Origin of the sequence: Chryseobacterium soldanellicola, from assembly GCF_900100115.1 — a bacterium.
GTDB lineage: Bacteria > Bacteroidota > Bacteroidia > Flavobacteriales > Weeksellaceae > Chryseobacterium > Chryseobacterium soldanellicola.
Genome location: NZ_FNKL01000001.1, coordinates 576,714 through 807,399 on the forward strand (window position 1 = coordinate 576,714; position 230,686 = coordinate 807,399).

Annotated in this window: 204 protein-coding genes, 9 tRNA genes and 1 pseudogene (1 of these 214 running past the window's edge); 106 read left to right on the forward strand and 108 right to left on the reverse strand. The window is 35.8% G+C overall.

Annotated features, from left to right (window positions below; genetic code table 11):
• Nucleotides 1–995: the 5' portion of an MFS transporter gene (locus BLT04_RS02435; protein WP_170828414.1), read on the reverse strand. It extends 205 nt beyond the left edge of the window; the window shows 995 of its 1,200 coding nt (coding positions 1–995); it begins with the start codon at nucleotides 993–995; the stop codon falls past the left edge of the window.
• A 164-nt stretch (nucleotides 996–1,159) separates the two neighbouring features.
• On the opposite strand from BLT04_RS02435, the gene BLT04_RS02440 reads away from it, so the two are divergent.
• Nucleotides 1,160–2,014: an AraC family transcriptional regulator gene (locus tag BLT04_RS02440; protein WP_089753334.1), complete on the forward strand. Its 855-nt coding sequence runs from the start codon at nucleotides 1,160–1,162 to the stop codon at nucleotides 2,012–2,014.
• Nucleotides 2,015–2,251: 237 nt separating this feature from the next.
• On the opposite strand, the gene lipA is transcribed toward BLT04_RS02440, so the two are convergent.
• Nucleotides 2,252–3,118: a lipoyl synthase gene (gene lipA, locus BLT04_RS02445; protein ID WP_089753336.1), complete on the reverse strand. Its 867-nt coding sequence runs from the start codon at nucleotides 3,116–3,118 to the stop codon at nucleotides 2,252–2,254.
• 108 nt (nucleotides 3,119–3,226) lie between these two features.
• On the opposite strand from lipA, the gene BLT04_RS02450 reads away from it, so the two are divergent.
• Nucleotides 3,227–3,859, forward strand: a complete 633-nt coding sequence (locus tag BLT04_RS02450) for a hypothetical protein (protein WP_089753338.1) — start codon at nucleotides 3,227–3,229, stop codon at nucleotides 3,857–3,859.
• A gap of 2 nt (nucleotides 3,860–3,861) precedes the next feature.
• Here BLT04_RS02450 and BLT04_RS02455 read toward each other — a convergent pair whose 3' ends face one another.
• Entirely contained in the window at nucleotides 3,862–4,422 is a 561-nt protein-coding gene (locus tag BLT04_RS02455; RefSeq protein WP_089753340.1) for an RNA polymerase sigma factor, read from the reverse strand.
• A gap of 465 nt (nucleotides 4,423–4,887) precedes the next feature.
• On the opposite strand from BLT04_RS02455, the gene tyrS reads away from it, so the two are divergent.
• On the forward strand, nucleotides 4,888–6,183 hold the full coding sequence (gene tyrS, locus BLT04_RS02460) for a tyrosine--tRNA ligase (RefSeq protein ID WP_089753342.1): 1,296 nt from the start codon (nucleotides 4,888–4,890) through the stop codon (nucleotides 6,181–6,183).
• Nucleotides 6,184–6,277: 94 nt separating this feature from the next.
• Here tyrS and BLT04_RS02465 read toward each other — a convergent pair whose 3' ends face one another.
• Together BLT04_RS02465 and BLT04_RS02470 are read right to left on the reverse strand one after the other, a co-directional pair.
• Nucleotides 6,278–7,606 carry a hypothetical protein gene (locus tag BLT04_RS02465; RefSeq protein WP_139166202.1) on the reverse strand — a complete coding sequence of 443 codons (1,329 nt, stop codon included), beginning with the start codon at nucleotides 7,604–7,606 and terminating at the stop codon, nucleotides 6,278–6,280.
• Nucleotides 7,607–8,271: 665 nt separating this feature from the next.
• Nucleotides 8,272–8,721: a hypothetical protein gene (locus BLT04_RS02470; RefSeq protein WP_089753346.1), complete on the reverse strand. Its 450-nt coding sequence runs from the start codon at nucleotides 8,719–8,721 to the stop codon at nucleotides 8,272–8,274.
• A 265-nt stretch (nucleotides 8,722–8,986) separates the two neighbouring features.
• Between BLT04_RS02470 and BLT04_RS02475 the strand changes: the two genes are divergently transcribed.
• The 3 genes from BLT04_RS02475 (at nucleotide 8,987) to BLT04_RS02485 (ending at nucleotide 11,595) form a co-directional block, all read left to right on the forward strand.
• The gene (locus BLT04_RS02475; RefSeq protein ID WP_089753348.1) at nucleotides 8,987–9,625 is read left to right on the forward strand and encodes an alpha/beta hydrolase; all 639 of its coding nucleotides are present in this window, start codon (nucleotides 8,987–8,989) and stop codon (nucleotides 9,623–9,625) included.
• Nucleotides 9,626–9,735: 110 nt separating this feature from the next.
• Nucleotides 9,736–11,061 (forward strand): PDZ domain-containing protein, encoded by a 1,326-nt coding sequence (locus BLT04_RS02480; protein ID WP_089753351.1) that lies wholly within the window; start codon nucleotides 9,736–9,738, stop codon nucleotides 11,059–11,061.
• Between the two features lie 6 nt (nucleotides 11,062–11,067).
• On the forward strand, nucleotides 11,068–11,595 hold the full coding sequence (locus BLT04_RS02485; protein ID WP_089753353.1) for a hypothetical protein: 528 nt from the start codon (nucleotides 11,068–11,070) through the stop codon (nucleotides 11,593–11,595).
• Here the strand turns inward: BLT04_RS02485 and BLT04_RS02490 are convergent.
• From BLT04_RS02490 to BLT04_RS02590, 21 genes are all read right to left on the reverse strand, one after another.
• A complete protein-coding gene (locus BLT04_RS02490) occupies nucleotides 11,592–12,608 on the reverse strand; it encodes a L,D-transpeptidase (RefSeq protein WP_228421891.1) in 1,017 nt (338 codons plus the stop codon). The two genes, BLT04_RS02485 and BLT04_RS02490, sit on opposite strands and share 4 nt — an antisense overlap.
• A 243-nt stretch (nucleotides 12,609–12,851) precedes the next feature.
• A tRNA-Asp gene (locus BLT04_RS02495) sits at nucleotides 12,852–12,925 on the reverse strand.
• Between the two features lie 33 nt (nucleotides 12,926–12,958).
• Nucleotides 12,959–13,032, reverse strand: a tRNA-Asp gene (locus tag BLT04_RS02500).
• 33 nt (nucleotides 13,033–13,065) lie between these two features.
• A tRNA-Asp gene (locus BLT04_RS02505) sits at nucleotides 13,066–13,139 on the reverse strand.
• A 136-nt stretch (nucleotides 13,140–13,275) separates the two neighbouring features.
• On the reverse strand, nucleotides 13,276–13,593 hold the full coding sequence (trxA, locus tag BLT04_RS02510) for a thioredoxin (RefSeq protein WP_089754202.1): 318 nt from the start codon (nucleotides 13,591–13,593) through the stop codon (nucleotides 13,276–13,278).
• Between the two features lie 84 nt (nucleotides 13,594–13,677).
• Nucleotides 13,678–14,853 (reverse strand): cysteine desulfurase family protein, encoded by a 1,176-nt coding sequence (locus BLT04_RS02515; protein ID WP_089753357.1) that lies wholly within the window; start codon nucleotides 14,851–14,853, stop codon nucleotides 13,678–13,680.
• Between the two features lie 2 nt (nucleotides 14,854–14,855).
• Nucleotides 14,856–15,335: a hypothetical protein gene (locus tag BLT04_RS02520; protein WP_089753359.1), complete on the reverse strand. Its 480-nt coding sequence runs from the start codon at nucleotides 15,333–15,335 to the stop codon at nucleotides 14,856–14,858.
• A gap of 22 nt (nucleotides 15,336–15,357) precedes the next feature.
• Nucleotides 15,358–15,945: an HAD family hydrolase gene (locus tag BLT04_RS02525; RefSeq protein WP_089753361.1), complete on the reverse strand. Its 588-nt coding sequence runs from the start codon at nucleotides 15,943–15,945 to the stop codon at nucleotides 15,358–15,360.
• A gap of 5 nt (nucleotides 15,946–15,950) precedes the next feature.
• Complete coding sequence (locus BLT04_RS02530) at nucleotides 15,951–16,676, reverse strand: SDR family NAD(P)-dependent oxidoreductase (protein ID WP_089753363.1); 726 nt, start codon at nucleotides 16,674–16,676, stop codon at nucleotides 15,951–15,953.
• 5 nt (nucleotides 16,677–16,681) lie between these two features.
• Nucleotides 16,682–17,998, reverse strand: a complete 1,317-nt coding sequence (locus BLT04_RS02535) for an FAD-binding oxidoreductase (RefSeq protein ID WP_089753365.1) — start codon at nucleotides 17,996–17,998, stop codon at nucleotides 16,682–16,684.
• A complete protein-coding gene (locus BLT04_RS02540; RefSeq protein WP_089753367.1) occupies nucleotides 17,995–18,882 on the reverse strand; it encodes a decaprenyl-phosphate phosphoribosyltransferase in 888 nt (295 codons plus the stop codon). The genes BLT04_RS02535 and BLT04_RS02540 overlap by 4 nt, the downstream gene beginning before the upstream one ends.
• 113 nt (nucleotides 18,883–18,995) lie before the next feature.
• Entirely contained in the window at nucleotides 18,996–19,685 is a 690-nt protein-coding gene (locus tag BLT04_RS02545; RefSeq protein ID WP_089753369.1) for a YiaD family glycine zipper/OmpA-like lipoprotein, read from the reverse strand.
• Between the two features lie 20 nt (nucleotides 19,686–19,705).
• Nucleotides 19,706–20,200, reverse strand: coding sequence for a lipocalin family protein (locus BLT04_RS02550; RefSeq protein WP_089753371.1), 495 nt, complete (start codon nucleotides 20,198–20,200; stop codon nucleotides 19,706–19,708).
• Nucleotides 20,201–20,325: 125 nt separating this feature from the next.
• Nucleotides 20,326–22,008: a S8 family serine peptidase gene (locus BLT04_RS02555; RefSeq protein ID WP_089753373.1), complete on the reverse strand. Its 1,683-nt coding sequence runs from the start codon at nucleotides 22,006–22,008 to the stop codon at nucleotides 20,326–20,328.
• Between the two features lie 78 nt (nucleotides 22,009–22,086).
• Complete coding sequence (locus BLT04_RS02560) at nucleotides 22,087–22,704, reverse strand: WbqC family protein (RefSeq protein WP_089753375.1); 618 nt, start codon at nucleotides 22,702–22,704, stop codon at nucleotides 22,087–22,089.
• Between the two features lie 63 nt (nucleotides 22,705–22,767).
• Nucleotides 22,768–24,441, reverse strand: a complete 1,674-nt coding sequence (gene lepB, locus BLT04_RS02565) for a signal peptidase I (protein WP_089753377.1) — start codon at nucleotides 24,439–24,441, stop codon at nucleotides 22,768–22,770.
• 133 nt (nucleotides 24,442–24,574) lie between these two features.
• The gene (gene dapB / locus BLT04_RS02570) at nucleotides 24,575–25,276 is read right to left on the reverse strand and encodes a 4-hydroxy-tetrahydrodipicolinate reductase (RefSeq protein WP_089753379.1); all 702 of its coding nucleotides are present in this window, start codon (nucleotides 25,274–25,276) and stop codon (nucleotides 24,575–24,577) included.
• A gap of 156 nt (nucleotides 25,277–25,432) precedes the next feature.
• The gene (locus BLT04_RS02575; RefSeq protein WP_089753380.1) at nucleotides 25,433–26,071 is read right to left on the reverse strand and encodes a DUF5683 domain-containing protein; all 639 of its coding nucleotides are present in this window, start codon (nucleotides 26,069–26,071) and stop codon (nucleotides 25,433–25,435) included.
• Nucleotides 26,072–26,962, reverse strand: coding sequence for a ParB/RepB/Spo0J family partition protein (locus BLT04_RS02580; protein WP_089753382.1), 891 nt, complete (start codon nucleotides 26,960–26,962; stop codon nucleotides 26,072–26,074).
• Nucleotides 26,963–27,052: 90 nt separating this feature from the next.
• On the reverse strand, nucleotides 27,053–27,826 hold the full coding sequence (locus tag BLT04_RS02585; protein ID WP_089753384.1) for a ParA family protein: 774 nt from the start codon (nucleotides 27,824–27,826) through the stop codon (nucleotides 27,053–27,055).
• Nucleotides 27,827–27,986: 160 nt separating this feature from the next.
• On the reverse strand, nucleotides 27,987–28,829 hold the full coding sequence (locus tag BLT04_RS02590; RefSeq protein WP_089753386.1) for an energy transducer TonB: 843 nt from the start codon (nucleotides 28,827–28,829) through the stop codon (nucleotides 27,987–27,989).
• A gap of 386 nt (nucleotides 28,830–29,215) precedes the next feature.
• On the opposite strand from BLT04_RS02590, the gene BLT04_RS02595 reads away from it, so the two are divergent.
• The 3 genes from BLT04_RS02595 (at nucleotide 29,216) to BLT04_RS02605 (ending at nucleotide 34,011) form a co-directional block, all read left to right on the forward strand.
• Complete coding sequence (locus BLT04_RS02595) at nucleotides 29,216–30,817, forward strand: hypothetical protein (protein ID WP_089753388.1); 1,602 nt, start codon at nucleotides 29,216–29,218, stop codon at nucleotides 30,815–30,817.
• Nucleotides 30,818–31,076: 259 nt separating this feature from the next.
• Nucleotides 31,077–32,927: a hypothetical protein gene (locus BLT04_RS02600; RefSeq protein WP_139166203.1), complete on the forward strand. Its 1,851-nt coding sequence runs from the start codon at nucleotides 31,077–31,079 to the stop codon at nucleotides 32,925–32,927.
• Nucleotides 32,928–33,174: 247 nt separating this feature from the next.
• The gene (locus tag BLT04_RS02605) at nucleotides 33,175–34,011 is read left to right on the forward strand and encodes an N-acetylmuramidase domain-containing protein (RefSeq protein WP_089753392.1); all 837 of its coding nucleotides are present in this window, start codon (nucleotides 33,175–33,177) and stop codon (nucleotides 34,009–34,011) included.
• Nucleotides 34,012–34,560: 549 nt separating this feature from the next.
• On the opposite strand, the gene BLT04_RS02610 is transcribed toward BLT04_RS02605, so the two are convergent.
• Nucleotides 34,561–35,847: an adenylosuccinate synthase gene (locus BLT04_RS02610; RefSeq protein WP_089753394.1), complete on the reverse strand. Its 1,287-nt coding sequence runs from the start codon at nucleotides 35,845–35,847 to the stop codon at nucleotides 34,561–34,563.
• 167 nt (nucleotides 35,848–36,014) lie between these two features.
• Here BLT04_RS02610 and BLT04_RS02615 point away from each other — a divergent pair, with 167 nt between their 5' ends.
• The 3 genes from BLT04_RS02615 to BLT04_RS02625 all read left to right on the forward strand — a co-directional run bounded on the left by BLT04_RS02615 (nucleotide 36,015) and on the right by BLT04_RS02625 (nucleotide 37,273).
• Nucleotides 36,015–36,266, forward strand: a complete 252-nt coding sequence (locus tag BLT04_RS02615; RefSeq protein ID WP_089753396.1) for a type II toxin-antitoxin system ParD family antitoxin — start codon at nucleotides 36,015–36,017, stop codon at nucleotides 36,264–36,266.
• Nucleotides 36,263–36,562 (forward strand): type II toxin-antitoxin system RelE/ParE family toxin, encoded by a 300-nt coding sequence (locus tag BLT04_RS02620; RefSeq protein ID WP_089753397.1) that lies wholly within the window; start codon nucleotides 36,263–36,265, stop codon nucleotides 36,560–36,562. Before BLT04_RS02615 ends, BLT04_RS02620 begins: the two co-directional genes overlap by 4 nt.
• 120 nt (nucleotides 36,563–36,682) lie before the next feature.
• Nucleotides 36,683–37,273: a hypothetical protein gene (locus BLT04_RS02625; RefSeq protein WP_089753399.1), complete on the forward strand. Its 591-nt coding sequence runs from the start codon at nucleotides 36,683–36,685 to the stop codon at nucleotides 37,271–37,273.
• 93 nt (nucleotides 37,274–37,366) lie between these two features.
• On the opposite strand, the gene BLT04_RS02630 is transcribed toward BLT04_RS02625, so the two are convergent.
• A complete protein-coding gene (locus BLT04_RS02630; RefSeq protein WP_089754205.1) occupies nucleotides 37,367–38,956 on the reverse strand; it encodes an ABC-F family ATP-binding cassette domain-containing protein in 1,590 nt (529 codons plus the stop codon).
• 328 nt (nucleotides 38,957–39,284) lie between these two features.
• Here BLT04_RS02630 and hpt point away from each other — a divergent pair, with 328 nt between their 5' ends.
• From hpt to obgE, 3 genes are all read left to right on the forward strand, one after another.
• Nucleotides 39,285–39,839 (forward strand): hypoxanthine phosphoribosyltransferase, encoded by a 555-nt coding sequence (hpt, locus tag BLT04_RS02635; RefSeq protein WP_089753400.1) that lies wholly within the window; start codon nucleotides 39,285–39,287, stop codon nucleotides 39,837–39,839.
• Nucleotides 39,840–39,965: 126 nt separating this feature from the next.
• Nucleotides 39,966–40,544 carry an adenylate kinase gene (locus BLT04_RS02640; RefSeq protein WP_089753402.1) on the forward strand — a complete coding sequence of 193 codons (579 nt, stop codon included), beginning with the start codon at nucleotides 39,966–39,968 and terminating at the stop codon, nucleotides 40,542–40,544.
• Between the two features lie 81 nt (nucleotides 40,545–40,625).
• Entirely contained in the window at nucleotides 40,626–41,609 is a 984-nt protein-coding gene (obgE, locus tag BLT04_RS02645; RefSeq protein ID WP_089753404.1) for a GTPase ObgE, read from the forward strand.
• Nucleotides 41,610–41,684: 75 nt separating this feature from the next.
• On the opposite strand, the gene BLT04_RS02650 is transcribed toward obgE, so the two are convergent.
• The 4 genes from BLT04_RS02650 to BLT04_RS02665 all read right to left on the reverse strand — a co-directional run bounded on the left by BLT04_RS02650 (nucleotide 41,685) and on the right by BLT04_RS02665 (nucleotide 47,294).
• On the reverse strand, nucleotides 41,685–43,307 hold the full coding sequence (locus BLT04_RS02650; RefSeq protein WP_089753407.1) for a T9SS type A sorting domain-containing protein: 1,623 nt from the start codon (nucleotides 43,305–43,307) through the stop codon (nucleotides 41,685–41,687).
• A gap of 22 nt (nucleotides 43,308–43,329) precedes the next feature.
• Entirely contained in the window at nucleotides 43,330–44,475 is a 1,146-nt protein-coding gene (locus BLT04_RS02655; protein WP_089753409.1) for an autotransporter outer membrane beta-barrel domain-containing protein, read from the reverse strand.
• 193 nt (nucleotides 44,476–44,668) lie between these two features.
• Nucleotides 44,669–46,456: a 3-coathanger stack domain-containing protein gene (locus BLT04_RS02660; RefSeq protein ID WP_089753411.1), complete on the reverse strand. Its 1,788-nt coding sequence runs from the start codon at nucleotides 46,454–46,456 to the stop codon at nucleotides 44,669–44,671.
• 7 nt (nucleotides 46,457–46,463) lie between these two features.
• Nucleotides 46,464–47,294, reverse strand: coding sequence for an AAA family ATPase (locus tag BLT04_RS02665; RefSeq protein ID WP_089753413.1), 831 nt, complete (start codon nucleotides 47,292–47,294; stop codon nucleotides 46,464–46,466).
• A 193-nt stretch (nucleotides 47,295–47,487) separates the two neighbouring features.
• Between BLT04_RS02665 and BLT04_RS02670 the strand changes: the two genes are divergently transcribed.
• Nucleotides 47,488–47,976 (forward strand): DUF6438 domain-containing protein, encoded by a 489-nt coding sequence (locus BLT04_RS02670; protein WP_089753415.1) that lies wholly within the window; start codon nucleotides 47,488–47,490, stop codon nucleotides 47,974–47,976.
• A gap of 85 nt (nucleotides 47,977–48,061) precedes the next feature.
• A complete protein-coding gene (locus tag BLT04_RS02675) occupies nucleotides 48,062–49,327 on the forward strand; it encodes a DEAD/DEAH box helicase (RefSeq protein WP_089753417.1) in 1,266 nt (421 codons plus the stop codon).
• Nucleotides 49,328–49,424: 97 nt separating this feature from the next.
• Here BLT04_RS02675 and BLT04_RS02680 read toward each other — a convergent pair whose 3' ends face one another.
• From BLT04_RS02680 to BLT04_RS02715, 8 genes are all read right to left on the reverse strand, one after another.
• Entirely contained in the window at nucleotides 49,425–50,189 is a 765-nt protein-coding gene (locus BLT04_RS02680) for a TatD family hydrolase (protein WP_089753418.1), read from the reverse strand.
• A 67-nt stretch (nucleotides 50,190–50,256) separates the two neighbouring features.
• A complete protein-coding gene (locus BLT04_RS02685; RefSeq protein ID WP_089753420.1) occupies nucleotides 50,257–51,222 on the reverse strand; it encodes a GSCFA domain-containing protein in 966 nt (321 codons plus the stop codon).
• Nucleotides 51,223–51,318: 96 nt separating this feature from the next.
• Entirely contained in the window at nucleotides 51,319–52,290 is a 972-nt protein-coding gene (locus BLT04_RS02690; protein ID WP_089753422.1) for a polyprenyl synthetase family protein, read from the reverse strand.
• A gap of 167 nt (nucleotides 52,291–52,457) precedes the next feature.
• The gene (locus BLT04_RS02695; RefSeq protein ID WP_089753424.1) at nucleotides 52,458–52,754 is read right to left on the reverse strand and encodes a type II toxin-antitoxin system RelE/ParE family toxin; all 297 of its coding nucleotides are present in this window, start codon (nucleotides 52,752–52,754) and stop codon (nucleotides 52,458–52,460) included.
• Nucleotides 52,739–52,972: a hypothetical protein gene (locus BLT04_RS02700; RefSeq protein WP_089753427.1), complete on the reverse strand. Its 234-nt coding sequence runs from the start codon at nucleotides 52,970–52,972 to the stop codon at nucleotides 52,739–52,741. The genes BLT04_RS02695 and BLT04_RS02700 overlap by 16 nt, the downstream gene beginning before the upstream one ends.
• 107 nt (nucleotides 52,973–53,079) lie before the next feature.
• Nucleotides 53,080–54,222 carry an inorganic phosphate transporter gene (locus BLT04_RS02705; RefSeq protein WP_089753429.1) on the reverse strand — a complete coding sequence of 381 codons (1,143 nt, stop codon included), beginning with the start codon at nucleotides 54,220–54,222 and terminating at the stop codon, nucleotides 53,080–53,082.
• A 20-nt stretch (nucleotides 54,223–54,242) separates the two neighbouring features.
• Nucleotides 54,243–54,881: a DUF47 domain-containing protein gene (locus BLT04_RS02710; protein WP_089753431.1), complete on the reverse strand. Its 639-nt coding sequence runs from the start codon at nucleotides 54,879–54,881 to the stop codon at nucleotides 54,243–54,245.
• Nucleotides 54,882–55,032: 151 nt separating this feature from the next.
• On the reverse strand, nucleotides 55,033–56,748 hold the full coding sequence (locus BLT04_RS02715) for a DEAD/DEAH box helicase (protein ID WP_089753433.1): 1,716 nt from the start codon (nucleotides 56,746–56,748) through the stop codon (nucleotides 55,033–55,035).
• A 273-nt stretch (nucleotides 56,749–57,021) separates the two neighbouring features.
• Here BLT04_RS02715 and BLT04_RS02720 point away from each other — a divergent pair, with 273 nt between their 5' ends.
• The 3 genes from BLT04_RS02720 to BLT04_RS02730 all read left to right on the forward strand — a co-directional run bounded on the left by BLT04_RS02720 (nucleotide 57,022) and on the right by BLT04_RS02730 (nucleotide 60,205).
• Entirely contained in the window at nucleotides 57,022–57,687 is a 666-nt protein-coding gene (locus BLT04_RS02720) for a DUF2461 domain-containing protein (RefSeq protein ID WP_089754207.1), read from the forward strand.
• Between the two features lie 235 nt (nucleotides 57,688–57,922).
• Nucleotides 57,923–58,717 (forward strand): FkbM family methyltransferase, encoded by a 795-nt coding sequence (locus tag BLT04_RS02725; RefSeq protein WP_089753435.1) that lies wholly within the window; start codon nucleotides 57,923–57,925, stop codon nucleotides 58,715–58,717.
• A gap of 9 nt (nucleotides 58,718–58,726) precedes the next feature.
• On the forward strand, nucleotides 58,727–60,205 hold the full coding sequence (locus BLT04_RS02730) for a lipopolysaccharide biosynthesis protein (protein ID WP_089753437.1): 1,479 nt from the start codon (nucleotides 58,727–58,729) through the stop codon (nucleotides 60,203–60,205).
• Here BLT04_RS02730 and BLT04_RS02735 read toward each other — a convergent pair.
• From BLT04_RS02735 to BLT04_RS02755, 5 genes are all read right to left on the reverse strand, one after another.
• Nucleotides 60,198–61,244, reverse strand: coding sequence for a hypothetical protein (locus BLT04_RS02735; protein WP_089753439.1), 1,047 nt, complete (start codon nucleotides 61,242–61,244; stop codon nucleotides 60,198–60,200). The genes BLT04_RS02730 and BLT04_RS02735 overlap by 8 nt on opposite strands.
• Before the next feature lie 37 nt (nucleotides 61,245–61,281).
• Nucleotides 61,282–62,136: a glycosyltransferase family 2 protein gene (locus BLT04_RS02740; protein ID WP_089753441.1), complete on the reverse strand. Its 855-nt coding sequence runs from the start codon at nucleotides 62,134–62,136 to the stop codon at nucleotides 61,282–61,284.
• Between the two features lies 1 nt (nucleotide 62,137).
• Nucleotides 62,138–62,932 carry a class I SAM-dependent methyltransferase gene (locus BLT04_RS02745; protein ID WP_170828415.1) on the reverse strand — a complete coding sequence of 265 codons (795 nt, stop codon included), beginning with the start codon at nucleotides 62,930–62,932 and terminating at the stop codon, nucleotides 62,138–62,140.
• 5 nt (nucleotides 62,933–62,937) lie between these two features.
• Entirely contained in the window at nucleotides 62,938–64,338 is a 1,401-nt protein-coding gene (gene aspA, locus BLT04_RS02750) for an aspartate ammonia-lyase (protein ID WP_089754209.1), read from the reverse strand.
• Nucleotides 64,339–64,414: 76 nt separating this feature from the next.
• Complete coding sequence (locus BLT04_RS02755; RefSeq protein WP_089753445.1) at nucleotides 64,415–65,443, reverse strand: N-acetylmuramoyl-L-alanine amidase; 1,029 nt, start codon at nucleotides 65,441–65,443, stop codon at nucleotides 64,415–64,417.
• A 136-nt stretch (nucleotides 65,444–65,579) separates the two neighbouring features.
• On the opposite strand from BLT04_RS02755, the gene BLT04_RS02760 reads away from it, so the two are divergent.
• The 10 genes from BLT04_RS02760 to BLT04_RS02805 all read left to right on the forward strand — a co-directional run bounded on the left by BLT04_RS02760 (nucleotide 65,580) and on the right by BLT04_RS02805 (nucleotide 71,729).
• Nucleotides 65,580–65,664, forward strand: a tRNA-Ser gene (locus BLT04_RS02760).
• A 24-nt stretch (nucleotides 65,665–65,688) separates the two neighbouring features.
• Nucleotides 65,689–65,763 (forward strand) — tRNA-Pro (locus BLT04_RS02765).
• Between the two features lie 41 nt (nucleotides 65,764–65,804).
• A tRNA-Arg gene (locus BLT04_RS02770) sits at nucleotides 65,805–65,878 on the forward strand.
• 998 nt (nucleotides 65,879–66,876) lie between these two features.
• A complete protein-coding gene (locus BLT04_RS02775; protein WP_089753448.1) occupies nucleotides 66,877–67,659 on the forward strand; it encodes a hypothetical protein in 783 nt (260 codons plus the stop codon).
• Nucleotides 67,660–67,692: 33 nt separating this feature from the next.
• Entirely contained in the window at nucleotides 67,693–68,481 is a 789-nt protein-coding gene (locus BLT04_RS02780) for a hypothetical protein (protein ID WP_089753450.1), read from the forward strand.
• Between the two features lie 20 nt (nucleotides 68,482–68,501).
• The gene (locus tag BLT04_RS02785; RefSeq protein ID WP_089753452.1) at nucleotides 68,502–69,272 is read left to right on the forward strand and encodes a hypothetical protein; all 771 of its coding nucleotides are present in this window, start codon (nucleotides 68,502–68,504) and stop codon (nucleotides 69,270–69,272) included.
• A gap of 462 nt (nucleotides 69,273–69,734) precedes the next feature.
• Nucleotides 69,735–70,346 (forward strand): TetR/AcrR family transcriptional regulator, encoded by a 612-nt coding sequence (locus tag BLT04_RS02790; RefSeq protein WP_089753453.1) that lies wholly within the window; start codon nucleotides 69,735–69,737, stop codon nucleotides 70,344–70,346.
• A 26-nt stretch (nucleotides 70,347–70,372) separates the two neighbouring features.
• Complete coding sequence (locus tag BLT04_RS02795) at nucleotides 70,373–71,227, forward strand: sialate O-acetylesterase (RefSeq protein WP_089753455.1); 855 nt, start codon at nucleotides 70,373–70,375, stop codon at nucleotides 71,225–71,227.
• Nucleotides 71,228–71,566: 339 nt separating this feature from the next.
• Nucleotides 71,567–71,644 (forward strand) — tRNA-Pro (locus BLT04_RS02800).
• Between the two features lie 11 nt (nucleotides 71,645–71,655).
• Nucleotides 71,656–71,729: transfer RNA gene (locus BLT04_RS02805), tRNA-Arg, on the forward strand.
• 168 nt (nucleotides 71,730–71,897) lie between these two features.
• Here BLT04_RS02805 and BLT04_RS02810 read toward each other — a convergent pair.
• The 8 genes from BLT04_RS02810 to BLT04_RS02845 all read right to left on the reverse strand — a co-directional run bounded on the left by BLT04_RS02810 (nucleotide 71,898) and on the right by BLT04_RS02845 (nucleotide 85,707).
• Nucleotides 71,898–72,734: an SH3 domain-containing protein gene (locus BLT04_RS02810; RefSeq protein ID WP_089753457.1), complete on the reverse strand. Its 837-nt coding sequence runs from the start codon at nucleotides 72,732–72,734 to the stop codon at nucleotides 71,898–71,900.
• Nucleotides 72,735–72,751: 17 nt separating this feature from the next.
• Complete coding sequence (gene prmA / locus BLT04_RS02815) at nucleotides 72,752–73,579, reverse strand: 50S ribosomal protein L11 methyltransferase (RefSeq protein WP_089753459.1); 828 nt, start codon at nucleotides 73,577–73,579, stop codon at nucleotides 72,752–72,754.
• 421 nt (nucleotides 73,580–74,000) lie between these two features.
• On the reverse strand, nucleotides 74,001–74,714 hold the full coding sequence (locus BLT04_RS02820; protein WP_089753461.1) for a 3-ketoacyl-ACP reductase: 714 nt from the start codon (nucleotides 74,712–74,714) through the stop codon (nucleotides 74,001–74,003).
• Nucleotides 74,715–74,970: 256 nt separating this feature from the next.
• The gene (locus BLT04_RS02825; RefSeq protein WP_089753463.1) at nucleotides 74,971–76,548 is read right to left on the reverse strand and encodes a calcineurin-like phosphoesterase C-terminal domain-containing protein; all 1,578 of its coding nucleotides are present in this window, start codon (nucleotides 76,546–76,548) and stop codon (nucleotides 74,971–74,973) included.
• A gap of 117 nt (nucleotides 76,549–76,665) precedes the next feature.
• Nucleotides 76,666–78,117, reverse strand: a complete 1,452-nt coding sequence (locus BLT04_RS02830) for a SusD/RagB family nutrient-binding outer membrane lipoprotein (protein WP_089753464.1) — start codon at nucleotides 78,115–78,117, stop codon at nucleotides 76,666–76,668.
• A gap of 11 nt (nucleotides 78,118–78,128) precedes the next feature.
• Nucleotides 78,129–81,101 (reverse strand): SusC/RagA family TonB-linked outer membrane protein, encoded by a 2,973-nt coding sequence (locus tag BLT04_RS02835; RefSeq protein WP_089753465.1) that lies wholly within the window; start codon nucleotides 81,099–81,101, stop codon nucleotides 78,129–78,131.
• A gap of 359 nt (nucleotides 81,102–81,460) precedes the next feature.
• Nucleotides 81,461–82,201: a glycerophosphodiester phosphodiesterase family protein gene (locus tag BLT04_RS02840; protein WP_089753467.1), complete on the reverse strand. Its 741-nt coding sequence runs from the start codon at nucleotides 82,199–82,201 to the stop codon at nucleotides 81,461–81,463.
• Between the two features lie 401 nt (nucleotides 82,202–82,602).
• The gene (locus tag BLT04_RS02845; protein ID WP_089753469.1) at nucleotides 82,603–85,707 is read right to left on the reverse strand and encodes a TonB-dependent receptor; all 3,105 of its coding nucleotides are present in this window, start codon (nucleotides 85,705–85,707) and stop codon (nucleotides 82,603–82,605) included.
• 241 nt (nucleotides 85,708–85,948) lie between these two features.
• On the opposite strand from BLT04_RS02845, the gene ligA reads away from it, so the two are divergent.
• The 6 genes from ligA (at nucleotide 85,949) to BLT04_RS02875 (ending at nucleotide 95,555) form a co-directional block, all read left to right on the forward strand.
• A complete protein-coding gene (gene ligA, locus BLT04_RS02850) occupies nucleotides 85,949–87,955 on the forward strand; it encodes an NAD-dependent DNA ligase LigA (protein WP_089753472.1) in 2,007 nt (668 codons plus the stop codon).
• Between the two features lie 112 nt (nucleotides 87,956–88,067).
• A complete protein-coding gene (locus BLT04_RS02855) occupies nucleotides 88,068–90,353 on the forward strand; it encodes a DUF7619 domain-containing protein (protein WP_089753475.1) in 2,286 nt (761 codons plus the stop codon).
• Nucleotides 90,354–90,465: 112 nt separating this feature from the next.
• A complete protein-coding gene (locus BLT04_RS02860) occupies nucleotides 90,466–91,110 on the forward strand; it encodes an MgtC/SapB family protein (RefSeq protein ID WP_089753477.1) in 645 nt (214 codons plus the stop codon).
• A gap of 154 nt (nucleotides 91,111–91,264) precedes the next feature.
• Entirely contained in the window at nucleotides 91,265–93,403 is a 2,139-nt protein-coding gene (locus BLT04_RS02865; RefSeq protein ID WP_089753479.1) for a S46 family peptidase, read from the forward strand.
• An 86-nt stretch (nucleotides 93,404–93,489) separates the two neighbouring features.
• Complete coding sequence (locus tag BLT04_RS02870; protein ID WP_228421892.1) at nucleotides 93,490–94,479, forward strand: polysaccharide deacetylase family protein; 990 nt, start codon at nucleotides 93,490–93,492, stop codon at nucleotides 94,477–94,479.
• The gene (locus BLT04_RS02875) at nucleotides 94,476–95,555 is read left to right on the forward strand and encodes a GNAT family N-acetyltransferase (protein ID WP_089753482.1); all 1,080 of its coding nucleotides are present in this window, start codon (nucleotides 94,476–94,478) and stop codon (nucleotides 95,553–95,555) included. Before BLT04_RS02870 ends, BLT04_RS02875 begins: the two co-directional genes overlap by 4 nt.
• Before the next feature lie 87 nt (nucleotides 95,556–95,642).
• Here BLT04_RS02875 and BLT04_RS02880 read toward each other — a convergent pair whose 3' ends face one another.
• Nucleotides 95,643–98,522, reverse strand: a complete 2,880-nt coding sequence (locus tag BLT04_RS02880) for a M16 family metallopeptidase (RefSeq protein WP_394331104.1) — start codon at nucleotides 98,520–98,522, stop codon at nucleotides 95,643–95,645.
• 749 nt (nucleotides 98,523–99,271) lie between these two features.
• On the opposite strand from BLT04_RS02880, the gene BLT04_RS02885 reads away from it, so the two are divergent.
• The 13 genes and pseudogenes from BLT04_RS02885 (at nucleotide 99,272) to BLT04_RS02950 (ending at nucleotide 115,283) form a co-directional block, all read left to right on the forward strand.
• Nucleotides 99,272–100,597: a sigma-54-dependent transcriptional regulator gene (locus BLT04_RS02885; RefSeq protein WP_089753484.1), complete on the forward strand. Its 1,326-nt coding sequence runs from the start codon at nucleotides 99,272–99,274 to the stop codon at nucleotides 100,595–100,597.
• A gap of 522 nt (nucleotides 100,598–101,119) precedes the next feature.
• Nucleotides 101,120–102,814 carry a potassium-transporting ATPase subunit KdpA gene (gene kdpA / locus BLT04_RS02890; protein WP_089753486.1) on the forward strand — a complete coding sequence of 565 codons (1,695 nt, stop codon included), beginning with the start codon at nucleotides 101,120–101,122 and terminating at the stop codon, nucleotides 102,812–102,814.
• 132 nt (nucleotides 102,815–102,946) lie between these two features.
• Nucleotides 102,947–104,985, forward strand: a pseudogene (kdpB, locus tag BLT04_RS02895) (potassium-transporting ATPase subunit KdpB).
• Nucleotides 104,986–104,997: 12 nt separating this feature from the next.
• Entirely contained in the window at nucleotides 104,998–105,546 is a 549-nt protein-coding gene (kdpC, locus tag BLT04_RS02900; RefSeq protein ID WP_089753487.1) for a K(+)-transporting ATPase subunit C, read from the forward strand.
• A 27-nt stretch (nucleotides 105,547–105,573) separates the two neighbouring features.
• Nucleotides 105,574–106,941: an outer membrane beta-barrel protein gene (locus BLT04_RS02905; protein ID WP_089753489.1), complete on the forward strand. Its 1,368-nt coding sequence runs from the start codon at nucleotides 105,574–105,576 to the stop codon at nucleotides 106,939–106,941.
• Between the two features lie 105 nt (nucleotides 106,942–107,046).
• Nucleotides 107,047–108,135: a porin gene (locus BLT04_RS02910; RefSeq protein ID WP_089753490.1), complete on the forward strand. Its 1,089-nt coding sequence runs from the start codon at nucleotides 107,047–107,049 to the stop codon at nucleotides 108,133–108,135.
• Between the two features lie 122 nt (nucleotides 108,136–108,257).
• The gene (locus BLT04_RS02915; protein WP_089754216.1) at nucleotides 108,258–109,370 is read left to right on the forward strand and encodes a histidine kinase; all 1,113 of its coding nucleotides are present in this window, start codon (nucleotides 108,258–108,260) and stop codon (nucleotides 109,368–109,370) included.
• A 4-nt stretch (nucleotides 109,371–109,374) separates the two neighbouring features.
• Complete coding sequence (locus BLT04_RS02920; protein WP_089753492.1) at nucleotides 109,375–111,090, forward strand: HAMP domain-containing sensor histidine kinase; 1,716 nt, start codon at nucleotides 109,375–109,377, stop codon at nucleotides 111,088–111,090.
• A 35-nt stretch (nucleotides 111,091–111,125) separates the two neighbouring features.
• A complete protein-coding gene (locus tag BLT04_RS02925; RefSeq protein ID WP_089753494.1) occupies nucleotides 111,126–111,638 on the forward strand; it encodes a hypothetical protein in 513 nt (170 codons plus the stop codon).
• 515 nt (nucleotides 111,639–112,153) lie between these two features.
• The gene (locus BLT04_RS02935) at nucleotides 112,154–112,897 is read left to right on the forward strand and encodes a helix-turn-helix domain-containing protein (RefSeq protein WP_228421893.1); all 744 of its coding nucleotides are present in this window, start codon (nucleotides 112,154–112,156) and stop codon (nucleotides 112,895–112,897) included.
• Nucleotides 112,898–112,920: 23 nt separating this feature from the next.
• Entirely contained in the window at nucleotides 112,921–114,075 is a 1,155-nt protein-coding gene (locus BLT04_RS02940; protein WP_089753499.1) for an FAD-dependent oxidoreductase, read from the forward strand.
• Between the two features lie 226 nt (nucleotides 114,076–114,301).
• Complete coding sequence (locus BLT04_RS02945; protein WP_089753501.1) at nucleotides 114,302–114,619, forward strand: potassium transporter KefB; 318 nt, start codon at nucleotides 114,302–114,304, stop codon at nucleotides 114,617–114,619.
• 106 nt (nucleotides 114,620–114,725) lie between these two features.
• Nucleotides 114,726–115,283: a YdeI/OmpD-associated family protein gene (locus BLT04_RS02950; protein WP_089753503.1), complete on the forward strand. Its 558-nt coding sequence runs from the start codon at nucleotides 114,726–114,728 to the stop codon at nucleotides 115,281–115,283.
• Between the two features lie 163 nt (nucleotides 115,284–115,446).
• Here the strand turns inward: BLT04_RS02950 and BLT04_RS02955 are convergent, their stop codons facing one another.
• From BLT04_RS02955 to tssO (BLT04_RS03060), 22 genes are all read right to left on the reverse strand, one after another.
• Nucleotides 115,447–115,896 (reverse strand): DUF4822 domain-containing protein, encoded by a 450-nt coding sequence (locus BLT04_RS02955; protein ID WP_089753506.1) that lies wholly within the window; start codon nucleotides 115,894–115,896, stop codon nucleotides 115,447–115,449.
• Between the two features lie 329 nt (nucleotides 115,897–116,225).
• Complete coding sequence (gene polA, locus BLT04_RS02960; RefSeq protein WP_089754218.1) at nucleotides 116,226–119,063, reverse strand: DNA polymerase I; 2,838 nt, start codon at nucleotides 119,061–119,063, stop codon at nucleotides 116,226–116,228.
• Between the two features lie 167 nt (nucleotides 119,064–119,230).
• A complete protein-coding gene (locus BLT04_RS02965) occupies nucleotides 119,231–120,061 on the reverse strand; it encodes a hypothetical protein (protein WP_089753508.1) in 831 nt (276 codons plus the stop codon).
• 37 nt (nucleotides 120,062–120,098) lie between these two features.
• Entirely contained in the window at nucleotides 120,099–121,571 is a 1,473-nt protein-coding gene (locus tag BLT04_RS02970) for a hypothetical protein (RefSeq protein WP_139166204.1), read from the reverse strand.
• Nucleotides 121,564–122,388, reverse strand: coding sequence for a hypothetical protein (locus tag BLT04_RS02975; RefSeq protein WP_089753511.1), 825 nt, complete (start codon nucleotides 122,386–122,388; stop codon nucleotides 121,564–121,566). The genes BLT04_RS02970 and BLT04_RS02975 overlap by 8 nt, the downstream gene beginning before the upstream one ends.
• A 30-nt stretch (nucleotides 122,389–122,418) precedes the next feature.
• Complete coding sequence (locus tag BLT04_RS02980) at nucleotides 122,419–124,518, reverse strand: type VI secretion system Vgr family protein (protein ID WP_089753513.1); 2,100 nt, start codon at nucleotides 124,516–124,518, stop codon at nucleotides 122,419–122,421.
• 236 nt (nucleotides 124,519–124,754) lie between these two features.
• The gene (gene tssD, locus BLT04_RS02985; protein WP_170828416.1) at nucleotides 124,755–125,159 is read right to left on the reverse strand and encodes a type VI secretion system tube protein TssD; all 405 of its coding nucleotides are present in this window, start codon (nucleotides 125,157–125,159) and stop codon (nucleotides 124,755–124,757) included.
• Between the two features lie 523 nt (nucleotides 125,160–125,682).
• Nucleotides 125,683–126,252, reverse strand: coding sequence for a hypothetical protein (locus BLT04_RS02990; protein ID WP_089753517.1), 570 nt, complete (start codon nucleotides 126,250–126,252; stop codon nucleotides 125,683–125,685).
• Between the two features lie 16 nt (nucleotides 126,253–126,268).
• Entirely contained in the window at nucleotides 126,269–126,616 is a 348-nt protein-coding gene (locus tag BLT04_RS02995; protein WP_089753519.1) for a hypothetical protein, read from the reverse strand.
• Nucleotide 126,617: 1 nt separating this feature from the next.
• On the reverse strand, nucleotides 126,618–128,285 hold the full coding sequence (locus BLT04_RS03000; protein WP_089753521.1) for a hypothetical protein: 1,668 nt from the start codon (nucleotides 128,283–128,285) through the stop codon (nucleotides 126,618–126,620).
• 6 nt (nucleotides 128,286–128,291) lie between these two features.
• Complete coding sequence (locus BLT04_RS03005) at nucleotides 128,292–130,229, reverse strand: type VI secretion system Vgr family protein (protein WP_089753523.1); 1,938 nt, start codon at nucleotides 130,227–130,229, stop codon at nucleotides 128,292–128,294.
• Between the two features lie 67 nt (nucleotides 130,230–130,296).
• Nucleotides 130,297–131,151, reverse strand: coding sequence for a lytic transglycosylase domain-containing protein (locus BLT04_RS03010; protein ID WP_089753526.1), 855 nt, complete (start codon nucleotides 131,149–131,151; stop codon nucleotides 130,297–130,299).
• Nucleotides 131,152–131,282: 131 nt separating this feature from the next.
• On the reverse strand, nucleotides 131,283–133,778 hold the full coding sequence (locus BLT04_RS03015; RefSeq protein ID WP_089753528.1) for an ATP-dependent Clp protease ATP-binding subunit: 2,496 nt from the start codon (nucleotides 133,776–133,778) through the stop codon (nucleotides 131,283–131,285).
• Between the two features lie 274 nt (nucleotides 133,779–134,052).
• The gene (gene tssD, locus BLT04_RS03020) at nucleotides 134,053–134,457 is read right to left on the reverse strand and encodes a type VI secretion system tube protein TssD (RefSeq protein ID WP_170828417.1); all 405 of its coding nucleotides are present in this window, start codon (nucleotides 134,455–134,457) and stop codon (nucleotides 134,053–134,055) included.
• Nucleotides 134,458–134,646: 189 nt separating this feature from the next.
• Complete coding sequence (locus BLT04_RS03025; protein ID WP_089753532.1) at nucleotides 134,647–135,606, reverse strand: hypothetical protein; 960 nt, start codon at nucleotides 135,604–135,606, stop codon at nucleotides 134,647–134,649.
• Nucleotides 135,607–135,883: 277 nt separating this feature from the next.
• Entirely contained in the window at nucleotides 135,884–136,690 is an 807-nt protein-coding gene (locus BLT04_RS03030) for a hypothetical protein (RefSeq protein ID WP_139166205.1), read from the reverse strand.
• A 32-nt stretch (nucleotides 136,691–136,722) separates the two neighbouring features.
• A complete protein-coding gene (locus BLT04_RS03035; RefSeq protein WP_089753536.1) occupies nucleotides 136,723–139,683 on the reverse strand; it encodes a M23 family metallopeptidase in 2,961 nt (986 codons plus the stop codon).
• Nucleotides 139,684–139,699: 16 nt separating this feature from the next.
• The gene (locus BLT04_RS03040; protein ID WP_089753538.1) at nucleotides 139,700–140,203 is read right to left on the reverse strand and encodes a DUF4280 domain-containing protein; all 504 of its coding nucleotides are present in this window, start codon (nucleotides 140,201–140,203) and stop codon (nucleotides 139,700–139,702) included.
• A 93-nt stretch (nucleotides 140,204–140,296) separates the two neighbouring features.
• Entirely contained in the window at nucleotides 140,297–142,696 is a 2,400-nt protein-coding gene (gene tssR / locus BLT04_RS03045) for a type VI secretion system protein TssR domain-containing protein (protein ID WP_089753541.1), read from the reverse strand.
• Nucleotides 142,697–142,746: 50 nt separating this feature from the next.
• A complete protein-coding gene (locus tag BLT04_RS03050; protein ID WP_089753543.1) occupies nucleotides 142,747–143,655 on the reverse strand; it encodes a PKD domain-containing protein in 909 nt (302 codons plus the stop codon).
• Between the two features lie 48 nt (nucleotides 143,656–143,703).
• Nucleotides 143,704–144,231, reverse strand: a complete 528-nt coding sequence (gene tssO, locus BLT04_RS03055) for a type VI secretion system TssO (RefSeq protein ID WP_089753545.1) — start codon at nucleotides 144,229–144,231, stop codon at nucleotides 143,704–143,706.
• A 10-nt stretch (nucleotides 144,232–144,241) separates the two neighbouring features.
• A complete protein-coding gene (tssO, locus tag BLT04_RS03060) occupies nucleotides 144,242–144,778 on the reverse strand; it encodes a type VI secretion system TssO (protein WP_089753547.1) in 537 nt (178 codons plus the stop codon).
• 178 nt (nucleotides 144,779–144,956) lie between these two features.
• Between tssO (BLT04_RS03060) and BLT04_RS03065 the strand changes: the two genes are divergently transcribed.
• The 4 genes from BLT04_RS03065 to BLT04_RS03080 all read left to right on the forward strand — a co-directional run bounded on the left by BLT04_RS03065 (nucleotide 144,957) and on the right by BLT04_RS03080 (nucleotide 149,022).
• Nucleotides 144,957–145,628: a response regulator transcription factor gene (locus tag BLT04_RS03065; RefSeq protein ID WP_089753549.1), complete on the forward strand. Its 672-nt coding sequence runs from the start codon at nucleotides 144,957–144,959 to the stop codon at nucleotides 145,626–145,628.
• A 138-nt stretch (nucleotides 145,629–145,766) separates the two neighbouring features.
• On the forward strand, nucleotides 145,767–146,057 hold the full coding sequence (locus tag BLT04_RS03070) for an HU family DNA-binding protein (RefSeq protein WP_027388329.1): 291 nt from the start codon (nucleotides 145,767–145,769) through the stop codon (nucleotides 146,055–146,057).
• A gap of 362 nt (nucleotides 146,058–146,419) precedes the next feature.
• Nucleotides 146,420–147,979: an Rne/Rng family ribonuclease gene (locus BLT04_RS03075; RefSeq protein ID WP_089753552.1), complete on the forward strand. Its 1,560-nt coding sequence runs from the start codon at nucleotides 146,420–146,422 to the stop codon at nucleotides 147,977–147,979.
• A gap of 392 nt (nucleotides 147,980–148,371) precedes the next feature.
• Entirely contained in the window at nucleotides 148,372–149,022 is a 651-nt protein-coding gene (locus tag BLT04_RS03080; protein WP_228421894.1) for a response regulator transcription factor, read from the forward strand.
• 183 nt (nucleotides 149,023–149,205) lie between these two features.
• Here BLT04_RS03080 and BLT04_RS03085 read toward each other — a convergent pair whose 3' ends face one another.
• The 7 genes from BLT04_RS03085 to BLT04_RS03115 form a co-directional block, all read right to left on the reverse strand.
• The gene (locus BLT04_RS03085) at nucleotides 149,206–150,717 is read right to left on the reverse strand and encodes a carboxypeptidase-like regulatory domain-containing protein (protein WP_089753554.1); all 1,512 of its coding nucleotides are present in this window, start codon (nucleotides 150,715–150,717) and stop codon (nucleotides 149,206–149,208) included.
• Nucleotides 150,718–150,728: 11 nt separating this feature from the next.
• Nucleotides 150,729–152,093 (reverse strand): CsgG/HfaB family protein, encoded by a 1,365-nt coding sequence (locus tag BLT04_RS03090; protein ID WP_089753557.1) that lies wholly within the window; start codon nucleotides 152,091–152,093, stop codon nucleotides 150,729–150,731.
• A gap of 28 nt (nucleotides 152,094–152,121) precedes the next feature.
• A complete protein-coding gene (locus BLT04_RS03095; RefSeq protein ID WP_089753559.1) occupies nucleotides 152,122–152,532 on the reverse strand; it encodes a curli production assembly/transport component CsgF in 411 nt (136 codons plus the stop codon).
• Nucleotides 152,533–152,543: 11 nt separating this feature from the next.
• Nucleotides 152,544–153,275, reverse strand: coding sequence for a CsgE family curli-type amyloid fiber assembly protein (locus BLT04_RS03100; RefSeq protein WP_089754222.1), 732 nt, complete (start codon nucleotides 153,273–153,275; stop codon nucleotides 152,544–152,546).
• 10 nt (nucleotides 153,276–153,285) lie between these two features.
• Entirely contained in the window at nucleotides 153,286–153,687 is a 402-nt protein-coding gene (locus tag BLT04_RS03105; RefSeq protein ID WP_089753561.1) for a hypothetical protein, read from the reverse strand.
• Between the two features lie 162 nt (nucleotides 153,688–153,849).
• On the reverse strand, nucleotides 153,850–154,668 hold the full coding sequence (locus BLT04_RS03110) for a hypothetical protein (protein WP_089753563.1): 819 nt from the start codon (nucleotides 154,666–154,668) through the stop codon (nucleotides 153,850–153,852).
• Nucleotides 154,669–154,912: 244 nt separating this feature from the next.
• Entirely contained in the window at nucleotides 154,913–155,272 is a 360-nt protein-coding gene (locus BLT04_RS03115) for a hypothetical protein (protein ID WP_089753565.1), read from the reverse strand.
• A 68-nt stretch (nucleotides 155,273–155,340) separates the two neighbouring features.
• Between BLT04_RS03115 and BLT04_RS03120 the strand changes: the two genes are divergently transcribed.
• Genes BLT04_RS03120 through BLT04_RS03135 form a run of 4 tightly spaced genes read left to right on the forward strand, consistent with a single transcriptional unit; the run spans nucleotide 155,341 to nucleotide 158,594 of the window.
• Nucleotides 155,341–155,967, forward strand: a complete 627-nt coding sequence (locus tag BLT04_RS03120) for an NUDIX hydrolase (RefSeq protein ID WP_089753566.1) — start codon at nucleotides 155,341–155,343, stop codon at nucleotides 155,965–155,967.
• 27 nt (nucleotides 155,968–155,994) lie between these two features.
• Complete coding sequence (locus BLT04_RS03125) at nucleotides 155,995–156,801, forward strand: lysophospholipid acyltransferase family protein (RefSeq protein ID WP_089753568.1); 807 nt, start codon at nucleotides 155,995–155,997, stop codon at nucleotides 156,799–156,801.
• A gap of 15 nt (nucleotides 156,802–156,816) precedes the next feature.
• On the forward strand, nucleotides 156,817–157,254 hold the full coding sequence (locus BLT04_RS03130; protein WP_089753570.1) for a hypothetical protein: 438 nt from the start codon (nucleotides 156,817–156,819) through the stop codon (nucleotides 157,252–157,254).
• A gap of 2 nt (nucleotides 157,255–157,256) precedes the next feature.
• Nucleotides 157,257–158,594, forward strand: coding sequence for a UDP-N-acetylmuramate--L-alanine ligase (locus BLT04_RS03135; RefSeq protein ID WP_089753572.1), 1,338 nt, complete (start codon nucleotides 157,257–157,259; stop codon nucleotides 158,592–158,594).
• A 46-nt stretch (nucleotides 158,595–158,640) separates the two neighbouring features.
• Here the strand turns inward: BLT04_RS03135 and BLT04_RS03140 are convergent, their stop codons facing one another.
• The 3 genes from BLT04_RS03140 to BLT04_RS03150 all read right to left on the reverse strand — a co-directional run bounded on the left by BLT04_RS03140 (nucleotide 158,641) and on the right by BLT04_RS03150 (nucleotide 161,025).
• On the reverse strand, nucleotides 158,641–158,997 hold the full coding sequence (locus BLT04_RS03140) for a RebB family R body protein (protein ID WP_228421895.1): 357 nt from the start codon (nucleotides 158,995–158,997) through the stop codon (nucleotides 158,641–158,643).
• Nucleotides 158,998–159,103: 106 nt separating this feature from the next.
• A complete protein-coding gene (locus BLT04_RS03145) occupies nucleotides 159,104–159,979 on the reverse strand; it encodes an aldo/keto reductase (protein ID WP_089753574.1) in 876 nt (291 codons plus the stop codon).
• Nucleotides 159,980–160,095: 116 nt separating this feature from the next.
• Complete coding sequence (locus BLT04_RS03150; RefSeq protein WP_089753577.1) at nucleotides 160,096–161,025, reverse strand: LysR family transcriptional regulator; 930 nt, start codon at nucleotides 161,023–161,025, stop codon at nucleotides 160,096–160,098.
• 241 nt (nucleotides 161,026–161,266) lie between these two features.
• On the opposite strand from BLT04_RS03150, the gene BLT04_RS03155 reads away from it, so the two are divergent.
• The 4 genes from BLT04_RS03155 (at nucleotide 161,267) to BLT04_RS03170 (ending at nucleotide 163,494) form a co-directional block, all read left to right on the forward strand.
• A complete protein-coding gene (locus tag BLT04_RS03155) occupies nucleotides 161,267–161,881 on the forward strand; it encodes an NAD(P)H-dependent oxidoreductase (protein ID WP_089753579.1) in 615 nt (204 codons plus the stop codon).
• Complete coding sequence (locus BLT04_RS03160) at nucleotides 161,881–162,168, forward strand: putative quinol monooxygenase (RefSeq protein ID WP_089753581.1); 288 nt, start codon at nucleotides 161,881–161,883, stop codon at nucleotides 162,166–162,168. Before BLT04_RS03155 ends, BLT04_RS03160 begins: the two co-directional genes overlap by 1 nt.
• A 2-nt stretch (nucleotides 162,169–162,170) precedes the next feature.
• Nucleotides 162,171–162,923: a type 1 glutamine amidotransferase domain-containing protein gene (locus tag BLT04_RS03165; RefSeq protein WP_089753583.1), complete on the forward strand. Its 753-nt coding sequence runs from the start codon at nucleotides 162,171–162,173 to the stop codon at nucleotides 162,921–162,923.
• Nucleotides 162,924–163,029: 106 nt separating this feature from the next.
• The gene (locus BLT04_RS03170; RefSeq protein WP_228421896.1) at nucleotides 163,030–163,494 is read left to right on the forward strand and encodes a PPC domain-containing DNA-binding protein; all 465 of its coding nucleotides are present in this window, start codon (nucleotides 163,030–163,032) and stop codon (nucleotides 163,492–163,494) included.
• A gap of 108 nt (nucleotides 163,495–163,602) precedes the next feature.
• On the opposite strand, the gene BLT04_RS03175 is transcribed toward BLT04_RS03170, so the two are convergent.
• The 3 genes from BLT04_RS03175 to BLT04_RS03185 all read right to left on the reverse strand — a co-directional run bounded on the left by BLT04_RS03175 (nucleotide 163,603) and on the right by BLT04_RS03185 (nucleotide 165,120).
• Nucleotides 163,603–164,046, reverse strand: coding sequence for a carboxymuconolactone decarboxylase family protein (locus BLT04_RS03175; protein WP_089753587.1), 444 nt, complete (start codon nucleotides 164,044–164,046; stop codon nucleotides 163,603–163,605).
• Nucleotides 164,047–164,052: 6 nt separating this feature from the next.
• Nucleotides 164,053–164,484: a DoxX family protein gene (locus BLT04_RS03180; protein WP_089753589.1), complete on the reverse strand. Its 432-nt coding sequence runs from the start codon at nucleotides 164,482–164,484 to the stop codon at nucleotides 164,053–164,055.
• Nucleotides 164,485–164,547: 63 nt separating this feature from the next.
• Nucleotides 164,548–165,120, reverse strand: a complete 573-nt coding sequence (locus tag BLT04_RS03185; RefSeq protein WP_089753591.1) for a Crp/Fnr family transcriptional regulator — start codon at nucleotides 165,118–165,120, stop codon at nucleotides 164,548–164,550.
• Between the two features lie 65 nt (nucleotides 165,121–165,185).
• Here BLT04_RS03185 and BLT04_RS03190 point away from each other — a divergent pair, with 65 nt between their 5' ends.
• Nucleotides 165,186–165,551 (forward strand): DUF1304 domain-containing protein, encoded by a 366-nt coding sequence (locus BLT04_RS03190; RefSeq protein WP_089753593.1) that lies wholly within the window; start codon nucleotides 165,186–165,188, stop codon nucleotides 165,549–165,551.
• Nucleotides 165,552–165,570: 19 nt separating this feature from the next.
• Here the strand turns inward: BLT04_RS03190 and BLT04_RS03195 are convergent, their stop codons facing one another.
• Together BLT04_RS03195 and BLT04_RS03200 are read right to left on the reverse strand one after the other, a co-directional pair.
• Entirely contained in the window at nucleotides 165,571–166,038 is a 468-nt protein-coding gene (locus BLT04_RS03195) for a thioredoxin family protein (protein WP_089753594.1), read from the reverse strand.
• Complete coding sequence (locus tag BLT04_RS03200; RefSeq protein ID WP_089754226.1) at nucleotides 166,035–168,107, reverse strand: TonB-dependent receptor plug domain-containing protein; 2,073 nt, start codon at nucleotides 168,105–168,107, stop codon at nucleotides 166,035–166,037. The genes BLT04_RS03195 and BLT04_RS03200 overlap by 4 nt, the downstream gene beginning before the upstream one ends.
• 121 nt (nucleotides 168,108–168,228) lie before the next feature.
• Here BLT04_RS03200 and BLT04_RS03205 point away from each other — a divergent pair, with 121 nt between their 5' ends.
• The 7 genes from BLT04_RS03205 to BLT04_RS03235 all read left to right on the forward strand — a co-directional run bounded on the left by BLT04_RS03205 (nucleotide 168,229) and on the right by BLT04_RS03235 (nucleotide 176,127).
• On the forward strand, nucleotides 168,229–169,416 hold the full coding sequence (locus BLT04_RS03205; RefSeq protein ID WP_089753596.1) for a homogentisate 1,2-dioxygenase: 1,188 nt from the start codon (nucleotides 168,229–168,231) through the stop codon (nucleotides 169,414–169,416).
• Nucleotides 169,417–169,578: 162 nt separating this feature from the next.
• The gene (locus BLT04_RS03210; protein WP_089753598.1) at nucleotides 169,579–170,853 is read left to right on the forward strand and encodes an acetyl-CoA hydrolase/transferase family protein; all 1,275 of its coding nucleotides are present in this window, start codon (nucleotides 169,579–169,581) and stop codon (nucleotides 170,851–170,853) included.
• Between the two features lie 125 nt (nucleotides 170,854–170,978).
• Entirely contained in the window at nucleotides 170,979–171,761 is a 783-nt protein-coding gene (locus BLT04_RS03215) for a hypothetical protein (RefSeq protein WP_089753600.1), read from the forward strand.
• 244 nt (nucleotides 171,762–172,005) lie between these two features.
• Nucleotides 172,006–173,136, forward strand: a complete 1,131-nt coding sequence (hppD, locus tag BLT04_RS03220; RefSeq protein WP_089753602.1) for a 4-hydroxyphenylpyruvate dioxygenase — start codon at nucleotides 172,006–172,008, stop codon at nucleotides 173,134–173,136.
• A gap of 68 nt (nucleotides 173,137–173,204) precedes the next feature.
• Nucleotides 173,205–173,669, forward strand: a complete 465-nt coding sequence (locus BLT04_RS03225; protein ID WP_089753604.1) for a hypothetical protein — start codon at nucleotides 173,205–173,207, stop codon at nucleotides 173,667–173,669.
• A 208-nt stretch (nucleotides 173,670–173,877) separates the two neighbouring features.
• Nucleotides 173,878–175,125, forward strand: a complete 1,248-nt coding sequence (fahA, locus tag BLT04_RS03230; RefSeq protein ID WP_089753606.1) for a fumarylacetoacetase — start codon at nucleotides 173,878–173,880, stop codon at nucleotides 175,123–175,125.
• A 180-nt stretch (nucleotides 175,126–175,305) separates the two neighbouring features.
• The gene (locus BLT04_RS03235) at nucleotides 175,306–176,127 is read left to right on the forward strand and encodes a flavin reductase family protein (RefSeq protein ID WP_089753607.1); all 822 of its coding nucleotides are present in this window, start codon (nucleotides 175,306–175,308) and stop codon (nucleotides 176,125–176,127) included.
• A gap of 59 nt (nucleotides 176,128–176,186) precedes the next feature.
• On the opposite strand, the gene BLT04_RS03240 is transcribed toward BLT04_RS03235, so the two are convergent.
• Both BLT04_RS03240 and BLT04_RS03245 read right to left on the reverse strand, forming a co-directional pair.
• A complete protein-coding gene (locus BLT04_RS03240; RefSeq protein ID WP_089753608.1) occupies nucleotides 176,187–176,399 on the reverse strand; it encodes a hypothetical protein in 213 nt (70 codons plus the stop codon).
• Between the two features lie 101 nt (nucleotides 176,400–176,500).
• The gene (locus BLT04_RS03245; protein WP_089753611.1) at nucleotides 176,501–177,340 is read right to left on the reverse strand and encodes an alpha/beta hydrolase family protein; all 840 of its coding nucleotides are present in this window, start codon (nucleotides 177,338–177,340) and stop codon (nucleotides 176,501–176,503) included.
• Between the two features lie 198 nt (nucleotides 177,341–177,538).
• Here BLT04_RS03245 and BLT04_RS03250 point away from each other — a divergent pair, with 198 nt between their 5' ends.
• The 4 genes from BLT04_RS03250 to BLT04_RS03265 all read left to right on the forward strand — a co-directional run bounded on the left by BLT04_RS03250 (nucleotide 177,539) and on the right by BLT04_RS03265 (nucleotide 180,938).
• Nucleotides 177,539–178,312: a HipA family kinase gene (locus BLT04_RS03250; RefSeq protein WP_089753613.1), complete on the forward strand. Its 774-nt coding sequence runs from the start codon at nucleotides 177,539–177,541 to the stop codon at nucleotides 178,310–178,312.
• Nucleotides 178,299–178,682, forward strand: coding sequence for a DUF3037 domain-containing protein (locus tag BLT04_RS03255; protein WP_089753615.1), 384 nt, complete (start codon nucleotides 178,299–178,301; stop codon nucleotides 178,680–178,682). Before BLT04_RS03250 ends, BLT04_RS03255 begins: the two co-directional genes overlap by 14 nt.
• A gap of 22 nt (nucleotides 178,683–178,704) precedes the next feature.
• On the forward strand, nucleotides 178,705–179,727 hold the full coding sequence (locus tag BLT04_RS03260; RefSeq protein WP_089753618.1) for an alpha/beta hydrolase: 1,023 nt from the start codon (nucleotides 178,705–178,707) through the stop codon (nucleotides 179,725–179,727).
• A 122-nt stretch (nucleotides 179,728–179,849) separates the two neighbouring features.
• Entirely contained in the window at nucleotides 179,850–180,938 is a 1,089-nt protein-coding gene (locus BLT04_RS03265) for a serine hydrolase domain-containing protein (protein WP_394331105.1), read from the forward strand.
• A 103-nt stretch (nucleotides 180,939–181,041) separates the two neighbouring features.
• Here the strand turns inward: BLT04_RS03265 and BLT04_RS03270 are convergent, their stop codons facing one another.
• From BLT04_RS03270 to BLT04_RS03290, 4 genes are all read right to left on the reverse strand, one after another.
• On the reverse strand, nucleotides 181,042–181,812 hold the full coding sequence (locus tag BLT04_RS03270) for a phospholipase D-like domain-containing protein (protein WP_170828418.1): 771 nt from the start codon (nucleotides 181,810–181,812) through the stop codon (nucleotides 181,042–181,044).
• Nucleotides 181,813–181,928: 116 nt separating this feature from the next.
• Nucleotides 181,929–182,756: an alpha/beta hydrolase gene (locus BLT04_RS03275; RefSeq protein WP_089753623.1), complete on the reverse strand. Its 828-nt coding sequence runs from the start codon at nucleotides 182,754–182,756 to the stop codon at nucleotides 181,929–181,931.
• Between the two features lie 171 nt (nucleotides 182,757–182,927).
• A complete protein-coding gene (locus BLT04_RS03280; RefSeq protein ID WP_089753625.1) occupies nucleotides 182,928–185,261 on the reverse strand; it encodes an ATP-dependent helicase in 2,334 nt (777 codons plus the stop codon).
• A 320-nt stretch (nucleotides 185,262–185,581) separates the two neighbouring features.
• Nucleotides 185,582–186,193, reverse strand: coding sequence for a short chain dehydrogenase (locus tag BLT04_RS03290; RefSeq protein ID WP_089753629.1), 612 nt, complete (start codon nucleotides 186,191–186,193; stop codon nucleotides 185,582–185,584).
• Between the two features lie 212 nt (nucleotides 186,194–186,405).
• Between BLT04_RS03290 and BLT04_RS03295 the strand changes: the two genes are divergently transcribed.
• The 3 genes from BLT04_RS03295 to secG all read left to right on the forward strand — a co-directional run bounded on the left by BLT04_RS03295 (nucleotide 186,406) and on the right by secG (nucleotide 190,283).
• Entirely contained in the window at nucleotides 186,406–187,719 is a 1,314-nt protein-coding gene (locus BLT04_RS03295) for a M16 family metallopeptidase (protein ID WP_089753631.1), read from the forward strand.
• A gap of 52 nt (nucleotides 187,720–187,771) precedes the next feature.
• Complete coding sequence (locus BLT04_RS03300; RefSeq protein ID WP_089753633.1) at nucleotides 187,772–189,805, forward strand: M16 family metallopeptidase; 2,034 nt, start codon at nucleotides 187,772–187,774, stop codon at nucleotides 189,803–189,805.
• A gap of 133 nt (nucleotides 189,806–189,938) precedes the next feature.
• Nucleotides 189,939–190,283 (forward strand): preprotein translocase subunit SecG, encoded by a 345-nt coding sequence (secG, locus tag BLT04_RS03305; protein ID WP_089754228.1) that lies wholly within the window; start codon nucleotides 189,939–189,941, stop codon nucleotides 190,281–190,283.
• 53 nt (nucleotides 190,284–190,336) lie between these two features.
• Here secG and BLT04_RS03310 read toward each other — a convergent pair whose 3' ends face one another.
• Together BLT04_RS03310 and recR are read right to left on the reverse strand one after the other, a co-directional pair.
• A complete protein-coding gene (locus BLT04_RS03310; protein WP_089753634.1) occupies nucleotides 190,337–191,170 on the reverse strand; it encodes a glycosyltransferase family 2 protein in 834 nt (277 codons plus the stop codon).
• Between the two features lie 2 nt (nucleotides 191,171–191,172).
• A complete protein-coding gene (gene recR / locus BLT04_RS03315; RefSeq protein ID WP_089753636.1) occupies nucleotides 191,173–191,784 on the reverse strand; it encodes a recombination mediator RecR in 612 nt (203 codons plus the stop codon).
• A gap of 123 nt (nucleotides 191,785–191,907) precedes the next feature.
• Here recR and BLT04_RS03320 point away from each other — a divergent pair, with 123 nt between their 5' ends.
• The 5 genes from BLT04_RS03320 (at nucleotide 191,908) to BLT04_RS03340 (ending at nucleotide 195,848) form a co-directional block, all read left to right on the forward strand.
• Nucleotides 191,908–192,513: an LURP-one-related/scramblase family protein gene (locus tag BLT04_RS03320; RefSeq protein ID WP_089753638.1), complete on the forward strand. Its 606-nt coding sequence runs from the start codon at nucleotides 191,908–191,910 to the stop codon at nucleotides 192,511–192,513.
• Nucleotides 192,514–192,532: 19 nt separating this feature from the next.
• Nucleotides 192,533–193,024 (forward strand): putative periplasmic lipoprotein, encoded by a 492-nt coding sequence (locus BLT04_RS03325; protein ID WP_089753640.1) that lies wholly within the window; start codon nucleotides 192,533–192,535, stop codon nucleotides 193,022–193,024.
• 83 nt (nucleotides 193,025–193,107) lie between these two features.
• Nucleotides 193,108–194,553 carry an aminoacyl-histidine dipeptidase gene (locus tag BLT04_RS03330; protein WP_089754230.1) on the forward strand — a complete coding sequence of 482 codons (1,446 nt, stop codon included), beginning with the start codon at nucleotides 193,108–193,110 and terminating at the stop codon, nucleotides 194,551–194,553.
• A 153-nt stretch (nucleotides 194,554–194,706) separates the two neighbouring features.
• Nucleotides 194,707–195,288 carry an LOG family protein gene (locus BLT04_RS03335; RefSeq protein ID WP_089753643.1) on the forward strand — a complete coding sequence of 194 codons (582 nt, stop codon included), beginning with the start codon at nucleotides 194,707–194,709 and terminating at the stop codon, nucleotides 195,286–195,288.
• Nucleotides 195,289–195,305: 17 nt separating this feature from the next.
• Complete coding sequence (locus BLT04_RS03340) at nucleotides 195,306–195,848, forward strand: hypothetical protein (protein WP_089753645.1); 543 nt, start codon at nucleotides 195,306–195,308, stop codon at nucleotides 195,846–195,848.
• 79 nt (nucleotides 195,849–195,927) lie between these two features.
• On the opposite strand, the gene BLT04_RS03345 is transcribed toward BLT04_RS03340, so the two are convergent.
• On the reverse strand, nucleotides 195,928–196,257 hold the full coding sequence (locus BLT04_RS03345; RefSeq protein ID WP_089753647.1) for a 2Fe-2S iron-sulfur cluster-binding family protein: 330 nt from the start codon (nucleotides 196,255–196,257) through the stop codon (nucleotides 195,928–195,930).
• Between the two features lie 12 nt (nucleotides 196,258–196,269).
• Complete coding sequence (locus tag BLT04_RS03350) at nucleotides 196,270–197,325, reverse strand: NAD(P)/FAD-dependent oxidoreductase (RefSeq protein ID WP_089753649.1); 1,056 nt, start codon at nucleotides 197,323–197,325, stop codon at nucleotides 196,270–196,272.
• A gap of 156 nt (nucleotides 197,326–197,481) precedes the next feature.
• Between BLT04_RS03350 and BLT04_RS03355 the strand changes: the two genes are divergently transcribed.
• Nucleotides 197,482–198,252, forward strand: coding sequence for a DUF3108 domain-containing protein (locus tag BLT04_RS03355; protein WP_089753651.1), 771 nt, complete (start codon nucleotides 197,482–197,484; stop codon nucleotides 198,250–198,252).
• Nucleotides 198,253–198,454: 202 nt separating this feature from the next.
• On the opposite strand, the gene pheS is transcribed toward BLT04_RS03355, so the two are convergent.
• Together pheS and BLT04_RS03365 are read right to left on the reverse strand one after the other, a co-directional pair.
• On the reverse strand, nucleotides 198,455–199,465 hold the full coding sequence (gene pheS, locus BLT04_RS03360) for a phenylalanine--tRNA ligase subunit alpha (protein WP_089753653.1): 1,011 nt from the start codon (nucleotides 199,463–199,465) through the stop codon (nucleotides 198,455–198,457).
• Between the two features lie 127 nt (nucleotides 199,466–199,592).
• On the reverse strand, nucleotides 199,593–200,252 hold the full coding sequence (locus tag BLT04_RS03365; protein ID WP_089753655.1) for a YceI family protein: 660 nt from the start codon (nucleotides 200,250–200,252) through the stop codon (nucleotides 199,593–199,595).
• 84 nt (nucleotides 200,253–200,336) lie between these two features.
• On the opposite strand from BLT04_RS03365, the gene BLT04_RS03370 reads away from it, so the two are divergent.
• A complete protein-coding gene (locus BLT04_RS03370) occupies nucleotides 200,337–201,272 on the forward strand; it encodes a sulfate/molybdate ABC transporter ATP-binding protein (RefSeq protein ID WP_089753657.1) in 936 nt (311 codons plus the stop codon).
• A gap of 259 nt (nucleotides 201,273–201,531) precedes the next feature.
• On the opposite strand, the gene BLT04_RS03375 is transcribed toward BLT04_RS03370, so the two are convergent.
• A complete protein-coding gene (locus BLT04_RS03375) occupies nucleotides 201,532–201,876 on the reverse strand; it encodes a zinc ribbon domain-containing protein YjdM (protein ID WP_089753658.1) in 345 nt (114 codons plus the stop codon).
• A gap of 162 nt (nucleotides 201,877–202,038) precedes the next feature.
• On the opposite strand from BLT04_RS03375, the gene BLT04_RS03380 reads away from it, so the two are divergent.
• The 18 genes from BLT04_RS03380 (at nucleotide 202,039) to BLT04_RS03470 (ending at nucleotide 220,494) form a co-directional block, all read left to right on the forward strand.
• Nucleotides 202,039–203,244 carry an RsmB/NOP family class I SAM-dependent RNA methyltransferase gene (locus tag BLT04_RS03380; RefSeq protein WP_089753660.1) on the forward strand — a complete coding sequence of 402 codons (1,206 nt, stop codon included), beginning with the start codon at nucleotides 202,039–202,041 and terminating at the stop codon, nucleotides 203,242–203,244.
• A 237-nt stretch (nucleotides 203,245–203,481) separates the two neighbouring features.
• Nucleotides 203,482–205,146 (forward strand): GLPGLI family protein, encoded by a 1,665-nt coding sequence (locus BLT04_RS03385; protein ID WP_089753662.1) that lies wholly within the window; start codon nucleotides 203,482–203,484, stop codon nucleotides 205,144–205,146.
• Nucleotides 205,147–205,467: 321 nt separating this feature from the next.
• The gene (asnB, locus tag BLT04_RS03390) at nucleotides 205,468–207,138 is read left to right on the forward strand and encodes an asparagine synthase B (RefSeq protein ID WP_089753663.1); all 1,671 of its coding nucleotides are present in this window, start codon (nucleotides 205,468–205,470) and stop codon (nucleotides 207,136–207,138) included.
• Nucleotides 207,139–207,340: 202 nt separating this feature from the next.
• A complete protein-coding gene (locus BLT04_RS03395; protein WP_228421897.1) occupies nucleotides 207,341–208,183 on the forward strand; it encodes a hypothetical protein in 843 nt (280 codons plus the stop codon).
• Nucleotides 208,184–208,352: 169 nt separating this feature from the next.
• Nucleotides 208,353–209,756: an MFS transporter gene (locus BLT04_RS03400; protein WP_089753665.1), complete on the forward strand. Its 1,404-nt coding sequence runs from the start codon at nucleotides 208,353–208,355 to the stop codon at nucleotides 209,754–209,756.
• Between the two features lie 450 nt (nucleotides 209,757–210,206).
• Nucleotides 210,207–211,076 (forward strand): pirin family protein, encoded by an 870-nt coding sequence (locus tag BLT04_RS03405; protein ID WP_089753667.1) that lies wholly within the window; start codon nucleotides 210,207–210,209, stop codon nucleotides 211,074–211,076.
• Nucleotides 211,077–211,278: 202 nt separating this feature from the next.
• Entirely contained in the window at nucleotides 211,279–211,590 is a 312-nt protein-coding gene (locus tag BLT04_RS03410; RefSeq protein ID WP_089753669.1) for a GNAT family N-acetyltransferase, read from the forward strand.
• Nucleotides 211,591–211,669: 79 nt separating this feature from the next.
• Nucleotides 211,670–212,569 carry a pirin family protein gene (locus BLT04_RS03415; RefSeq protein ID WP_089753670.1) on the forward strand — a complete coding sequence of 300 codons (900 nt, stop codon included), beginning with the start codon at nucleotides 211,670–211,672 and terminating at the stop codon, nucleotides 212,567–212,569.
• Nucleotides 212,570–212,610: 41 nt separating this feature from the next.
• Nucleotides 212,611–213,483 carry a subclass B3 metallo-beta-lactamase gene (gene bla / locus BLT04_RS03420; RefSeq protein WP_089753672.1) on the forward strand — a complete coding sequence of 291 codons (873 nt, stop codon included), beginning with the start codon at nucleotides 212,611–212,613 and terminating at the stop codon, nucleotides 213,481–213,483.
• Nucleotides 213,484–213,503: 20 nt separating this feature from the next.
• The gene (locus BLT04_RS03425) at nucleotides 213,504–214,037 is read left to right on the forward strand and encodes an NADPH-dependent FMN reductase (protein WP_089753674.1); all 534 of its coding nucleotides are present in this window, start codon (nucleotides 213,504–213,506) and stop codon (nucleotides 214,035–214,037) included.
• A complete protein-coding gene (locus BLT04_RS03430) occupies nucleotides 214,037–214,615 on the forward strand; it encodes a TMEM175 family protein (protein WP_089753676.1) in 579 nt (192 codons plus the stop codon). The genes BLT04_RS03425 and BLT04_RS03430 overlap by 1 nt, the downstream gene beginning before the upstream one ends.
• A 1-nt stretch (nucleotide 214,616) precedes the next feature.
• A complete protein-coding gene (locus tag BLT04_RS03435; RefSeq protein WP_089753678.1) occupies nucleotides 214,617–214,835 on the forward strand; it encodes a (4Fe-4S)-binding protein in 219 nt (72 codons plus the stop codon).
• Nucleotides 214,835–215,233, forward strand: a complete 399-nt coding sequence (locus BLT04_RS03440) for an OsmC family protein (protein WP_089753680.1) — start codon at nucleotides 214,835–214,837, stop codon at nucleotides 215,231–215,233. The genes BLT04_RS03435 and BLT04_RS03440 overlap by 1 nt, the downstream gene beginning before the upstream one ends.
• A gap of 1 nt (nucleotide 215,234) precedes the next feature.
• Nucleotides 215,235–215,534, forward strand: coding sequence for a GNAT family N-acetyltransferase (locus tag BLT04_RS03445; RefSeq protein ID WP_089753683.1), 300 nt, complete (start codon nucleotides 215,235–215,237; stop codon nucleotides 215,532–215,534).
• A gap of 267 nt (nucleotides 215,535–215,801) precedes the next feature.
• Nucleotides 215,802–217,298, forward strand: a complete 1,497-nt coding sequence (locus BLT04_RS03450) for a sodium:solute symporter (protein WP_089753685.1) — start codon at nucleotides 215,802–215,804, stop codon at nucleotides 217,296–217,298.
• Between the two features lie 316 nt (nucleotides 217,299–217,614).
• Nucleotides 217,615–218,466, forward strand: a complete 852-nt coding sequence (locus BLT04_RS03455; RefSeq protein ID WP_089753687.1) for a transketolase — start codon at nucleotides 217,615–217,617, stop codon at nucleotides 218,464–218,466.
• Nucleotides 218,467–218,555: 89 nt separating this feature from the next.
• Nucleotides 218,556–219,503, forward strand: a complete 948-nt coding sequence (locus tag BLT04_RS03460) for a transketolase family protein (protein WP_089753689.1) — start codon at nucleotides 218,556–218,558, stop codon at nucleotides 219,501–219,503.
• Nucleotides 219,504–219,906: 403 nt separating this feature from the next.
• Nucleotides 219,907–220,494 (forward strand): GNAT family N-acetyltransferase, encoded by a 588-nt coding sequence (locus BLT04_RS03470; RefSeq protein ID WP_089753693.1) that lies wholly within the window; start codon nucleotides 219,907–219,909, stop codon nucleotides 220,492–220,494.
• A gap of 14 nt (nucleotides 220,495–220,508) precedes the next feature.
• Here BLT04_RS03470 and BLT04_RS03475 read toward each other — a convergent pair whose 3' ends face one another.
• The 3 genes from BLT04_RS03475 to BLT04_RS03485 all read right to left on the reverse strand — a co-directional run bounded on the left by BLT04_RS03475 (nucleotide 220,509) and on the right by BLT04_RS03485 (nucleotide 226,354).
• Nucleotides 220,509–220,886 (reverse strand): hypothetical protein, encoded by a 378-nt coding sequence (locus BLT04_RS03475; protein ID WP_089753695.1) that lies wholly within the window; start codon nucleotides 220,884–220,886, stop codon nucleotides 220,509–220,511.
• 69 nt (nucleotides 220,887–220,955) lie between these two features.
• Nucleotides 220,956–221,426 carry an Lrp/AsnC family transcriptional regulator gene (locus BLT04_RS03480; RefSeq protein WP_066751538.1) on the reverse strand — a complete coding sequence of 157 codons (471 nt, stop codon included), beginning with the start codon at nucleotides 221,424–221,426 and terminating at the stop codon, nucleotides 220,956–220,958.
• 134 nt (nucleotides 221,427–221,560) lie between these two features.
• Nucleotides 221,561–226,354, reverse strand: coding sequence for a translocation/assembly module TamB domain-containing protein (locus tag BLT04_RS03485; RefSeq protein ID WP_089753698.1), 4,794 nt, complete (start codon nucleotides 226,352–226,354; stop codon nucleotides 221,561–221,563).
• A gap of 4 nt (nucleotides 226,355–226,358) precedes the next feature.
• On the opposite strand from BLT04_RS03485, the gene tsaD reads away from it, so the two are divergent.
• From tsaD to BLT04_RS03500, 3 genes are read left to right on the forward strand one after another with little or no spacing between them, the layout of a single operon-like run.
• Complete coding sequence (tsaD, locus tag BLT04_RS03490; RefSeq protein ID WP_089753700.1) at nucleotides 226,359–227,375, forward strand: tRNA (adenosine(37)-N6)-threonylcarbamoyltransferase complex transferase subunit TsaD; 1,017 nt, start codon at nucleotides 226,359–226,361, stop codon at nucleotides 227,373–227,375.
• Nucleotides 227,372–227,782 (forward strand): hypothetical protein, encoded by a 411-nt coding sequence (locus tag BLT04_RS03495; protein ID WP_089753703.1) that lies wholly within the window; start codon nucleotides 227,372–227,374, stop codon nucleotides 227,780–227,782. The genes tsaD and BLT04_RS03495 overlap by 4 nt, the downstream gene beginning before the upstream one ends.
• A 44-nt stretch (nucleotides 227,783–227,826) precedes the next feature.
• Complete coding sequence (locus tag BLT04_RS03500; RefSeq protein WP_089753705.1) at nucleotides 227,827–228,522, forward strand: RsmE family RNA methyltransferase; 696 nt, start codon at nucleotides 227,827–227,829, stop codon at nucleotides 228,520–228,522.
• Between the two features lie 72 nt (nucleotides 228,523–228,594).
• Here the strand turns inward: BLT04_RS03500 and BLT04_RS03505 are convergent, their stop codons facing one another.
• Nucleotides 228,595–229,266, reverse strand: coding sequence for a TrmH family RNA methyltransferase (locus BLT04_RS03505; RefSeq protein ID WP_089753707.1), 672 nt, complete (start codon nucleotides 229,264–229,266; stop codon nucleotides 228,595–228,597).
• Between the two features lie 79 nt (nucleotides 229,267–229,345).
• Between BLT04_RS03505 and BLT04_RS03510 the strand changes: the two genes are divergently transcribed.
• A complete protein-coding gene (locus BLT04_RS03510; RefSeq protein WP_089753709.1) occupies nucleotides 229,346–230,362 on the forward strand; it encodes an asparaginase in 1,017 nt (338 codons plus the stop codon).
• 55 nt (nucleotides 230,363–230,417) lie between these two features.
• A tRNA-Ser gene (locus BLT04_RS03515) sits at nucleotides 230,418–230,504 on the forward strand.
• The last annotated feature ends 182 nt before the right edge of the window (nucleotides 230,505–230,686 follow it).

Genomic DNA, 230,686 nt, shown 5'->3' on the forward strand with positions numbered 1-230,686 from the left:
TGCATAAACGCTGCCGCCATCATTTCACTTTTCGGAGCTGCTTTCATCATCATAATATTGATCGGTGCAGAAACAGACATTGACAATGCCCCACAGACAAAAGTTAATATTAAAGCGATATTTTGATATTCTGAAAGGAAAAACACGCCTCCCAACGCGCACATCATTAAAAATATTAATAACGAACAGGTTTTTTCCGGGCTTAATCTATCTGATAAATATCCGCCAACCAAATTCCCAACCACCATGCCCGCTCCGGCAAGAACCATAACGTAAGCCATCTGATTTTCTTTAATTCCAGCAACAATCGTCATTAAAGGGGTAATATAGCTGAACCAGGTAAATAATCCGCCAAATCCGATCGCAGTGATGATTAAAACCAGCCACGATTGTTTTTTCTTTAAAAATTTTAATTCTTCAAGGAAATGCGTATCCTGATTTGCTTCCATGGCCGGAAGCCATAATTTTAAGAATAACAAAGCCAATAAACCGATTACCGCAACAATCGCAAAGTACCAGCGCCAATGAAAAGTATGCCCGATGTAAGTTACCAGCGGAACCATCGCAAGATTAGCCACGGTAAGCCCCGTAAACATTAATGATATATAAAATGCTTCCTTCCCTTTTCCGGCCATTCTGGCTGCAACAACAGTTCCGACTCCGAAAAATGCACCGTGCGGCAACCCTGATAAAAACCTGATAATCAGCATCATATTATAATCCGGAGCAATTGCCGACAATCCGTTAAACAACGTAAAAATAATCATCAGGACAAATAAAACTTTCTTCGGCGGAAACTTCACTGAATATCCGATCAGAATCGGTGCACCAATTACCACTCCCAACGCATAAGCAGAAATCAAATGTCCCGCTTGCGGAATTGTTATCTGTAAAGATTTTGCAATATCAGGCAGCAACCCCATCACCGTAAATTCAGTCGTCCCGATTCCCAAACCGCCAATAGCAAGTGGAATAATCCTTTTATCAATCTTCATTTTTAAGCTTTTAATTATTTGAATACAGAATTATTAATTCCTTATTTTGAAATGCAAAATTCGATAGAAAAAACCATTTATACTTTAACTGAAATGATCTATATTTGCTCTATATTAACCTTTTTATGTAATTTTAAAATCATATTCAATCAAAAGAGAACATAATGAAGATCCAGAAAGAAATTATAGAATTTGAAGAAGGAAAGTCTTTTAAGCTATTTTCACCCTCTCTGAAAGATTGTTTTTTCTGGCATTATCATCCTGAAATAGAGCTTGTTTATGTAGAAGCCTCCAACGGAATCCGGCATGTCGGGAAAAATATTTCTGATTTCACAGAAAGTGATCTTTTATTGATCGGTTCCAACGTTCCCCATCTTAATTTTGATTATAAAATTCAGACAGAATGTAAGCAATTGGTTTTACAAATGCGGGAAAATTTTCTGCAGGACCTGATTTTTCCTATTCCCGAATTTGAAAATATTAAGCAGCTTTTGGATCGCTCTTATCTCGGGCTATCGTTTTCAGGGAAAACAAAGAAAATTGTTATTGAAAAGCTTCATCATATTAAAAACGAAAATTCATTCAATTCTTTTATGGGTTTGATTGAAATTTTACAGATTCTTGCCCATTCAGATGAAGTTAAAGAGCTTAATAATGAAGACACCAGAATAAAATGGTTTCTGAATGATAAAATCAGAATGGGAACGATTTACGATTACATTCATGAAAATTATGATCGGAAAACCAACGTCAGCGAAATTGCTGAAATGGTAAGTTTAAGCACACCCGCTTTTTGCAGGTATTTCAAAAAGCAGACGAATATGACGTTCACTGATTTCGTGAATAATTACAGAATTAATCAGGCGAAATTATTGCTCCTGCAAAATTCCTGCATCACAGAAATCTGTTTTCAGGTAGGTTTTGAAAGTCTTTCTTATTTTAATAAATTATTTAAAAAATATATCGGCGAAACGCCTTCTGCCTTTAAGAAAAAGCATTTGAGTAAGGTGGAAGGGTGATTTTTGCCTAAGAATTTATTTTAATTAATTTTCCGTAGAATTTTTCATTCCGCAGGAATCTATACTTATTTTGTAGGGATAAAATTTAAAAACTTCGCTTAGACTCCTACGGAATGACAAACTTGTTTTTAAATATTTTAAAGAGATTGCTTCGTCGCTTCTGAACTGCTTTCGCAGACCTTCAGTCTGTTCGCAATGACAAAAAATCGCTCCAAGAAATTGAAGCGATTTATATTTTTAATGAATATGTTTTTCAGCGTGATAAGAACTTCTCACCAAAGGCGAGCTTTCAACGTGTCTGAAGCCTAAACTTCTTGCGAAATCCCCGAATTCATCGAATTCTTCCGGTGTGATGAATTTTTTTACAGGCAAATGTTTTTTAGTCGGCTGTAAATATTGTCCCAATGTAATTACATCCACATTTGCATTTCTGATGTCTTCAATGGTTTGAAAAACTTCGTCTTTTGTTTCACCCAAACCAAGCATTACTCCGGTTTTTGTTCTTCTTTGTCCGGCTTCTTTTAGATATCTTAGCACTTCAAGGCTTCTTTCATATTTCGCCTGAATTCTCACTTCTCTTGTCAGACGTTTTACCGTTTCCATATTGTGGGAAATCACTTCCGGAGCCACTTCCACCATTCTGTCAAGGTGTTTTGTGAGCCCTTGAAAATCAGGAATTAAGGTTTCCATTGTAGTTCCCGGAGAAATTCTTCTTACCGCATTTACAGTTTCACCCCAAAGAATTGAGCCCATGTCTTTTAAATCATCACGGTCAACCGACGTTAAAACGGCATGCTTAATTTTCATTAATTTGATAGAGCGGGCTACTTTTTCAGGCTCATCCCAGTTGACATCAAGCGGTTTCCCGGTTTTTACCCCACAGAATCCACAGCTTCTGGTACAGATATTTCCTAAAATCATAAAAGTTGCTGTACCTTCTCCCCAACATTCGCCCATATTCGGACAGCTTCCGCTTTGGCAAATTGTATTTAATTTATATTTATCAACCAAAGTTCGTAATTCTCTGTAATTCTTTCCGGTAGGAAGCTTTACGCGAATCCATTTTGGCTTTTGAACGGTAGTATCTTGAACTAAATTTTCCATTTATTTCTCAAATTGAGGTTCAAAGTTAGTGATTTTTTTATCGAAACAATCAAAGACAGACATTGATGAAACATATAATTTCGTAATTTTAAACCTCAATATTTTCTTATGAAGACAACATTTTGCTTTCTGTCCATCATTTTCAGCATATTTTGCTTTGCTCAAAAAGAATTTCAGCCTGCAGGTTCAGAAATGATCGAATCTGTTGACGGCGATCTGGATGGAGATCAGATCCCTGAAAAAGTTATTATTTACAATACCAAAGATACGACCGATCTCGGAAATGTGCGTGAAATTCAGATTCTGAAAAAAATAAATGGAAAATGGACCATTTTAGAAAAATCAACAAAAGCAATTCTGGAGAGCAATGGCGGCGGAATGATGGGTGATCCTTACCAGAGCATGCAAATAAAAAAAGGAATCCTGGAAATCACACAAGCCGGCGGAAGCAGCTGGAAATGGGGTTATACGGATAAATACAGGTTTCAGAACGGGCATTTTGAGCTGATCGGTTATTCTTCAAGCTATGGAAAACCTGAAGAATACTGGACAGATGTTGATTTCAATCTTTCTACAGGCCAGCTTACCTTCGAAAAGGAGGTTGAAAATACTTCGGAATACGGAAAATCTAAAAATGAAACGTTGGTAAAAAAAGGACTGAAAATCAATCTGCAAAATAGAAACCTAAAAGAACAAAGAAAAATTACGCTTCCAAAAACGAAGGAAGATGTTTATTTGTAAAATTAATTATCTTCAAATTCATTGTTTTTCAGTAATTCTGCCAGGACTTTTTTGGCTCGCATCACACGGACTTTCGTGTTGGCAACAGAAATTCCGAGTTCTTCGGCAATTTCCTTAATGCTTTTTTCTTCAAAAAATCTTAATTTGATAATATCCTGATAGTTAGCATCTAAAGATTCGATGGTTTTAATAATTTTCTTTTGCTCTTCATCAGAAATCATGAGCTCTTCGGGAGATTTTGCGTATTGATTTTTTACTTCATCTAAATTTTCGGTCGGATCCTGATTTTCACGGCTTTTTCTTCTCCAAAAATCGATAATTGTATTTTGAGCAATCGTTAAAACCCATGTTTTAAACTGAAAATGAGGATCATACATATCGAGTTTCGACAATACTTTTGAAAAAACATTGACGGTAATTTCGTCTGCATCATTTTCATCATGAACTTTTTTCATCACAAAGGAAAAAACATCAACCCAAAAAATATTAATGAGCTTGGTCTGGGCTTTCTGATCTTTTTCTTTCGCCTTCTGAATGAGGGAAAATAACTGTTCGTCGTTCATCTATAACAAATATAATTGATTTTAGGTTAAATCGCAATATGTGTAAAGTTTCTTTTACATAATCAAACCTTCAAGGTTTTAAAAACCTTGAAGGTTCAGTTTAAAATACATCTTATCAGTCGCAAGTTCCTAGCCTCGATCGAAGCATTTGTCTGAGCTCATTTTCAGGTATTTGTTTCGGCGGCTTCGCCGCCGAAACAAATACCTGAAAATAGCGAGTGCGGAGAGCGGGAAAAAGCTTCAAATAAAAAGTAAAACAGCTTTTCGATGTAATCAAATTGCTCCTTAAAATAAATAAAAATAACAATTCGACGACGTCAAAAAGCTTCAAATAAAAAATGAAAGCTTATTATTCCACGAAATAAAAAAGTTCCAAAAATATTAACCTACGTGCCCTTTCTGTTTTCCACTCTTTATAACCCTGAATTTATTATCTTTGCACATTAAATTTTAAAGCAGAAAATAATGAACTCTTTTATTGAAGAACTGAAATGGCGCGGGCTTTTTGCCGACATGATGCCCGGAACGGATGCACAACTTGATAAGGAAATGACGACTGCCTATATCGGTTTTGACCCTACCGCAGATTCTTTACATATCGGAAGTCTTATTCAGATAAAAATCCTGGCACATTTTCAACAGCATGGCCATAAGCCGATTGCGTTGGTGGGCGGGGCCACGGGAATGATTGGCGACCCTTCCGGAAAGTCTTCCGAAAGAAATCTTCTGGACGAAGAAACTCTTTTACATTATGTCGACTGCCTGAAAAACCAGCTTTCAAGATTTTTAAATTTTGAAGGTAATGAGACCAATAAAGCGGAATTGGTGAACAATTACGACTGGATGAAAAATATTTCTTTCCTTGATTTTGCTAAAAATGTAGGGAAAAATATTACGGTAAATTATATGATGGCGAAAGATTCCGTGAAAAAGAGATTTTCAGGAGAATCCGGGGCAGACGGAATGAGCTTTACGGAATTTACGTACCAGCTGATTCAAGGTTACGATTTTTTACATTTATACCAAAATAATAATGTGAAGCTTCAAATGGGAGGTTCTGACCAATGGGGAAATATCACGACGGGAACAGAATTGATCCGCAGAAAAGCCCAGGGCGAAGCATTTGCATTAACAGTGCCTTTGATTACAAAAGCTGACGGCTCGAAATTCGGGAAGTCTGAAAGCGGAGAAAATTACTGGCTTGATAAAAAGAAAACTTCACCTTACAGATTCTACCAGTTCTGGTTTAATGCAACAGATGCGGATGCTGAAAGATTTATTAAATTTTACACCTTTTTAAGCAAAGAAGAAATTGAAGCTTTAATTGAAGAGCATAAAACCGCCGAACACGAAAGAAAACTTCAGAAAAAACTGGCTGAAGAAGTTACGGTTTGGGTTCACGGAAGAGAAGAATACGAAAAGGCGTTAAAAGCGTCGCAGATTCTTTTTGGAAAATCAACTGCGGAGGATTTGGTTAATTTAGACGAACAGACTTTTATGGATGTTTTTGACGGTGTATTGCAAAAGGAAGTCGCGAAAGCTGATGTTTTAGGCGTAAATATCGTCGATCTTCTTACTGAAAAAACAGGTTTTTTAAAATCTAAAAGTGAGGCCCAGAGAGAGCTGAAAGGAAATGCAATCTCTGTAAACAAAGAAAAAGTAAATGACGTCTATACTGCCAACGAAAGCGATCTTATTGACGGTAAATTTTTATTGCTGCAAAAAGGAAAGAAAACTTATTTTATTGTAAAAACAGTTTAAAATTTATTCTTATATAAAATAAAAAAGAGGAAGCCTAACAGTAGGCTTCCTCTTTTGAGATTGTATAACACTTGTTAATATTGATTGTTTTAATTTAATAAGATCCTATTCTTTCTAGTTTTACAGAATACGCCATATTTGTATCGCCTTGATTAGTAATTTGAATCTGGAAAGTAGAACCTGCAGGAACGATACCCACTTTAAAATTAAGGTGAGTAGGCCCCCCTCCGGAAGCACATGTAGATACGCCTGACCATACTACAGCACTTGTTGTTTGTGTTTCCGTAAAGGTAGGTGGAGAAATTCCGTTTTGAGATGCAAATCCATCTTTTCCCTGTAAGGCTGTTCCTCCTACTGAATTTCCAATTGCCCAGAAATCCGCAACTGCTGTAATAGTACATCCATCAGAAGCTACAACGGTAAGCTCATGTATTGTCCCATCTGGTACGTTATTGATCACCGCTTGGGTTCCTCCCGGCGCTATAGCCGAAGAAATTCCTGACATAATATTCCCATTACCTGGAGGCGCATTTTTTACAACATTTCCCAGATTATCCTCATATAATGGTATAGCAATACTACCACCATTAGCCGCTGCTAATATTGGAGTATTACGAACACGTGCTGTTCCATTTACATCCAGATTAGCTGTAGGCGACGCATTGTTGTTAATCCCTATATTTCCTGTAGGGCCGTCAATAGTTATTCTTGATGCACCGGCTGTTGCGTCGAACACCTGATAATCACCAGTCCCATCCAGAACTGTGCGATAAAACTTTAGCGTGTTTCTCAAATCTAGACTTGCTTGTCCTGCAGTTGTATTCTGTACCGTAGCCTCAATTTGGGTCGTATTCCCTGAAACATGAAGCTCAGTTATAGGAGCTGCAGTTCCAATCCCAACATTGCCACCTGCCTGCACACGCATTTTTTCAGTATTGTTGGTTCTGATCACCATATCCTGGTTATCAGAAGTTCCTAAAAAGTTGTTGGCCGGTAAGGTTCCTGTATTTCCCAATACACTCCAGTCTGTTCCTGCGACAGCAGCTCCGCCATTGGTGGCTCTCCATCCGCCGTTACTGTAGGCAAATTCCATAGCCTGTCCGTTTGCAATGGTAAAACCATTTAAACTGGCTCCGAAGCCGCCCGTCGTATTGTTATAAATAATAAGCCGTTGTCCTGCATTAGGAGCCGCAGGAGCTGTAATCACAACATTCGCGGTAGCTGCGCCCGTAAGTCTTACCTGGCTTACATTGGCCGGTACCGTACCAGCATTACTTGCAACTGCCACTGCTGTTTCACGATTGGTAATCGCTCCGTTTACATCCAATGTCGTTCCAGGTGTGGTAGTATTGATACCTACTTGCCCATACATCACTACACTAGTGACTGTGAATACAAGTACTAAAAAAGAATTTTTTTGCATAACTAAGTTTTTTTTGTATTAATAAATAATGAACTACTAAACATTTGTGTGTTAAAAAAAAAAAAGAATGAGGGAGTTTGATAATAAAAAAACATCATCTGCTTATTTCATTCTATTAAGTGGAATTGAATGAGGGAAAGGTTTTGCGTTTATATAACTACAACTTATTGACTAATAGTATAATTAATAAAAATTGTAGTAGCTTGAAGCAGGCCAGCTGCATAATTAAAAGAGAGAGTAATTTTTATTCCATATTTAACTTCGTTTCTTATTAGTACTAAATTACTCCTACTTTTTATAAATTCCTACCTAAACATAAAATATTTGCATTTTTATTATCAATTGTAGTAAATTATCTATTTTATCGGTAAAAAAAACTATAAAATATTAATTATGACGTAAAATATTAATGTAAAGTTTAAGATATTTTCAATAAATCAAGTAAAATAATCAGAATTTTTCACCTTATTTGTATGAATAATGCTTTATTTTTTAAGAAATCATTATGAATGTCAAATTTTAAATCTGATATGATTTGTTACTTTTTGTATGGCTGTATTATTATATAATTGAATTCATTGATTTATCTGCACATACAAAGAAAAACCCCATCCTTAAAAGAATGGGGCTATGTATTAATTTAAAATTATTTCAATAAATAAATTTTATAATTCAAGGAAGCTATGCGCTACAGCAGCACTTTTAACACCTGATCCGGTTACGGTATCCGTTTTTGCAACTTCGCCATCAATATAAATGCTTACAATTAATTCAGAATCAGCATTTGGAAGATTTGCATTTGCAGCAAGGTTTAATTGTGACTGGCTTGAGTTCACGAAAAACTCCCCGCTTGTCCAAATAAGGCCCGGTGAATCAAAAACCGTATTCTGGCTGGTTCCTACCTGGGTTACAACCGTTTTAAACAGCTTAATAGGTGCAGGCGGCGGCGTTGTGCCACCAGGAATTATTTTAGATTCAAACTGCACTATGTGATCTGTAAATTCCTCATCGTCCTTATCATCTTTACAAGAATTAACTACAGAAATTACTGAGAATAATACGATGAATAAAAAAGAAAGTCTAAATAAACTTTTTGATTTGTAAAATTGCTTCATTTCTCCAAATAGATTTTTAATGTTTCAAATATAGGTTTTTTATCAATATAAAAATAACTTTTATGAAAATTTTCCAACAAAGATTTCTAAATAATATCAAATTAACAAAAAGATTCGCTACTCTAATTTTTATTTCAGCAGGGAGTCTAAAAGCTTATTAACCCTATAATTTATAAATAATTAACGGCATTATAATCAAATTTATTTTATTAAAAAATCAAAATCCACACTTTTTCAGATATGATTTATTAATTATCTTTGCCCCATGAATTTAGATTATCTGGTAAGAGAACCCGAAAATATTACTCCAAATACGCCTATCCTTTTCATGCTTCACGGCTATGGAAGCAATGAGCAGGACCTTTTCAGCTTCCGGGAAACGCTTCCCGCAGATTGGATCCTGGTAAGCTTCAGAGCCCCGAAAGAGACTCAGTTTGAGGGATATTCCTGGTATGATATCGACTTTAACAATGCTGAAAATTTCATCAATATAGATCAGGCAAACGAATCTCTGAACTCCGTTCTTGAAAATATTTTAAAAATTGTCAATCATTACGGCCTTACAGACAGCAAAACTCATCTTTGCGGTTTCAGCCAGGGTGGAATTTTATGCTATTCTTTAGCTTTAAAATATCCTGAAATTTTCAATTTTGTAGCGTGTCTGAGCAGCTATCCCGAAGAAAAGCTCTTAACCGATATTGTTAAAGATAAAAAAAAGCTGGAAAGGCTGCGTTTTTTTGTTTCCCACGGAACTGATGATGCCATTATTCCTCTGGAATGGGGCAGAAAAGCGGCTGATCTCCTGTATGATCTTGGCTGTTATTTTACATTCAGAGAATATATGAGCGGCCACGGGGTCAATCAAAAAAATTATATGGACCTGATGGAATTTTTCTCAAAATAAATTTACAGGAAACAAACCATTTCTTTAAATTTATTGTGCATTATACAAACATTCTCAACTTTGGGAATGTTTTTTCTTTGCCGTAAGGATAAATTTGCTAAATTCAGTAAATGAAACTTAAGTTTTTTTTAGTGTTTTTACTCATAAGCGTTTTCGGAAATGCTCAAAATTCTTTTATTATAAAAGATGCTAAAAAAACGGTTATTCCCTTTAAATTAATTAATAATTTAATTTTTATTCCGATCAATGTGAATGGCGTTGATCTTACTTTTCTTTTGGATACCGGGGTTGCAGAAACGCTGCTTTTCAGTCTTGATAATCAGGAATTAAAGCTTTCCAATGTTGAAAAAATAAAATTTTCCGGTTTAGGTGGTGATTTAAGTATCGACGGCTTTAAATCTGATAAAAATATAGGAAAAATCGGCAATTATTTAATTAATGATTCCCTTACAATTTTCCTGATTCTCAATCAGGAATTTAATATTTCTTCTCACGTCGGAATCCCCGTAAATGGCGTGATCGGTTATCATTTTTTTAAAAATCATCCTATTATAATAGATTATTTATCGAAAAAAATTACGGTATATAGCGATGAAAATTTATTTAAGAAAAAAGTAAGAAAATTTGAAGAATTTCCCATAAGCATTGAAAAAAGTAAGCCTTATCTTACAACAGATGTAGAAATGACCCATGAAAAGAAAAGCTCGAAACTATTGATAGATCTTGGAAACAGCGATCCTATCTGGCTTTTTCCGACTTTAATTAAAGATTTTGTATATAACCGGCCGAATATTGAGGATTTTTTAGGAAGAGGATTTAACGGTGATATTTATGGCAAAAGAAGCAGAATTCATAATTTTTATATTGGTGATTTTAAGTTTGAAAAGCCTCTCACGGCAATGCCAGACGAGTTTTCTATACAGCATGTGCATTTGGTGGAGGATAGAAAAGGCTCTGTAGGGGGTGAAATTATGCGCCGATTTACGGTAGCTTTCAGTTACCCCGATAAAAAAATATATTTAAGGAAAAATAAAGATTTTGATGATCCTTTTCACTTTAATATGAGCGGCCTGGATTTCAGACAGGATGGTTTGCAATGGCAGGAAGATCTTGTAAAAATTGAAACGGTAAAAGCCAATACAACAAGCAGCCAGTTTACGGCCCAGAATGATAAATTCCAGTATAAATTTATCCTAAAGCCTATATTTTCAATTTCAGGAGTCAGAAAAGATTCGCCGGCCGATATTGCAGGGGTAAAAAAAGATGACAAGATTATTTTGATTAACGGCAATAAAACTGCTGATATGACGCTTCAGGAAATTATGGAATTAATGAAAAGCCAGGAGGGAAAAAATATTAAAATGCTTATTCAAAGAAAAACACAGCAATTAACTGTAAGTTTTACCCTGGAAGATCCGATACCTTATCAAGATTAAAATAATATGCAAACCGAAGAAACCACTTTAGACAAAATAAGAACACGCCCAAGATTCAAGATGTTCACCAATATTACCAAAGAAGAATATGCTGAAAATCTGAAAAAATACCTCGCGGAGCATAAAGGCGAATTCTCCGGAAATATCAATAAAGAAGTAGCAACAATCTGTGTAGAAACGAAATACGATAATTACTGGAAACCAAGATTATCATTAAGAATTGAAATTGAAGATGACAAGACCACTATTCGCGGTGTTTTCGGGCCGAGCTCTGCAGTCTGGACATTTTTTATGTTCCTTTATTTTTTGTTTTCCATTTTATGGATGACTTTTTTTACCATGTATTATGTTGAAAAACAAATAAAAAGCTTTGAATTCCCGTGGGCTTTAAACGCTTCTTTTGTCATGCTGATTTGCATTGCATTAACTTACGTTGCGGCAAGATTCGGACAGCATAAAGGCAAAGCAGAGATGCTACAACTTAGAAAATTCGCAGAAGAATCAACATTAAAATTTGAAAAATTAGATGATTAAGGCGCTACCGTTTTCGGAGATTCAGGCATTTGCTCCAACACTGCTCTTGCAGCTTTGATGGAATCTACTACTTTTTCCCGATTGTCCTGTTCTTTTACTATTTTTTCAATATTCGGTTCGATCATTTTTGTCATTTCCTCCACAGAAACACTGTTTGCATTAGGATCGTTCAAGAGTTTTCTCCAGGGTTTTCTTTTACCCCAACCATAATCACCATAAACCAAAACAGCCGTGCCTTTCGCTTTTGTAGTTGCTCCTCCCGGATTCAAAACCCAGGTATCCGCATAACTGTACAACCATTTTGCATCTTTCAATAACAATCTTAAACAAGAGTGTGATGCGGGGTATCCGGGAAGATCATACTGATGCCACCCGATACCATCAAGATTAAAAATATTGAAATTATAGGGTAATTTCCATTCGCTGCTTACTGTAGAAATAGCTAATTGCTTTTTCCAGTTGGCAAATGTTAATCCGGTTTTTGTTTTTGCCGTCTTTTTACCCATACTTGTTGGTCCCCATTTTACCAAAGTTCCGTTTGAGTAGACACCGTAAGCCTGAATGGGATATGAGAATACCACAAATTTCTTCACAGGGCTTAGCACATCCAACTGCATCGGAAATGGCGAATAAGCCATCAAAGTTGTATCGATTTTCGCAGGAACCACCAATGTATCGGAGTTCCATTTATTTTTAGAATCTAATCTGTTTAAGGCTAAAATAGCATATCGCTCTTTTTCAGAATATTTTTTACTGAATTCCGCATATACAGAATCTCTCAGCTTTTTATCTTTCGGAAGTACAAAAGCATTATAGAAACCTGTTTCCTGCATTGCGGGAGGAATAGACTCTTTCATAACCACAGAATCTTTTTTAACAGAATCTTTCTCTGCAGTCGGATTTTCTGTTGTAGAAGTTGTGTCTTTTAAGGTGTCATTTATTTTCTCGATTTCTTTCTTACATGAAACTAAGAATAATGCGATAAAGAGTGCGTATAGAAATGATTTTTTCACAATTATGTTATTCATAAATATAGTAGGCCAGCTAGTTTTTCTACTCAGTACAAATATCAGACCTAAAATTGAATAATAAAAATTATTCATAAAAATACCGTAAAAATACGGGAACCGGAATTTGGAATATAGTACTGTAAAATTTTTTTTAAAATAAATAATACATGTAAATCTTTTGGAATATCATAAAACAAAAAAGCAGTAAAATATTATTTACTGCTTTTAAGCGTTTGAATCGCTGTGCGATCCGGACGGGACTCGAACCCGCGACCTCCGCCGTGACAGGGCGGCATTCTAACCAGCTGAACTACCGGATCAATTTTTTTTGAAGTAAATTGATAAAACTTATGCGATCCGGACGGGACTCGAACCCGCGACCTCCGCCGTGACAGGGCGGCATTCTAACCAGCTGAACTACCGGATCAATTTTTTTAAAGTAAATTGATAAAACTTTTTGCGATCCGGACGGGACTCGAACCCGCGACCTCCGCCGTGACAGGGCGGCATTCTAACCAGCTGAACTACCGGATCAAATTTTAATGTACTTTTAAAGAACAATGTTTCTTTTTTGTGATTGCAAAACTACAACTTTTTTCCTTACCTGCAAACTATTTTGCAAAAAAAAGCCTTCCAAAAGCGGAAGGCATTCATTATCAAACTTATTTTTTTATAAGTGTGCGCTTAATTTCTCTGCGATTACTTCTTTTGGAGCTACACCAACGATTTTATCAACAACCTCACCATTCTTAAAAATAAGAACGGTAGGAATATTTCTGATACCATATTGCATTGAAATCTCCTGATTATTGTCTACATCTACTTTTCCAACTACTGCTCTCCCTTCAAAATCTGTTGCCACATCTTCGATGATTGGCCCCAATGTTCTACAAGGTCCGCACCATACTGCCCAAAAGTCTACCAATACAGGTTTATCTGATTTTAAAACCGTTTCCTGAAATGAGCTATCTGTAATTTCTAAAGCCATTTTGTTTCTTTTATTTAAATTAATATTATATTCTTGTTTTATCACTAATTAGATACCCAAAATTACGCCATTTTAGTAATATTGTTATCTATGCTCAACATTTGTATTTTCTATAACAAAATCACTGGAAATTTCTTTTAGTGCAGTCACCAAAGCATCAATATCTTCCTTAGTTGTCATATGGCTGAATGAAATACGAAGCGGCGTGCAATGATCCATTTCATCTTCCGATAAAACCATCATCATCACCATTGACGGTTTTGAAGCCCCTGAAGAACAAGCACTTCCCTGAGAGATCGCAATTCCTTTCATATCTAACTGAAGCCCGATCAATGGATTTTTATATGGTAATAAGGCACTTAAAACCGTGTAAAGACTGTTTTCTTTCTCTGCGCTTCTTCCATTAAATTTAATTCCTGAAATCTCTGCTGAAAGCCTTTCAATAGCATAGCTTTTAATTTCCTGCATATGATTGGTGTAAGCTTCCATATTTTTTAAAGAAATTTCTAAAGCTTTCCCCAAACCTACAATTCCTGCTACATTTTCTGTGCCTGCTCTTAAACTTCTTTCCTGTGGTCCTCCGGTAATAATTCCTTTTAAACCGCTTGATTTTCTGATAAAAGCAAAGCCAACACCTTTCGGACCATGGAATTTGTGAGCGCTGCAAGATGCAAAATCAACCTGAATATCAGAGAAGTCCAGATTCATGTGAGCCATTGTCTGTACCGTATCAGAATGGAAAAGCGCATTATTGGCTTTGCACAATTCTGCGATTTTTTTAATATCATAAATATTTCCGATCTCGTTATTGACGTGCATTAAGCTTACCAACGTTTTTTTGTCGGAAGATTTTAATAATTCTTCTAATTTATTAAGGTCAATATCTCCTTTCTCGTTTGGACGAATGTAATTTACCTCTACTCCTTTTCTGTTTTTCATGTCTAAAATACTCTCAGAAACACACTTGTGCTCCAAAGGAGTGCTGATGATTCTTTCTACTCCAAGGTGGTCAACGCTGGATTTAATGATCATATTATTTGACTCTGTTCCGCAAGATGTGAAGATAATTTCTGCCGGAGTCACGTGAAGATAATCAGCAATCTGCCTTCTCACATTTTCGATAAGAATTTTTGCTTCCTGTCCGAAACTGTGTGTTGAAGAAGGATTTCCGAAATTCATTTTCATGGTATCTACCATTGCATCGATAACTTCTTCTGAAAGTGGCGTAGTTGCGGCGTTATCTAAATATATTTTATTCATTTTTATTTTGAAGATTTTAATTCTACAGAAGTGAAATTATAATGGGAAGGAACGGTAAAAATCACATACGGATTAGAAATCACCTGTATTTCCATTCCGCCGTGTTGTACAAAAGGAACTTCAACATACAAAACGTTATCTTTTACAGAAACGCTTTTAATCTCTGAAATTCTGTGATCTCCCGATCTGAACGTTCCTAAATTATATAAAACTACCTTTTTATCGGTTGGGAATTTGTGGGATCCAGCTTTTGGCGCATTTCCAGGCTCGACAACAACCATAGAATTTCCATTGATTGCCTTCTGAAATTCCTGATCGTTCTTGAGAATAGAAAAACCAGCCTGTTCCGCGCCACCTTGTGATTCGGAAACAATAATTTCTGTCTTTGTTTGCATGTCTGTTGACTTTTGTGACGACTTTTGAGACGTTGCGCTTGTACAACTCATGACGGTTGCCAGACACAAAATAAGAAATCCTTTCATTTTATATTTTTATCACCCAAAATTAGTGAAAAAATTGGTAATGACCTTCATTTGCCCATTTCAGCATCGGCTTATCTCCGGAAGTATCTCCGAAAGCAATTATTTTATCGTATTTATTATCGCTGATTTCTGTTTTTATTCTTATTAATTTTTCCTTTCCGTTGCAGTTTTTTCCGATGAAATTTCCTGTGAAAACACCGTTTTTAAACTCTGCTTTGGTAGAAACAAGCTGCATTTGGAATGCTTCAGCGAAAGGTTTAGCCCAAATATCAAGAGAAGCCGTTACCAATAGACTTTGTGTATTATTCCTATCCATATTTTGAATAAAGTCTAATGCATTTTCTCTTACAATTTTAGGATAATGCTGCTCAAAAAACTGTTGCGATTTTTTTTCGATTTTCTCCTGAGTTTGTCCTTTAAGAATAGATCCGATGAAGCTTTTCTTTACTTTTTCGGTCTCGGCAAGCTTTAACTTTAATAAAATGAAAAGCGGAACGTGCTTCAAAAATTGTAAACGGAATTTTGCAGGATCGTAAAATTTAAGATACATAAACATGGTATCCTTGTAAGTTATCGTTCCGTCAAAATCAAAACAATACAATTTTTTCATTTTAATTAAAGCTTTAATTTTTTAAATATAAATTCAGGTATATTCCTGATAATCATCATAATAATAACCCAAACAGGTAAAACATACACTACATTTTTCTGCTTTTTAAAAGCTTTGTAAATGCAATCAGCAGCCTGTTTCGGAGTTGCCGTTAATTTTGGATTTAATGGTAAGCCTTCTGTCATTTTGGTGGCCATAAATCCCGGTTTTACGGTCATTACATGAACTTTCTTTTCAAAAAGATAGTTTCTCAGCCCACTCAAATAAGCTGTAAAAGCCGCTTTTGCGCTCCCATAAATAAAATTACTCTGTCTTCCCCGATCTCCTGCTACAGATGATAAACCGATGATGGTTCCTGATCTTCTGTTTTCAAATTTCTGAGCAAAATAATTCATTACCGGTACTAATTTCGAGTAATTAATATCAATAATTTTCTCTGTATTTTTATTATCATACAATCCTTCTTCTGTGCCTTCGCCTAAATATCCTGTTGCACAAAACAAGAGATTTGAATTGATATTTTCAAAATTGCTGTAATCAATTTCTTTCATTAAATCAAGCTCGATAACCTCGGCCTGCTGAAGAAATTTTACATCAATATGCCTTGCAAATCTTTCCGTAGTTTCTTTACTGGAGGTAAAAAGATAGATTTTTTCAAATTTTTCTCCTTCCTGCAATGCTTTTTCTACAAAAGCCTGTGCTACTTCGGATGTACTTCCTAAAACGATCATTTGTGTTAATTATTATTTATGATTCTTTTGTGCTGTAAAGACACAAATTTCGAACTCTGCGTATTTTTAAGATAATTGGTCAGTGAAGATCTGCTCATGCTGTCTTTCGTAAGGTAAATCCTGCCCCCGAACTCCTGCACGATCTGGTCCAACTGATCTACCAGTTTCTTTAATTTTGAATTGACCTTAAAATCTAAAGCAAGCGTGTAGCCTTCAACCGGGAAAGAATTGTAGGCTTCGGGATTGTGTTTTCCGAACAGTTTTAAAACTGCCAGGAAAGAACCGTTTCCGCTGTTTGCGATCGTTTCAAGGATTTTTTTCATTCCTTCTTTTCCTGCTTCTTTCGGGATTACCATCTGATATTGAATGAATCCTGATTTTCCGTAGATCCTGTTCCAATCATGAACAGCATCCAAAGGATAGAAAAATGTTTCGTAATCGATGAAAGTTTTAACTTCTTTTTTAGTCTGCTTGTTAAAATACAGTAGGTTAAAAATTTTCACCGTTAAAGCATTCAAAACAAATCCCGGAAAGTAAAACGGAACCGTCGGCTCAAATTTTTTCTTTAAGCGTAAAGATTTATCTTTTAAATTCTGTGGCAATTCATGTTGAAAAGCATGCTCACCTCTCATCAAAATACTTCTTCCGATATTTTTTCCTTTTTGAAGGCAGTCGATCCAGGCAACAGTATAGGTCCAGCTTTCACTTTCTTCAAATAACCTGAAAATTTCATCAAGATTTTCTGCTTTGATACTTTCCTGACGAATGTATGCAGATTCTATATTTTTAAGCTTGAATTTTGCGGTAAGAATAATTCCCGTTAATCCCATTCCACCGATGGTAGCCCAGAATTTTTCGATATTTTCATCTCTTGAGCACGTGATAATTTCACCGTTCTCGATCATTAATTTAAATTCAATCACATATTCTGAAAAACAGCCTTCTGCGTGGTGATTTTTTCCGTGAACATCAGAAGCAATCGCACCTCCGACGGAAACAAATTTCGTTCCCGGAGTTACATACAGAAAATATCCCTGCGGAACAGAAATTTCCAGAACTTCTGAAAGTAAAACTCCTGATTCGCATTCAATAATTCCGTTTAAACGGTCAAAACTGATGAATTTATTTAATTTTTTTGTTGAAAATATATGTTCGCCCAAAGAAGCGTCGCCGTAGCATCTTCCGTTTCCTCTTGCGATAACTTCATTATGATCAAGTACAAATTCTTTTATTTTTTTGAAGCTGTCATCAGACTTCATTTCCTTTTCCACTATGGGAAAATTACCCCAGTTGGTAACTTTTTGTATAAAATTCGGCTTCATTTTTTAAAGTAAATTTGAATTAAAAATGTAGCAACCCACAATATTAATGTGATTTGGATGTATCGGTCTCTGTAAACGATTTTCGTAGGAGATTCTGTCCTGTTGTACACCAGCGTTTGCTGTAAATATCTTAAAAACGCGAATACAACAAAGATTACCGTATAAAAAACACGCTCATGAAATTTTGCCTGTACTTCCGGTGACAATGTAAACATTAAGTAACATACGATCGCCAATGTTACGGAAATCGAAAGTGCGATGTCTGCAAACTGTACGTTGTATCCGTCCAAGGCTTTTCTTGTTTTTCCGGAAACCTGAGCATTGATGAGCTCTCCCCTCCTTTTTCCGATTGCTAAAACCAGAGCCAGAACAAATGTCAGCAAGATCGCCCACTGGGAAATGCTAATTCCTGTAATGTACCCTCCTGACAGCACCCGGAAAACAAAACCAAGCGCAATAATGGAGATATCGATAATGGGAACGTGCTTTAATTTGAATGTATAAGCAAGATTCATGACAAAATAAAATCCTACGACCGTTGCAAACTTCCAAAGATTTTCATGAAAATAAGCCTGCGCCACAAAAACGAGCGCAATATCGAGGATCATGATTCCTATTAAAATCCCGATCGCCGTTGGTTTTGAAATTGCTCCGCTTGCCAGGGGACGTCTTCTTTTTTCGGGATGCTTCCGGTCTGCTTCAATATCGTTATAGTCATTTAAGATGTATACAACGCTGGCAGTGAGCGAGAAAATAATGAAAGCACAGATACTTTTCGAAAGTAGATCTACATTTTTAATATTACCTGAAAAAAACAGGGGGACAAAAACAAATAGGTTTTTCACCCATTGCTCTACTCGGAGTAGTTTTAAATATTTCTTCATCTATGTTAAATCAATTGCAAAAATAGTGAATTTCAAATAAAAAATTACCTCATAAAAATACAAAAAAAAACCGCCGAAGCGGTCTTTATGAAAATATTTATATATTAAATTAATTACTGCCCTTGTTTGGCTTCGTTAATCATTTTTTCATTTGCAGTAATGGCAAATTCCACTCTTCTGTTTTTAGCTCTGCCTTCATCCGTCTCATTTGATGCAACAGGCATGCTTTCTCCTTCACCTAAAGCGAATAATCTGCTGGAAGCTATACCTTTACTTGCTAAGTAAGCTTTTACAGAATTTGCTCTGTTTTCAGAAAGTTTCTGATTGTAAGCATCTGTACCTTTGTCGTCAGTATGGCCATAAATATTGATATTTGTATCAGGATTGTTGATCAGAACCTGTGCCAATTTATCAAGATTTGTTTTTGCCGTGCTGGAAAGCGCTGTTGAATTAAAATCAAAGTTTACAATACTTTCATTTAAAGTAATTTTGATACCGTCACCTACTCTTTCCACTTGAGCTCCCGGTAAAGTTTCTTTAATTTCTTTTGCCTGCTTATCCATCTTATTACCGATCACGTTACCTGCAACACCACCGATAATACCTCCTAAAACAGCTCCTAAAGCCGAGTTTTTACCACTTCCTACATTATTTCCCAAGATACCGCCGATTACAGCTCCTGATGCCGCACCTACAGCTGTACCTCTTTGTTGGTGATTTGAATTCTGAACGGCCTCACAACTTGTCAACAACAGTGCTGATGATAAGAAAAGGGCTCCGATATATGTTTTACTAAATTTCATCTTTTTTATTTTTTTAATTATTATTTCATTCCAGTTCTCTCGAAGTTGTAAACAACTCTTACATTTTCTCCGTCAAACGGAACATTTTGCTCAAGCGAAAATTGGTCTGTAGTCTGATTGGTAAGGGTTAAAGTATATCCTGCGATATTTTGTTTTGCTTTTGTACCGTCAGCAATTTTTTTGAAATTAAATGTATTTCCGCTTACGACATCCACTTTAATCGGCTGTGTAAATCCTGCTCCGCAATTTCCTCCTCCATTCAACGTATAAGCTCCTGTGTAGTTATTAGGAATTAATCTCCAGTGACTTCCTACAAAACATTGTGCGTCCACACCATCATCGAAAGGCTTGATTTTAAATTTTTTATCATAATCTACACTCACGATCTGCCAGTCTCCTTTCATCTTAAGGAATTCTGATCTTTGATTTTGGGCTGTTTTAGCGTTATTAACGGCGGAACAAGACACTGCAAATAGTGATGTCCCCAACATCCCTGCAATAAGTAACTTTTTCATTTTGTTGTTTATTATTTTGTTATATTAAAGTTACAAAAAACCGTGCCAAAATTGAAAAATTTAAATAAAAAAAGTCCGAAAATTTCGGACCTTGTATGTTTTATTCTTAAATTCAGAAAGATATACTATTTTTTAACACCCTTTTTTACGGATTTCGCAGGCTTTTTTACATTGGAAGATTTACCATTATAAAAATTAGTATATGCGTATTCTGCGGCCTTCTTCAGATCAATTACCCCTCCCGCCTGTGAGAAGTTACTGAATTGATTCTCAGTACTTGGGTTACTTGATTTTACTAAAGCTTCAATAACCTGATCCGGCTTTAAGTTTGGCATATACGCCAGTAAAACCGCAGCAGCACCAGCTACAACTGGAGAAGCCATGGAAGTTCCCTGTAAATATTTATACTCATTGTGAGGAACTGTAGAATAAATTTCTTCACCCGGAGCAAAAACATTGACCATATTTTTGTTAAAATTAGAAAAGCCTGCTCTCAGCTCATTATTTCTGTTGGTACTCGCTCCGACTACCAATACATTATTTACAAATGGTTTTTCATCTGTATTACTTTTAAAGTTGGTAGGGTAAGCAACATGTTCGGCAACGTCTTCATTTTCATTTCCGGCAGCTTTTACCAAAAGAACTCCTTTATCCTGAGCATATTTGAAGGCATCCCAAACTACATTTTTTCCGGGAGAAACAGGTTTCCCGAAACTCATGTTTAAAACTTTCGCACCGTTATCAACTGCATATCTGATGGCATTTGCAACGTCTTTATCTCTTTCATCACCATTTGGCACTGTTCTTACCGACATGATTTTAGCAACTCTGGAAGCTACACCGTACTGGATTTCTTTTCCCTGAGGAAGTCCTGCGATAATCCCTGCAACGTGTGTTCCGTGCATCGCATCCGGGCCTTCATAATGATTGTTTCCGTAATTTTTTTCATAATAATCGTCGTAGTTATCTCCTACAATCTCTTTTCTAGGATCGTAGCTTAGATCATATTGCTTAGCTTCCGGGCCAACCTGATCAAGCGCTTCTTTCATTTGCTCTCTCATTGATTTTTCAAATTCTGCAGAGCTTTTACCTTTAAATTCAGGGCTTTGAGAAACCTGATTTAAAACCTGTAAAGCAATTGCATCTTTCTGATCTGTCGGAGGTTTTATGGCAGCAACATTTTCAGGTGTTACAGATTTACCACCCAGCAATTTTACCATGTTTGGAATAAGCTCATTGATCATTGTATAGGTTTGTGCACCTTGTCTGGCTTCAACACTTTTCTTTGCAAAAATCTCTTTAGATTTCATGTACATCGCAAATTCTTCCGGCATTTTTGCCTGGTTTGCTTTGTTTTTTGTAGAATCATCACCTTCGAAAATAGGCTTATATTTGGCGACAACTCTGGTTACTTCCATATTGTCAACATCGATATCTCCGTTTTTTCCACCGATGAAATTCCATCCGTGAACATCGTCGATATATCCGTTTCCGTCGTCATCTTTTCCGTTATCCGGAACTTCATTAGGATTAGACCAAACGTTTTTAATTAAACCCGGGTGATCTACCTGAACACCACTGTCTAACACCCCAACAACAACTGTTTTAGGCTTAAGACCTTTAGATTCTAAATATTTATAAGCATTTTCCGTGTTTACACCATACACTTTTGAAGTGGCAAAATCTTTGTGATACCAAGTCATAAGATCTTTATCCTCATTCTGACCGGCTTTTGTTCCCTGTGCTTCCTGAGCAAAAGAGAAACTGAAACCTGCTAAAAAAACAGCAGCTAATAATACCTTTTTCATATGTAAATTTTATTTTAAAATCATGTGTCATTGCTTTATCATTTGAAACTTATGTTTCCGGATAACTGCAATTTCATGTTAATATGATTGTTTAATATTTTTAATATAAGTCAAAGATTCCGGTCCTTTGTTACAAATAAGATCCAAAATCGATAAATCATTCAAAAAACCCAGTTTATCTGTGAAAGTCTGATAATATTCTTCCATCTCAAATTCTGACGGCACTTTTGCGGAAAATTTCTCACGAAAGTTGATCTCTTCAGGATTTTTGATATATTCTACATTCAAAGAGTATGCCTTTTCTGTTTTCAGAATCTGCTGAAGGATTTCCAGTGCTTTTAGATTAAAATCAAGCAAATGGTTTTCTTTTAAATCAAATATTTTCTTCAATTTATCCTCGTAATATTCAAAATACGGAGAACTCTGATACGCTGTTTTAATAGATTTCCAATGAAGGTTTCTCCAATCTTCCCTGTAAGAAATCTCAATGTCCTTTAATTCCCTTTTTCCGTTGTGATGAATGGGAATGATCAATGAAAGCTTTCCGTTTGCGCCATAAATATTGGCTCTATTTCTGTAGGTCTGCTTTGGAAAACTTTCAAACTGTTCAAATAAAATTTCATTATCAGCATTCAAAAATACTGAAAACCAAGAAATTGGCGGCAAATAAAATACCGGTAAAAGTACATTCTTCATATTCACAATACAAAAATGAAGCATTCTTTCAAATACTTCATTTTATTTCTAAATTTATTTAATTTATATCTCGTCTTCTTTTTTTTCTTTCCCCTTTCCAAAGAGTTTCATAAAATACTCCCATCCGAAGAATAGAATAAGTATCATCGCTGCAATCCACCAGTAAGAAGTTTTATTGGCTTCCCCTGTATTTGTCGCTTTAAACATTCTGTCCCAACGAATCTTTTTCGGAGCCTGATAAGAAGAGCTTGCATCTGAGAAAACTCCCTGTACACTCATCCATGTGAACATTGGCCGTCCAACAATATTTTCTTCAGGAACAAAACCAAAGAATCTTGCATCCAGCGAAGCATCTCTGTTGTCCCCAATCATCATATAGTAATCTTGTTTAATTGTATATTGATTAGCTTCTTTTCCGTTGATGAAAATTTTTCCGTTTTTCTTTTCTAAACTGTTGTGTTCGTATTCAGAAATAACCCATTGATACATTGGAAGTGTTTCCTGGTTGATCGCCACTACATCTCCTTTTTTAGGAATTCTTAGCGGGCCGTACCAATCCTGATTCCACGGTTTGTTGATCGGGAAAATAGATTGAGTTGTATCAATGCTTTTTGTATAGGCTGATTTATCGGCATTTAATTTATACGAAATAGTTGCAGAACCTTTTGCATACATATTTTCCGTCATATCAATCACATTCGGTAATGTTTTGATTTCTGCAGCCGTTTTATCTGTAAGACCCTGGAACGTATAAGTGAATCCCTTATCATTCTGCTCTTCCCTTACAGGCAGGAATCCATATGTATTATAAAGCGCAGGAATATCCAACTGAGCTCCCGTATTTACTGTATAAGCATGTTGAACTTCTTGGTCACCCAAAACCGTTTCAGGTTTGTTATTAACGAAAAGTCTTCCGGCTCTCATTTCAAAAACATCACCCGCAACCGCAACACATCTTTTAACATAAGGATCTTTTCTGTCCGTAGCCGTGTGTACCGAATCCTGGGGATAATTGAAAACAACAATATCGTTTTTCTGAGGTTTGCTGAACTGCAAAATTCTTTCGTAAGGCAATTTTATTCCATCTACATACGATTTAGGGTCATCTTTAGGGTTGCCTTTTTCACCGGAATCAAAAATAGTTCCCTGCAGGAAAGGAATTGCCAAAGGGCGCATCGGAAGCCTGTAACCGTAGCTCCATTTGTTAACGAAAAGGAAATCACCTACAAGCAACGTTCTTTCCATTGATCCTGTTGGAATCCCGAAAGGCTGCGTTACAAAAACGTGAATAATCGTCGCAAAAACAACCGCAAAAGTAACAGAGCCTATAAAAGAATCTTTCTTTTTACCTTTCGCAATCTTTTCTTCTTCAGTTAAATATAAATCATTTGAACTTTCATCTTCTATTTCTGCATCTTTAGAATAATTGACTGTTGCCATATAAATAAATGGAAGAATAACCGTCAAAAGCTGGTTCTGGAAAAGGCTTTTCCCGAATTTCTTCATTAAATAAATATGAAAAACCGACATCATGATAGGCCCTACAATCGGTAAATACGATAAAATAGCCCACCATTTCGGATGTTTTGTTTCCTTTAAAATAATAAAGTAATTGTAAAAAGGTATAAATGCGAATAACGGACTATACCCCATTTTCTTGAACAGCTTCCACGTGGAAAGTCCCATCAATACTGATAAAATGAGAACGTAGACTGTATAAGTTAAAAAATAATTCATAAAATTTTTGTGCCTAATCTATACTATAAATGATAAATGGTGAGTGATCAATGATCATCAATTATTCTATTACCAATTGATTACTGACCATTCACTTCTAATTTGTTTGCAATTTAGGGATTTTGTTACAACGTTACAGCCCTAAAACGTCTTTCATAGCGAAATTTCCTTTTTTATCTTTGATCCATTCTGCAGCAACTACAGCGCCCAACGCAAAACCGTCTCTGTTGAAGGCGGTGTGTTTGATTTCAATTTCATCTACTTCACTTCTGTAGAAAACGCTGTGCGTTCCCGGAACCTCATCTTCACGGATCGCGAAAATACCCAACTGATTTCCTTGAGTTTCTTCTAATTTCCACGCGTCAAATTTAGGATTGTTTTTAAAGATACCTTCAGCAATAGAAATTGCCGTTCCGCTAGGTGCATCTTTTTTGTGAACGTGGTGAATTTCTTCCAACTGACAAGAATATTCATCCACATTTTTCATTAAATCAGCCAATTTTTCGTTTAAAGCAAAGAATAAATTCACTCCTAAGCTAAAATTTGAGCCATATAAAAATGCTGTTCCGTTTTCAACAGCAAGATTTTCAATTTCTTCTTTCTTTTCCAGCCAGCCCGTCGTTCCGCAGATTACCGGAATTTTGTTTTCCAGACAAGCTTTAATATTATCGAAAGCTACTTCAGGCAAAGAAAATTCGATAACAACTTCCGGATTATTAAGATTTTCAGCAGTTGGCGTTTCTTTAAGGCGGGCAACGACTTCATGACCTCTTTTGGTCGCAATTTCATCAATGATTTTACCCATTTTCCCGTATCCAACTAATGCTATTTTCATATTTTATTTATTTACCTGTCTTTTTTTAACGCAAAGATCGCAAAGATTTTATTTAACTACTAAATGTTTTTAAGTTCGCAAAGCATGAACTACGTTTGTAAACCTTCAGTTTATACTCAGCAAAGAGCTTACTTAACAGTTTATCTATTAATTATTTTAAAATCTATAACTTAAACTTATCCCTGTTTTCGGAGGGTTAATTCCGTATTGATCCTGAATAACCGCAGGATTGAAAGTCAGATCCGGATCATGGCGACTTTCGTATAAATGCGCATCTACAACTGCATCTACAATGTTTAAAATATAAATTAAACCTGTAATGGCGATGGCATAATCTCTCTGTCTTTTTGATCTGTCCTGTGCATTTCCTAACGCCACTTTATCCAGCCACGGGTGACTGTCAACAAATTCGTTGGGAGTTCCGTTTAATTTGGAGATATAATATTCGCGGTATGTTTTGTACTGTCTGTCGTTCCATATTGCAATACCTACTCCGGCTCCTACTGCGCCCCAAACGATTGGGATTTTCCAATATTTTTTATTGTAAAACTGGCCTAATCCGGGGAAAACAGCAGAATATAATCCTGCTTTCGTAGGATTAAGCTTTAAAGTTTTCTTTGTCGGTCCGTTTGCGCTTTCAAGATCTGCAACCACTTTGGATTCAGATTTTTCAGGTTTTGCCGCAGAAATACTGTCTTTCGGATGATATTCTACCCGAATCGTATCATTAGGATTTACCTGTGAGTAGGCAATAGCAAACAGACACAAGAAAAAAGTGAAAAATATTTTCTTCATTTATTTAATATGAGATAAAATATACTCCAGCTCATCTTCATTTTTGAAGTCCAGAACAATTTTACCTTTTTTACCATTTGGGGAGGCTTTAATCTCCACTTTTACTTCTAAAATATCTGCAATTGTTTTCTGGGCTCTCTTATAATTATTTGAAAGCTCAGCTTTTGCTTTTTTTGCAGCCGGTGATTTTGGATTTTTCAGTGCTGTGGCAGCCTGCTCAGTCTGACGGACATTCAGTTTTTCTTTAATAATTAAATCAAATAAAATCTGCTGATGCTCTTCGTTTTCAAGACTGATAATCGCTCTTCCGTGACCTGCTGAAATCTCACCGCTTCTGATGGCATTCTGAATATCCGGATTTAACCTTAACAATCTGATAGAGTTGGTGATCGTACTTCTGTCCTTTCCTACTCTCTGGCTCAGATTTTCCTGGGTAAGACCGATTTCTTCCATTAATCTTTGATAGGTTAATGCAATTTCGATCGCGTCAAGATCTTCCCTCTGGATATTTTCAACAAGAGCCATCTCAAGAAGCTCCTGATCATTTACCAGACGGATATACGCCGGAATAGATGTTAAACCCGCAATTTTACTTGCTCTGAAACGTCTTTCCCCAGATATGATTTCGAACTTTTCACCATCTTTTCTTAGTGTAATAGGTTGAATTACACCAAGATTTTCTATAGACTGCGCTAGTTCGTTTAATGCTTTTTCGTCAAAATAAGTTCTTGGCTGGGTGGGGTTCGGATAAATATCTTCGATTGCAACTTCTACGATATTTCCCACAAATTTATCTGCTCCTTCATCAGTAGCAGAATTGACCGTTGCTTTGGATTCCGCACTAAGAATTGCGCCCAAACCACGTCCCATCGCTCTTTTTTTGTCCTTCATATTATAATTGATAATTGATCAGCCATAAATGATTTAATAACAATGCACTTATTGACTATTCATCATTCACTTATTGACCATTTTCTATATTTAATTCTTAACTAATTTTTCGTTGTTCAGCAAAACCTCTTCTGCCAATTGAATATACTGGATCGCTCCTTTACTTTCTGCATCGTAGTTTAAGATACTTTCACCAAAACTTGGCGCTTCACTTAATCTTACGTTTCTGCTGATGATTGTTTCGAAAACCATTTCAGGGAAGTGAGCATTTACCTCTTCCACCACCTGATTAGACAATCTCAATCTGCTGTCATACATCGTAAGCAGCAAACCTTCGATATCTAAATCCTTATTATGGATTTTCTGAACGTTTTTGATGGTATTTAATAACTTTCCAAGACCTTCCAACGCGAAATACTCACATTGAATTGGGATAATTACAGAATCTGCTGCGGTAAGAGCGTTTACCGTAATTAAACCTAAACTCGGCGCACAGTCGATGATAATATAATCGTAATCATCTCTTACACTTTGCAATGCTTTTTTAAGCATATATTCACGGTCTTCTTTGTCTACCAATTCGATTTCCGCTGCTACCAGGTCAATGTGAGAAGGTACAATATCAAGATTCGGTGTTGAAGTCTTTTTGATACAGCTTTTGGTATCCATGCTGTGTTCTAATAAATTGTAAGTAGAATACTGCACATCATCTACCCCTAGACCAGACGTTGCATTTGCCTGAGGATCAGCATCAATGATTAATATTTTCTTCTCCAATACACCTAATGCCGCTGCAAGATTTACAGCCGTTGTAGTTTTACCTACACCGCCTTTTTGATTAGCGATTCCTATGATTTTTGCCATTATTAGAACTTTAAGCACCAAAAATACGCTTTTTTCTTTGCTCTCAATGAATGACTAAAACTAAAATTGAGTTAAAATATTGTTAATAAGGATTTTAAGTATAAAAAAAATTATCCACAAAAAATAGCTTTTTGTGGATAAGTGTTCGAGATTGTTTATATTAATTATCAAATTTCATCGAGATCGGGAATTTGAAATAACTTCTTACGGCCTGCCCCTGTTTGTTTTTGCCGGGTTTCCAAGTTCCTTTGATCAGCTTGATTACTCTAACGGCTTCACTATTAAAAGAAACGTCTTTACCATCGGCTTTAATTCCGGAAATGGTTCCGTTGGTTTCAACAATGAAAGTAATGGTAGTTTTCATTACATCTCCAGAATCTTCAAAACCTGAAGTATCGAATTTGTTCATCACTTTATCTCTGAAAGCGTTGATCCCTCCGTCGAAGCTTGCTTCTACACTAAGCTCACCTGAATTTGCAATTTTATTAGGATCTGTTTCAGTGGGTTGTGGTTTTACAGCCGGTCCATTTCCTAGAGTAACTGTTGGTGCAGGTGGCGTATAAGTATTCGGCTTTGCAGGCTCAGCTTTAAAATCATTTTTAAAACCAGCGACCGCGTCATCTGGAATTACCTGCTTTACTGGTTCCACAGCATTATTTGTAGGCGTGGGAACTGTACTATCATATTGTTTTACATCCGGAGTTGATGTTGGTTTTACGGGCTCAATTTTTATTGGAGGCGTTTCTACCACATCCGGCGGAACCGTCGGATCTATCAAATCATAAATAATTGGAGGTGCTTCAGTAGGTGCTTCCTCTTTGAATGCCGAAATAGCAAAAGGCGTAATTGAAATTGCAGCCAACAAGCTTACTCCTATAAAAAGGGATTTTGTAAGTATTCTGTCTGATTCGTTTCGTAAAACATAAGCGCCGTATTCTTTGTTGCGGTGCTCAAAAAGAACTTCGTTGAAGCGAAATTCGTCATTTTGGTGTAAGTGTTTCATCACTATAAATATTAAACTGTTAATAAATGATGATTATTAGTTTTATTAGTTCTTATCGATAAGCATTGAATCAATATCAAAATTTCTGCCAAATAATTGTTAAAATATCAACATTTTAAAAATTTTTATAATAATCTCTAAAATTAGCTATGCTAAAAATAATAACATTCTCTATTTGAAGGCAATATGATTTCTAATTTCCATTAATAATGTTGTTTTAATTATTAAAACTCAACATAAAAGTAAAAAACAGTAAAAACCACACCCCGAAATCGGAAAATCACTGAGGAATTCCTTGTGTACCTGACAGATATTTGTACCATACAAAATCGGGGAACGCTGAAAACCGAAAAGAGTAAGCAAAGAAAAATTTAAAACTTATAATTATGCCAACACTAACTCAAGAAGCAAGATCAAACTCATTAATGAGCATGCTTTTAAAACAAGTTTATGATTCTGTAACCAACGGCGGAGATCCGGATTCTATCGGTCCAAATGATTTTATTGCATTCGACCCGATCGGAATTACATTAACCGAAGATACTTTCGATTATGCTTTAAACGGCCTTTTTGGAAATGCTCCGGCTCCAAAACCATTGCTTGACGGAACAGGAAAACCAATTTTAGATGCCAACGGAAATCCTAAAACCAATTTAGAGGAATTCCAAAACGCAATGAAAGAAAGCAAATTCCGAAAATACCTTCAAATGGAGCAGTTTTCGGCTATGGTAGATGCCATTCCTTCTCAATTGCCGCCACTTACAGAAAGCGGAAACGGAAGAATGATGACAATTTTTAATGATTCTTCAAAAAGAGTTTCAAAAGTTTACGAAGATTTAATGCAGTGGTCTGTGGTTGTAGACACGCCAATGGATCCTAAGGTTGAAAAAAACCTTGAAAAACTGAGAGATAAATTATTCAAAATAAAAGTGGTGAAAAACCCTGATTTTGATGAAAATGCTCCTGTTGATGATTTAAATAAACCTGAGCTGCACCAGACTTTCGTTGCTCCGATGTATTCTAAATACATTGAGTATCAGATGAAATACTACGATATCGTCAACACAAACAATTCAATAAGAATTGATGCTGATAATGGTGATCCTGATGCGATGGCCACTTTATCTATCGATGGTAAAAACATGAAAAAAAGAGAAGATGCAGCTTTAAAAGCATGGCAATCTTTAGGTTACAAGGAAGCGGTGGAAAGAATTCAGAATTATCTGAGCGAAATTGAAGAAAAGCACATGTTGGTCATCAAAAAACGCCTTCAGTCGGAATTCAGAAACAGCCAGAGAACAAGAGTGATCGATTATATCAATTATTCGCCATCAATTCCGATTTCTGCAAATGCTTTAAAGGAATCTAAAACATGGCCAACCATCTCAATGTACGAAGGAAGCGCGCACAGCGATTATTCTAAAACAATTCATAACTGGAGCGCAGGTGCAGGATTTAGTCTTGGATTATTCAGTATCGGTGCAAGAAACAGCGGTAATACGTCACGAACATCGATGAATACGGATTTCAGCAACCTTAAAATTTCATTTAAACTTGGAAAAGTAAGAGTAGAAAGAGGATGGTTCAGCGAAGAATTTGTAGAATCAAAATACTGGAAGCTTCACGAAAACTCACCACAATCATTAAACGGAGACATCATCAGTGACGGTAAAGGAAAAGGTTTAATGCCGATGATCGTTACAGAACTGATTATTGCAAGAGATGTTGTATTGGATTTCAGCGAAAACAGTACAGCTTACAAAGCGGCAAGCACAAAAATCAGCAGCGGAGCGGCAGTGGGAATCGGGCCATTCGTATTCGGTGGAAGCCATAATTACGAAAACCAAAATTCTCAAAGCAACGCAAAATGGAGCGGTAAAAAACTGCAGTCAGACGGCATTTACATTATCGGATACAAATGTCATGTAGTTCCAAAATCTCCAAATCCAAATCCGGATATCAAAGTCTGGACAGACGGTAAATCATAATATTCTTTTTATAATAAGGATAACCGGCAGAAGCTTTTTTCTGTCGGTTATTTTCAAAAACTCTTTATTTTTTAACACAAAGTTTGTTAAGATTTTTTTGAAAAATTTACCGCTGTTTTCTCGTTCCCAAAGGCGTTCTACTTAACTAAGACCTCAAAGATTTTAATTGCTGGAAAAAGCTGAATATTAAAATAACTTTAAATAAAACTGAAAACAAACAACCAGCAACTAAAAACCATTAACCCAAAAACCTAAAGCCATGAAATACTTTGTTGCCGTTTACCAGAAACTCAGAGACATTTATATGTCGCAAAGCTCGATGGAGAATGATCTGCCGATGATTTGCCCTTCTTTGAGAATGTATGAAAATGAAGAACTTGAATTGCTGAAACCTCAAAGTCTGCTGAATGATGATCAAAAAAAGGCACTTTCTATTATTAAAAAGCAGAATGTGGCTTATGAGCTCAATTCTGTGCCCATTTCGCCTAATTTTTGGGATCTGAATCCGAATAATTCTTTGTTTGATATTTACAGAGATATTTTAGATAAGAATAATTTAAAAGATCTTGAGGAAAATTTAGAAAAAGTTGTCGCCAGTCAAAGCACCGTTCTTTATGACTCAAAAAATGCGGAAACCAAAGAATTTAAGGCTTATAAAAAGTACAGAATCCTTCATGAAGAAGCTATCAACAACATCACTTCCCATCTCGAATTATTCGATACACTGGATACTGACGATGAAAAAAATAACTGGAATGACAAATTAATCAACCTCAACAACATCAAAGAACTCGCCTTCTCCGAATGGAAAGTAAAAGGCTCTAAAGATTTGATTGAAAAAGAATTAACGAAAATCAACAAAGCTTCTGAAGCCGATCTTTATCTGGCAATGGCCCAAAATGCAAAAAATACTTTTAATGCTGCCGAAAAAACAGATGTTATCAGCAATTCTTCCATTCATGATATTAATTTTATTCCATATGATTTTATGGAAAACGAATCGGGCTGGAATAACATAAGAATCGAAAAAGCAGAGCTTGAAACTTTACACCAGACCGCCAAAAACAGCAATGAAAATCTGCCTTCTGAAATTCTTTCGATAGATTATGACGAAAGCGTGATTCAGGCTGTGGAACTGGATTATTCGTTTGTTCATCTAAAAAGAAACTGGTTCAATAAAAACTTCATGCTCTCCAATCTTTTCGAATGGAATGAGCCTAAAAAAATATCAGACGGACAAACCATTTCAACAGATTTTAAACTTCCCGCGATCACAAAAACGATGATGCTGATTAAAAATTTAAAAATAATTTTAGATCCGTCCATTACGAATGATACAGTAAATAATCCTAATCAATTGATTTATTTTGGTCCGTTGATCTTAAAACAACAGCTTTTTGTGAATAAAAGTAACAATCAGAAATTCCTGAAAGCCGTAACGAATGTAAGAACCATAAAATCTGATCAATTAAACACTTTAACCCGAAAAACTGCCGTCGCTGAAACCTTAAAAGCTTCTCCTGCGGAATTTGTATCAAAACCAGCTGCTCAACCTGTTCCGGAAGCCGTAAAAGTAAATCCGAATGTTGCTTTTAATAGAGTTAATATGACCGCTTTAAATACTGCAATAAATGCAAGACCAGTAATGCCTGCTCCCCATATTGCAACGCCTGTTCAGCCACAACCAACACCCGTAAAACCTGTCAATCCGGTTGTTACAGGACCGATCAGAATTCCCGGGATTTTTGTTCCGATAAAAGTTCCGGTTCAGGTACAGCCAACTGCAGCAATGGTACAGTTTAAAGTTTTCGATAAAATAAACAATGATCCTGTTTACAAATGCTCGCTTTCCATTAAAGGGACGAACAATAACAGGTTTTATGAGATAGAAACCAACGAAATCGGAATGATCACCCAAATGATCCCGATCGGAGAATACAGCATCGAGCTCAGAATTGATGATTATGCCATTTTACAGCAAAATTTCAGCGTAACGACCACAAATCCATTAAACCTGGAATACAGATTACAGAGAGAGGAAGTAAAATTTAAATCTTTCTTTCTGATCGGAATGATTTGCGAGAGAATGCCGAGAATACCTGTTAATTAATTCTTTTGTCTTGAAACAAAAGAATCAAAAATTCAAGACTTGGAATCTTTCGCTAAAAATAAAGTCTGTTCTCTAAAAATTCTAAAACTTGCGCGAATTTGATATTTGTTTTTAGTTCAAAATTTGTGTCGCGCTTCAAACAGTAGAATTTTCTTAACGTTCACAGAATTTATTTTCTTAACGCTACAGCTTCCTATGTCGTTTTAATACAATACCACTTAAATTTTAAACCTAAAAAACAACAGCCATGAAACTTTTAAAATACTACACAAAATCACCGGAAGTCACTACACTTTGTGAACTTCTTTATAAACAAGGATATAACATCAAAATTTCAGATTCTTTTTCTCTGGAAGTTGATGCAGCCGTGAAAGATTTTCAACGAAAAAACTCTTTAGTCGTAGACGGAATTGTCGGAATGAAAACGTGGACCGTTCTGCTTCAGAAAAATTCAGCTCTGGCTCCGACAAATTCAGCAGATAAATTCTTAAAAGAAAGTGACTTAATCACTTTTGCAGATCAATATGATCTTGAATTGGCTGCCGTAAAAGCCGTCAACGAAATTGAAAGCAGCGGAAAAGGATTTTTAATTAATAATAAACCCAAAATTCTTTTTGAAGGACACATTTTCTGGAATGAATTAAAGAAAAGAGGAATTGACCCAAATGCCTATTACAACGCCAACCACAAGGATGTTTTATATCCAAAATGGACAAAAATCTATTATCAGGGCGGCGTAAAAGAATACGACAGGCTGAATGAAGCTATGACTTTAGCAAACGATCCGAAATTCAGAGAGGCAGCATTGTCTTCTGCTTCGTGGGGAAGTTTTCAGATTATGGGTTTTCATGCAAAACCGCTTGGATATTCGGACGTAGCCGATTTTGTTGCCAAAATGGAAGTGAATGAAGGGGAACATTTGAAAGCTTTTGGAAAGTTTCTTGAGAAAAACGGACTTTTAACTCATTTGAGAAATAAAAGTTGGGCAAATTTTGCGAAAGGCTACAACGGCGGAGGCTATAAGCTGAATAAATATGATGAAAAATTAGCAAAAGCTTATGCTAAATATTCTAAAACTAATTAACCAATTTATATTTTGACGCATTGTTTAAAGCTCCCTTTGCGTTGAATGATATTTTTTCTCCTGCATTTTTTGTGGGAGTTTTTTTGTTTTTTAAGCACGGATTTCACAGATGATTATGTTATAAGTTATCCACTCCGTTTGTCATCCTGGAAGGATCTCAATAACGTGTTCAAAAGCTTAGTTTAGATCCTTTCAGGATGACAAACAGAGTATTGAATTGGTCGTGATAGATTGAAAAAATAACGAATACCTAGCCCCGATTGGAGCATTTGTTTGAGCTCATTTTTTTAATTTCGGCGGCGGCTTTGCCGCCGCCGAAATTAAAAAAATAGCGAGTGCGGAAAGCGGGAAAAAGCTTCTGAAAAAGATGGAAGTTGGAGGTTGGGTAATGGATGATGGAAGTTTATATGATCGTGGATAGGAGATTCTTCATTCGTCAGAATGACAATCTTTGTGCTATAGATTGCTTCGTTGCTCACGCTCCTCGCAATGACATAAAAAAGAGACTGTCAAATTTGACAGTCTCTTTTAATTTATTTAAAAAATTCCTTAGAATAATTCTTTTCTGATAATGTTTTGGCTTCTTTCGGGACCTACAGAAACTAAGTAAACGTTGATTCCCAAATACTTTTCGATAAATTCGATGTATTTCTGAGCAGTATCAGGAAGTTCGTCGTAGCTTCTTACTTTTGTTAAATCTTCGTTCCAACCCGGTAGATCTTGGTAAATCGGCTCGTAGTTGTATAATTTTTCTGTTGAAGAAGTGAAATAATCGATGATTTTTCCGTCTTCAGTTTTGTAATGCGTAACGATTTTAAGGTTTTCGATTCCTGTAAGAACGTCTAATTTAGTAATCACTAAGTTATTGATACCGTTGATCATACAAGCATGTTTCAAAGAAACAAGGTCTAACCAACCCGTTCTTCTTGGTCTACCTGTCGTAGCTCCGAACTCACCTCCGATCTGTCTGATTTTCTCACCTAATTCGTTGTCCAATTCAGAAGGGAACGGTCCGTTTCCAACTCTTGTGCAGTATGCTTTGGCAACACCGATAAGGTTTTGAAGGGATGTTGGCGGAACACCGGCTCCTGTACAAACTCCTCCTGTAGATGGAGAAGATGAAGTTACGTAAGGATATGTTCCGAAGTCAATGTCTAGCATCAACGCCTGAGCGCCTTCGAATAAAACGTTTTTACCGTCTCTGATGGCTTCGTTCAATTCAACTTCTGTATCTACGATTCTGTGTTGAAGCTGTTTTCCGATCTCTAAAAATTCGTTGTAAATTTCTTCAACGTCTAATGTCGGTTTTCCGTAATATTTTTCGAAAAGAGAGTTTTTAACTTTTAAGTTTTTCTCAATTTTATCTCTTAAAATCTCAGGATTCAAAAGATCTACCATTCTGATACCGATTCTTGCGATCTTATCTTCATAGCACGGTCCGATTCCTTTTTTGGTCGTTCCGATCTGCGTTCCTCCATGTTCTTCTTCACGGTAAGTATCCAAAAGAATGTGGTAAGGCATGATGACATGCGCTCTTCTGCTGATAAAGATGTGGTCTGTTCTTAGGCCTTTACTCTCGATCTGACCTACTTCTCTAATGAAAGATTTAGGATTTACCACTACTCCATTCGCAATGATACACTTCCCTTTGCACTGTAGAACTCCTGAAGGAAGAAGGTGTAAAACAAATTTCTCTTCACCCACATAAACCGTGTGACCAGCGTTGTCTCCTCCTTGGAAACGAACAACATAATCCGATTTTGCCGATAAAACATCCGTGATTTTTCCTTTACCTTCATCTCCGTATTGAAGACCTACAACTACGTAAGTTGACATATTTTACTTTTGTTTTTAGATTCATGCAAAATTACTTTTAAAAAATTGGGTGGGCAAATTTGTGGTGGATTTTATTTTTGGATACTGTAAAGAAAAAAAACATTCCTCTTGAAAAATAGTTTTGAATAAGTACCAAGAATTGGTATCTTTGATTTAAAATTAAAATAATGGCAAAAAACACATCCATATTATTAGGCGATTATTTCGATAATTTTATTAATCAACAAATTAAATCTGGGAAATATTCTTCTGCAAGTGAGGTGATCAGAACAGCTTTAAGAATGTTTGAATATGAAGAATCTAAGAAATCAGAATTAGTCAATGAATTAAAAAAAGGTGAAAAATCCGGATTTGTTGAGAATTTTGACCGTAAAGAGTTTCTGAAAAGTCTACATCAAAAACATTCTGCTGACTCATGAAATACAGAATCAGTAAAGAGGCATTAAATGATTTAGAAAAAATTTGGTTATATACTTTTGAAATCTGGTCGAAAGAACAGGCAGACCATTATTTTGACTTACTTATGGATGAAATTGAATATTTATCTGAAAATCCGAAATCTGGAAAAGATTACAATGAAATCAGAAAAGAATATTTTCGTTCGAGAGTAAAATCACATTTTATCTTTTATAAAATTAATTTAAAAAATGAAGAAATTGAAATCATCAGAATTCTTCATCAACAAATGGATATTTCATCTAGATTGGATGAATGATTATATTCTTCTTGAAAACCTTTTAATATTAATTTATTTCTGATCTTTATCCATTCACCTATTTTTCAAATTATCTTATATTTGATTGTCAATTATAACAAAAAAACACACTAAAAAATTATGAACAAAAAATTAAAATTTCTCGCAACTTTATCATTATTCATAACTCTTTCTTTAAATGCTCAAAACAAAGTGACTGATTATTTGAATATTTCTGGTCCTATCAAAATTGATAATAAGACCTATAATTTAGCATGGAGTTCTCATCCAAATGAAAATTATTATAAACAAGAATACTTAGCTTCAAATGAGAATATCGAAAAATATAATACATTAATTATGATTGATTTTGTGAAGGGAGATTTCAAACTTGAAGATGCAGTTAATCAAAAAGTAAGTGAACTTGAAAAAATGAAGGAATCAAACCCGATCATAAATTATAAAACCTATGAAAATAATGGGGAATATATTTTAGATTTTCTTATCACTGAAAATTCAAAAGATGGAAAAGAAATATTAATCGCAGAAAGAAATGTGTACCATTATAAGCTTATCACAGATGGTAAAAATAAAGGAATATTACTTTTTGGGATAAGTGAGAGAGGTTACAAGGAAAATATAGAGCAATTTTTCAACAATCTAAAAGATAATTCATCTAAACTAATAGAAGCGATTGGAAATTACAAACTACCGAATGTTGAATTAAAATAAAAATTATCATTCCATAGAAGTTTAAACTATCTTTTTCAACTTATTATAGTTCAGAATCCTACGGAATGACAAAAAATATTTAAAAATGTGTGATTAGTCCAAGACAACCTCATTCTCCACCCCAATCTCCTCCAAAAAAAACCCATCATGCGAAATCACAACCAAAGTTCCATGATAATCTTTAATAGAATTCGTGAGAATTTCCACGTTTTGAAGGTCTAAATTATTCGTCGGTTCATCGAGAATAATCATATCCGGAGCTTTATTGCTGATGGAAAGTCCACACAGAAGAAGTCGCAGCCGTTCTCCGCCGCTCAGAACATCACACTTTTTGTCCCAGCTTTCTTTTCCGAATAAAAATCGTGATAATAAAGTTTTCACTTCCGATTCCTGCAACGCATTATCGTTGAACTGTTGGGCAAAATCATAAATCGTCCAACTTTTATCAATCAAAGAATATTCCTGATCAATATAAATTGTCTGAAAATCTGACCGCGAAATTTTCCCGACAGAAGGTCGCAAATCTCCCAACAACAGCTTGATTAACGTCGTTTTCCCCGAACCATTGGAGCCTTTGATAGAAATTCTGTCACCGCTTCGGATTTCAAGATTGAGGTTTTCTTTCCACAGATTTTCATCATCATATTTGAAATTAATTTCCGTCCCCGAAATCAAGATTTTCCCCGAATGCAGATTTGAATCATTGAAATTCACTTTCATCTGATCTGCATTTCTTACAGATGAACGCAAATCCCGCAAATCACCGGAAATATCATTGATTTTCTCGGCATGAATCCCTTTTAATTTCGAAGAATTTTTCTCAGCATTGTTTCTCAAAGTATTCATCATAATTCTCGCCACACCCGATTTTTCCTGCTTTTGTTTTCCTCTTGCATCGAGCTTTTGCTTTCGTTCAAGCGTTTCACGTTCTTTTTCTTTGGCTTTTTTTAAAGCGCGTTCTTTTGAGTGAATATCGTTTTGTAGTGCTTCATTTTCAATTTCTTTTTGTTCGGCATAAAAATCAAAATTTCCGCCATAGGTCGAAATTCCTTGATTGCTTAATTCAAAAATTGTATCGACCAAATTCAACAAAGTTCGGTCATGACTGACAATCACAACCGTTGAATTCGTCTTTTCAATAAAATCATACAACAGGTTTCGACCATCAAGATCGAGATGATTGGTTGGTTCGTCCAATAAAATAATTTCAGGTTGATTGATTTGAATTCCTGCCAGAAAAACCTTTGTTTTTTGTCCGCCACTCAGGTTTTCCAATGTATGATTTAGATCTAAATTTTCAAGTTTCCAGTGCTGTAAAGCAATTTGACAGCGTTCTTCGATGTCCCAGTCATCATTTAAAACTTCAAAATAAATTTCATCCACTTCGCCATTTGTTATTTTTTGAAGTGCTTCTAGTTTTTTGTTAATTTTTAAACATTCTGCGACCGTCAGATGATTAAAATTCCCAAACATCTGCGGAACATAGAAAATATCACCTTGAATATTGATATTTCCTTCCAAAGGTTCAATTTCGTTTGCTATGATTTTCAGCAGGGTAGATTTTCCCATGCCGTTGCTTCCGACCAAAGCCGATTTGGTATGAGTTGGTATCGTTAAATTAATAGAATTAAACAGCAGATTCCCTGCCGGAAACCCAAAGGATATATTGTGTAGAAAAAGCATGATTTCTTTCTTAATAAGGTTAAACTTCAATAACATTTTCGTTATTGTTCAATTAAATCTTAAAGAAATTGTATCCTACATTATCGTTTTGGGCTTTGTGAATTGCAAAGGTAATAATTTTTGATTATTTAAAATTATTATTTCCCATCGGGTTTCACCCAATTCTATTGTTGTTTCGCCACTTCGTGGCTCATTAAGATAGATTCAAAATCAAAATACGTAAAAACTCCGCAACACAGAAAAGTATAAATCCTTAAAATGCAATCCCCTCAAACTCATAAAAAACTTTCATCAAAAATCCGTAACTTTGCCGCCTACTAAAAATTTTATGGAAAGTATTAAAGTTCACGACAAAACTTTTGTTCCTTATTTGGAGGACGCCGAAATTCAGGAGATTGTAAAAGCGACAGCTTTAAAAATTTATGAAGATTATAAGGACGAAGTTCCTGTTTTCATTGGTGTGCTGAACGGCGTTATCATGTTCTTCTCAGACCTTTTGAAGCATTATCCGGGACCTTGTGAGATTGTATTTATCCAGATGAGCTCTTACGCAGGAACCGAATCTACGGGAATCGTTTACCAGAAAATGGAACTGACAAAAGATGTAAAAGACCGTCACATTATCCTGGTAGAAGATATTGTGGATACAGGAAATACCGTTGAGAGCCTTTTTAAATATTTTAACGAAACGCAACGTCCGAAATCTGTAAAAATCGCTTCTTTCCTATTAAAGCCTGAGGTTTATAAGAAAGATTTCAAGCTGGATTATATCGGAAAGGAAATTCCAAACAAATTTGTTTTGGGCTACGGATTGGATTACGATGAATTAGGTAGAAATTTACCTAATCTGTATCAATTGGAAGAAGGACAAATCAATCATTAGATTGCCTATAGCTATTAGCTACTGGCTTTTAGCTTTAAATATTAAATCGAAAAAAAGTAAAATATTAACTAAATTAAAGCTAGAAGCAAGAAGCCAACCGCCAATTGCCAAAAGCACTTCAAAATTATGATAAACATTGTTCTGTTCGGCCCTCCAGGAAGTGGAAAAGGAACTCAAGCTCAGAATCTGATCGAAAAATTTAATTTAAAGCAAATCTCAACAGGTGATCTTTTCAGATTTAACATGAAAAATGATACCGAACTTGGGAAACTGGCAAAATCATACATCGATAAAGGAGAATTGGTTCCGGATCAGGTAACGACAGATATGCTGATTGACGAGATCAGAAAGCCGACCGATGCTGCAGGATTTATTTTCGACGGATATCCAAGAACTGCGGTGCAGACAGAAGCGTTGGAAAAAATCGTAAAAGAAGAGCTCAATGATGAGATTGATGTTTGTCTTTCATTGATTGTTGAAGATTCAATTTTAGTTGAAAGATTACTGAAAAGAGGAGAAATCAGCGGAAGATCTGACGACAGCAATGTAGAAATTATCGAAAATAGAATTAAAGAATACTACGCAAAAACTGCCGAAGTTGCCGAATTGTATAAGCAGCAGGGCAAATATGTAGAGATCAACGGGGTTGGCGAAATCAACGAAATCTCTGAAAAGCTTTTTGCTGAAGTAGAAAAAATAAAATAAGGAATTAGGGCTTAGGTATTAGGTAATAGATATTTACGCTAAAACCTGAGCTCTAAGCCCTACATCCTAAGCCCTAAAATTATGTCAAATTTTGTAGATTACGTAAAGATTCATTGTAAAAGCGGCCATGGTGGTGCAGGTTCTGCGCATCTTCGCCGTGAAAAATATATTCCGAAAGGTGGCCCTGATGGGGGAGACGGAGGCCGGGGCGGTCACGTTATCATGAAAGGAAATGCCAATGAATGGACTTTACTTCCCCTTCGGTACACCCGTCACGTAAAAGCTGAACGCGGTGAAAACGGAGGAAAAAACCAATTAACAGGAGCTTACGGAGCGGATGTTTATATTGAGGTTCCGATCGGGACTATTGCTAAGAATGAAGAAGGAGAAATTATCGGTGAAATCCTTGAAGACGGCCAGGAAATCATCCTGATGGAAGGTGGAATGGGCGGAAAAGGAAATGAGCATTTTAAATCTTCTACCAACCAGACTCCCAGATTCGCACAACCGGGAATGGACGGCCAGGAAGGTTATGTTGTTTTCGAGCTTAAAATTTTGGCTGATGTAGGATTGGTAGGTTTCCCGAATGCCGGCAAGTCTACTCTTTTAGCGTCTGTCTCTGCTGCAAAACCGAAAATTGCGAATTATGCATTTACGACTTTAACGCCTAATTTAGGAATCGTGGATTACAGAAATTATAAATCTTTTGTAATGGCTGATATTCCGGGGATTATTGAAGGTGCAGCGGAAGGAAAAGGTCTCGGACACAGATTTTTAAGACATATTGAAAGAAATTCGATCTTATTATTTTTAATTCCGGCTGATTCTGAAAGTCATTTCCAGGAATTTAAGATTTTAGAAAACGAATTGAAAGAATATAATCCTGAATTACTGGATAAAGATTTTATTATTTCGATTTCAAAATCCGATCTTTTGGATGAGGAACTGCGAAAAGAAGTCGCAGCAGAATTCCCTGAAAACAGAAAGCCGTTATTTTTCTCCGGAGTTACCAGCGAAGGTTTAATGGAACTGAAGGATGCTATCTGGAAGAAGCTTCACGGATAAAATTCATGCATATAAAAATTAAAAGGAGAAACATGTGCGTTTCTCCTTTTTTATGATTAAACTTTAGAATTACAATTATTTTTTAATGAATTTTTTAGTAATTTTCCCGTTTTCTGTCTGAATATTGATGATATAAGCTCCTGACGGAATACTCTTTACATCAACTTTATTATCGCTCCATGTACTGTTTATTTTCTTCCCGGAAATATCATACACTTCAATATTTTTTATTTTTGAATTCGATTTAATGTATAACATGTCTGTTGCAGGATTTGGATAGATATCCAGAAGATCTGCTTTTGCATCTTTTGTTAAGTCAAGCGTTAAAGAAATTTTCTGATCCGTTTTTCTGGCTTGTCTTATTGTCGATGGGCAATCTTCAATTTTTGCAAGAAAAGTTCCGCTGTACCTTACTTGTGTATTAGGAAGAAGAAGGATATAATTCCCTGCTTTCATTCTGATATTCTGATCTTGCTCTACAATATAATTGGTATGGGTGGTAATGGTATTGCTGGCCTGATAGGTATGATCTACATAAGTTTCCGGAACAGTAAGGGTATAAGAATCCGGGCAGGGGTTATCTGCTGTAATGAGCAATGGCGGCAGGGATTCCGTGGTTGTTCTTCCCTGCAGATTTATTGCATTAAGCATTACGCTGCTTCCGCCATAAACATCCGGATTATAAATTTTACTTAAATAATCTCTGTCCCTGTAATTGATATAGATGTCATTATATTTATTCCTTTGAATTGCATAGCATTCTAAATTTGGATTATTATAAATCTGATTATACACCAAAGATGTTGAAGAAGAAAGCATATCTATAGCATAAATATTTCCGGAGCCATTCATTCCTACATAAAGGATAGATGCGTCTTTATTAAACTCTGTTGTTGTAGGAGTCAGGCTTACGATTGATAAAAGATAATCGTTTGTTATTTTTCCTGTAGCGTTATTAAAGGACATTACTTTAGACTCATTATAAATTCCTGCCCATACATTAAGACTGATGTAATTTGAAAAGCTTGAGCTGATAGTAGGAGAAGAAGAAACTTTGGCATTGTAATATGAAGTCGGCGGTGTAATATTCATATTACTTACAACCGGATAAGTATTTAATCCCGAAGCATTTACCAGATAACTGTACATTTTTATATCCCTTGGAAAACATACCCAGACAGATTTCCCGTCAGCATGTGGCACAACCGTTACCCCAAAAGACGAATATGATCCTCCCAAATCATCAAAAAGCGTGATATTTTTAACTCCATCTACCACTTTTCCTAAGGGCTCGCCATTTGTTCCCAAAGCTCCTAAAGACATATCTATCAATGAATAAGAGACAATTCCTCCCGGAAAATTACTGGTAAATACATAATATTGCTTAGGATTTGTAGGATGCTTTACAAAAGATACCTGCCAGGCGGTTCCGTTATTTATTCCGAGGCCGTTTTCCATGACCTGATGCGCTCTGTTTCTGATCTGGCTTCCATCCGTATAGAACAGCAAGTTTCCGCTGTTGTCGCTTACAGTTCCACTGGCAAAGCCACTTGCTCTCTGGCTGTCTAATAATGTAGTGGTAGTTCCTGTAAATCTTACCCCTGCATAATTCCCGAAATACCAGTTATCATTCTCGCCCTGCGCAAACATTAATAATGGCAGGAGGCTTAATACAATTGTTATATAAATTTTTTTCATAGATTTTAATTTATATAAACAATTATTTCATTTTCTTTTCCAGAGCTTCAATACGTTTTTGCTGCTCGATTGTGTAAAGAGTAAGCTCTTCTATTTTCTTCAGGAGAAGGATATTCATCTCTTTTAATTCTATTCCTTTTTCGATGGCTTCCTTAGTGGTGGGAACTTCCGGTAAATGACCGTTTTTACTGATAAACTGATCTAAGTCGTTTAACGGCATCAACTGATAATTTTTTTCAAAAACATAATCTGCCCAGCCGTTATTTCCTGAAATATCTACCTTTATCTTTTCTGTTTTGATACCGTCTTTTACGAAAAGCTTATAAGTTTCGCCATCTGCTGCAACGCCATCCGCAGGCAGCTGGTTGGTAAATTGCCCGATTCCGATGGTTCCGTTGTTTCCTACGATCCAGTTGTTAATATTAAGTTCGTTATTTGAAGAAGTACTAATTGCCTGTACATTTCCTATATAAATATTATTGTTACCTCCCACTAAATTATCTGCTGTCATATTTCCAATCGCAATGTTATTAACTCCGCTTAAAAGTCCTCCCATCGCCCTTTTTCCTAATCCTACATTTCCAATCCCATTAAAAATATATCCCAATGAGCCAAATCCAAGTGCTGTATTTCCTGATGCGTTATCTGTTGGTGATGCAGTATAACGAGCCATAGAAGCCATTCCAATTGCTGTATTTTCAGTTAAAGTACCAGGCCCGCTGAGTGCATTTCCTCCTACAGCAGTATTTGCATTTCCTATGTTTCCATTCATCATTGTATTCGTTCCGATTGCTGTATTGGAGCTTGCTGTTGAGATATTTCTTCCTGCATTTACTCCAAATGCTGAATTTGCAATTCCTGTTGACTGGCTTGTAAGAGCACCAAGCCCTACAGCCGTATTTGCCAATCCCGTTGCCGTATCATTACCGCCACCTAAAAAAAGATTATTATTCCACCCCAGTCCGCCATCTATATTTTGGAAAATCACTCTTCCTGTAGTTGTAAGCTTAATCCATTCCTGATTATTTGTCTTAAAAACTAATGGCTGATTATCCGTAGTTCCAATAAAATTGGTTCCCGGATTTGTTCCGGCGTTTCCTGTAAGACTCCATTGAGCGTTTGCCGTAAAACTTATTACAGCAGAAAGTAAAATGATCGTTTTTTTCATGGTTGAAAATTATTTTTTTGATTCAAACAAATATACTTTTGAAAGACTGTAAATATTTTATGTAATTACCATTCAATGTTATAATTTTTCAACATTAATGGGTTTAATGTTATATTTTTTTTATCATTTATTTAATTTTAATGAAAAAAGGAGAAACATCTGTCTCTCCTTCTTATTTTATGAATTAATATTCTTACTGAACAATAATTTTCTTAGAAATACTTGTTCCGTTATCAAGCTTAATGACTAAAAGATAAGCTGATTTAGGTAAATTTTCAACCGGAACTGTAGTTTGATTTCCATTTAAAACATTTTTACCTGAAAGATCATACAAAATCCAGCCTGTAACTTTGTTTTTACCGGAATCAATTTTAACAATCGTAGAAGCCGGATTTGGATAAATCCTGACCTCTGAAACTGCAATCGTATTAGCTTTGGCAAAAATCGGCTCAATATTTGGCCCTACGCTATTGAAATTCAAGATCGTACACGGATTAATATAGGCTTTAAAATTCCCGGTTGTTTCTCCTTTTACAAAAAACCCGGGAAGCATATCGACATTTAAGCCTGCCTTATATTCCACATTCAGGTTATTATTAATTGCTGAAGAGGCAAAAATTGATTTTGATGCCTGAAAAACCTGAGAAGAAGTAACCGGGGTTGTAATATATAAAACATCCGGGCAAGCTGGTGCTGCGTTATGCGTTGGAATTAACTGAGGAAAAGAAAAACCGTTTTGTGCATTTCTCGGCGGTGTAATTGAGCTTAACGGATTTACCGTCGGGCTCCACAGATTAGGTGTATTGATTACGCGCCAGTCATAAGACTGATAAGATCCGCCAATGTAATTGCCAAACTTCACTGCTTTGACACCAAATCCATCATCCTGAATTTTAATATTTTGGATTAGATATATTTTTCCGTTTTTTGCCAGTTGTAAACTCGCCGTTATTCCGGATAATGCAAAATCATAATGCGAAGGAGTTGAATTAACACCAACCAGGCTTCCTGTACTGATGTTATACATCGCCAAACCTGATGAGCTGATTAACCCTAAAGGATACAGGCAAAGACAAGCCTCTGCACCAATAAAATACACGATATTGCTGTCAGGGGAAAACTCTGCGCTGTTCGGGTTCCCGCTTGCGTCATTATAATAGGCAGAATCGTTATTGACAGGAATAATATTAAAAGGATTGGTAACAGCCCCTGTTGTATTATTGAAATCATGCAGCCACACACTGCGGTAAGTTCTTGTCAATAATTTTTTAGCATTCGGAGAAATTTTAATAAAACCTCCGTAATTGGCTCCGGAGCTTACAACGGGTGTTGTATTCAGGCCGCCTGCACTCAGTTTGTAGGATAAAAAGTTACCGTTATTTGCTGTTACAATCCAGTAAGAGCTTCCGTCGCTCGCAAATGTAGAGGTCAGCGCATTGGTCGGAGAATTCGTAAACAGAACATTATTCTTTGAAATTACTTTTCCTAAACCTCCGTTCAAAGACATGTCTACAATGGCATATCTCAAACCATAGCTGTAAGATGAAAAAGGTGAAACAACATCCTGATCATCAATTCTTCTGTCGCCATGAATATAGAAAACATAATATACTGATCTTGAATTTGGTAAAGGAACAATGATGGATGATTGATCCGAAGGATTCCCAATTGCCTGAAACGGTGTATTCACGGGTGTTCCAAACAGATCATTCCCATTATCCATTATAACGCTGTTTTTATTATAGACATTATATCCGTTGGAAAAGAAAAGCAGATCGCCGGTATTCTTATCACTGATAACAGAACTTTGATACCTTATAGACGGGCTCAAATTCGTGGTGTGCGTAAAACCGTTCGGCGTGCTGTTGTCAAACTTCCATTTGTTGTTTCCGAACAGCCAGTTATCGTTCTCATGCTGGGCAAAGGAAAAACCGACCCAGAAAAGCATGAGAAATGGTAAAAAAGAAAATTTCGTCTTCATAATTAAATTATTTAGAAGCGTTAATTTCCTTTTTTAATGCCTGAATTTCTTCGTTTTGAGCTTTCAACTGTTTATTCTGATCGATCATGTGCAAGGTCAGCTCTTCTACTTTTTTTAGCAGAAGAATATTCATCTCTTTTAATTCAATTCCTTTTTCGATGGCTTCTTCAGTACTTGGAACTTCCGGTAAATGCCCGTTTTCATTAATAAACTGGTCTAATTCGTTTAACGGCATTAATTTATAATCCTTTTTGAAAACATAATCTGCCCAGCCGTTGCTTGCGGCAATGTCTACTTTTATCTTTTCAGTTCTGATTCCGTCCTGAACAAATAATCTGTACTCATTACAATCGCTGCATGTAGGTGTAAAGCTCAATCTTACTCCCATAAATACTTTGCCGTTTGCTCTTACGGAAAACTGAGGTTTGGAAAAATCTCCGGCATTTGGAGTCGGCGGCGAAGAAAGGGTCAGTAAGCCCACATCATTAGGTTGAAAATTGTCGTATGTAAGCCACAGCATATCCATTCCTGAACTAATATTCGGGGCCATATTTCTTATCTGCACGCCATCACTGTTGACATTTGAGATCAGCTGTGTTCTTCCGAATACCTGGAATCCTACATTCGGATCACTTGGAACACCTCCGACGGCTACATTCCCAGCTGCATTTACCCTCATTCTTTCAGCACCGTTGGTTTTTAGTACAAAATCTGACGCGTCCGTTGTGCCCAAAAAGTTGGTTGATGGTGTTGTTCCTGCATTTCCTGTTAGATTCCAAGATTGTGCGCTAAGAAAAGTAGTAGCCACGGTAGCTACCAAAAGAATTGTTTTTTTCATGGTTAAAATTATTTTTTTAATTCAACCAAATGTAATCACTAATCGATGATATTATTTTACGTAATTCCTTTATTAATTTACACTTTTCCAATGTTTGTGTTGTTTTTAGAAATAATATCAACTTATTATTAATTTTTAGCTAAAAACAATTTTTTGGAACACTTATTGAAATACCCCAGATCAAATTTAAATTATGAAATATTTATTAAGCCTTTTTGCATGTGTACTTATATTCTCATGCACTTCCCAAAACGTAAAATCAAAATATTCACAGATTGAATATGAAGCAACGCCATGCTTTGGATTTTGTCCGGTTTTTAAAATGACAATTAATGCAGACAGAACTGCTGTTTTGGAAGCCGAGCATTTTAATTTCACAAAAAATCCTTCAAAAGGTGAATTTTCAAATCCAAGAGAAGGAACTTTTAAAACCACCATCAAAGAAGGTGATTATAATAAATTGGTAGCTTTATTAGACGGGTTAAATGTTAAATCTTTAAACGATAAATACGGCACAAAAAATATCAGCGACCTTCCGACATCGTATCTCAGACTAAAATTGGCAGACGGAACCTCCAAAAACGTAGAAGATTACGGAAAGCACGGAACAGAAAAACTGGCCGAAGTATACAACTTTTTTGAAGAATTAAAGCATAACCAACAGTGGAATAAAGTGAAATAATGCCACTTAAAAATATTTAACCTACCTTTGTAAAATATAATTCCTTCAAATTGAAGGAATTTTCATTTAATTAAAAATAATTCATTTGAATTTCACAGACTTACAATTAATAGACCCTATTGCAAAAGCAATTCAAGAGCAAGGGTATACAACACCCACCCCGATACAAGAAAGATCGATTCCCGATATCTTAGATGGAAGAGATTTTCTGGGATGCGCACAGACAGGAACCGGTAAAACTGCGGCTTTTGCGATTCCTATTTTACAGAATCTTTCTAAAAATAAAACTCCGAACAGACATATAAAAGCGTTAATTCTTACTCCGACAAGAGAATTAGCCATTCAGATTGAAGAAAATATTAAAGCTTACGGAAAATATTTACCCTTAAAACATTTGGTAGTTTTCGGAGGGGTGAAACAAGGAAGCCAGGAAACAGCACTGAGAAAAGGGGTTGATATTTTGGTGGCGACTCCCGGAAGACTGCTTGATTTTATCGCACAGGGAATTATCAGCTTAAAAAATATTGAGATTTTCGTTCTTGATGAAGCAGACAGAATGCTTGATATGGGTTTTGTGCATGATGTAAAAAGAATTATCAAACTTTTACCCCAAAAAAGGCAGACCTTGTTTTTCTCGGCTACAATGCCTTCGGAAATTCAAAAGCTTGCCAATTCAATTTTGAATAATCCTGTAAAAGTAGAGGTAACGCCTGTTTCTTCAACCGCGGAAACGATCAAACAATCTGTTTATTTTGTTGAAAGAGACAATAAATTAAACCTTCTTACCCATATTTTAAAGAATGATATTTCGGATTCTGTTCTGGTATTTGCAAGAACGAAGCATGGCGCCGATAAAATCGCAAGAAAACTTCAGAATGACAATATTTCTACAGAAGCTATTCATGGAAATAAATCTCAAAATGCACGTCAAAACGCTTTAAATAACTTCAAATCCGGAAAAACGAGAGTTTTGGTCGCGACAGATATTGCCGCAAGAGGAATCGATATTGATGAGCTGAAATACGTTGTGAATTTTGAGCTTTCAGACGTTTCCGAAACCTATGTTCACAGAATCGGAAGAACGGGAAGAGCCGGTGCGGACGGGAATTCTATTTCATTTGTTGACGGCCTGGATTTATTGAACCTAAAAAATACAGAAAAGCTGATCGGGATGAAAATTCCTGTGGTGAAAAATCATCCGTTCCATACAGATGACCTGACAGTACAGAAAAGAGATTCTAATAACAAACCTTCCGGTGGAGCTCCTAATCCTGCAAGAAGCAACACAAAAAAACCGGCCTCTGTCGGATTTAAAAAGCCTAAGAATAAGAACTTTACACGTAAAAAATAAAAAAAGCCTTCCGATTTGGAAGGCTTTTTTTTTAGGTTTTGGCTAAAGCCAATTGATTTTCTATTTTAAAACGGACTAAAATCCGTTCCTGTTGATTTTAATGCTTAAATAATCTTTTTGCATTCTCTGTTGTGATCCTGTCAATTTCCGAAAAGTCTTTCCCGTAAATATTCACCAGCTTTCCGGCAACAAGATCAAGATAAGAACTTTCGTTTCGCTTTCCTCTGTGCGGAACCGGAGCCAAATAAGGAGAATCTGTTTCCAAAACGATTTTATCTAAAGGTATTTCGTGTAAAAACTGGTCAATTTTACCGTTTTTAAAGGTCACTACTCCACCGATTCCTAAAATGAAATTTAATTCAATGGCATGTTTTGCCTGTTCTAAATTTCCTGAAAAGCAATGGAAAATACCACGAAGTTTCGGATGTTTTTTTCTTTCTAAGACATTAAAAGTTTCATCAAAACTTTCTCGTGTATGAATAACAATCGGCAGATCTTTTTCAATTGCCCAGTCGATTTGCTGCTCAAAAGCCTTAACTTGAATATCTAACGTCGTTTTATCCCAATACAGATCAATCCCAATTTCTCCGATTGCAGGAAAAGCTCTCTGATCCAGGTAATTTTTAACAATTTCAAGTTCTTTTTCCCAGGATTCCGGTTTTACATAACAAGGATGCAGGCCCATCATTGAAAAAATCCGGTTAGGATAATCTGCTTCAAGCTGAAGCATTTTTTCATGAGATTCTGAGTCGATTGCGGGGAGATAAAACTCTGTAATTCCCTTATTTATAGCTCTTTGGATTGCTTCTTTTCTGTCTTCATCAAATTCTTCTGCGTATAGATGTGTATGTGTATCAATCATTTGAATTAAGTTATAAGTTTTGAATTATGAGTTTATAAGTCGTGCAATGCAATTTTTCACAAACAGCTCATAATTGATAACTATTAAAAATTTTATGCTTCACTTTTTGTCTTTGCTCTTCGATTCTTTCATTTAATTTCTCCTTAAACTCAATGTATTTCGGGTCTTTTTCGTCGTTGGTTTTGTGTTCCAGCGCTTTATTTATTTTAAAATTTTCTTTAATAAAATCTTTAGCTTCATCTGAAAAATAAGCTTCTCCGAATTTTTCGAAAATATAATTAACTGCCTGAGAGTTAGGATGTATCAAATCATCTTTATAAAAACGATAATCACGAAGATCATCCATTAAAATCTCATAAACCGGAAGATAATGACAGTTTTCCAATCCGGAAATTACTTCATGCACTGCAGTGATTAATTTTGACTTACTTAATTGATTTTCAACCATTCCGTCTTTTGTATGGCGCACAGGCGAAACGGTAAATAATATCTGAACGTCATCTTTACAAATGTCTTTTACATTTAAAATCGTGTTGTAAATGGAATCTGTCAATTCCTGATGGGTCAATAATCTTTTTTCAAAGAATTTTTGTGGGATTTTATGACAATTGGCAACCCGTTTTTGCTTAGGAATAAATTCATAAATAAATGAGCTTCCGTAGGTTATAATCACCCAATTTGAATCCTGAAGAAAAGAATTTCCTTCTTCAAGCTTTGCATTAATTTTATTCAATGTCTGATGAATGTATCGCGTATCAAAACTGGAATGATGATCCAATGAAATAAATTCGTCATTAAAGGTGATTAATTCCTCTTCTTCATAATATTCTGCATCATGGAGCCTTCTTATAGCATTGCTGATCGAAAATGGGTTAAAAATCGTCCCAAACGGGTTATTTACAGACTGAAGCTGGCCTTGCTGAAACAAATCTGACATTTCGGACGCAAAGCATGAACCAATTGAAAATATTTTGTCTTCAACATTGATTTTCCTTTCCGATGCTTTGATGTCAACTTCTGTTCTGAATTTCATTTTATTAGGGATTAGGGTTTAGAAATTAGGACTTAGATTTACAATCTTTTTTATACAAGAAACTAATTCCTAAGCCCTAATTCCTATTTCCTATATTTAACTCTCTCTTCTTAATAAATAATTTGCCAATTCTGCAAACGGCTTCTTCTTATCTTCCGGAATAGCGATTTTTTTAAGATAACTTTGGCCGATTTCGTTGTGCTTTTCAATTAAACGTAATGCTTTTTCGTCCACTTTCGTTCTTCTGAAAATCTTTTCAACATTGTAAACTTTATCGATATTATCGGTTTTTTTAGAATACCAGTAATCAAGTTCCTTTCTTTCTTCCTCTGTCGCGTGCTCTCTCGCCATCAGGTAAAGAACCGTTTTTTTATTTTCGTAAATATCACCGGCATGTTTCTTTCCAAACTGCGCCTGATCACCGAATACATCAAGATAGTCATCCATGATCTGGAAAGCAATTCCGATATGTTTCCCGAAATTGAATATCGCTTTTGCATCTTTGAAATTCGCCTTCGCAATCAGTGCTCCGATCTCGAAAGATGATGCGCTCAAAACTCCGGTTTTATAGGTAATCATTCTGATATAATCATCAAAAGTCACATCGGTCTGGGTCTCAAAATTGATATCATATTGCTGGCCTTCGCATAATAAAAGCCCGGTATGGGTAAAAATCCTGACACATGCCTTAAACACCTCAGGTTCAAGATCTTCAAAAAACTTGTAGGCTTTCAGCATCAGTCCGTCTCCTGAAAGAATTCCTACATTAATGCCGTGTAAAGTGTGAATGGTAGGCTTGTTTCTTCGTAAAGGTGCTTCATCCATAATATCATCATGGATCAGCGTAAAATTATGGAAAAATTCGATCGCCAAAGCTGGTTTGATCGCTTCTTTAAGATCACCGCCAAATAAATCACAAGCCATTAAAACCATAATCGGACGAAGACGCTTACCACCATGGGAAATGATGTAATTCATCGGGTCATATAATTCCGTAGGTTTATCTTTGAAAGTGTATTTAGTAATGGCATCAGCAACAATTTGTTGGTATCTGTCTAAAAATTCCATAAAATCTTATAATTTGAACAAAAATACAATTTTTCGAGGCTTTATAAAACAAAAATCCTCACCGTTTTTATTAAGTGAGGATTAAAATTTTATACTTGTACTATTTATAGCAATTTGTTTTAATTGATTTAAATATTCATTCATTTTAGTAAAAAATTTTCTAAAAATCATTTTAATTTCAATGTTTTGGGATCTTTACTTCCATGCCGGATTGTTAATACATAAATTTTATCATTTATAACTTCATAATACAAAAGATATTTATGAATAATTTTAATATTTACATTGTCAATATCTGTTTTTCTTCCTGTTTCAGAAAATTCAGCAATCAAATCTAGATGCTCTTTAATTAAATTATTAAGTTTTATACTAAATGAATTAGATTTATTTCTTTCAATCCAGTATTTAAGAATATCAATTAACTCATTTTTAGCTTTATTTGTCCAAATTATTTGCTTAGCCATTCATTAATCTCTTTTTGAACTTCAGCATCTGATAAAACTTTTTCATTTTTAATTTCATTTCTAGCTTCCATAATTGCTTTTTTTTCATCTTCATTGGTTAAATAAACAGTTTCATCATTTTGAAATTTCAGTAATTGCAATAACTCCTTTAGCCTAACTTTATCAGTTATGCCTGTAATCTGATTTATTAAATCTATTTTTAATTCTGCGGTACTCATTATTTGCAAATTTAATCAATATAAAATTATAAAAATTTTCTCAATTCTATAAAACAAAAAACTTTGCCCGGTTGAGCAAAGTTTATATTAATTTTAAAAATATCTGTTTAAGATAAAAATGTTACTAAAAGATAAGTAATTCCTGCAACAATTGCTGAAATAGGAATTGTTAATACCCAGGCCCAAAGTAAGCTTACAGTGATTCCCCATCTTACTGCAGAGATTCTTTTTGTTAAACCAACTCCGATAATAGAACCTGTAATGGTGTGTGTTGTAGAAACAGGAATACCAAAATGGTCGGTAAGGAATAAAGTAATAGCACCGGCTGTTTCAGCACTTACTCCTTCTAATGAAGTTACTTTTGTGATCTTTGTACCCATTGTTTTAATGATCTTCCAGCCACCGCTCATTGTTCCTAAACCGATTGCCAGGAACGAAACCAATGGAACCCAAAGGTAATGTGAAGCAAAAAAGTTGAAACGATCGGCTGAAGGAATGTTCAGATAAACAGGATCCTGCAACATATTAACATGATAATAGATCAATGCCGCACCAATAATTCCCATTACTTTCTGAGCGTCATTTAACCCGTGACCTAAGCTGAATAATGCCGAAGAAGCCAATTGCAGTCTTTTGAAAGATTTATCTGCTTTATGCGGGTTTGATTTTTTATAAAGGTGAACGATAATTAATGTAATAATGATCGAAATAATCATTCCAATGATCGGCGCCATAAAAATGAACAGGAAAATAGGAATTACCTTATCAAATTTCACAACACTCTGATGGGTAACCTGATTAAAGGCTTCCTTGAATGTATCCCAGAAACCTAAATTCGGTTGTGCAGCCGCAACATCGTGATAATCCATCATGAAAGCATGCATTAAGGCCGCTCCTAAAAACCCGCCAATCAGAGTATGCGATGATGAGGAAGGAATCCCGAACCACCATGTTAAAAGATTCCATAAAATAGCCGCGACAAGCCCGGAAAATATGACTTCAAGAGTGATAAAATTTTCATTTACCGTTTTGGCGATCGTATTACCGATTTTAAACTCTCCGATAATGTAAGCAGCGATAAAAAAGGCTGCAAAATTCCAAAGCGCTGCCCAAAGTACAGCCTGGAAAGGAGTTAAAACTTTTGTAGAAACTATAGTTGCAATTGAGTTGGCCGCATCATGAAAACCGTTGATGTAATCGAAGATAAGCGCAAGAACAATAATTACTATAAGTAAAATAGGAAATTCCATTTTTTGTTAATTATTATTGTTTAAGCGTATTTAATCATGATATTTTCAATAGTATTGGCAACATCTTCTGCCTTGTCCGTTACTATTTCAAGATAATTAAGTACAGATGAAACTTTAATAATATTGATCGCATCGTTTGTTTCAAACAGCTCTACCATTGAGTTTGAAAGCAAATCGTCTGCAATATTTTCAATAGAATTTACTTTAATACAAGCTTCTTTTACCTGCTCCATATTTTTAAAACCTTTAAGATTTTTCATAGCATTCTGGATTTCCAGACAAGCTTTATGGATCAAAAGAGAGAAGTCTGAGTATGCCTTCATTTCAGGCGACTTGTATAGGAAAATATATTTTGTAGAAGCGTAGATATAATCTGCGATATCGTCTAATCCCGTAGCCAGCGTGTGGATATCTTCACGATCGAAAGGAGTGATGAAATTTTTCCCCAGCTCAATGAAGATTTCGTGAGTAAGCTCATCATTTTTGTGTTCGTAATCGCTCATCTTTTTCAACATAGAATCGTCATTAAGATCGAAGTCTTTGATCCCGTGGTTGAATTCCTCAGACATTGCAACTAGATTTTCTGTAACTTTTTCAAAAAGCACAAAGAAGATTTTATCTTTCGGTTGAAAAGCGTGGAAAATATTACCAATTCCCATTTTTAAGTTTTTATAATTTTGTGCAAATTTCTTAAAAAACCACCTTACCTGAAACTATATAACATTAAGTTTTGTTAACATTCCATTAATCCCTGATTATCAAATAAAAAAACCGACTTTGCAGCCGGTTTTGTATTGTGTTTGAATAAGATTAATTCGCCTCTTCGGCTCTCATATCCTTACCCTTGAATTTCATTGATTGAATATTGCCTAAAAGCTCACCTTTAAACGATTTTTCAACTTCAAAGAAAGAGAATTTCTCAAGAATCTCGATGTTTCCGATCTCAGCTCTTTTACTTCCTTTGCTTGAAGTAGCTTTGTTGATGATTTCTAAAACATCCAGCTTTTTCAACTGATCTTTTTTACCAAGATTGAAGAAAAATCTGGTCATATTTTCATCTCTCTGTCTTGGTTTTCCACCGCGGTCGCGTCTTTCTCCGCTTCTGCCGTTTCTGTCTCCTCCTCTGCTGTCACGATCTCCTCTGCTTCTGTCCCTGTCACGACCTCTGTCTCTTCTGGAACCGCCGTCATCATCTCTGCTGTTAAATTTCTGCTCAGCAAGATCATGTCTGTCTTTGTAATAAAGGGCAAGATCTTTCAACTGGAACTGAAGTAACTTATGAACCAGCTCTTCTTTTGTAAATGCTGATAAATCAGGAATTAAAGAATCATCGAATTCAAAGAAATCTTCGTGCACCTCAAAAAGGCTTTCAAAAACGCCACCTACCTGAGCTTTGATAATATCTTCTCCTGAAGGGATCGCGCTTTCTACGATCTCAATTTTAGTAGTTGATTTTATTTGTTTCAGCTTTCTGCTTTCTTCAGGCTTAATTAAAGAAATTGAAATACCGTCTTTCCCCGCTCTACCCGTTCTACCACTTCTGTGAACGAATACTTCCGGATCATCAGGTAAAGAATAATGCACAACGTGCGTCAGAGAGTTTACATCCAGTCCTCTTGCTGCCACATCCGTCGCTACAAGAATATCAATGTTTTTCAATCTGAATTTTTTCATTACCGTATCTCTCTGCGCCTGAGAAAGGTCTCCGTGAAGTGCATCTGCGGCATAACCGTTCTGCATCAGGAAATCAGCAACTTCCTGAGTTTCCATCCTTGTTCTGCAGAAAATAATGGAATACTGATTTGGGTTTGAGTCAATAAGACGCTTTAAAGCCTCTTTTTTCTGACGGTAACCTACCACATAATATTCATGCTTAATGTTTTTCTTAACCTCGTTGATAGAACCTACAGAAATTCTGTGTGGCTTTGTCAAATAGTTTTTAGAAATTCTCTCCACTTCTTTATTCATCGTTGCCGAGAATAAGAAAGTTTGTTTTGTTTCAGGAGTTTCGCTCAAAATTGTTTCCAATTCGTCTTTGAAACCCATTGAAAGCATTTCGTCTGCTTCATCTAAAACCAACCAGTGAATCGCAGAAAAATCTAAAGCTTTTCTGTTGATAAGGTCAATTACTCTACCAGGAGTTCCCACAATAATCTGTGGCTTATCCTTTAAAGAGCGCATTTGTTCCATAATACTGCTTCCACCGTAAACTGCTGTAGTTTTGATGTCTTTCATGTATTTAGAATAATTTTTTATGTCTTTTGTAATCTGAAGACATAATTCTCGTGTCGGACAAAGCACCAAAAATTGGATTTTGCGACTCGTATCGTCAATCATATCCAAAATCGGAAGCGAAAACGCTGCTGTTTTGCCTGTCCCTGTTTGCGCAAGTGCGATCAAGTCGCGAATATCTGAAAGAATAAAAGGGATAGTCTGTTTTTGGATCTCTGTCGGGCTTTCGTAACCCAGTTCGCCAACTGCCTTTAGAATGTCAGGACTTAAATTGGTTTCCGTAAATAAATTCATTAAATATTTTAAAATTTTTGCAAAGATACAACTATTATTTGGATTTTGTTTTAAACAATATTACGAATTTAATAATTTTATTTTATAAAACCATAAGCATTTTTAAATTTCAGCAGAAAAAAGACAACTTTTTTATTTTAAATTTAATAATATTTCAAATATAATTCTCATTATCAAAAAATTCATTTTCAAGACTTAAAATTAAGAATAATCAAAAAAAATCAAAATTTGAAGTCTGAATAGTTTTAATTAAATTTGATTCAAAATAAAAATATGCCTGCAACCATTTCTCCAAAAACTTTTGAATTTTTAAATAAACTGACCGTAAACAACAACCGTGAATGGTTTAATGAAAATAAAAATCTTTACACCGAATCTCAGGAAAACGTTATTTTTTTTCTTGAAGCCTTGCTTAATGAAATGAGCGAATTTGATGAAGAATTACGAAAAATTGATGCCAAAAAAGCATTATTCAGAATTTATCGGGACACAAGATTTTCAAAAGATAAAATCCCTTATAAAACCAATTTCGGAGCCTCATTGGGAATGGGAAAAGGCAGCCAGAAAGGAGGTTATTATTTACATTTAGAACCCGGAAAATCTTTTCTGGCGGGAGGAATTTACATGCCGGAATCTTCTGTTTTAAAAGAAGTCCGAAAAGAAATTTCCCTATACGGCAATGATTTTCTGAAGATCATCAACAATAAAGATTTCAAAAAATATTTTCCTGAACTTGATCAGGACGACAAGCTTAAGAAAGTTCCTCAAGGCTTTGAAAAAGAAGATCCGATGGCTGAATATTTGAAACTGAAAAGCTTTATTGTGGTTTATAATGTAAAGGATGAAGAAATTCTGGACAACAACGCAGCAAAAAATTTGACGAAAATTTTTAAGCTTATGAAGCCATTTAATGATTTTCTAAATGCACCGTTTCTTTAATTGAATAAAATTTACATCCAAATTTATCATTCTGTAGAAATTTACACTAAAATAAATAAGCCAGCTGAAATTCCTTTAGAATGATAATAAAAACCATTGGAAAAAATTTAAAAAATATTTTTCTGCAGAAAAATCAAATTTATTTCAACTTGATAATCAAACCGTTACGATTTAACCAATTTAACATTAGTTTAACATTTTTCCTTATCTTTGCAGGTCGTCAAAAACCCTAAGGATGTCTTTATATCAGATAATTGCAGAAAAGCTACAGTACATAAGTCCGAGTTTTTATAAGAAAAGATATTTTAAGAACTTACATAATCTTACGAAACAAAATTTTTCGGTGCGAAATGTGGAGCCGGAATTGGTTTGGATCAAAGAATATCTGTCAAAAAACGCTGTAATCCTGGACATTGGCGCCAATGTCGGAACTTTTCTTTATCAATTGGAGAAAAAGCTGAATCATGAAAATATTTATGCATTTGAACCTAATAAAAAGCTGTATCACCGTTTAAAAAGACTTTTTCCTACGATGAGAGTGCTTCCTTTGGCTCTTTCTGACGAAAATACAACCGCCGAATTTAAAGTTCCTGTTATTAATGGGAAAAAGATTGCTTCGCGGGGAACGCTGAACATTTCCTACAAGGAAAAAGGCGAGGAAAAAAGCTATACTGAAAAAGTAAAAGTCATTAAACTGGACGACTGGGCAGCAATTGAGCATTTTAACAGACTGGATTTCATAAAGATAGACGTTGAAGGTAATGAAATGAAAACGCTTCACGGAGCCAAGCAGATCATCCTGCAGTTTTTACCAACTTTAATGGTTGAAATGGAACAAAGACATCACGAAACTCCGATCTGGAGTGAAATTTCTGAGGTTGAAAATTGGGGATATAATGCAAATTATTTAAACAGACACACTTTTGAGCTTGAAAAACTGACGGAAGAAATACTAATAAAAAACACTAACGACGAAAAAAATAAAACAGATTACATTAACAACATAATTTTTATACCAAAAAACCTTTAAAACAAAAATATGAGTGTAGTAGCAAGGCAAGGCTTCAAATATTCCATTATTGGTTATATTGGTTTTTTGTTGGGTACCGTTTCGGCGATATTTATCTTTCCGAATGACTTTGAATTTTACGGAAAGTTACGCTACATCCTTCCCAGCGCGGAATTTCTGGTTCCGTTTGTAGTAATGGGAATTTCATATTCTAATGTGAAATTTTTTCACAAAGTAGATCAAGACGGCAAAAAACAGAATATGCTTTCATTGTCTTTGCTTACTGTTTTTGTTAATTTTCTCCTTTTCATGGTTGTTTTTTTTCTTTTACCTTATGTTTACCCCAAATTCAAATATTCTGAAGCATGGAAGGCAAAAGAAATCATTCTCCCGCTTGTTATGATCCTTTCGTTTTGTACGATTTTTAATAAATATACTTCAAATTATAAAAGAATTGTAGTTTCCAATATTTTTGATAATATTTTCCCAAAAATCGCCAATTTAGGAGCTTTTTGTCTGTTCTTTTATTTTGCATTATCTCAGCATATTGCGTTTGCATTTTTTTTCGGAATGTTTGCTTTAATGTTAATAGGATACATTTATTATACGAATAGGCTTGAAAAAATTAACCTTGACTTCAGCACAGATTATTTTAAAAAAGACGGTTTCTGGAAAAAATTTTTCAATTACAGCTTCTTCGGATTTTTAGGGACTTTTGGAAATTACCTTGCAATAAACAGCCTGATGATCGGCGAATTTATGGGCATGGAAGAGAATGGGATTTATGCTGTTCTTTACGCCTTGATTTCTTTGATTTCTATTCCGCAGTTGGGTTTATTCAACGTTTCAGCCCCGATTATCAGCCAAAATCTTGCTGACGGTGATATGGAAGGACTTGATAAATTTCATAAAAAAACGTCTTTATCTTTATATTTTTTAGGCGCGGTTTTATTCTCGTGCATTATGGTAGGATTTCCTTATTTAACGCATTTTATGCCTAAAAACGGAACCATGCTGAGAGAATATGAACCCGTTGTATGGATCTGGGGCTCAGCAGTTTTAATAGATTTAGCAACAGGATTTAACGGAAATATTATTTCGCTTTCAAAATATTATAAATTTAATATTCTGGTGATGCTTTTGTTGGCAGGTTTAACAATTGGCCTAAATCTTTATTTTATCAAAAATACAGACTTAAAACTGATCGGAATTGCTTTATCTACGGCAATTTCACTGACAACTTATAACGTTGTGAAAATCGTTTTCAATTACATCATGTTTAAAGTTTCGCCTTTGACCATTGAGATGATTTTCGTTTCAATTATCTGCACTTTAGCAATTACGGTGGCGATTGTTTTACCGAATTTCAATAATAATTTTATTAATTTAATTTATAAGCCCGCTGTTGTCTTATTATTAATCTATATTGGAAATTATTTTACGAAAATTTTTCCTGTTGAAAATTATTTGAATGCGAAATTCATTAAAAGTATTTTTAAGTTTAAGTAGAAATCAACTGATGTAAAAGCTTTTCCAACCATTCCTGGACTGTTTTTTTATTATAATCTTTCTGAAAATCAAATGCAGCATTTTTTACACTTTGAAACTGTTCCATAATATTTTCTTTTTCGGGAATAATAAAACCAAGCTTTGAAGAATAATTTGCAGGAAAAATTGCCATTTTGCTGTATTTTATTGAGTCACCTAAATTTCCGGTCATTTTAGTCATTCCATAAATTTCTTTCTGACCGAAAAATTCTGTTTCCTGCTGAATCGGACACCATAAAACATCTGCTTTTTGCATCCAACTTTCAAAATCATTTTGTGAAACTCTTTCTGCAAAATATTTAATTTCAATATTTTGAGAAAGACTTGAAGATAGTTTCTGAAGTTTTTTCAATTCATTATCTTTAGCTTTTCCAAGAAATACAAAAATAATTTTTCCAGAAGATTTTAAATTTTGAATCATCTCAAAGGTATGCTGATAATCTCTCCTTTTCTGAGAAACGCCACCCGGAATTACCACAACTAAATTCTCATCAGAAATTCTATTGAAAGTTTTACTATAAAAAAGCGGCAGGAATTTATATTTTTCAGAGGACAATTCCTGATCTAGAACTAAAAGGTTTTTTGCCTTTTTATAAACCTTTGAAGAATAGAAAAGTCCTTCTTTCCACCATAATTTTAATCTGTAAATAACATCTTCTTTAAAAATACTTTTCAATAAAGCAAACTTTGTTGCATTGGTAAAATTTATATTATGAACAATAATCGTTGTATTAAAATTTTCAATAATAGCATGAAAAGTATTAAAATAACGATGAACCGTTCCTACAATGACAAGGTCATATTTACCCGCTTTCAACTGATCGAAAATCATTGAACTGTCTGACAAAAAAATATTTTCGCCAGATTCTTTTATTTGATTTCTAATTTTTTGTGAAAAATAATAATCAACTTCAAATTCACGAGAATCCTGCATGATTTCTATAAAATCCTGTGCGACTTCTGCGTGAGTGTCTATTTCGATGTAGGCTATTTTTTTCACTTATAATTTCGATTAAAGCCAATTGGTTTTTAAAGCATTACATTTTTAACCATTTCTTTTTCAATGCATTCCAGCGTTGATCATTGATTATTTTTTGTTCGGCTTTAGAGATTTTTAATTCTAATTTTTGAGAACGGCAACTTTCGTAAGATTTAATAATTTTAAAGAAAAAAGATACAGACTTGCTTTTCATGGCCTCTTTTGAGGATGCGATATACGCCAGAAATCTGTTCAGCCCTAGAAAATAGAAGTATTTTCCGTAATAATCTGATGGTTTTACGGTGTAATCTGAACCTTTTACTTTAATTAATTTTACGTGCAATTCAGGAAGTACAACTTCTTTCCAGCCCAGATTTTCAAGCAGAATTGAATCAATATTATCCCAGCCTAAAGTCTCTCTTAATCCTCCAATTGCCAGAAAACATTCTTTTCGGTACGCTTTCATCGGACCTCGAACGTGCTGCTTATTTGAGTTTCCTTCATACACCCATTCTCCATTTTTTTCAATGTATAATAAACCTCCAGCCAGACCATATTCCGGGTTGTTTTGAAAAGCTTTTTCTATTGTTTCAAGGTAGTTTTCGGGGAGAATAATGTCTGCATCAAACTTGCAAATAATGTCAAAATCATTAATTTTCTGAGTGTCTAAGCCTTTTTTGAAAGCATTGACAACCTTTGAACCCGGCTGATGAGCAGATTTTTGAAGATTGATTGTTGTAAAACGTGAATCTTTCTCTGTAAAAACTTTTATAACTTCAGAAGTTTTATCCGTTGAGCCATCATTGACAACCATTACCTTAAAATCTTTAAACCTTTGATTTTCTAAAGATTGCAACGTAAATGAAAGGTTATTTTCCTCGTTATGTGCAGGGATAATGATTAAAAATTTCACCTTATTTTTTAATTTTCAAATTAACTTCAAATAAAAAATCCGGTTCTTTCAACCCTTCAAAAACTTTTGTTTTAAAATCTCCTTTTATAAAAACTGCACACATAGAATTGGCTACATGATACAGATCTTTGTGAAAATTTTTATGCAAACCATCCAAAATGCCTTGAAAAACTTCATATCTGATTTTTTCAGGATTAAAGGCGTAATCATGCCAGACGACAACCGAATTTTCATGAATTAAATTCTGAAAAACCTTTTCTGTATCGTTTTTCACCATTTCATAAGAATGATCGCCATCGATGAAAATAAGATCATATTTTTGGTTTAAACCTGCAAAATCAAACGTTTTTGAATTTCCTTCTAAATGAAGAATTTTAGGGTTTTTCTTTGAAATAATTCCGTGAAGTTCGCCGTATTTTTTATTTAATCCTAAAGCCAACATTTCTTCTTTAGAAAGATTAAATGTCGTGCAGTCGTCAATAACTTTAGCAACATTCCAGACACTTTCTCCTCTCCATGTTCCGATCTCGAAATAGTTTTTCTTGCCTTTTGCCAACGTTTTAAGCAATGCTAAATCTGTCGGAAGTGAGCCCCCGTCAAGAAAACAAAGATCTATCGTTTCCTCGAAATCACCTCCCAGATCAAAAAAATCGATCTGAGGCAGCGCTTCAAAATAAGGATATTTTTTTAAGAATTCTTTTTTTCTTACTTCCCTGTCGTTAAGCACAAGGTTAAGCAAACTAGGTTCATGAGCAATATTCTGAAATGCTTTGACAGTTTTTTTAATTTTACTCACAGAAATTATTTATTATGAGGTTTCAGCATGTTTTTAGGATCAAGAATTTCGTCTAATTTTTCCTGAGAAAGAATACCCTTTTCCAAGACTAAATTATATACGCTTTTTCCTGTTTCCAAAGCTTCTTTAGCGATTTGTGTAGATTGCTTATATCCGATGTAAGGGTTAAGCGCTGTAACAATTCCAATGCTGTGTTTAACCATATTTAAGCAAACTTCTTTATTGGCTGTAATTCCCACGATGCATTTGTCATGAAGGGTATCCATGGCATTACGAAGGAAATTAATATTCTCCATAATCGCATGAGAAAGAACAGGTTCCATTACGTTAAGCTGTAATTGTCCGGCTTCCGCTGCAAAAGTCACCGTCAAATCATTTCCGATCACTTTATAACAAACCTGATTAACCACTTCGGGAATCACCGGGTTAACTTTTCCCGGCATAATTGATGAACCTGGCTGCATCGGAGGTAAATTAATCTCGAAAAGTCCGGCTCTCGGCCCCGAAGACAACAATCGTAAATCGTTACAAATCTTCGAAAGCTTCACTGCAAGACGTTTCATTGCCGAAGAATAAATCACATAAGAACCAGTATCCGGCGTAGCTTCCACCAAATTTGGAGCTGAAACGATCGGGAAACCTGTAATTTGAGCTAAATTTTTCGCACAAAGTGTTGCATAGCCGACCGGAGCATTGATTCCTGTCCCGATTGCGGTTGCGCCCATATTGACTTCAACAAAAAGATCGGCGTTGTTATTTAATTTAGAAATATCTTCTTCCAGATTTGCTGCAAAAGCTTCAAATTCCTGACCTAAAGTCATCGGAACCGCGTCCTGAAGCTGAGTTCGTCCCATTTTAATAACGTCCTGAAACTCCTCTCCTTTTGCACGGAAAGCGGCAACGATTTTCTGAAGCCTTTCAACCAGCCCAACATTCATCTGCAACAATCCCATTTTGATTGCTGTAGGATACGCGTCGTTTGTGGACTGGGAAAGGTTGATATGGTCGTTTGGTGAACAAAATTCGTATTCCCCTTTATTTTTTCCTAGTTTTTCCAACACTCTGTTGGCGATCACTTCATTCGCATTCATGTTGATTGAAGTTCCTGCCCCGCCCTGAATCATATCTACAGGGAACTGCTCGTGAAGTTGCCCATTAATTAATTCATCACAAACTTCAGCAATTTTAAAATATAAATTTTCATCAAGCAAGCCTAATTCATAATTGGTTTTAGCAGCCGCTTTTTTCACGAAAGCCAATCCTTTAATAAAATCAGGATACGAAGAAAGTAGCTGACCAGAAATTTTAAAATTATTGATCGCTCTTTGAGTCTGTACTCCATAATACGCATTTACCGGAACTTCCAACTCGCCCAATAGATCGCTTTCTTTTCTGAAATCTCCCATTACAGATGTTTTTAAAGTGTTTTTTATTGTTCTTAAATAGCAAAAACGCATCTTAACTGATGCGCTTTAAAATTACTTATTTTATTGGATATTTTTGATTTAAAGCCTGCAAAATCGCCCATGTTTCGGCATCCATGATTCCGTCATAGTTTTGCGGACGGAAATGGTACTGGAAAGCTTCTATCGTTTTTTTCGTGGCATCATCCCACTGTCCGCTTACATCAAGGCCATAACCGAATTTCTGCAATGCAGTCTGGGTACTGGAAATGAATGTAGGATCATTATATTTTGTCGTGAAATCCGTAGATGTTGCCAAGTCATAATAGCTTTGTTTTGAAGCTTCATCATACCACATTCCTATCTGGTACTCGTCGTACAACTTTTTCCAAGGAAAAAATGGCCCAGGATCCTGTTTTCTGGTCGGTGCAATATCTGAGTGCGCCAAAACATTGGTCGCCGGAATCTGATATCTTGTAACAATATCTTTGGCTAAAGCTGCCACTTTTTTAACCTGATCATCGCTAAATGGTACAAATAATTTCTTACCTGTAGCATCTGCCGTGTAACCGGCGTTTACAATTTCAATCCCAATCGAATTATCATTAAGATTTTTATCATTTCTCCAAGAGCTTACTCCCGCGTGGTAAGAACGCTTATTTTCGTCAACCAATTGATAGATCTCGTTGTCACCCGTATTATTGACTAAATAGTGAGCACTCACCGCCTGCTGAGTAAGAACCGTGATCGATTTATCATCGGGTAATGCCGTATAATGCAAAATCAGGTATCTCTGTCTGAAATTCTGAGCAATAGCCGGGAAATAAGTTTTTACAACTTTATATCCAGCCGGTTTTGCAGAAACGATGGAACCATAACTTACCGTATTATCATTTTTCGTTGGATCCGAAATATTTGTAGTAAAAAATTCTACTCCGTGATCATTGGTGATTTGCGGTTTAGGTTTGTCCTGAGCTTGTGTTTTTGTTGCCGTTTTAGGCTGTATTGTAGCGGTTTTCGGCCAATAAGCCTTTTTTTTGCTGCTTTTCTGTGAAGTACAAGAAAAAGCGATAATACTTAATCCGATGATATATAATGTTTTACGCATTGGTCTATTTTTTTAATCATTTATCAGCTCAAAAATACACAAATTTTTCTTGAAAAATATTTGGTAAATAAAGAAATCTATTCTATATTTGCACTCGCAATAACGGAATAACGATCATTAAAAAATAAAGATAAAAGGAGGGTTGCCAGAGTGGTTAATGGAGCAGTTTGCTAAACTGTCGACGCGAAAGTGTCGCAAGGGTTCGAATCCCTTACCCTCCGCATTTCTTTTCTTAACAATATATTCGGGGCGTAGCGTAGTCCGGTCATCGCGCCTGGTTTGGGACCAGGAGGTCGCAGGTTCGAATCCTGCCGCCCCGACTTTTTAACGCGCTTATTAACTAGGCGAGAATCACTTTTAAGGGTGCGTAGCTCAGCTGGATAGAGCATCTGCCTTCTAAGCAGACGGTCAAAGGTTCGAATCCTTTCGCGCTCACTTAATGACACCATTAGGACAATTTAGGCCAAATGGTGTCATTTTTATAAGCTCCATATTTATCAGCATTTACAAGTTTCTACACACTATTTCTTAACCAAAATCTTCCATAATAATTATTTTTTTGCAACAAAACATCAAATAACAAGCATAAGTTAACGGGATTCGAACCATAACTTTTTAATTTCAAATTATTAGCTATCATGTTAATATAAAGAAACGGAGAAAGGATCAAACCTACAAAACACCTTCCTAAACATTTACTACAAAGTCTCCTCACCGATTTCTAAGTCAAAATTAAAAGCTACGGTTTCAGATTTTCATATTGGCTTTTATTGTTTAACTAGTTTCTAGTTTTACCAGTTTGGAGATATCAGATTTCCCCTGTCTCCTTCAATTTTCATAATACTTGTTATCAATCCTTCCTGTTTGCATCAATTACAAAAGACAAAATGGATTCATATGGCTGTCAACTGATCCGAAAAAAAAAGAATCCTAAGAAAACTCTATCCGAACACGAGTTTTAAGTTTTCATGTTTCTAGTGGAAGCTGCTGGAAATATAGAAATTTCTAATACTCTAACATTCAAATCTCTGCAGCAGGTACTTATAAAGATTGAATTTATAAAAAACTTAGGTATCAAAAACTTAATAGAGCTTTTTAAAATTTATAGAAATTTAGATTAGACAATTAATTATATTGTATATATGAAGCTACAAATCTTGTAGTTTTATTACTACAGCATGTAGTAATATTAGTACATCCTTATTGGTGTTATTAGTATTTCAATGATTAATTTTGAAAAAACAACAAAACTGATATGAAAAAATTATTACCTGATTGTAAACTCTGTAATATTTCGCATAATCACACACAAGAAGCAAATCCCCATCCTGCATTATATCAGATTATAAATAATAACATTAATAGAATATATACTCATTACCTTCCACATCTACTATTTATCTAAGCAATACTCATACTATATACATTATACAATGAAAATCAAGATTTCAATATTTCTTATCCTTCATTTCAGCACTTTAATGCTCTATTCCCAGGTTGGCATATATACAAACAACCCCCAAGGAGCTTTTCATATAGATGCAGGAAAGGATAATTCAGCTACAGGACAACCAACTGCTGCTCAACAGCACAATGATGTTATCTTTACATCACCTGGAAGGTTAGGCATAGGAAATACAAATCCTACGGCAAAGCTGGAAGTCACCAGCGGCACTACAAATGTTTCAGGTATACAATTTACAAACCTCAATGCGGCGACTCCTATTAGTGTTGGGCAGGCAATCGGGGTAGATGCTGACGGAAATATCATCACGGTGTCAAACCCGTCTCCTTCTACTATTAGCCCTTTTGAAGTAGAATCTACAGACTCTACCCCTTTCAATGTAAATGATTTGGGATGGACAGTTGTTCCCGGCACATCACAGACAGTGCCTATTCCTGTGGGCGGAAAAGCCTTGTTTATCAACTTCATGATAGGAATTGATTATTATGTAGCGCCGGCAAGCAACAGTAAAGCCTACTACACAACCAGACTCTTCATCGATGGTGTTCAAAGTACGGTTTATCAGACAACGGAAGAGTATGTAGCTGGTGCGCAGGCACAGTTTAATTTGAGTACAGTAAAATTTTTAACCGCGGGAAACCACACCATAGACGTAAGAATGAGAAGAACTTTTAACAGCACCATCACATCCGGAGCAAACCAGCCTTGTGCCCCGATTTCTATGTGCTTTAATGCTTCTTACATTAATTAAATTTACGAGTGTAAATATTTTAATTAAAAAATAATGAAAAAAATATACTTTACTATATCATTGGCAGTGTTGGGCCTATCAAATACATACGCCCAAATTGGTATAAATACCTCCAACCCGCGATCGACCTTTCATATTGACGGCGGAAAAGATAATCCTGCAACAGGCGCTCCTTCTTTAGCACAATCGAATAACGATTTTGTTGTGACATCAGCAGGAAATGTAGGCGTAGGAAACTCCAACCCGACCAATAAACTTGAAATCACCTCCGGAACACAAAATGTTTCAGGAGTAAAGCTTACCAACCTTACTTCTGTTTCTCCAACGTTAGGTACAGGCCAGCCATTGGCTGTTGATGCAAGCGGTAATGTGATAACAATAGCCAATTCGGCAGCGCCAAGCGTTGTTACCTATGAGGTAGATTCTTCATCCGGTGCAGATTTTAATGTTTCTGATCTGGCATGGACAATAATTCCGAATAGCCAGCAAACTGTTTCTATTCCGGCGGGAGGAAAATCCGTGTTTATTAATTTTATGCTGGGAATTGATTATTTAGCTTTACCCGCAAATTCAGGAGCTTCTTATTATACGGCAAGACTTTATATAGATGGAGCTCCAGCAAATGTATTTCAGACTACGCAAGAGCGTACTGCAGGAGCTCAAACGCAATATAATTTTAATACTGTAAAATTTTTAACCGCCGGAAGCCATACCCTTGACGTACGAATGAGCAGAACTTTCAATAATGGCGTTGCCTCTGGTACTGCAATGCCATGCAGGCCTATATCCATGAGCTTTAATGCTTCTTATCTGATTAATTAACTATTTTTAAATTAGAATTAATGAAAAATTATATCTACATACTTATGCTGGCTGCAGGTTCTAGCTTTCATGCTCAAATCGGTATTAATACACAAAATCCACAAGCCAGTTTCCATATCGACGGAGCAAAAGATAATCCTACCACCGGTGTTCCATCTCCAACACAAGCTGCCAATGATTTTGTTATTACTTCAGCCGGAAATATAGGAATTGGAAATATCAACCCGGCGAGTAAATTGGTGATTAACTCTGGTACGGCAAACACTTCAGGATTCAAAATAACCAATCTTACCTCTGCTACTGCGGTCGGTACCGGCCAGTTATTGGGTGTGGATGCAGGTGGTAACGTCATTGCTATAGCTAATCCTGCGCCGGCTAACGTTCAGGCATTTGAAGTAAATTCCGGTGCAAGCAATACGTTTTCCGTATCTGATGCAGCATGGACGACAGTTACGGGAACTCCACAAACCATTACGATACCTGCCGGAGGAAAGGCGCTTTTTATTAACTTCATTTTGGGGCTTCGATACTCATCTCTGGCCGCGGGGGCAGCTGCGGGATATTATACCGCGAGATTATTTATTGATGGTGCACAAACAAGGGTTTATCAGACCGCACAGGAAAGTGGCACACCTGCCCAGTTTAACTTAAGTACTGTTATATTTTTATCCGAAGGAAATCATACCATTGATGTTAGAATGAGAAGAACTGCCAACATCTCTGTTACCCCAAATTCCCCACAAGGCACAACAACTCTGTCGATCAACTTTAATGCATCTTATCTTAATTAAACGATTCTAATAACACAATATTATTCTCTCAAAATTTTTAGCTTCTCGTAAGTTAAATCTTGTTACCATTCCCAAAAACACGGCATTAAGGGCACTTCTGCCCTAGCCACTCTTCTTGCAACAGATTCAAAGAAATCAGATTCTTAAGCAACCTGTATTTGAATATGAAGAATGATGGAGAAAATATTATTATTCTTTCTAATCAATTTATTCTTTATGATAAAAACACCATCAAGCGTCATAGCTTGATGGTGTTCAGCTGAGATGGCTAACCGGATTGATTAACCAATTCTCTGAATGACTTAGCCAAAAGAGGATAATGTAAAAGCCTTGATTATAATAACTTATTAAATTCGCAATTGTCATAGAACAGGAAGTCATATTCTCCAAAATTTATTAATAGATTAAAAATAATTATTATTAAATGAATATTCATTTAATAATAATTAATACATTTGCCTTATGAGAAAACGTGACATTGGTAAGGAAATATTGGTAAAGCAAAAGGCAATGGAAATTATCGTGGAATATGGTTTGGAAGGCTTTACCATAAACAAGCTCGCAAAGGCATGTGGTATATCTGTTGGTACCCCGTATGTATATTACAAGGATAAAGATGATCTCGTAAAACGCATCGTTCTTGAAGAAGGTGCGCGAATGGAGGAAGTTGTAAATAAGGATTTTACTCCAGACATGTCTTTAGCAGAAGGCCTGAGGATTCAGTGGCAGAATAGATTTAACTACATGGAAAATAATGCACTTGCTATACGATTTCTCGACCAGGTGAGCCGCTCCTCTTATCACACTGATTTTTCGGATCAGTTTAAAGATGACAGTGACCCCTTCTTGAGCAAGTTAAAATCTAACCTCGAGCGCTTTGTAGACAATGCAGTGAAACGCGGCGAGCTTGATAACATGCCTTTTTCGGTATTTTGGCCACTTGCTTTTTCACCCTTGTATGCACTGAGACGTTTCCACGATCAGGGGCATGGCATTGACCAGGTTCCTTTTTTATTTGATGATACAATCCTTTGGATGGCTTTCGATAAGATGATCAAGGGACTTAAAAATTAAATCAGTTTACTATTAATATCACTTATATGATCAATTCATTTCTAATGATAGGCCAGTCGAATATGGCTGGCCGAGGGTTTTTACAAGATGTTAAACCGATTATTGACGAACAGATAAAAGTATTAATCAACGGCCGCTGGCAAATGATGTGGGAGCCTCTCAATACTGATCGTCCGACTTCCGGTATAAGCCTTGCGGCATCATTTGCGGCAGCGCACAGGTTATCATTCCCAACTATCGAAGTAGGCCTGATTCCTTGTGCCGAAGGTGGAAGCAGTTTGAATGAATGGGCAGTAGGCAGTGAACTTTTCGACCATGCTGTTGCCCAGGCAAAACTAGCCATGCGCAGCAGTGAGCTAAAAGGAATTTTGTGGCATCAGGGTGAAAACGATAGCTTCCAGGGGCTTTTTAAATCATACCAACAACGACTTTCTTCACTTGAAGATGCTTTTAGGAACGAGCTTGAATGCCCAGAAGTTCCATTTATTGTTGGTGGACTGGGTAATTTTTTAGCGGGAGGCCGATATGGAAAATATTTTACTGAATACAAGGACGTAGATCAGGCATTACAAAGATTTGCTGCAGCTCAAACCAATCGTTATTACGTTAGTTCCTCAGAATTAACCGCTAATCAGGATGGTCTTCATTTTAACGCTGCATCGTTAAGAAAGTTTGGTATTCGTTATTTTGAAGCCTATCGAACAAAGAAAAGCATATGGAAACCACTTGATTTTGAAGTTAATTTATTGGAGAAAATTTATGATCGTCCATTGAGCAAAAATGAACAGACAATGATTTTGGAGATCAAATTCGGTAAAGGCGAAATTTCTTTATCAAAATTAGAGGCCGAAATGCAGCTATTGGATAAGCAATTTGGGTAGGGGCTCAATGGAGATTTATTTCTGAATAAAATCATTATGGAAAAACAACCCTGTTTGGACTTGAACCATCAAAAATCTCACGCAAATTAATCCTTGGAAATCCATCTTTGTTAAATTTCTCTTTACTTACTTTAACCTTAAATAAATGCATTAATACTGATTTAACCTAATGGTTACTAGAGGGATAGAATTAACAAAATTATTAGTTTTACTATTTACAATTTTTCTGGTTGCATTTATTTTATTATTTATTTCATTTTTATTTTTATAATTCAAAAAACTACCCTATATTTGCACCCACAAAAAACGAGGTAATATTCGTTATTTAGATGGCCTAATCGGGGCGTAGCGTAGTCCGGTCATCGCGCCTGGTTTGGGACCAGGAGGTCGCAGGTTCGAATCCTGCCGCCCCGACCAATGTATTTTAAGGGTGCGTAGCTCAGCTGGATAGAGCATCTGCCTTCTAAGCAGACGGTCAAAGGTTCGAATCCTTTCGCGCTCACAAAAAACTCATAACTTTTGTTGTGAGTTTTTTTGTTTACAATTTTTTTTCATTAAACCGAAAAAATTTTCAGATATTTTAGAATCGTATAGGCATAATTAGCTATTAAAATAAAAAACCACCGTAAAAAATATACAGTGGTTTTCAATTTATAATTAAAAATATTTTCTATTTTAATTTATAAGAATTTCCGTTCCAGAGATATGTTTTCAAAGCGTGTTTTTTCTTTTCTTTGTCTTTATCATCCTTTTCCATTTCTTCCATTTTAAAGATGAAAGCATTCGGAACTCCGCCTTTATCATTCGGGAAAATAAATTCTTCAGAGTGATAATAAACATCAGCATCACCAACATTCATCAATTGAGGAAGCGCTATCAGTTTTTTATCTTTAAACAAAATATATTGATCATAAGCAGCAATTCCACAAGCCTCGCCGGAAACCGTTGCTTTTAAAGAAAATTCAACATTTTTAAGCTTGTGATTGCTTTCAATGCTGAACGTTCCAAAGCTTAAACTTTCACCTGAGCCCGTATCAAAAGAAACCTCATCGATCAAAGTATTTCCTTCTACAACTTTTACGCTTGCAATATTTTGCTTAAAATTTTGGTTAAACTGCTTATCCTTTCGGTCAACTGTTTTTGTCAGGCCGAAAAGAAAATCGTAGCCGTTTTTATTTCTGTAACCGACGGCAAGATTTCCACCCCAAAGATAACCTTCGGAGGTCTGATTTCCTTTCTGATAGGATATTTTGTACCAATTTGCAGTTCTTTCACCCAACATTAAAACCTTTTCCTCTTTTTTAATGATTATAATAGGCTGATTGGTTTGCAAAGAATCCAGGATTTGGGAATTTACATTGGGCTCTTGCCTGATCCTCGTCCAGTCCGTGAATATTTTCTGGGCTTTATTTTCTTCAAAATTAAAAATTCCATTGGCATAGACTTCTTCCTGTGCTGAAAAAATCTGAATGATTAATAAAAATAAAACAGTAAAAAAGCTTTTCATATTAATATTTTGGTGAATTATTTTTCAAGCAATAAGCTTACCCATTCTTCACGTTGAAGTTGCTTTTTCAGTTCTAATCCGTTTTCTTTGCAGACTTCTAAAATATCATCAACATCAAAAAAACACAATCCTGAAAGTAATAATTTTCCGCCATTATTTAACACTGAAACATAAGTCGGAATGTCTGAAATCAAGATATTTCTGTTGATATTCGCTAAAATAATATCGTAATTTTCTTTTCCTAAATTTTCTGCAGTTCCCAATTCAATATCCAGCTCAACATTGTTTCTTGCGGCATTTTCTTTTGAATTTTCAACTGACCATTCATCAATATCGATCGCTTTTGTATCACCGGCTCCGATTTGTTTTGCATAAATCGCCAAAACCGAAGTTCCGCAACCCATATCCAGGACTTTTTTGCCGTTGAAGTCGATATCCATCATCTGCTGGATCATCAGATGCGTTGTCGGATGATGCCCCGTTCCGAAGGACATTTTTGGCTGAATGATAATTTCATGCATTCCGGGAACAGATTCGTGAAATTCTGCTCTGATCAAAACTTTATCATCGATATTGATGGGTTCAAAATTCTTTTCCCATTCTTCATTCCAATTGATATTCGGCATTTCTGTGAAAGAATATTCGATCTTAACTTCTTCATTCTGAAAAAGTGGTAAAGCTTTCAATTCATCTTCATTAAACAAATCTTTCTGAATATATCCTAAAATACCTTCATGTTCCTCCGTGAAGCTGTCAAAACCTATCTCAATAAGCTCTGCCATCAATATATCGCTCCAGGGCTGCAGCGGAGAAATTTTGAAATCGAATTCTAAATAATTTTGCATGTGAATAATTTGTTGCAAAAATAAAGAATTAACATCACAATCTTATTAGTTAGTATTAGAGATGTCACATTGAGCGAAGTTGAAATGTCTTTTAAACGCAAAGCACACAAAGATTTATTAAAATTGGTATGTATATTTTCGTTCGCAAAGGCGTTTGACTACGTCGAATCTTCGATTTCACTCAGCAAAGAGCCGTCTAGTTGTCTGACGAAGGAAGAATCTATTTATACCCGATTATCACAATATTTTTTTGGTTTGAAACTGTATATTTAGGTTTTGGCTAAAGCCAAATATTTTGTTTATTTTAAAGAAAAGCGGGCTAAAGCCCGCTCCTATTGATATTTTAAATTTAATTATAATCAGTCTTGAATTTTAATAACTCTAATACTAACTTCTACTATCTAATTTCTAACTTCTCCCTTTATGGATTTGTCGAAAAAATCGAACCATTGGCAATTAATGCTCTTCTGTTCATTTTTAAAATATCTCTTACCCATTCTGCAAAATCTTCCGGCTGAAGAACAGTTTCAGGATTTCCGTCTGTTAAGCCGCCCTGGATGGACATATCAGAAGCAATTGTACTCGGTGTTAATGTAATAACTCTAATATTTTGCTTTCTCCATTCTGCCATCATAGATTGGGACAGCGAAACGACCGCTGCTTTTGAAGCTGCATACGCCGACATATTCGGGCCACCTTTCAAACCGGCTGTAGATGCTACATTCACGATATCTCCTTCACCTTTTTCTTTCATAAAAGGATGAACTGCTTTTGCGGCATAATAAACTCCGAAAAGATTGGTTTTAATAACCTGTTCCCAGGTTTCAGAAGGCATTTCCTCGATGGTTCCGAAGTCTCCGATTCCGGCATTATTGATTAAAATATCAATTCCTCCTAATTGTTGTGCCAGCAATTCGATTCCTGCTTTCACCTGTATTTCGTTATCGACAGAGAAAACGGCATACGCAGCATTTACACCAAGATTCTTGATTTCTTCAACCGTCATTTTCAGGTTTTCCTCATTTCTTCCGGTAATTCCAATATGTACACCTTCATTGGCCAGCGCTAAAGCAACCGCTTTCCCAAGACCTCTTCCTCCGCCAGTGATGATGGCGTTTTTTCCGTTTATATTCATTTTAATAGAATTTTTTACTTTTAAGCAAATTTACTTTTTAAACACGAATGAACAAATGTTTTGCATTAATAACACGATTTTAAAAGAGATGCTTCCACTCCGCTCAGCATGACATTGCGAATACTAACTGTTTTTATTTTTACACTTCATTTGTAACGTGTCATGCTGAGCGGAGTCGAAGCATCTCCAGATTTAGCAAAAACAAAACCGGCTCCATGTGAAGCCGGTTCTTTGAAAGTATAGTAAAAATGAAAAATTAAGGAATAAGAACCGGGTTCTGAACCTCAAATTCTTCTGATGTTGTGAACTGATTTCCATACATATCCACTGCTCTTACCTCAACTTTATGTTTTCCTAAAGAAAGCTTTTTAGGGAAAGCGCCTGTCCAGATATGTTTAGACATTTCCGGGTTTGACGGCCTCCTTCCAGGGAAAAGATTTGGGGTAACATCCCATTTGAAGACTGACATTACAAAATTCGGATCCAGCGTTTCGTCATACTCCATTGCTTCCCACTGATCGCCGTCAACCCTGTATTCTACCTTGTCTTTTTTGCTTCCCATGAAGAAATTAGCAAGGATTTTTGCAGATGTCCTTCCCGGAATTGCTTTCGGAACATATAAATTGATCTGATAATCTTCCGGTTTTCCGGCGGTTTTATATTTAACTTTATATTGATTATCATTAAAACTGATGAAAGAATATCCTTTTGCCGTACCGTCTCTCATCGTAGAAGTCGGTAATCCTGAATCGTCTGCCGTTCCGGACCACCAGTCTCCGCAAGTTGTTCCTGCATTAAACTCATGAAGGTCTTTTGAACCGTTCCAACCTGCCTGTTTTCCGTAGAAAATCTGCTGTTGAATGTGAGTGTGAGCCGATAAAATCAGGGCATTCTGAAAAGGTGTCAGATAATCAAACAATTTTTGACGGTCTGCATTTCTGAAATTATCTTCATTTTTATGCTCCAACGGAATATGGAAAGAAACGACCACCAATTTGCTTTTATCAACCAATTTAAGGTCATTTTCAACAAATTTTAACTGATCTTCACGGAAACCGCCCCAATATCCTTTTCCATCTCTCGGATCCGGATACAAAATATCATCCAAAATAATGAAGTGAACATTTCCGTAGTTGAAAGAATAATTTGCAGGCCCGAAATTCGATTCAAACGTTTCGTCTGAGAATATATCTTCTTTTGCATCGTAGTTCATATCGTGGTTACCCATTACGTTGTACCAAGGTAAACCCACTTCTTTCATTACATCGGCGTAAGGTTTTTGCAGGCTTAAATTATCTCCGACCAGGTCACCCAAACTGATTCCCAATACTGCATTTTTCTTGGTATTTTTAACTTCATTCACGATAGATCTTCTGAAATAATCCAATTCCTTTTCTGTATAAGGTTGCGGATCTCCAAAAACCAAAATATCGAAGTTTTTGCTTTCATTCTGCTTATTTAATGCAAAATTTAATTCTTTCGGCAGCTCTCCGGTTGGTGCAGTTCCTTTGTATTTAAAGTCAGAAGGTGAACCTTTTGGTTTGCACTGATAATAATATTGAGGTAAATTATTTCCGTTAACAGGCGTCATATATCCCGAAGGCTTAATTACAAAAACCGTCTGATTTTCCTGGATTGGCAAGCTGTATCTTCCGCTTTTATCCGTTAAAACCACTTGTGTTCCGTTAGAAACAGCCACTCCTTCGATTCCTTTTTCGCGGTTTTCTTTCTTAAGGTTTTTGTTGCCGTCTTCGAACACATATCCCGAAACGGAATTTTGAGAAAATGCCATTGCTGAAAGTAACAGACACGGCATTAAGAATTTTATATTCATTTTACTTTTTTAAATTGTTGTTGCCTTAATTTGTCATCCTGAAAAGAATCTCGACACCTTTATTAAAAATTTGTTTAGATTTTTCAGAATGACAAACTTTGTGGTTATCTTTTCAAATTACAAACTCCACCAGGTTTTAATATTGATATCGTCACCGCCCATCTGCTGAACAGCCGTCTGATAATTTACTGTGTTTAAAACCTTTGGATTTGGCGGATACATTAATCTTGAAGGTAAATTTCCGTTATTTAAAAGTCCACCATTGTTTGGAAGTACCGGGAAACCTGTTCTTCTTTTTTCAAACCATTGTTGCTGATCCACGAAGAATAAAGCGACATATTTTTGAAGCATAATTCTTTCTAAAGTTCCGTTGTACGCGACACTTGGATTTGTGAAATATGTTGTAGGCATGGTAGAACCCCACTGTTCGATTGTTGCTTTTACACCGTTTTCGTAATACGTCTGCGCACTTCCCTGAATAATTCCTTTGAATGCCAATTCAGATAATGTAAACTGTAATTCGGCGTAAGGATAAATCAAGATATTTAAAGGAGCTTTTGCAAGATTCTGATTCATATTCGAAGGCTGGTAAGTGAATACCGTACCGTAGGTGTATCCTGACGGAGCCCCTTTGTATCCGATATTTGCATTGGTTGCCAAATCTTTTGCCTGACCGAAAAACATAGACATTCTCGGGTCATTATTTGCTTTTAAAGTTTCCACAAAAAATGCTGAAGCAGCTCTTCCTGTCGTGAAATCCTGTGGCCTTGCGATTGGAGGAAGAAGTGGTGCAACTCCCGTAATATTTAGTTTTGCAGTTTCCGCATTGCTTTGGAAAATCGGGAAAGTTGTAGGATTGTTGATAATCTCCTGAATTCTTTCATGAACATTTACTTCTCCATTTTTCTTCAAAATTCTTGTTAATAATCTTAAAGAAAGAGAATTACAGAATTTTTTCCAGTTTACAATTCCGTTTGCATCGCTTTCCGCTTTGTAGAAAAGATCTGGTCCTGAAAGCATTTTTGTTGTTACAAAAAGTGAATTGGCAGCTTTCAGATCATCTAATAATTTAACATAAATATCTTTCTGCCTGTCAAATTTCGGCTGAGAAACCGCTTCATCCAGCTTTGAAGCTTCCGAAAACGGCACATCTCCGTAAGTATCGGTAAGATTTGAGTAAACCCAAGCGTTTAAAACCATTGCAATTGCCTGATAATTAACATCATTATCTCTTATTGCTGCTTTTTTCATGTCATTGATCTGCATCAGCCACTTATAGCTGTTATTCCAGAAGCCGGCGCCTGTATTTTCCGTTAAATAATAGCGGCTGAGGGAGTTTCCTTCGTTTGGAAAATCAAGAGAAACCTGCATGATATCGAATGTGAAATCATTTGCTCTCATATAATTAACCGCAGACATATTGTACTGAATCGGGGACAATAACTTTGAAGCCACGGGCTCGCTGATCCGGCTTTCATCAACATTTACCTCATCCAGATTTCTGTCACAAGAGACTGAAATCAGTCCAATTCCTGTAATTAATAGTATATTTAAAAGTAATTTTTTCATGATTTTAAATTTTAAAATTTAACATTAAGCTGAATTCCTACCGTTCTTGCAGTCGGTAACTGACCCATTTCGACCCCCGGCGTGATCTGATTGTCATTAAGCGTTGCAGCTTCCGGATCGAATAGTGGGAACTTCGTCCACATCCAAAGGTTTCTCCCGAATAACGCCAAAGTAAGATCTGTAATTTTAAGCTGCTGGGTAACAGTTTTCGGGAAAGAATATGAAATTCTGGCGTCTCTTAATTTAATGAAAGACGTATCGAATGTATTTGTTTCCACGTTGGCTCTTCTGTAGTAATCTGCGTAATAAGCTGACGCCAAAACTCCTTTTGTATTTGTAGAGAATGAGCCGTCAGAATTTTGTACAACCCCTTCTCCAATGATCAAACCTCCAGGGTTATCTCTTCCGATCAAGGTATGCTCAAGTTTTCCCTGTTCTGTCATCTTATGGTGAGACTGTGAATACGCCATCCCTTTGTACTGCCCGTCAAATGAGAAACTTACCGTAACATTTTTATATCTGAACTCGTTTTGAAGGCCGGCTCTCCATTTTGCGTAAGCGTTTCCGATTTTCTTCATCTGAGTTGGCTTGCCTGTTAAGCCGTCACTTCCATAAATCACTTTTCCGTCAGGAGAATACATCAGTCCGTAACCGTACATATCTCCCAGAGAACCTCCTACAACGGCATTGTAATACACTACTCCACCTACACTTCCCATGGTGTAAGGCTGCCCCTGAAACTCATCAGGAATGGAAAGGATTTTGTTTTTATTTGTAGACCAGTTGGCATTTACGCTCCAAGAGAAATTTTTATTTCTGATCGGATATGTATTTAAAGTTAATTCAAGACCTCTGTTTCTTACTTCTCCCGCATTGATTACTCGTCCGCTGTAGCCTGTTTCCCATAATGCAGGGATGGTAACAATCTGATCTTTAGAATTATTCTGATAGGCTGTAACGGTAAAATTAACTCTGTTTTTAAGGAAGCCGATATCCATACCAGCTTCCATATTGGTGATCATATTGGGTCTCAGATTCGGATTCGGATACGTTGCCGGAGATTCCACGGAGCCAGCAAAATCACTGTTGTTATAATATTTAATTAGCTGATAAGGATTTGTATCATTTCCTACTTTAGACCATGAAGCTCTTAATTTCCAGTAATTGAATTTATCAGACGTTAATTTGAAAATATCTGAAATAATAAACGATGTAGAAACCGATGGATAGAAATAAGAACGGTTTTCTTTTGGAAGCGTGCTGCTCCAGTCATTTCTTGCGGTAAGATCTAAGAAAGCAAGATTTTTATAGCTTAAAGTCGCCAAAGCATAGGCACTGTTAACCTGCTTATCGCTTGGTTTTGCGAATTTTATGATGGTTGATATCCCGTTTGGCATCGTATAAAGTCCCGGTTTTTGAAGGCCTTCTGCCAGATAATCATTCATTGTATATTCCGAATAACGGATATTTCCTCCGGCTGACGCGCTAAAATCAAAATCGTTGAATTTATTTTTATACGTAAATAATACATCATTATTCAAATCCATCAACCTGATATGCTGCTCCCTGTACATTCCCTGAAGATAGTTTGCGGAGCTCCACGGTCTTTTCTGAGTACGCAGCTCATTGGTTAATTCCATTCCTGATCTCAGCATTACGTCGAAGTTTTTAGTAATTTTATAGCTAAGATTCACGTTTCCAGTGATGAAATTTTTATCAACACCATTCAGCATTTCGTAGGCGATCAGATAAGGGTTATCAATGAATGAGCTGAACGGGTGAATCTGATCAACCTGCTCTTTTCCGGCTTTCCAGATCGGTGCATACCAAGATAAATCGACATTCGGGTTCTGGAAAATCATGAAATAAGAGATCGACTGGTTGCTGTATCCTGTCGCAGGCAAGTTGTCACTCTTTGTTTTATTATAATTGAATTTAATACCGATCTTTAATTTTTCATTTAATTTATGATCAACTGAAAAAGCGGCATTAAATCTGTCGAAACCTGTATTCGGCATCATCCATTCATTCTTTAAATACGTTAAAGATGATCTGAAAGATGTATTTTCGTTTGAAGCTTCTAAAGAGATATTGTTTGAAAACGTTGTTCCTGTCTGCCAAAAACCTTTGATATTATCTTTATAAGGCTGCCACAATTGTCTTGTTGCACTCTGGCCTTCCGTTGCTGGATCATACTGGAAATAATATTGTCCGGCGAATTTCGGTCCGAAAGCACTACTTGTTCCTCCGGTGCTTACCCCGTCCGGAGAAGCTCCGTAAGAGTAAAAGTAATTTCCGTTTGTATCTTTCTGCATGGTTCCCTGACCGTATTCATACTGATAATCAGGCCATTTCAATACGGTATCATAGCTGGAATAAGAGTTTAAGGAAATCTGAACTTTCCCATTTTTGCTCTTTCCGGATTTTGTGGTGATCATGATCGCACCGCCGGCCCCTCTTGAACCATATAAAGCGGATGCTGTAGAACCTTTCAGCACTGTGATCGATTCAATATCATCAGGGTTGATGGTGTTGATCCCGTTTCCGTAATCGATCGGTAAATCTGCTTTTGAACCGGCACCGTAAGCTGAGAAGCCTGTTCCTGTTGTATTATTATTCATCGGAACACCATCTACAACGATCAGGGCATTGTTCTGGTCGGGGTTCATGGAAATATCTCCACGTAATTTGATGATTGAGCTTCCCAAAGGCCCTGCTCCGGCGGTCTGAATTTTAAGTCCTGCAACCTTTCCTTCTAATGCCTGTGACCAGTTATTATTCTGAGTTTTCAGCAACTCATCAGACTTAATGGTTTCAGCAACGTATCCCAAAGATCTGTCCTGCCTTTTGATCCCCAAAGCCGTTACTACGACCTCGTCAATGTTCTTAATAGTGTCTTTTTTAGCTTTCTGCTGTGCCGCCAAATTGACACTTACTAATCCCAGAAGAGCTAAAACCAACAACTTTTGTGTCTCTTTACGCATATCCTTTTTTGTTTGCGCAAAATTAGAACGACATTATGATTAAGCTTTTAACATCACTTTAACGTTTATTAAATAATTATTAAACACTATATGAATTTATTATTAACAAAAATACATACGCTTTTGATTAACAACCCATTAAAACAATTAAGCAAACTTAATACAACTATTTAATATGTTTTGCATAATTTTATCGTCTTTCTCCCTTATTATTACTGAAAATATCAAATTAGGACAATATATTTCAGGTTAAAAATCAATTGTATTTAAGCTAAAATTTAACCACAAAAAAAGCCTGTCTCCCAAAGAAGACAGGCGTAAAAAAATCTCTGAATCTAATATATAAAAGTAAAAAGTAATTATTTCAGCTGATCAGGAATATTTGTCGTGATAAAATCTACCCCCTGCGCTTTTAATTCATTTGCGATTGCCACATCATTTACCGTCCAGACGTTGGTCACTAAACCTAATGCTTTTGCTTCCGAAATCCAGGTCGGGTTTTTCTGGAAAATGCTGTAGTGATAGTCGATTCCGTCTAAACCTTCTTTTTTGATCTGCTCCGGAGACAATTCTCCTTTCAGATACTGAACTTTGAATGTCGGCTCAAGTCTTTTAATTTCTTTGCAGATATTCAAGCTGAAAGAAATAAACTCACTTTGAGATTCCAGCTTCATATCTTTCACCATTTTGATGGTTTTTGCGGTCAATTCATCTTCTTTTTCCTTCGTTTTGTCTGGTTTAATCTCAACAATAAGCTTTAACGCTTTATCTTTTTTTCCTTGCTTTAAATAATCTTTTAACGTTGGAAAATCTTCACCGTTTGATAATTTCACTTTTTTCAATTCCTTGAAATCGGTTTCTGAAATTTCCATTTTTTCGTGATGCTCATCGTGATTTACCACCAAAACACCGTCTTTCGTCATTCTAACATCGAATTCAGAACCGTAAATTTTCAAATTCTGGGCATTTTCTAACGATTTGATCGAATTTTCCGTTGTTGGAGGTTGTGTCTGCCAGTAACCTCTGTGTGCTATAATTTGGGTTTGTGCGTTCATTACAATTGTGCTTAAAACTGCTAACCCTAAGATAATTTTTTTCATAATATAATGAGATAATTATTATTAAAAAGTGAATGGTCAATTTTGCTTTGCAAGTCAATTGTCAATTATAAAAATATCACTTTAAAATTGATTACAAAGTTAATTCACTATGTATTAAGGTGAATGGTCAATTTTGCTTTGCAAGTCAATTGTCAATTATAAAAATATCACTTTAAAATTGATTACAAAGTTAATTCACTATGTATTAAAGTGAATGGTCAATTTTGCTTTGCAAGTCAATTATCAATTATAAAAATATCACTTTAAAATTGATTACAAAGTTAATTCACTATGTATTAAAGTGAATGGTCAATTTTGCTTTGCAAGTCAATTGTCAATAAGATGCTTAATTAATTGGCTCTATACTAAATTCACAATTGACCATTCACATTTCACATTTTTTAGAATGAATATTTCGCTCCAATCTGAATCTGATAAGGATTTCCTGACAAAGGTTCCAAACCACTTGTATTCAAGCTGTATTTAAACTGTTTTGTCGCTGCATCGAAACCTGTAATTCTGTATAAAGCAGTATTTCCGTATGATTTGTTAACGCCCCATTCTTTGTTAAGCAAGTTAGCGAAGTTAAAAATATCAACCGAAAGCTCAAAAGCACCGATTTTTTCAAACTTGATTTTTTTCGCTACACGAATATCCCAAACTCCGTAGAATCCGTTTTTACCGGCGTTTCTTTCTGCGATTTTATTGTTGTAATCCGTGATGTAATTTTTCAATGCATCTCCCACTTCAGGATTTTCAATTAAAGTCTGTGTAAGATTTGGGAAAACATACGCCAGATCATTTGTATCAACGAAATCTCCGTTAATATTTCCTCCCGCCGTTAAAGAGAAACGTGTTCCTCCGATTCCTGAATATCTGATCCCGATTGTGAATCCTGCAATTGTCGGTGAGTTACCATACAACACGATTTTGTTACGGAACTGGTTATCAGAATATGACATTCTCAAATCTCTCGGATCACCCTGCACCATTGTTGATAAGGTCGCTGAGTTGGCTACATTTCCGTTGTATGAGGTGTTATCTTTGATGTCAGACCATGTGTAGCTTGCTGTGATTTCACCATCTCTCCAATAACGGTAACTTGTGTCGACCACGAACGAGAACTGGTTTACTTTACCATCGCTTACAAGCTCTAGAACTCTTCCGAAATTTTGGTTAATTCTTCCCGCTTTCCAGTCTAATGTTCCGTTGGCATTGATTGAGCTTAAAGGAACATAAACTCCTCTGTTTCCTTCATTGCTTAATGTAAAATATGGGTTTGACACCATGTTTCTGTCGTAATAGAAGTAATTATTTCTCCCTAAAGCCATGTAACCCGCAACTCCCGCTCTGAATCTTTCGTTAAAGAAGTGGGTATAAGAGATATTTGCCTTATAAACGATTGGGATTTTTGCATCTTCTCCTGTATAGTTAATCGTTGGAAGCTGGTATTGCGAAAGGGTAGGAACCGTTCCGTAATCATTTCTATAACTGATAAAATCCGGAGTAAGACCAATCTGGGAAGGGTTAACATCCACAGTAGCCAAATGATTTCCGTCAAACACCAAATTATTGATAACCATATAATTGTTGATATCCGAAGAGAAAATTCCGGCACCGAATTTCACGAAATCCTTATTTCCTTCATTAATATTCCAATCAAACTGGAATCTTGGCTGAATAACGAATGATTTGATCTGATTATCGGTTCTGATTCCCATTTGATCAAATAATTTCTGATTAAACTGAGCTTTAGGATATCCTCCGTAATCCAATCTTAAACCAGCCATTAAATCAAGACCTTTTACAATTTTTGTCTGCAACTGACCGTAAACTCCTACATTCCAGATATTAGACTTTACAGAAGGATCGTCCACCAAAGGAACTTCTCTGTAGAATCTGTAAGCCGTCATGTTTTCAAAATTGAAAAGATTGCTGGGGTTTGTTGCCGCTTCCCTGAAATGGAATCTACCGTTCACCTCACTTCCATATACTGATCTTGCTTTTGTGTACATCAAATCAGCACCGAAAGTATATTTGATTTTATCGGTGTTGTAATATAAGTTGTCTACAACCTGAATAACATTATTTCTGAAACCTTCCTGCCCGAAACGGTGACCTCCGATCTGAATATTCGTCCCACGGTCTTTCCCGTCGATATTAGAAAGTACATTTTCTACGATTGCCCTAGGAACAGCGTGTCCCAATTCATCATTCTGGTAACTGTCCTGCGAAGTGTATAAATATTGAGCCTTCAATTCGTTGGTCATATTAGGCTTTAAGTTTGATCTTAAAGTCAATAGCAAGCTGTTGTCCCAGTTTTTGTCGTTCCCGTAAGATTCATAGAAATTGATCGCAGTATTGTCTGCCAATCCGTTTTTATTTAAATCGTAAGTAAAGTTATTTCTTAATGTCAATAAGTTTTTGTCGTTAATCTGCCAGTCTAAACGTAAAAATCCTGTATCAGAATTTCTTACTTTGTCGAAGCTTCCGAACTGTGGCGTGTTTCCAACGCCGTATTTTGCTCTTGCGACATCTAAGAATTTATTAAGCGTTGCTGTTGTTGTATTCAATCTCAGCTCATCATCATGCGATTTGATGTCAGCAATCTGCAACGGTCTTGAATCCAACTGATGATCCCAAGCCGCAAAGAAGTGTAATTTATTTTTAATGATCGGTCCGCCCAATGAAAAACCGAACTGAGAAGTCGAGAAATCATTTTCTCTTTTATTCCCTCTGATGTCGTACGGACTCGAAAGCCAGTTTGTTCTTAAATATTCCCAGGCGCTTCCCGAAAACTTATTGGTTCCTGATTTCGTTACGGCACTTACCGTACCACCACCGCTTCTTCCCAGCGTTACATCATATTGATTGGTGGTCACTTTAAATTCACGAACTGCTTCAATTGAAATTGAGAATGGCGCACCGCTTCGGCTTGTTGTCGCTCCTGCAGAAGTTGGGTTTTTCGCTGTCATCCCGTCAATCGTGAAGTTCGTTGAAGAACCTAGCTGACCGGATAAATTTCCGTTTTTTCCACTCAAAGGAGAAAGATCGGCAAGGCTGGCGAAATTTCTTCCGTTCACAGGAAGGATTCCGATATTTTTTGCAGTGATTGCTGTTGCAGCGCCTAAGTTTCCGATTTTATTTTTAAGATTTCCGGTAACGATTACTTCTTCGATCGTTTTTTCTCCGGTACCAAGATTTACGTTTACCGTAACCTGGTCGCCGAAGTTTACGTTGTACCCTTCTTTTTTTTCGTCGTTTACAAGTACCGTATAAGGCCCTCCCAATGGGATTTCCTTAAAAATATACTCTCCTTTCGAGTTTGTTTCCGTTTCCGTTTTAAAACCCGTCGATTCGTTGACGATCGTTACTTTAACTTTTTCCTGAGCTGCATTTCCGATGCCTGTCACTTTTCCTACAATCGAAGCCTGTGTAGTTTGCGCGTATGCCATCGTTCCCATACTCAGGAATAATAAACCCAATACAATCTTTACTTTTTTCATTTCTTCAAATTAGCTGGCGCAAAGGTATTCTGACTTAATGAGACGAGTGTTTAAGGGAGTTTTAACAATTTTTCAATTAAATCATAACATGATGTTAAATCAATGTAAACATGTAATTTATTCTAATCAAAATCAATCGGTTAAAATATGTTACGTGATTTTAATTTTATTACAATATTTAATTCTCTTATTTTTTAAATGAAATTACTTTAGTTATTTTTGCTTAAAAGATAGAAAACCAATGTCCGAAAACATTCAACAAAAGATAGAACAGATTCGTGAGGAACTGCATCAGCATAATTACAATTACTATATTCTGGATGAGCCTACCATTTCAGATTTCGAATTTGATGCTCAATTAAAAGAACTTCAGGAGCTTGAAGCCCAATATCCGGAATTTCACGATGATAATTCTCCTACTTTGCGTGTTGGCGGGGCTGTGACGAAAAATTTCCCGACGATTCAGCATAAATTCAGAATGTATTCTCTCGATAATTCTTATGATTTTGATGATCTGGAAGACTGGGAAAAAAGAATCATCAAAACGATTGCTGATCCTGTAGAATTTGTTGCAGAACTGAAATACGACGGCGCTTCGATTTCTATTTTATATGAAAACGGGAAGCTGGTGCAGGCTGTGACCCGTGGAGACGGTTTTCAGGGTGATGAAATTACTGCAAATGTAAGAACCATTTCAGATATTCCTCTGACGTTGAAAGGTGATTTTCCGAATCATTTTTTTATGCGCGGGGAGATTTATTTAACCAGAAAAAATTTCGATAAGATCAATAAACTGCGTGAAGAAGAAGGTTTAGACCCTTTTATGAATCCACGGAATACGGCAAGCGGAAGCTTAAAAATGCAGGACAGCGCAGAAGTGAGAAAACGTTCTCTTTCATCCGTTTTGTATCAATATATTTCTGAGGAAATCCCTGCCGAGACCCATTGGGAACTTCTTGAAAAAGCTAAAACCTGGGGCTTCAAGACCTCTCAACAGGCAAAATTGTGTACAACTTTGGATCAGGTAAAAGAATTTATCAATTTTTGGGATGCAGAACGTCATCATTTACCTTTTGAGATTGACGGGATTGTATTAAAAGTCAATTCATTACAGCAACAAAGACAGCTTGGATATACCGCAAAATCTCCACGCTGGGCAATGGCTTATAAATTTAAAGCTGAAAAAGTGGAAACCCAATTACAAAGTGTTTCTTATCAGGTCGGAAGAACGGGCGCGATCACTCCGGTTGCCAACCTGAAACCGATCTTGCTTGCCGGAACCATCGTAAAAAGAGCGTCTTTACATAATGAAGATATTATCAAAAAACTCGATTTACATGAAAATGATTTCGTTTATGTAGAAAAAGGAGGTGAAATTATTCCTAAAATCGTTGGCGTAAATACAGAAAAAAGAACTTCCGAAAGCAAGGAAATTGAATACATCAAACATTGTCCCGAATGCGGAACAGAGCTTGTAAAAATTGTAGATCAGGCAATTCATTTTTGTCCGAATGAGCTGCATTGTCCGCCACAGGTTGTGGGAAGAATGATTCATTATGTTTCCAGAAAAGCTTTAAATATTGATAATCTGGGAAGCGAAACGATCGAGCAGCTTTACAGAGAAAGATTAATTGAAAACCCTGCCGATTTTTATGCTTTAACAAAAGAACAGCTTCTTCCGTTGGAAAGAATGGCTGAAAAATCTGCTCAAAATATCATCACGGGAATCGAAAAATCAAAAGAAATTCCGTTTGAAAAAGTTTTGTACGGAATTGGGATAAAGCACGTCGGAGAAACGGTTGCAAAGAAATTAGTTAAAAACTTCCCGACTATTGAAGACTTGAAAAACGCTTCTGAAGAAGAACTTTGCCAGGTTGAAGATATCGGAATTAAAATTGCGGTGAGCATTGTAGAATTTTTCAAAAATCCTGAAAATATTTTAATGCTGGAACGCTTAAAATCTTATGGCGTTCAGCTTGAAAAAGGAGAAAATACCAATGAAGTTTTATCCAATGTTTTAGACGGAAAAACCTTCCTTTTTACCGGGAAACTGTCATTATTCACAAGAGAAGCAGCCGAAGAAATGGTAGAAAAACACGGCGGAAAAAATATTTCTGCTGTTTCTAAAAACCTGAATTTCCTTGTTGTAGGCGAGAAAGCCGGAAGCAAACTAAAAAAAGCGCAGGACATCGGAACAATTGAAATCCTTGATGAACAGCAGTTTTTAGATCTAATTGAAAAGCAATAATCTATTGTTTAAAAATAATTACATAATGAGCCATTGAGATATCGTTTCAATGGTTTATTTTTGTGCATTCATTAATAAACGATTAAAAAAAATAACAAACTAATAAGAATTCATGAAAAAAATCTACTTAATCATGTTGATGATTTTGTTTTCTGTATTTCAGGCACAAATCGTAAATATCCCGGATCCGGTTTTAAAAGCAAAATTACTGGCAGCCAATGTCACCAACAATACCGCCCAGGATATTAATCACAATAATATAAAGATTGACCTTAATTCAAATAATGAAATTGAGGTGAGTGAAGCTTTAACGGTCTATAATTTATTTCTTGGAGCAACTCAGAACCAGACAATAAATTTAATTACCAATCTGTCCGGAGTTGAAGCATTTCAGAATTTAAAATACTTAAATGTTGATTTTAATAATCTGACCGCTGTAGATGCTACTTCCCTGCCCAATTTACAACAGCTACACGTTTCTTATAATCCGATAACCTCTTTGAATGCCAATAATTTACTTAATTTAAAGTGGCTTTGGTGCCGTTCGACCCAACTTACTTCGTTAAACATCTCTAACCTGCCCAGTTTGGAAGATTTACGTTGTAGTGGAAATCAGTTAACCTCTTTAAATCTGGCCAATAAACCAAATTTAAAAACTTTAGACTGTGACAGCAATAATTTAAGTGCTTTAAATGTAGCCGGTTTACCAAATTTAGAATATTTATATTTTGGAAATAATCCTATTTCTTCAATTGATTTAACAGGGCTTACTAAAATTAAAGGTTTTAGCTCCATGCACACTAATTTGCAGACTATTAATCTGAATGCGCAGACCAATCTGCAAGACCTTTTGGTAGGTAACACGCCTTCTTTACAATATCTTTTTATAAAAAACGGCAGTTATGAAAGCGCCACAAATTTTGAAAATATTCCTAATTTAAAATATGCCTGCATAGACAGCAACATTTTTCTGGAGAATTATTATATGCAAATTTTGTCTAATTATAATGGTAATCATTTCATTGCCAACTCATACTGTAGTTTTACACCCGGAGGAATCTTCCATACTATATTGGGAAATGTAAAATATGATTCTGACAATAATGGCTGCAGCAGCAATGATTTAAATAAGGCTTTTCAAAAATTTAATATTGTAGGAACCGGAGGTATCGGAAGCTTTATTGCGGATCATTCAGGAAATTATACATTACCCGTACAAAGTGGAACTCATACGGTTACGCCGGTTATTGAAAATCCTGCTTATTTTACTATTTCACCAACAAGCTTTACCGTAAATTTCCCGACACAAACCAGCCCGCTGACACAAAACTTCTGTCTTACAGCCAACGGAACACACAATGACCTGGAAGTTGTAATAATTCCTGTAATACTGGCTGCTCCGGGCTTTACAGGAGTATATAAAATTATCTATAAAAACAAAGGCACAACAACACAATCAGGAAATCTAGCATTCAATTATAATGATGACCTGATGAATTACACAAGCTCTACTCTTGCGCCTGCCTCTCAGTCAACAGGATCCTTAAGCTGGAATTTCACCAATCTTCTTCCATTCGAAACGAGAGAGATTTTTGCACTTTTCCTTTTAAATACTCCAACTCAGACCCCGGCTTTAAACGGAGGTGATATTCTTCATTACACGGCGCAGATTAACGGAGCAGCGGATGAGACCCCTTTAGACAATACATTTACATTACATCAAACGGTTGTCAATTCTTTTGACCCGAACGATAAAACCTGTCTTGAAGGAACTTCTATTACTCAGGCTCAAGTTGGGGATTATGTACATTACGTGATCAGATTTGAAAATACAGGAACGGCAAATGCACAGAATATTGTGGTAAAAGATGATATCGATGCTACAAAATTTGATATTTCAAGCTTAGTTCCTCTTACCGCAAGCCACAGTTTTAACACAAAAATTACAGGAAACACCGCAGAATTTATTTTTGAAAACATACAGCTTCCTTTCAATGATGCAACAAACGACGGATATGTTTCATTTAAAATTAAAACAAAATCTACCTTAAATCTTGGCGACAGCTTCAGCAATAAAGCCAATATTTATTTCGATTACAATGCTCCGATTATCACGAATAATTACACAACAACTGTTCAGAATATTCTAGGAACAACGGAAATTAATCATGATAAAACGCAGTTCAGCACTTATCCGAATCCGGCGAAAGATGTTTTATTCATTAAATCAAAAGAGAAAGTTGTAAAAGCAGAAATCTATGACGCTTCGGGAAGAATTTTAAATTCTACAAGCGTAACAGACAATTCTGTCAATGTTTCCGCACTTACAAAAGGAAATTATATCATTAAATTATTCACAAAAGATAAATCTGTAACGCAGAAATTTATTAAGAATTAATTATCAATACCTATCAATAAAAGACTGTCTTTAGGCAGTCTTTTTTGCTTTTAAAGCCATAAATCTGAAGATTTTATCGTATTTTTATCTGCATTAAGTTAAAATATAAAACATGGAATTTTTACAGGATCATTCTATCAAAAATGAACTTTTACTGATATTCATTTCCGTGCTTTTAGGGCTTTTTATCGGCACAGAACGGGAATACAGAAACAAATCTGCAGGATTACGGACATTTATCCTTGTCTGTTTCGGAGCCTGCCTTTTTACCATGCTTTCCATTAAAATCGGCGTTAATGATCAGGACCGTATTGCAGCCAATATTATTACAGGAATAGGTTTTCTGGGCGCCGGGGTTATTTTTAAAGGTGATAATAAAATTGAAGGAATTACAACCGCGACGACCATTTGGGCTACAGCATCCATCGGAATGTCAGTCGGATCGGGCTACGTTTATCTTGCCTTTTTAGGAACCCTTTTGGTATTAATAGTTTTAAGCTTTCTTACCTTTTTTGAGAAATATATTGATAAAAATCACAAAATACGTGAATATAAAATCGCCGTCACGGAAGCTAAATTCCTTCCTCACTGTGAAGATCTTTTTAAAAAGCATCAATTAAAATTTATCATTTCAAAACAACAATATACACAGGGAAATCTCGCCACAACCTGGATTCTCACAGGAAAAAACCGCAATCATGAAGCCTTGATGAAAGACCTCAGAGAAGATATTCAGATTATTGCGTATCAGTTTTAAAAAATAAATAAGTCAATTGTGAAAGGTCAATTGTCAATTATTAAAAAAACTCAGTCAAATCAGCAGGTAAAAATTCACCATTAACGATTCACAATTCACCGTTTTCATAATCAAAATCTCCCTTTTTCTTTGTAAATTGGGCAAAATTTTGATTATGACAAAAAAGATACTTCTATCTGTATTTCTTTTGCCGGCAACGATGGCTTTTGCCCAGCAGTACGGGGGAATGTGGATCCCGACAGAGCTTAATGAAAAGGAAATGAAAGACTTAGGAATGAAAATTTCCGCCAAAGATATCTTCAATCCTCAAAAACCAAGCATAAAAGATGCGGTCGTACAATTCAACGGAGGCTGTACTGCTGAAATTATTTCTCCTAAAGGATTATTGCTGACCAATCACCATTGCGGCTATGGACAGATTCAGGCACATTCTACCGTAGAAAATGACCTTTTATCAAACGGTTTCTGGGCTAAAAATATGAGCGGAGAACTTGAGAATCCGGGGGTAACCGTAGATTTTATCGTAGATATCAAAGAAGTTACGAATCAAATTTTAGAAGGAACAGACCATCTTACAGAACCTGAACTTTCAAAACAAATCGCAAAAAATACTGAAGTTTATAAAAACTCTCAGAAAACTGAGCCTTATCAGTCAATTTCCGTAAAATCAATGTATTACGGAAATAAATATTACGCTTACACAATCGAAACCTTCAAAGATATCCGTTTGGTAGGCGCACCGCCGCAAAGCATCGGGAAATTCGGTTCTGATACCGACAACTGGGTTTGGCCAAGACATACGGGAGATTTCTCGATGTTCAGAATTTATGCCGATAAAAACAACAAGCCTGCAGAATATTCAAAAGACAACGTTCCTTACGTTCCGAAGCACTATCTTCCGGTTTCCATTAAGGATAAAAACGAGAACGACTTCACTTTTGTCTTCGGATTTCCGGGAAGAACAACGGAATATCTTCCGGCAATTGCTGTTGAGAAGATCATGACGGAAATTGATCCTGCAAAAATCGCAGTTCGTGACGTTGCTTTAAAAACGTTAGACGAAAAAATGCGTGCAGACAATGCAACACGTATCAAATATGCCTCAAAATACGCTTCTGTAGCCAACTATTGGAAAAAATGGATAGGTGAAGCTGAAGGGTTGAAAAAATCAAATGCCGTTCAGAAAAAAGTAATGTATGAAGGTTCTTTAGTCTCTAAAAATCCTGAGATTAAGTCAACTATTGACCAGCTAAATAAATTATACACCGATCAGGCCCCTTTTGCTTTAAATAATGCCTATTACACGGAAGTAATCAGAAATGCGGAAACATTGAAGCTTGCCGGTGATTATTACAACTACATCGCAGCAGTAGAAGCCGGAAGAATGGATGAAAAAGAACTTGCCAAAACAAAAAGCAAACTTGCAGCATTCTACAAAGATTACAGTGGTGAACTGGATGCAAAAGTAACGGCAAAATTATTGGCTCTCTATGCCAACAAAACAGCTCCACAGTTTTTACCTGCAGGCTTTGAAAAGTATAAAAATGAAAACCAAAACATTCAAAATATAGAAGAAATTTCTAAAAATTCGATCATCTCAGGAAGATCTGAAGTGAACGGAACTTCTTTGAACAAAGACATTGACAAAGCATTTTCTAATCAGGATAAATTGATCAAAACATTGAAAAAAGATCCTGTTTATCAGCTTTATGTTGCCATGAGAGATACTTACATGGCAAAAGCGGACCCTCAGTTTACTTCGATGCAGGCAAAAATTGATGGTTTGCAAAAAACGTTCATGGCTCAGCAAATGTCAACGGATAAAGACAGAAAATTTTTCCCGGATGCCAATTCCACGCTTCGTGTAACCTATGGAAAAGTGAAAGGTTCTTCACCAAGAGATGCCGTTTCTTACGATTATCAGACGCATTTGGCAGGGGTAATGGAAAAATATATTCCGGGAGATTACGAGTTTGACGTTCCTAAGAAGCTGATTGATCTTTACTCTAAAAAAGATTTTGGAAATTATAAAGATAAAACCGGCGATGTACCTGTAGGATTTACGGCAACCAACCACACAACGGGCGGAAATTCAGGAAGTCCGGCTTTGGATGCCAACGGAAATCTTGTGGGATTAAACTTCGACAGACAATGGGAAGGTACAATGAGCGATATCAATTATGATCCCCGTTTCAGCCGAAATATTATGGTTGACACAAAATATATCCTTTTTATCATCGATAAATTTGCCGATTCAAAATGGCTGATCGATGAAATGAAAGTTGTAAAGTAATTTTTAACCATAAAATCTTAAAAATCTATTTAAATTTGCCTTTTCCGGTTTAATTTAAGTAGATTTTTTTTATTAATAACAACGTAATGATCAAAGACAGAATCATCAATTTTTTAGCGAATTTTGAAAAGGAAAATTTTAATGAAACTTTCCCTTTAGATTATTGTCTTCCTGTTTATCATTGCGTTTCTGATGAAAATCTTACACATCTTAATCACATCATACAATATAAAAATGTAAAGCAGTTTGAAGCAGATATAGATTTTTTTTCAAAGTATTTTCAGTTTGTAACTTGGGATGAATTTAAAGATTTCGTAAAAGGTAATTTCAAGCCTAAAAAAAAGATCGCTTTACTTACTTTTGATGATGGCTTCAGGGAATTTTATGATGTTGTAGTTCCTATTTTAGAAAGAAAAGGGATTTATGCCGTCAACTTTATCAATCCTGCTTTTATTGACAACCAGGACTTGATGTTTCGTTGTAAAGCAAGTTTAATTATTAATGAAATTGAGAAAAATAAAATTATTAATCCTGAGATTTACAACATTTTATCATCAAAAGAAAATCTTAAACAGCAAATTTTAAAAATCAGCTATTCAAAAAAAGAACTTCTTGATCATCTTGCTGACATACTTGAAATCAACTTTAATTCGTTTTTAAACGAACAAAAACCATATTTAAGCTTCGATCAATTAAATATTTTAACTCAGAAAGGATTCGGGATTTCATCTCACAGCTGGGATCATCCTTTGTATAACGAATTGACTTTAAGCCAAAAACTCGAGACCACACAAAAAACATTTGATTATTTGAAGGAAAATAATTTTTTATATGATAGTTTTGCTTTTCCGTTTACAGATTTTGGCGTTGAAAAAAAATTCTTTGATGAATTATTTAAAAACCAGGATATGTTTTGCACTTTTGGCAGCGCAGGAATCAAATTAGACAGCATTGAAAAAAACTTTCAAAGAATCCCGATGGAAACTGGTGAAAATGCGGAATTAATATTAAAAAAAGAAATCGCTTATTTCAATTTGAAGAAAATTTTTAACAAAAACACCATTTTAAGAAAATGATACATCTTAAAACATTAGATAAAAAAGGTCTTGAAGAATTTGTATCATCCGGTGATTTCGAAAAGCATGATTTTCTGCCTATTACAAAGCACAGGGCAATTTCCCAGATTAAAAATCCAAAGGCAAATGATGATCAAACGTTGCTTTTTCTTGCTTTTGATGATGAAAAATTAGCCGGATATTTAGGATGTTTTCCCGATAATTTTAAAATTGACGGAAAAATATTCAATTACGCGTGGTTAAGCACTTTGTACGTGAGCAATGAATTTCGTGGAAAAAGGATTGCACAAACGCTGTTAAATAAAGCATTTGAAGATTATAACGAAAATATTGCCATCACAGAATTCACCAAAGAAGCAGAAAATTTATACAATAAAACCGGGGTATTTGAATATATCCAGCCCAAAATCGGGAAAAGATATTATTTCAGGACAGATTTTAAAACTTTAATTCCGTCAAAAAAAACTTCAACAAAAAATTTTAAACCAATTTTTAGTGTTTTAGATCAAATTATCAATTCTTTTATTTCCGTTAAAAACAGCTTTATCAAAAAACCTGATTTTAAGTTTGAAATTATTGATACAATTGATTCCGAAAGTGCCAATTTTATTTCAAAATTCCACAGCAACAGAAATGCGGGAGAAATTAATTGGTTAATAGAAAATCCTTGGGTTTTGGAAAGTAAAAAGGAGAATAAAAATTACCTTTTCTCAAGTTTTGCAGAAGAATTTAAATATTTCTGGATTAAAATTTATAATAAAAATAATAATTTAATTACCTGTTCTCTCCTACTTTTAAGAGACGGACATTTGAAGGTTTCGTATTTATTTTCAAATGAAGATTTAGATAAATTTGTCAACTTTTTAAATTATTTCATAGTAAAAAATAAAGTTAAAATGCTGACCAGCTATCAGACTAAATTGAATCAAAAAATAAATTCAACGAAAAAATTTCCTAAAATCTATCAAAAAAATTTCGAGAGAAGGTATTTATTCCACAAAGAATTGATTCACCATCTTCCACCGAATTTCAATCCTGATTATCAGGATGGTGACGGGGATTGCGTTATGACATAGAAAAAAGAGACTTTTTAGAAGTCTCTTTTTGTAAAATTTATTTGTATCATCCTGACTGTTGTTAAGTCGCCACTTCGTGGCTTCCATTTAATGTCCGAAAATATCTTTTAAACTCAATTCCGAGAAGGTTCCCATTTGATTGACAGCTTCCTTATTGAGGTTTTCTTTTTTACCGATAATGGCTGTATTAAAGTGTAAAGGTTTAATTTCTGTCTGATAAAACTGCTTGATATCTTCAAAAGTTAAATTTTGAATCTGCTCATAAATATTTTTCCTAAAATCGTGATGAATGTTTAATTTTTTCAACCTTAATGTATTAAAGAAAATATTCGTTCTGGTGATTCTTGTGGAAGCAATTTGTTTTAAGGCGGCATTTTTTGCATTTTCAAACTGAGTTGGCACTTCAGGAAGCTCATTCATCAGCTCATCCATTGTATCGACGGCAATTTGAAGCTTGTCCGGCTGTGTTCCGATATAGGTCGTAACATAATCAGGATGAGAAAGTTCCGAATTTGCAGCATAAGAAACATACGCCGAATACGCTAAACTTTTACTCTCACGGATTTCCTGAAAAACAATTGAGGACAATCCTCTCCCGAAATATTCATTAAAAACATTGATCTTTCCGAAGTTGGCGGTATTTACGTCATGACCTCTTCCGATCTTACTCATTTCCATCTGCACCATATCGTAATTGATAAAATACACATTTCCTTTGGTTTCGGGTTCCGGATATTGCTTTGGTTCAGGAACTTGGAGGCTTTCCGTTTCGACATATTTGTCAATATATCCTTTAAAATTTTCAAAATCTTTCCCGTAGAAAAATATCTGATAGTTGTATTTAAACAGCTTTTTCATCCTGTCTGTAAACGCCTCGACATTGCTGTTTTCAAGCTCTTCTTTTGAAATAATATCCGTAAAACGGGAAAATTCACCAAGCTTTGTATAATTGGTCAAAGCAGTCATGATACGGTTTTTATCTTTTTTGGTAGCTTCACGATTTTCCAGGACCGTTTCTACAAACTGCCTGTAAATTTCCTGGTCGGGCTTCACCTTATACATCCAGTGTTGAAGCAGCTGTATGCCTTCTTCAATGTTTTCTTCCAAGCCATTTAAGGAGATTATAAGCTGGTCGTTATTTGTTTTAAAATCATTGCTAATTCCGATTTTAAAGAACTCTTTTTTCAGATCTTCGGGTGAAAATTTTTCCGTTCCCAAATACTGTAAAATCTGCGTAGAAATGCCCAATTCCCGGTCATTATCGCTTCCAAAAGGAAAAATAAAATGTATCTGCGCGATATCGTTGTATTTATTTTTAACGAAGCTCAGCTTTTTGTCTTTAATCTGCGCTGTTTTTATTTCTTTCTGATAATCAATAAATTCAGGTTGAATATCTTCCGTTTTTTCCGCTAAAATCTGCTTTAAAAATTCAGATTGCGACTCACGATTGATTTTCACGGGTGTAATTCCCGGGTTTTCAACTCTTACTAATTTGTCGTTAATTCCTTTTTCCTTGTAAACAATTACGTAATTGTCTTTGAAAAATTCATTGGCAAATTCTACAACATCTTCTTTTGTAAATCCGGCATATTCGTCCATTTCATTCAATTCCTGTTCCCAGGTTCTGCCTTTAATGTACGTGTCATAAAGGTTTGTAGCTAATCCGTCTGCAGTTTCAAGCCCTTTCATTCTCTGAATTTTAAAATCATTGATGATCGCGGGAAGCATCCAATCCGGAAACTCGCCTTTTTTCAATAATTCAATTTGTTCCAAAACCATTTCCTTGGCTTCATCCAGTGTTTGAGTTTCTTTCGGAACAGCAACAATCGAAAAATAACCGTATTCTTTTAAACCAACTGAAAAAGCCTGTCCCCAAAGCAGTTTTTGCGTCTGATTGATATTTAAATCCAACAATCCTGCTTCTCCTCTGTTGCTTAAAACATTCACGACAATATCCGCCAGCATGGCTTCCCTTGTTCCATAACTTTCTGTGCGCCAGGCAAGCTGAACTCTCGGCGTAGTCGGGCTTTTCACGGTTCTTTTTACAATCCCGGCGATCGGTTTTTCTACAATCGGAGTTTTCTTTGGAAGCTCTTTATAAGGAATTGTACCAAAATATTGATCCAAAAGCTTTATCGTTTCTTCAAAATCAAGATCTCCCACCAAAACCATAGCGTAATTATTAGGAACATAATATTCATCAAAATATTTGTGAATCGCCTTCATAGAAGGATTTTTCAGATGTTCAGGATTTCCCAGAGTTGTCTGCTGGCCGTTCGGATGCGTTGGAAAAAGAGCATCCATCAGCTCATAATTCACCAATCTCGTGTCATTATCCTGGGCTCTGTTGAATTCTTCATAAACCGACTCCAATTCTGTATGAAAAAGGCGTAAAACCATTTCTGAAAACCTTTCTTTTTCGATTTTCAGCCATTTTTCAAGTTCGTTATTTGGAATATTATTTTTATAAACCGTTTCATCAAACCATGTATGTGCGTTTGTTCCAGTTGCACCTAATGAAGAAATCGCCTTATCATATTCATTGGCAATGGCATACTGACTTGCTTCCTGGGAAACTTCATCTATTTTTCTGTAAATTTCTTTCTTTTTTTCAGCGTTATTTTCTGCTTTATGCTGCTCGTATAAATCTGAAATCTGGTCTAATAACTCTTTTTCTTTCTGCCAGTTTTGTGTTCCTATTTTCGATGTTCCTTTAAACATCATATGTTCAAGATAATGCGCCAAACCTGTATTATCAGAAGGATCGTTATTGCTTCCAGTTCTCACGGGAATGTACGTCTGAATTCTCGGGGCATCAAAATTCTGGGCAAGAAAAACCTTTAAGCCATTTTTTAAAGTATAAATTCTTACTTTATTCTCGTCATTGGAAATTGTGATATATTCGTAGTTGTTTTTATCTGTATGAACCGTCTCCTTATATCTTTTGTCAATCATATGTAAATTCATTTTCATTCTTTAAAATCAGAATGCCTTACAAATGTAAGGAATCAAAAAGTAACCATTTATAATTTTCTTACTATTCCATCTATTGTGGTAATTGTTGAATGATAAAAAGGGATAAAAGCTTGTAAAATTATTTTATTTTTTTTGGAGCAATTTCCCGCTATCCACTCATACTCCTCGCGCCAACGCGCTCCAACACCAAACCCTAAAACCCTCCCACTCCTGGCTGCGGGGTAACCGTTCCTATCGGGGCTAGGAAATGAATTGTGAATATATATGAAGCTGGGAAAATTGACTGCTGACAATTCACGTTTAAAATTCACACTTTAAAACCACCCCATCAAAAATTCCAAAGAATTTTCGTCACCTCCCCAGACTGAAGATCTGCGAACGTAATTCAAAAGCAGCGAAGCAATCTCAAGATTCGATCAGCATTACACTTCACACTCAGCTTGTCATCCTGAAAGGATCTAAACTAAGTGACGCACTCCAAATAAAATAATTCAATGAGATTGCTTCGTCGCTTCGCTCCTCGCAATGACAAATAATAATGATGACGACAAATACCCTAGCCCAGATTGCAGTGGAAATCCTTTTTTGAAAAAAAAGATTGCAACGTAAAGCTGGAAGAAGCTCTAAAAAATATAAATAATAAATAACCCGGTGATGAATGATCATTGCTTATTCGCTTATTTTCCTTTTTTACCAAATAAATTCGATAAGTTTGCAGTAGTTTTCCAAAAATTACAATCATGTCCGGAAACATTCTGATCATCGATGACGAGATCAAGCTCCTAAAACTGTTAGGAATGATCCTTTCCCAAGAAAATTTTAACGTAAAAGAAGCTTCCACAGCACGTTCTGCGATGACGATGCTCGAACAATACGATTTTGATGTCGTGCTGAGTGATGTCCGGCTTCCCGATGCCTTCGGAGTTGATCTCGTGAAATCTATTAAAGCAAAATATCCTCATCTGGAAATCATTCTGATGACCGCTTTTGGAAATATTACTGATGCTGTTCAGGCAATGAAAAACGGAACTTACGATTATTTAGTAAAAGGGGACGATAACGAGAAAATTATTCCGTTGGTGTATAAAGCATTGGAAAAATCAAAGGACAACAAATTTAAGATCGTTCAAAAAAGCAGTGACCAAAAGGGATTCGACAGAATTATAGGAAATTCTCCACTAATTCTTCAGGCTAAAAAACTGGCGGAAAAAGTTGCCCTGACCGATGCAACCGTCCTTCTGACAGGAGAAACAGGAACGGGAAAAGAGGTTTTTGCCAACGCTATTCACGAAGGAAGCGACCGAAAAAAAAACAGCTTTGTCGCCATCAATTGTTCCGCATTCAGCAAAGAAATCCTGGAAAGCGAGCTTTTCGGGCATAAAGCAGGATCTTTCACTGGTGCTGTAAAAGACAAAAAAGGTCTTATCGAAGAAGCCAACGGCGGAACTTTATTTTTGGACGAAATCGGCGAAATGCCCATCGAACTTCAGGCAAAATTACTTCGTGTTTTGGAAACGAAAGAATTCATCAAAATGGGGGAAACGAAAGTCTCAAAGTCCGATTTCAGGCTGATTGCTGCCACCAACAGAAATTTAGAAGATGAAATAAAACAGGGAAATTTCCGGGAAGATCTGTATTTCAGATTAAATGTTTTTGAAATTACTCTTCCTGCCCTTCGTGAGCGAAAAGATGATTTAAAAGCTCTGGCTAAAAATTTCATCAGTGTTTTTTCACAGAAACTTCATTTAACGGCAGTCCATGTTGACCCTGATTACTACAAAATCTTAGAAAAAAATGACTGGAAAGGGAATATTCGCGAATTAAGAAATACGATCGAAAGAAGTCTGATCTTAATGAATGACAACATTTTAAATGCAGAAAGCCTTCCCCATTATTCTGAAAAAAATACTACAGAAAAAGATTCTTTTAGTATAAAATCCTTAGAGAAAGAACACATTTTAAAGGTCCTGCAATACACAAAAGGAAATAAAGCGGAAGCCGCAAGACTGCTGGAAATCGGCATAGCAACACTATATCGTAAACTGGAAGAGTACGAACTAAGATGAGTGTAAGGGTTTGAGGGTTTGAGAATTTTAGTGTTTAAGAGTTTGAAAACTTTTACGTTAAAATCTGCTTACAATCTAAAGCACCTTATCATTATAATAACGAGCCTATCAAAATGATAGGCTTTTTTGTTTTGTGGTACTACCTCGAAATCCCGCAACACATTACCAGCAAAGCATTTACCTCGCATTTAGACAAAACGGTTCTTCTTTTGGCATTATGGATATAAATAAAATATTCTAAAAATGACAATTTCAAGAAAAACGTTCAAAAAACCTGAGCACTCAACATTGAGTTTGCTGATGGTTTCATATGTAGTCTTCACCATTCTAACATTAATTGCAGCGATATGATACTGACCACTTTATGTTTATTGTGTATTCTCATGTTTTTGTTACTGTACAAATCCGTTGAATTTTTTGATAAAATATAAAATTATGTGGAGTTTATTTATCCTTTCGATACTGGCTTTTGGGTACATCTGCTATGTTTTAACGAAACCTGAAAAATTTTAACCAAAAATCATGAATACAGAAATTCTAGGCATCGTAGCGATGTTCGCGATCACTTTAGTAATTGGTATTTTCTTAGGAAAGTATATTGCTAATGTGTACGGCTACAAAAAAACTTTTTTAGATAAAATTTTTCAGCCGATTGAAAATTTGATTTATAAAATTTCAGGCATTAATCCGGAGAAACAAATGACATGGAAACAGAATATGTTCGCCATGCTGACTATAAATTTTGTTTGGCTTATTTTCGGATTTTTTATCTTATTAAATCAATCATGGCTTCCTTTGAATCCGGACGGAAATCCGAATATGTCGCCCGATCTGGCTTTTAATACGGCAATTTCTTTCCTGGTTAACTGTAATTTACAGCATTATTCGGGAGAAACGGGAGTCAGTTATTTGAGTCAGTTATACTTAATGTTCTTGCAATTTGTAACGGCCGCAACCGGAATGGCTGCCATGGCGGTACTTTTTAAAGCATTTAAAGAAAAAACGACTACGGAATTAGGGAATTTCTATGATTTTTTCACCAAATCAATGATCAGAATATTAATCCCGATCAGCATTGTGGTAGCTTTTATCCTTTCAGCCAACGGAACCCCGATGACATTTGAAGGAAAAGACCACATCACAACGTTGGAAGGTCAGAAAGCAGATGTTTCCAGAGGTCCGGCGGCAGCTTTTGTCGCGATTAAACATCTGGGAACAAACGGCGGTGGATTTTTCGGCACAAATTCGGCACATCCGCTCGAAAATCCTAATTATCTGACGAATATGACCGAAATGGTGACTCAGATGATCATTCCTTTTGCATTGATTTTTGCTTTAGGATTTTATTTAAAGAAAAGAAAACTTTCATGGACAATTTTCACCGTTATGACAATTGGTTTTCTGGCATTGACTGTTCCGACGATTATTAATGAAACGAATGGAAATCCTTTAATAACCCAAATGGGAACCGACAATCATCTCGGTGCTATGGAAGGTAAGGAAATCCGTTTCGGAAGCGCGGCTTCAGCGTATTGGAGTATTGCAACGACCGTTATTTCAACAGGTTCTGTCAATTCGATGCACGACAGTATGATGCCGCTTTCGGGAATGAATCAAATGCTCGCGATGATGATTAACTGTTTTTATGGCGGATGTGGAGTCGGTGTTCTGAATTATTTCATTTTCATCATTCTTGCTGTATTTATCAGTGGTCTGATGGTGGGAAGAACCCCTGAATTCATGGGTAAAAAGATTGAAGCCAAAGAAATGAAAATTGCGATGATCGTTGCATTATTCCACCCTTTTTTAATCCTTGTCGGAACCGCTTTAACCGCTTATTTTCCGGAATTTGGAGCAAAAACATTAAATAATCCAAGCTTTCACGGATTCAGTGAAATATTGTATGAATTTACTTCTTCATCAGCCAATAACGGTTCAGGATTCGAAGGATTGGGCGACAACACCCCATGGTGGAATATCTCAACAGGAATTGTCCTTTTATTTTCAAGATTTATCCCAATTATTGGTCCGATCGCAATTGCAGGATGTTTAGCACAGAAAAAATACATTCCGGAAAGTTCAGGAACCTTGAAAACGGATACCGCAACCTTTGGCTTTATGACGTTAGCCGTTATTCTTCTGATCGCCGCGCTGTCTTTCTTCCCTGCGCTTACTTTGGGACCTATAGCAGAACAACTAAAATACTTTGGTAATTAAGAGATTAAAAAGATTGAGAAATTTAGAAATTACTTCATGTCTATTCTTTCGAAGTCATTTTTAAATCAATTTAATCACAATCTAATTTCTTAATCTCTGAATTTCTAAATCTTTAAATTTTTAAGAATTAAAATGAAAAATCAATCACAAACATTGTTTCAAAAAGATTTGGTGAACGAAGCGATTAAACAGTCTTTCGTTAAGCTGAATCCGAAAATCATGTTTAAAAATCCTGTCATGTTTCTGGTGGAAGTCGGAACAGTGGTCATGTTTATCGTAAGCTTATTCAGCTTAACGGGAGACAAATCACAGGGAAGCTTTGCCTATAATTTTTTAGTCTTTATCATTCTCTTTTTCACGGTTTTATTTGCCAATTTTGCCGAAGCCATCGCCGAAGCAAGAGGAAAAGCACAGGCAGATACGTTAAGAAAAACGCGTGAGGAAACTCCGGCAAAACTTATCGTCGATAACAAACCCGGATTTCAGATAGAAACATCCTTAAAAATGTCTGCCGAAATGAAACTCGGAGATATTTTTCTTTGCGAAACAGGCGACCAGATCCCAATGGACGGGGAAATTATTGAAGGGTTAGCAACAATCGACGAATCTGCTATTACCGGAGAAAGTGCTCCCGTAATCAGGGAAGCGGGAGGCGATAAAAGTTCCGTAACAGGCGGTACAAAAGTACTTTCCGACAGAATAAAAGTAAAAGTCACCACCAAACCCGGAGAATCTTTTCTTGATAAAATGATTGCCCTTGTAGAAGGTGCTTCAAGACAGAAAACACCTAACGAAATCGCATTAACAATACTTTTAGCAGGGTTTACCCTCACTTTCATAATAGTTACAGTTACTTTAAAACCTTTTGCAGATTTTGCGCAGACGCCGATCACCATTGCGGCATTTATATCACTTTTCGTTTGTTTGATTCCCACAACGATTGGCGGCCTGCTTTCTGCAATCGGAATCGCGGGATGGACAGAGCGTTGAGAGCAAATGTCATCACAAAAAGTGGTAAAGCCGTTGAAACTGCGGGAGACATTGATGTTCTGCTTCTTGATAAAACAGGAACCATTACCATTGGAAACCGTAAAGCGACGCATTTTCATCCTTCAAATGGAATTCAACTTGAAGAATTCATTAAAGCTTCGGCATTAAGTTCTGTTGCTGATGAAACTCCGGAAGGAAAATCAATTATAGAATTAAGCCAGTTAAAATCAGAAGACTTGCTTGTTCCCAATCCTGTTTATATCGATTTTACAGCGGAAACCAGAACTTCAGGTATTGATTTTGAAAACACAAGAATCCGAAAAGGAGCGTATGATACGATTAAAAAACTGACGGAGAAAGCCGGAAATATTTTCCCACCTGAAACTCATGAGGCAACCACTAAAATTTCTGAAAACGGTGGAACTCCATTGGTGGTTTCCGTTAATGAAAAAGTTTGGGGAGTTATTGAACTTCAGGATATCATCAAAACAGGTATTCAGGAACGTTTTCAGCGATTGAGAAAAATGGGCGTGAAAACTGTGATGGTAACGGGTGATAACCCTTTAACCGCAAAATTTATCGCAGAAAAAGCAGGTGTAGACGATTTTATCGCCGAAGCCAAGCCTGAAGATAAAATGAATTACATCAAAAAAGAACAGCAGGAAGGTAAATTGGTCGCTATGATGGGTGACGGAACGAATGACGCTCCTGCCCTAGCTCAGGCCGATGTAGGTGTTGCCATGAACAGCGGAACACAGGCTGCCAAAGAAGCCGGAAACATGGTCGATCTTGATAATGATCCAACAAAATTGATTGAAATTGTAGAAATCGGGAAACAACTATTAATGACTCGTGGAACGTTAACAACTTTCAGTATTGCGAATGACGTTGCTAAATATTTTGCCATTATTCCGGCGTTGTTTATCACCTTTATTCCTGCACTTCAAAAGTTGAATATCATGAATCTTCACAGTCCGGAATCGGCCATTTTATCGGCCATTATTTTCAATGCGTTGATTATTCCATTTTTGATTCCATTGGCATTGAAAGGCGTTGCTTATAAACCGATCGGTGCAAGTGCATTGTTGAGAAGAAACCTTTTAATCTACGGTTTGGGCGGAGTTATCGTCCCGTTTATCGGGATTAAGCTTATCGATTTATTTATCAGTTTATTTTTTTAAAATTTAATTAAAATGAAAAATCATATTCTATCAGCATTCAGATTGACGCTCGTCATGTTGGTTATCATTGGAATTTATTTAGGCATCGTTTACGCAGGTTCTAAAATTTTACCGACACAGGGAAATGCAGAAATTATCAATTATAAAGGTCAAAAATTTTACGCCAATATCGGTCAGAATTTTACGTCTCCAAAATATTTCCACGGTCGCCCATCTGCAGTTGATTACAACGCTGCAGGAAGTGCGGGAAGCAACAAAGGACCAAGTAATGAAGAATATCTGCAAACCGTTCAGAAAAGAATTGACACTTTAAAAATGCAGAATCCCGAAATGATAAATGTAAAAGTTCCTGTGGAATTGGTTACTGCAAGCGGAAGCGGACTAGATCCTGATATTTCTGAGAACGGAGCTTTATACCAGGTAAAAAGAATTGCAAAAGTGAGAAATATTCCTGTTGAAAAACTTGAAAATCTTATTAAAAATCATACGGGAAAACCAGTTTTAGGACCGTCTAAAGTCAATGTTTTGAAATTGAATATTGCTTTGGATAATTTAAAATAATAACACATTGTTATCAATATTTATATAATGAAATCAACAACTATTCAGGCTATTTTTTTATTGGGATTTTTTGCTTTAAATTCCATGAATGCACAGGAAATCAAGAAAGATTCTGTTTCCTTACCTAAAGATTCGTTAATAACAAAAACGGATTCTAAAATTCCTTTCGACGGCTACGATCTGACTTGGATCAACGGTCAAAACCGCCAGACAGATTTCCCTTTAACCTTGAAAGATAAGGATGGAGAAACGATTTTAACAGGTGTCACCTATGTGGATGCCTACTACAACTACGATTTCCGAAATCCAAAAGATAATACTCATACGATTTCAGCAGCGATCGGTCGTTCCAATGAATTTACCATCAATATGGCAAGTATCGGTTTAGAAACCAATTACAAAAATATGATCGGACGTTTATGGTTGCAATACGGACAGATGGGTTCTATTGTTCAGGATTTGGACGGAACGGTGAATCATGGTAAAAATACCAGTGTGAGTAACTTAAAAAATATTCGAGAAGCTGCGGCAGGTTATCATTTCAACGTAATGAACGGCTTGAATGTTGAAGCCGGGATTTTCATGAGCTACATCGGTCTGGAAAGTTACGTTTTAGGAGAAAACTGGAACTATCAGAGAAGTTTGGTCTGCGATTTTACTCCGTTTTATTTTCAGGGAGCAAGAATTCAGGCGTATCCTTCAAAAAAATATAAGGTTGAGCTTTGGTTATTAAATGGCTGGCAAAGTTATAATTCATGGAACAAAGGTCTTGGATTGGGAGTTTCCAACTATTACCGTCCAAATGAAAATCTTCAGTTAGTTGCCAATTTTTATTTAAACGGAAAAGACACGAGAAATAATTCTGAGGTGCGCCGTTTTCATCATGACCACAGTATTGTTGCAAGATATTTCCATAATAAAGAGAGCAACGGCTTGTCACAGGCGGCATTCAGCATCAACAACCATTACGGATTCCAGAGCGGTGGCGGTTTGAAAGCAAAAGACAATTATATGATCGGAACTTCCATCGCCAACAGACTTTGGTTCCATCACAATAAAATTGCTTTATCTTTAAGAGCCGACGCAATTTCAAATCCTGGAGCTTATTTGGCATTCTCTCCTTCTCCGGTTGCCAATAATGATTTTAATGATGCCTTGGCAAAAGGAGAAAAGCTGAAAATGTTTCAGGGAACTGCAACACTGGATTTAATGCCGAATCAATTCGTAACTTTCAGATTGGAATACGGATTCAGAAAAAGTAATATCCCTTATTTTGCAGGATCCGGCGGAACAACCAGCCCGGACGGATGGATCGACACACCAGTTGACACCTGGAGACCGGATTTAAGAAAATCTGACAGCAGATTGACTTTAGCTGTAATGTTCAGGCTTTAATTAATAGAATTAGATTTTTAATACTTTCTATACGCCCGAAATAATTAATTTTAATTGTTTCGGGCTGTTTAAACAAATTATAATTCTTAAAAAATAAATTTTAATATGAAAAAGTATCTTGTCATTGCATTGATGGTTGTGATGTTTTTTCCGAAGGCACAGCAGTCTTCGGATTCGATGAAACTTGGCAATAAGATCACTTTTTCTGCCTATGCAGAGCTTTTTTACAGCTATGATTTTAATGAGCCCGGTCACCATAAACGTCAGGATTTCCTCTACTCCTACAACCGTCACAATGAGCTTAATCTTAATTTGGGACTTGTAAAAGCTACCTATCAAAGTGAAAATCTTCGGGCTAATTTAGCCTTAATGGCAGGAACTTATGCACAGGATAATATGGCTGCAGAACAGGAAGCGCTACGTTATGTAAATGAAGCGAGTATTGGAATTAAAATTTCAAAAAATAAAAAACTTTGGATTGATGCGGGAATAATGCCTTCCCATATCGGTTGGGAAAGCGCTATTGGAAAGGATAATATGAACCTGACAAGAAGTTTGGCAGCAGAAAATTCGCCATACTTTGAAACAGGAGCAAAAATTTCCTATACTTCAGACAGCGGAAAGTGGTTTCTAAGCGGGTTGGTTCTGAACGGATGGCAGCGCATTGCAAAAGCCGACGGAAATCAAAGTATATCATTTGGACATCAGGTTACCTATAAACCAAGCGATAAAATTACATTAAACAGCAGCTCATTCATCGGAAATGATAAGGCAAAAGAAGAAAAAAGAATGCGCTATTTCCATGATCTGCATGGGATTTTTCAATTGACGAAAAAGTTTTCTACAATTCTTGGTTTAGATATCGGAGCCGAACAAAAATCAAAAGGAAGCAAGCAATACAACATTTGGTACACTCCCAATATGCTGATGAAATACCAGTTTGATGACAAATGGGCTCTGGCAGGCAGACTTGAATATTACAATGACAAAAACGGAGTTATTATTAGTACAAAAACGCCAGACGGATTTCAGACTTTTGGATACTCTCTGAATATTGATTATGCAATCTTTAAGAATGTTGTATTCCGTACAGAAGCGAGAGGTTTTACATCTAAAGATGCCATTTTTGTAAAGAATAATGAGCTCAGACAAGGAAATTTCTTTATTACGACAAGTCTAGCAGCTTGGTTTTAAAAAGCGGGAAGATGGAAGTTGGAGGTAGGAGTAAATAATTTGTAGTAATAACTTCCAGCCTTCAGCTTCAAACTTTCAACAATATCATGTTTCAAAAAATAAAATTAAAAAGAATAAAATTAATGTCATCATCAGCAAAGCAATTTTTAGAACTGATTCAAAAATCCAAAAAAGGAAAATTCAAGATCTATATTGGGATGAGCGCCGGTGTCGGAAAAACCTTCCGAATGCTTCAGGAAGCCCATGCCTTGCTAAGAAATGGCATTGATGTGAAAATAGGCTACATAGAAACTCACGGAAGAGAAGAAACGGTAGCTTTGGTTGATGGAATTCCTGAGATTGCAAGAAGATCTTCATTTTATAAAGGTAAAAATCTCGAGGAAATGGATCTGCAGGCTATTATTAACACTCATCCTGAAGTAGTTTTAGTAGATGAATTGGCGCACACCAATATTGAAGGTTCCAAAAATAAAAAGAGATGGCAGGACGTCTTGGAAATCCTCGATAACGGAATCAATGTCATCAGCGCGATGAATATTCAGCATATTGAAAGTTTAAATGAAGAAGTCAAAAAAATAACAGGAATTGAAGTTTCAGAACGCGTTCCCGATAAAATTTTAGCGCTTGCGGATGAAGTGGTGAATATCGATTTAACGGCAGACGAACTTTTAACGCGCCTGAAAGAAGGGAAAATCTACAAAAAAGAAAAAATTCAAACAGCTTTAAATAATTTCTTTCAAAGCGGACACATTTTGCAGCTCCGTGAATTAGCGTTAAAAGAAGTCGCCACCCATGTCGAGAGAAAAGTTGAAACCGAGATCAAAACGGAAAATTTTAAACCTATAAAATTTCTCGCCTGTATAAGCAGTAATGAAAAAATAGCGAAAAATATTATCCGAAAAACGGCGAGACTGGCAAGTTATTATAACAGTCCGTGGACGGTTTTGTACATTCAGCGGCCTTCAGAAAATCCGGAAAAAATAGCATTAGATAAACAGCGATATTTGATTAATAATTTTAATTTAGCACAGGAATTGGGAGCCAAAGTGATTCGGATAAAGGAAAGCAGCGTCCACAAAGGGATTTTAGACTATGTTATACAACATAATATCACAACCGTCTGCATCGGAAAACCTCATGCTCATTTTTTGCAGAGGATTTTTGGCTACAGCTGGATCTACACCCTGATGAACCGATTGAATGAAAGGCAAATAGACATTATTATTTTATCTTAAAACAATGAAAATCAAAACAAAACTCACGTTGGGAGTAGGTCTTTTGTTCGTGCTGATCGTTTTACTTTCAGTGATTGGCTCTGTGTATATCAACAAATTAAAATCTGACACTGAAAAAATTCTTATCGCCAATTACAACAGTCTGGAATTTTCTCAAAATATGCTGTTGGCTTTAGATAAAATTAACACCGACAGCGCGATTGCGATTAAAGATTTTAAGAAAAACAATATTTTACAGGAAAAAAATTTAACCGAGTTTGGTGAAAAAGAAGCCACTCAGAACCTTAATTTACATTTTGAAAGCTATTTAAAACAGCCAAATCCGGAAAAAGAAAAACTGATTCGGGAAGATTTGGTTAAAATTATGGCACTGAACATGAAAGGTATCGAACGAAAAAGTGATATCGCCATCATCACCGCAGAAAACGCCACTTTCTGGATCGTGAGTTTGGGAACGGTTTGCTTTTTAATTTCTTTTATTTTGCTTTTTAATCTTCCTCAGACAATTGCCGAACCGATCAATCAACTGACTTTCAGTATCAGACAGATTGCGAATAAAAATTATAATGAAAGAGTTCATTTTAAAGGAAGTGAAGAATTTAACGACCTTGCCAATTCCTTTAATATCATGGCGGAAAAGCTTCAGGAATATGAAAGCAGCACGCTTTCCAAACAATTAATGGATAAAAAAAGGATTGAGACTTTGGTCAACAATATGCACGACGCCGTGATCGGTCTGGATGAAAATAATTTCATCTACATGATTAATGATGAAGCCTTAAAAATCACTAACCTGAATAAAGAAGAAATCATAGGAAAAACGGTGCATGAAGTTGCCATTAATAATGATCTTATAAGGGAATTATTGAAAAATATTGATAATCCGTTGAAGGAACCTTTAAAGATTGCAGCTGATAATAAAGAAAATTATTTTGATCAGGAGATTGTTCCTATTAATATTGTAAAAACAGGTGAAAAGGAAAAAAAATACATCGGAAAAGTAATTTTACTAAGAAATATTACCCCTTTTAAAGAACTTGATTTTGCGAAGACAAATTTTATTGCAACCATTTCCCACGAACTGAAAACTCCAATTTCGGCCATAAAAATGGGCGTTCAACTGCTTGGAAATCAAAAGTTTGGAGCGTTAAATGACCAACAGCAGGAATTATTAAAAAGCATTAATGAAGACGGGCAACGGCTTTTGGATATTACCGGCGAACTGCTTAATCTATCGCAGGTCGAAACCGGAAATATCCGTTTACATATAGAAAATTGTTCACCCGAAAAAATTGTACAAACTGCCATAAAAAATGTAGAAATTCTTGCCGAACAAAAAAATATCAGCATCATAACAGAACTCAATATCTCTGAAAATGATATGATTACAGCAGATTTTGACAAAACGGTTTGGGTCATGAATAATTTCTTAGGCAACGCCATTAAACATTCTTTTCAGGATGAAAAAATTCAGGTGATTATTGATAAATTAGAGAATTTTATACAATTCAGCGTAACAGATTCCGGAAACGGGATTGATGAAAAATACCATCGCCAGGTTTTCGACCGCTATTTTCAGGTTCCCGGAGAGCATCAAAACGGAACAGGTTTAGGTTTAGCGATTTCCAAAAACTTTATCGAAAAACAACATGGTGAAATTGGCGTAAAGAGTTCGTTAAATCAGGGAAGTACTTTTTATTTTAAGTTGCCTTTGGCTTGAAAGAATTAAATATATTTGCAGCTATTAAATATATCATGAATATTATTAAGCAAATTACTTTAGTATTATTTCTATTGATTTCAGGATTTATTTCTGCTCAAAATGATAATGATTTTCGTGAAGCGTTCACATTAAAACTGGCCGTTGATTCCACAACATTTTACCAACAAGAGGTTGCAAGGTCAAAATATATTGTCAAAGATGATATTTTACAGATTTATCCTGGTGAGCATATTTTTATTGAAGCTGAAGTAAAAAGTGATAGAATAGAATCAATGAAAGTGGTGAAAGAAAATAAAAATCCTTCTAAAACAATAGAAATAGAATTTTCCCAAAATGTTTCGGGTAGACAAAACAGAGGCATGATGCTTCACGTTAGCAATCCTTTCGATAAAATCTTGCATTATAATGCCATGATGAATGTTGTCGGAAAAAAAGGCTGGTTTAAGACTTCAATTATTCCGATTGATCCAAAATTGACAAACTTTGAAACATGGCCTCAAGTTATAATTACATTAGTTCTTAGTAATTGGAGATTTGAGAAATAATTTCTATAATAATTGATAATAAACTAAATATGTTTTATCATACTTTTTTCGATTTTTTTCTTGCATCATTATTGTTGACGGCAATATTCGGAGTTTACTTTTCATTTCAGAAGAAAAGTTTTATTAAAAATTATAAACAAGCTGACACCAAAATACTAGAAAATATTAACGGAATGATTATTACGGAAAACGGACCATTAAGAAAGTCTTTTCAATGGTGTAGCTTTGATATTATGATTAATCAAAATTCGATTTTTTTGTTTCCGAAAAGCTTTTATTTTCTTCCAAAAAGAGCCATTCAACTGATATATTCAAATTCAGATAAAAAACATTCAAAATTTACTACTTTACTTAGACAATTAAACATTAGCAAAAATAATGTAGAATTGATTTCTAATCCAAATTACCTTTTCGCAGGAACTCGTAAAATCCTTTTAAAAGAATTGAATAATGAACAAATTTTGATTTTTGAAGACATTAAAAAAAGTAAAAATTATTAACTAATAATATCAATTTTGATCTATCAATCTCAAAAACCAGACTCATCCCTTTCAGATTACGTTGAAAGTTTCTGGATGCTGGATAATCCTTCAGAAAATAGAGAAGTAATTCTTTTGCCCGATGGCAGGGTTGATCTGATTTTTTCTGAATCTGTAATAGAACCTTTTCATGTGGTTTTATTAGGAATCGGAACACATCCGGAGCAGGTTACTATTGCAGCAAAAACAAAAATTTTTGCCGTTAGCTTTAATTTATTGGCAACGGAATATATTTTACACCAAAGTGTTTCTGAATTATTAAATTATGCGAAAATTTTACCGTCTGACTATTGGCATTTTAACATTAATGATTTAAATGATTTTGAAAAATTCTGTGAAAAAATTTCAGTTAAAATTAATGAACAGCTTTACGGTCAAAAAATTGATGACAGAAAAATTAAGCTATTTGATTTAATGTATTCATCTAAAGGTTCATTATCGGTAAAAGAACTTTCAGAAAAAGTAATTTGGAGTGAAAGGCAGATCAACCGATATTTTAACAGTCAATTTGGAATTTCCCTAAAATCATATTGCGGAATTCTTCGTTTCCGAGCTTCTTTTCAACATATTAAAGAGGGAAAACTCTTTCCTGAAGAGAATTTTTCCGACCAGTCTCATTTTATCAAAGAGATTAAAAAGCTTTCCGGATTTCTTCCGAAAGAACTCAGTCAGAATAAAAACGACCGATTTATACAATTTTCCGTTCTGCCTAAAAAGTAATTTTGTGCCATAAAAATTAAGTTATGGTCATAGAAAATAAAAAAATAGCCATCGTTGGCGGAGGTCCCGGAGGATTAACTTTAGCAAGGCTTTTACAGTTAAAAAACGCACAGGTAAAAGTATATGAAAGAGATGAAAATAAGGATGTTAGGGTGCAGGGAGCAACGCTAGATCTTCATGAAGGATCGGGATTGGAAGCACTTTCCAGAGCCGGTTTGATGGAAGAATTTAAAGCAAATTTCCGTCCGAATGCAGGAAAATTAAAAATTTTAGATAAAAACCTGAATATTTTTCTGGATGAGCATGCTTCTGAGGATTCTTACGCCGAAGACCGTCCTGAAATCGACCGGGCGCCACTCAGAAAAATTTTACTGGAATCTTTACAGCCCGAAACCGTAGTTTGGGACAGTCAGTTTATTTCTATGGAACAGCAAAATGAAGGCTGGTTATTGCATTTTAAAAATGGAAAATCATATTACGCCGATATCGTGATTGCCTGTGATGGAGCGAATTCTAAAATCCGCGATTATCTCACGGATATTAAACCAATTTATTCAGGAGTGACGATGGTTGAAGGTAATATTTACAACGCAGAAACCAATGCTCCAACCCTTTGGGAATTGATAAATGGTGGAAAAATTTTCGCCCTGGATCATAATCAGTCTTTGCTTTTAAGTACAAAAAGTGACGGAACTTTGACATTCTACACAGGCTGTAAAACCGATGAATACTGGACAAAAGATTCCGGAATTGATTTTACTAATAAGCAACAGGTTTTTGATTGGTTTAAAAAAGATTTTAGCTTTTGGGATAAAGCCTGGCAGGAATTATTTGAAAGTGACGAGATATCGATTATTCCGCGTCCACAATATCATTATCCTCCAGATCAACATTGGGAAACTTCATCTAATCTGACTTTATTGGGTGATGCCGCCCACAGAATGCCGCCTTATGCCGGAGAAGGGGTAAATATGGCGATGCAGGATGCTTATGAACTGGCGGAATGTCTTACGAATGAGCAATTTAAAGATGTAAAGTCCGCGATTTCAAATTACGAAAAAAATATGTTAAAACGTGCTTCTGACATTACAAAAATTACACTGTACAATACTGAAATACTTCACGCTCCAAATGCGATAGAAAATCTTTTGAAAATGTTTCAGGGAGAGGATATTTAATATTCTCGAAATTCTGATGAGAAATTTTGGGTTATTTAATGCTTTTTCGGGGGCGGGAGCTTTGCTCCCGCCCCCGAAAAATTCCATAAGAGAAAAGTTTAACTCATACTAATTATTTATATCAATTAATTTTTAACAATTTTCAAAAAAAATCTTGTCTATTTTCAAAATTTAATTTTACTTTGTAATTCAAAGTACTTTTAATTAAATAAGATTAAAAACTATCATGACACACACAATTAACATAACTGCTTTAATCAAAAGAGTTCTATTTGGAGCTGCAATCGCGTTGATTATCATTTCATTATTTGTATTTGGAGTTGATCATCCGAAACCTGAATGGGGAAAATTTTGGAAAATAAGACCGTTAATCATTACGCCTCTTGCCGGAGCTTTTGGTGGATTTTTACTTTTTTTGCCTGAACTTATACAATTTCAAAGCAAATGGAAAAAAATAGGAGCTGTAATTGTGAGCATTCTTGCTTTCGTAGTTACGCTTTGGATAGGAATTGTTTTGGGATTGGACGGAACCCTTTGGGATTAAAAATTTGTACTATATTTAATTAAATGATAATTTACAACGGGTGAAATTAATTTTTATCCGCTTTTATAATAATTTGTAAATTTCGATATACTTTTTACACTTAAAAATGGACGCAACATTTTTTGAAACCCAGGAAAAATTCAGAAATTGGCTGGAAAAGAATTATAAATCAGAAAAAGAACTGCTGGTTGGTTTTTATAAAGTCGGAAGCAAAAAGCCATCTATAACCTGGCCACAATCTGTAGATCAGGCATTATGTTTCGGATGGATCGACGGGGTGAGAAAATCGATCGATCATGAAAGCTACAGCATCCGTTTTACACCTAGAAAACCGACCAGCATATGGAGCGCCATCAATATTAAAAAAATTGAAGAGCTCTCCAAAGCGGGATTGATGAAACCTGAAGGTCTCCAAGCATTCGAGTTGAGAAAAGAAGAAAAATCAAGGATTTATTCTCATGAAAAAGAGCCCGCAACACTCGATCCTGAGTTTGAAAAACAATTTAAATCCAATAAAAAAGCATGGGATTTTTTTTCTAAGCAGGCTCCATCTTACAAAAAAGTGATGATCCATTGGATTATGAGTGCAAAACAGGAAAAAACCAGGCTGTCCAGATTAGAGAAAACTATTACTGAAAGTGAAAGACAAAAAAGGGTTTTATAATTAAAATAATTTTACTGTTAAGCTATTAAACAAATGCGCGACAGAAAAACCGTCGCGCGATCACTAAAAACACACTTTTTAACAACCTGAAAAAATCTTTAAAAAAACTTCCGCATAATCGCGGAAGTTCAGGATGAATCTAACTAATACTTCCTTCTACTAACTACAAAGAAATATGCTCTACAGTCATTTTCTGACCATTTAATACAATTGAATACACAAAAAATTTTGGAGTAAGTGTAATGATATCTACAATTCCGGTGGAGACGATTTCGCCGTTTCCGTTAAGATTTTTCCCGACCAGGATTCTTCTTTTTCCGTCCGGTGTGATAGACCAGTCCCCTATTGATTTTAGGGCGCCATCGAAATTTGTGGTCTTGAAAGTTCCATCCAGATTATATTCTGTATAGCCTGCAAAATCCTTATTTTGGCCTGTCACATCATTTCCATGAGCATCTTTTACGATGATGGCTTTCCATTTCGTGGACGCTAAAGTTTGAGAAGGTGTGATTTCGTTACCATAGATGGGATCTCCTGCGTTGCAGGAAACTATGACTGCGGATAGTCCGGATAAAATAACAACTATTAAAATCGCTATTTTTAATACTCTCATTTGTGTGTTTTACCCTACAAACATAATACAATTTTATAAGCCTGCAAAATTGTTGAAAAATGTGATTTAAATTGACTAGTTTATTTTTAATCAACATTTAATAATTATATAACTTTTTTAATTCATTATAATTTTTTCATTCTTAAAGCAAAAAAAACTCCCATATAATGTGAAAGTTTTTTATTTCAATTTTTTTGAGATTATTTTAAAACAGATGCTTCGACTCCGCTCAGCATGACAGCTCTAATACTAACTGTTTTATGTTAACGGTTATTTGTAGGGGTGTCATGCTGAGCGGAGTCGAAGCATCTGAATATTTATTCTAAATCTTAATGCGCTTCCAGCCAGTTATTTCCTACTCCAACCTCCACCAACAGTGGAACCTGCGTCTCAATTGCACTTTCCATTTCGATTTTAATAATATTTGTGGCTAGTTCTATCTCATTGATCGGAGATTCAAAAACCAATTCATCATGAACCTGAAGCAGCATTTTGGTCTCCAGCTTTTCTTTTTCCAGCTCTTTCTGAATTTTGATCATCGCCATTTTCACAACATCGGCTGCACTTCCCTGAACGGGTGCATTGACGGCGTTTCTTTCAGCATGACCTCTTACGACAAAATTATTTGAATTAATATCTTTTAAATGACGTTTTCTTCCTAAAATTGTTTCGACATAGCCTAATTGACGTGCTTTATTTACCTGCTCTGCCATATATTCTTTCAGCTTCGGATAGGTTTCAAAATAGGCTTCGATCATTTGTTTGGCTTCCGTTCTTGATAAACCGGTTTGTTCTGCCAGTGCAAATGCGCCCTGACCGTAAATAATCCCAAAATTCACTGTTTTTGCCTGGCTTCTCTGTGTTTTTGATACTTCTTCCAACGGAATTTTAAACAATTTTGCCGCCGTAGAAGCGTGAATATCTTCTCCATTCTGGAAAGCTTTAATCATGTTTTCCTCACCTGAAATCTCAGCAATTAAACGGAGCTCGATCTGTGAATAATCGGCAGAAATAATCTTTTTCCCTTCCGCGGAAACAAAAGCTCCACGGATCTGCTGACCTCTCAATGTTCTGATCGGAATATTCTGTAAATTCGGGTTTACACTCGCCAAACGACCAGTCGCAGCCGTAGTTTGTGAGAAATTGGTATGCACTCTTTCATCCTTATCAATTTGCGATGGCAGGGCATCAACATAGGTTGATTTTAGCTTCTGATAGGTTCTGTATTCAAGAATATGCTTAATAATTTCGTGTTTTGAAGCTAATTTTTGGAGCACATCTTCTGAAGTGGCGTATTGACCGGTTTTTGTCTTTTTTGCTTTCGGATCAAGCTGCATTTTTTCAAACAAAACTTCACCCAGTTGTTTTGGCGAATTCATATTAAATTCTTCTCCCGAAAATTCAAATATTTTAGATTCTAATTGTCTTAGATCATTCTCAAGATCAATGCTTTCCTGAGCCAGCCATTTTTCGTCAAGGGAAATTCCTGCTAATTCCATTTTAGCTAAAACTTCCATTAACGGCATTTCGATATTGAAGAAAAGATCTTCTAGATTTTCCTTTTTTAATTGAGGGGCAAACAATTCATATAACTGGAACGTGATGTCTGCATCTTCTGCCGCATAATCGGTCTGAGTCCTTAAATCTGCATCTCTGAAAGTTCCCTGGTTTTTTCCTTTTTTCCCGATAATGGTTTCAATGGAAACAGGTTTATAATTCAAGTAAACCTCTGAAAGATAATCCATTCCATGCCTTCCGTCCGGATTTAAAAGATAATGTGCGATCATGGTATCGAACATGGCTCCTTTTACCGTAATATCGTATTGTTTCAGGATTTTATAATCAAATTTAAGATTGTGAGCCACTTTCAGCAGATCTTCTTTTTCGAAAAACGGTCTGAAAATTTCCAGGGTCTGCAAAACTTCACCCTGATCTTCAGATAAAGGAATATAATAGGCTAATCCTTTTTTATAGGAAAAGCTCATTCCTACCAATTCGGCCTCTAATTCATTTAAAGAAGTGGTTTCCGTATCAAAACAGACTACTTTTTGCTTCAATAAATTTTGAACTAAAATTTTCTGGGCTTTCGGATTGTCAATAAACTGATACAGGTGATCATTATGCTCGATCGTTGATTTTGTGGAAGTTGCCTGATCAAGCTCTTCATATGTCGCGAAGAGATCAAGCTGACCAACTGCCTGTGCTACTTTTTGTTGCGCCGTTTCAGTCGATATTGTCACCTCAACTTCCGTGACAACCGTGGTTTCAGTTGTTGAAGGAGCAAAGGCCCGGTAAAGATTTTCGTATAATCTTCTGAATTCAATTTCATCAAAAATTTCTTTTACTTTTTCGAAATCTGGAGTTTCAAGATCATATTGCTCTTGGTGGAATTCAATAGGTACATCACAAATAATAGTTGCTAGTTTTTTAGATAAAATCCCGCGTTCTGCTGATGCTTCTACTTTTTCTTTTAATTTTCCTTTTAGTTTATCTGTATTTGCCAAAAGATTTTCTATGCTTCCGAATTCTTTAAGGAATTTCATTGCCGTTTTTTCTCCTACACCTTCTAATCCTGGAATATTATCCGAGGCATCCCCCATCATTGCTAAATAATCAATTACCTGCTTTGGATCTTCAATTTCATATTTTGCATTTATTTCTTCAACCCCAAGTATTTGAACGTCTCCACCTTTGTAACCAGGTTTATAAATTTTAATTTTATCCGTTACCAATTGTCCGAAATCCTTATCTGGAGTCACCATAAAAGTGGTATAGCCCTCTTTTTCAGCTTTACACGCAATGGTTCCAATCACATCATCTGCTTCATATCCCTCAATACCTAAACGCGGAACATGCATCGCTTCTAAAATTCGGTGAATATACGGAACACCAGTTTTAATTGCTTCAGGGGTTTCGCTTCTGTTGGCTTTATAGTCAGCATAGTCATTTGTACGCACACTTGCTTGTCCCACATCAAAAACTACAGCCAAATGAGTTGGTTTCTCTTTCCTGATTAATTCTATTAAAGAATTCATAAATCCAAAAATAGCCGTCGTTTCCATACCTGAATTGGTATATCTCTGGCTTTTATACATCGCATGATATCCTCTGAAAATCATCGCATAAGCATCGATGAGAAATAACCTTTTATCTTGAGTTGCGTCCATATTTTCCATAAGGAACAAATATAAGAAAAAGTGTTTTCTTTTATTTTAAAACGAGGAAATTTAAAGCAAAGTTTATAAGTTATTCGTAATCTTTGTTATTTTGTAGTAATCTAAACTATTAAATCTTAAATGATGTTTTTTTATTTAATTTTCTAATGATTCAAGAATTAGTAAGAACCGTCCTGATCAGTAGATTTTCTCCAACCATTGATCCAGTTTTTTGTAACCAAATGAAATAATTCGTCATCTGTTTTCATGGCTAATTCTTCTAAAGCGGTGGCAACATCTTTTAACTTCCAGCCCTTGCTGTTCAATGTAAACCAAGCTTCTTTAAGCATATTTTTATTTAAATAATCTTCGAATAAAGCCTGTTTGTCTTCATTCCGATTTAGCCACAAGGGTAAATCATTGATTTCATTTAACTTCTCAGGAACAGCGATTTCGAATATACTTGCATTTTGTATTTGTGCAGAATTAATTGCTGAAAGTGTAGACGGAAAATCACCATTATATTCAGAGATGTTTTTAACGTATCTTGATGGAGTCTCTTGTTTTATATATATTAAATTTTTAAACTCATTCGGATCATCTCCGTAATCAAGAGTAAACTCATCAACTTCTTCATAATCAGAATAATTCACCTGTTTACAAAAATTGATTATTTCGTCGTTTAATCCCTCTTTTGTCATGATTATTTTCAAAACAATTAATGTGATCCATTGTTTTGAATTTCTTGCAATCTCGGAAATGAAACCCTGTTCTAAAAAATATTCACCGAAAGTATCTTTTTTGTCACAAAAGAAATGATGAACGACTCCCTTGTACGACGCTCCATACCCCAAAAATAAAGGAATAAGACAAGGGGGATGAGGATACCAATAGTCTGATACACTATTATAATCATCCACGTACGGAATTTTAACTTCTTGATTGATTATTTTCTTTAAATCAGCATCAATAATGCTTATTTTATCAATAATTAAATTTAATTCTTCCATACTACAAATATAAAAAGTTAAATGAATTCAAATGCTATTATCTTCTGGTTCTCGGTGGCGGAGGTGGTGGTGGCTCCGGCAGATCGTAAGGCGGCGGGTCTAATGCATGTCTAGGATCAATAGGACCTTCCCATATCGCCGAAGGATTAGAAGTTGTCGCTTCATGTGCCTGCTGATGCTGATCTCTTGTAATTGGTGTTGTTAACTGATTTGGATTTAAAACATCGTTAGGATTATCATATTTAGGGTAATTCCAGTGATGGATTTCTCCATTTAAAGTTACTCCTCTTTCTGCCGCTACTTCCGTCATTTTACTTCTTGTTGCAGACCATGCTTCCTCACATAGTGTCTGAATTTCTGCTCTTGTCAAGCCTTGGAAATTATTATTTTTTGCTTCAATATATCTTTTGTAAGCGTTTGTTCGCGCTCTGGAATTTGCCAATCTGTTTAAAGCTTCCTGGAAAATGCTCATGAGCTCAGGATTATTGATCAATAAATCAATATTAAGGCTTCTTGGTGTCACGCGACCTCTTTCAAATAAGAATCTTTTTCCAGTTTCTACTGCTTTGGCGATGGTTTCTTTTGCGGCAACGATGGCTTCTTTAGCTATATTTTCATGAGTTGCTGCGCCACGAGCCAATAATCCCATTGATATCGCTGAAAGTGCGGCGTAATAAGCATCTGTAGTTAAAGCTCCTGCTCCATGACCATTATGGGCATCCGGAATATCGTTTCCTTCTGCGTCTTTTGCATAACCGCCTGTGTAATATCCGCTTTGGCTTCTTTCATAAATATTAATGAAAGGCTGCTCAAACATTGTTGCACCTTTAATTGCTTCATCTCCGGTTTCGCTAATGTTTTTTCCGTTACGCAACATTCCTTCAAAGACAACCTGATCGGCAACTCCTATTCCCCTTGCTGCAACATTTAATGCTGCAAAATTAAGTAGCGCCGTAGAAAGTGCGGGAGTAGCCGTTCCTGCAAACGCGCCAAATCCCGAAGAACCTAATTTTCCTACAATAGCTCCTTCTAAAACCGCCCAGCCTGTGTTTCTTGCTGTATAGGCGATAGCGCTCCATGTTCCTGTAATTCCGGGGGCATACGTAACAACACCACCAATAGGACATACCATCTGACATTTTGAAGTCAATGAATATGCTCCTTTGCGACCGTATGAATTAAAAGTAGAATATCCCACCCATTTCCTGAACGGCGCTGCCAAACCTCCACACATGGCCGCACTTGCGGCGACTGCTACGGCTGCTAAAACTACGAGTGCAGCTCCACCTGTGACAATTCCTGCGGCGGCAATTGCGGCTGCCAAAACCAACGTCCATCTGCAGAAAAAATCTCCCATCTGCTGGGTTGCCGTATCATCTTTTACCAGATAATAAAATTTATCTTTTGTAGCATGATTATGCTGTGTGGGATACATTTTTGCCGGAGTAAGCCCGGAAGAACATGTAAAATACATATCACTATGCAGAGCTACAAATCCTGTGTCACTCATATCGTTGTAATTTATAATGTATTTCTCCTCCTAATTTATCGTTTACATATTCAATAAAGTTTATTTCACCTTCTTCTATAAAACCGTTGCCATTAATAAGATAACGAGCATTATAAGCGTATAATGGTTTTACAGTATTTGTATCTACAAAAGGGAAACCTCCGTACAGATCTTTAACATGAGTTTCGGACAGTATGTTTGGATATCCTTCAATATTTACATCAAATAAATCGTCTTTTATTTTATTGCTTTCATATTTTAAAGCAAAAGGAATCTCACCCGATCTGAAAAGGTTTGGAATATTTTTTTTGGTTCTGTGAAAATAATCTCTTCCATACATCATATTCAGATAAATATCAAAGAATTCCATGGCTTTTACCATACTTTCTACTCCGCCCTGTTTTTCAAATACCTCATCCTGAATTTTAAACAGTTCTTCTAAAGATGTATTGCTTCTGTTATACTCGATCATTTCGGATTTTACGGTCTGCCAACGATCTTGAATCTGTTGCAGATTATCAACTTTAATTAAATTACCTTGCTTGTCTATTGTGAAAGTAATCTCATTTAAAGCCTTCTGCATTTGAGAAATGAGTTTATGAACCTCAATATATCCGGAGTTATCAGCTTTAATCATCGCGTGATCTAAAGTTATCAGCTCAAAAGTATAGCTTTGGTCGCTGATATTTTTTAAATTCAGCATCCATCTGATTTCTACCTCATTATCACTACTGAATCCTCCAAGATTCATCTTACTTGTAATTTTCAACAAATATCTTTGAGTCGTTAATGCTTTAAATTCAAATATATTATTCATATGATGTTACAATGGTTTTTTGCTTATAAATTAATTTATAAACACATTTCCTCCGCTCCAAGAACCTTCTCCTGTGATTTCTATTTTAGAGCCTTTGATTTTAATACCTGCCGTAGAAATTTCTATACTGTTTCCTCCTACTTTTAAGGTAACTTTTTCTGCACCGCTTAGATCAATTACTCCATCATTCCCCATTGTAAGTACACTTTTACCTTTACCGACGTCTGTACTGTGTTTTAATCCGGCATTTACCGTATTATTTTCTCCTACATTTACAGTTTTGTCTTTGTTGGTACTTGTTGTAGCATTTCCGGCGCCGTCAAATTTCATATTCGCACCGCCCTGGTCTGTAAGGAAAACAGAACCGGCTCCGTCGTCGAGCTCCAGTTTATTTCCGCTTCGGCTGCTTAAGCTTTTAATATTATTTCCTGCTCCACCGCCTGCTCCGATACCGCCGTGAAACATTCCACCCATTACGAAAGGCCTGTCGGGATGCTGATGAACGAAATTCACGATTACCTGATCTCCCACTTCAGGAACCGCCATAAAACCACGGTTTTTATTCACTTTATCGCTGCTTCCTGCATCAGGCGTCATAACACGGATAAATTCTGTCGTGGTAGAGCCACTTTGCCAGTCAAACTGCACCTGCACGCGCCCCTGATTTAAAGGATCCGTATTGGAAATCACTTTTGCGAATTGAGGCTCTGCTTTTGGCAGCTGAAATTCCGGACGGGGAATAAATCCCGTATCAGAAGCTATTGCGTCGAAAGTTCCTGTATAATACCCTCTTGCATCTACTTCATGAGTCACTTCCGTGATCATTAATTTTGTGAAATAAGAAGTCTCGTTGCTTCCTGTCTTGCGCATTTCAATATCTGAGATACATCCCGGATAAAGAAACGGAACCGTGGTTGTTCCTGAAATCACCACCACATCAGAAGCTTTGCTGCCTGCTGTTCCTTTTTGTGAAGCATCAATATCCATAAAAGATGATGCTTTGATCGGTGCAACTCTCAAAGATGGCGTCTGGAAGGTTTTTTCTGAAATTTCATAAGCCCGTTTTGCGATGTCTGAAGTATGATTTATTTTTGAGCTTCCTGTTGTTAATTTTTCATTTTTACTGCTGTTGTAGCCATAGAAGGTAGGATTTACGTGTTGCGCACGCATTTTGATCTTTACATCATTTACGCTGCTTCCGTATGTCAGTTTTACCGGTTTTTCCTGTGGCGGAAGCTTCCCAAAATGCAGAACTTCTCCATCATAATAAAACTGCTCGCCATACGCTTCTGCTACTCTTGCAAGATAATTGTAATGCGTTTCTTCATATTGAGAGCTGTAAGAAACATTTCCGTGCTGCGAATCTACCCTAAAATCAAATTTATTCTGACCTAAACCTTCTTTAATCACCTGATCGGCAATACTGTTTAAGCTGATTTCCTGCGCACCGCCAAAACTTTGGATATGCGGAGCGGCATCCAAAAGAACGGTCGGGCTATAACCTGTGAGAATAATATTCCCAAGGCTTCCCTGTTCCTGACTAAAGCCAACTTCTGTGATGACGCCGACAAAGCTTCTTTCCGGACCCTCTTCAACATCTTTATATTTGAAAATAACGGTAATTCTTTTGCCTAAAAAATTCTGCGCTTCCTGTAAATTATGATTTTCGGAATCCCCTAACGCATCGTGGGCCAACATAAGGTCGAACTCATGATGCTTGGTTGCGTTTTGAATGAGTTTAAAATGCTTAAAATGCTTAATAATTTTTCCCTCGACTACAATTTCAAGCTTTACGACACGATTGATGCCTAAAACCTGACTCTCGGGGATTGCTTTTGCATTATGTATTTTTGAAGTCGGCTGTTTAGACCAGACTTTGTCTTCAACGATTGATGGAGTATTTGCCGCCAATTTCTGATTCATAAACATATTGGCGCCGTTATGAACGACTCCTGTGTAGGCCTGGGCCTGAGCCATTTTTTGTGTTGTTTTCTGAACTGTATCGTTCTTCTGGATTTTTTCTCCGGCTTTGCTTACCGCTTGATTTTCTGCCGTTTCTGTCATTTGCTTACTTATCGATTCGGCGTTCTCGGAAGTCGGTATTTTCGATGGTTTTTCATCCTGAAACATGACCTTACTAATTTAGTGATTGGTGTTCTGTGTTTTATTTTACTAAAATCTGCTGTGAAAATTTTCAAACAGATAATTTTTATTTAAAATTTAAATAACAAACTGAAATACAGTAAATTACAATTTAAAAGTTTAAATAATTTAGTTTCAAAAAGAAAAAACAGAATAGCTTACTCTTACTGAGCGCGCTATTCTGTACCAATTTTATTTTTACTAAGATGATTGTAGGTTTTTTGTTAAGCACTTGGCCATAAACCTTCGAAAGCAGAATTACCATAGTTGATCTTTTCTGCGCTTATAATAAAGCTGATCAACATGCTGTTGTCATCTACTGCATCGAAATCTACTTCGTGCTGAATCACATAGCCATTTTCCCAGTTTAGCGTGATCAGAGTACCTTCTTCGTGAGATTTGTTGAATGTGATTTCACCTGATGTAGGCTTGTATTTCCCGTTTAGTAAGCTTTCTAAGATGTCTGATTTTTCAGTAGCTTCTACGGTAACTTTGATTAATGCGTTTGAAGGGTCTGATGCCACTCTACCGGATACGTCTGTAGATCTTGAAACGCTGTAGTTTAGCTTTAATAATTTTTGACCTTCGCCGCCGTTGAATTTTAAGATTCCTCTTGAATTTGCTGCCATGATTTGTAAATTTAATCGTTAATAATATTTTGTGATTTGGTGATTTTGCTTTGATTGTGAAACAAAGATAGACCCCTATTTTCTATTCTGAAAGTTTTTAAATACAAATCTGGTTTTTTGTAGTAGTTCTACGATTTGGTGTAGTAATTCTACGACTATGGGATTTAATTATCATTTTAATTTATTAATTATCAAATATTTAAATCAATAAATTTAAAATTAATTTTACTGGTTTTTCACACATTATAGGGAAATATTAAGAGTGCCTTAAGAAATATTTAAGCTTTTTTAACGGAATCTAATCATAAATTTTAAGCGAAAAAAAAATTCCGATAAATATAAATTTACCGGAATATATTTTTAAGACGAGAAGTATTTATATCTTTTTAAATATTTAAGATAAAATTTTATCATCCCGTTTAATACTATACTTAGATCCTTACAGGATGACAAGCTTTGTGGAAAAAAATTAGCTAAAAATAAATAGCTAAAATAATCTTAAACAAATTCTGTATTAATGCTTTTAACCGCCGTTCTTTTTATATAACGCGAGACATTTTGCTTCATAATCAAAACATAGAGAATCGCTGAATGTGTCAAGATACGTTTTTGGGAAAACCATTTTCGTTTTGATGGTTGGTATTTTTTGCAATTTACCCTTAACCACTTTATAAAAATCTCCTACATATTCATTTGTGAGAAGATTAATGCTTGATTTTCCTATCGCTTTTTCTCCATAATCATATTTCAAAATGTCATCGACTCTTCTCATTTGTACAAGCTGCATTTTCTTTGCTTTCGGATCGTATTCAAATACACATTTAAAGCCGGATCTGTCAAAATCGTTCCAGAATTCAAAGCCTTTTTTTGTTGATACCAGCATGTTTCCAAAATTAAGCTTCTGGATTTTTCCGCTTTGTATTTTTTTATATTTCTGGGTAGATAATAAACAAATTAAAATATTGGCATCATTGTCGATACGGACTGTATCTTTTTTTGAATCTCCGTCGAAATCCTTAATAATTTTATCCACAGACTGCCCGAAAACCGAAACAGATACACTTATGAAGAGTAAAAAAGTTAATTTTTTCATGCTATCAATTAGTTATTTATGACAATCCAAAAAAATAGCTGATGAAAGAATGAGGATTGTCCGTCTGATAAAATATCATATTTAGAGTAAGCTGGTAAACAAAAACGATAAAAAGAATAACTAAAATAGCAACTAAAAAAGCTTTTAAACCTCTATCTTTTATTTTCCAACAAAAATTTATTAATAAAAATAAAACGGTAGTAAAAAATCCGCCAAATAATCCAATTTGCGTAATAATCGTTGTAAGATTTTTCAAATCACCTTCGCCGTAAGAATGCAGCGAAATATACCAGCACGTTGAAGCTATTGTCGCCAGAATAAAGATAATGAGACTGATTATTATTAATTTTCTTCTATTTTTCATGTTATTTTTTCATATATCCCGGATTTTTACCGGAGCTGAATGAGCTTTTCAGCCCTTCTTCCACTTTAGGCCAAAACTGGGTATGGCTCAGGCTGTGAGAGGCCATTGCAAGATAAGGAATAGTACCCGGCCTTTTTATTAAATCCTTAATTTCCTCCTCATCCTTAGCAGTTACAAGATCGGCATAATATTGTTGAACCAATGTATGATATCTTTCAAAATTTCCTCTTAATGTTTTAAGCTCTTTATCGAGATTTCCTGTTATAATATATTCTGCATTGTTGATATAATCGATATATTTTTCCAGCTCGGTCGGTTTAATAAACTGGCTCAGCAGCCTCATCAAAACTTCCTCTAAATTACCGTTGTGTACAGCCGCCGAAGCTCCTGAAATGAAATTTTTACACTGTGTCCTTTTATTTCTGCTGTGATACGGGTCTTTATCAAAGATCGGAACATCTAAAATTGGTAAGCTTTTGGTCTGTTTTACCGGATTCCATGATGTAACTTCAATTGAATCTGTAATTCCGGCATTGGCTCTGAACAATTTTGCCAGTAATTTTAAAATATAACTGTCTTTAACGCCACTTTTAATATCAAAAAGAACATTTAAAACTTTCATTCCCTGTGTCAGGTTTAAGTTTTTTGCCCAGGTTATTTTATCATAGCTTCCTCCGTTTGCATAGTTTTTATGCACATCATAAGTCCATTGTAAAAATTGATTCAAAAGACTGATGAATGTATTTTTCTCGTTCGTTAAATTCGCATTATCAAGCTTTATGGAATTGATATAATTAATAAACTCTGCAGTAATCATATTGATCCCCAAAAACGCTTTTGCCATCTCAGCCCATGCGGCAACCGATTTACTTTTAGTAGGAAAACCTTTCAGATATTTTGTTATAGCTTCTGTATTTACACTTTTCAGGATTTTTATTCCTCTGTCGAATTTATCCATTTGGAAAGCTTTGATCAAACCTTCCAAATTCACCAGACTAAAATCTGCAATTAATTGCTGTGTTAAATCATATTCATTATGAACATTGATGATTTTACATTGCTTATGCAATTTACTGTGATTAAGCTGATGCTTATGCTGAAAAAACGGAGTCGATAAATACGTGATGCTCTTTACTTTCCAGTTTTTAGGATATTTTGAATCTGTTGAAATAAGCTCCGTGAACTGATTAATTACATTTCCACCATGCGAGTGCCCGATCAAATGAATATGAACCTCCTGATTTTTCCAGAATTTGTACACTCTTAACAATAAATCCAGAAGTCTGGCTGCTGCAAGGTTTCTTTCTTTGGTATCGTTATCTCCCGACCAGCTGAAGAAGCTTCCTTCAATATGAAGATTGAGGAACTGAGGTTTTAATTCTTTTATTTTATTCCAGAAGTTATCTTTACTGGCCTGCCAATAATCTGTATTAGCCTGATGTTTCAGCCCTGTTGTGTTGACGGGATCGGTTGTTCCTGCCACAAACATGACAACGTCATAGATTTTGTTATTTTTGGGCGGAGCTCCCTGTTTACCGTATGTTACGCCACTTCCTTTTCCCTGCTGAATGACCTGGCTTCCAACATTTTCAATCACATCTTTTGCGTAAGAAAGGTTATTTCCTCCGGTTGTTTCTATGATATCTCCACCTACGAATGTCTGTTTCATAATTCATCAATGGTTTTTAGATTTCTCTCCGGAATTGTTTTGCACTTCTTTATCAGAATGTTGCTCGTGGTTTCCTACACTTTGGGTAGTTATTTTCCCGTTGCTTGTTTTTATGCGGTCTTTCTCGGTGTGGGATTCTTTATTTCCCTGAATATATTCCACCATTTCTCCTGTAACATTAGTGATAAAATTGGTTCCTACATTCACCATATTAAGCATTCCGATGTTGGCATTTCTGTTCATTCCTGCGATTTCGGAAATATTCATACCAACGTTGGTGTTCATATTTTCTACAACATTGATATTCATATTTTTACAATTAAATGTCATCGTTTCAGGAGCAGTAATCGTGATATTGCTTCCTGTGGTGTCCAAATGAATTTCATTGCCCGATTTATCTGTAATAATAATGCTTTCATCTTCTGTAAAAACAATTCTGTGGCCGCTTCTTGTCTGAATAGACTTCACTCTGTTGTCAGTTCCGCCGCCAAGCGCTACTCCACCGTGGAACATCCCGCCCATTACGAAAGGTCTGTCGGGATGGCTGTGCACGAAATTCACCATCACCTGGTCTCCGACTTCCGGAATCGCGACATAGCCTCTGTTTTGAGAAACCTGATCCGTTCCGCCGGCGTCAGGGCTCATCATTCTGATAAAATGGGTGGTATCGTTATTCTGCCAGTCGAATCTCACCTGAACTCTTCCCTGTCCTTCCGGATCTGCATTGGAAATTACCGTTGCAATCTGTGGCTCTGCTTTTGGGGTTTTAAATTCCGGTTTCGGTAAAAATCCGGTGTCCGAAGCAATTCCTTCAAAATTTCCTGTGTAATGCCCGATTGTATCGATTTCATGGGTAATTTCCGTTACCATGATTTTAGTGAAATACGAGCTTTCATTAGTATCCACTTTTCTCATCTGGATATCTGCAATACATCCCGGATGTAAGAACGGAACGGTTGTATTTCCGGATAATGAAAATACACTTACGGCTTCACTTCCCGCCGTGCTTCTTTGAGAATATTCTACATCAAGATGCGTTGTAGCCTTGATCGGAGCTACCTGAAGTGAAGGCGTCTTATAAATTTTATCGTTATGCGCGTACGCTGTTTTTGCTAAATCACCAACATGCTGAATCGGCGTTTCGCCTGAAGTTAATTTTTCGTTTTTACTGCTGTTGTAACCGTAAAACTGTGGTTTTGTGTGCACCGCTTTTAATTCAACCTGAATATCATTAGCATTGCTGCCGTAAATTAATTTGATCGGCTTATTCTGAGCAGGAAGCTTCCCGAAATGAAGCACTTCACCGTCATAATAAAACTGCTCGCCATAGGCTTCCGCCATTCTTGCCAGATAGTTGTAATGCGTTTCATCGTATTGACTGCTGTAAATGATCTGAGAATAATCATTCGTATCAATTCTTACATCAAAACGGCTTTTGTCAATACCTTGTTTGATGACTTCTTCCGCAATGATTCCCATATTAACAGGCTGAGCTCCTCCAAAACTCTGAATATGAGGCGCACCGTCCAACAAAATTGTAGGACTGTATCCCGATAAAACAATATTTCCGAGACTCATTCTTTCCTGACTGAAGCCAACTCCCGTGATTACTCCCACAAAAGTTCTTTCCGGACTGTTGTCAATATCTTTGTAAGAAATAACGGCTGTTAAACGTTTTCCAAGGAATTTATTGGCCTCTTCCAGCGTATGCGTTTGGCGGTCGCCCAAAGTATCATGAGCTAACGTCAACGTAAACTCGTGGTGACGTTTTGAGCTTTGTTTTAACTTAAAATGCTTATAATATTTTATAACCTTACCTTCTATTACCAAAGATAATTTTACCAGCCTGTTAATTCCTGACTGATGGTTTTCAGAGATTCCGTCTGCATTTTGAGAGGGACGGAACGAAGGCGTGCTTAGTATATTTTGTGATTCTGTTTTCATATTACCTGGTGTTTGGATCGATTAAACATTATCGCTTAGTGTTCTGTTTTTTCGGTGTTATTTGGCTTTATTTTATTCCTTCTTTGATTGATCTTGTAAGGATTTTGTTTTTTCTTAATAAAAAATCGGGCATTAAATCTGTTGGTAAATACAACGTGCTTTCTCCTTTATTTTGTAGTTCTTCTGTGATTCCGGGGTTCCATGCGAGAATTTTGTCGACATCGATGTCTAATTCATCTGCAATGACTTTTAAGCTAAAACCGGCATTAATTTCAGTTTCAGAAAGTCCGCCGTTATCCTGCTTGGTCCCGCCGTTGACCAGAAAAACCGTGTTCATCCGGGAAGAATTGTAATTGCTTAAAACACTTTGTAACTCTCCCGTTGCGAAACACGCATTCAGATATTTTTTAACGTGATTGATCGTTTCCTGAGGAAGATATTTATAAAAAACATGATATTGTGTTGAATTTGCAGCAGACATCGCCTTTGCAATATTTCCTTCACCGCAGTTGTATGCAGCGACTACAGTTACCCAATTGTTATATTTTTTATACAAATTTGCTAAAGAAACCGTCGCCGTTTTTGTGCTTTTATAAAGATCGTTTCTGTTTTGTTCCGAAAGCCCGTATTGATTGGCGTGAGAGGTCATAAACTGCCAAACTCCCACTGCTCCGGCTCCAGAAGTGATATTTCTGTCAAAATGAGATTCAATTAATGCTAAATTTCTCAAATGTCTCGGTAATCCTTTCTGAACCAGTGAATATTCAATAAAGTCAACGATTTCTTTATTAGCATTAATGATGCTTTTATATCTTTTCACGCTGCTTTCCGAGGTGTCGGATGCGGTAAGAAACTGTGCGTTCACGAAAGGTGAAGCCAGCAACATTGTGAAGAGTATAATATGTTTGAAATTTGGTTTCATTATTAATTTTTAACTAAGAAAATAATTTTTGAATATCCGTTTTAATCATAATGCTTTTTTTAAAGCAAAGCTCGCAAGGATTTCTTTAATTATATCAATTACGGATATCATAAAATGATTTATCTTTTATTTTATTCCACTTTCCAGCTTATTTTATTTTCTTCCGGATTCCAGTCTACATGAAGTGTTTGTCCAGATTTCACTTCTTCTCTCACGATCATTTTTGAAATCGGTCTTGCCAATTGCGATCTTATCACTCCGGAAATTTGTCTTGCTCCGTATTTGCTGCTAAATCCTCCTAAAGCTAAATTTTTCACTGCTTCATCGCTGATTTTCAAGATCATTCCTAGTCTGTGAAGTGAAGCGTGGAGTGATTTTAACTGAATATTAAAAATTCTTTCCGCAATAGATTCCGTGATCGGTGCAAATGGAATAATTTCTGTAATTCTTGCCAAAAATTCCGGTCTGAAACGTCCTGAATTCGACATAATCTGCATTAATGAAGATGATTCCGGAACTTTTCCTTCTTCAAACTGCTTTACAATTTCTTCGCTTCCGATATTGGACGTAAATAAAATCAATGCATTGCTGAAATCTCCTTCTTTTCCAAGCTTATCATGTACTTTTCCTTCATCCATGATCTGTAAAAAGACATCAAAAACCGAGTGATGCGCTTTTTCAATTTCATCAAATAAAACAACCGTGTAAGGCTGTTGTCTGATTTTATTCACCAGCATTCCGCCTTCTTCGTAACCAACATATCCCGGAGGCGCACCATATAAAAGTGCCGCCGAATGTTCTTCTTTAAATTCTGACATATCGAAACGAACCATCGCTTTTTCGTCATTGAAAAGCAGTTCCGCCATTGATTTTGCCAGCTCGGTTTTTCCTGTTCCTGTCGGTCCCAAAAGGAAGAACGAACCAATCGGCTGTCCCGGTTTATTTAATCCGCTTCGGTTTTCAACAATCGCATCAGAAAGGATCTTCAACGCGTGATCCTGACCAACAACTCTGTTCAGCAAAAGGCCTTCCATATTCAGCAATTTTTCTTTTTCCTGAGCCTGGATTTTTCCGATCGGAATGTTTGTTTTTGCGGCCATTACCGCTGCCAATTCCAGACGGTCAACCTTTTCTCTTTTCTTTGATGCGTGCTGTATAAGTTCGGCAAACGTTTCTTCAATGATTTTCTGAATTTCTTCAACAGGCATTGAATTGTCAATTTGCGGTTGCTCACTCAAAGAACCCCACAAAATCGGACTTATTTTATCTCTTAATAAATTATAATTCCAGATCAATTCATCTGCTTTGTCTTTTTCGTCTAAATATTCTTCGTTTTGCAGCGCTTCATACGTTGTTTTCCAGCTTTCCAGCTCTTTTTCCGAAAGCTCGTCAAGCATTTTGATTGCTGCCATCGTTCTGTCTAGCAAATCGATTGCTGCATCGGGCAGTTTTTTACCTTTTGAATATCTTTTTGCCAAACGGACACATTCCGGAAGAGCCGTTTTTTCAACTTCAATTCCGTGGTGCTTTTTATAGCCTTCCAACAGAACGTCGATCATTTTAACGCACGTTTTTTCGTCCGGCTCATTGACCGTTAAAACTTCAAAACGGCGATTAAAAGCCTGTTCAGGCTCAATTATTTTTCTATATTCTTCCTGAGTCGTGGCTCCGATAACGGTGATTTCACCTCTTGCCAATTCAGGTTTCAATAAATTAGCAACATTTCCGATGCTTCCTTTCGGATCTAAAAGCGTGTGAATTTCATCAATAAATAAAATCGCTTTTTCGATCTTTTTACATTCATTAATTACTTTTTTAAGACGGTCTTCAATTTCTCCTTTGTAGGAAGTTCCAGCCAATAAAGCTCCCGTGTCCAATTCTAAAAGAGTTCCGTTTTTTAACATTTCGGGAACATTTCCTTTAATAATTTCAGTGGCAAAACCTTCTACCAAAGCGGTTTTACCGACTCCCGGCTCACCAATGATGATTACGTTTGGCTTGCTTCTTCTGCAAAGAATTTCAACTAACATTCTCAGCTCCTTATCTCTTCCGATAATATTTTCAAGGTCGCCTTTTCTGGCCTGTGCCGTTCTGTCTACACAATAATTTTTAATCGAAGGAAAAGCATTATCCGAATATTCAGAACCATTTGAAAACAGGGAAGAAAATTCGCTGTTTTCAGAAGATTCGTAAGGCGTGTCTTTTCTGTATAAATTAAAAATCTCGTGTTCTCTGAGCGGTAACGACTTCAATTGCTGCAAAGTAAAAGCAACCTGCGGCTTTACAATCGCCGTCAAAATACAAACCGGAGTGATCTCATCCAAGCCTAATTTTAAACGAATATCATCTGCTTCCTCCACAATAGCATCCACAAAATCGTCTGCCCCTACCTCATCGGGAAGGTGCGTGGTTTTGGGATAATCCTCAATTCGCACGTCTGCCCATTCGTAGAAATAGCCGGGATCTTTATCTATGCTTTTTAAAAACTCATTAAGACCGATATCTTTGTGCATCAAAGCCTGTAAAATATGCGGTCCGCCGTAAGTTCCGTTGTAATTTTCCCTTGCAATCGACTGTGCAATGTGAAAAAGCTGTTTTACGGTCTCATTGGTTACTAGTACTCCCATTGTATTTTTTCTCAAAAATTAATATTATATCTGGTTTTGGTGTATTCTATCAAATAGTTAAATTTAATCAAAAATTAATCCATTATTATTAAAAATTTTAATTCTTTCACTAAGATATTAGTTTTTTTTCACAACATAAAATATGTCTTATCGATGTGACATATCAATATTATTCAAAGCATAGGAATTAGTGCAGCAGATATATTTTTTAATGGTAAAAAGACCGCCTTTCAAGGGACAGTCTTTTCGTATGAATGTTAATTGTTTTGCGTGACTAGCTTGTTGGCCATAAACCTTCGAATTTCGAATTTCCGTAATCGATTATTTCGGCACTTACAACAAAGCTGATCAACATGCTGTTGTCGTCTACTGCATCGAAATCTACTTCATGTTGGATCACATAGCCGTTTTCCCACTTCAGCGTGATCAGAGTACCTTCTTCGTGAGATTTGTTAAATGTTATTTCACCTGTTGTAGGCTTGTATTTCCCGTTTAGTAAGCTTTCTAAGATGTCTGACTTTTCAGTAGCTTCTACGGTAACTTTGATTAATGCGTTTGAAGGGTCTGATGCTACTCTTCCGGATACGTCTGTAGATCTTGAAACGCTGTAGTTTAACTTTAATAATTTTTGCCCTTCACCGCCGTTGAATTTTAAGATTCCTCTTGAATTTGCTGCCATGATTTGTAAATTTTAATCGTTAATAATATTTTGTGATTCAGTGATTGTGATACAAATATAAAACCGTAATTTATTTTTTAAAAGCTTTTAAACAGCAATTTTATTTTTTGTAGTAATTCTACGATTTGATGTCGTAATTCTACGATTTTTGATTTAATACTATTACTTAACTATTTAGTAACATGAATTTTACATCATTTCATTAACAATTATTTCAGTTGTGTATTTTACACTGTACTGAGAAATAAAGTAGGTAATTACCAGCTCTTTAATCATTCCAGAATTTGCATCAAGAATATATTTTCCATTAAAATTTTTATCTTTTTCTAACTTTGTGATGAATTGTATTAAATTAATCTCATCTTTATTATTGTTATTATCAACTTTTTGTTGAATGCTAAGTAAAATATCATCATCAATCTGATAATTGAAGAAAGATTTGCCGTTTGTAAACCGACTTCTCAGCGAACCGAAAAAAGCCTTGATTAATGTATCTTCTTTCATCCGCTGATCAAATAAATCTTTATTTAATGCGATAAATTCAAACTCTTCAATGTAAATTCCTGCATATTTATCCGGAAAAAGGTCAGTCAGACGTTCTTTAATATTCTTGAAATGATCAATTGTTCTCTTTTGAATGCTGATTTCTAAAACTTCGCCAATTTCGTTGGTTTTTACCTCAACCGGATTTAATAAACGCATAGATTCCGCCGCAAGATCTGCCATCATGCTTCCTTTTTCTTCTGAAAAATTATTTCTGAAAAGATGAAATATGTGATTATTATCTTCGGTTCTTATCCATTTTATTGAAACAGTGTAAGAAATTCTATTAATATCTGTTATATTTTCAATTTCTTTCGTTTCATTGATAACAACAGAAAATATTTTACTGAAATTTTCAGGATTAAAATTAAGCTTTGGGTTTAATTCCGGAGCTTTAAAAGGTGCATCGTTTCTGCTGTTATATTCTCTGATCTTTTCAGCATCCGGGATCAGCAGTCTTTTTCTGGGAATCAATTCATCAAGAATATAATCTTCCTTTGCACAATGTTGATTGTGAAATTCTTTAAGGTATTTCGGGTTTTCGAGTTTAATTTCTTCAGATATGCTTTCTAGTGTTTCTCCGGAAAGTATAAAATGAACGGTCATATTGTTTGTAGTTTGGGAATAAGCAATTTAGTCCAAAAATTTTATTTCACAAAATCAATTCTGTTACATTTTATCTGGTGAAATATTATTTAGAAGTTAAAAAATAAAGCATAAAAAAACGGTCAATAAAAATTATTAACCGCTTTGTTATGATGATAATAAGTAATATGATGGTTTTGTTTTTAACGCAAAGTCGCAAAGATTTTTTAACAACTGACTGCTTTTAAGTTCACAAAGGCATTCTACTCAGCTCAGCTCGGAAAGATATTTCCAATTGTTAATCTGCACTGTAAGTAATCTTTCTTTTAATACCGTCACTTTTTTGTTCAAGATCGATGTTGGTGACACCGCCCGGATAATCCATTTCTATATTGATGGTTTTAGCATTAATAGTGTATTTTACCTGCATCAATCCGCTTTCGTTTTCACTAATATTCATAGAATTTGTCTTTTTCGGAAGCTCTTTAGACAGGAATTTCGAATCCTGAACGAGGCCTTTATTAACAATCTCATTATAAACACTTTGCAAAGTTCCCGACGCGATCATGCATTCTTCTCCTGTTACCATCTCTCCTTTTACTTCTTTACAATCGGTTTTGGAGGCTACTTTTTCAACAGTTTTTTTGGTCGTTGGTTTTATGCCGCAGGTCTGTAAAATATTGACTTTACTGAGGATATTTTTATCATAATTAGCAATCTTAGGACTTTCCGGGTCTAAGGTAATATCCTGCAGCTGGTTGGATGAAGGTAAAAATTCGAGCCAGGCAACGGCATTTTCTACGATCTGCTTTTGGCCGGGTGAGTCGGATAGGTTATTTTTCGTATATAATTCAATGGTGATTTTATCTTCAGAAATATTTTCTACTCTGATAAAAATATCTTTAAATTTTTTAACTGCTTCTACATCACTTGATAAAACTATTTCACGCAATATATCTTCACATGTATATATTTTATTTGATTCTGAAACTTTTGCTTCATTTTTTGCAGTATCGATTTTAGCTAAAACCTGCTCTGATTTATTTGGCCCTTTTTTACAGCCAAACATGAATAAAATAAATACTATTAATGTTATCCTTGTCATTTTTACTCTTAAATATGATTCTAATTTATAATTTATTCCGCAGCCGCATCAACAAATCTTGCTTTGATACCTTTTAACGAATCTCTGTACGAAGTCTGAGCCGTCGTATCGGTTGCATTAAACCAACGGGCATAATTTCCGTTGTATTTGATGATATATTTTGCTTTATATTCCATTCCCGCGAGAACGGAAGGTAATTTAACAAATTCTTTTTTCTTATCCGTCACCTGGGCATTTCCTCCGGCCCCGCTTAATCCTTTTCCTTCAAAAGCACTCCATGTTCCGACCGGCTGCTCGACAAAAAGCGTGGAATCCCAGCCATAATACGGCGGGTCGCCAAAAACTTCCATTCCTCCGGTTCCGCAGTTCTGGTATTGTTTTGATTTAAAATGCGCTGTTTCCAGCCTGTACATTTTTTCAACAATGGTCACAAGGTCTTTTCCGGTAACATCCACTTCTTCTTCCGAACCTTCCCATTTCCATTTCCAGGTTTGATCTTTATACTTTTTGTAAAGCTCTTCGATGGCTTTTTTCCCGTCTTCTTCAGTAAATAAGTCCTCATTTCCGGTATCTTCCCCGAAAGTATTTCTGTAGCCTTCTTCAAGAATATCAACCGAATCCACAAGATCGCCTCTTCGTTTGTATTTGTTGTCGCCTGTCAAGATATGATTTTTCTCCATATCAAAACCTAATTCTCCAGAATAATGCTCAAAATGGATCATGTAAATCGTATGTCCGCTGATCACCGTAATGCCTACGAGATGGCCCGTAACGCCCAATTCCTGGCCCTGGGTCACTTTGTCGCCTTCTTTTACTTTTTTCGTGGCGGGATCAACCTCGCCGTAATTAATGATAAATTCACGGCCGTCATTTGTGGTGTGATGAACTGCGATATAATCTGTCTGCGCATAAAAAGGTGCTGTTTTTAAAACAACTCCATCTGCAATTGCAACAATGGTGGTTTTTGGCTCAGTATATAAATCTCTTCCGGCATGTTTTCTTTTTCCGCCGCTTCTGTTGGAATTAAAAGTTGTCATGTTATTACCCTGGCTTGCAGCCCAATAGTAATGCTCGCCCCAGGTTTTTTCCTTATCGTTTTCCGGCTTTACCAGCAATGGGAAAATGATGGCTTTGGTTTTTCCGACCTCGAAATATTCTTTATCTTTTTTAAGAAATTCTTTATCATGCTGTTTTTCGCCTTTTGCCTGTGCCTGTAAGAATAAAAATTCGTGTTCTTTTTTATAAGTGGCAAATGTGATTTTTTCTCCTGCAGCATAAGCTTTTACCTGCAATGCTGCTTCCACATCTTCTGCATAGGCAGTTTTTCCTTCTGCAAATTTAGGATTATCGGATTTTCCTTCTTTGGCATTTTTCAGAACAATTCCGGCAATTTCTTTCTTGTTTTCGGCGGTAATCGTGGTTGCATTTTTAAAAGTATAAGTATATTCTCCTTCTTTTTTTCCTTTATTTAATTTTTCTTTCCATTGTTTTAAATCTTCATCGGATTTTGGTCTCAAATGAACAGGAATTTTCACAATACCATTCTCAATCGTGCCCGAAAACTGTGTTTTTTCCGTACCCTGAACTTCTTTTGAAGTTTCTTCCATTTGCTGCTCGGTAATTTCAAGCATTGGTAATACGGCGTTTGGTGCACCTTTGAAAAGTCCGTCTTTCTCTTTAACAGTAATTGTTGCCTGTTTTCCATTTAAACCTGAAGCTTTGGCAATAAGATAAACTTTGGCTTCAAGCGGAGCACTGTTGATTTTCTTAAATTCGGGACCTAATTTATATAATTTAAAAGTAATGCTTTCGCCTTTATTATAGCTATCTTTTGTAAGAGCGGCCTTAATGATATCAAGCTTGCTGTATTTTTTATCTTTTATAACCGCTTTATCGGTTTTATCTTTAATAATTTTAGCAACATTATCTTTATTAATATTCTGATTTCCGCTTCCTGAGAACGTGTAGGTCTGGGTTCCGGCTTCTTCGTCGGTTTTCAGCGTAAATTCTTTTTTAGCGAAATAAGCATCAATTAAATCTTCCGCTTTTACTTCCTGAACAATGCTTGTCGTTTTGCCTTCAGGCTTCTGAGGGGTCGGCTTTTGATCAGGCTTTACGGTTCCTTTGGATTCCTGCCAGTCCCAAAGCTCATTCCACCAATCCATTGCTTTATCTACAATTCCTTTTTCTTCTTTTTGGGAAGCAGGTTTCTGCTGCGCCGGTGAACCTTCCGCTTTTTTGGGAGTTGTGGTTTGAGAAGCACTTGCTGCAGGCTTTTGAGGCTGAGATTGCGGTTGTTGAGGTGATTTATAATCCGGATTTTTAACCGTTATATTTTGTGTATCGTGCTTTTTATCTTTGTAATATTCTACAGTGACATAAAATTCCAGTTCCTTTGGATCGATCTCGCCTGTCGTAGCTTTTTGGATTAAAGCTTTCGTTAAAACAAATTCAACACTTGCTTCTCCATTTTTCCCTACAATGCCTTGTCTGCTGTCTACAAAAAGATTCTTTGCATTGTGACCATCACCTTTTGCATCGTCTTCCCAAAGGGTAAATAATAGCTTTTCACCTGTAAGATTGACGCATTTTGCCTTAGCCACCAGCTTTTCCGTATAGCTGAAAACCGTGCCTTTTGAATCATCCACATAAAATAATTCAACTTTATTAATTTTTGGAATTTCAGCAGGTTGAGGAGTGATATCAATTGTGCTCGGGCCTTTTCCTTCTGCATCATGAAGATAAGCTTCAAGCCGGTAGGTATGCTTTGATGCAACCTCCCCAAAAGTGAAGCTTCCGTCGCCCTTTTTTGTAATATTGGTGGTCGTAAACTGCCCGTTGGAACGTTTTTTTGACAATTCCCAGGTAACCAATGCGGGATTGCGCTGTTCTTTTGGTGTTGCAGGATACCATTCTGTAACTGTATAGACTGTTTTTTCACCTACTTTTGGGGTAGGATTTCCGGATATTTTTGAAACTCCCTGTTTTGACATCGTAGAATTTTTAAGGTTAATAAGCGTCTATTTCACTTTCTTCTACGGTCTCTTTAAAATCATCCATTTTCACAAGCGGATTGATGTGATGCACCGTTTTGCTGTCTGCATTTTTCACATTCTGCTTGCTCATTTCACCGCGTTGGCCATGATCTTTTATTGTAATTTTTCCTCCGACCGTGCATTGAAGCTCTGAAGTTTCTATTACAGCACGTTTTCCCATGATTTTTACTTTTTCATAGGTTTTCTGCCATTTTCCGGCGGGCGCGTATGAACAAGGCAAATAACCGCTCGAACTGGGCTTTAGCTTACACTTTCCAAAGCTCGGCCCGGCAGGGTTGAATTGCAAATCATCTTCTGTAACAGCAAGATAATCTGCGCTACCAGCGGAATCGTTCCAGTAATGTTGCTGATGGGTGGTTACTTTGTGCTCAGGAAACTGATCTCCCTGATCGCACTGAGATTTGCCCTTCTGGACGACAAAATGTTTGCCGTCCTGAGATGATGCTTGAGTTGACATATTTATATGATTTGGGTTCTACTAAGGTAGAAAATTTTAAACAAAAAACGAAAAAAGCAGAAATAATTTTCTGCTTTTTAATATTATAAGTTATTAATGTTTAGTATATTCAGGTTCTTCCGTCGGCAACATTGTAGGCATGAAGTATTCATTCAACCAATAAAATGTTTGTCCGTTTTGCTGGATTTTTACTGCCGGGTTGTTTCTGTATGTCAGCATTCTTTCTGCTAAATTTTTATAATGACGGAAATACGTTCTTGCCGTTTCATTAGTCACGATTTTCGATTTTTTCCAGCCTTTAAGCTTGTATTTAGACATTAATTCTTCTTCAGAATTGTCAAAGCCCGTACTTATTCCTACTGCATATGACATAGGTTTTTCATAAAGATCACCTTTATCTAAGAATTTCACGGTAGGATTGTATTTTTTAAGGATAGCGATGTACTCTCTGATCGCTGCGGCCTGGTTGAAATCTGATCTTTCGGCTCCGGTTTTTTGATAAACTTCCGTATAAAATGCCTTTAAATTATCATATTCTGTTTCTGAAATCAGGATTCCTTTTTCTAATCCCGGCTTGAAATCTTTCAGTTCTTTAGGAATATATCCTTTTACTAAAAACGGACTTCCGTAATTGATCAGCTGAGCTGCAATTCCCGCAGGAACAGGGTTTGTTAATCCCGGATACAGATATTTATACTTCAAATCAACATCCGTTCTACCTGCTCCAACTGATGAATGGAAATAATCATTCAAAGATTTATCTAAAGTTTCGTTATCCAGAGTAACCTGTGAAATTAAGCTGTCAACTGATTTTTTAAGATAACCCGGAGTTGCAATATCCCCTTTTTTAGGGAAAATAACAAACCCCTGAGACATACTTTGCTTCGGATAATCTAAAGAGAAGAATCCAGCATCACCTTCAATCAGGCTGAAATTATTTTTCGTTAAAACATCATTTTGATTAATAATTTTCTGTTTCTTCAATTCAGCGATATTTTTTGCCGTATTGGTCACAACATTTTCAGCCATTAAAACAAAATCATTGTAAGTATCTGATGATCTTGCACTTGTCTGGAACATAATAATTCTAGCCTGCGCCTGGGTTAAAGAATTGATCACGCCGTACATATTTCCGCTTTGGCTGGCAGAAGTTCCGACCGTAATGACAATATTTGTTTCATCAGGAACGTTGGAAAGGAGGTTTCCGGCCGCCATTAACCCTTCATTAACAGGTTGATAACCACTGTTGCTAGGGCAGTTCATCTCATTTGTTTTCTGATCAATGAAAGTCGTGATCTTACTGTAATCTGTACTTAAATTTGAAACGGAAACATTATCTCCGCAAGAATTATTTTTATATAAAACTACTCCATATTTCACGGTATTGAAATAAGACGGTTTCTCGAATCTAAGCTGCAAATCCTGCAGTAAAGACTTTACAATCGGAGCATACGGAGCATTTGGAGCACTGATATCCAATGCAAAAACGATGTTTATTTTTTTATTTTTTTCTGTAATTTCTCTGTAACGATCAAAGTAAATCGGTTCTCCCAAAACATTGAAAACATAATTTTTACTGTAATCTAAAATATTCGTGAAATATTTCGTTTTAGAATCCGGAGTCGGAGTTTCGTTTAAAGCTAAACTTACCGGATAAATATTTTCAAGCGCTGTTCTTTTGTTGACGTCTGTCAGAAGAATCGCGGTTCTGTTTTCTGTTTCGTTTCCACCAGGTGAACCTTCGTGAAGGCCTAAAGCGGTTTCCGTAACGCCTGTCGTATTTTTCATTTTCACGGCAGAACGCTCTCCCCATGCTGAAATCACGTTTGAACTCACCCATCCGTACAGACTCGTACTGATACTGTCCATATCAACAGATGGCTTTTTTCCGACCAAAAATCTTTTGTTGTTTTCGGCCTGCTTGTAGACGTAAACGATTTGTCCGTTCGGGATTTTTACATCGGCCTGTTCGATCAGACTTGGTGAATTAAACACCATAATCGAATCATTTTTATAATATCTTTCAGAGCTTCTGATCACATCACTGTTACTCGGAAGAACGGCAACTCTCACCGGGAAACCTGTTTTTTCGCTTTTCAGAGAATTGCTCCAGAGAAGAAGATCAGATTCCGGGATCCAGCCGTATGTTTTGATTTGTTTGGACGAAACTTTTTTCATCAGGGCATCAGGAACATATTCTGCTACCTTTACCATCCCGTCTCTGCTTTTTAAAACCATTAACGGCTCCAAAAACTTAACTTCTTTATATGATTTTTCGTCACTTTTATCTAAATAAGCCGTATTTCTGGATCTGTCCGAAATTGCGATCCACGGCACTGATTTTTTAGGAAAACCATTGACAACAGGTGAATTATCAACCTGCCCGTATTGTGACGGCTCCGGAGTTTTTTTCGATGGCAGTTTGACCTGGCAACTCGTTAACAACACTGAAACTCCTATGTAATATGCTGCTAGAGGAAATCTGTTTTTCATCCTAATTTATCTTTAATGATTGGTGTGTTCAAAAAAATCTGAACGGGAAATTATTTGCTTTGGTTTATATCAACTTTGGTTACACAGTTCTGTGCATCATCAAAATTCACTTTTACGGTCTGGATCACATTGTTTTTATCAAACTGAAGACCTGCACAATACATGTAAAAGTTATTCGCTTTGCTGTCGTTTACTTTTACCACTGTATTTTCGTTGTTACACAGATATGTTTTCAGAAGATAATTGTAATGCACGTTGAACCCGTTTCCGTTGGCGATCTGCTGTAAATGATATTTAAAATCATTATCAATTTTAGCATAAGCATCTTCTACGCTTACTTCTTCTTCCAAAGCGTCGTAAGCAGGAAGGATTTTGATGTGGTGTAAGATCGGCTCAATATTTTCATCCGTGAAAAGCGTAACAACGTAATCTCCGGGTTTTTTGTAAGAATAAATCGCCATTTTTTCTTTAGCATCGATATTTCCTGTTTCGCCAAATTTCCAGGTAAACTGCTTGGCATCGGAAATAGCACGGAACTGCACATTTTCAAACTGCATAGCCTGGCTTTGCGCATCGATCGTAGTGATGATTTTTGCAGTGTCTTTCGGCTTCGGAACGCTTCTCGCAGAAACCATTACCGGAAAAGATTTAGAATATTTATTATCAATAATCAATGTTACCTGATAATATCCCGGCCTGTTGTAGAAATGGATTCCGCTGCTTTTATCAGATGTAGTTCCGTCTCCGAAATTCCATCTTTTTGTTTTTGCAAACTGGGTTTTATCTTCAAATAAAAGCGTATCTCCCACTGCTACCGAAGACGGATATACCAGCCCCACAATATCGTCGGCAGAGTGTATAACTTTCTTCTGCAGCCATAGCGCAACCAATGCTGCGATAAGCAGAGCCGCAATAACACCGATGATAATGTTCTTTTTGTTCTTTTGAAAGTAATTCATAGTTAATGATTGTGTGATGTGTTTTATATGTAATTTCTTCTTCTGTGATTACTGATTTCTGGCTTTTAAGGCATTTTCACGTTGAAAAAGCTGATTTTTCTTTTCTTTAAAGCCAATGGAGCATTCTTCAAACTGTTTTTCGAAGCTTTTTATGTTTTCAGTTTTACTTGAAATAATTTTTTTGTCGTTGAAATACATTTTATAAAATTTTGCGATCTGTGGAAAACCTTCTTTTCTGATATCAGAAGTATTGTTGTTATTTTGAAAATAATTGGCAACATCATTGATGCTGTACATGATATTATTTTCCACAAAAGGCTGAGGCGTTTCGTCCGTAAGACGGTTGATCTGTGAAAAAGTGCTGTCGAGCAGTTTGTATGTGAATTTTTGTTGTTGATCAAATTTTGCCTTTTCATCAAGATTTCTTATAGAAACAATATCTTCATCTGAAAACGGTGATTCAAAACCTTTCAAAAAGATCACGCCCAGAAATATAAGAGCTGCCAAAAGCATTAATATCAGATAAAAAAACTGGTAATGCCTTTCTTTTTTTGATAATGTAATGTGTCCCTGCATAGCTTAGTTTTTATTTTCTTCTTCTGCTTCCTGTAAATTTTCTTGTAGGATCTATTCGCAATTCGTTGTTTGCAATGCCTACTTTGCCTCTGCATTCGCTTAAATCACGAAGTGCGGCCTGCTCTTTGTAAGAAACATTCACGATCTGATTTTTCAGAGCCAGCATCGGTTCTATCTGCTTCATCAGGATAGAATAATGCTTAAAATTGTCTGCGCTGTCTCTTCCCATGATGTTTTTGGCATCCCGTACGTTGTCCATGATATAGTTTCTCAGGAAAATATCATTATCCACCTTGTTGATATCAAGCTGGTCCATTCTGTAAAAAATGCTGTCTACATGAGTTCTGAGCAGGTCGCTGCGCGTCAGTAGCTCCCGATAGTCATCTGCCTGTTTCTTAATACCTTCCCGCTGAATATCATAACTTTTAAAAAAGAAAAATACACAACAGAAAGAAACTGCTGATAACACGATAAAAGATAGAACAAACTTCCAAATGCCTACCCTGACGTCTGATTGGTTTAATTTTTTCTCCCTATTCGAAGACATATACTTGTGATTTGTTTGGAGCGTGAATTTATAAAAAAATAATTTATGCACAAAATTTAAGTTTTTTAGTTAAAAAATAAACCAATGTTAATTAATTTAAGATTAATTTTCACTTTAATAAGATTTTCATAAATTAGACCTCAAAAATTTTAAATATCTACACCAAATCGATATTAAAATGAGCAAACTACTAAGCAATACCGTTAGATTTTCTATAGCAGACAGTGATTTTTATTTTAAGAAAATAATGATCAAAACGCTGCTTGAAAATCCGTTTAATATGCTGCTGAATGATTGTAACAACGGGCACGAGCTTATTAACAGAATCTACAGAAGGCAGGAAGATGTATTTATCATTGAGCTTTTTATGCCTGTTCTGAGCGGGATTGAAGCCATAAAATATATCAGAAAAAGCAACACCGAAACGCCGATTATCACTTATTCCGGGACATATCAGGAAGATATGGCGGAAATTCTTTCAAAAATTCCGAATATTTATTACTGTCAAAAGCAAAGCAGCGTCATCAAAGACATTATCAAGGGCAAAATAGCCTCTGACAGCTTCGATTACGCCACTTATTCCAAAAACTGGGAGCAACAGCCGCTTGCCGTTCAGGATTATATGGATCGTCAGAAAAAGAGCCAGGAAGAGCTTTCTTCGACCGAGATTCAGCTGATGAAATTCTGCTATGAAGGCTTCAGCAATAAAGAAATCGGCGAAAAACTGAATTTAAGCACGAGAACCATCGACACGTACATCAACAGGCTTACAGAAAAGCTCGGTTTGAAGACAAAACTCCATCTCATCCGCTTTTGCGTGGAAAACGGATATTACAATTCCAGCATGTAAAAAGCTTAATCATTTATTAATATTCACTTAACCTTACCATTTTTAGCTGCAGAAATAAAAATATTTTGCCACTAATTTGCTAGTATTCAATTTTTTTAACTAAATTTGCACACCTAAAATTTAAAATTAAAAAAGGAAATGACAAAGGCAGAATTGGTAAACACCATCTCAAATAAATTGGGAACAGAAAAGAATGAAACACAGAAAGTTGTAGAAGCTTTTATGCAGGAGATCAGGACTTCTATGTATAATGGTGATAATGTTTATCTAAGAGGTTTTGGTTCTTTTATCATTAAAACCAGAGCAGCAAAAACGGGAAGAAACATCTCTAAGAATACTGCGATTGAGATTCCTGCTCATAACATTCCTGCTTTCAAACCATCAAAATCTTTTGTTGAGAAAGTAAAGACGAAAGTTACAGTAAAGTAAGAAAATTAACTGAATATTAACTAGTTACTAAAAAATTATAATTATGCCAAGCGGAAAGAAAAGAAAAAGACACAAGGTTGCAACTCACAAAAGAAAGAAAAGAAGAAGAGCGAACAGACATAAGAAAAAATAATCTCTCTTTTTCGAGATTTACAATATAATAATATAGTTGGTGGTTTTAATTTTTTAGAGTTCACCGACTATATTTTTGTTTTGCCACTAAGTAAGATTCCGCGGAAATATGAAGATCAATTTTATATTTTTCTCAATAAAATACCTTGGTTTTAATTTTATCCCTATATTTAATACATAATGAAAACCAAGCCATTTCCTATAATCTTAAAAATTATTTTATCTTAAAAATGAAGAAAGAACTAATAGTTTCGCATGAAGATGAGTCTACAAAAATTGCATTGCTGGAAGACGGAAGATTATGTGAGCTTCATGAGGAAGAGGACAAAAGTGATTTCATAGTTGGAGATTTGTTCATAGGAAAAGTAAAAAAACTGGCTCCGAACCTGAATGCCGCATTCGTAAATATCGGCTACGACAAAGATGCTTTTTTGCATTATCAGGATCTGGGGCCACAATATCTTACTTACAAAAAGTTTCTGAAAGATACTATTTCCAAAAAACAAAGCACTTCAAGCTTAAAAAATTTCGAGATACAACCCGAAATTGACAAAAACGGAACCGTAGACAAAGTAATCGCCAAAGATGACCTTGTTCTGCTCCAAATTACCAAGGAACCAATCTCTACGAAAGGTCCGAGGATTTCTACACAAATCTCCTTAACAGGACGTTTTTTGGTCTTGATACCTTTTGACAATAAGGTTTCGATTTCAAAAAAAGTAAGAAGTTTTGAAGAAAAAGAGAGATTGAGAACGCTTATTGAAAGTATTAAGCCTGAAGGCTTCGGTGTGATTATCAGAACCGTTGCCGAAGGAAAAAAAGTAGCAGACCTGCATAATGATATGAATCAGCTGATTCAGAAATGGGAAAGCACTTTTAAAAATATACAGAAAAATAAGGTTCCGTCTAAGGTTTTAAGCGAAGATGATAAAGCTTCAGCTATTTTAAGGGACAATTTTAATCAGGATTTCGTAAGCATCATCTGCGACGATGAGCAAATGGTTAACGAAATGGAAAGTTACGTGGAAGTAATTGCTCCTGAAAGAAAAAATATTGTTCAGTTTTATAACTCACACATTCCTCTACTCGAATATTATAACGTTGAGAAGCAGCTTAAGCAAAGCTTCGGCAAACACGTAAATATTCCAAGCTCTAAAGGTGCTTATCTTGTGATAGAACATACGGAAGCCCTTCACGTTATCGACGTTAATTCCGGAAATAATATTACGACCGGAGCCGCTGTCAATAAAGAACACGCACTGAAAGTGAACAAAATGGCAGCGACAGAAATTGCAAGGCAGCTTCGTCTTCGGGATATGGGCGGTATTATCGTCATCGATTTTATCGACATGACCAACCCCGATCACAGAAGAGATTTGTACGAGCATCTGAAAGAAGAAATGAACCGCGACAAAGCGCGCCACAAAATCTTACCACCGAGTAAGTTTGGCCTGATCCAGATTACCAGACAGAGAAACCGTCCGGAAAAGCAGATCGATACCAAAGAAGAAAATCCTAACAAAGACGGCGAAATCATCGCACCAATTGTTATTGTAGAAAGAATGGAAGATGGCCTCAAAACAATCATGCAAAAGGAAAAAGGAAAACTTTACCTGCATGTGCACCCTTTCGTGGAAGCCTACCTTACAAAAGGAATTAAAAGCATCCAGATGAAATGGTTTATGAAATACAAAAAATGGGTAACCATCATCCCAAGAGATTCTTTTAAGTACTTGGAATACAGAATCTACAATTCTAAAAAAGAAGAATTGATCGGATATTCTAATTAATACAAAATTTTTAAACCTCCAGTTTTCCGGAGGTTTTTTGTTTTAAATATTTGTATGATAATTTAATAATTGACAAAGCAATGTAATTCATCATGAAGCCAACATTCTTATTTCATTGCAATCTCAGTAAATTTTACCGTAAACATATCCCCAAAGTGTTAGTTAAATAAAATATTTTCAGTCTAAGCCTCTCGAAACCATCATTATCATTACTATTTAACAATAATAATTCTAATTTATTTAATAAAAACTCTACAATAAGAGAATTATTTAACAAATAATCAATAAATGTTTGTTATATTTAATTATTTATTCAAATAATATGATTTTTTATTACGAAAATACATAAAATGTAAAGTTTTTTTTATAATTTTATATAAATAAAACTAACCATGATGAAGCCAAGATTAACCATTTTTGATGAGCCTCTTTTATATACAGAAGGGCTTTCAAAACTTCTTAGTCAAAGTAAAATTTTCAACACTATTGACATTTGTAATTGCTACGAAACGCTCTCTTTACAGCTACAGGAAGACCCTCCGCAATTTCTCATGATCAGTTCAAATATCCTGATGCTCAATGAAATTTACAGAGCCGTAGAAAAAATTACTTCTCAAAATAAAGACATAAAAATCATTATTATCGGTAATTCCTATGACGTCACTGATGTCCGAAAACTATTCGATAAAGGTATCAAAAGCTACTTGGACAGAAACAGCAGATATGATGAATTTCTAAAATCCACACAAGCTTTACTATCAGACGAAATCTACATTTGTGATCATGCAAAAGAAAGAATGATAGATTTTATAAGCCACAAACAAGGCCAAAGCAGGCTTCAGATGCGTGATCCCCTTACCAAACGCGAACTGGAAATTCTAAAATTAATCTGCGACGGACTCAGCAGCAAAGACATCTCAGAAAAGCTTTTCATCAGCATCAATACCGTAGAAACACACCGCAAAAGAATTCTTTTAAAATTAAATGTAAAAAATTCTGTCGGAGTCGTAAAATACGCCATGGAAAACCACATGATAGACTAACTATATCTTTTATTTAACCAAAAATTCCAAGCCGAAAGACTTGGAATTTTTGGTTAAATAAAAGATGCGAATTGTGAATTTTGCTTCGCAAGTCAAAGTGAATCTGAGAAATTGACCACTGACAATTCATTATTGACATTTTATAATTGACTTGTAAAGCAAAATTCACAATTCACAAATTAACTATTCATAATCCGGCATTTCTGCGTTATTGAAGAGAACTGCTCTGGTAAGATCGGTTAAAGAGCTATTAAGATCAATGGTCATGACATTTCTCTGTGAAATATTATCGCTGGACGTATTCATGAAGAGAACCTGTGCGTTATTAGGAGAAAATCTGGGATCAAGATCATTGGTTCCCAAAGCTTTTTCGCTTTCCAAAGAAATGTCGTGTATCGTATTATTTGTTAAATCATACATAAAAATATGAGAATCAAGCTGTCTGTAATTCCCAGAAGCATCTTCGTATCCCGAAATATCGTGGGTATAAAGAAGAAAATGCCCGTCAACAGATACATTGAGCCCGCCAGTTGCCCCGTTTACGCCTGCAAGAACGGTTTTCAAAACATTCCCCATCATATCGATAATGAATATTTTTGTATTATAGCCGTTAAAATTATTGGTTTTCAAAACAATTTTACTGCTGTCATAGCTCCAGTCGCATTCGGAGATCATGCTTCCGTCGGGTGTCGTATAAATTAATTGTAATCCACTTCCGTCTTTATTAATTTTATATAATTTATCAAAATTAGAGTAAATAATTTCGTTCCCGTTGGTTTTCCATGCAAAATCCATTTCATAATTATTAAAGCCTGCGGTAGGAACCGTCGTTACTTTAAAAGGATAGGAACCATCAGGATTTGCAGTGTAAATATGAGTATTTCCGCCTTCCGTTCTCATAAAAGCGATCAATCCTGCATTATTATTTTTTCTCGGTCGCCAGCTGTTATAAGAAAGATCTGTAAACTGAAAATTATTTCCCGCCTGATCGCTGGAAATGATGTATAAATTTCCGTTCTGTTTTCGGACATAATGATAACGGTTTGCAGGAACGGTATTGGTAGTAAATTTCCCAAGCGCGCTTAAAACCGGCGGGTGAATGCCATCAGAGACAGACACCTGCCAAAAGTAACTTACACCAAATTTTAAATTAGGGAGTGTATAATGATTAACCCCTAAATCATTAATCTGTATAATATTCGTATCAAGATTGTTTTTTATGGTTACATTATATTTTAGAACGTCATCTGCATCAGGATCTGTAGAACTCCATGTGAGCTCAACTGTTAAGGGCTGATTGACAGAATTATCTGTCGGGCTTAACAATAATGGCGTCGTGGGCGGTGAATTTAAAGATTCATCATCATCCATTTCAAAAACCACCGATACAATTTGATTCTGATTCTGAAGATTAATGCCCTGAAAAGTGGTTAAATATCCTGATAACTCAGCTTTCACGGAATAATTTCCAATCGGCATATCTGCAATTTCAAATGACCCGTCTGCACCGCTGAAAACCGTCTGTGTAGAAGGTGTTGTGAAGATTTTCACATTGGGAATCGGTTCATTAGTACCTCTTTTCACTACTTTTCCTTTTAGAGAGCCTGTCTGAGCCTGTTCTACAAGATCTTCGTTACAGGAAATCATGATAAACGAAAGGATAAATATGCTGAGAATTTTTATTAAAGTTTTCATAGTTTATGTTTTTATTTATTTCCAATGTAAAAATTGAATCCTAACGCAAATCTCAATGCCTGATCTTTTCTCTGGCCGCTGATCAGGTTTTCCCAATCATCTTTAAAACCAATATCGTATTGAGTAGAAGCTCTCACAGCCACATTTTTAGCAAACATATATTCTAATCCGCCACCGATCTGACCTTTATACCGAGGTTTAACCTTAGAATACATTGCGCCCGCTCCACCGTAAATGTATGGACTGAATTTGTATTTAGGCAGCATCAGATATTCCAGATTGACTTCCGGAATGAGGTAGGTACGTTTCAGAATTTTTTCATTTTCCTGGGTGAAGACATTTCCATTTAATTCAATATTAAAATTCGGGCTGATGAAATATTTTACTCCAATTTTTCCTCCGACGGTCATTTTAGGATTTACATAATCGTCTTTTACTTTTTGTGCTTCTACATTCGCAAAAATGGAGAATTGCTGTCTGTAATCATTTGGAAATTTGTTCCCGATCAGTCTATTCTTATTATGATCCTGTTCCCTGTTATATTCATCAACGAGAGCCTGATAATTTCCAACGTTGTCGACAGCTTTTCCCCAAATTTTATCTCTGATGCCCTCAACAATCAGAGACTTTACAGCCTTTTCGATGGCTTCGGTCACCGCTAGCTGGACCGGCTCATTCTGGGTAAGTCCCACCTCAGCTTCCAAAAGGCGTTCAGTGTCTATGTATCTAAAAAAACTTCCATTAATACTGGTCGAAAGAATGGTTTTTGAGGTATAAACTGTTTTTAAAATCTCACCATTCAAGGTAGAAACAGCACGAAGGTAAATCGTGATTCTGTCCTGTCTGTATTGTGTAGATGCCCCGATCCCGAAATATCTTGCGCCGATGCCTCCCGTCATAATATTGCTGTCGTAGGAAATTACGCCGCCTTCAAGAAGAATTCCTGCATATAAAAGTGGTGGTAGGGCCTGGCTGGTTTTATCGGCATCTTTTGCGTATTCCTGTCTTGTGGATCTGATAATTTGTCTTTCGTTTAAAAGATTGGCAATATTTTCTCTTTCAATGGGTACAAACCAACGGCTGTCTTCCAAAGCTTTGATCAAAATTGTCGTTGTACCTTGTGGAACGGCTGTGCTCCAGTTGTTGCCGTTTTCTGCCGGTTTGTACTGCCCTGTCTGATCTCTGAATTTATAAACACCTATAACGATTTTTTCTTTCGGTAAAGGCAAATTATTGAGTTCGGTCGTATAGGAGGTATTTTCTCCCAGTGTAGATCTTTCAGGGCTGGATGGGAGCCCGAGCAAGGAGCCGCATCCCTGTGCAATGCACATCAGCACACCACTGAAAAATACTTTGGTGTAATTGTTTACTCTCATGGTTAATCTGGTTTTAGTTACTTTTTAGTTATTTTGGAATCACGATCTCGGATTGTTCTCCGGTTCCTGTGTCCAAAATATTAATCATCAAGCCTTGTGCGGTAGTGGTAATCTGTAAGTAAAGAGAGCCGAAAAGATAATTTCCGGGCTGTATGGTGCCTTCCCCAAACTGATCTTCAAATAATTTTCTGGATAATTCACTCAAAACCTGACGGTTTAGGCTTTGGCTAAAACTATCAAGTGAATTCAACCCGTCGAGCAAATTTCCGTAATTGTTTTTTTCATCAAACTGATTTTGGGCATTGGCAGAGCTTAAAAGCCATTGATAGTTAAAAGTATCGCCTCCGAATGCCGGATTAATGGGTTTGTAGACGAGTTGCTGAGATTTCCCGAGGAAAATCCCTGCAATAAAAGTCAAAATAATTATTAGCGTTTTCATGGCGGGTGTTTTTAGTATATAAATTCATTTTTTATCAAATTTTTCTTTGCATTAAACTCTTTGATGTATTTAAGGCTGTTCGCCAGCTGTTCTTTAAGATAATCTTCACTTGGATTGGTCATAAAACTGTAAATTACCTTATCGTCTATTTCAATATTGATCTGCCCGTTGGTTCCGCGAACGGGAAGTTCAGAAATGGTGATCGCAGAATTGCTTTTATCAGGAATCTGACTGTACTGAATGTAAAAAATATCATAGAAATCTTTACCGATTTTGCTTTTGGTTTCGTCAATGGTAAGTCCTCGGAGCTCAAAAACAGCATCTTCTTCTACTTTGCTTACTTTCTTTTTAAATAAATTAGAATTAAGTTCAAGACTGTCTTTTGCGATCAGTTTTTGGGATTCTTCATCTTTAATATAAAGGAAAGCTTTCAAAGCGTCTTTTTTTTCGAGATTGATATTAATTTCCGATAAATTTTTAACCTCATTCGGATTTAAGGAAAATTTTCCGCTTTGCTTGTTGTTGGAAAGATTCCCGCCATCCCCTTTTTTAATTGAAACCAAAAGATAATTAAGCTCTTTATAAATATTGGTGTTATTGGTGACGATTGCTTTTAATTTGACCTGATTTTCTACAAACTCACTCTCGATTTTTGCAACAACCTTTTTCTCTTCCTGCGCAAAGGCAAGAAGCGAAAACAACATAAAAAAAAGGTAAAAAACCAAAGAATAAATTTTTCTCATCATTTGTGTTTTAATAGTTTCTTACGAAAATCGTTTTATTGTCTCCTTTCACATCGATCTTCATGCCGTCTGAGATGCTGTTGCTACCCGTTATGTCAATAATATTATTGTTTCCCCGGGTCGTAACGGCGGTTTTGTTTTCAGTATCGGTGAATGAATTAATGAAATAAAGCGTATTGTAATCTCCGGTCTGTTGTACGGAAATATTGGTTTTAGCATTAATGGATAATTCCGCATTATTAAAATCTCCAACCTGAACGATATTGGAATAAGAAAGAATCGCAGGATCAGGATTCTGAGTGGCAATAACATTGAGAATATTATTACTGTTGATCCGATTCCAGTCTATTTCCTGTGACTTTACGGTAAGGAAAATAAGAAGTGTACAGACACTCCATCCGAACTTAAACATGGTCATTAATTTTTATTAAAGTTACTTGATTAGCCTGTTGAAGAAAACACGTGTAGCAGGTACTGTTTTAAAATCACGGTTTATGGTTACGATAAAATTCCTGTTAAAAAGGAAAACAGGAAGAACTTCCGTTCCTCCTGCTCCGCATTAATAATTATTTTATTAATTGGATTGATTAACCATCAAAGAGTTACCATTTCCCATTTGAGTTCCAAGGTGCACGTGTGCATTTCCTGATTGATTTACCACTGCAAAGTTGGCGTCTCCTGTTTGCACATCGATGGCAGTATTAGAATCGCCTGACTGTAACTGGAATAATAGGTTACCGTCTCCCGTTTGTGCTCCCATTGCTACGTTATCATCTCCAACTTGTGCTGCAACCGCAATGTTACCATCCCCTAATTGGGTGTGAGTGGCGCTGTTATCATTTCCGGACTGATATTGCACAAGGATGTTTCCATCACCTACCTGCATACCGCTGGCGTCATTTCTTCTTCCATCCTGTAATTGAAGAGCAAAGTTATCATCCCCTGCCTGTACAGAACTGGCATCGTTTCTTCTACCGTTCTGGAATTGGATAGCCGTGTTGTCGCTTCCTAATTGCCAAGAAGAGACTTCATTTCTTCTACCGATCTGTGTTTGTTGAGTGCTGTTAGAAATTCCGGCTTGCCAAGTGGTTGCAGAGTTTCTGCTTCCCTGCTGGCTTACCGTGTTGGAATTAGCAAGACCCCATTGATCTACATCGATTGAGTTTCTGTTTCCGATACTTTCAGCGTCATTTGTGTTTAAAACTCCAACCTGATCGATATCGGCAGTATTTCGATTTCCATCTTGTGTTAAAGAGTTAATGTTTAATAATCCTGTCTGATCAACAGTTGCCGTATTCATGTTTCCATTTTGAGTACTTACATCAATATTTGCCTGTGCAAAAGTGAAACTCATAGCCATTAGTGTAAAAACACCAGTAATAAAGTTTTTCATAGTAGTAAAAATTAATTGGTTAATAGTGAGACAAAGATAGAAGCAAAAAAAAAGGCAGAAACCATGAGAAAAGTGTAAATTTTAAAAATCACCATTTACGGTATCAATTGTCACCATTTGCAGGTTTTATGGTATCACCGAAATTAATTACGTAGGAATACGGTGAAGATAAAAGAAGTTTGGAAAACAAAAAACTACCCATCATTTATATTTTTTTGTAGCTGTTTCCCGCTTTCCGCACTCGCTATTTTCTAGTTTCGGCGGCGGCTTCGCCGCCGCCGAAACTAGAAAATGAGCTCAAACAAATGCTGCAATCTGGGCTAGAAAATGAACCGTCAATAAGTGAGTTGTAAATTATATGAAGCTGGAAACTGACTATTGGCAATTCACTTTTAAAATTCACATTTTTAACACCCCCGTCAAAAATTCTAAAGAATTTTTGACACCCCTCCAAAGGAAGAGAATTCCCGCTGTAAATCTTTTTGTCGTTTGTCATTGCGAAGAGCGGTGACGACGAAGCAATCTCAATAAGTTTTAAAAATAAGACCAGTCTTTTTAACTGTTGAGATCCTTTCAGGATGACAAGGGTGGCTGGAAAGCTCATAACTCATAATTTATAACTAATAACTCATTTCCTCTTCCTTTCTTCAAAATATATTATTAAATTTGAGAATGAGTTTTGGAAAAGATTTATTAAGGAAAATAAAAACTTCGGAATTGCCCGGAGAAATTGCACACGGTGTATTTTCACCACCTTACCGACATGCTTTTACGTATGATGAGGCTTTAACAAAGAATCCGAAATTTGCTGCTGTCAACATTGTCTTATACTTAAAAGACGATGAATGGCATTTTCCGCTGATCCAGAGAACGATTAACGAACACGACAGGCACAGCGGACAAATATCACTTCCCGGCGGAAAACGTGAGGAAATGGACAGAGATTTTGCAGAAACTGCCGTTCGCGAAACTTCAGAAGAAATCGGAATCGACAAACATTATGTAAGAATCATCAGAGAAATGTCTCCGATCTACATTCCCCCAAGTAATTTTTATGTTTATACCTACATTTCATATACCAAAAAGAATCCTCTTTTCGTTTTACAGCAAAGCGAAGCGGTAGAAATCATTGAATTCCCCATCACATCGTTTCTGAATCTTCCTGATGAGCCCGAAATTATGGCATTACCCTCCGCAGGCGGGAATGAAGTACCGGTTATTAATTTTAACGGATATATTATCTGGGGAGCCACAGCAATGATTTTAAGCGAATTCAGCCAGTTGCTGAAAAAAATGTAACTTTGCACGATAGTGTTTAATTGAGAGATGGCGAAGAAAAATATTTTCACCGATGCATTCGGAACACCTTATTTTTTAAAAAGGGTAATCATTTTTATTTTAGGAATTGTATCTTACAGAAGATTCAACGGCTTTAATAAACTGAAAATAACTGGTACTGAACACCTTGTGGATCTTCCGGATTCCAATGTGCTTTTTGTGTGCAACCATCAGACTTATTTTGCAGATGTTGCAGCCATGTATCACGCATTCTGTGCCGTAAACAACGGATATTTAAATACCATAAAAAATCCCATCTATCTGTTAAATCCAAAGATCGATTTTTACTACGTTGCCGCCGAAGAAACCATGAATAAAGGTATTCTTCCTAAAATATTCAAAATTGCCGGTGCCGTAACGGTAAAAAGAACCTGGAGAGCTGAAGGAAAAAACGTCAACAGATTAGTAGATCTTACAGAGGTGGATAATATTATGAAAGCCTTAGACAACGGCTGGGTAGCCACTTTCCCTCAAGGGACTACGGCAGCTTTTGCACAAGGAAGAAGAGGAACCGCAAAATTGGTAAAAAATCAACGCCCGATCGTAATTCCTATAAAAATTAACGGATTCCGAAGAGCATTTGATAAAAAAGGCCTTCGCGTGAAGGTTACAGGCGTAAAACCTACCATGGAATTTAAAGCACCTCTAGATATCGATTACGATAAAGAAAATGCACACCAGATTTTATTGAAAATCATGACTGCCATTGAGCAGACAGAAGATTTCAATTTATTACACAGTTATGATGAAGAATTGAAAGCTAAAAAATTAGAACAAAAGGACTCGGATAATTAAAGTAAGTAAAAAATTATGAACAGAATAATAGGGATCTTATTCGCGATCATAGTATTAGTATCATGCAACAGCCAGAAAGTATATTCGGATTTTGATATAAGTTATTCTAAAAGCGGAGGTTTTGCCCCGATTTATGAGAACCTTCTTATTAAAGGAAATAATGCACATTATTCTTTTGAAGGACAAGGAAAAAAATTTAAACAGGACTTTAAAATCTCAAATGAAGATTTGAAAAACCTTGACAACATCCTTTCTCAAAATAATTTTAGAAAAATACAGGAAGACCACAAAAAGGTCTACGACAATGTAGCGACGACCATCAATGTAAAAAAAGGCCCGAATGAAGGAAGTAAAAATGATGCCAGTTTGATTTTGCCAAATTATAAAACGAACTGGACGAACATTACCAACGCCTTTCAGGAAATTATTAATAATAATGTAAAAAAACAGTAAAGTTGAAGACCCATTTCATCGCTATCGGCGGAAGCGCCATGCATAATCTTGCTATTGCATTAAAGGACAAAGGATATCAGGTTACCGGTTCGGATGACGCCATTTTCGAGCCGTCAAAATCAAGACTTGATAAAAAAGGAATTTTACCCGAAGAATTGGGTTGGTTTCCAGAAAAAATAACATCCGATATTGATGCTGTAATCCTTGGAATGCACGCTCATCAGGACAATCCTGAATTGGCAAAAGCAAAAGAACTGGGTTTAAAAATATACTCTTATCCTGAATTTCTTTACGAGCAGTCAAAAAATAAAACCAGAGTTGTCATTGCAGGTTCTCACGGGAAAACTACGATCACTTCGATGATTCTTCATGTTTTGAATTTCCATCAGAAAGAGGTGGATTACATGGTGGGAGCTCAGCTGGAAGGTTTCGACTGTATGGTAAAACTGACTCAGGACAATGATTTTATGGTGTTGGAAGGTGATGAATACCTTTCCTCCCCTATCGATCTTCGTTCCAAATTTTTGCTGTATCAGCCGAATATCGCTTTAATGAGCGGAATTGCGTGGGATCATATCAATGTTTTCAAAACGTTTGATGATTATATCGAGCAGTTCAGAAAATTCGTTGCCAGCATTACTCCCGGTGGAATTTTAGTTTATAATGAAGAAGATGCGGAAGTCGTAAAAGTAGTGGAAGCCGCCGAAAATTATTTCAGAAAAATCCCTTATAAAACTCCTGAATACGAGATCATTAATGGGAAAGTTCATTTAAAAACAGAAATGGGTGATATTCCGCTATCAGTTTTTGGGGCGCACAATTTATTAAACCTTGAAGGAGCAAGACATATCTGCCAGCATTTAGGCATTATGGATGAAGATTTTTATGAAGCCATCATGAGCTTCAAAGGCGCTTCAAAACGTTTGGAGAAGGTAGAAAGAGAAGATAAAGGAATACTTTACAAAGATTTTGCACACGCTCCGAGTAAGGTAAAAGCTGCGGTGAAAGCTTTTTGTGAGCAATTTAAAAACGAAAAAAAATATGGTTTTCTGGAACTTCATACCTATTCAAGCCTGAATCCTGTATTTTTAGAACAATACGATCACGCAATGGATGGCCTGGATGAAGCCATTGTTTTTTACTCCGAAGATGCTTTGAAGATCAAAAGAATGGATCCGATTTCACCAGATTTAATCAAAGAAAAATTTAAAAATGAAGGCTTAAAAGTATTTACCAATGCTGAAGAGCTTCATGCGTATTGGGAAACTTTAGATAAAACCAACGGCGTTTTTCTGATGATGAGCTCAGGTAATTTTGGCGGATTAGATTTAACGAAATAATATTTCACATAAAAAAACTCCTTTCAAATTGAAGGAGTTTTTTCTTTTATTTTTTATCATGATGGTGTTCATCATGTAATGACTCCGGCGCTATTCTGGCACTTTGCAGATTTAATATTTTTGTAATAGAAATTGAATCTGAAGCATTATCTATGTTGTACATCTGCATGATACCCTGTGTTGTTGCGGCCTGCCCCATAATATTCAGATTATTCTGGTTATTTACAGCATTTTGAAACATTATGCCTGTAGAATAAGCTGCATTCAGGTAAATATGCCCATGTGGAAACGCAGGATGTTCACCGACAGGCATCAAATTAGATTGTTGTACTGCATCTGTAATCTGGTCATTTACAGATTCCGGCAGATCATTTTCCGTTGATTTTTTTTCTTCTTTAGACATGGTATTAATTTTATGGTTTGGAGAGTAAAGTTAAAAATATTTTTAAATTTAAGCACAAAAAAAGAGCAATAAACCATTGCTCCTTAATTATTTATGAAATTTAAAATTAAATATCCGCAACAGCATTCAGCATTTTCTGTTCCCAAGCCGGATCTTTCGGATCAAAGAATAATCTTTTTCCTGTGTCTAAAGAACGAACAACATTCATTTCGTCATCTGTCAATTCAAAATCAAAAACATTGAAATTTTCTTCAATTCTTGAAGGCGTAACAGATTTCGGAATCACGCAGAATCCTTCTTGCAAATGCCATCTTAAAATAACCTGAGCAACCGTTTTATTGTATTTGGAAGCAATATTTTTTAATTTTTCATTATCTAAAAGTCCTGCATTTCCGTTTCCTAATGGGCTCCAAGGCTGAGTAACGATATTGTTTTCTTTATTATAAACCTGAAGTTCTTTCTGTTGGAATAAAGGATGCAATTCAATCTGATTGATCACAGGAAGTACAGTTGAATTTGATTTTAATTCTTCCAGTTTTTCGACCGTAAAATTACAAACCCCAATTGCCTTGATTTTCCCTTCATGATACAATTCTTCCATTGCTTTCCAGGCCCCTACAAAATCTGAATAAGGCCAGTGAATAAGATACATATCCAGATAATCCAGCTGCAATCTGTCCAACGTTCTCTGAAAAGCACCTTTCGCCTTGTCATATGTCGTATCCTGCACCCAAAGTTTAGAAGTGATAAACAAATCTTCTCTATTTACTCCACTATTTTTGATGGCTTTTCCAACAGCAGTTTCATTTTGATAAATAGAAGCCGTGTCGATCATTCTGTAACCCGTCTGAATCGCTTTAATCACCGCATTTTCACATTCCTGCATATCTTCCATCTGCCAAACTCCGAAGCCTAAAGCGGGAATATCTACTCCATTATTTAAAGTAATTACAGGTTGTCCCGTATATGTTTTTTGTTGCATACTATTTTATTTTTAATGTAAAGTGAAACAAATTTCGGATAAAATTTTGGAATTCTGACTTACCAATTTTACTTGAAATTGAAGTTTTGTTTAAAAAACATTTCTAATACTAATTTCTAACTTCCAATCTCTAATTTCTCATCTTCTTTCTTACTCATCATTTTTCTGAATAATCCTTTGATGTGATCAATTTCATTATGATAACTTGTATTTTTCCGGCATCCGAAATACAACGTATTTTCTAATTTTTTCTCACCTTCCCAAATCAATTTTACTTCACCGTTTTCAATTTCATTTTTACATAAAAAATCGGGAACGACCGCCAATCCGGTTCCGCCTTTTAAGCAACGGATTATAGAGTTTAAATTGGGAACAATGTAATTCGGACGGAAATTGGGTTTATGCCCGAAATTCAAAATCCAAAACTGAAAAAGATGTTCCATATCTCCTGTTGTTCCGTACCATTTTTCCTGCTTCAGGCATTCTTCAGCGTGTTCGATGCCTTTTGATTGTAAGGTTTCAAGAAAACTTTCAGTATCAACATCTTTTCCGCCAACGAGAATAATCTGTTCGGAAGAAAAAGCTTCATGTAAAATATTAGGTGAAACTCCTTTTTTTGGTGTAATAATTAAATCTAAAATTCCTTTATCCAATTGATCCAGCATTTCAGGATATTCCCCAAAACTGATAATCAAATTAAAAGGCAACGTCGAAACATATTGCTCCAAAGTCGTCTGAAAAGTTTCAAAACACATTCCCACACTGATTGTCGGGGTGTGCTTTTCTGTAGATTTCTGAAAATTTTTCTCTACATCTTCCAATTTTATTAATGACTCAGAAACCGCATTGAATAATACTTTTCCTCTTTCTGTCGGGATCATTTTCCTGCCCGTTCTGTCAAATAATTTATAGCCAACATAAGCTTCCAATGAACTTAAATGCAGACTCACTCCCGGTTGTGAAATAAATAAAGCTTCTGCAGCGCCCGTTAAAGTTCCGGTTTTGTAGATCGCTTTGAAAGTTCGGTACCATTCTAAATTAACCATAATCTAATTTATATTTGTTAAAAGTCAATCTGCTGCGCATTCAATAGTGAATTTGCCACGTCATGATGAATTGTAACCGATAATTTTTCAACACAAAATTGACAAGCAAAGTGAATTGACCATTCACTTTTCACTTTTTAATCTATCACAATTCTGATACAAAGGTATAAATTATATTATTTTTATTATACAAAAATCAGATATAACTTTGCATCATAAAATTTAAACATTCATAAAAACAATGAAAAAAGTATTAATCATCAACGGTGGACAAAATTTCGGGCATTCCGGAGGAAAATATAACCAGACTATTGCAGACAGCACTTTAGAGGTTTTGAAAAAGTTTGAAAATGTAGAAGCAAAAATCACCAATGTAGATGAAGGTTATGATAAAGATGAGGAAGTTGAGAAGTTTGTCTGGGCAGATTATATTATCTATCACACGCCTATCTGGTGGTTTCAGTTGCCAAACGGTTTGAAAAAATATATCGATGAAGTCTTCACGGCAGGGCATACCAAAGGGATTTATATGAGTGACGGAAGAACTTCAGAAAATCCAAAAATCAATTATGGAACCGGGGGAATGCTTGGCGGCAGAAAATATATGGTTACGACAAGCTGGAATGCGCCTGAAACTGCTTTTACGCTTCCCGGAGAATTTTTTAATGAAACAAGTGTAGATAATGGACCACTATTTGGATTTCATAGAATGAATGCCTTCGTTTCGCTGGAAAAAATGGAAAGTTTTCACTTTCACGACGTGGAAAAAAATGCCGATGTAGAACGCGATATGAAAATTTACAAAGAGCATCTTACAAATATTTTTGAAAAAGAATTAAAACCACAATTAGCTTAATGAAAATTTATCTTACAGCCATTATAAAGGCAAAAGAAGAACATAGAGATGAAGTTCTGGACGTTCTTCAGAACATGGTTAAAGAAACCAGAAAAGAAGAAGCCAACGAATTATATTCGCTACATCAGGGAATTGACGATAAAAACCACTTTATTTTTTATGAAATCTGGAAAAGCGAAGAAGGTTTGGCGCAACATAATCAACAACCATATATTAAGGCTTTTGGAGCTTTAATTAATGAAAAATTGCAGGAAAAGCCACAGATTTATTTAACCAATATTATTTAAATATGAAAAAATTAGCATTTTTACTGCTCACCATCTTTACGATAGGATTCGTACAGTCACAAACCAAAAAATCTAAAAATATGAAAAAGAAAATTTTATTTGTCGTTACAAGCCATGACAAAAAAGGTGATACAGGTGAAGAAACCGGATATTATTTAGGAGAAGTTTCGCATCCCTGGGAAGTGCTTCATAATGCCGGTTACGAAATCGATTTTGTAAGTCCGAAGGGTGGAACACCGCCTGTTGACGGCTTTGATTTAAAAGATCCCGTAAATAAAGAATTCTGGGAAAATAAAGAATATAAAAGCAAAATTGACAATTCCATGACACCATTACAAGTCGATCCAAGTGAATATTCTACCATATTTTATGCAGGCGGTCACGGAGCGATGTGGGATTTTGCAGACAACACAGAATTATCAACAATTGCTTCAAAAATTTACGAAAACGGTGGAATTATAGCCGCAGTTTGTCACGGACCTGCCGGTTTGGTTAATATTAAACTGAACGATGGTAAATATTTAGTTGACGGTAAAAAAATTAATGCTTTTACCAATGAAGAAGAATCTGAAGTGAAACTGACGAATGTTGTCCCATTCCTTTTGGAAGATAAATTAAAAGAAAGAGGTGCCAAATTTGAAAAATCAGGGCTTTGGCAGAATCACGTCGTGAACGATAAGAGAGTGATTACAGGACAAAATCCTCAGTCTGCAAAAAGTGTGGGTAAAGAGATTTTAAGAGCATTAAATAAATAATATTTTGTTGATCTATTGCTGATTTGGTGTAAAAATTTCATTATAACATTTAAATTAATTTATTATGAATATTTTGAGAATAATTCTTCTAATTACAATTTTTACTATGAATACAATTTCAGCACAACAAAAAGAAAATTGCCGTTATATCAAAACGCCGACAGGTTATCTGATGGTACTCCGACAAGGTGACGACGTAATTTCAAGCATTGAAAATCTTGCGAAATCAGAAAATATTCCCTCTGCTAGCTTTACAGGAATAGGTTTTGCATCGGAAGTTACTTTTGGGTTTTATGATTTTAATGCCAAAAAATTTAATCCAAAAACATTTAACAAAGTAGAAATGGGAAGTCTTACAGGCTCTATTGCCTGGAATGAAAAAGAACCCTCAATACACATTCATGGTGTGGCAACTGATGATAAATTTAATGCTTTTGGCGGGCATATTTTATCTCTTCATGTAGGAACGGGCTCTATGGAATTATATATTACATTGAATGATCAAAAGCTAGAGCGAAAAATCGAGCAGCCTTTGAATGCTAATGTCCTGCAGCTGAATTGTCAGCAATAAATTATTCATTACAATTTAAAAAATAAAGGAAAATTTTCAACATCATAATAAGGAAAAGCGCTTCTCAGTTGGAGAGCGCTTTTTTAGTAAATAACCTTAACTCAAAAATTATTTTGCTATTGGCAAATGTGTGCTGATCCCGATTCGGTTCCAGGCATTGATCGTGATGATTGCCATAATAATTTGGGCAATAGTAGCTTCGTCAAAAACTTGTTTTGCTTTGTAATATGTTTCTTCAGTTAAGCCTTTTTGGCTGATCAAAGTAATCTCTTCGGTCATTTCCAAAATTACCTGTTCTTCTTCAGTGAAAAACTCTTTTGCTTCTCTCCAGGCATTCAAAAGGAAAATTCTCTGTGGAGTTTCTCCATATTTCATCGCATCTTTTGTGTGCATATCTAAACAAAAAGCACATCCATTAATCTGTGAAGCTCTGATTTTAACCAGTTCTTTCTGGATTTTATTTAATGAAATATTCTGAAGATATCCTTCCAATCCCAATAGTGCTTTGTACGCGGCTTTGTCTGTCGTAGCCATGTCGAATCTTGTGCTCATACTATTTTATATTTTTTTAGTTAAATTATCTATTGTTAATGAATATTTTTCCTGAACTGCCAATAAAAAAGCACCTGCACTTCCCACCCAAACCGAATAATCCAGAGGAACTTTTGCCCCCAAACAAATTGTCATCGATAATGCAAAAATTAATAATAAGACTCCGGCTCCGTAAGCTGCAATCCTGGTTTTAAATCCTAAAATCAGCATCAGAGGAAAAAGTATTTCAAAAAAAGTTGCTGAATAAGCAGAAAAAACACTTAAACTTTCGGGAAGAAAAGAAGTGATTTGTCTCGTATATTTTTCAAAATTCCCCCAGTTTCCCCAGGTTGAATTTTTACCCCAACATCCGAATCTGTCGGCAACCGCAGAAAGCATCGTCACTGAAATTGCCAGTCTTAAAAATAACTGTGGGAATAAACTTTTTTTGTCTGTCATGATATTGGCTTTTTATTACATGACAAAGTTGCGACTTCTACATTGTAAAAATCTTAAACTGGTTTAAGAACGTAATTTTGCCCTGATTTCACTCAGATATTCGGGCGTAAAACCCAGATAAGAAGCGATCAGATATTGTGGGATTCTTTGAATAAATTCGGGATACTGCGTACTGAAATGCACATACAATTCTTCCCTGCTCATTTCATATAAATAACGGATTCTACGTTCAGAAGCGGCATAAGCTCTCTGGTAAATCATTCTGAAATACCGTTCCATGACGGGATGTTTTTTTAATAATTTTTCCTGAGACTGAAGATCAATCATTAAAATGGTAGAACGTTCAACCGCCTGGATACAAAAATCTGATTTTATTTGTCTTTCATATGCGAACGTATCTGTAATCCACCAGTTTTCTATGGCAAATTCCGTAGTGTTTTCCACGCCTTTTTCATTAATGAAAAATTTTCTGAGACAACCTTTTACAACAAAATATATAGATTTACAAATTTCGCCATCAAGCATCAGATTATGTTTTTTTTTCACATCCAATATTTGAAAAAAAGAGAGAACAGAAGTATATTCTTCTTCACTGATATTGATAAATTTATCTAAATGTTCCTTAAAAGTATCCATTTTTGAAATTGTGTAATCAAACTTAACTTTATTTTTTTAGTTTTACAATGACAAAACAATAAATCATGGAAATCGTTGCAAAAATTTTGATCGCATTAGTCGCCATAGAGCATATCTACATTCTTTGGATGGAAATGTTTGCGTGGGAAACAAAAGGAAAAGAAGTTTTCAAAACTGCATTACCCGCAGAAATGTTTAAGCCTACGAAAGGTCTTGCGGCTAATCAGGGACTTTACAATGGTTTTCTTGCGGCAGGATTGATCTGGTCTTTCCTCATTGAAGATCCGAAATGGCAAACTAATGTTGCCTTATTTTTCTTGAGCTGTGTAGCCATTGCAGGAATTTATGGTGCAATTTCCGCAACGAAGAGAATATTTTTCGTTCAGGCTTTGCCAGCTATTTTGGCGATTATTGCTGTTCTTTTGAAATAATTTTCTCATCTGTAAAAAACTACAAAGCAGAGATTTCCAACAATTTCTCTCTCATTTTTTCAGGTTTAAGCTGCCCTTCATGAAAATAAACCAAATTCTGATTCTTATCTAAAATAATCCACAACGGATAAACAGGCTGATTTTTATTTTTAGACAAAGCCAAAGCCAGCTCATGGATTCCGGAATTTCCGTTGGGTAAATAATTAAATTCTTTTCCTTGATAAATGATTTTCTCTTTTGTTTTTTCCGCTTCAAAATTGATGAAATAAAAATCTTCATTGATCATTTTAACCAATTCTTCATTTTTATTTAATTGAAAAGATTCGATCTTACAAACTGTACACCAATCCGTATAAAGATGAATAATAACAGGCTTTTGTATTCCTTTTTGTAAATTTTCAAGTTCAGAAAAAGTGCCTGTTTTCATCTGTGAAAGACAAAAACAAGGCACTAACATTAAGAATAAAAATATCGTTAAATTTTTCATTTCAAAGTATATTTTACCCCCATAAATCCTCTGATTTTCTGCATCGGAGCAAATCCGTAAGTCGTATCAAAAGTGTAATGATTCGGGTTATTAATTGGATCATTAACCAGCTGGTCAAAGGGATCAAAAGGTCGCATCAACGGATCTTTCGGAGTGAAATTGAACAGATTTTTAATTCCGCAATACACTTCAAATCCCGATTTGAAACTTTTTGACAACTGAATATTCGCCAACGAATAAAACGGAGAATATTCCGGTCGGTAGTCGTTCGGTAAAACAGGCAATCGCATCGGTCCGTAAAACTGTCCTGTAAAATCTACCGTCAGATTATTTGAAAATTTATAGGTCAAACTGTACGTTCCGCTCCATTTTGGGGCATGAAGTTGTTGAACTTTTTCATTTTCTCCATCAAATTTCTGATACACATCAAGATAAGTCACGCCTAAATTAATACTCAACGGAAAACTAAAACTGTAATCCACATTCATTGAAGCTCCCCTTGAAATTCCGTACCCATGAAGATTATCGTAAATAATTTTCTCAGGATCCGTATCAAAATCTCCGACAATTTTATTGCTGAAATGGGTATAAAATGCAGAAGCATCAACATTAATCAAACGATCTCCGACAGGAATTTTCCAGACATAATTCAAATTTCCGTTGATGGATCTTTCAGGTTTTAAATTTGATTTAATCACGACTTCACGAGAACCCGTCAATGCTGCATGATCTTCTGTAAATAAATTCACCACCCTGAAACCCGTCCCAAAATTGAATCGCAACGTATGATAAGGATTCGGAGAAAATTTCCATGCAAAGCGCGGTGAATGTACAGAATGATGAATTTTATCATAATCAAATCTGTAGCCTAGCAACAGTGTATTTTTTTCGTTAATTTCCCACTGATCCTGAATAAACGCCCCAAAAATGGGTGATTTTATCGGTTCGTTTGTGAAGCCGTCTGCCGATAAAGTTCCGGGAGTATTATCATCATAAAAAGTTTTCTTGTAAGTAATTCCTGTGATCAAATCGTGATTTCCGAGTTTTTTATCCCAATATGTTTGCACAAAAGCCACTTTTTGTGTCGCATTAAACGGATTACTTCCATAAAAAGAATTTTGATCATGAAAATTATACGAAAATTGGGTAATAATATTTTCTTTCATCGGCCACTGATACATCCCGAAAGCTTCTACTCTATTGGTATAAATGCTTTCTCCATACACTTCACTGCTTCCGCGATATGATCTGTTCCACTGCATTTCGCCGCCGAAACGGTCTTCATACAAATACCTCAAAGCAAAACTTGCCAGTCGGTTTTCTTTTCTCTGGAAATTCCATTTATTGAAAACTGAAACTCTGTTTTGTAACGCCGCATCTGTGAAATTATCTTTATTTTCATCGAATCTTTTTTCGTAATTGAAATAATTCAAACTTAATAATGAAGCGATTTTTTTTCCAAAATTAAATTTCGTTGACAGGTCCACATTATTTTCAGCCCAAGTTGTGGTCATGAGATCAATACTCAATTTCGGGGCGGTCAAAGCATTTTTAGTAATAATATTAATGACCCCTCCCATCGCTTCCGAGCCATAAAGAGATGAAGCAGGACCTTTTACTACCTCAATTCTGTCAATCAGACTATTGGGAATACCACTTAAACCATAAACGGTGGAAAGCGAACTTACAATCGGCATTCCGTCGATCAAAATCATTGTGTAAGGTCCTTCCAATCCGTTGATGTGAATATCTCCCGTATTACAAACCGAGCAATTTAACTGAGGTTTTACACCATTTACCATCGCAATCGCTTCAAAAATATTGGGCGTCGGATTTTTCTGGAAAAATTTTTGACTGTAAATTTCCACAGCAACCGGGCTTTTTGATCTGCTGATCGGTTTTATGGTTCCGGTAATAACAACGTCATCGATTAATTTTGTTTTTATCTCTTTTTTACCTGAAATGTTAACCGAATCAAGCTTTTTCGATTGATTTAAATCTAAACTATCCACTTTCTGTGAAAAGCAATAGCCTGAAAAAAAGATTACAGAAAATAATATTCGCCTCATGAAATTAAAATTGTTAGACAAAGCTAACATTTATTTTTGAAACAAAAAACTTTCCACAAAAATCTCCGAAAAATTATTCATCAAAAATTATTAAATTTGAGAAACCAGATATAAGAGTAAAATGAGATATCATCAGTCGGGAAATATCCCACCAAAAAGACATACGATTTTCAAATCTCCGGAAGATAAGTTCTATTATGAACAGCTTTTCGGGACAGAAGGTTTTCACGGAATTTCTTCCTTGTTGTACCATATTCACCGCCCGACTCAGATAAAATCGATCGGTGAAGCGAAAGATGTGGCACCGAAAATTGCCGTTGATAAAAACGTGACGCCAAGAATGTTCAAGGGAATGAATGTCACTCCTGAAGACGATTTTATGGATAGCAGAAAGTTTTTGATGGTAAACAATGACCTTAAAATGGGATTGTCAAAACCTAGAAAATCAATGGATTATTTCTACAAAAACGCAGAATGTGACGAGCTTTTATATGTTCACAACGGAAGCGGAATTTTAAAAACTTTTGTTGGAAATCTTGATTTTTCTGTTGGTGATTATTTAATTATTCCGAGAGGAACGATTTATCAGGTTGAATTAAATTCTGACGACACCGTTTTCTTTGTGGTAGAAAGCCATTCTCCGATTTATACTCCAAAAAGATACAGAAATGAATTCGGACAGCTTTTGGAGCATTCCCCGTTCTGCGAAAGAGATATCGTCGCACCGACTTTTCAGGAACCAAAAAATGAAAAAGGAGAATTTTTAATTAAAGTAAAAAAAGAAAATCAAATCACTGATTTCATCTACGCAACGCATCCGTTTGATGTTGTAGGTTGGGACGGTTATTTTTATCCTTATAAATTTAATATCAAAAATTTTGAACCGATTACGGGCAGAATTCACCAGCCACCACCGGTTCACCAGACTTTTGAAGCGCACAATTTTGTGGTTTGCTCGTTCTGCGCGAGAATGTATGATTATCATCCGATGGCCATTCCGGCGCCTTACAATCACTCCAATATTGATTCTGATGAGGTTTTATTCTATACGGAAGGAGATTTTATGAGCCGTAATCACATTGATTTAATGGATTTTACACTTCACCCGGGAGGAATCGTTCACGGACCTCATCCAGGTGCGATGGAAAGAAGTATCGGTAAAAAATTCACTGAGGAATATGCAGTGATGGTTGACCCTTTCCGTCCTTTAAAACTTACGGAAGAAGCATTAAAAGTAGAAGATCCTTCCTATAAAACTTCATGGCTTGAAGAACAGGATAAAACAATGGGAGACCGTTCTCAGGAATAAAAAATAATTTAAAAATAACAGAAAGGGCTGGATGTAATGCATTCAGCCCTTTTTTATTTATTAGATTTAATTAAAACATGACAAATATCTGAGAATATTTGGACTTCATAAAAACAATATAAACTATCTTTAAGACTAAGAAAAATTCATAAAAAATTCAATATGCATAATTACATCAGCGCAGAAGAAGCTATTTATACCATCAAAAGTGGAAACCGTGTTTTCTTTCACGGAAGCGCGTGTACTCCAAATTATTTAATTGATGAACTGGCAAGACAATCTCACCGACTGGATAATGTAGAAATGGTTTCCATTACCCAACAGGGAAATGTGGAGATCGCAAAACCGGAGTATAAAGACAAATTTTTTGTTAATTCCCTGTTTGTATCTGCACCCGTTCGTGATGCCGTAAACTCCGACAGAGGAGATTTTGTGCCTGTATTTTTAAGTGAAATTCCGATTTTATTCAGAAAAAATATTTTACCGCTTGATGTGGCTTTGATTACTGTTTCGCCGCCTGACAAGCACGGATTCTGCACCTTGGGAACTTCCGTAGATGTCGCGAGAGCTGCGGTTGATACAGCAAAAATAGTTGTTGCTATCGTCAATCCTTTAATGCCGAGAACCCACGGCGACGGAATGATTCACATCAGCAAAATTCATAAATTGGTTTGGCATGAAGAAGAGCTTCCGACGATAGATTACGGAGCAAAAGTCGGTCCTGAAGAAATGCTGGTCGGAAAAAATGTCGCAGAGCTTATCGAAGACAAATCTACTTTGCAAATGGGAATTGGGACCATTCCTGATGCGGTTTTAAAATGTTTGAATAATCATAAAGACTTGGGCGTTCACACCGAAATGCTCAGCGATGGCGTGATTGATTTGATTCAAAATGATGTCATCAATAATAAATTTAAAGGTTATAACGATAATAAAACGGTCACAAGCTTCTGTTTCGGAACGAGAAAACTATACGATTATGTTGATGATAACACGGTTTTCTCATTTGATGATGTAGGAACTGTCAATTTTCCTATTAATATCATGAAAAACAAAAAAATGGTTGCTATTAATTCTGCTATTGAAATTGATCTGACCGGGCAAGTCTGCGCAGATTCCATCGGGACGATTCAATACAGCGGGATTGGCGGCCAAATGGACTTTATGCGAGGTGCTGCTCTGAGTGAAGATGGAAAACCGATTATTGCAATAACTTCAAGGACTAAAAAAGGGGTTTCCAGGATCGTTCCATATCTCAAGCAGGGCGCCGGAGTTGTCACGACAAGGGGTCATATCCATTATGTTGTTACCGAGTACGGAACGGCTTATTTATACGGAAAAAATCTGCGTCAAAGAGCTCAGGAACTGATCAGTATTGCTCATCCCGATGACAGGGAAATGCTTGAAAGAGCAGCTTTTGAAAGATTTAAACATTAAATTTATCTGCCTGAAAATTTTATATCCAATAAAAAAACGTACTTTTAACTTAATATCCTGAAAACATAAAAAAACCTCAAGTTTTTGGCAGTATTTTTGGATAAAAACGTTTTAAAATTTGGAAATTGAAGACTATATATAATTCGATAAGGGACGAAGTTGTAAAACATTCTAAAGTAAAAAACTCAGTTTTAGGGAATGTTAATGAATGGAAAAGAAGCCATTATATTATTCTTTCCGAAATCATAAAAGATGAATTATCTGAAGCTGAGGAGCTGAAAGGAGGAAAAAAATTCGAGATAGGAAATACTATTTCGCACGTCACGCTACAACGCTTTTTCGAGAACGATTATCAGGACAAAACGCATAATGATCTTAGGTTTTTAAAGACTTTGGATAAGATATGCATATTTTTAGGCTATAAAGATTTAAATGCCTATATCCAGTTTGTAAAGGAGAAAAAACAGGAAAAAGAAAATGACAGTGACCATGCTTTTCTTACAAAAATGGTGTACGATTACTGCGCCACCGTTTTTGAGTTTTACAAAAATTTCCCAAATCATAAAACAGAACTTTTCAAAGAATTGGTTTTTGACGGATCTCCTTTTCTGGAAAGAGCATCACAATTCAGCAAAGAATTATGTGACAGGGATTTTCAGTTGGTCACAAAAAATAACCGATCGAATTATGAAGTTTTCGATATTAATATCCTGACTGATGGGCCGGATAAAAAAGTATTAGAATCTCAGGAATTCTGGAATCTTTTATTTAAAGTTGGCGAAACCGGTGAAGAACATTTTGTAAATCAACTGAATACACAAATTTATTTTATCCGTAAAATAAACAACGTCTGGAAAATCTGGGACAATTATAATCCCGATGCGGGAAGATTAAATAAAAAGATATGAATAATAAAAGATGAAAGCCGCAGAAATTTCTACGGCTTTCGTTTTTCGAAATATTTTTTTCCACTTGTCTTTGTATGACAAATGTAGACAACATGATCTTAAAATAAGAAACTTAAATATACTTAAATGAACTCTTTTTCAACGTTATGTTAACTATGATGAATCATTCACGGTTTATATTTTCTCCATTTACAAGTTTTTCGTAATTTGCATTCCCATAAATATAAAGTAAAAATAGAAAAATATGTCAACACTTACATTTGCCGAGAAAATTGCTCAAGCAGAGAATTTTTTGCCCATTAATGGCACAGATTACATTGAGTTTTATGTAGGAAATGCTAAACAGGCTGCTCATTTTTATAAAACCGCCTTCGGTTTTCAGTCTGTAGCATACGCTGGTCCTGAAACAGGAGTAAGAGACCGCGCATCTTATGTTCTCCAACAAGGAAAAATAAGATTGATCTTAACGACCGGTCTTAAATCTGATTCACCAATCAGCGAGCATGTAAAAAAACACGGTGATGGAGTGAAAGTTTTGGCACTTTGGGTAGACGATGCTTATGCGGCTTTCGAAGAAACTACAAAAAGAGGCGGAAAACCATATTTAGAGCCGGTAACGCTAACTGACGAGCATGGTGAAGTAAAAATGTCCGGAATTTACACGTACGGAGAAACTGTTCATATGTTTGTTGAAAGAAAAAACTATACAGGCCCTTTCATGCCCGGTTACCAGAAATGGGAAAGCGCTTATCAGCCTGAAGATGCAGGTTTATTATATGTAGACCACTGCGTAGGAAACGTAGGCTGGGACAGGATGATCCCGACGGTAGAATGGTACGAAAAAGTAATGGGATTTGTCAACATCCTTTCTTTTGACGACAAACAGATCAATACAGAATATTCTGCTTTGATGTCTAAAGTAATGTCAAACGGAAACGGGTTTGCAAAATTCCCTATCAACGAGCCGGCAGAAGGTAAGAAAAAATCTCAGGTAGAAGAATATCTTGATTTCTACGAAGGTGAAGGTGTACAGCACATTGCCGTTGCTACAAAAGATATCATCCACACCGTAACCGAGCTTAAGAAGCGTGGTGTAGAGTTCCTTTCTGCTCCGCCGGAAGCTTATTATGACATGGTTCCTGAAAGAGTTGGCCATATCGACGAAGATCTTAAGAAATTACAGGACTTAGGTATACTTATTGATCATGATGAGGAAGGATATTTATTACAGATCTTTACGAAGCCTGTAGAAGACCGTCCTACTCTTTTCTTTGAAATTATTGAAAGACATGGTGCTCAGAGCTTTGGTGCAGGGAATTTTAAAGCATTGTTCGAAGCATTGGAAAGAGAGCAGGAAAAAAGAGGAAATCTTTAATTTAAAATACAATCATAAGTTTTGTCAGGATGAAAAGTCTTGACAAAACTTTTTTATAAACACATTATATGAGAAAATTATTATTCGGAATGTTATTTTTTGGAGCAACATTGGGTTTAAAAGCACAATACGGATCATTAAATGATATTCTTACCCGCCTTGAAGAAAGAAAAGGCCTCAACCAACATCTGGAAAACGTTAATATTGACAACAAAAAATTTATTTTCATTAAAAATTTTGAAGATCACACCGAAAGGGATTTTATTATCATTAAAGGAAATACGGTAACATATGTAGAAGTTTTTGATGATAAAGTTTCCGGAGAAAGCAGCTCAAATGTTTTCACAGGCGATATTATCCGAAAAAAGAACATCGTTTCCCTAAGAGCCAATATGCTTGAGAATAAAAAAGTTCCTATTCCGGTAACCAAAACTTTATTGCTGACACAGCAGGATAATATTCTATATCTGATTGATGTCAACAAAAAAGACCGTTGGATTGATGAAGAATCTTTCTCAAAAACAAAAAAATAAAATATTTTGATTGTCATTGCGAAGCGCGTAAGCGACGAAACAATCTCATATAAAACACTAAAAACACAAATATTTTTCACAAAAAAACACGAATTTATCAATAGTGTCATTTGTGAAAAATAGTAGTGGGATTTGTGTTATAATATCAAATATTCAACAGTAAAATTGTAACCGATTTATTTTTTAAATCTAAACTAAATTAAAAATTATGAAATCATTTGTAGAGTATTCCTCAAATTCGGATTTTTCAATTCATAACATTCCTTTTGGAGTAGCGGTTTTTAACAAAGAATATATCGGATGTTGCACAAGAATCGGAGATCAGATCGTTGATCTTGCGACGTTGTACGATCTTAGTTATTTTGAAGACATTGAAGGGCTTATCGACAATGTTTTTGAAGCTTACACCCTAAACGAATTTATCGAGCTTGGAAAACCAATAACGAATGCCGTTCGTTTAAAAATTCAGGAATTATTACTGGAAGGTTCTATTCTTTCAAAAGACGAAAAAACTATTGAAGACGCCTTCTATGACCTAGATAAAGTAAAAATGATGATGCCCGTTCACATCCCGAATTATACGGATTTTTACAGCAGCATCGAGCACGCTACCAACGTCGGAAAAATGTTCCGCGATCCCGCTAATGCATTGTTGCCCAACTGGAAACATTTGCCTGTAGGCTATCACGGAAGAGCTTCATCGATCGTGGTTTCAGGAACGGATATCAACCGTCCGAAAGGTCAGACAAAACCTGCAGATGTTGAAAAACCAATCTTTGGGCCTTCAAAACAATTGGATTTTGAAATGGAAATGGCTTTTATAATCAATAAAAACACGGAAATGGGCGAAAGTATTTCTACAAAAGATGCTGAAGACGCTATTTTCGGAATGGTGGTTTTTAACGACTGGTCTGCAAGAGACATCCAGTCTTGGGAATATGTTCCGTTAGGACCATTTTTGGCTAAAAATTTCGGTTCGTCAATTTCTCCGTGGGTGGTAACCTTAGAAGCTTTAGAACCGTTCAGAACGGCTTCTCCTGCGCAAGATCCTGAAGTTTTAGAGTATCTGAAATTTGAAGGCGACAAAAATTATGATATTAATTTGGAGGTTTATTTACAGCCGGAAAACGGTGAAGAAAACTTAATCTCTGAAAGCAATTATAAATTCATGTACTGGAATATGACCCAGCAATTGGCGCATCACACTGTAAACGGCTGTAATGTAGAAGTTGGTGATTTATATGCCAGCGGAACGATTTCCGGAAGTGATCCAAAATCTTTCGGCTCCATGCTTGAACTGACCTGGAGAGGTCAAAATCCTTTACAATTAAAGAACGGACAGGAAAGAAAATTCATTGAAGACAATGATACTGTAACGATGAAAGCCTGGGCCGAAAAAGATGGTGTGAGAGTTGGTTTTGGTGAGGTTTCGGGTAAAATTATTCCTACAGTTTAATTATAAATTTTAATATTAGATGCTTCGACTCTGCTCAGCATGACATCGCTACAAATTTACTGCTAAAAAAACATTACGTTTATAACAGTTAGTATTAGAAATGTCATGCTGAGTCTGTCGAAGCATCTTTTTAGCATAATTTGAATACCTACGTTTAGTTAAGTATCAAAAACAAACAACATGAAAACAGTAATACCATCCGAAATATCCCCTGTACAACTACAGCTTGTCATGCAGACTGCCGTTTCACCGCGGCCGATTGCATTGGCTTCAACGGTTGACAAAAATGGAGTTATTAATTTATCGCCGTTCAGTTTTTTCAATATGTTCAGTACAGTTCCTCCGATTTTGATTTTTTCACCATCGAGAAGAGTTCGTGACAATACGACAAAACATACATTGCAAAACGTTTTGGAAACTTCAGAAGTAGTAATCGGAACGGTAAATTTTCCGATTGTACAGCAAATTTCTTTGGCTTCAACAGAATATGGTGATGGTGTAAATGAATTCATCAAATCTGGCTTGACAATGAAAGATGCTGATTTGGTTAAGCCTAAATTAATCGAAGAATGTCCTGTAAACTTTGAATGTAAGGTTTTAGAAATAAAACCATTAGGAGATCAGGGAGGTGCCGGAAATTTGGTAATTTGTGAAGTTCAGAAAATTCATATCAGAGAAGAATATTTGGATGAAGAGGGAAATTTAGATCAGGCAAAACTGGATATGGTAGCCCGTTTAGGCGGAAACTGGTATTCGAGAAATAATGAAGAAAATCTTTTTGAAGTCCCAAAGCCATTGGTAACAAAAGGAATAGGCTTTGATCTTCTTCCCGACGCCATCAAATACAGCAAAGTCTTTACAGGAAACGATTTAGGAATGCTTGCCAATGTAGAAGTTTTACCTTCTGAAAATTGCCATGATGATGAAAACATCCATCAAAATGCTCAGAAACTATTGCTGGAAAGTAAAATTGATGAAGCCTGGAAAGTTTTAATTAAATAATTTTAATTATATTTAAAAATAAAAGGAGTGAAAAATTTTCACTCCTTTGTTTATTTCATTTAGTAACAGCATTGCCAACGCCCATTAGCATCTTTACTCTCTGTGCCAAAATTAGGAGACATACATGGCGGTACAATACATCTGCCTGATCCATCACTCAAATAATTTTTATAGCATCCGCTTGCGCATACTAAAACTTTTTCTCCCCCTTCAATTTGCTTTTGAGCTTCTCTGCTTAATTTCTGACCATTTTTTAAATTTGAATTTTTCATAATAATTATAATTTTTGGTTATTAATATTTTTCACTAATATATGAAAAATTAAATATAAATTACATCAATATTGGAATTCAATAAGCTACAGAATACTCAATTACATTTTTTCTTTGATAAATTCAATAGATTTTTCAACGGCTTTATTCAGATCTTTAGGTAATTCTTGCTCCTCCCAAGGCTCTTTTGCTCCAAAAGTATGATTGGCTTTTTCAATTAAAAACAATTCCGAAAATGGATTTAAAATATGAAGATGTTCGGCATTTTTCACACTTACACTTTCATCATTTGTCCCATGTATGATTAAAAAATGTGCTTTTGCCATTTCCGCTGCCCTTTCGACATCAAAACGGTGCTCATCTTTTGCAAAATCCTCATAAAACTGGTAATAATGTGGCATTTCCTGTTTTGTTCTTCCGTTTAAAACATAATAAACACCTTTCTCCTTCCAATTTTCCAACGCTTCATCTTTTGGAAAACGTTCTAAAGTATCGACGCTTGCCAAGGTAATCAATCCGTTAATTCTTTCATCCTCAAAGGTTTTAACAATAGAAATTCCTCCTCCCCGACTGTGCCCGATTAAAATTATTTTTTGATCATCAACCTTGGGATCATTAACAAAATAATCAATAACCACTCCTAAATCAGAAAGTTCTTTTGAGTAATTATTATTTCCAAAAGCTTCCAGATCAGCAAAATTATGAGGATCTTCAACTGTAGTTCCGTTATGGGAAAAATTAAATTTAACAAAGAAAAAACCGGCTTCTGCAAACTTTTCAGCCATCAGATTCCATGCGCCCCAATCTTTGTAACCTTTGTAGCCGTGAACGAAAATTACCAACGGTAGCTTTTCATCTGTTTCAGTATAATACGCATCTGCAAGAAAATCTCTGGTTTCAGGATTTGAGATGATAATATTTTGCTTTTTTGTGATATGCATATATTTGTTTATAATTTGTTAAATGTTTTTTTGTCATTTCGACGAAGGAGAAATCTTTATATTTAATAAATTCTTCACTACACTTCTCTTCGTTCTAAATGACAAACGTACCTCAAAAAGAGATTAATCAAAATGATTTTTCACTTTAAAAATATTAAAAATAGAAGTAAACACAAAGTAAAATCTTATTTTTGCGATATGTTGGATTTAAGAACGGTAACTGTGATGCGTTACATTTTGCCACTTCGCGAGGGAGGCTCTCTTCCGGCGTTGGCAGAAGCTGATGATGATTTTAAATATGTATTAAAATTCCGTGGTGCAGGTCATGGAGTTAAAATGTTGATTTCAGAGCTTTTAGGAGGAAAGATCACCGAAGTTTTGGGATTAAAAATTCCTGAATTGGTTTTCGTGAATCTTGATGTTGATTTCGGAAGAACTGAAGCTGATGAAGAGATTCAGGATTTACTGAAGTCTTCAGAAGGTTTAAATTTAGGATTACATTATCTTTCGGGCTCGATTACGTATGATCCGAGCGTGAAAATTGATCCGTTTCTGGCTTCAAAAATTGTCTGGCTGGATGCCTTTATCACCAATATCGACCGCACTTTCAGGAATACCAATCTTTTAATGTGGCATAAAGAATTATGGATAATTGATAACGGTGCATCTTTTTATTTCCATCATTCGTGGCAGAATTTTGATGCGGCGGCAAAAACTCCGTTCAAATATGTGAAAGATCACGTTTTATTGTCTCAGGCAAAAATGCTGGATGAGGCCGATCAATTTGCAAAAAAAGTATTAAATGATACCGTTTTCAGGGAAATAGTTAATTTAATTCCCGAAGATTGGCTGCATTGGAATGACGCCGATGAAACGCCTGAAGAAATCCGTGAAATTTATTTTAATTTTCTGAAAACACGGCTGGAAAATTCTGAAATCTTTTTAAACGAAGCCAAAAATGCAAGAGGATAAAATTTACGAATACGCTGTAATACGCTTGGTTCCTAAGGTTGAAAGAGAAGAATTTTTCAACATTGGCCTTGTCATGTTTTCAAAAAAAGAGAAATTCATTAAAGTTGACTATTATTTATGTCCTGATAAATTCAGATTAATGCACAGCAAGCTTGATTACGAAGACATTATTCAAAATCTTGAAAGCTTTCAGAAAATCGCCAACGGCGAAAAAGACGGCGGACCGATTGCCCATATGGAAATTCCGGAGCGTTTTCGTTGGCTGACGGCAGTCCGAAGCTCTGTTGTACAAACTTCACGACCTCATCCCGGAAAATCAAAAGACCTGGAAAAGACTTTTGGTAAACTTTTTGAAGAGTTAGTAAAATAACGGTCACTTCAAAAAATATTCTATGAAATCATTCAATAATAGTATAATTTACAGGTTTTCAATGAACCTGTTTTTTATTTTAATTTTAAATTTATTCAGCCTAAGCTATTCTCAACCTCCAATTAATGAATCTAAACTTCCTCCAAGTACTATTCTCCCTGAGAAAACAAATTTTTTAAAAGATATTTCCTATAAAAACGACAATGCAGGAAATCCTATGCTCTTAGATATTTATAAACCGAAAAATTCGACTTCTGAAAATCTTCCGGTTGTAGTTTATGTACATGGCGGAGCATGGGCAAAAGGCGATAAAACCGTAAGAGCCAACAGTTATATTGAAAATTTTATTTTAAAATTAGTGAAAAAAAATTACGCTGTTATCAGTATTGATAATACTTTGGTGAGTGAAACGGTTCATTTTCCATTGCCTATTCAGGACACAAAAGATGCTGTAAGATGGGTAAGAAAAAATGCGGAAAAATATCATTTTGATGCCAATAATATCGGTTATTTCGGAGCTTCATCGGGTGCGCATTTATCAATGCTTGCAGCCTATTCTAATGATAACGAGTATATCGGAAGCTCTGAGCTTTCATCTTATTCCGGAAAGGTGAATTATGTGGTCAGTAATTTCGGGCCGACAGATTTAAATAAACTTTTACATACAAGATTAGGCAAGGTTCCAGTATATATTGTCGGACTTTTCTTTAAACCGATCGTTGAAATCAGACAAAAGTTAGTATTTGGAATTTCAGGATATGATATTAAAAAGGATAAAAGAAAAGCGGTTGATTATTTGAAAACAGTTTCTCCGATAAATTATGTTCAAAATGGAGTTCCAACCTTTATTCTTCATGGAGATAAAGATAAAGTTGCCCCTATCAATCATTCAAAAAAGTTGGTCAAAAAACTTAAAAAGCAAAATATTGAGACTTCATTAATTGTCGTAAAAGATGGTGTTCATGGTTTTGGAACAACTGATAAAGCCTATATGAATCAGCTTAATGATGAAATGGTCAATTTCATTATTTCACACAAAAAATAAGTTTTGAAATTAGTTTGAATTACAATTTTAGTAAATATTTAAAATTAAACATGATTTAATATTTAAAATTTAACTAATTAAAGTTTACTGTATCTAAAAATTACAATTCAAACTAATTTCAAATGAAAATAAAAAATTTACTTTTAATCTCCACATTTTGTGTTATCACAATGTCCTGCAGTTCTGATGATTCTATCGAGCAACCAACGCAAACCGACAGTACATCAACCGAAGCCATGTATTTCCCGCCATCAGACAGTGATATCTGGGAAACAAAATCTATTTCCAATTTAGGATGGCATCAGGATAAAGTTCAGGATTTGCTTACTTATCTTGATACAAAACATTCAAAAAGCTTTATAATTCTTCAAAACGGAAGAATTGTAATGGAAAACTATTTTTCGGGACATACTTCTACAACACCGTGGTATTGGGCAAGCGCGGGAAAAACATTAACCTCAACCATGACCGGAATCGCAGAACAGGAAGGATTTTTAAATATCAATAACAAAGTTTCAGCATACATCGGAACTGGCTGGACGAGCGAACCTTTAGCTAAAGAAAATCTTATTACCTGCAAGAATTTATTAACCATGACCTCCGGCTTAGACGATAGTTTAGGTGATGATGTAACGCCTCCAAATCTACAATATAAAGCCGATGCAGGAACAAGATGGGCATATCACAATGTATATGTAAAACTTCAGGATGTTGTTGCAGCTGCTACCGGACAAACCTGGTCACAATATTTCAATACAAAATTAAGAGATAAAATCGGGATGACCGGAAACTGGATTCAAAGTGGTGACAACAGCGTGTATTGGAGCACGACGAGAAGCATGGCTCGTTTTGGATTAATGGCTTTAAACGGCGGAAACTGGAACGGAACGCAAATCATTAACACCAATTATTTTCAAAGCGCAACAACGACTTCCCAAAATATTAATCTTGCTTACGGATATTTGTGGTGGCTGAACGGAAAGGCGAGCTATCATATGCCGCAAACACAGTTTCAATTCAACGGAAAACTGATTCCGAGCGCACCGGATGATATGTTTTGCGCTCTGGGTAAAAATGATCAGAAAATTTATGTTGTTCCGAGTAAAAAACTGGTCGTTATCAGAATGGGAGACGCAGCCGATAATGTGAATCTTGCCCTTTCTGATTTTGATGATGTTTTGTGGCAAAAAATAAATGCAGTGATTAATTAAAAGGTGAATTGCGAATGCCCAATTTGCTTCACAGTGAATTTTAATGATTAAAAATAAAATTTAAAAATTCACAATTGACTGCGAAGCAAATTCACATTTCACTTTAATTAATTGGCTCACCATACAACTGGCTTCCCCAAAACTGAATATCTCTTTCCGCTAAATTTGAGTTAAAAAACAGTTCATTAACCTCTTCAACAATCTTATTTACAGCATAATAGTCGGTTGTCCGGATTCTTGTTTCATGATTTTCTTTAATGCCGTTCCCGGTAAAATTAAGTGAGCCGAGATAAGCAATTTCATCATCAATAACATAAATTTTACTGTGAATGAAAGTTTCGTTGAAAGCGCCGTACTTATTGGGAGAAACAAAAACTCTAAACGGAAATAATTGTCTGTAAACATAACTGTAAATTTTTGTAGTCCTGATTTTTTTAATCATATTTTCTCTTATCAATACCATCAGACCGACAATTATAAAACCGTATGCAGGCTTCAGATCTTTCAATAAATACATTATTGCAAACAAAGCTATAACTAAACCTATTATTGCAAAAAGCAATGTTTTTGACATATTGACCAGATGATCTCTTGACTGTTTTGCATTATCATCCACAAGCTTATTCTGAATAATCAGCTTATGAATATTCTTTTCATATCCACCATAAAAATCTTCTATATTATCGGTAGTAATGAGGTTGATATCTATTCCTTTTGAATGAAGATAAATGAGTTCTTTAATTAAAAAAGGTGAAAGATAAGGCGAAACTATTTTTACGTTCTTTTTTGCTCCTCTGATATCTCCCAAGAGCTTTTTGCCGGCACTTTTCCCTATATAGATGTCACAAATTGCATTATTGTAAAAGGTTCCCATAAGCATTGATTTAAATCACATGAAAAAGAATAAAAGTAAACAAACTTTTTAATTATAAAATACGGAAAACCTTTATTGAGTAATTCTTATTGACCTTTATAAATAATTAAGAAAAATTATTTCCCATTTTTCTGTTTATGGTCAATCCTTTTAATCTCATTCAACAGTAAAGGAAATGCGGGTTGCGCCATTCCGCCGTGATCAAAGCCCTGAAGTTCGTATAAAGTTGTTTCTTTATGACCTTTCAGCTTCATCATTCGAGCCATATAAGCGTTTTCTTCATATCTCCCCAACAATTCTTTTTCACGATCACCCGTTATCAGAAGTAAAGGCGGCGCATCGGCTCTGATAAAATGAAGTGGTGCAAATTCATCAATCCTCGCATCCAACTCATCAATTCCTTTTTCTTTTCTAACTGTAAAATGTGAAATCATCTGTCCGCTGAAAGGAATAATTCCTGCAAATTTATTGGCATCAATTCCGTATTTATTCAAATAAGATTTGTCTAATCCAATCATAATCGCAAGATAACCTCCCGCAGAATGCCCTGAAATAAAGATCAAATCTTCACTGCCTCCATAATTTTTAATATTTTTAAAAACCCATGCTGTAGCCGCTGCTGCATCTTCGATATATTTCGGAGCATTTACTTTTGGTGAAAGTCTGTAATTAACTCCGATTACAGCGATTCCTTTATTTTTTAATCCTTCAGGAATTTCTTTTTGCCCGCCAGTCAAACCTCCGCCATGAAACCAGATTACCGTCGGAAAATTTTTCACATTTTTAGGTATATAAATATCCAAAACACATCTTTCATTGATGTACACATCAGATTTATTGGTTTTTTCATCGTAATAATGAATGTTATTTTCTGTGTGATACTCTTGAGAGAAAAGAGGATTTGAAAATAAAGTTATCATTAAAAATATCAGAATCCTGTTCATTTTTGAGAATCTTTTAATGCTTAAATATACAAAATTTATATTGTCTCATTTTGAGATATAATTAATTTTTTATCTGAATTAAAATTAAAAATCCCACAGATTTCACAGATTAAGATTTGTGAAATTTGTGGGAAATATTTGAGATGGCTTTACTTCGCTCCTCGCAATAATTTAAATTTTCGTTAATTTAGCATACTTCAGAATCAGATTTTTCTCACCTTCATGCATGAAAACCACTTTGGCCTTAATATTTTGAGGATCAGTTCCGTCAAGGAAAGTCACTTCCCCGATTCCGAAACGGTCGTGTCTTACCTTATCTCCCACTTCGATATCCTGTGAAGAAGCTCCGCTTGGGTTGATGATTTTTGCGGTAGCAACAGGCTTTAATTTTCTTGGTTCGGCAATCGGTTGAGAATCCTCACTTTTAGAAATTGTTTTCTTTTCAACCTTCTTGAAGCTTCGCATTTCTGAAGGATATTCATCAAAAATATTTGATTTTACCCCTGCATTGTTGATAAAACGCTTTTCAATCGCCGGATTTACAAATTCAATATATTCTTCATCAATTTCACTTAAAAATCTTGACGGCTCGGCATCGGTAATTTTCCCCCATTGGAAACGTGAGATCGCATAAGAGAAAAATGCCTGCTTTTCAGCTCTTGTTAAGGCAACATAAAATAAACGTCTTTCTTCCTCTAAATCCTCTCTGGTTGCCGAACTCATGAAGCTTGGGAACAGGTTTTCTTCAAGGCCTACAAGGTGAACTACAGGGAATTCCAATCCTTTTGAAAGGTGAATCGTCATTAACGAAACCATTTCCTCTTCATCATCTTTATTCTGAGTATCTGCGGAAAGCGCGATATTTTCAAGGAAATTTGACAAGCTCGGATCTCCATCCTCCAACTGCATCTGCTCTTCAATGAAACCCTGCATCGAATTCATTAATTCCTGAACGTTTTCTACACGTGAAATCCCTTCCGGAGTCTGGTCGTCTTTTAAAAATTTGATTAATCCGCTTCGTTTTGCCACTTCCATTGCAACGCTGTAGGCGGTTTCGGTTTTTAACAATACCTGGAACGCTTTGATCATCGACCAAAAATCATTCAGCTTATTTAAAACTCCATTGTTTAAGCCTAATTGTGGTGCATACATCGGAAGATTGTCCAATATTTTTGAAATCGAAACATTCTGATTATCAGCAAAAACAATCAATTTATTCTGGGTCGTCTCACCAATTCCTCTTGCGGGATAATTGATAATTCTGGTTAATGCTTCAGAATCATTTTCATTGATTAAAAGTCGCAGATAAGCGATGAGATCTTTTACCTCTTTTCTTTGGTAGAAAGACAGGCCTCCGTACACTTTATACGGAATATTTTTACGTCTCAATGCATCTTCAAAAGCACGCGTCTGAGAATTGGTACGGTATAAAATTGCAAAATCGCTGTATTTTCTTTGTTCGCGATTGCGGGTTTCCCAGATATTTCCGGCAACAAAATTGGCTTCATCAGCATCAGAAAGTGAACGGTAGACTTTTATCTTTTCGCCTTCTTCGTTTTCACTGAAAACATTTTTCTTGAATTGTTGTAAGTTCTTAGCAATCACAACATTGGCTGCGTTTACGATATTTTGTGTCGAACGGTAGTTTTGCTCCAAAGAAACCGTTACCGCATCGGGGTAATCTTTTTTAAAGTTTAAAATATTGTAAATATTCGCCCCACGGAAAGAGTAAATCGACTGTGCATCATCTCCTACCACACAGATATTTTCAAATTTTGAAGCTAAAGCCTTTACAATCAAATACTGGGAATGGTTCGTATCCTGGTACTCATCCACCAGAATATATCTGAACCTGTCCTGATATTTAGCTAAAACTTCAGGAAAACGGGTCAATAATTCATTGGTTTTCAACAATAGATCATCAAAATCCATCGCTCCGTTTTTATAACACTGCTCTACATATTTCTGATAAATCTGCCCGATAAATTTCATGTTGGCTTTTTCGTCAGCTTCCATTAATTCGGGGTTTGCATAATATGCTTTTACTGTGATGAGATTGTTTTTATAGGTCGAAATTCTTGACTGTACTTTTTTAGGCTTATATAAATCCGGATCAATATTCATGTCTTTGATCACTTTTTTGATGACATTTAAGGCATCCTGCTGATCGTAGATCGTAAAATTGGAAGGATAGCCCAGATTGTGTGCCTCACTTCTCAGGATTCTCGCAAAAACCGAGTGAAAAGTTCCCATCCAAAGGCTTTTTGCATTGCTTTGTCCGACCACTTTTGCGATACGTTCTTTCATCTCTTTGGCCGCTTTATTGGTAAAAGTAAGCGCCAGAATATTGAAAGGGTCTACTCCATTTGTGATCAAATGAGCGATCCGCATCGTCAAAACACGTGTTTTTCCTGAACCTGCTCCCGCAAGAACCATCAAAGGCCCCTGTAAGGTGGTAACAGCTTCAAATTGTGGTTCATTCAGTCCTTTCAAATAATCCTCCATACTGCAAAAAATTTTGGGAACACAAAATTAGTGTATTATAAGGAGAATTCAAATTTGTATTTGGAAGTTACCGTTTCTAAATTTTAAAGTACGGCATTTTATTCTTTTTTTGTAGCTTTTTGACTTCGTCGAATTGTATTTATTATTTCTTTTAGGAGCAATTTCCAGCTTTCCACACTCGCTATTTTTGGATTGGGCTGCGGCGGCTTTGCCGCCGCAGCCCAATCCAAAAAATGAGCTCAAACAATTGCTGCAATCTGGGCTAGGGTTGCAGTCGTCGAAAAACGTTGAGACTAACTTGATGGATGTAAAGTTAAATTTTAAACTTTAATAATTCGTCCGTTAAAGACTCCTGCAATTGATTTTTCATAAGCTTTTGCCACTTTCCAGGCTCCAACAGGGATAAAACCGGGGAAAAACGGATGATAATCTTCAGCTTCTGCCAAAACGGTCGGACTGATGCAATTTATCCTGATATTTCTAGGCAATTCATAAGAGCTTGCCTTTACAAAACCTTCAACGGCACTGTTTACCGTTGTCCCGATGATTCCTCCAGCGATAGGCTCATCCGTTAAAATCCCTGAAATCAAGGTAAACGAACCGTTATCATTAATGTAAGGAAGAGCAGTTCGTACTATATTGATCTGTCCCATTAATTTACTGCCGAAAGAAAATGCAAAATCCTGATCAGTAAAATTTTCCAGAGTCCCGAATTTTACATCTCCGGCTGCATTGGCAACGGCGTCAAAATTTCTAATCGACTGAAATAAATTTTCCAGGCTTTTCTTATCTTGGATATCAGCATGAAGATCCCCGGAATTACGGGACACGCGAATTACTTCATGCCCACTATCTTCCAATCCTTTGGCCACTTCTTTTCCAACAGTTCCGCTTGCTCCGATGACAATGATTTTTAATTTTTTAGAATCCATAATATTAAGATTTGGTTTAATTATTTATGTAAAGAGAATTTTTAAAATATATTCTTAATTTTTATAATACATTAAATTTATAGAAATTACTTCTACAATCTGATGATATAAGTTCTCATTAATCTTTTATTTCTTCTTTTCATAAAAAATCATACCGGAATTGTAACATTTAAAGTAAATTTGGCACTAATTGACAAAACAATTTCTACTTTATGAAAAAACGACTTCTTTCTGTTGCTGCAGCGGCTTTCTTCGGAATGGCTCTGAATGCACAACAAATTAAATTCGAAGAGTATGACTTACCAAACGGTTTACACGTAATTCTTCATCAGGACAATTCTGCACCGGTTGTAACGACTGGGGTAATGTACCACGTGGGTGCTAAAGATGAAGTAAAAGGAAGAACAGGTTTCGCACACTTTTTTGAGCACCTTTTATTTGAAGGTACTCCGAATATCAAAAGAGGTGACTGGTTTAAAATAGTGTCTTCAAACGGAGGACAAAACAACGCCAACACTACCAACGACAGAACATACTACTACGAAACTTTCCCTTCAAACAACGAGCAGTTGGGTCTTTGGATGGAAGCTGAAAGAATGCGTCACGCTGTGATCAACCAGGTAGGTGTAGATACTCAGAGAGAGGTTGTAAAAGAAGAGAAAAGATTAAGAATGGATAACCAGCCTTACGGAAACCTTTTCACAACAATTCAGAAAAACTTATTTACCAATCACCCGTACAACTGGCCAACGATCGGTTCTATGGAAGATTTGAATTCTGCTAAATTAGAAGAATTCCAGGCTTTCTATAAAAAGTATTATGTTCCTAACAATGCGACTTTAGTAGTTGCAGGAGACATCAAAACGGAGCAGACTAAAAAATGGATTGCAGAATATTACGGTGGAATCCCGAAAGGAACAGTTTATCCGAAAGATTTCCCGAAAGATGCGCCTATCACTCAGGAAAAAGAAGTAACGGCTACAGACCCCAATATTCAGCTTCCGGCATATATTTTCGCATATAGAACTCCGGGTAACAAAGAAAAAGATGCGTATGTTTTGGATATGCTTTCTTCTTATTTAAGCAACGGAAAATCTTCGGTTTTATATAAAAAATTAGTAGATCAGGATAAAAAAGCGCTTCAGGTAGCGGCTTTCAACCAAGGTCTTGAAGATTACAGTATTTTCGCATTTTTCGCAATCCCAATGGGACAGACAACGAAACAGGCGTTACAAACTGACATCGATGCTGAAATCAAAAAACTACAGACGACTTTAATTTCTGAAGAAGATTATCAAAAACTTCAAAATCAGTATGAGAACCAGTTTGTAAATGCAAACTCAAGCATTCAGGGAATTGCTGCTTCATTGGCAACAAACCACGTATTAATGGGCAATACGAATTTAATTAACAAAGAAATCGATATCTACAGAAGTATCACAAGACAGGATCTTCAAAATGTAGCCAAAAAGTATTTGAATTCTAACCAGAGAATAATCATTAATTACGTACCTGAAAAAAAGTAGTCATTTAAGACTTTTAGGTTTAAAATGATTATTAAAAATTAAATTTTTACAAATGAAAAAGCAATTAACATATATAGCTGTAGCATTTTTATTTACAGGAATGCTTTCTGCACAAAAAATAGATCTTAATGCAATGCCAAAGCCGGGACCGACTCCTGCGATCAACATTGCCAAGCCAAAAACATTCCAGCTGAGCAACGGTCTTACAGTAATGGTAGTGGAAAACAACAAATTACCAAGAGTAAGTGCTAACCTTTCTATGGACAGACCTCCGTATAACGAAGGAGCTGTAACGGGTGTAAGCGAAATCATGGCCGAACAGTTCGAAAACGGAACCACAAACATGAGCAAAGATGATTTCAACAAAAAAGTTGATTATCTGGGCGCTAATCTTAATTTCAACTCTGGTGGCGCTTTTGCGAGCTCACTTTCAAAATATTTCCCTGAAGTTTTAGGTTTAATGGCTGATGCGATTATCAACCCTAAATTTTCTGCTGAAGAAATTCAAAATTCTAAAGAAAGAGCCATTGAAGGATTAAAATCTGACGAAAAAAATGCTTCTTCTATCGCATCAAGAGTTTCTAACGCTTTGATGTATGGAAAAAATACGTCAAGAGGAGAATTTGAAACAGTTGAATCAATCAACAAAATTCAATTGGCTGACGTACAGAATACTTATAAAAAATATTACGCTCCGGACAATGCTTATTTAGTAATCGTTGGAGACGTAAAATTTGATCAGGTAAAGCCATTAATTGAAAAAGCATTCAGCGGATGGAAAAAAGCAAACACGCCGATCACTCCTCTTGAGCCGTCTGCAAATGTTGGCAAAACAGAGATCAATGTTGTGGATGTACCTTCTGCCGTGCAGTCTGTTGTTTCCGTAAACAACTTAAACACGTTGAAAATGAAGGATCCTAACTATTTCCCTGCTACAATTGCCAACTATATCTTAGGCGGTGGTGGTGAAGCAAGGCTTTTCATGAATCTTCGTGAGAAAAACGGATTTACGTATGGTGCCTATTCAAGCATGAGCGCAAGCAAATATTCTCCTGAATTCTCTGCTGAAGCAAGTGTAAGAAACGAGGTTACAGATAAGGCTGTTAAGGAATTTATGAATGAGCTTAACGCCATTTCTACTGTAAAACCTGAAGAATTGGAAAATGCTAAAGCTAAATTGAAAGGTTCTTTCATCATGTCTTTAGAAAAGCCTGAAACGATCGCAAGATTTGCTTTAAACCAAAAAGTTCAGGATCTACCTTCTGATTTTTATACCAATTATTTAAAATCAATTGATAAAGTAACGGCTGCAGATGTGTCAAACGCTGTAAAATCAACTATTTTACCAAATCAAAGCAGAATTTTCATCGCTGGTAAAGCTTCTGATATTTCTGAAGGGTTGGAAAAATTGGGTTACCCTGTAAAATATTTCGATAAAGATGCGAATCCTGTTGCAAAACCAACCGCTCAAAAAGTGGATGCAAGCGTAACAATAGGATCTGTTGCTGATAAATACATCAACGCAATCGGAGGTCTGGCTAATGTTCAAAAAGTAACTTCTATCACTTCCGAGGCTACTACGAAAGTACAGGGAATGGATATGGGTATGAAAATGATTCAGGCAAAAGGAGGAAAAATGAACATGAATGTAAGCATGATGGGAAATACGGTTCAAAAAATTGTATTTGACGGAAAAGACGGTTACATGGAAGTTCAGGGACAAAAAAGCCCTTTAAGCGACAAGCAAAAAGCTGAGATGTCTAAAGACACAGAACTTTTCCCGGAGCTTACTTTCGCAAAATCAGCTGATTACAAATTAGCAGGAATTGAAAAGTATAACAACGAAGATTCTTACGTAGTAAAAGGAGCAAAAGAAACGTACTATTACAGCGTAAAAACAGGTCTTAAAACCGGAGAGGTAAAATCTTCTGAAGGAGCTTCTGTTCCTACAAGCTATGCTGATTACAAAGATGTTTCGGGAGTAAAGCTTCCTTACACGATCAACCAGAATATGGGCGGGATGGATATTAACTTAACTGTAAAATCTTACCAGCTTAATCAGGCAAAAGATTCGGATTTCAAATAAGAAAAATCTTAACTCTATAGAAAAAACGGCAACAGTTGTTGCCGTTTTTATTTTTATTAACATTTGCTAACATCTTTTTTTGTCATTCGGTAAAAAAAGATTAAATTTGCCCATTCAAAAAGATATCAAATTAATGGATACTATATTTATATTATTGATGGTTCTTGTTATGATTGCTAGTATTTTATTGGTAATCGTTGTTATGGCTCAAAACCCAAAAGGTGGAGGCCTTTCAAGTACATTCGGAGGTGCATCTTCTGCACAGTTCGGAGTACAGAGAACCAATGACTTCATGGAAAAAGCAACATGGACCTTAGGAGCAATTATTATCGTTCTTATCCTTATCAGTGTTGTGATTACAGGAAAACCATCAACAACAGCTCCGGCCAAAGCGCCAGTTAAACAAGAAGCTCCTGCAAAACAAGGTGCTGCACCTGCTTCTGCAACAACTCCGGTTAAGGCTCCTGTAACTAAATAAGCAAGTAAAATTATCTTACATAAAACAAAAGCAACTCAGACTGAGTTGCTTTTTTATTTTAGCTTGATTCTTTCTATTTTGTGACGCAGCTTCAATCCTGCTTTTAAGAAAGAATATTGTAAAGGTTTTGATTCTTTATAATATTTATTAATAAAAATCTGCATCGCCCCGTAAAACCTTTCCAGATACACTTCATTTTTCACGGTACTTTCGCCTTTATGATGAAGGATGGATGCTTTTCCGTAATAATAATTTTTATAGCCGTTTTTCAGCAACGTATAGCACAAATCAATGTCTTCGCCATACATAAAATACGCTTCATCCAAACTGCCCACTTTTTCATAAACCTCTTTTTTAATCAGCAAAAACGCTCCGGTGATCACATCTACTTCTGCAATTTCGTTTTCCTCAATATCATTTCTGTAATATGATTTTGAATTATTCTTTTTAAAATTGGTAAATAATTTTTCGAAAGAATTAAACATATCCGGAACGGAACGCTTGCTTTCAGGTAAAAATTCACCTTTTGCATCATGCATTCTCACACCAAGGCACCCGAAATTTTTCCGTGAATCAGCAAAATGCAGAACATCTTTCATATAAAACCCTTCAAATTCAGTATCAGGATTTAAAATTAAAAGATATTCTCCCTGCGCCGTTTCGATTGCCGTATTGTTGGCTTTTGCGAAACCGCCGTTGGTCTTAGAAGAGATAAAATTAAATTTAGGAAACTCAGGAATAAGATCGCCCCAGGAAGCATCTGTAGAAGCATTATCAATCACAATCACTTCATATTCAACATCTTCTATATATTTTTGAATAGATAAAAGGCAGTTTTTTAATAATTCAGTAACATTATAATTAACGATGATTATGGACAGCTTCATATTTAATCTCTTTCGTTATAAGGTAGCCTGTTGATGATTGATCGTCCCAGCGAAATTTCATCTGCATATTCCAGCTCATCTCCTACCGAAATTCCTCTTGCGATACTCGAAAAACTTACATTAAATCCTTTAAATTTTTTGTAAATATAATAGGCCGTCGTGTCACCTTCCATTGTTGCGCTCAAGGCGAAAATAAATTCTTTTACTTTTCCTTCGCTTAATTTTCTTTCAATGCTGGGAATATTTAATTGATTTGGTCCGACTCCTTCCATCGGGGAAATTTTTCCGCCTAAAATTAAATATTTCCCTGTGTATTTTCCTGTATTTTCAATGGCAATGACGTCACGGACATCTTCTACAATGCAGATTACATCATCAATTCTTTTATGATTACTGCAGATTTCACACACCTCAAAATCCGAAAAATTATGACAGTCTTTGCAGTATTTTATCTCATTAACAAGATTAATAAGGGAATTCCCAAGGCTTGTCGCTCTGGAATTAGGCTGTTTTAATAAATGTAACGCTAAACGCAAAGCTGTTTTCCTGCCAATTCCGGGCAGTCCCGAAATCTCATCCACCGCTTTTGCCAAAACTTTACTAGGGTAATCCATAGTACAAAAATAAGACAAAAAGATGATTATTCATGATATTATAAACCGTAAAATTCTTTCCTTTCAGAGAAAAAAATTATCTTTGGGAACCTTACGATTAATTTGAGAAAAATATAAACTAAAATGGTACTTAATAACCTAAATTATCCACTAGATTTTAAATTTAAGATCACAACATTAGCCAGTGATTTTAACATTACTGACAGAAACGGAGCGTATGTTGCCTATGTTCGTCAAAAAATGTTTAAATTGAAAGAAGACGTTGTCGTTTTTAATGATGAAAGCAAAACAAAAGAACTTTTCAGAATCCAGGCCAATCAATGGATCGATTTCAACGCTTCTTACTCTATCAAAGACGCGATCAACACGAAAAGTTTCGGAAGATTGGCAAGAAAAGGCATGCGTTCCCTTTGGAAGTCGACTTACGATGTTTTGGATGAAAATGACCAGCCAAAATTTACCATCACGGAAGACAATGCATGGACGAAGTTCTTTGACGGAATGGTGAGCGAGATCCCTATTATCGGCATGTTTACAGGATATTTCCTTAATCCGGCCTATACCGTGAAAGGTCTTGACGGAAAAGAATATTTTAAACTTAAAAAAATGCCTTCTTTCTTTGGAAGAAGATTCCAGCTTGACAGAATGATCGATATTGACGACGAAGACGAGAGTTTAGTTGTTCTTTCATTACTGATGATGGTGCTTCTGGAAAGAGCAAGAGGATAAAAAAAATAAACCACAAACAATGAAATACTTACTTATTTTCTTTTCAGCGTTCTTATTGGTCGCCTGTAAAAAAGACAAACAAACAGTTACAAATTCTTCAGCAAAAGAATCTCTGAATATTGTTCAGGATTCTGCGAAAACCGATACACTTTCAGGAAAAATTTTAGTTGAAAATTTTCCTTTCCCGAAAGAAATTAAAGAATGTTCCTGTTATTTTGCAAAAAATAAAGCAGATTTTGAAGCTGAGAAATACATTTATGCCGACGATGCAGGAAAAACTGCTTATATGAAGCTTGACGGCAAAAAACTGTCAATGAATCTGATATCTTCCAGCGACATGGAATCTGATGAAGAATTAAGTAAGGAAATAGAAAGTGATGACTACAAAATTTCCGTAAAAGGCAAGAAAATAAAAGGCGAAGAAGCCCTGTTATTCAAAGGTACACTGACCATTGAAAAACCCGATGGAACCGTTGTGACAATGCCAATTTATGGAGAATGCGGTTGTTAATCAACTTCTAGCTTTCAGTAAAAATATTGCTTCCGGTTTACGGAAGCATTTTTTATTTCGTAATTTTGATAAAAATAAATTTCATGGAATTATCTACTATAGAACCGCAAATAATCTGGAAAAATTTTTCCAAGTTAAATGCAGTTCCAAGACCCTCTAAAAAAGAAGAAAAAGTAATCGCTTTCATCAAAGAATTTGGCGAAAACCTGGGATTGGAAACTACTGTTGACCAGGTAGGAAACGTCATCATTAAAAAACCTGCCACTGCAGGAATGGAAAACCGCAAATCTATAGTGCTGCAATCGCATTTAGACATGGTTTGTCAGAAAAATAATGATGTAAATTTTGATTTTGAAACAGAAGGAATCAAAATGGAAATCGATGGAGACTGGGTAAAGGCAAAAGGGACAACTTTAGGTGCCGACAATGGTTTGGGAGTGGCTACGATTATGTCAATTTTAGAAAGTTCAGATATTCCGCATCCGGCTTTGGAAGCGCTTTTTACAATTGATGAAGAGACTGGAATGACCGGAGCTTTAGGCTTAAAACCTGGTCAGTTAACCGGACAGATTTTATTAAATCTTGACACAGAAGAAGACGACGAAATCGACATCGGTTGTGCAGGAGGAATTGACGTTACCATCACTCAAAACTATGAAACTGAAGCCGCAAAAGGGCAAATTGTAAGATTCGAAGTAAAAGGTTTGCAAGGCGGTCACTCCGGAATGGATATTCACAAAGGTTTCGGAAATGCAAACATTATTTTAGGAAGATTGCTTTACACGGCTTTAGCAAAAGAAAATATTCAGTTAATTTCTGTCGACGGTGGCGGATTGAGAAATGCAATCCCCAGAGAAGCCGTTGCTATCGCATCTGTAAGAAATGCAAATGAATTTATCGAAGAAATTACAACGGGTCTTAAAAAAGAAATTTTAGAAGAATTTGCAACGGTAGAACCCAATATTCACATTAATATTGAGAGCTCAACAAGTTCTGACAAAGCGATTTCAGAAGCAGATTCAAAGAAAATAATTTTAACATTAAAATCTCTTCACAACGGTGTTTACAGAATGAGCCCGGATGTAAAAGACCTGGTAGAATCGTCAAATAACGTAGCAAGAGTTGAATTAAAAGGCGGAGCGCTGAAAATTTTAAATCTTTCAAGATCATCTGTAGAATCTTCCAAGGATTCTGTAGCAGAACAATTAAAATCTGTAGCAGAATTGGCAGGAATGAACACGGAATTCAGCGGTTCTTATCCGGGTTGGAAACCAAAACCGGGTTCAGAGATCGTTCAGCTAATGGAGAAAATTTATGTTGAAAAATTCACAGAAAAACCTCACGTTGTGGCTTGTCACGCAGGCTTAGAATGTGGAATTATCGGAGCCAATTACCCCGAAATGGAAATGGTAAGTTTCGGACCAACGATCAGAGGTGCACACTCTCCCGATGAAAAAGCAAATATCCCTTCAACACAAAAGTTCTGGACTTTCCTGAAAGATATTTTAGCGAATATCCCTCAGAAATAAGATATTTAAATTAATCTGAACATAATCTTTGTCATTCCGTAGAAATCTATTTGCATATTTAAATGTACAGTTGAGATTCCTACGGAATGACAATTTTGTGGTTATTTGTGTAGCATTTGTGCCATTTGTGTTTAGAAATAAAAAAAATTAACAATGAAAAGCATCACAGTATTTTGCGGTTCAAGCTTCGGTTCGGATCGTATTTTTGAAGAACAGGCGACTTTACTTGGGCAGACTTTAGCAAAACAAAATATTCAATTGGTTTATGGCGGTTCAAATACAGGTTTAATGAAATCCGTTGCAGACGGAGCTTTGAATGCAGGTGGAAAAGTAATTGGAGTTCTCCCCCACTTTTTACAGTCCAAGGAAATTGCTCATAAAAATCTGACCGAACTTATTTTAGTCGAAACCATGCACGAAAGAAAAACCAAAATGAGTGAACTTTGCGATGGCGTCATCGTTCTTCCCGGCGGTTACGGAACTTTGGAAGAGTTTTTCGAAATGATAACCTGGGCACAACTCGGGCTTCATAAAAAACCAATCGCTATTCTGAATGTTGACGGATTTTATACAGACTTAATTAACTTAACTCAAACCATGGTTGATAAAGGATTTTTGAAGCAAATCAATCGTGATATGCTTTTGATAAGCGATACTATCGATGAGTTGTTAGAAAAGATGCGAAATTATGAAGCTCCAAGTGTTGGGAAGTGGATTTCTAAGGATGAAGTTTAAAAATATAATCGACTAAAATGATAATTAGATTTATACTGATAATATTTTCTTTATTCTTTTTTAATAATTTTTGTAAAGCGCAAAAACAAAGACATATTTTCAAACGTTATACAAACAATGATTTAAATAATGATAAAATTCTCGACAATATAGAAATTGAAGAAGTTCAGTGTAAAAATAATTATATTGGAGATGATGATTACATGAAATGTAGAATTGTAAGAATAGACTTGCTTAAAAAAAACGGAACATCTTCATTTTATGCTTCTAATTATGATATTGTGCCATGTTCAGATTGCAGTGAGGATAGCACAGATCCTTTTAAAGCTTTAAAAATTAGAAAAAATGGTTTTTCTCTTGTTCTGACCTACAAATTTGTTCCTGAAGGAACCAAAATGACAGAAATAATTACTTTTAAGTATGATAAGCTTTCAAATAATTTCATTCTCCACAAAAAAGTGAGAACACTTGAATCCTATAAAAATGGAGAGATTGAAAATAAAACAGACGTGCAGACTATTAAAGATTTTGGAAAAATTTACTTCTCCGATTATAGATAACAATATTTTTTGAAATCAATAAAACAAAAACTCCCAAAGAACAATCTTCGGGAGTTTTTATATAATTTAAATAAATTTTCTAAGGATAAGGAGCAATTTCCACTTCAAGACCCTCCATGTCCATTGCCATGTGTAACTGACAACCCAATCTGCTGTTTTCTTTCACATGGAAAGCTTCGGCGAGCATGGCGTTTTCTTCGTCGCCCATTGGCTCAAGTCCGGGATCGTTGATCACGTAAACCTGACATGAGGCGCACATCGCCATTCCTCCACAAACTCCGATTGTTCCTTCTTCTGCCAATTCATATGAACGGATAATTTCCATCAAATTCATGGACATATCCGTTGGAGCAATAACATCGTGAGCTACACCCTCTCTGTCGGTGATTTTAATATTGATATCTGACATAATTTTACAAAATTAGTCAATTTTTTTCACAACAGCTTTTTCAGCTTCTTTTCTACTTCCATCAAATCCGTCTACACCACTTACTGTTGTATATTTCAGGACGAATTTTTTACCCGGATTGAGTCTGTTATAAACACTTTGACACATCAATGTCGCCTCATGGAAACCACAAAGAATCAGCTTTAATTTTCCCGGATATGTGTTGATATCACCGATTGCGTAGATACCTTCAATGTTGGTCTGATAATCCAAAGCGTTGTTGACAACAATTGCATTTTTTTCGATATTTAATCCCCATTGAGCAATTTCACCCAATTTTGGAGTCAATCCGAAAAGTGGAATAAAATAATCCGTTTCAATATCAAAAGCTTCCTGTCCGTCAATTTCTACAGTGATCGCTTCTACTTTTCCGTCACCTTTGATGGCGGTAACTTCTGCAGGGGTAATTAATTTAATTTTACCTTGATTTTTTAAGTCCTGAACTTTTTCTACAGAATCCAAAGCTCCTCTGAACTCATTTCTTCTGTGGATCAACGTTACTTCGCTGGCAACATTTGACAGGAAAACACTCCAGTCAAGTGCAGAATCTCCACCTCCGGCGATTACCACTTTTTTATTTCTGAAATGTTCAGGTTCTTTTACGAAATATTCAAGACCTTTTTCTTCATAATCAGCCACATTATCCATGGTAGGTTTTCTAGGCTCAAAAGTCCCCAAACCACCTGCAATTGCGATTGCTTTTGCTCTGTGAACAGTTCCTTTGTTGGTAACAACCTCAAACCATTCATCATCTACTTTTGTGTAAGAAACAGCCGTTTCCCCAAGGGTGAAGCCAGGTTGAAACTGCTTAATTTGTTCCATTAAATTATCTACTAATTCTCCGGCATTTACCGATGGATAACCAGGAATATCGAAAATAGGCTTTTTAGGATATAATTCTGCCAACTGCCCTCCAGGCTGAGGAAGCGCATCGATGATATGGCATTTCATTTTAAGCAAACCTGCTTCAAAAACAGCAAAAAGTCCTGTTGGTCCCGCTCCTATAATCAATATGTCTGTAGTTATCATAATATAAAGATAAATTAATAATATGTGTGGCTGCAAATTTACTAATTTTAATGCGAAGCATATTTAATTCAGTCTAAATAAAAAGCTGAGATTTATCAAATATCTATAAAAATTTGAAAATCTGTATTTTGGCAGTGTTTTTGTAAAAGTTTTATCATGAAGAAATTTCTCCACCTTATCGCGATATTTATCTTTTCATTTGGCTTCGGTCAGATCAATAATATTGCAGATGGCGAGTCGATCACATTCAGAATCCATTATGGGTTTCTGAATGCAGGAACTGCCAATCTTACAACAAAAAAGACCACTTACAAAGGGGTTCCTCATTTATATGCAAAAGGAACGGGCCAGACAACAGGTGCGGTAAAAGCATTCTTCAAAGTAGAAGATCTTTATGAAAGCTTTATCAATACAGAAACCGGATTACCGAGCTTTTATGTAAGAAATGTAAAGGAAGGAGGTTATACCCAGCATTTTGAGACGGCTTTTAATCATGATAACAATACATTAATTTTAACGGATAAAAAGACTCCGGCGAACGGCTCCAAAGTCATAAAATCCGTGAAAGGTGTTCAGGATATGCTTTCGTGCTTTTATTATCTGAGAAGTAAAAGTGCAGGCGAATTAAAAGTAGGAACTGTAATGAATATGAATGTCTGGATTGATGATGAGATGTTTCCGTTTCAGCTGAAAGTCATCGGGACAGAAAATTTAGATACAAAATTCGGGACCATTAATTGTCTGAAAATAATTCCTTCTGTAAAAAGCGGAAGGGTTTTCAAGGAAAAAGAAGGCGTAACGATGTGGGTTTCCAATGATGCGAATCATGTTCCGATGTTGTTGAAGGCTGAGTTGGCAGTGGGCTCTCTAAAGGCGAGTATTGATGATTTTAAAAATGTAAAATACCCTTTAAAATTTACAAAATAAAAATAATAGTTAGTTTTTTTTTAAATCAAATGTCTGTAAAATCTTTGCAGGCATTTTTTTATATGTAACAGTTTCAAAGCTTCAGTTGTTATAATAGTATACAGTTAGTTTTTTAATTACGTTTTGTTTCTTAGGTCAGTAATTGAAAAACAAAAAAACCTCCGGAAAATTTCGGAGGTTTTGATTTTTATAGTGTCTTAATTTATAGTGTCTTAAACTGTTCCAGCGTTCTGATATCATTTTCGAAGAACATTCTGATGTCGCTCATTTGGTAAAGAAGCATTGTAATTCTTTCAATTCCCATTCCGAAGGCGTAGCCTGAATATTTTTCCGAATCAATATTTACATTTTTCAAAACGGCAGGATCTACCATTCCGCAGCCCATAATTTCGAGCCAGCCTGTTCCTTTCGTGATTCTGTAATCGGTTTCAGAGTTGAGCCCCCAATATACATCGATCTCGGCACTTGGCTCAGTAAAAGGGAAATATGACGGTCTCATTCTGATTTTAGACTTTCCGAAAAGTTCTGTTGTAAAGAACTGAATGGTCTGTTTCATATCTGCAAAACTCACGTTTTCATCAATATACAATCCTTCAATCTGATGGAAAATACAGTGTGAACGTGAAGAAATCGCTTCATTTCTGAATACTCTTCCCGGAGATAAAATCCTGATCGGCGGCTGATTTTCTTCCATATAACGAATCTGCACCGAAGAAGTATGTGTTCTCAACAGAATATCTGGGTTTTGCTCAATGAAGAAAGTATCCTGCATATCTCTTGCAGGGTGGTATTCAGGAAGGTTAAGAGCGGTGAAGTTATGCCAGTCGTCCTCAATTTCCGGGCCGTCTGCAACTGCAAAACCAATAGATTTGAAAATCTCTATGATTCTGTTTTTCACTAAATTAATAGGATGTCTGGAACCCAATTCTAATGGAAAAGCCGGCTTCGTAAGATCTTCTTTCTCTAAGATAATAGAAGATTCGGAAGAATTTTTCAAATCCTCCAATTTTCCGTTCACAGCCTGCTTCAAAGTATTGATCTTCTGTCCGAATTCTTTCTTTTGGTCGTTGGGAACATCTTTAAACTTTTCAAAAAAATCATTTAAAATTCCTTTTTTACCATTATACTTGATTCGGAAGTTCTCAATTTCCTCCTTTGATGTGGTATTGAAGCCGTTTACCTCAACCAGTAACTCTTCTATCTTTTCTATCATTGTTTTACCCTTTCAAAATGTTTTGCAAAAATACGGTTTTTCAATTTAATAATTTTCTTTGTGATAAAAAAATCTGCCCCTTTTTCGGAGGCAGACTTCAATCACTTATTTCACTTAAATAAAAAAATTATTTTTTCTCTAAAGCTTTAACATTAATCTGAAGCGTCACCTCATTTTTAAGGATTCCGTTTTCAGCAGGAGCCTGAAATTTTACGCCAAACTCTTCTCTATTAATATCTTTAGGCTCAGTAGCAATGCTTACTTCTCCGTTTTTTACAGAAATATTAGCTTTAAACTGAACTGGTTTTGTAATTCCTTTGATCGTTAAATTACCATCCAAATTTGTATTGTAATCACCTTCTGCAGAGGAAGTTACTTTTGTAATTTCGTAAGAAGCCGTAGGGAATTTTTCTACCTCGAAGAAATCGCCGCTTTTCAGATGCCCGTTTAATTTTCCCATTTGCTCTGCATCATCTTTTAAATCCACCGATGTCAAAGAAGTCATATCTGCAACAAATTTTCCGCTTTCCAGTTTTCCGTCTTTTACGGTAACGTCGCCGCTTTCAAATTTGATTGTTCCGAAATGGCTTGTATTTTCAGATTTAAAAATTTTATATCCCTTCCATTCTACCTGACTGTTTAAAGTATCTATCGTGTATTGATTTCCGTCTTTTGTAGTTGTAACTTCATTACTTTCACTCGGCACAGGCTTCTCTTTATTACAGGAAACCACGACTGCGAAAGCAAAAATAACAGAAATTACTATTGAAAACAGCCTTTTGTTCATATTTATTAATTTTTATTACTACGGCTAATATAATAAAAAAATTCTTTGTTTCCTAAAAACGCAACATTTCATTACATTTGTATTATGCTATTAGAAATAAACAATTTATACTTCTCATATTCTAAAGAAAAACCCCTGTTTCAGAACCTTAACCTAAGATTTGAAGCAGGCAGGATCATTGCTTTGGCGGGAGAAAGCGGTTGTGGAAAATCTACCTTATTAAACTTGATTTATGGGCTTCTCGACTGGGAAAGCGGACAGATTATCTTCAACGGAACTCCACTTTTCGGGCCTAAAGGAAACCTTGTTCCCGGTGAAACCGAAATGAAATTTGTGGCTCAGAATTTTGATCTGATGCCCTATTCCACGGTGGCTGAAAATGTAGGAAAATTTATTTCTAATATTAACTTAGACAAAAAAAAACAAACCGTTGCAGAGCTGCTGGAAGTTGTTGGCCTGGAAGAATTTGCTCATGTCTTACCTAAAAATTTAAGCGGGGGACAACAACAGAGGGTTGCGATTGCGAGAGCGCTTTCGGTGCTGCCGAAACTGTTGATTTTGGATGAGCCTTTCAGTAATCTTGATTTTTCGAGAAAAATTGAATTACGCGAAAAATTATTTAAATATGTAAAACAACACAATATTTCTTTAATTATTTCCACCCATGAGCTTCAGGATATTATGCCGTGGCTGGATCAGATCATTGTTTTGCAGAGCGGCAGATTAATCCAAAACGATCATCCTGAAGAAACTTACAAGAATCCTTACAATACATATGTTGCCAAACTTTTTGGAGAAGTGAATATCTTTAATGAAGATGAAATTTCAGATTTCCAATTACAGAAATTTTCTTTTTATCCACATGAAATTATTATTTCAGAAAATGGTTTTGATGCTGAAGTTGTAGAAAGCAGATTCGCCGGAAATCATTTTTGGAATAAAATTATTTCTAAAAACAAAGAAATTATAATTTATTCTAACAAAAAATTAGAAAATAAGATAAAAATTTCTTTCACATAAAAATCAATAAAACAATCCGTGTTGTACAGTTAAGTGGCACATTTACCAACACTTATTGTTAATTTGTGGATAAAAAAAATACAAATCTTAGAACTGTTATGAAACTTTTTCTTAGATTTGTATTTCCACAGCATAAGGAAATTTTTGGTTAATTCTCTTTCTGCCTTTGAGACGAAAATTAGCAGCTCTGCAATCTAGTCTTTTGAAAGATTACACTGTCCAATTCTTTCCTTTTTTTATGCGCTTTAAGCAAAATTGACTACGCTTTTTTCACAAATTCTGATTTCAAAGCCATCGAACCGAAACCATCAATTTTACAATCAATATTATGATCACTTTCTGGTCTTAAGCGAATATTTTTAACTTTTGTTCCTGCTTTTACAGGTTTTGGAGCGCCTTTTACAGGTAAATCCTTAATAACAACAACAGAATCTCCATCCTGCAATTCATTTCCGTTTGAATCTAAAATTTTCCCTGAATTTGAAGCTTCTGTAGTATTTTCTTCCGGATTCCATTCATAGAAACATTGGGAACAAACCATCATATCATCGCTCGGATAAGTAAATTCAGAGCCGCATTTAGGACAAAGTACAGTATCACTCATATTTTTAATTTTTTGCAAAGGTAGGATTTTCAAACGAGTTCCGAGTTGCGTGAAACGAGCTGAAACCAATGTAGAGCCAAGAATCTCGAAACTCAAAACCTGAAACTCGTATCTCAACTTAAATTCGTATTTTTGCAGATTCAAAATAGCAGAACCCAATTTATGGAACTTATTCACAGAAACTTAGCGATCGGAATTCACGATGCTTTACAAGAAACATTTTTCGAGAAAAATAAATACGCCGATAAAGTAATTGAAAGACTTTTAAAAGCACACAAAAAATGGGGAAGCCAAGACAGAGCCGTTGTTTCTGAGATTTTCTACAACATCATCCGTTGGAAAAAACGTCTGGAATATTATATGGGAGAAGGTGTAAAACCTAATAATATCTACAAGCTTATCATCGCATATCTGCTTTGGAGCAAAACAAATTATAAAAAATTCGAGGAATTTGACGGAATAAAAATCGCCGATATCCTTACTAAGCTTAAAAAAAATACTGTTCCTACAAAAGCTATTGAGCACTCTATTCCTGAATGGCTGGCTGAAACTTTAGAGAAAGAATTAGGCGCTAATTGGGAAAAAGAAATGAAAGCCTTAAACGAACAAGCTCCTACCGTACTGAGAGCCAACTCTTTAAGAACAACTCCAAGAGAGCTTATTGCTGACCTTTCTGCTGAAAATGTGGTTGCCTATCCTATAAAAAATTATCCCGATGCGGTACAGCTGGAAGAGAAAAAGAATGTTTTTCTTACCACTGCCTTTAAAGAAGGATTATTTGAAGTTCAGGATGCTTCTTCTCAAAAAATCGGGTATTTTCTTGATGTAAAAGAAGGTCAGAGAGTTGTTGACGCATGCGCAGGTGCGGGTGGGAAAACACTTCATTTGGCTGCTTTGATGGGAAATAAAGGACAGATTATCGCTTTGGATATTTTTGAATGGAAGCTTGCAGAACTAAAACGCCGTGCAAAAAGAGCCGGAGCGCACAATATCGAAACCCGCATGATTTCTGACAACAAGGTAATCAAAAGGCTTCACGATAAAGTCGACAGATTATTGATCGACGCACCTTGTTCCGGTTTGGGAGTTTTAAAAAGAAATCCGGACAGCAAATGGAAAATCGATCAGGATTTTATTGACAGAATCAAAAAAGAACAACAGCAAATTCTTCAGGATTATTCTAAAATGCTTAAAACCGGTGGAAAAATGGTGTATGCAACGTGTTCTATTTTACCTTCTGAAAATAATTTGCAGGTTGCAGAATTCCTTCAAAACAATCCGAATTACAAATTGGTTAAAGACGAAAAAGTAATGCCAAGTGAAGGCTACGACGGATTCTATATGGCTTTGATTGAAAGAGTTTCTTAATATAAATCTTATTTTAAATATACAAACTACTCTATTTTTTGGAGTAGTTTTTTTTGTTATTCAAATCAAACTTTTAATTCTACAAAACAGGAAATTCAGCATTCCAAAAATATTATTCATCAATAATGTAACTTCCATGTAAGCATTTATACATATTATATTAAATCTATTCTGAAATTCGCAAAGCTGATATCACGTTAAGTAAAAGTTATCTTTGTGACAAACCATTTATTACCTATGCAGACTAAAGTTTTATTAAGCTTATTCACTATTTTATTTTGTTTAAATCATGCGCAAACGTATGAAATTCAATACACCAGTTCGTACAACGGAAAGGTTTTGACCGACCAAACTCCTACTTTGGTTTGGGCTAATGAAAAAGAAAATTTTATCTTGAATAATAAAATCAGAGAACAAAAAAGTGATTATCCGTTTGAAATAACGAAAATTGAAAAGCCATCCAATACGATAGTTTCTTATGCCTTTTTGAAACAAAACGAAATCATTTCAACTTCTGATGCAGAATCTGTAGGAAAACAAACTTTCGAATTCACCAATGAAACAAAAAAAATATTAGGTTATATCTGTAAAAAAGCAGTTACAAAAATCAATTCAAATACAATTGAAGTTTGGTACACCAACGATTTAAAAATCAAAGGCGGGCCGTCAACAATTGGACAAAATTTAGGTTTTGTATTAGAAATTGAAAGAAATAAAAATTCATTAATAACAGCTACTTCCATTAAAAAAGTTAAGAAAACCGATATTGAAACATTATTAAAAGGTTCGATCAATTCTACAGATCAATTGGGTTATAAAGATTTACTTTGGAAAAGCAGATTTACAACTTTAAAAATTTTTGAAAACGAAACCATCAATTTTTCTGATGAATCAAAATCTGACGAAAAAATAAAAAGATTCGCCAATGGAACGATAATTCTTAAAAAAATTAAGTTTCCAAAAATCTCAGAAGGTGAACTTATTTTTGCTGAATTAAAACAACAATCAAACGGCGATGCGTACGACAGAACCGGAACAGTCTTCTTTATTCCACAAGACAAATCTCAATCTTTCTTTGATGGAATGGAGAAAGGAGTAAAAACACTCCCTGTTTATGACAACGGAAACGGGAAACAGTATTACGGAATAACCGCAACAGAAAACTACAATCCGACGATTGAAATGATGCGATTTTTCACCGCTTTCGGGATTAATAAATTTAACCATATTCAGTTAAAAGATAAAAATTGGCAAAATGTAAGTCCGTACCGCGAAGATATTACGGAATTAAAACCTTCCCTTTCTGAAAAAGAGCTTTGGGTAGGTGCATTTATAGGCAATTATGACAAAGGTGGCCATAAAGTGAGTTTAGAAATAACAATTCACAAAAGTGATCAGAACGTTAACAAAAACAATACCGTGATTCCCTTATTTAACACCCTGAATATCATGGAAATGGCCGGACAGGATTATTCCACGATGTTTAATCAGGATAAAGGATTATTTGTTGAATTTACCTTAAAAAAAGACTTAAAAAACGCACAGTTGAGATACATTACAACAGGTCATGGCGGTTGGGAAAACGGAGACGAATTCGTACCTAAAGCCAATTCTATTTTTCTGGATGGAAAAATGACTTATTCTTTTGTACCCTGGAAATCAGACTGCGGCTCTTACCGTCTTTACAATCCTGCTTCAGGAAATTTCCCCGACGGGCTTTCATCATCAGATTTAAGCAGATCAAACTGGTGCCCGGGAACGGTTACCAATCCTAATTTCATTCCGCTTGGAGACTTAAAAGCAGGAAAGCATACCATTCAGGTAAAAATCCCTCAGGGTCCTGCAGAAGGTACAAGTTTCAGCTCTTGGAACGTGTCAGGAGTATTATTAGGATCTGAATAAAAAAACAAAACCTTCTTGCAAATGAGAATTGCAAGAAGGTAAAAACACAAATGATGAAAAAAAATTATTTCGAGCCACAAAGTAAGGGCTAAAATTCATATAATTAATTACCATAGATTAATAAATATCTAATATTTATTTCGTATGTAAATTCAAATAAGTTGGTCAAGCGAAAAAAATTCGTTATTTCAATAATTTTGATTAAAATTAATTAATATTTTTCGTTAAATAAAATTATTAAGTTAAAATTATTAAGTTTTATTTATTTTTCATTGTAGTTTTTAAATTACAATTCTACTTTTGTTTAAAATAAATAAAAAAATGTGCGGAATTGTATGCTTGTTTGATGCAAAACAAAAAATTGAGGTATTACGATCTCAAGTATTAGAAATGTCTAAAAAAATTCGTCACAGAGGTCCGGATTGGAGTGGCGTATTTCAGAACGAAAAAGTAGTTTTTTCTCATGAAAGGCTTGCTATTGTAGATCCTGCTTCAGGAAAACAGCCATTATTTACAAAAGACGGGAATGTGGTTTTGGCCGTAAACGGCGAAATATATAATCATAGAGAATTAAAAGAAGAATTTCCTGATTATGAATTTCTGACGCATTCTGATTGTGAAGTTATTTTAGCTCTTTATAAAAAATACGGAAAGAATTTCATCGAAAAATTAAACGGGATTTTCGCTTTTGCACTTTATGATATTGAAAACGACATTTATTTAATTGCTCGTGATCATATGGGAATTTGTCCGCTTTATCAAGGTTGGGACAAAAACGGAAATTATTATGTAGCTTCTGAACTAAAAGCTTTGGAAGGAATTTGCAAAACGATCGAAACATTTTTGCCGGGGCATTTTGTTTACAGCAAAGACGGAATCGGGCTTCAGCAATGGTACAAAAGAGATTGGGAAAGTTTTGACAATGTAAAAGACAACGAAACTGATATTTCAAAAATAAGAAAAGGACTTGAAGATGCTGTTCACAGGCAATTGATGAGCGACGTTCCTTATGGAGTTCTACTTTCCGGAGGGTTGGATTCTTCTGTAATTTCGGCAATTACAGCAAAATTTGCAAGACAAAGAGTGGAAAGTGGCGATACACAGGAAGCCTGGTATCCGAGATTGCACAGTTTTGCAGTTGGTTTGGAAGGTTCACCGGATTTGGCGGCAGCTCAAAAAGCGGCAGAACATATAGGATCGGTTCACCATGAAGTTAATTTTACCGTTCAGGAAGGTTTGGATGCCATCCGGGATGTTATTTATCACCTTGAAACATATGACGTTACGACAATCAGAGCTTCCACGCCGATGTATCTTTTGGCAAGGGTCATCAAGTCAATGGGAATCAAAATGGTGCTTTCCGGAGAAGGTTCTGATGAACTTTTCGGGGGATATTTATATTTTCACAAGGCTCCGAATGCGAAGGAATTCCATGATGAAACCGTAAGAAAATTAGGAAAACTCCACCTTTACGATTGCCTGAGAGCCAATAAAGCTTTGATGAGCTGGGGAATTGAAGGGCGTGTCCCTTTTTTAGACAAAGAATTTATGGATATTGCGATGACCATTAATCCACAAGATAAAATGATTAACGTTGCAGAAGGAAAAATTGAAAAATGGGTTTTGAGAAAAGCTTTTGAAGACACTCTTCCCGATTCTATCGTCTGGAGACAGAAAGAGCAATTCTCCGATGGCGTTGGGTATTCCTGGATTGACACATTGAAAGAAGTTGCAGAAAAAGAAGTTACTGACGAAATGATGACGAATGCAAAATTCAGATTTCCTTTAAATACCCCTCAAAATAAAGAAGAATATCGTTACAGAACAATTTTTGAAGAACATTTCCCAAGTGAAACGGCGGCGGCAACAGTACCTTCCGTTCCTTCCGTAGCCTGCTCGACACCAATCGCATTAGAGTGGGATGAAGCTTTTAAAAACATGAACGATCCAAGCGGAAGAGCTGTAAAAATTCATGAAACATCTTATGAATAAAGGGATTAGGAATTAGGATTTAAGGTTTAGTTTGATATTAAAAATAATTATTTTCAATCTAATTCATAAGCCCTAAAATCTACTTTCTAAAAATAAATTTTATCAATCCTGTAGCAATACAGGATTTTCTTTTGAAAGAACGTTAATAATATTGAGAGAATTTAACCGTTAATCAAAATTATTATCTAATAAATAATTATATTTGGAAAACGAAAAAATCAATTATAAAAAAATGAGAAGAAACATTACTATCTTATTTGCTTTATTATCTATAAGTTTTGCTTTTGGACAGGGAAAATATGGCAAGTATATCAGCTCAAAAAAGCTTGCTTTAATCTATAAAACCGTAAAAGACGGTGACAAAGATGATTATTATCAACAATTTTACTGGCTGGTAAAAGCAGAGCAATTAAAAACATATCCTCATCTTAAAGACATAAAGCCGGTCGTTCTTTATGAATTTGTAAAAAAAGTAAATCCTCAAAACCCTTCTAAAACATTGGATAAAAGAGGAAAAGAATTGAGAGAAACGGCAGAATTATCATTAAATCAATATTTTAAAAACAAGAAATTCGAAAACAATTCTGTTTTAATGTATAATCTTGAGACTTATGTAGATCCTTCCAAAGGGCAGTATTATACAAAAGTAGATCCTGAAAAGATCAAAGAACTGGTACCGAAAGAATTATTTGCCTTCAATTCTCAAAATAGAAATACAGGTGAAGACAAGACGTATTATCTTTGGGTAAATAAAGAAAAAGATGATTTGAATATTGTTGATATCATTCCTGAAGAGAAAGAAAATAAAGCTTTCTATGCAAGATTAAAGCAATATCTTCCAAGTTATAAATTCTCCAAATATGTCCCTTCAGTGAAAAAAGGAAATAAAACTGATAAAACAGATATAGATTATTACTACATTATGCCTTTTGAGCAAAATACTGACAATATTGAATATAAAACAAAAGATTTCAAAACTTTCGAATTGAGCCAGTACAGAAAAGCAGGCGACGAATGGAAGGGAGTTGAAAAAACAAAAAAATAAATCGAAAAGTCTTGTGAATTTCACAGGACTTTTTTTGTAGAATCTACACTCAGTTTATATTTTATTGTTTAAAAAGGTTAGTAAGGAATAAATATTGCTTTAAAACCAACATCATTATTCTTTGAACTAAAAACAAATCTGGAAAATTTTCATTTCCAGTAAAAATCATATGTCAGAAATAAATGAACAGCCCAATTCGATAAAAAAAATTCTTCCATTAATCCTTGCAACGGCGATTTTTATGCAGATGCTGGATTCTACTATTTTAAATACATCCTTACCTTCCATCGCAAAAGATTTGAAGGAATCTCCGCTTAATATGCAGAATGCAATCATAAGCTATGTTCTGACTTTAGCGGTTTTTATGCCTGCAAGCGGGTTTTTAGCAGATCGGTTCGGAACAAAGAAAGTTTTTATTTTTTCGCTGGTGCTTTTCAGTTTGGGTTCCCTGTTTTGTGCATTGTCGCAAAATTTGACACATTTGGTCATTTCCCGTGTTGTTCAGGGCGTTGGAGGAAGCTTAATGACGCCAGTCGGAAAATTGGCTTTAATTAAAACTTTTGACAAAAATGAATTGTTAAAAGCAATGAATTTCGCCATTATTCCTGCGCTTATCGGTCCGGTTTTAGGCCCGTTGGTGGGAGGTTATATGGTGGATTATCTTTCATGGCACTGGATTTTTTTAATTAATATTCCGATCGGGGTTTTGGGAATTATTTTAGGCTTAAAATTTATGCCCAATTACAAATCTGATGATGCGGATTTTGATTTAAAAGGTTTCTTGATTTTCGCGGCGGCTTCTTTACTGCTTTCAATTTCGCTCGAGCTTTTTGGGGATCTGCAAAATACGACTCCCGTTTTGGTGGTCTTTATTTTAGGATTTCTTTTCATGTATTATTATTACAAGCATGCAAAAAGAGGCGGAAATCCTATTTTCCCGTTAAATTTATTTCAGGTCAGAACTTTCCGTGTAGGAATTGTCGGAAATCTGGCCACAAGATTGGGAATCAGCTCCGTTCCATTATTATTGCCATTCATGATTCAGATTGCGTACAAACAATCTGCCGTTACTTCGGGTTGGATTATCGCTCCGATGGCAATTACCGCCATGTTCGGAAAATCTTATGTTATTAAAATTTTAAACAGATTCGGATACAGAAAAACGTTGATGGTCAATACTTTTATCATCGGAACACTGATCTGTATGCTTGCAATTCCTGACATTCACACCTCTTTATATTGGTTTGTTCCGATTATTGCCATTTTGGGATTTTTCAACTCGATTCAGTTTACATCGATGAATACAATTTCTATTGCAGATTTAAGAAATTTCCAGACCAGCAGCGGAAATTCATTATTATCAGTCAATCAACAGCTTGCCATCGGCTTCGGAATTGCTTTTGGATTAATTGTTCTAAAAATCTTCGAAAGCAGCCCGGAACTCATCAAACATGAGACTCATAACGCGTTCAGATATACTTTTCTTACGATTGGGGCTTTAACGATTATTTCTGGATTGGTTTTCAGAAGGCTTCACATTTCAGACGGAAAAAATTTGAAATCAGAAGAATAAAAAATCACTCATTATTAATTTTTAGAAGCTATTTCCAGCTATCCACTCATACTCCTCGCGCCAATGCTTTTCCCTTCGCTTGCTGTGGGGTAACCGTTGCTATCTGGGCTAGGAAAGTGAATGGTCAATAAGTGAATTGTAAATTTAAAAATTGACTTTTGATCATTCACTTTTAAAATTCACACTTTTAAAACCACCCCGTCAAAAATTCTAGTGTTTGAAGCGAGACAAATTCAAAATCGAAGAACAAAAAATTGAATTCACGCAAGTTTTAGAATTTTTAGAGAACAGGAGTTATTTTTAGCCGGAGTTTTCAGTCTTGACTTTTTGTTTCTTTTGTGTTAAGACAAAAGAAAAAGTATTTATAACTCATCATCCGCTCGCTTATTACCACAGATCAATGCACCTGATTTTCAACTCCACTACCTTTGCTTCATAGTATCAAATAGTATGGCAACAAAAAAAATACACAATATAATAGCTCCCAAACCCGCACATTTTGTGGGTGACGGATTTTGGGTTCACAATTTCATTCCAAGTGTTTACAGCATGGAGAAAATGGATCCTTTTATCATGCTTGATTACAATTCAAAATTTCATTTTAACGGAACAGAGCAACCGAGAGGGGTCGGCGTGCATCCGCACAGAGGTTTTGAAACGGTAACGATTGCTTATCACGGTCGCGTTCAGCATCATGACAGCGCAGGCGGCGGCGGAATTATCGGAGAAGGCGATGTACAATGGATGACCGCTGCGAAAGGCGTCCTTCATAAAGAATATCACGAAACCGAATGGGCAAAAACCGGTGGCATTTTTCAGATGGTTCAGATTTGGGTGAATTTGCCTTCTGCTTATAAAATGAGCTGTCCAAAATACCAGTCCATCAAAAATTCTGAGATGGAAAAAGTGGATTTGGGTGAAAATGGCTTTATTGAAATCATTGCCGGAGAATACAACGGCCGAAAAGGTCCTGCTTCCACATTCAGCCCGGTACATATGATGAATGCAAAACTGAAATCAGGCGGAAAAGCTGATTTTAATTTCCCTGCTGATTTTAATACCGCAGCCTTGGTTATTGAAGGAAATGTTATTGTTAACGGAGAGCAGAAAGCTCCAGTCAACAATTTTATTGCATTCAAAAATGAGGGTGAAATTTTCACTATTGAAGCAACAGAAGATTCCATCATATTAATTATCAGCGGAATGCCTTTAAACGAGCCCATTTATCCACACGGTCCTTTTGTGATGAACTCCAGAGAGGAAATTATGCAGGCTTTTGAGGATTACAATTTAGGAAGATTCGGGTATTTAGCAGATTAATGTAAAACTTATATTAATTGTTCATTTTTTATTAACTTTATAATAGTCGTTAATTATAATTGAGTTTGTCATTCCGCAGAAACCTCAACATCATAATAAAAACATCGTCTAGATTCTTGTAGAATGACAAATTTGATGGAAATCAGAATTAACTTTACAACACTTTGCGACTTCGTGATTATCAACTTAATAAAAAAAATTCATGAGACCAGAATTTGAAAACATTCCTTTAATCAATACAGGAGAAAGATTCGAGATAGAATTCAACGGGCATCTTGCCTTTATCGATTATCGTGAAATGGGGAGCCAGATCGCTTTAAATCATACTGAAGCAGATCTTTTGATTGCAGGAACAGGAGCTGCACAGGCAGTGGTCGAAAAAACACTGCATTATATTGAAGACCATCAAAAGAAAGCACTTCCCTTTTGTCCGTACGTTGTCTCATTCGTCAAAAAAAATCCCGAATGGAAACGCGTTATAGATGAGAGATTTAAAGGATACGACCAACTTTAATTTTCATTAAAGTACCATAAACAATGGATAAATTGATTACATTAGCTTAAATAAAAATTAAAAAACCACTTTACTTATCATGTCAAATATCGGACTTATCATTGAAGAAAAATCAGCAGATATAGGAAACTTTTTAGTGGGAAGACTTTTGCCTTTCCGTGAGAAAAGAGCCGTCGGCCCCTTCGTTTTTATCGATCACATGGGACCTTCTGAACTTAAGGATTATCAAAATCTTGATGTTCCGCCACATCCGCACATTGGGCTTTCGACTTTAACTTATCTTTTGGAGGGATCAATTTTCCACAGAGACAGCATCGGAAGTGCCGTTGAAATAAAGCCCGGGGCTGTCAATTGGATGACCGCCGGAAAAGGGGTCGTTCATTCAGAAAGAACTCCTGAATATCTGAGACATACAGACAAAAAACTTCACGGTTTCCAAATCTGGGTAGGACTTCCGAAACATCTGGAGCAATCAGAGCCAACTTTCCATCATATTGAAGGGAATGAAATTCCTGTTTGGGAAGAAGATGGAATTCAGTATAAATTAATCGCAGGAGAAGCATTCGGAAGAAAATCTCCGGTTCCCGTTCACAGCAAACTATTCTTTCTTGAAATTAAAACTAAAGAGGCAAAAACCATCAGCATCGGTAAAGATCTTTATGGTGAAGCTGCCATGTACGTTTTAGACGGAACGGTTTCTACAGACGGAAATTCTTACGGTTCAAAACAACTATTGATCGCCAAAGAAACCAAACTTTGTGAATTTGACATGAGCGAAAACGGAACGGTTTATCTTTTCGGCGGCGAACCTTTTGATGAAGAACGTTTTATATTCTGGAATTTTGTAAATTCAGACAAAGAATTAATCGATGAAGCAAAAGTAAACTGGAACGATCAAAACCATGATGCTTTTCCTTTGGTTCCGGGTGATGAGCACGAATTTGTTCCGCTTCCGAAAGCGATTTTAAACAGAAAATAAACATTGAAATTTCAGAATATTTACCCGTAAATCCTAATCAAATGAAAAGAATAATTCCTGTATTCTTATTGATCCTGTCTTTTTTAAGTAATGCTCAGACTGTGAATGAGCCTAAAAATAATCCTGAAGAATGGTCAAAAACTTATGAGCCCTTCAGAATTGCAGGAAATTTGTATTATGTTGGAACTTACGATCTTGCCTCTTATCTGATCGTTACCAATAAAGGAAATATCCTTATCAACACAGGATTAGCGGGATCGTTTCCAATTATTAAAAGTAATATTAAAAAACTTGGTTTTAATGATAAGGACATCAAAATTCTGACTTTAACACAGGCTCATTTCGACCACATGGGAGCAATGGCTGATATGAAAAAAGAAACAGGCGCCAAGCTTTATGTAGATGAAAAAGATGCAGAAGAATTAAAAAGTGGCGGAAAATCAGATTACGAATTGGGAAAATACGGCGTAACTTTTAAACCCGTAACTCCTGATTACCTCTTGAAAAACAACGACAAGATAAAACTCGGGAATACGACCCTGACTTTACTTCATCATCCGGGACATACGAAAGGATCCTGCAGCTTTTTATTTGTAACTAAAGATAAAAATCAGACATATAAAGTTTTAATCGCCAATTTGCCATCCATAATTATCGACAGAAAATTTTCTGATGTAAAAAGTTATCAAAATATTCAGAATGATTATGCCGAGACATTCAAAGCAATGAAAAATCTGGATTTTGATATCTGGGTAGCTTCTCATGCCAGCCAGTTTGGCCTGCATACAAAACGAAAAGAAGGCGATTCTTACAATCCGAAGCTGTTTGCAGATAAAGAAGTCTATTTTCAAAAGCTTGGAAAATTAGAAACAGATTATCAGGAAAAAATAAAAGCAGATTCATCAGAAAAATAACAGAAATCAGTAATAAAATAATGAAAATATTGGCATTTGCAGGAAGTACATCTTCCACTTCCATCAACAGAGAACTGGTAAAATTTGTTTTGAAAGATTTTCAGGACAATGAAATTAATTTAATTGATTTAAATGATTTCGACATGCCTGTTTTTTCTGTCGATCGTGAAAAAAAAGGCTTTCCGGATGAAGCGCACAAATTTTTAAAAGTCATTGAGGAATGCGACGTGATTATTTGTTCGCTTGCCGAGCACAACAGATCGTACAGCGCAGCTTTTAAAAACGTTTTCGACTGGGCTTCAAGGATTAACGTAAAAGTTTTTCAGAATAAACCAATGCTCTTGATGTCAACTTCTCCGGGAGGTTACGGAGGCGGAAATGTGATGAATACCGCAAAAACGTTTTTTCCAAACTTCGGAGCTGATATTAAAGACACTTTTTCTCTTCCTAAATTTTATGAAAATTTTGATTTTGAAAGCGGCGTTATCAATCCCGAAATGCTAAAAGATTTAAAAGACAAAATAGAAAACTTTAAAAATCAGGTTAAAAACTAATGACAAAAGGGAGATTAGAAGCTTTCAGCGATGGTGTTTTGGCCGTTATTATTACCATTATGGTGCTTGAATTAAAAGTGCCTGAAGAAAGTAATTGGGAAAGCCTGAAACCTCTTATTCCTAAATTTTTGGCCTATATTTTCAGCTTTATTTATATTGGAATTTACTGGAACAATCATCATCATTTATTTCAGACCGTCAAAAAAGTAAACGGAAATATTCTTTGGGCGAATCTGCATTTACTGTTCTGGCTATCATTAACACCGGCTGCTACAGAATGGATCGGAGAAACCCATTTCGCAAAAAATCCTGTAAGTGTTTATGGAATTGTTCTGATAATGTGCGCTGTTGCCTATACCATTCTGGAAAATTTAATTATAAAAAATGAAGGTGAAGACTCAACATTAAAAGCCGCCATACACTCTAAATTCAAAGAATATATCTCTATTGTGTTTTACATTTTAGGGTTCGCGACTTCGTTTTTTTATCCTTATATTGCTATAGGCTTATATTACGTTGTTGCTTTAATATGGCTGATTCCTGATAAAAGAATTGAAAAATCCTTAAAAGAAAATTAATATGGATACACATGAATATATCAACGGCGAGATCACCGTTATCTGGCAACCTCAGAAGTGCATTCACGCTGCTGTTTGCGTAAAAACACTTCCGGCAGTTTATAATCCAAAAGAAAGACCCTGGATAAAAGTGGAAAACGCAACTCCCCAGGAACTTAAAAATCAAATCGACTTATGCCCTTCCGGAGCATTAAGTTATAAATTTAACACAGACAAATAATGGCGGTAATCGTAAAAGCAAGCCTGGGAAAAGAAAAATACTATACAGAAGTAGTAGCCGGTGAAAATACGCTGATCACAGACGAACCGGTGGATAAAGGCGGCCAAAATAAAGGCTTCAACCCTTTTGAAATTCTGGCAACTTCTCTGGCAAGCTGTACCGCAGCCACTTTAAAAATGTACATCGACCGAAAAGAATGGGACGTTGAAAAAATAAACGTAGAAGTAGAGCTGGAAAATTTCCCTTTAACAAAACTTTGTATTTTTAAAAGAAATATCAGCTTTGAAGGCACAAATCTTGATCAGGAACAGATGAAAAAGCTTCACTTAATTGCGGATGCCTGCCCTGTACATAAAATATTAACCCACGATATAGAAATTCAAACCAAATTTTCATAACATGACAGAAGTAAAACAAAACAACGACGAGAAACATGGAAGTTTTGAAGCTTTCATAGACGGAAAGCGCGCCGGACAAATGACCTACACCTGGGCCGGAGAAGAGCGATTCATTATTGATCACACCGAAGTCGAGGAAGACTACAACGGACAAGGCGTTGGTAAGGACATGCTTTTGGCAGCGGTAGATTTTGCAAGGAAAAACGGTAAAACAATTATTCCGCTTTGTCCTTTTGCAAAAGCTACTTTTCAGAAACATGAGGAGCTGCAGGATGTTTTAGTTAATCAGACTCAGGCTTGATTTTAGGCTAAGATTAAGGTTGAGATTGATAATTTTAAATCTAATCTAAATTTTAATGGATGTTTCGACTCCGTTCAGCATGATATCGCTACAAATTAGCTGCTAATAACGCAGATAGTATTAGAGTTGTCATGCTGAGCGGAGTCGAAGCATCTTTAAATAAATCAAACAAAAAATATAAACCTTTCAGAGTAAAATCCGGAAGGTTTTTTCTTTTTAAGCAGACCATAAAAAAAGTATATTTGTAAAATTTTAATCGAAGAACATATGTCTCCATTTATATTATTGTCCATCATTGTCATCTACTTTGCTCTGCTGCTTTGGGTAGCTTATAAAACAGGAAAAGGAAGTGATAATGAGAGTTTCTTCATCGGAAACCGTAAAAGTAATTGGATGCTTGTTGCATTCGGAATGATCGGAACCTCGCTTTCAGGGGTGACTTTTGTGAGTGTTCCGGGGGCGGTCGGGAAAGACAGCTTTGCGTATTTACAGATTACTTTAGGCTATCTTATCGGATATATTGTCGTTGCATATGTTTTACTTCCTTTATATTATCGATTAAAATTGACCTCCATTTACGGATATCTCCAGCAGAGAATGGGACAGCTTTCGTACAAATCGGGAGCGTGGATCTTCATTGTTTCGAGATTGGTGGGGGCCACTGCGAGATTGTATCTGGTGGTAAATATTCTTCAGGTAACCATTTTGGACAGCCTGGGAGTTCCTTTTATAGTAACTACTTTGATTATTCTTGCGATGATCATTCTTTACACGTATGAAGGTGGTGTAAAAACCATCGTCTGGACCGATACTTTACAAACCTCTTGTATGCTTTTAGGCTTAATTATCTGTACGGTTTATATGCTGAATCATCTGGATTTAAGTGTCGGGCAGAGCTTAACTGCAATGAGCGATAAAGGCTACACGAAAATATTTGACCTGAATTTTAATTCTCCCGGATTTTTCATCAAACAGATCCTTGCGGGAGCATTTATCACCATTACCATGACGGGAATTGATCAGGAAATGATGCAGAAAAGCCTTTCCGTGACTAAGCTTAAGGATTCTCAGAAAAACATGGTTACGCTTGGTTTTATCCTGCTTGGGGTGATTTCTCTGTTTCTTTATATGGGTGGTCTTTTGTATCTGTTCGGAGAGAGCCAGGGTGCTCATTTTACAGAAATTATTAAAGACGGAATTCCTAAAAAAGAATTTTTATTACAAGGAAAAGATATTTTTGGGGATAAAATTTTCCCTGAAGTAGCTTTAAATCATATGCCCGGATTTATTTCCATTATATTTATCATTGCTTTGATCTCTGCATTATTTCCGAGTGCGGATGGGGCCATGACAGCTTTGACGTCCTCTTTATGCATCGATATTTTTGGGATGAAAGATAAACCGTGGGACACCAAAAAGAAGGAAAAGTTCAGGAAAAATGTACACTTGATTGTGGCGCTGTCTTTCTTAATTATGGTGGTTATCTTTAAAATTATTAATGATAATTCCATGATTGGCTTAATTCTTAAACTTGCAGGATTTACGTACGGGCCACTTTTGGGACTTTTCGCCTTTGGAATTTTCACTAAATATAAAGTTGAGGACAGGCTTGTTCCTTACGTTTGTATTGCAGCGCCTATTATGTCTTATTTTATCGATAAATATCAGGTTGATATGTTCGGGGATTTTAAGATCGGATTAGAATTATTAATTATTAATGGATTGTTAACATTCTTTGGATTGTGGCTGATCAGAAAGAAGTAGATTTTTAAGTTTTGGCTAAAGCCATTTGAAGCTGTTTATTGTAAACGGGCTAAAGCCCGCTCCTATCGATAAAAACGCGTGGAAAATTTAACAAAATAACTATTTGTATTCATAAGACATCTAAATTTATCACAGAGTTATCATTCCGTAGGAATCTCAACATTTATTGGTAAAAACAACGTATAAATTCCTAAAATATTAATTAACAAGATATCAAAATATCAATTAAACAAAAATCCGGATGTAAAACCCGGATTTTTGTATTTCCGTAAGCCAGTAAAAAATTGTAAATTCGCGTGCAAATAAATCTTATATAATGAGTAAAAGTATCGAAGAGTTAAAATCTCTTACTACACAAATCAGAAGAGACATTTTAAGAATGGTTCACGCTGTAAATTCTGGTCACCCGGGTGGAAGTTTAGGTTGTACAGAATACTTCACAGCCCTTTATGGAAAGGTGATGAACTACAGTCTTCCTTTCACGATGGAGGGTAAAAATGAAGACCATTTCTATCTTTCAAACGGACACATTTCTCCGGTTTACTATTCTACTTTAGCTAGATTCGACTTTTTCCCGGTAGATGAATTGAGAACTTTCAGAAAATTAAATTCAAGATTGCAGGGTCACCCAACGACTCACGAGGGGCTTGAAGGGATCAGAATTGCTTCAGGATCGCTTGGTCAGGGTATGTCTGTGGCTTTGGGCGTTGCTCAGGGTAAAAAATTAGACGGAGATACTTCTCTTGTTTATACGCTTCACGGAGACGGTGAATTGCAGGAAGGCCAGGTTTGGGAAGCATTAATGTATGCTGCAGCCAAAAAAGTTGATAATATTATTTCTACCATTGATTACAACGGCCGCCAGATCGACGGTGATACGGATGATGTATTAAGCTTAGGAGATCTTCATGCAAAGCTTGAGGCTTTCGGATGGATTGTTTTAGAAGAGAAAAACGGTAACGATCTTGAAGCGGTTATTGCAATTTTAGAAAAAGCAAAAACTGAGACAGGACAAGGAAAACCAGTTGCCATCATCCTTCACACAGAGATGGGTTATGGGGTTGATTATATGATGGGATCTCACGCGTGGCATGGTAAAGCGCCAAACGACGAACAATTGGATACTGCTTTCAAACAATTATATTTAGAAGCTCCGGCGGACTATTAATAATAAATGATGAATCATCAATGATAAATGATGTGTTACAATATCGTTTATCAACTGTAATTCATCAATTATCAAAAACTTTAGTAAAAATGAAATTTACATATACAGAAAAAAAAGATACACGTTCAGGATTCGGAGCCGGATTGGCTGAACTTGCTGATAAAAATCCTAATGTCGTAGCACTTTGTGCAGATCTTATCGGTTCTTTGAAAATGGAGAAATTCATTGAAAAAGCTCCTGAAAGATTCTTCCAGGTGGGTATTGCTGAGGCCAACATGATGGGTCTTGCCGCAGGGCTTAGTATTACAGGTAAAATTCCTTTTACGGGAACTTTCGCCAACTTTTCTACTTCAAGAGTCTATGACCAGATTCGTCAGTCTATCGCTTACTCAGGGAAAAATGTAAAAATATGTGCTTCTCACGCAGGTCTTACCTTGGGTGAAGACGGTGCAACTCACCAGGTTCTGGAAGACATCGGAATGATGAAAATGCTTCCGGGAATGACCGTAATTAACCCTTGTGACTACAACCAGACAAAAGCGGCTACTTTAGCTATTGCTGATTTTGAAGGCCCTGTTTATCTTAGATTCGGAAGACCGGTAGTCCCTGTTTTCATTCCTGAAGATATGCCTTTTGAGATCGGAAAAGGGATTCTTTTGCAGGAAGGTACTGATGTAACAATCGTTGCAACAGGCCACCTTGTCTGGGAATCTTTAGTTGCTGCAGATGAGCTTGAAAAAGAAGGGATCTCTTGTGAGGTGATCAATATCCATACAATTAAGCCTCTGGACGAAGAAATCATCTTGAAATCTGTTGAAAAAACAGGGAAAATCGTAACTGCCGAAGAACACAACTATCTTGGTGGCTTGGGTGAATCTGTTGCAGGAATGCTGGCAAGAAAAAGACCGACAAGACAAGAATTCGTTGCTGTAAACGATACTTTCGGAGAATCTGCCACACCAGCTGAATTAATGAAGAAATATAAGATCGATGCAGCCGCTGTAAAAGAAGCTGTGAAAAGAATTTTAGAGAAATAATTTCTTTTTAAATATAAATCAAAAGCATCCAGTTTTGGATGTTTTTTTTGTTACTGTAATGCATAATGCACTTTAATAAGTCCTTCAGGGTGGTTATACAAGCGGCGACACCCACTTACCAATGCCATTGTGCCCCCTTTATAAAGAGGATACAGGCACTTCGGAACTCCCTCTGGGCACTTATACAAGGGTCGAAGGATACTTATATAAGTATCCGAGGAGGGTTATACAAGTGGTTTTACCCCTTCACCAAGGGGGGTAAGGGGGTTACGGAACTACCCGCCGACCCTTAATGAAGTGGCTGGTACAACGTACTGAACGGGCTACAGATGGGTTGATAAGGGTATGAATGACTTGAACCGGAAGAGAGGATAATTCCTTAACTTTTTATACTTTTGGAAAAATGAAAAAAGCCACTTATAGAGACAGAGAAAAAGTTACTGATATATTATGTCAGGCTTTTATTGATGTTCTTATTCCTAATTCTATCAATTTTGTAGTAAAGAGTTCCGGTAACAGGTATAAGAGATTAAAATTATTAATGGAATTTCAGTTTGACATGGCTGTACGCTACGGAAGCGTTTTTTTGACGGATGATGATAAAGGATGCATTTTATATTTCGAAAAGCAAGGCTTTGGAATTAAAAAACTGCTCTTAGAGCTTAAGCTGTTGCTTTTCTGCATCGGTATAGAGAATATATTGAAGATCCTGAGGAGAGAAAGGTTGTTAAAAAGCTTTCATCCTGAAGAAAAATTCGTTCATTTATGGCTGATGGCGGTCCTTCCAAATGAGCAGGGACGCGGGATCGGAACAAAACTTTTAAAAGAATCATTCAAGAGATATCACGGCACTTGTATTTATGTGGAAACTACAACCCCTGAAAACAGAACGTTTTATACTCAAAATGGCTTTGAGATCTTTCATGAGACCTTTGAACTTGATTATCCTTTGTATTTCCTTAAGAAAATAAATGCTGACCAACCGATTTAACCATTAATTATATTTTACTTAAAAAACTTCCACTTCGGGATAATGGCCAGCATTCCAAATCCTGTAAAAAGGAAAAGGTTGGTGACATCTGTGTATAAAAATGTTGAAAGATAGTAATTGTGCATAAAGAAATGCAGCATCAATAAAGTCGGAAAGGTGAAAATCCCTATTTTTTTATAAAAAAACATCAGCACCAGGCTCACTGCCATCAGGAAATCAATTGAAAAGATAATGAAAAAATACCATCTCGGGATGTTAAGATATTCATGCTGCAGATATTCATCAACATCGATTCCCAGGCCCATAATTGTGAACAACATCAGAGAAGCAAATGCTAAAATAAAACCCCATCCTTTCTTCGGATCTTCATCAAAGTAACTGTATTCTTCCATAGGTACAAAAATAAAGAACTTATGATAGATTTCATAAGTTCTTTAGTATTTTATTCGTTTACAATTTGATTAAATAGAAATAGCGTTGATCAATCTATTTTTATCACTTAAGAATTCTTCCATAGAGATCATACTCTCCGTTCTCATTACATCTTGGATATCATCTATTTGGTAGATGATTCTTTTCGCATCGTCTGTATTCTTCGCTCTTACTTTGCAGAAAATATTATATTTTCCTGAGATAACGCTAGCTTCAATTACGTTAGGAATGCTTGTTAGTTCTTTTAAAACCTCCTGAGTTCGGTTTGATTTTGTTAAAAGGATTCCGATAAAAGCCGTGAAGTGATAATCTAATTTACCATAATCGATATTAAGAGATGATCCCAAAATAATACCTGCATCCTCCATTTTCTTCACTCTTACGTGAATTGTTCCCGCAGACACATCCATCTGTTTTGCAATTTCAGTAAAAGGCATTCTTGTGTTTTCTACTAAGAAGTCAAGAATCTTCTTGTCTATTTCGTCCAGTTGATAGTTCATATTAGTTAAATTACAATTTCCTTAAAAAATCAATGTATTTTTTGCAAATTTATAAAAAATAATTTAACCATGAAAATTATATTAAAGATTAACAATAATTAACACATATGACAAAAATCATTAAAATATTCTAATTATTTACCGTTGGATTTTACAGAATCTGTTTTTATTTCAGTTTTAGGTTCTGCCTGTTTTTTATCTTTTCTCTTCTTTTTAAATAAAGAATTGAAGCTTTTGCTCCACACAATACCTCCTCCATACGCTTGATTTGCAGAACCGTTTGTACCTGCTCCCAGACCCATTCCGATATTTGACGGCTTGGAATATCCTCTTAAAATAAGGGTTCCGTCGTTCTTTTTAGAGATATCATATTCAATTGATCCTTCACCTGAAAGATAATTGGTTTCTGTATTTTCTGTTTTTGTTAAAGGAATTCCCAAGCCGGTTTTCACCTTAATTCTCGGAGAAAGCGCAAAGCTGACCCCTGCATTGGCCCTGTCACCGGTATTTGAATACTGGTCTCCTTTTACATAATTAAGGTCAATCTGAAACTCGTTACTCATTGTATTAAGAACTGAGCCCAATTGTTTTAAGAGTAAATTATATCCTGAAGATTCCGCTACTCCGGCAACATCAACATCTACTCCACCCGAATTGGAAACATTAAAGCTGTTTAACAATAAAATCGAACCAAACTGAAGCACTTTTTCACCGTCCTGGCTCATTTTTGCCGCCAAAGTTTCTTTTACCTGACTGGAAACATCCAACGCCGAAACATCCAAATCAACTTTCGGATTAATCAGAGACTGCGTAATATTTGCCTGAAGTAAGATACTGATCGGCTGCAGGCTTCCCATATTCAGGTATTCTCCTGCATTTGAGACCATTCTGACGTAATTTGCCGTAATATCCAGAGCGGGTTTCATGGCATCACCATCCCAACGAATGCTGCTTCCTTTTTCGATCTGGAAAGTTTTATTAAGAATTGCTTTTGAAATAAAGGTTCCGTTATCAACACTATATGTTCCGTTCATGGCGATATTTCCCTGTCGGTTCATCTGGAATCTCAGATCATCCGCAACCCCTTTTACGGTAATATTTCCTACATCATCACCTACCAGAACGTTTACCGTGGTACCTTTATCAACATCCAGATTAAAATCGATATTCATATTGGCTCCGGTTTTTTTCTTTTCTTCCAGAGTAATTAATCCGTCTTTTCCTTCTTTCAGGAACCTCAACATTTTAAACTCTTCAACATTCGAGGTAGAGCTGGAATTAAAGGTAAATGTGCTTCCGTTGAGCGCTTTCATATTCGGGGTTGAAATACTCAATCCGGAAACCGGCCCGTCAACGTACAGATCACCTTGCCCGTATACTCTTCCCCAGAATAGATCAAGGTCTTTCTGCGTGGTATTTAACATTAATAAATTATCCGCTCTCATTACGAGATTGACCCCCATTGAAGATAAGGTCTCAAACTGAACTGCCCCGGAAATATTTCCTTTTGAATTGGATCTTCCGTCATGCACTTCAATATTGTTTAGAATCGCCAATCCTTTTGTCAGAGGAATTACCGTATCATCAAATGAATAATCTACACCCGTGAATAAAAGTTTTAATCCAAAACCTTTTAAAGCAATATCTCCGCTATAATCCAGGTTATTTAATTTTCCTGAAATTTTAAGATCCCCGGTTGCTTTTCCTCTTAAGTTTCCGAAAATCGTCTGTACAAACTGCTGAGCAAATGCCACATCAAAATCTCTCATCTCAGCCGTCAGATCAATGGTTGGAGAAGACGTATTGTTATTGACAGTTCCTGTAACATTTAAGTTATTATTACCTATAACTCCCGCCGAAGTCACTTTTACCTCCACATCATAAACATTTAATGAAAATCCGTTGGTTGCAGAAACGGTAAGGTCTCCCATATCATTTCCATTCATCATGATATCATCAACCGTGAGGTCTACCAAAGGCTGTAATGTGCTTTTATCCATTCTGATCTTCACATTTCCGTTGGCCAATCCTTTAATATTCATGGTGTTTCCTCCGGATTGCATTTCCAGCAGCTTTTCAATGGCAAAATCCTTTACTTCAGCGTCTACATAAAAATCTTTAGCGGATTTAAAGGTTGATTCATTAATCAGTATTGAGCTGTTATCTGAATAAATCCTAAGGTTTTTAATCTCAAAATCAGCCGTTTTTTTACGATATGTAATGGAATGATCGAGATCAGGACTTGTGTCGATCGACCAGGTTACATCATTGAATTTCACCTCGGTCGGCTCAAATCTGAAGACATAATCACCAAAAGCATCGGTAGTTTGATTAACATTGATCGCATATTCTTTCAATTTGTCATCCAATTCATCTTCAGGGCTACCGTGCTTGAATTTTGTAGCTAAATGCAGAATTGAATTATTCTCATTTCTACCACTTAACGTAAGGTCTTTCAGAATATTTTTATTGTACTGAACCCGATTGATCTTCGCATATAATTGTTCGTCAAGATTAGCGGTATTAATTCTCACCATGACGCTGTCAACCATTGCGCTGTCTCTTGTTATATTTTCTCTATCATTAATTTTATAGGCAGGATTTGCAGCGGCCAACGCTTTATCGGCTTCTGTGATCTCTTCTTTTTTGGTCATGATATACTTTAAAGAAGCGGCATCCAGATTCAGGATCAGATTATTTGAATTTCCATCGTATTGGCCTTCCACTTTGGCACCTTGCGGAATTTTTAAATCCGGCATAAAATAGCTTACCAGACCTTGCCCGACATCAAAATTCATGGCAAAACTCTGGCCTCTGTATAATTTTCTTGGCGGCGGACCTACTAAAATCTTCCCTAATCCGTTTTCTACCATTCCTGCCAGATCAGCAAGGTTATATCTTCCGGAAATTTTTCCGTTCACTGCACCAGGCGCATCAACATCGATCACGCGGCTTCCGCCTTCCAGAAAGGTTTTCACCTTAGCATTAGGAATGATATATTTCTGAGTAGCCGTTGCAAAATTGATATTATTAGCCTCCACATCAAGCGTCAGGTCATTGATTGACGACATCGACATTTTTCCTGTAACCTTACCGCTAACGATCTGATTTCCGGGTTTATCGGTGAAATAATTCATATTTAAATAATCAACATCGGCATCTACATTCATCGCAACTTTTGGAGTGCTGAAATCGATCAGCCCTTTTATGGTTGCTTTTGCCTGTTCATCATTAATGGTGATTAATCCGTTGTATTTTTTATGATCCAAAAGCCCGTCCAGATAAAGATTATTGATCTCTTTATTCATGATTTCAATGCTGGAAATCTGAGATTTTGTGGTCAAACGCATCGTATTAACGTCAAAACTTTGTCCGCTTATATTAAATTTCCCGGAAATCAGTCCGACCGCTTTATTTTTTGTAATAACAGAAGTATTAAGGTCTTTAACTTCGGCGTAGCCTACGTATTTTGGTAAAGCTGTACTGTAATCTGTCAATGAAAATTTTTCAATTTTTGCCTGCCCTATTCCTGCCATTAAATTCCCGCTGGAAACATAAACCTGCTTCGGGTTTACTTTTGCGGCACCGTTATATTTCAGCTTTCCGAAATCATCTGCGAAATTCTTCATCTTTTTCGAGATGAAAGTCGGCATCATGGCTTTAAGATCTTTATAGGTAAAATCTGCAGAGAGATTATTGGTTTCAATTAAAAAATTACCTTTCAGTAAGTTATTGACCTTCATTGTTTTGGTGGCAATATTCACATCAGGATTTCGGATCAGGAAATTTTCAAGGTAGAATTTATTCAACGGTCCTGTCATTTTCCCGGAAACATTGAAAGGTTTGATATTATCCCAATTCGTAACAAAATATCTGATATCATACCCGCTTAACTGGCTTCCCTGATGGAGATTCATATCCCAACGGACACGATCTGCAAATTCTGCCCACGAGCCTTTATTGAGTTTAAATTTAATATCACCCTGTAAAAGCGTGTGATCTGTATTTAATGTCAAATCTTTAAGCGAAAGAAAATCCTGCGTCATGGAAAGCTCTGTTGAAAACGTATCTACCGTATGAGATTTTCCCCACCTTTTCGTGACAAAAGACATATTGTTAATCAACGCGGAAACATTGGCCCCGTTTACTTTTACGTTGGGTGCTTTTAAGTTGAAATTAGTGGCTGTCAGCCATTTTCCGGCTTCTCCCGGTGAATTTAAATTGACAATCGAAACTTTAGAATCAAGAATCTGTACTCTTGAATTTAATTGAAAAGGAGGTTTGCTGGGATCTTTTTTCTTACCGCTGTCAAATAATTTGGTAAAACGGATAAAGTTTGAAATGCTGTCTCCTTTATAAGTAATGACCTTTATATCAGCATTTTTTAAGGTTAAAGAATTAAAGCTTAAAGAATTATTTTTCCCAATATTGGTGGCTAAGGAAAACCAGTCTGAATTGGCGGTAAACTCTTCAGATTTAATAAAATCAAAACCTTTATAATCTTTTATTTTTAAACCTTTTATCTTTACATTTCCGAAGAAATTTACCTCTACACTTTCTGTAGTCATATTGGCTTTAAAATCTCTGTTTACAATCTGTAATGCCTGATCAGCAGCCCATTGCTTAGTAACCGGAAGATTAATTATGATAAATACGGCAACAACCAAACCTAAAACAGACCAAAAAAGAATCAAGAGAAGTCTTGCCCACCAGGAATAGCTCGTAACATCTTTTACAGCCTGTTTACCAAACTCTTCGGCGGTTTCTACGGGATGATGAATGGCATCCGACGCGAGCTCAGATGCTTCTTTAACTGCTTCCTTCACAGCACCTTCTACATTTTCCACAGTCTTATGTACCTGATCACCTAAGTTTTCAGCTACCGATTTTTTGTTCTCATTCTCGTTATTATTCTCTAACTTTGCCATTATTATGAGCGACTCTATAATTTTAGGTATTGAATCGTCTTGCGACGACACTTCAGCAGCTATTATCAAGGGGAATTCTATTCTCTCTAATATTGCTGCAAACCAGGCAATTCATAAAGAATACGGAGGTGTAGTTCCTGAGCTGGCTTCACGTGCACACCAGCAAAATATCATTCCCGTTGTTGAAAAATCTCTAACTAAAGCAAATATACAACAAAATGCCATTTCTGCTATAGGATTTACACGCGGACCCGGACTTTTAGGCTCTCTTCTGGTCGGAACCTCATTTGCTAAGTCTTTGGCAATGAGTTTAGATGTTCCGCTTATTGAGGTTAATCATCTTCAGGCGCACATTTTAGCGCATTTCATTGAAGATGCAAATCCTATGCCGCCGAAATTTCCGTTTTTGTGCCTTACCGTGAGCGGAGGTCATACGATGATCGTTTTGGTGAAAGACTATTTCGACATGGAAATCATCGGAAAAACCATTGATGATGCGGCTGGCGAAGCATTTGACAAGATCGGAAAAATCTTTGATCTTGATTATCCTGCAGGACCGATCATTGATAAATTAGCGAAAGAAGGAAACCCCGATGCTTTTAAATTTAATAAACCAAAATTGGATAATTACGATTATTCTTTCAGCGGAATTAAGACTTCTGTATTATATTTTATCCAAAAAGAGGTTAAAAAAGACCCAGATTTTATTAAAAACAATTTAAATGATCTTTGCGCATCCGTTCAGAAAACAATTATTGAAATTTTAATGAATAAGCTTGAAAAAGCAGCAAAAGATTTAAATATAAAAGAAGTGGCAATTGCAGGCGGAGTTTCTGCCAATTCAGCATTAAGACAGGCGATGTTGGATAATCAGGAAAAATTGAACTGGAATATTTACATTCCGAAATTTGAATATACGACCGACAATGCAGCCATGATTGCCATGGTGGCTCAGCTGAAATTTGAGCGGGGAGAATTTACGGATCTGAGAACTTCCGCAACAGCAAAATACGATTTATGAAAATATTGTTAGAAGAAAAAATACTTGGAACACAATCTAAAAAGAACTCGAAATATTATTGGGTTTTGGAAACCGTTACAGGAAAAAATGAAGTGACAGAAAAAACTGAAGATGAAGATTATATAATGATAAGTTCAGAAATCGGATATGTTCAAAATATAAAGGAAGAGATTATTGAGAAAATCAACTCAGAGAACGTATTTAGCTTTACTTATGAACCAAAAGAAGGAGATTATTTATCGATTAAAAATAATTTAAGAAAAAATGAATATCTGAATTTAATTTTCATGAATAATAAGTGGATTGAAGAAATTTATGCATGTTCATACAGAGATTGTGAAGGTGATATTTATACCACAATAAAAACCGGTGTAGCATTTTTAAGCGATAATGAAATTTACTTTTAAAATCATTTATCCATAAAATTCAGGCAGATTCTAAATATCAATATATGAAACTTTTTTTTGGCGAAATCAATAACGGAAAAGCAATAATTAATGATGAAGAACAACAGCACATCGTAAAAGTTCTTCGAATGAGAGATGGTGAAGAAATTCATGTAACGGACGGAAAAGGAAATCTGGCTTCCGGAAAATTACTGATCGAAGGCAAAAAAGCTAATATTGAAGTTTCTGAAATTCAAACCAATACTCCTGATTTTAATCCAAAGCTTCATATTGCGATTGCGCCGACGAAAAATATTGACCGAATCGAGTTTTTTGTAGAAAAAGCTGTTGAAATGGGTATTTCTGAAATTACCATTTTACAGACTGAAAAAACAGAGCGTAAAAATATAAATATTGACAAACTAAGAAAGCAAGCAATTGCGGCATCAAAGCAAAGTTTGAGATTTTATTTTCCTGTCATCAATGATTTAATTAAACTTCCTGATTTTCTGAAAAATATTAACCCTTTAACAACTTTTGTAGCACATTGTAATGAGAATTTGGAAAGGATAGAATTAAAAAATATTCCACATTTAGAAAACATTACGTTTTTAATTGGTCCTGAAGGAGATTTTTCGGAGAAAGAAATTAATTATTTATCGGAAAACAAAGTAAAAGCTGTATCTCTTGGAAATCAGAGATTGAGAACAGAAACTGCGGGTGTTTTTGTTGCAGCCTGGAATTATTTGAATTTAAAATAGGTTTTGGCTAAAGCCAATTCGTTTACGCAAAAGAAAAGCGGGCTAAAGCCCGCTCCTATTGATATTTTAACATTATATTTCAATATTGTTATCTTTTAAATATTTCTCAAAAATCTGTTGTCCGCTTTTTATTGAATTCACGGCCCAACGGATTTTCATTCTTAATAGTTTTTCTTCATTTAATTTGTAGTTAATACCAGATTTTAACAATTTCTGCTTCAGCTCATACATACAGATCGATGCCGCTACTGAAACATTAAAGCTTCTTGTAAAACCATACATCGGAATAGCTAATGTTTCATCCGCAAAATCCAGGATTTCCTGAGAAACGCCTTCCATTTCAGTTCCGAAAACCAAAGCAATAGGTTGTGTAATTTCGTATTCCGGTAACATTTTCGCATTATTTTCCAGCGAAACAACAACAATTTTATATCCTCTGTCTTTTATTTTTTGAAAAGATTCTAAATTTCTTGGCATTTTTTCAACCTCAACCCACGTATCGGCACCTTTTGTTACGCGAAGATTAGGCTCAAAACTATATTCTTCCTGCAAAGCAACCACTTTATGAAAACCACAGGCCTCCACAGAACGTACAATCGCTGCTGCATTTCGGAACTGATAAATATCTTCTACCACAGGAAGCACAAAATCAGAACTTTCCGGGGAGAAATGCTCAATTTTCCTTATTCTTTCTTCTGTTAAAAACTGTTTTAAATACTCAAAAGTTTGTGCTAAATCTTCCATTCATTTTCAAATCTTTGCAAATTAACGTAATTTTGAGGAATGAACCTGAAACAGGGGCGAAATTCTAATAAAGAACTACATGAAACGAAAAGTCCTGCTCATCTACACCGGAGGAACCATCGGTATGGAAAAAGATTATGAAACCGGAAGCCTTCGTGCATTTGATTTTGGAAATATTTTTGAAAAAATGCCTGAAATGAAGCTGATGGAATGTGAAGTTTTCGTGCATCCTTTTGCAAAACCGCTGGACTCTTCGGATATGGGACCGGAAGAATGGAAAATTATCGCCAATTATATCCTTAAAAACTACGACGAGTACGATGGATTTCTGATCCTTCACGGAACTGATACCATGTCTTATTCGGCTTCTGCATTGAGTTTCATGTTAAAAGGGTTGAAAAAACCAGTGATCTTTACCGGTTCTCAGCTTCCGATCGGTGATTTAAGGACTGATGCCAAGGAAAATCTTCTGACAAGCTTATATTACGCGAGTTTTTATGAAAATGATGAAGCTGTGATTCAGGAGGTTGCGATTTATTTTGAGTATAAATTATTAAGAGGAAACAGGACGTTGAAATATTCTGCGGAGTATTTTGATGCCTATTCCAGTCCGAATTACCCTATTTTGGGGCAATCGGGGGTGCATTTGAATATTATTAAAGACAATTTGTACCGTTGTGATCCTGATGTGGCATTTCATGTAGATGAAAATATTTCCGAAGATGTTTTATTTTGGCGAATTTTTCCAGGTATGAAACTGCATCATTTTAAAGAAATCCCGAAAATGAAGGTGTTAATTCTTCAGGTTTTTGGTTCGGGAACTATTTTCAGCAGTGAAAAAACACAGGAAACATTGCAGGAAATCAGAAATAACGGAACTGAAATTGTAGTCGTAAGTCAGTGTATTTCAGGCGGGATCTCGTTCGGAAAGTATGAAAACAGTAATATTTTCTCAAGAATCGGAGCCATCAGCGGAAAAGATATGACCGCCGAAAGTGCGATTACAAAAGCCATGCACCTGATCGACAATCCTAATTACAAAGGAAGTTTCGCAGATAATTTCTCGAAAAGCCTTTGTGGAGAAATTACCGACTAATTTTGATTAAGAATTTGTTAATTCAATAAAATAGCCTATTTTTGCAGTCTGAAAAAGAAAGGTGTCCGAGTGGTTGAAGGAGCTACCCTGGAAAGGTAGTATACGGGTAACTGTATCGAGGGTTCGAATCCCTTCCTTTCTGCAAATGAAAAGCCAGATCAAATTGATCTGGCTTTTCTGTTTGAAAATACTAACTAACAAATTTTCAAACCCTATAATCTAGTTATGAATGTATGGTGCCGTTTTGACTGCCGTTGATAGAACAACTTCTACCCTAGCCCCGATTGGAGCATTTGTCTGAGCTCATTTTCTGTTTTGGGCGGC

Coding starts and splice junctions, on each gene's coding strand:
- BLT04_RS02830 (WP_089753464.1), bottom strand. CDS start 78,117: ATGAAAAAATTACTTTTAAATATACTATTAATTACAGGAATTGGACTG.
- BLT04_RS02520 (WP_089753359.1), bottom strand. CDS start 15,335: ATGAAAGGATTTCTTATTTTGTGTCTGGCAACCGTCATGAGTTGTACA.
- BLT04_RS03145 (WP_089753574.1), bottom strand. CDS start 159,979: ATGCAACAAAAAACATATACGGGACAACCTGTAATTACTTTAAATAAT.
- pheS (WP_089753653.1), bottom strand. CDS start 199,465: ATGATAGAAAAGATAGAAGAGTTACTGGTTGAGGTAAACGGCTTCAAT.
- BLT04_RS03290 (WP_089753629.1), bottom strand. CDS start 186,193: ATGGATTCTAAAAAATTAAAAATCATTGTCATCGGAGCAAGCGGAACT.
- BLT04_RS02840 (WP_089753467.1), bottom strand. CDS start 82,201: ATGAAAAAAATTATCTTAGGGTTAGCAGTTTTAAGCACAATTGTAATG.
- BLT04_RS02630 (WP_089754205.1), bottom strand. CDS start 38,956: ATGCTTTTTCTACACAATATATCCTTTGGGTTTCCGGCAGGGAATCTG.
- BLT04_RS03495 (WP_089753703.1), top strand. CDS start 227,372: ATGAAAATATTGTTAGAAGAAAAAATACTTGGAACACAATCTAAAAAG.
- BLT04_RS03185 (WP_089753591.1), bottom strand. CDS start 165,120: ATGGATACTTTTAAGGAACATTTAGATAAATTTATCAATATCAGTGAA.
- lipA (WP_089753336.1), bottom strand. CDS start 3,118: ATGGAAAATTTAGTTCAAGATACTACCGTTCAAAAGCCAAAATGGATT.
- BLT04_RS02925 (WP_089753494.1), top strand. CDS start 111,126: ATGAATATTATTAAGCAAATTACTTTAGTATTATTTCTATTGATTTCA.
- BLT04_RS02650 (WP_089753407.1), bottom strand. CDS start 43,307: ATGAAAAAAATTTATATAACAATTGTATTAAGCCTCCTGCCATTATTA.
- BLT04_RS03150 (WP_089753577.1), bottom strand. CDS start 161,025: ATGGTTAATTTAGAATGGTACCGAACTTTCAAAGCGATCTACAAAACC.
- BLT04_RS02835 (WP_089753465.1), bottom strand. CDS start 81,101: ATGCGTAAAGAGACACAAAAGTTGTTGGTTTTAGCTCTTCTGGGATTA.
- BLT04_RS03070 (WP_027388329.1), top strand. CDS start 145,767: ATGACAAAGGCAGAATTGGTAAACACCATCTCAAATAAATTGGGAACA.
- BLT04_RS03170 (WP_228421896.1), top strand. CDS start 163,030: ATGAATACAATTTCAGCACAACAAAAAGAAAATTGCCGTTATATCAAA.
- tssO (WP_089753545.1), bottom strand. CDS start 144,231: ATGCAGGGACACATTACATTATCAAAAAAAGAAAGGCATTACCAGTTT.
- polA (WP_089754218.1), bottom strand. CDS start 119,063: ATGGACGCAACTCAAGATAAAAGGTTATTTCTCATCGATGCTTATGCG.
- trxA (WP_089754202.1), bottom strand. CDS start 13,593: ATGGCTTTAGAAATTACAGATAGCTCATTTCAGGAAACGGTTTTAAAA.
- BLT04_RS02580 (WP_089753382.1), bottom strand. CDS start 26,962: ATGAAGGACAAAAAAAGAGCGATGGGACGTGGTTTGGGCGCAATTCTT.
- BLT04_RS03210 (WP_089753598.1), top strand. CDS start 169,579: ATGCATAATTACATCAGCGCAGAAGAAGCTATTTATACCATCAAAAGT.
- BLT04_RS03125 (WP_089753568.1), top strand. CDS start 155,995: ATGGCGAAGAAAAATATTTTCACCGATGCATTCGGAACACCTTATTTT.
- BLT04_RS02690 (WP_089753422.1), bottom strand. CDS start 52,290: ATGGAATTTTTAGACAGATACCAACAAATTGTTGCTGATGCCATTACT.
- aspA (WP_089754209.1), bottom strand. CDS start 64,338: ATGGGAGATTTCAGAAAAGAAAGCGATCTATTGGGCGAGTTGGAAGTT.
- BLT04_RS02700 (WP_089753427.1), bottom strand. CDS start 52,972: ATGAGTACCGCAGAATTAAAAATAGATTTAATAAATCAGATTACAGGC.
- BLT04_RS02795 (WP_089753455.1), top strand. CDS start 70,373: ATGATCAATTCATTTCTAATGATAGGCCAGTCGAATATGGCTGGCCGA.
- BLT04_RS02470 (WP_089753346.1), bottom strand. CDS start 8,721: ATGAAGCAATTTTACAAATCAAAAAGTTTATTTAGACTTTCTTTTTTA.
- tsaD (WP_089753700.1), top strand. CDS start 226,359: ATGAGCGACTCTATAATTTTAGGTATTGAATCGTCTTGCGACGACACT.
- BLT04_RS02695 (WP_089753424.1), bottom strand. CDS start 52,754: ATGGCTAAGCAAATAATTTGGACAAATAAAGCTAAAAATGAGTTAATT.
- BLT04_RS02730 (WP_089753437.1), top strand. CDS start 58,727: ATGAGTGTAGTAGCAAGGCAAGGCTTCAAATATTCCATTATTGGTTAT.
- BLT04_RS02955 (WP_089753506.1), bottom strand. CDS start 115,896: ATGAGAGTATTAAAAATAGCGATTTTAATAGTTGTTATTTTATCCGGA.
- BLT04_RS03225 (WP_089753604.1), top strand. CDS start 173,205: ATGAGAAAATTATTATTCGGAATGTTATTTTTTGGAGCAACATTGGGT.
- BLT04_RS03415 (WP_089753670.1), top strand. CDS start 211,670: ATGTCAAATATCGGACTTATCATTGAAGAAAAATCAGCAGATATAGGA.
- BLT04_RS03015 (WP_089753528.1), bottom strand. CDS start 133,778: ATGGGAGTACTAGTAACCAATGAGACCGTAAAACAGCTTTTTCACATT.
- BLT04_RS02475 (WP_089753348.1), top strand. CDS start 8,987: ATGAATTTAGATTATCTGGTAAGAGAACCCGAAAATATTACTCCAAAT.
- BLT04_RS03435 (WP_089753678.1), top strand. CDS start 214,617: ATGGATACACATGAATATATCAACGGCGAGATCACCGTTATCTGGCAA.
- BLT04_RS02585 (WP_089753384.1), bottom strand. CDS start 27,826: ATGGCAAAAATCATAGGAATCGCTAATCAAAAAGGCGGTGTAGGTAAA.
- BLT04_RS02455 (WP_089753340.1), bottom strand. CDS start 4,422: ATGAACGACGAACAGTTATTTTCCCTCATTCAGAAGGCGAAAGAAAAA.
- BLT04_RS02575 (WP_089753380.1), bottom strand. CDS start 26,071: ATGAAGAAAATATTTTTCACTTTTTTCTTGTGTCTGTTTGCTATTGCC.
- BLT04_RS02880 (WP_394331104.1), bottom strand. CDS start 98,522: ATGAATTTACATATGATTGACAAAAGATATAAGGAGACGGTTCATACA.
- BLT04_RS03505 (WP_089753707.1), bottom strand. CDS start 229,266: ATGGAAGATTTAGCACAAACTTTTGAGTATTTAAAACAGTTTTTAACA.
- BLT04_RS02965 (WP_089753508.1), bottom strand. CDS start 120,061: ATGGAAGAATTAAATTTAATTATTGATAAAATAAGCATTATTGATGCT.
- BLT04_RS03235 (WP_089753607.1), top strand. CDS start 175,306: ATGAAAACAGTAATACCATCCGAAATATCCCCTGTACAACTACAGCTT.
- BLT04_RS03050 (WP_089753543.1), bottom strand. CDS start 143,655: ATGAATTACTTTCAAAAGAACAAAAAGAACATTATCATCGGTGTTATT.
- BLT04_RS03100 (WP_089754222.1), bottom strand. CDS start 153,275: ATGAGAAAAATTTATTCTTTGGTTTTTTACCTTTTTTTTATGTTGTTT.
- BLT04_RS02525 (WP_089753361.1), bottom strand. CDS start 15,945: ATGAAAAAATTGTATTGTTTTGATTTTGACGGAACGATAACTTACAAG.
- BLT04_RS02595 (WP_089753388.1), top strand. CDS start 29,216: ATGCCAACACTAACTCAAGAAGCAAGATCAAACTCATTAATGAGCATG.
- ligA (WP_089753472.1), top strand. CDS start 85,949: ATGTCCGAAAACATTCAACAAAAGATAGAACAGATTCGTGAGGAACTG.
- BLT04_RS03455 (WP_089753687.1), top strand. CDS start 217,615: ATGAGTAAAAGTATCGAAGAGTTAAAATCTCTTACTACACAAATCAGA.
- tyrS (WP_089753342.1), top strand. CDS start 4,888: ATGAACTCTTTTATTGAAGAACTGAAATGGCGCGGGCTTTTTGCCGAC.
- BLT04_RS03485 (WP_089753698.1), bottom strand. CDS start 226,354: ATGGCAAAGTTAGAGAATAATAACGAGAATGAGAACAAAAAATCGGTA.
- lepB (WP_089753377.1), bottom strand. CDS start 24,441: ATGAATTATTTTTTAACTTATACAGTCTACGTTCTCATTTTATCAGTA.
- BLT04_RS03280 (WP_089753625.1), bottom strand. CDS start 185,261: ATGGAGGATTATTTGAAAGGACTGAATGAACCACAATTTGAAGCTGTT.
- recR (WP_089753636.1), bottom strand. CDS start 191,784: ATGGATTACCCTAGTAAAGTTTTGGCAAAAGCGGTGGATGAGATTTCG.
- BLT04_RS02480 (WP_089753351.1), top strand. CDS start 9,736: ATGAAACTTAAGTTTTTTTTAGTGTTTTTACTCATAAGCGTTTTCGGA.
- BLT04_RS02875 (WP_089753482.1), top strand. CDS start 94,476: ATGATACATCTTAAAACATTAGATAAAAAAGGTCTTGAAGAATTTGTA.
- BLT04_RS03005 (WP_089753523.1), bottom strand. CDS start 130,229: ATGAAAACAGAATCACAAAATATACTAAGCACGCCTTCGTTCCGTCCC.
- BLT04_RS02785 (WP_089753452.1), top strand. CDS start 68,502: ATGAAAAATTATATCTACATACTTATGCTGGCTGCAGGTTCTAGCTTT.
- BLT04_RS03460 (WP_089753689.1), top strand. CDS start 218,556: ATGAAATTTACATATACAGAAAAAAAAGATACACGTTCAGGATTCGGA.
- BLT04_RS02885 (WP_089753484.1), top strand. CDS start 99,272: ATGTCCGGAAACATTCTGATCATCGATGACGAGATCAAGCTCCTAAAA.
- tssD (WP_170828417.1), bottom strand. CDS start 134,457: ATGGCAGCAAATTCAAGAGGAATCTTAAAATTCAACGGCGGTGAAGGG.
- BLT04_RS03090 (WP_089753557.1), bottom strand. CDS start 152,093: ATGAGAGTAAACAATTACACCAAAGTATTTTTCAGTGGTGTGCTGATG.
- BLT04_RS02655 (WP_089753409.1), bottom strand. CDS start 44,475: ATGAAAAAAACGATCATTTTACTTTCTGCTGTAATAAGTTTTACGGCA.
- BLT04_RS02945 (WP_089753501.1), top strand. CDS start 114,302: ATGACACACACAATTAACATAACTGCTTTAATCAAAAGAGTTCTATTT.
- BLT04_RS03350 (WP_089753649.1), bottom strand. CDS start 197,325: ATGATAACTACAGACATATTGATTATAGGAGCGGGACCAACAGGACTT.
- BLT04_RS03365 (WP_089753655.1), bottom strand. CDS start 200,252: ATGAACAAAAGGCTGTTTTCAATAGTAATTTCTGTTATTTTTGCTTTC.
- BLT04_RS02485 (WP_089753353.1), top strand. CDS start 11,068: ATGCAAACCGAAGAAACCACTTTAGACAAAATAAGAACACGCCCAAGA.
- BLT04_RS02980 (WP_089753513.1), bottom strand. CDS start 124,518: ATGTTTCAGGATGAAAAACCATCGAAAATACCGACTTCCGAGAACGCC.
- BLT04_RS02715 (WP_089753433.1), bottom strand. CDS start 56,748: ATGAATTTATTTACGGAAACCAATTTAAGTCCTGACATTCTAAAGGCA.
- BLT04_RS02450 (WP_089753338.1), top strand. CDS start 3,227: ATGAAGACAACATTTTGCTTTCTGTCCATCATTTTCAGCATATTTTGC.
- secG (WP_089754228.1), top strand. CDS start 189,939: ATGGATACTATATTTATATTATTGATGGTTCTTGTTATGATTGCTAGT.
- BLT04_RS02600 (WP_139166203.1), top strand. CDS start 31,077: ATGAAATACTTTGTTGCCGTTTACCAGAAACTCAGAGACATTTATATG.
- BLT04_RS03180 (WP_089753589.1), bottom strand. CDS start 164,484: ATGACAGACAAAAAAAGTTTATTCCCACAGTTATTTTTAAGACTGGCA.
- BLT04_RS03030 (WP_139166205.1), bottom strand. CDS start 136,690: ATGACAAGGATAACATTAATAGTATTTATTTTATTCATGTTTGGCTGT.
- BLT04_RS02440 (WP_089753334.1), top strand. CDS start 1,160: ATGAAGATCCAGAAAGAAATTATAGAATTTGAAGAAGGAAAGTCTTTT.
- BLT04_RS03155 (WP_089753579.1), top strand. CDS start 161,267: ATGAAAAAAGTATTAATCATCAACGGTGGACAAAATTTCGGGCATTCC.
- BLT04_RS03385 (WP_089753662.1), top strand. CDS start 203,482: ATGCAGACTAAAGTTTTATTAAGCTTATTCACTATTTTATTTTGTTTA.
- BLT04_RS03370 (WP_089753657.1), top strand. CDS start 200,337: ATGCTATTAGAAATAAACAATTTATACTTCTCATATTCTAAAGAAAAA.
- BLT04_RS02610 (WP_089753394.1), bottom strand. CDS start 35,847: ATGTCAACTTACGTAGTTGTAGGTCTTCAATACGGAGATGAAGGTAAA.
- BLT04_RS02860 (WP_089753477.1), top strand. CDS start 90,466: ATGGAATTTTTACAGGATCATTCTATCAAAAATGAACTTTTACTGATA.
- kdpC (WP_089753487.1), top strand. CDS start 104,998: ATGAAAAATCATATTCTATCAGCATTCAGATTGACGCTCGTCATGTTG.
- BLT04_RS03405 (WP_089753667.1), top strand. CDS start 210,207: ATGGCAACAAAAAAAATACACAATATAATAGCTCCCAAACCCGCACAT.
- BLT04_RS03115 (WP_089753565.1), bottom strand. CDS start 155,272: ATGAGCTTTCCAGCCACCCTTGTCATCCTGAAAGGATCTCAACAGTTA.
- BLT04_RS03500 (WP_089753705.1), top strand. CDS start 227,827: ATGAAACTTTTTTTTGGCGAAATCAATAACGGAAAAGCAATAATTAAT.
- BLT04_RS02870 (WP_228421892.1), top strand. CDS start 93,490: ATGATCAAAGACAGAATCATCAATTTTTTAGCGAATTTTGAAAAGGAA.
- BLT04_RS02825 (WP_089753463.1), bottom strand. CDS start 76,548: ATGAATATAAAATTCTTAATGCCGTGTCTGTTACTTTCAGCAATGGCA.
- BLT04_RS02625 (WP_089753399.1), top strand. CDS start 36,683: ATGAACAAAAAATTAAAATTTCTCGCAACTTTATCATTATTCATAACT.
- BLT04_RS03140 (WP_228421895.1), bottom strand. CDS start 158,997: ATGTCTAAAGAAGAAAAAAAATCAACGGAAAATGATCTGCCGGAATCT.
- BLT04_RS02515 (WP_089753357.1), bottom strand. CDS start 14,853: ATGAATAAAATATATTTAGATAACGCCGCAACTACGCCACTTTCAGAA.
- BLT04_RS02950 (WP_089753503.1), top strand. CDS start 114,726: ATGGACGCAACATTTTTTGAAACCCAGGAAAAATTCAGAAATTGGCTG.
- BLT04_RS03375 (WP_089753658.1), bottom strand. CDS start 201,876: ATGAGTGATACTGTACTTTGTCCTAAATGCGGCTCTGAATTTACTTAT.
- BLT04_RS03450 (WP_089753685.1), top strand. CDS start 215,802: ATGTCTCCATTTATATTATTGTCCATCATTGTCATCTACTTTGCTCTG.
- BLT04_RS03160 (WP_089753581.1), top strand. CDS start 161,881: ATGAAAATTTATCTTACAGCCATTATAAAGGCAAAAGAAGAACATAGA.
- BLT04_RS03065 (WP_089753549.1), top strand. CDS start 144,957: ATGAGCAAACTACTAAGCAATACCGTTAGATTTTCTATAGCAGACAGT.
- BLT04_RS03410 (WP_089753669.1), top strand. CDS start 211,279: ATGAGACCAGAATTTGAAAACATTCCTTTAATCAATACAGGAGAAAGA.
- BLT04_RS03430 (WP_089753676.1), top strand. CDS start 214,037: ATGACAAAAGGGAGATTAGAAGCTTTCAGCGATGGTGTTTTGGCCGTT.
- BLT04_RS02615 (WP_089753396.1), top strand. CDS start 36,015: ATGGCAAAAAACACATCCATATTATTAGGCGATTATTTCGATAATTTT.
- BLT04_RS03380 (WP_089753660.1), top strand. CDS start 202,039: ATGGAACTTATTCACAGAAACTTAGCGATCGGAATTCACGATGCTTTA.
- BLT04_RS03000 (WP_089753521.1), bottom strand. CDS start 128,285: ATGAAACAGACATTCGTAGGTGGAGATATCATAGAAACAACCGGAGGA.
- BLT04_RS02755 (WP_089753445.1), bottom strand. CDS start 65,443: ATGCGTAAAACATTATATATCATCGGATTAAGTATTATCGCTTTTTCT.
- BLT04_RS03080 (WP_228421894.1), top strand. CDS start 148,372: ATGATGAAGCCAAGATTAACCATTTTTGATGAGCCTCTTTTATATACA.
- BLT04_RS02550 (WP_089753371.1), bottom strand. CDS start 20,200: ATGAAAAAGTTACTTATTGCAGGGATGTTGGGGACATCACTATTTGCA.
- BLT04_RS02605 (WP_089753392.1), top strand. CDS start 33,175: ATGAAACTTTTAAAATACTACACAAAATCACCGGAAGTCACTACACTT.
- hpt (WP_089753400.1), top strand. CDS start 39,285: ATGGAAAGTATTAAAGTTCACGACAAAACTTTTGTTCCTTATTTGGAG.
- BLT04_RS02530 (WP_089753363.1), bottom strand. CDS start 16,676: ATGATCGTTTTAGGAAGTACATCCGAAGTAGCACAGGCTTTTGTAGAA.
- BLT04_RS03475 (WP_089753695.1), bottom strand. CDS start 220,886: ATGGAAGAATACAGTTACTTTGATGAAGATCCGAAGAAAGGATGGGGT.
- BLT04_RS02660 (WP_089753411.1), bottom strand. CDS start 46,456: ATGAAGACGAAATTTTCTTTTTTACCATTTCTCATGCTTTTCTGGGTC.
- BLT04_RS03165 (WP_089753583.1), top strand. CDS start 162,171: ATGAAAAAATTAGCATTTTTACTGCTCACCATCTTTACGATAGGATTC.
- BLT04_RS02540 (WP_089753367.1), bottom strand. CDS start 18,882: ATGAAGAAATATTTAAAACTACTCCGAGTAGAGCAATGGGTGAAAAAC.
- BLT04_RS03295 (WP_089753631.1), top strand. CDS start 186,406: ATGAAAAAACGACTTCTTTCTGTTGCTGCAGCGGCTTTCTTCGGAATG.
- BLT04_RS03355 (WP_089753651.1), top strand. CDS start 197,482: ATGAAGAAATTTCTCCACCTTATCGCGATATTTATCTTTTCATTTGGC.
- BLT04_RS03200 (WP_089754226.1), bottom strand. CDS start 168,107: ATGAGGCGAATATTATTTTCTGTAATCTTTTTTTCAGGCTATTGCTTT.
- BLT04_RS03270 (WP_170828418.1), bottom strand. CDS start 181,812: ATGGGAACCTTTTACAATAATGCAATTTGTGACATCTATATAGGGAAA.
- BLT04_RS03240 (WP_089753608.1), bottom strand. CDS start 176,399: ATGAAAAATTCAAATTTAAAAAATGGTCAGAAATTAAGCAGAGAAGCT.
- BLT04_RS03040 (WP_089753538.1), bottom strand. CDS start 140,203: ATGTCAACTCAAGCATCATCTCAGGACGGCAAACATTTTGTCGTCCAG.
- BLT04_RS03265 (WP_394331105.1), top strand. CDS start 179,850: ATGAAAATAAAAAATTTACTTTTAATCTCCACATTTTGTGTTATCACA.
- BLT04_RS03325 (WP_089753640.1), top strand. CDS start 192,533: ATGAAATACTTACTTATTTTCTTTTCAGCGTTCTTATTGGTCGCCTGT.
- BLT04_RS03195 (WP_089753594.1), bottom strand. CDS start 166,038: ATGAAAAATTTAACGATATTTTTATTCTTAATGTTAGTGCCTTGTTTT.
- BLT04_RS02640 (WP_089753402.1), top strand. CDS start 39,966: ATGATAAACATTGTTCTGTTCGGCCCTCCAGGAAGTGGAAAAGGAACT.
- fahA (WP_089753606.1), top strand. CDS start 173,878: ATGAAATCATTTGTAGAGTATTCCTCAAATTCGGATTTTTCAATTCAT.
- BLT04_RS03440 (WP_089753680.1), top strand. CDS start 214,835: ATGGCGGTAATCGTAAAAGCAAGCCTGGGAAAAGAAAAATACTATACA.
- BLT04_RS03260 (WP_089753618.1), top strand. CDS start 178,705: ATGAAATCATTCAATAATAGTATAATTTACAGGTTTTCAATGAACCTG.
- tssD (WP_170828416.1), bottom strand. CDS start 125,159: ATGGCAGCAAATTCAAGAGGAATCTTAAAATTCAACGGCGGCGAAGGT.
- BLT04_RS03120 (WP_089753566.1), top strand. CDS start 155,341: ATGAGTTTTGGAAAAGATTTATTAAGGAAAATAAAAACTTCGGAATTG.
- BLT04_RS03320 (WP_089753638.1), top strand. CDS start 191,908: ATGGTACTTAATAACCTAAATTATCCACTAGATTTTAAATTTAAGATC.
- BLT04_RS02590 (WP_089753386.1), bottom strand. CDS start 28,829: ATGAAACACTTACACCAAAATGACGAATTTCGCTTCAACGAAGTTCTT.
- BLT04_RS02710 (WP_089753431.1), bottom strand. CDS start 54,881: ATGGGAATTGGTAATATTTTCCACGCTTTTCAACCGAAAGATAAAATC.
- BLT04_RS02970 (WP_139166204.1), bottom strand. CDS start 121,571: ATGAGTGACACAGGATTTGTAGCTCTGCATAGTGATATGTATTTTACA.
- BLT04_RS02620 (WP_089753397.1), top strand. CDS start 36,263: ATGAAATACAGAATCAGTAAAGAGGCATTAAATGATTTAGAAAAAATT.
- BLT04_RS03075 (WP_089753552.1), top strand. CDS start 146,420: ATGAAGAAAGAACTAATAGTTTCGCATGAAGATGAGTCTACAAAAATT.
- BLT04_RS02780 (WP_089753450.1), top strand. CDS start 67,693: ATGAAAAAAATATACTTTACTATATCATTGGCAGTGTTGGGCCTATCA.
- BLT04_RS02535 (WP_089753365.1), bottom strand. CDS start 17,998: ATGAAGCCGAATTTTATACAAAAAGTTACCAACTGGGGTAATTTTCCC.
- BLT04_RS03425 (WP_089753674.1), top strand. CDS start 213,504: ATGAAAATATTGGCATTTGCAGGAAGTACATCTTCCACTTCCATCAAC.
- BLT04_RS03310 (WP_089753634.1), bottom strand. CDS start 191,170: ATGAAGCTGTCCATAATCATCGTTAATTATAATGTTACTGAATTATTA.
- dapB (WP_089753379.1), bottom strand. CDS start 25,276: ATGAAAATAGCATTAGTTGGATACGGGAAAATGGGTAAAATCATTGAT.
- BLT04_RS03035 (WP_089753536.1), bottom strand. CDS start 139,683: ATGTCAAAACAGGGAGTTTCAAAAATATCCGGAAATCCTACCCCAAAA.
- BLT04_RS03275 (WP_089753623.1), bottom strand. CDS start 182,756: ATGAACAGGATTCTGATATTTTTAATGATAACTTTATTTTCAAATCCT.
- BLT04_RS02775 (WP_089753448.1), top strand. CDS start 66,877: ATGAAAATCAAGATTTCAATATTTCTTATCCTTCATTTCAGCACTTTA.
- BLT04_RS02920 (WP_089753492.1), top strand. CDS start 109,375: ATGAAAATCAAAACAAAACTCACGTTGGGAGTAGGTCTTTTGTTCGTG.
- BLT04_RS02865 (WP_089753479.1), top strand. CDS start 91,265: ATGACAAAAAAGATACTTCTATCTGTATTTCTTTTGCCGGCAACGATG.
- BLT04_RS02465 (WP_139166202.1), bottom strand. CDS start 7,606: ATGCAAAAAAATTCTTTTTTAGTACTTGTATTCACAGTCACTAGTGTA.
- BLT04_RS02940 (WP_089753499.1), top strand. CDS start 112,921: ATGGTCATAGAAAATAAAAAAATAGCCATCGTTGGCGGAGGTCCCGGA.
- BLT04_RS03470 (WP_089753693.1), top strand. CDS start 219,907: ATGAAAAAAGCCACTTATAGAGACAGAGAAAAAGTTACTGATATATTA.
- BLT04_RS02855 (WP_089753475.1), top strand. CDS start 88,068: ATGAAAAAAATCTACTTAATCATGTTGATGATTTTGTTTTCTGTATTT.
- BLT04_RS03330 (WP_089754230.1), top strand. CDS start 193,108: ATGGAATTATCTACTATAGAACCGCAAATAATCTGGAAAAATTTTTCC.
- BLT04_RS02560 (WP_089753375.1), bottom strand. CDS start 22,704: ATGAAGAATGTACTTTTACCGGTATTTTATTTGCCGCCAATTTCTTGG.
- BLT04_RS02790 (WP_089753453.1), top strand. CDS start 69,735: ATGAGAAAACGTGACATTGGTAAGGAAATATTGGTAAAGCAAAAGGCA.
- BLT04_RS02995 (WP_089753519.1), bottom strand. CDS start 126,616: ATGAAAAATAGAAGAAAATTAATAATAATCAGTCTCATTATCTTTATT.
- BLT04_RS03345 (WP_089753647.1), bottom strand. CDS start 196,257: ATGTCAGATATCAATATTAAAATCACCGACAGAGAGGGTGTAGCTCAC.
- BLT04_RS03175 (WP_089753587.1), bottom strand. CDS start 164,046: ATGAGCACAAGATTCGACATGGCTACGACAGACAAAGCCGCGTACAAA.
- obgE (WP_089753404.1), top strand. CDS start 40,626: ATGTCAAATTTTGTAGATTACGTAAAGATTCATTGTAAAAGCGGCCAT.
- prmA (WP_089753459.1), bottom strand. CDS start 73,579: ATGCAAAATTATTTAGAATTCGATTTCAAAATTTCTCCGCTGCAGCCC.
- BLT04_RS02665 (WP_089753413.1), bottom strand. CDS start 47,294: ATGAAAAAAACAATTCTTTTGGTAGCTACCGTGGCTACTACTTTTCTT.
- BLT04_RS03130 (WP_089753570.1), top strand. CDS start 156,817: ATGAACAGAATAATAGGGATCTTATTCGCGATCATAGTATTAGTATCA.
- BLT04_RS03445 (WP_089753683.1), top strand. CDS start 215,235: ATGACAGAAGTAAAACAAAACAACGACGAGAAACATGGAAGTTTTGAA.
- BLT04_RS02915 (WP_089754216.1), top strand. CDS start 108,258: ATGTCATCATCAGCAAAGCAATTTTTAGAACTGATTCAAAAATCCAAA.
- BLT04_RS03190 (WP_089753593.1), top strand. CDS start 165,186: ATGGAAATCGTTGCAAAAATTTTGATCGCATTAGTCGCCATAGAGCAT.
- BLT04_RS02820 (WP_089753461.1), bottom strand. CDS start 74,714: ATGAATATAAACGGAAAAAACGCCATCATCACTGGCGGAGGAAGAGGT.
- BLT04_RS03300 (WP_089753633.1), top strand. CDS start 187,772: ATGAAAAAGCAATTAACATATATAGCTGTAGCATTTTTATTTACAGGA.
- BLT04_RS03025 (WP_089753532.1), bottom strand. CDS start 135,606: ATGACCGTTCATTTTATACTTTCCGGAGAAACACTAGAAAGCATATCT.
- BLT04_RS02725 (WP_089753435.1), top strand. CDS start 57,923: ATGTCTTTATATCAGATAATTGCAGAAAAGCTACAGTACATAAGTCCG.
- BLT04_RS02685 (WP_089753420.1), bottom strand. CDS start 51,222: ATGAAATTCAGAACAGAAGTTGACATCAAAGCATCGGAAAGGAAAATC.
- BLT04_RS03095 (WP_089753559.1), bottom strand. CDS start 152,532: ATGAAAACGCTAATAATTATTTTGACTTTTATTGCAGGGATTTTCCTC.
- BLT04_RS03245 (WP_089753611.1), bottom strand. CDS start 177,340: ATGCATATCACAAAAAAGCAAAATATTATCATCTCAAATCCTGAAACC.
- BLT04_RS03010 (WP_089753526.1), bottom strand. CDS start 131,151: ATGAAACCAAATTTCAAACATATTATACTCTTCACAATGTTGCTGGCT.
- BLT04_RS02845 (WP_089753469.1), bottom strand. CDS start 85,707: ATGAAAAAAGTAAAGATTGTATTGGGTTTATTATTCCTGAGTATGGGA.
- BLT04_RS03250 (WP_089753613.1), top strand. CDS start 177,539: ATGTTGGATTTAAGAACGGTAACTGTGATGCGTTACATTTTGCCACTT.
- BLT04_RS03400 (WP_089753665.1), top strand. CDS start 208,353: ATGTCAGAAATAAATGAACAGCCCAATTCGATAAAAAAAATTCTTCCA.
- BLT04_RS02680 (WP_089753418.1), bottom strand. CDS start 50,189: ATGATTGATACACATACACATCTATACGCAGAAGAATTTGATGAAGAC.
- BLT04_RS03255 (WP_089753615.1), top strand. CDS start 178,299: ATGCAAGAGGATAAAATTTACGAATACGCTGTAATACGCTTGGTTCCT.
- BLT04_RS03510 (WP_089753709.1), top strand. CDS start 229,346: ATGAAACGAAAAGTCCTGCTCATCTACACCGGAGGAACCATCGGTATG.
- BLT04_RS02990 (WP_089753517.1), bottom strand. CDS start 126,252: ATGAAAAAATTAACTTTTTTACTCTTCATAAGTGTATCTGTTTCGGTT.
- BLT04_RS02810 (WP_089753457.1), bottom strand. CDS start 72,734: ATGAAAAGCTTTTTTACTGTTTTATTTTTATTAATCATTCAGATTTTT.
- BLT04_RS02720 (WP_089754207.1), top strand. CDS start 57,022: ATGCCTGCAACCATTTCTCCAAAAACTTTTGAATTTTTAAATAAACTG.
- BLT04_RS03335 (WP_089753643.1), top strand. CDS start 194,707: ATGAAAAGCATCACAGTATTTTGCGGTTCAAGCTTCGGTTCGGATCGT.
- BLT04_RS03105 (WP_089753561.1), bottom strand. CDS start 153,687: ATGTTTAAGTTCGGATGGAGTGTCTGTACACTTCTTATTTTCCTTACC.
- tssR (WP_089753541.1), bottom strand. CDS start 142,696: ATGAAAAACAGATTTCCTCTAGCAGCATATTACATAGGAGTTTCAGTG.
- BLT04_RS02555 (WP_089753373.1), bottom strand. CDS start 22,008: ATGAAAAAGGTATTATTAGCTGCTGTTTTTTTAGCAGGTTTCAGTTTC.
- hppD (WP_089753602.1), top strand. CDS start 172,006: ATGTCAACACTTACATTTGCCGAGAAAATTGCTCAAGCAGAGAATTTT.
- BLT04_RS03340 (WP_089753645.1), top strand. CDS start 195,306: ATGATAATTAGATTTATACTGATAATATTTTCTTTATTCTTTTTTAAT.
- BLT04_RS02910 (WP_089753490.1), top strand. CDS start 107,047: ATGAAAAAGTATCTTGTCATTGCATTGATGGTTGTGATGTTTTTTCCG.
- BLT04_RS03110 (WP_089753563.1), bottom strand. CDS start 154,668: ATGAAAAACTTTATTACTGGTGTTTTTACACTAATGGCTATGAGTTTC.
- BLT04_RS02670 (WP_089753415.1), top strand. CDS start 47,488: ATGAAATATTTATTAAGCCTTTTTGCATGTGTACTTATATTCTCATGC.
- asnB (WP_089753663.1), top strand. CDS start 205,468: ATGTGCGGAATTGTATGCTTGTTTGATGCAAAACAAAAAATTGAGGTA.
- BLT04_RS02905 (WP_089753489.1), top strand. CDS start 105,574: ATGAAATCAACAACTATTCAGGCTATTTTTTTATTGGGATTTTTTGCT.
- kdpA (WP_089753486.1), top strand. CDS start 101,120: ATGAATACAGAAATTCTAGGCATCGTAGCGATGTTCGCGATCACTTTA.
- BLT04_RS02975 (WP_089753511.1), bottom strand. CDS start 122,388: ATGAATAATATATTTGAATTTAAAGCATTAACGACTCAAAGATATTTG.
- BLT04_RS02705 (WP_089753429.1), bottom strand. CDS start 54,222: ATGGAATTTCCTATTTTACTTATAGTAATTATTGTTCTTGCGCTTATC.
- BLT04_RS03085 (WP_089753554.1), bottom strand. CDS start 150,717: ATGAAAACTTTAATAAAAATTCTCAGCATATTTATCCTTTCGTTTATC.
- BLT04_RS02545 (WP_089753369.1), bottom strand. CDS start 19,685: ATGAAATTTAGTAAAACATATATCGGAGCCCTTTTCTTATCATCAGCA.
- BLT04_RS03205 (WP_089753596.1), top strand. CDS start 168,229: ATGAGATATCATCAGTCGGGAAATATCCCACCAAAAAGACATACGATT.
- bla (WP_089753672.1), top strand. CDS start 212,611: ATGAAAAGAATAATTCCTGTATTCTTATTGATCCTGTCTTTTTTAAGT.
- BLT04_RS03480 (WP_066751538.1), bottom strand. CDS start 221,426: ATGAACTATCAACTGGACGAAATAGACAAGAAGATTCTTGACTTCTTA.
- tssO (WP_089753547.1), bottom strand. CDS start 144,778: ATGTCTTCGAATAGGGAGAAAAAATTAAACCAATCAGACGTCAGGGTA.